The sequence below is a fragment of the Shewanella sp. MF05913 genome, from assembly GCF_059758095.1.
In genome coordinates this window covers 173,014-403,699 of the sequence record NZ_JCAYNT010000001.1, presented here as the reverse complement: position 1 = coordinate 403,699, position 230,686 = coordinate 173,014, and the positions used below count along the sequence as shown (strand labels likewise).

The following is a 230,686-nucleotide window of genomic DNA, read 5'->3' as shown; positions in this document are numbered from 1 at the left end:
AAATATGACGGCTCTCCCGCCCTAGTTACATGCTAAACTGTTACCTCTTTGCACACTGTTCGTATTTTTCGTTTTTTGCTTTCGAGGTTTTTGTGGTATCGCCAATAAAATCAACGTCATCCTCCATCACCAAAGGCATTCCGAATCTGGCTATGCTGATCCCTATGTTGGCTGCTATTGTGGCGATAACCCCTTTAGCCATCGACATGTATTTACCGGCAATGTCGGTATTGGCACTGGGCTTTGACACCAGTATTACCACGGTGCAACAGTCTTTAAGTATTTATTTAGCAGGTTATGCCTTAGGCATGCTCACTTTTGGCCCATTAGCCGATAAAATTGGCCGCCGACCATTAGTGATTTTTGGTTTATCCGGATTTACGGTTATTAGTTTACTCATTGCCTTAAGTACCAGTATTGAACAATTTTTAATTCTACGATTTGCCCAGGCATTTATTGGTGCAGCAGCCACGGTCGTGGTGCCAGGCTATATAAAAGAAGTGTACGGCGACAATACGGCTAAAGGCATGTCTTATGTCAGTTTAATTATGATGTTGGCCCCTTTGCTTGCTCCAACGCTAGGCAGTCTCATTATGGAGCTAGGCGACTGGCATTTAATCTTTTTAAGTCAAAGTTGTTATGCCATCACCTTGCTAGCACTGGTGCTGTTTAAATTAAAAATGCCCAGTGATAAAGATGCTGATAGCCGCAGTCAAAAATCTTTTCTTCGGGCCTATTACACCGTATTTGCAAGGGATGGCGTCAAGCTCAATATTACCAGTGGCGTATTAACGTCATTTGCCTTTTTTTGCTATCTAACCGCGTCCCCGTTTATCTATATGGAAGTGTTCAATTTAGATAAATCACTGTTTGCGATCCTATTCAGCACTAACGTTGGCGCTCTGATGCTGGCAAACATTGTTAACTCAAGAATTGTCAGTCGCTATGGCTCAAAACGCATGCTGCACGTCTCGACATTTTTTGGCGTGATTGCCGCTTTCGGTTTATTGATGGTTAATCTGCTGGATTTAAGCTACCACTTTACTGTGTTGATGCTCATCCCCTTAATGGGTTCACTTGGGGTGATGTCGGTGAATGCTGATGCCATTGTATTATTAAAATTCAAACAAGAAACCGGTACAGCGACCGCAGTTATTGGTACTCTTCGTTTTGGATTTGGTGCAACCGCAGGGCCTTTACTGGCTTATTTTTACGATGGCAGTGCCGTGCCCTTCTCTGCACTCATGCTTTGTGCCATTTTGCTTGTGGGTGTATGCCAATTTTTACAATCTCGGTTACCTAAAAGCCGTATACAAACCTCTGTCTAATATTCGGCTTTCATAGAGGCTTTTATATAAAGTCGCTTAGACTGATCCTCACATTTTGGCCATCACATCGATGGCCATCATTGTTTCTGTAAGGTGGTAATATCAACGCACCAAAAGAAAATAAGAAAATAAGCCCACAAAACCAACCATCAAAACCGCCAGTAAAAAATCATAAACATGAAATGATTTCAACCTTGAAAAATATTTAACTAAAGAGCTTGCAGTAAAATTTAATTTACATAAGATGGATGTCAGTGACTCATCTGGGTTGCTGAATGAACAAGTCATTGAGTTTAGCTACTGTTAAATTCAATCGTCGAGTTTGAATTACCATTCAAACTTATTTTTTAAAGCGATTACCGTCGTTGTATAACAAGATACTGTTTACCATACGGTAACTTAAAAAGGACTCATTTCATGGAAAAGCTTTCTGGCGCGAGTATGATCGTGCGCTCTTTGATCGATGAAGGCGTAAGCCACATCTTCGGTTATCCCGGTGGTTCAGTTTTAGACATCTATGATTCTCTTCATAAAATTCCCGGCATGGAGCACATTCTTGTGCGCCACGAGCAAGCTGCTGTGCACATGGCTGACGGTTACGCTCGTGCTACAGGTAAAGTCGGGGTCGTACTAGTCACCTCTGGCCCAGGCGCAACTAACGCCATTACCGGCATTGCTACCGCTTACATGGACTCTATTCCACTGGTTGTGTTATCAGGTCAGGTACCGAGTAACCTTATTGGTAATGATGCATTCCAAGAATGCGACATGATTGGTATTTCACGCCCTGTTGTTAAACACAGTTTTTTAGTCAAAGATGCCAAAGATATTCCTGAAATAGTCAAAAAAGCTTTTTTCATTGCATCGACAGGCCGCCCAGGCCCGGTTGTTATCGATATCCCTAAAGACTGTTTAAGCCCAGATATACTTCACGATTACATTTATCCAGACAGCGTTAAAATGCGCTCTTATAACCCGACAACCACAGGTCATAAAGGCCAAATCCGCCGAGGATTACAAGCCTTATTAGCCGCTAAAAAACCTGTGTTATATGTGGGCGGCGGCGCGGTGATATCGGGTTGTGACGCACAAATTCTTAAACTAGCAGAACGCTTAAACATTCCTGTCATCAGTACCTTAATGGGCTTAGGCGCGTTCCCTGGTACTCATAAGCAAAGTTTAGGCATGCTTGGTATGCACGGTCTTTATGAGGCCAACATGGCCATGCATAACACTGATTTAATTTTTGGTATCGGTGTTCGTTTTGACGACAGAACCACCAACAATGTTGATAAATACTGTCCAAACGCCACCATTTTACACATCGATATAGATCCCTCTTCAATCTCTAAAACGGTACGCGTTGATATTCCGATTGTCGGTTCAGCTGATAATATCCTAGACAGTATGCTAGAGCTGTTAGATGAATCGAGCGAAACCAACGATACTGATGCACTTGCCATATGGTGGCGCGAAATTGATATTTGGCGCTCACGTAAAAGCTTAGAATTTGACCGCACAAGTAATCGCATTAAACCGCAACAAGTGATTGAAACACTGTATAAATTAACCAATGGTGATGCCTATGTTGCATCCGATGTCGGTCAACACCAAATGTTTGCCGCCTTATATTACCCATTTGATAAGCCACGTCGTTGGATTAACTCAGGCGGTTTAGGCACCATGGGCTTTGGTTTACCTGCGGCTATGGGCGTTAAGATGGCATTTCCTGATGAAACCGTAGTGTGCGTCACCGGTGACGGTTCGATCCAGATGAACATTCAAGAGCTATCAACTGCATTGCAATATGATACTCCAGTTAAAATCATTAACTTAAACAACCGTTTCCTAGGCATGGTTAAGCAATGGCAAGACATGATTTACTCAGGTCGTCATTCACAATCCTATATGGACTCTGTGCCTAACTTTGCCAAAATTGCTGAAGCGTATGGCCATGTCGGCATGAACATCAATCACCCTGATGAGCTTGAATCAAAACTAGCTGAAGCCTTAGCAATGAAAGACAAGTTAGTGTTTGTCGATATTAGCGTAGACGAAACTGAACACGTTTACCCTATGCTCATCCGCGGCGGCGCGATGAACGAAATGTGGTTAAGCAAAACGGAGAAAAGCTAATGCGTCGTATTATTTCTGTATTACTTGAAAACCAACCAGGCGCATTGTCTCGCGTTGTAGGGCTTTTTTCTCAGCGCGGGTACAACATCGAAAGCTTAACCGTAGCGCCAACGGAAGACACCACGCTATCACGCCTCAACATTACCGTGATTGCCGATGAAACCGTGTTAGAACAAATTGAAAAACAACTGCATAAGCTTATCGATATCTTAAAAGTCGCTAACATCACCGAAGCGGCACACATTGAGCGTGAAATCGCATTAGTCAAAGTGAAAGCACAGGGTGAGCAACGCGAAGAAGTAAAACGTACTGCGGATATTTTCCGGGGTCAAATTGTCGATGTCACGCCCAACTTGTACACCATACAAATGGTGGGAACTAGCGACAAAATCGATGCGTTTATACACGCTTTAGGTGACACCACAAAAGTGATTGAAATATCGCGCTCTGGTGTTGTCGGCTTAGCTCGCGGCGAAAAGTGCATGCGGGCTTAATTAAATCATTGCCATTAAGGCAATAAAAAAGCCTCTAAAAGGTAATGCCGTTCACTTAATGTGAGCGGCATTTTTTCTGGTCTGTGTGACAACACTTCTAACGCCATAATCAATCTCTTATGGTAGTCAATGTCAAGGTTGAATCATATCGAGTTCGGGTACCTAAGAAAGGCATGAGAATTCGGTTAGGCGGTTAATTGAAGTGTGAGTACACGATTCTTAACGTTCCATAAAAAAATCCGATAACAAAAATTATCGGATTTTGGCAAACTGAAAAGATCGGTTAATAGAGCGGTATATTTTTGTAACTCAATTCTTAACTGATCGGCATTACCCTAAAAGGTTTTTTTGTATTCAGGCACTAAGAAAACATTTATTAGCGCCTAAATAATAGGGTTAAAAACGTTGTTTAAACGATGCATATAAGTAACGACCAGGAATACGGTACGAAGGATCGTAACTGTTAGCAAACGCTGAGTAAGCAACTGGAGGCTCTTTATCAAACAAGTTACGTATACCTACTGATACAGTGCTGTCCCATGACGTATTCCAACCCGCTTGCGCATCGAAATACATTGTTGGAGACAATTTATTTTCAGGTGCAGAGACTTCAGTTGCAACGACATCTGTTGTGCCTGGTGTAAAGGCGTAACTCATTGCCATATTGTCTGGGTCGCTACATAAATCACGTAGTTCAGGTTGGCCAACACCCGCTGCAACGGTAATCACGTTTGAGCAACTTTCAATTTGTTTAGATAAGAACTGAGCTGTGACAGATGCGAAGAAATCATCATTACTCCAACCCACAGTTAAGTTTGATTTCAATCTAAACTCACTGCCACCGCCAGATGCACCAGGGCTAAGTTTTCCGACACTGTTACCGCCAGAAATATTGCCGTCAACGTTTACATCTCCACGATCAGGCTGACCAATGTCGCCTGCGTAATCAACATAAGTTGAGTCCCAGTTAATCTGCCAATCGCCCACAGATGTAGTGAAATTATACGTCACATTGAAGTCATACCCTTCGGTTTCATAACCACCAACAAAGTTTTGAGACAATGCCAGTAAGTTAGAAATCTCACCAGGGTTACTGTTTAGTGCGCCCGTGGTATCACGAGTGATCAAATTACAGTATTGAGAGATCCCTTGAATATAACAACGATTAGCAATCGTTTGTGCGGTGTTAGTACCAATCAAGTTTTCAATTTGTACGTTAAACCAGTCTAGTGTTAAGCCAAGCCCTTCGATTTGACTTGGGTTGTACACAACACCAACAATTTTTGATGTAGATGTTTCTGGTTGTAAATCTGGATTACCCCCAATTTTTGAACGGAACTGTGGATCTTTTTGTTCAAACGATGTGCTCACACCCGCAGCTAAACAGTTAGCACGCGTTTGCGCTGAACTGGTATAAGCAACTGATTTAATATCACATGGGTCAGTCGCCGCAGGACGAGAGTCATTTTGACCACTGTATAATTCGGTTAACGATGGCGCACGGAAACCGTCACTGATACTGGCGCGGAACATCACGTCATCAACAGGTGCATAAGTCAGCTTAAAGCTTGGGTTAGTAGTATTACCAAAGTTTGAGTAGTCAGACACACGCACAGCAGCATTTAACTCAACTTTTTTAACATATGGTAAATCAGCGAGTAATGGGATTACCGTTTCAGCAAATGCTTCAGATACCGAGAAACCACCTTCGGTTGGTTGTGATGCGTTATCACCTAACACTTGGTTAGCAACGGTTAAAGGATCGGGCGAGTCGTAACCAGCATGGCGTTGGTATTCAACACCGGCGACAAAAGCTAACATACCGGCAGGTAACTCAACCACATCACCGCCAATACTGCCGCCATAATTGTGCAATGTTTGTGATGCTAAATTACGTGGCGATACTGAAATATAATCTAACATTTCTTGTGTTACCCCATCTGGGCCACCAAAAATGTTTAATGGTACACAAGCTGCGTTGCCGTCACAGGTTGCCACGCCATTGGTAATGCTAGACGCACCTAGGGCTGCTTTTACCTTGTTAGTATCAAAGAAACCATTTTTTAAGAAAACCGAATTCGTTTCAGAGAATGCTGCAAATGCATCCCAATAGAATGAGCGATCGGCTAATTCAAAATCACCTTCTAGACTACCACTGACACGCCATGTATCAACATCAGCTGCAAATGAACGCGGTGCCACGATTGGACGGAATGAACCGCCTTTAATATCTTGGTTAAATGGGTTATAAACAGAATCTTTAGAGATTGCTAATCCCCCCATTGGCTGAGCTGCAAGTTGTGCTTCAGAGGTTCTTTGCGAATACATGACGTCAGATTTAGCCGTAATCGAATCATTGAGTTGATGCGCGGCTTGCAAATATAAACTCGTTGTTTCAGAAGGCTGTTGAATGTAGTTTACCGGAGCAAAGTTATATCCGTCAGTTAAGCGGTCATATAACTTAAAGTCGCCTACGCTAGTACAGTCTTGATTAGCAACACAACCCGTTTTAGATTGATCTAATGTGTATGAACCTTCAACACCGTCCACTGTTGCGGTGTATTGACCGTATGGCGTAGTAGGACTAGCACGGCCACCAGAACCTGAAATATTCGCTGGTAGATTGTAAATAGGTACCGATGAAATATCACGATCACCCCCTAAAATTGATTCTTGCTTGGTATAAGCAACGTTCATCAATATTGAGGTTTTCTCTCCCGCACCGCCAAAAGTAATCGACGCAGTTTCTTGCTCGCCATCACCTTGTTCGTATCCACCCATTGAGCCTGAAAACTCTGCGCCTTCAAAGTCATTACGGGTGATCACGTTTACAACACCACAAATGGCATCGGTACCATAAATGGTTGATGCACCATCTTTTAATACTTCAATGCGTTCAACTGCGGCTAAAGGAATCGTTGAAACGTCAACGTTACCACCAAGTTGTGGGATCCAACGGCGACCATTGATTAACACTAATGTTCTGGCTGAGCCACAGTTACGTAGGCTAACAGTAGCAGCACCACCGGTATTACCATTGTTAGTTTGTAAGCCAAGAGAAGCACCGTTAGTGGCGATTTCTTTTAATAAGTTAGATAAACTGCTTAAACCTGAACGGTCAATATCATCACGGCTAATATTCAATAGTGGTTGCGCCGTTTCTAGGTCGGTACGTTTAATACGAGAACCCGTTACCGCAATACGTTCAACTTTATTGGCGCCTTCTTCTGTTTCTGCAGCATAAACTATGCCTGACGACGCAACAGTTACACCCAGTAATGCCATATTAATCGCTAGCACCATTTGTGTTTTTTTCATCTAATCACTGCTCCCTAAAAGCCATTTCTATTCTAATTGTTTTGTTCCAATCGGTAATGATTGGTTAATGCAGAGCATCTGTTAATGACATGTAACAAACAACAATCGAGAAGTGATTTGTTGGTGATTTGTTAGTGATTATGATGTGATATTAGGTGACTTTTGTTATTAATTTAGTATTATCGCGCCAACTAATATTGCTAAATACTACGAATAAAAAAAAGCGAGCACGAGGCTCGCTTAAAAAATCCAGGTACAACAATAAAGATGGAACAGTTCGATTATTTTGTTTATCCATTGTTGATATATCAAGATTAACAAACTTCTCGAGTGATGAAATGAGCACAAAGTGATTTATTGCTGATATTGTGCCATTTCTCAACGGACTGATACTATAAAAAATAGCAGCGGATTGGATATGCTACTCACACATAAAAACTATAAAATAAGTGCATTAACATTAGATTTTGCAACACAGACCTTAGTATTAAACACTGAACAAATTGTTCAACTAAAGCCTCAATCATTCCAACTGCTGTACTATTTTTGTACAAACAACCATAAAATTGTTAATAGAGAAGAGCTAATTACGCACGTTTGGCAAAATAGAATTGTTAGTGATAATGCAATTAACCGCGCAGTATCTCAACTACGCGCCGTAATTGCACAATTAGATCCAGCCCAAGAATATATCCAAACCTTACCTCGAGCAGGGTATCGTTTATGCGTTGCAGTGACAGCTTTAGATACGATAAATACCTTACCAACATCACACAACCTTGACACAACCAGCGCAGAGTTACCGCTTAATCAAACCAGTACTCCATCGCATATAAAAGTTAAACAAGCCGACAATGACGAGGCCAGTCAACCGGCTAACTTAACGACATACCATCACGCTATAGGCGCAACTCACAAGACGGTGTTACAACAAAAAACTCGACCTAAAGTATGGAGGCTAGCTGTAATGCTGTGCTTTGTCACACTTGTTGTATTGTTACTGTTTAAATCTTCGCCGCTATTATCGAAGGCTGAACCGCGATTAAAAGTCGTCGAAAGTGAAACGGTCACGTATGCACCAGGCGCTGAGTTTGACACAAGCTCGACGCGAGATTGGTTGGTGTACATCAATAAAAATGATGCGGTATTCAATGTTATTGCACGCCACCTAGACAGTGATAAGCAGCATAATATTTATCGTAGTGCCGATACAATAAGACAACCAAAACTATCACCTAACGTTGATTTAATGAGCGTTTTTTTACGTGAAAATGAGGCTTTAGGGCTGCGTAATTGTCAATTAAACATCTATCGATTTCACACCTCAGAGCAACTCAAACAATACTCTTGTGGTATCGCAAATGTAGTCAGCCAACGCTGGAAAACAAATGCTAAAATACAGGTAGTGACAGCAACAGAAGGCCAAGGGATAACTCGCTTCGAAATCGATTTGAACCAACAACATCCCTTACCGGCATTGAGTGTCGCATTTGCTGATGAACGATTACGTTTTATCAGCGTCCAGTTTTCGCCAAATGGACAACAGATTGCTTTATTGAGCCGTAATGCGCTTAACAACCAAACTCACTTACATTTATTTGATGTACCAACCTTAACGATACAAAGGACAGTAATCATGCCTGGTATCAATATTTCTGCAGTGCAATACCTCGATAACGGTGATTTAATGTGGTTATCGGCAGGTAAATTATTTATTACCGACAATGAAGGTAATAAACATACCGAACTCATGTCTGATTTAAATAATATTACCCAACTAAGCAGTATTAATGGTGGGAATGTATTTGTTAGCCATGGATTAACTCGAGCAAATTTAGTTAATGTCGATACTCATGGTAAAGAGACACCCATCGCTTTGTCATCTAAAGATGAATACATGCCCACTTATGCCCATCATTCCGAACAATTTGTGTTTTTCAGTAATCGTACTGGTCGTGACGAAATATGGCTTAGCCAAGCTGACGGTGAGGTTAAAAAACTGCCATTACCTCGACAAGACCTTCAAATTAAACCGTTACAATGGTCGCCAGATGACGCAAAAATAGTCATCTCTACCGTGAATGCGATTTGGGTTTACTCTTTTGCAAATGATAATGTGCAAACGATTGATATTAATCATGCTCATCAAGTACGTTGGTTGAATAATCATCAGCTAGTCATATTAAGTAATACCAACAATCAACAACTGCTTGTTATTGACTTGATTAGCGGTGTTCAAAGCAAAATAAGCCTACCATCAACCATCACTAATTTTGATGTTGTAGATGACGTTATCTATTTTACGCAAAGTAACAGTCAAGACTTCGCTCGCTATAATTTAACGACCCAGCAGCTGGACTTTTTAGGCGTAGAAGCCAATACCAACGTTGGAATGTGGCAAGTAAAACAAAGTGAACTGTATTACGTACCGGTCAGCCAAGAGAAACTGCATATCGAAAAAATGAACCTCAGCACAGGTGACTCGCAACCTATTTATTATTTTAAAATGGCAGACACCCCAGTATTTAGCGTTTCATCAACGGCACACATATTACTGCAACGCCAGGTTCATGATGAAACCGACATTAGTAAAATAAATATTCATTAGCTTGATTAAAAAGCCCAAATCAATCTGATTTGGGCTTTTTTTAGCCTTTACACCAATGGCGTCGCCTCAACGATATAGCGATATTCAGCATTGCCCGCTAACTGATCAAATGGATAACAGGTAATTAAGGTTAGCTTGCTGCTTTCTGTTTGCTCCAGTACTTCCGTTGCGGTTTCGTGTACCACTTGCGTGGCGGTAATTTGGTACACCTGTAACTTTCCCGTTGCGCTGTAAAGTTCAATCATGTCGCCAACATTAACATATTGTAAGCGCATAAAATGGCTGTCGCGGTGTCCGGCAATAATCATATTGCCCTGCTCGCCAACACCTGCCCCAGCTAACATCAAGCTTGGCCCGAAGGCGAGATTTCTGCCTGAAGCCCCAGCAAGCACATATAAATCCTGGCCAAGTGGTTGCACCCCTTGTGCATTGTGTTGCAATAAGCGCATTTTGGCGACCGGGTGCGTGTCGGCCCATGACCAGGGCTTATGGGGCTGATTATCCACCAGCGTTTGTTCAAATGCGCGCTCAATTAAAAACTGGGCAAAATGGGCTTTAGCTTGCATATATCCTCCTTGAAGAATGAGCCCAAGGCCCACCAGTATTATCAGCGCCATAACCCAAAAATGTGTTTTGGCGTGTAGAGATGACTTCATTCTTTACCTCCTTAAACATTGGCTTCTATTACCAATACCTGGCCAGGTAAGCGCTGTCTAAGCCACAAAAAGTGCAAGATACCTAAGCCCAATAAGCTAAATCCAATCAATAACCATAAGCGGCTCGATGTCGAGGTTTGCGGTAAAATTTGTGCCTGATTACCCACTTGTAACCCGTGAGGCAAATGTGATTGCACATTGGCATCAATAGTCGTGTCACTCATTGGGTTTACGGGGGTCACATCGACCGCCACTAAGCTGGTTTGGCTGGTCACTAAATGGTATTGCATGCCTAAGGCTTCGACTTGCTTATTCACTCGTGGGCCGCTGGCGGCATTTTTATGTAACTCCAATGCGGTAATTTGTGCATTCGCCCATAAAAGATCTATACCTCTTGCTGGTTGATTATCAGTAAAATCAAGTTGTTGCTGCCAGTATTGACCATTAATATTGCCCGATACAATAATCGGCTGTATTAACTGGCTTGGTGATTTAATACTGACCCACAACGGCTCGTTTTGATATAAGTCGCTAATGGTCGATGGCCAGTAATCCGGTACACTACCGTCGAGGTAATACAGACCAATATTGGTTAAAACCGGTTGTTCGATTTTAGTCAGTAGTTGCTCAATTTTTTGTTGCACTTCGGTTTCTTTACCAATGTAGGTAAAGGTGCCTCGGCCCATGCTGGCTGCTCGGCGCATAAAGTCTGAATTGGGCGCCGAACCGATACCAACGGTAAAAAAGCGACTGTCACCCAGTTGATCGCTAATTAATTGATACAACTGCTGCTCATTACTGACCGCACCGTCGGTCATAAATATCACCTGGCGTAATAAAGATTCGCCGCGCGCATTAACCGATTCACTTTGCAAAGTGTCGACTAATGCAGCTTGGATAGCTGGCGCCATTTCTGTGCCACCATCGGCCTCGAGCGTCGAGATAAAACGATTTGCTAAGCCCAAATTATGGCTATTGGCCGTTAATGGCACAGGGGACAATAAACTGATGTCTTGATTAAACTCGATAATATTAAAGGTATCGATATCGCGCAGCCCAGCAATCGCAAATTGCAACGCTTGTTTGGCTTGAACAATGGATTGGCCAGACATAGACCCCGATGTATCAATCACTAAAATCAATTCGCGGCCGATTAAATGCTGCTCGCTCACTTCAACACTTGGCGGCATTAACATCACTAATGAATACACGCTTTGATCACCCGCGGTGGTGGTTATATTGTCGTCTGGATTAATCGCTGCGTTATGGGTTTTACCGGTTTGATAAAAGGTTGCCGCTTGCGGCAATGCGCCAACATCAGCTTGCCACTGCAATACAAAATCACGTTCGGCTATTTGCTTACCTTCAAAACTCACCGTATAACGTTGGCCATTTACGCTTTGCTTAATAGGGTGATACAGACTGTTAATGGTATTTAACGTAAAGCCTGCATCAATGGTAATTTGCATATTGACATTAATGCCTTGATTTTTGCTGGTTTCAGCGACCCTATTTGGCAATACGGTTGGGTCAATATAGGCTATCGCTAATGCCTGTTTGTCTTTGTTGCTGGTATTGTCTGGGTGATAACGTGGCGTAATGGCCATTGGAAAGCGCAAACTAAACAGGCCGTCGTTAAAGTCCAATGTTTGTTGGTAACTGAGCTCCACCACTAATTGATCGTGCGGACCTAAGTTGGCCACTTCTGAGGTGAAAATATTTCGGCGCTGTTGTTGCAATAAACTCGCTTGTTTGCCTTGTTTTTTGGCCGTTTCAAAGGTTTTTATCGCTTGTTTTTTGGGTTGAACTTGCCCCGCTATGATTTTATCGCCAATACGCAGTTGCATGCTATCTACGGCAGCATTTTCAGGTAATGGGAACACATATCGGCCATTAAGCCATTGGTCTGAATCGTTAATAAAGACTTGCTTAACCGTTACGCGATTCAGTAAACCAGACACATCCATACTCACTTGCGTGTCCATCGCCAAAGCTTGTATCACTTTATCTTTAGTAAAATAAACCAAGGTACCTTGAGTAATATCCTCATCGGTTGCTCCTGACGGTGAGGCTTGCACTGTGGCAGTAAAAATAACCAACAACACACTAATAAACCACTTTTGATAACCCAATGGGTTCAATAAACACGACATACGAGATAACCAGCACATAGCAGCTCCTTGCTCTATCACGCATGCTCTCTAGGCATTGGCGTAACAGAGTCGGTATTAAAATAAAATGAATAACAATCGATTAGTTTGCGGCTAGCTCGGCACCTGGAGACATTAACGTCAGGGTGACTCTGCGATCGAAAAAGTCATTTTCGTGGTTTTGCTCAGTATGTAATGGTGACGTTGCACCATAAGCTCTGCCTTGTAAGCGTTGACTGTCGATACCCTGCACGACTAAGTATTGAGTCACTTCAGCTAAACGTTGCTCAGACAGCGCCTGGTTATATTGGTCTGCGCCTCGGCGGTCAGCATAGCCGGTTAAATCAATGGTCAGCTCAGGTGATAAGGTCATCATATAAGCCACATTATCTAACTGCTGTTTAAACAAAGGCTCTATTTGACTCGAACCCGTTTTAAATTGCACATTCATGCCGATGGTCAGCTCATGAAGCGTTTGTTGTTGATTGGCATTGAGCTCTGCGAGGTTCGTTTGTAACTGATAGTATTTTTCAGACACCTGCACTAACTCTTGCTGCTGCAAATCCATTGCAATAAGTTGCTGCTGCGTTTCAACCAATTCATGTTCTTGTTTTACGAGTTGTTGGTTTTTATCGGCAATCTCTGCTTCATCACCCACCGTTTTACCAATCATGGTGCCAGTGAACGCCCCAATAATGGCGCCAACAGGGCCGGCGATAACTGCACCTAATAATATGCCTGAGCTTAACCCGACTAATTCTTCTGTGTGCTCGCGCTCTTCTTGAGGCTCAGCCACAACGGCCCATGAGGTGTGAGGTAATAAAATTGCGCTGATAATAGTGGCGGCGATAAGTTGCTTTTTCATAATGAGTCCCTTTTAGCAATGATGTGTAAAGTGAAAGTCATTGAGTTAACGTGCAACCTCATAACTTTATGCCGTTATTAAACAATATATAAATGGCTTTATTGGGGAGCAAAAGTGGCAATGTGGCGATCAAATGTGGCAACAATATGGCAATTGGCATTAGCGGCTTTTTTGGTTAATAAAATCCTGTATAGTCAGCACTATATCTATTTATGTCCCTATTGATTGAAGTCACGCCATGAAACGAATTGCCATTGTTGAAGATGAAGCGGCTATCCGCGAAAATTACAAAGATGTGCTGCAACAACAAGGTTACAGCGTCCAAGCTTATGCCAATCGTCCATCTGCGATGCTGGCGTTTAATGCGCGCCTGCCCGATTTAGCCATTATTGATATTGGTCTTGAACATGAAATAGATGGTGGCTTTACTCTGTGCCAAGCACTGCGAGCCATGTCGAGCAGTTTGCCGATTATTTTTTTAACCGCGCGCGACAGTGATTTTGACACCGTTTGCGGCTTGCGTTTAGGCGCCGATGATTACTTAACTAAAGATGTGAGTTTTCCACATTTACTCGCTCGAATAGCCGCGCTGTTTCGCCGTTCTGAGCTGATTGGCTCAAGCCCAATAGAAGACAACTTACTCGAGCGAGGCCATTTAACCATTGATGGCAACCGCATTCAGGTGTACTGGAAAACCCAACCCATTGAACTTACCGTTACCGAGTTTTGGATGGTACATGCTATGGCCAAACACCCGGGGCATGTGCGTAGTCGCCAAGACTTAATGCAAGAAGCCAAGATTTATGTCGACGACAGTACAATTACCTCACACGTAAAACGTATCCGTAAAAAGTTTATCGCTATCGACACTGAATTTGATTGTATCGACACGGTTTACGGCATGGGTTATCGCTGGGACAATATTTAATTGATGTACTTACCTTTAGGGCTACGAGCCAAAGTCGTTATCTTGTCACTCTTTTTACTCTGCCTCCCCTGGCTTGGGTACGAGTACGTATGGGAGATGGAAAAATACCTACGTCATGGTCAGGAAAAAACCCTTGAAGGCACAACACAAGCACTCGCAACCGCATTACACGAGCGCCCAAAACTGTTTGACAACCAGGCCAGTTTTTTAAATCAGGTTGAAAAAGGTCGCGACTTATATGCTTATCCCATTGCCGGCCCCATTCAGCTAGATGGGAAATTAAGCGACTGGGACTTATACCAACATCGCACATTAAATTACGCCGATAACCACCTGATTTATCAACGTAATGAAGCCGAACCTATCAATATCAGCTTTACCCACATGGTGGGGAAATACGGCGGTTATTTGTATGGCTTTTTCCAGGTTAGAGACCCAGAAGTGGTGTTTCGTAGCCGTAAAAGTTTACGGGTCGACAGAAACGATCATTTAGTGATGGCCACGCAATCACCAGACGGCCAATTTAGACGCTACATTATTGCTAATACCAAAAGCGGTTGGCTCAGTGCATTTGAACTGCCAGCCGATCCGACGCAATCAACCCCGGTAGAGCCAGAGTCGCGGATTCAAGGGCAATGGTTGCAAACAGACCAGGGGTATAATATCGAATTCAGATTACCCCTCACCATGGTGGGCAGCAAACTCGGCTTTGCTATTCATAATGTGAACGATGCCAATACTCGTCAGTTAGTCAATGTTATTGGTACTTCTGCCACCGATTCCGTTGCCAGTTTAGGCACGGTACTCGTGCCCTCGCCTGAAATAGAAAGCATCATTAAAGGCATGAGCCACAACAGCTCGCGTATTTGGGTGGTCGATAATCATGGCCGCGTATTAGCAAAATCGGGCGACATTCGCACCTCCTCTAACACCTGGGCAGACGATTTAGACGTGAGCCAGTCCAGCTCATTTTGGCAAGGTATTAAGCAAAACTATATATTGCCCTTGTACTACAAAATACTCACCCGACCACCACAAGATTTTATCGACTCACTGCAAGACTCAACCGAGCTTACGGGCAGCCACATTGAAAAAGCCTTAAGCGGTAAACAAGGTTCAACCTGGCGCTTAACCCCCGACAATAAAGCGGTAGTGTTAGCCGCAGCCAGCCCGATTTGGATTGACGATAAAGTGATGGGTGTAGTGATAGCCGAAGAAACCACTCATGGCATTCGCAGCTTGCGTAACCGCGCACTTGAAAAACTCTTCAACGTTATTTTAACCATTATGAGCATGGGCACGCTGGCCTTGTTTATCTTTGCCTCGAGTATTTCGAGCCGTATACGCAGTTTGCGCGACCAAGCCGAACTGGCTATCGACAGTCAGGGCCGTGTACGCCAGCAAATTGAAGCCTCTAAAAACCGTGATGAAATTGGCGATTTATCACGCAGCTTTTCGAGTATTGTCAGTCGTTTAGGTCAATATACCCATTACCTTGAAAACATGTCATCACGCTTGTCGCACGAGTTACGTACGCCAGTCGCTGTGGTGCGCAGCTCGCTTGAGCATTTAGGTTTACAACAACTTGACGATCAATCGCAAAAGTACGTTAATCGCGCCCAGGAAGGGGTCAATCGCCTGCACTTAATCTTAAATAATTTAAGTGAAGCCACCCGATTAGAAGCCAGTTTAACTCAAGCAGAAAGCTGCCGATTCTCGCTTAAAAAAGTCATTAGTGGCTGCATGCAAGGTTATCAACTCACTTATCCTGAGCAATTGTTTACCGTCCACATAGAAGACAAAACCATGCAATGCCAGGGCGTACCTGAATACATTGCCCAATTAATGGATAAGCTGATTAATAATGCGATTGAGTTCAGTGACACAGGCACCGCCATCACGGTTAGCCTGACGCAATACCATAAGCAAGCCATCTTAAAAGTCACTAATATCGGACCCTTGTTACCCAAAGACATGAACAGCCAAATTTTTGAATCCATGGTGTCTATTCGGCCGCAAGGCGTGAATGGCAAGCCCCATTTGGGCCTGGGTTTGTACATTGCGAGGTTAGTGAGCGATTTTCATCATGGCACGATTAAAGCCACTAATATTAGCGAAAATGACCTTAATGGCGTTGAAATTTGTTTAACCTTACCGTTAAGTGATGAAAAATAGTCAAGCTTGCTCATTTGGCAGTTTTATTTAAATGACTTGGTGCTAGGATGGTACAAAGATGACATCACTTATTGCAGCGCATTTCGTCATATTGTTAGTAAGCAATTAATATTGCACAGATTAACTTTATGAACACTGCCCCAACTGGAAAAATTAACATGAGCAAAGATGATAAATTAGCCACACAAATCGTCAGTGTCGGTCGCGAGAAAAAATTCACCAAAGGCATTATTAACCCGCCAGTATTTAGAGCCTCAACCGTGGTCTTTGACACTATGGATGAAATGCGTTTTGCGATAAAAAATAAAACCAATGGTGAAATGTTTTATGGTCGCCGTGGCACGCCAACCCATTTCTCATTTCAACAAGCCATTAGCGAACTTGAAGGTGGCGTAGGCACTGCATTATACCCATCTGGGGCTGGCGCAATCAGTAGCGCATTATTGTCATTCTTAAAAAGTGGCGACCATTTGCTCATGGTCGACACCGCCTATGAACCTACACGCGATTTATGCAATAAAATGCTCGCTGGATTTGGTATCGAAACCACTTATTATGACCCAATGATCGGTGAAGGCATTCGAGAACTTATTCGCCCTAATACCAAGGTGCTGTTTTTAGAATCACCAGGTTCCATCACCATGGAAGTGCAAGATGTGCCAACATTAAGCCGCATCGCTCACGAACACGACATGATTGTCATGCTCGACAACACCTGGGCATCACCGATAAACTCGCGCCCATTTGATATGGGGGTTGATGTGTCGATTCAAGCTGCCACCAAGTATATTGTCGGCCATTCTGATGTGATGATGGGCACCGCGACCGCTAATGAAAAATGCTGGGATCAACTGCGCGAAAACAGTTATTTAATGGGACAAACCACCTCACCAGACGACGTGTATTTAGCTGCCCGCGGCTTGCGCACCTTAGGTGTACGTATGGCGCAGCACAATAAAAATGCCCTCAAAGTGGCTAACTGGTTAGCCAGTCGACCAGAAGTCGACCATGTGCGTCACCCAGCCTTTAAAACCTGCCCAGGCCATGAGTTCTTTAAACGCGACTTTAGCAGTGGCAACGGGTTGTTTTCATTTGTATTAAAGCAAGGTGATTTAGCCTCTGTTACCGCATTTGTTGAAAACATGGCCCACTTTAAAATGGGTTTCTCATGGGGCGGTTTTGAAAGCTTGATTTTAGGCGTATTTGGCATTAACAATATCCGCACGGCCACCCAATGGGATAGCAGTAAACCGCTGATTAGATTGCACATCGGCTTAGAAGATACCGATGACTTAATTGCCGATCTTGACGCGGCTTTTGAACGCTACAATGCCGTGTTAAACAAGTAAGCTTTTCATTTAAAAGGACACAAATGAACTTCATCAGATTAGTGATACTCAGTTTATGCGTAGGCATAGCTTATTTCGCGTTAAGTATCACAGCGATAGGACAATCCGCTGCGGGTAATGTTTTTTGGTGGTTTAACGTAAGCGGCTACCCCACCATTACTCATTTAGCTCAAAACTTTGTCGGGATCGGTTTGGTGGCGTTTGTCCCAGCCTTCATAATTAAAAGCTATGAGCCAGGTAGACAATGGTTAGCGGTGACACTTGTTGTATTAGCGACCATATTATTACACGGTAATCTGCATTATATGCCGTGGGACCCTATGGGCGTTGTCAGGTTTATTTTTAGCACTTTATTGTCCGGCGATATCGGCGCTACAGCAATGTTTTTCTATATCACCCTATTACCCGCATTGTGGCTATGGATATTAAAACGGGCGGCACGGGTATAACACCTAGCTCATCATTAAAAAAGGCAATCTATTTAACCTGAGCTCGGGATAATAAACGCCTTTCAAACAGTCCTTTGCCCTGCTAACTGCGTTGAATCGACTTGCAATAGGCTAGCTATTGACGCGTCAATTCGCCTTGTTAGCAGAACAAATGACAAGCTTGAAAGTGACAAGGGGTAACATGTTGATTTTAAATGGCATAAGTTCATCCCTTATCCCGAGCTCAGGTTATTTGCCTTTTTTATTATGCGTTTACTTTTTTATTATGCGTTTACTGTGTGGTTAATGGCTTTTGCCAGGCTGCAGTGCCGTATAGCGGCACGGTAGACAACGCATGTTTATGACTGCCGTTGGTTTCTTTGGTTGAGTACGACAAATACAGTAACGTTTGATTTTCAGCATCAAAAATTCGGCGTACTTTTAAGCTTTTAAAGAGGATACTTAAGGACTCTTTAAACACCACCTCGCCATTTTTCGACTTATCAATATCGGCTAATTCAGCATGACTTATCGGACCGGTTTGACGGCAACTGATGCTCATATCAGACGGGTCAGCTAAATCTAAATTGGCCTCAATACGACTAATATGACAAGTCACCCCTGGAATTTTAGGATCGTGTTTAGCATCAATAATCACATCTTTGGTGGTAAATAAACCTAAGCTCACTTTACCCACATCATCGCCGCAGCCGCTAAGCAATACACTGCCCACCAATGTCGCTAATAACAGTGATGCCGTTTTAGGCGCATCCTTTGCAAACGTAAACCTTAATTGACTCAGCATAGTATTGACTCTATTTAGTTAAATGCATATTGGGCACAACGGGTTAACCCTGCCGTTACCGAACCAAAGTGATCACCAACCACCACTTTTGCAGACGGATAAACACTGGCAATTTTTTGGTAAATCGCTGGGCTACGCGCTGTACCACCCGTAACATAAACAATATCAGGACTGCTTGGCAAAGCGCAATCTTGTTGTTGAGCTTGAGCAATAGCCGTTTGCATAGCTTGCTTCATTAAGGCTTCCACTTTAGCAAGTGGATCGCTAATCGCTTGTTCAAACTGAGTGGCGCTTAAGCTCACAAACAGGTCTTTTTCAATAAAATCTAATGTGCACAGGGTTGTGTCACTGTCAGATAAACTGATTTTTGCCGCTTCAGCCTGGCGTACAACCTGATAGCTCATTTGATTTTTTTGAATCGTTTGTAAGCGTTTGAGTAGCTGTGGTTGTTCAGCCTCTTTGATCATTGACTCAACCAATTTACGCGATGCTAAACTGACAAACTCGCGCTGAGCACTAATGTCGTTCACCGACACCGCATTCCAAAATGGCGCTCTTGGCATAGGTTTGCCATTGGTCATCACGGTATCAGCACCAAAACTCGGCATTAAGCCTGTCATGGCCAGCGCGATATCTAAATCATTACCGCCAATTCGTTGGCCAGAATGACCTAAACAATCTTGAGTACGATCGGTATTGTTACTGTGCGAAGGCCCCATCGTCACCACTGAGCAATCCGTTGTACCACCGCCCACATCGACAACCAATACGGTGTTATCGCTGTCTAAAGTTGACTCAAAATCCATCCCTGCGGCTAACGGCTCAAACAAGAATGTGACTTCAGTAAACCCTGCACGAGATGCCGCAAGGCGTAAAATGGTTTCGGCTTGTTGGTTACTGTCTTCACCGCCTATGCCTTGAAAGTTCACCGGCCGGCCAATAACCGCGTGCGTTGCCACTGACAATGATTTTTGTTGTAGGGCTTTATCCGCTAGCGTTTTCACGTGTTGCATCATTAAAGTGACAATGTCTTCAAACAAGCCTATCTGATCTGGACGCAGGCCGTTAGCGCCTAAAAATGATTTTGGCGAACGGACATAAAATCCTTCTTCGGGCATTTCAAGGTATGCATCAATGGCGGCTTGACCGACAAATACGGCTTGCTCATTGGGCATTAAATCCAATTCATGGCGCATTTGCTTGGCACGCATTAATTGCGAGCTGCGAAGGTGAGAATATTCAGCTTTTAAGCTTTCTGGTAATCCTTGGTATACCGCTTCTGCAATCAACTCACGGTCCATGGCATATAAGGTTGAAGGCATAAAATCCGAGTGTGTTGATAAAGGCAGTAAGGTTACCGCATCATCTATCATTACCCCTATTGCACAGTTGGCACTGCCATAATCAAATCCAACAAACATTGGCTTACCTTCAGTCGTCTAATCGAAAAAAGCGCTCAAAATAGCACACTTATGGCGCTTGCTAAACCATTTATACGGGTTAAATGTCTGCTTTGCTCAATTATGCTAAATATGAAGCACTTACTCTACAGCGTTACATTCGCTATCTCTGGAAGTTAGCATTCTATGAGCACACGATAACAACAAAAAAGCCCAATCGTTACCAATTGGGCTTTTTTAAAATAAGGCCTAATTGGCGTTATTTTTTATTCACTTTCTCTTGCGCTTTACGCTGCGCTTCTTTTTGTTGACGACGAGCTTCAATCACTTGATTAACATCGCTACCAATGTGCGCTTCACCACGTTGCAACGCCAATTGCACCTGGCGTTCACGCTCAATAAAACGTTGACGCTGCTCAGCTGGAATTTTGTCAATACAATGCGGGCAACTCACACCTTGTACATAAGCTTCAGACAGTTTTTCTTCTTCGGTGATTGGCATACGACAAGCATTACATTGGTCATATTGGCCTTTCTCTAGGCTGTGATTAACCGCCACGCGATTATCAAACACAAAACACTCGCCTTCCCACATGCTTTGCTCTTGTTCAACTTCTTCAAGATATTTTAAAATGCCGCCTTCAAGGTGATACACCTCATCAAAGCCCTTCTCTTTTAAGTATGCGGTTGATTTTTCACAGCGAATACCACCAGTACAGAACATCGCCACTTTTTTGTGTTTCGCAGGATCTAAATTCTGTTTTACGTACTCAGGAAACTCACGAAAGGTTTCTGTTACTGGGTTAACGGCATTTTTAAAGGTACCAATTTTCACTTCGTAATCGTTACGCGTATCGACCAAAATGACATCTGGATCAGAAATCAGTGCATTCCAATCCTTAGGTTTAACATAAGTACCCACCACTTTACGCGGATCAATACCTTCAACACCCATGGTGACGATTTCTTTTTTAAGCTTCACTTTGGTGCGATAAAAAGGCATCTCAGTGTCAAACGACACTTTGGTCACGATATGATCTAACCCAGGTTGCGTATCTAACCAACCCAGTAAGTTATTGATACCTTGTTGTGTACTCGCCACAGTGCCGTTAATACCTTCCTGAGCCAATAACAAAGTCCCTTTCACTTCGTTTTGCTCCATTACTGACAATAATGGCTGACGGATCGACTCAAAATGAGGCAAAGCGACAAACTTATAAAGAGCACACACAACGACTTGAGTGGGCGATGTTTGGGCTAAATGAGTGTCTTGCATACAATAATAACTCCGCTGGCTGGAACTTAACTTCCAGTGCATATAATGCTAACGCACCGTGCGCTAACTCAAAAAAACGGCGGAAAGTATACCCAAATCACCATTAAAACACACTCAAAAATTCGATCTGCAAGTAAATTAGCCTTAAACTGTCGACCTCAGCGGGTGTCTTGGTTGTTTGGCACAAATGTTTTCTCATTTTTTAAAAGTGACTTTATGAATTCAGCTATATTGTACACGTTTCGTCGATGCCCCTATGCCATGCGTGCCCGAATAGGTTTACATTTAAGCACGTTAAACCCCATCGTGCGTGAAATCGAACTCAAAAATAAACCGCAAGAGATGCTCGCGGTATCGGCAAAAGGCACAGTGCCAATATTAATCACCACAAAGGAACAGGTCATCGCTGAAAGCATTGAGATTATGCAGTATGCACTGACACATCATCCAGACCCACACTCACCCTGGTTAACGCTCGAGGCTTATCAAACATTACTTGATGAGTTACCAAAGCCACAAACACATGCGTTAATTAAAGCAAACGATCATGATTTTAAGCCCTGGTTAGATAAGTATAAATATGCAGACAGGTTCCCTGAACACAGCCAAACCTGGTATCGCCAACAGGCAGAAATATTTTTGCAGTTATTAGAAGATAAATTAACCCAACAAGCGTACTTATTTGCAGATAGCCCAACCATGGCTGATTTTGCTATTTTTCCATTTATTCGCCAGTTTGCGAATGTCGAACCAGGTTGGTTTAAGGCTTTACCCTACCCCAATGTTTACCAATGGTTACAGAGTTTAGTGAACAGTTCACTCTTTTTGGCCGTAATGCATAAGTACGCATTGTGGTTACCTGAAAGAAGTATGATGCAGTTCAAACAAACACAACATCAACAAGTAAAAATCATACCTTTGTGTAAAAATGAAAAAATTATGAATATTTAATGGTTTACTGACTATTATTCTGTTTAATTTTGCAGTAAATTAGCAATGTAAGAATGAATTGCAGAGTTGAAAGCGGATTTTCGAATTTTTTACTGCAGAATTTTAATTTAAGCTTACACTTAATTAACGTCATTGCTGCAATGCAAAGGAACATGACATGAATAATATGGATATTACATTAGTCTTTATGCTTATCGCTTTAATGATATTGCACATTCACTTTTGCTATCGAGCCTTTACCTCGAAAGCACATATCAAAAATGCCCAACGTTTGTTGTGGTCCATGCTAAGCCTATTGATGGGCCCGCTAGGTTACTACGTTTATCAAAATATCTTACCACTCGAATTTTACGATTAGATTTGTTTTAGGGTATTGCTTTGGCGTTTAGCATTTAGCGAATAAACGTCTAATTGATTCTCTATACCAATCCGCATTAATACATTATTGAACAAAGCTTGTTACCCACCTTCCTTGTCGTACCGGCAGTGCTTTTTAGCCGGGATCCAGGTGTTGTACTTTTGTACTTTTGTACTTTTGTACTTTTGTACTTTTGTACATATGGCATGCTACCATCAAAGTCGTGGCGCTTCGCCCACACCAGACCAAGAGGAAACCAACGGCTATTCCCTCTTGGATCACCCAGCCGCCACATCAAAATTATCTGAAAAGCGATAATTTCGCGACGTGGATCAATCCAGCTTTTTGACCGCATTTGAAGCCTGCTTCGGCCTTATTCGAAAATGCTAACGCTTCAGATGGGGCGTCCCTTCCCCTCTAAAGCTAGCCCGCCATCCATGGCTAGCTCACGTCATTTTCTTCAACGGCCTCAAGTTCAGAGTTGAATTTGGGAATTTGAAAGCTAAGATCAACTCGTTTTTGGACATTTCCGAGTTAAAGCTTTGGCCCTAAAGCGTCTATTTCGGATAAGTATTTCTATTGGTTAACGTCTCAATAATTTGCGCAGGTTTGCAGCGTCCGGCGCTTGAAAAGCGCGTAGTTAAATTATTTGCTAAGTGTTCGCAACATCTGGATTAGGGATAGCTTTTTCTAAAAAGAATGAAGTATAGTTTGCAGCATTCAGACCACCATCATGTACTGTGCCTAAATCCTCTGGTGTTACATCCATTGTTGGCCAAATTTTATTGTGGCCAACAAATCGATCTAAATTAAGCTTGTTAAGCTCTAAAAATAAGTAATCCTCGGCCTCGCCGCGACTAACTCCTGCGGCCCAGTATGAAAATGAGCTGGCGATGATGTCAGCCACCTGAATTTGTGAATAATCTTTGGAGCTAGCAAACTTTAAAGACTTTCCTTTAAGAGGGAGGTTATATTTCCTTCGATCGTAACCAATCTCTACCTCGTCCTGAGTCCAATCCATAAATTGTGCAAACAAGAGTCTTTGCTTTTCGATGCTATGAGAATCATCATGAATGATGTGGAAACCTCCCGGATATGCGTCTCCCCATTGAGCACAGTGACTAAACAATGCTGGTATTGATGGATCTAAGGAAAATTTGTCAATACCAATAAGAGCATCATGGATACAATTTTTAGTAGCAATAATAAAGTCAATGTCTTTTTTAAAATCCTCGCTAGACGAAGACTCTTTTACTTTTTCAAGACTGTTGTAAAAGTTATCAATATCGCCCTGTTTTTGGTCCCGAATCATTACCACAAAGGATTTGTACATAGATTGAACTAAATCCTTGTCGCAAAATGATGGCAAACAGTAATAAAGCATGTTTGAGAGAGCGATATTCATTCCGTTTACATAAAGGTCTTCGCCCAACTCGTGTAACATGTGCTCGACAAGAAGATCGACGATCTTGGTTGTCACCATGAACTCCTTGAAAAATATGTATATTTTCACATTTTTTGTGTTAAGTAACTGGCTACTCATTAGCCTAATGATGCCATCTTGACCAGATTTTCTCCGTTTCAGATTTTTAAAATGTGCTTCATGTGGAGAATTGGAATCTACAAGACCTAGTAGCTTCTCAGATTCTTTTTCAGAAAATATACAGCTAGATAGAGAGAAAACAGGCTGGTCTGGATCAAGTAAATTCGAGCCTGTATTTCCTGATTCATCAAGAAAGATCGTTGGGATTTTTTGCTTTGCGCGCATTACTAAATCTTGCTTTTTGTTATGCTGATGCGTTTTCGCCTTTTTTTTGGCATCTCTCTTAGATTTACTATTCTTACTCATACGCTCCCTGACTCTTCACGCCCAACTCTGAGGGTAATAAAAGTGCATTGTAAATTGCACCGCTGCAATTATTTGTTAGAAGATTCAAACGCAGATGATATTTCGCATGACTGCACCGTACCGAGCCTTCAACTTCCCTGCGTTAACTTTGATGCCAGCTTCCTTAGCCAGTGTTTTAGTTAGATTCCATAGCTTGTTTGGATCATCTGGATGACCCAACGAATATTCAGACAAACTTGCTTTACTCACTAGTCACCCACAACTTGCACAAATAACATATCTCATTTTCATTGCTTTGGCGATAATTCTGCTAGATGTACTCAACTCACCAACGTTAATCAACATGGTTAAAAATTAGCGTTAAATGAATAGTTTACCTATCATATAAAAAATTCGGCACAGCAGGAAAACTTGATATCAATCAAGTAAAAGAATTGTAATTTGATCGGGGATTATGACTTAAGTGCACAGCCAGCGCAGACAATTTTCAGCGCCTTGTCGTCGTTTTCGGTCTAAATGCTCGCAATATTCGGTTATGGCAGGTAATGCTCCTACAATGCCTTTAAATAATGAACCGAACTCTGTTGTGATTTTAAGCCAATTATCTTCGGGGATGTTGAATCTATTCAGTATGTCCTGGCTGCTTGAACTAATGGCGCCACACAGATATCAATGGCAAAGATCGTCGCTAACTCAAGAATGCCCGCATCGAACCACTCACGCCGATGCTCAAAGTTTTCACCCGAGGAAAAGAAGCCACCCATAATTTGTACAAATAACATAACTCGTTTTCATGGTTTTGGCGAGGGTTACGAACTATGTGATCAACTCATAAAATTTTTCGATATGATTAAAATACTATCGTTAAATGAGTGATTTATGGTCATCTAAGACATTCAGCACAGCAGAATATCTTGATATCTATCAAGTATAAGGAAGATGGTGGTTTTTCAAGAATTAATGCTTAAGCGCACAGCCAGCGCTGACAATTTGCCGCGCCTTGTCGTCGTTTTCGTTCCAGGTGCTCACAATATTCGGTTAAGGCAGGTAAGGCACCGACAGCACCTTTAAATAATGCGCCAAATTCTGTTGTGATTTTAAGCCAATTCTCTGCGGGGATATTTAGCCTATTCAGTATGTCCTGGCTGCTTGAGCTAATGGGAGAGGAAAAGAAGCCACCCATAATTTGTACAAATAACATAACTCGTTTTCATGGTTTTGGCGAGGGTTACGAACTATGTGATCAACTCATAAAATTTTTCGATATGATTAAAATACTATCGTTAAATGAGTGATTTATGGTCATCTAAGACATTCAGCACAGCAGAATATCTTGATATCTATCAAGTATAAGGAAGATGGTGGTTTTTCAAGAATTAATGCTTAAGCGCACAGCCAGCGCTGACAATTTGCCGCGCCTTGTCGTCGTTTTCGTTCCAGGTGCTCACAATATTCGGTTAAGGCAGGTAAGGCACCGACAGCACCTTTAAATAATGCGCCAAATTCTGTGGTGATTTTCAACCAGTTTTCGGCAGGAATATTGAGCCGATTGAGTATGTCCTGGCTGCTTGAACTAATGGCGCCACGCTTATCTTCTCGAATAATCCGACCGGTATCTTCAACCAGTACAATGTAGTCTTTCACGCTGAACATTAACCCGTTAGGCATATTTAAACGCTCATTACCCACAAACGGTAATAGTTCTGTTGGTTGCTCGCCTTTCATCGCTGAATTTATTCGACGTTGAATACTGGTGTAATCTGAGGTTTCTGGAGTTGTGGCCATATTGGCTCTGACCGGGTTTAAATCAACATAGGCCATACAGGCTAATACTGCGGCTTCATCAAGCAGTGCTTGAGACTTAAAACGTCCTTCCCAGAATCTTCCGGTACATTTATCTTCTTTGTTGGCCATTCTGGCGATGGGCTCACTGAGTGAGCGCATAAACCAACTGATATCAATTAAGCGCTTACGGTATTCGGTAATGCATTCATTAACCGTTTGAAGTTCAAACTGGTTAAGGTCTTCTTTAAGGTATTTGTGCGTGAGCAACGTACCTTTAAAGCCCTTGTGCCATTGAATGAGCACTTCTTTATCTGACCACTTTTTTGCTTTGTCAGCATCGACTTTTATAACCACATGTAAGTGATTACTCATCACGGCATAAGCACAGATATCAATAGCAAAGATGGTCGCTAACTCTAGAATGCGGGAATCGACCCACTCGCGCCGATGCTCAAAGTTATCACCAGTAGATTTATCAATTCCACATAGAAATGCCTTACGTACCACACGAGAGCAGCAGTGATAGTAAGGCGTATCTTCTAAACTAACGATAGTTTGTCTTGGTCTAGCCATCTTAGATTACCTGCCTGAGTTAAAGGTAACTAAGCCTAGTAGGTTGTTTGATTTTTATCCATTTAGGGTGGGTGGCCATGTTTTATGTTTACGTTAGTGGCCGCAGGCCATGCATCAACATGAAGATGGCCACTGGTCATAACCCCGAAACGTTATGACCTTACGTTGCTTACAAATAACGCGCAAATTGCTGGCCACTTTTAAGCGGTTTAGTGGGTGCGACGACTGCTGGGGTGCCGACATATAAAAAGCCCACAATTTGATCGTCTGCGGCTAATCCTAATGCGGCATTCACATCAGCATTAAAAGCAAAATCACCACTGCGCCATACTGCGCCAATACCTAAAGCGAATGCAGCTTGTTGCATGGCCATGGTGGCGCAGCCTGCTGCGATATGTTGCTCTAAAACTGGCACTTTGTCATGCTGTTGCGTTTTGGCAACAACGGTTATCACCATAGGTGCACGATATGGCATATTGCCGGCCTTAGTTATCATGGCGTCGTCGGCACCTTGTGCTTTGGCTGCGGCAACAAAAACATCAGCCAATTTTGCTAAACCATCGTCAACGGCAATAATGAATTCCCAAGGTGTTAGTGCGCCGTGATCGGGTACTCTAGCTGCGGCGTCGAGTAAAAAAGTCAGTTGTTCTGCCGTTGGTGCTGGGGCGACTAGACGAGGTGTTGACTGGCGAGTCAATAACAGTTGTGTTGCGTCCAAGGTTCAATCCTTTCAAGTAAAATTATGCGAATGATATTAACAAAAATCCCACCAATTTGGTGGGATTAATTAAACGGGTTTCATCGACTGAGTGAACAACACTACTTTAATAAGCGACGGCTAATAAAATAGTCGACACTGGTGTAACGTCCACCGCCAATAACCAATAACGCTAACAACATGAATAAGTAAGTAATGGCGAATTCGATACCATTATTTAAAATCACAAAATTGCCAGAGCTGGTCAGCCATTCGTAATTACCATGTTGTTGTAAAATAGATTTAGCCGCGGCCAGTTTTTCTGCTGATGCCATCACGTTTTCATTGGCAAGCCATGAACTGGCATCGGCAATAGCTAACCATCCATTAGGTAAATGCACTGCAAATGCTGCCACTAGCATGGTGATCATCATAGGCAGTGCGACTAATCGAGTGGCTAATCCCACCAACAATAATGCCCCGCCAATTAGCTCGGTACCTGCCGCTAATGCTGTCATCTGCTCTGGCATAGGTAAGCCTAAACCCCAATCAGGGTTTCCAAACCAGGCTGCGGTGTCGTCAAAATGAGACAGTTTATTATAGCCTGCTTGCATTAATACGGGCGCAAGATAAAGCCTTAAGGCCAAAGCGGCTAAGCCTTCTGAATGCTTAACCACGTGTAGAAATTGTTGATATAACCCGATTAACGCCTGCATAAATAATTCGTCCTAAATGTGTAGTGAATGAAAAGACCTGCTTTAGCGGCAAAATCTTTCAATTTACGCTGAGGTATCTCAGTGAGGTTCAGTTATTTATCTAAGTGCAATTCGGTTAAATCGTCAACTAACTCGGTTAATTTACCATTAAAGTGTTTGCGCTGTTTGTCGCTAAAGCTTTGGTTTAAAGCAATTATCATCACCCCAAACTTATGTGTATTCTCAGTGACATTATTTTGATAAACAGATGACTTTAGCTCATCAGGTGCGGTGAGTAAGCGTGTCATTTGTGCGGTAAAATAGTCAGCCTCATTACGGCGCAATAAAGCTTGCTCAAATTGTCGTAGCCATTCGTGACGGTATTCTAACCACATATCTAAGGTGGCTAAACGCTCTGTATTGGCTTGATGAATAATCTGCTGTTGCGCCTCACTGACACTACCTGTCCATTCTTTTAACTGTTTTTCGATACGTTTGTCTGAGTCTGTTATCAGTTCACTTTGCTCTTTACCGGCGTATTCTTCAATTAACTCTTTTTGCTCTTTTTTAAGCTGAGTTAATACCTGTTGAACTTGTTTGTCATCAAAGCTTGCTACTATGGGGAGTAAGTCTGGCATGACCACATTAAAAATTCGATACCAGTGCGCTTTAGCCATAGTGACTTGTTGCTGCCATAACTCTGGTGTTAATGAATATTCATTGGCTTGAGTTGATAATAAGGTTAGCTGATCGCGGTATCGAGGTAATTCATCTTGTCGATGCCATACTAAAAACTTTTCAACAAGTTGATCAAATTTATCTTGCTGATCACGATTTAAATCAACATATTCTTCAACTTCCCACTCGATGGCCCAATCGAGAAAGAAATAGCTCACCTTGGTTGAACAGCCTACAAATAAAACCGTACAGCACAATAATAACAACAGTTTTTTGGTCACAATTGGTCCCTCAAAATTAGGTGAATCTATACTATACCCAAACAACCTGAAGATACGTTGATTAATGGATCAGGGCTAAGTATTGATTGTAAAACTTAATGTATTTAGCCATCGCTAATGTATCTTGTTGAGATTCATTAGCCGCCATAAGCAGTGACCACATTGCCGAGAATAACCAAAAACAGTTTATCGCAGCAGGCATTGCCGCTTTAGCGGCGGCTACATCGGTCAAACTCGACATTTGGCAATATTGCACAATAACCTTGTGAGTTAATTGCGCCACTTGGTCTTCTGTTAAGTTATGGGTAGCTACAGTGCTGGCTAAATCAAACAATGGATGGCTGGTAATAGCATACTCATAATCAATACAAAATAGTTTACTTTGCGGCAATGCGCTATTAACAGGTGCGGGACTTAACAGTAAATTGTGTGGGGTTAAGTCGCGATGACAAAAAATAGGCAATAAAACACAAGATTCAAGCTGTGATAACCAATGCCTTATACGCATGTTCATACCCTGCAATGTTTGCCATGCGTGATGCCACTGGGCGTCAGTTTGTTGCTGACTCATCGCATCTAATTGCAAAGCATATTGCTGCCATTGTGCACTCACACTCATGCTTTTAGACGGTACGGGTAATTGGCTCAGCGAAGCAAACAATTGCGCCAACAAAGCAACCACATCCACATTCGGATGAGTCATAGCTGTCAATGGACGAGTAGATGAATGGCCAAACATGGATGAGAACTGGCTCCAATCGCCTTGCGGTTGAGCGACAAAATCACTTAAATAAAATTGCTTGTCGTTACTTACCCACTCGAGTTTCGGCGCAATATTTGCCGCGATAGCAGATTGCCAACATTCAACCTCAAGCGCCCTATTACACCAATGACTGTGGCGTTGATTGACGCGCAACACCTTGTCACCCAAGGGGCAAGACAACAAATAATTTTGGTTACTTAAGCCAGTATTTAATAAGGTAACGGCAGTGCATTGCGTTAATAATGAGTGATATGTTGCAGCGGGTATTGCCTGCTGCAACATATTAATGAACTCACTGGGTAACGTGAGTAAAGGTGATGACATAAATTTTACCGCAATAACAATCTGATAATGCTGTGATTATACACTAATTGCCTGTTGAGAAAGCTTATCTTGTTTAACAATGGAATGTTGATATTTTTTACGCCACATCATGTAACCGCCAACGGCCATTGCAACATATAGAATAAACAAACCTGAGGTCAACATCAGTCCTTTTTGGAAGTAGAGGTAGATAGAAACCAAATCTATCACCACCCAGTACAGCCAGTTCTCGAGCACTTTTTTAGCCACTAAGTACGTGGTAACAACCGCAAAACAGGTGGTGGCTGCATCGATATAGGGAAATGCTGCACTGGTGTAATTCGCCATACCGTATCCCACCACTATCGATACCAAAGCAGTAACGGCGATAACAATACTGTGAGTCGTCAACGACCAACTGCTAATGCTCAGTTGTGTATTCACTTCATGGTGTTGAGATTCCTGCACAGGCGGCACATGCAACCACAGCCAATAACCATAAACGGCCATGCCCATGTAATAAATATTGAGCACCGACTCCATTAATAGCGACACATTCCAAAACAATACCGTGTAAATGGCGGTGCTCAGAAACGCGGCCGACCAACACCAAATGTTAGTCCGCATTGCCAGAATAAGGTAAGCCAGCGCAAACATGACGGCAATGGCTTCCCAAAATGTCATGACCGACGCTTCGCTAAAAGCTTGTTGAATGGCTAACATCACGTCATTCATGGCTGTTATTCGCTATGACTTAGGTTAAGTTCGCCACCAATAAACTTGCACACAAATACGGCTTTGCCCCACTTCTCGTGAGCAGCTTGCATTTCAATGGCCAGCATTGACATAACATCTGCGTACTCACCGCACACTTGTGTTGCCATGGCATTGGTGACACGTTCAATATTGTTGTAGCTATCAACACGGCCAATAAACCACTTGATTGGATCAAGGTAGTTTTCGTTGAATGGATACATACTAATTTCTGCGGTTAATTTCATTGTTCATTTCCTAAACGGTATGCGGCACCGGGTGATGCCGCAGTTGAACTTACATAAATTTATAGTCGAACGTCACACCCACTTGGCGAGGGTCGCCATAACGAATGTATTGTTTGTCGGCCCAATCTAAGTCGGGTTCGTTACCAAAATAGAAGCCGCGCACACCGTACTCTTTATCAAATAAATTACGGCCCCATAAGTAAGCCGACCATGTTGCTGTTTCGTAACCTAGGCGGGCATTATAAATGGTGTATGCATCTGATGTTGACTCGTTGCTGTCTGAGTAATAAAAATCACTTTTGCCACTGGCATTGATATTAGCAAACCAGCCCGAATCGGCGACATACGTCATACCGGCACTGTAGGTAAAATTAGGAGAATGGGCGAGCTCACGACCCGACAAATCAATAATCGAACCGTATTTGTCACTGTATTCATACTGGCCGTATTCTGTTTCTAACCAACCAATGCTGCCGTAAAACTCAATATTTTCAGTGATGTACCATTTAGCATCGACTTCAGCGCCGTAGTTTTGTGAGCTACCGGCATTTTCAGTAAATAATACAAATCGTTGTGGATTATCTGGGTCTTGTAAAGAGGCTGACACTTGTTGATCTTCACGATCCATGAAGAATATTGCCAATGTCGAGTCAACCTTGCCGTCTAACCAAGTCGATTTCATGCCGATTTCGTAGTTATATAAAATCTCGGTATCAAACTCTTTTTTGTTGGCTAATTCTGTTGGCAACGTCATATTAAAGCCACCCGCTTTATAGCCTCGCGCAATGCGTGCATAAGCATTATGATTGCTATTAATGGCTTTTGATAAGGCGATATGACCGCCCCACATGTTTTCTGACGGATCAAAATTATCATTATTACTGTCGCGGTATTCACTGTCTCTTTGCTCAAAACGCAAACCGGTAGACAACAAATAATCATTGCCTAAATGACTGTCTAATTGAGCAAACACAGCATAATTTGTGGCTTCGTAGCTCGACTGTAACACTTCATCTGGCCAGGTGTTGTATTCTGAATATAAGTCATTATCTTCATTGAGGTTCATGGCATATACACCCACTAACCAATCAGTGCTACCTGCAAAAATTCGCCCGGCATCTTTTGATGATAAACGAAACTCCTGGGTAAGCGTTTGGCGGTCGCCTTCTTTATCCCAGGTATAATCGTACTCACATGGCTCGCTGCCTGTGACGTTGTAGTCATCATCGTACAAGGTACATTGCTTGCTGGCCCAGTAATCTGGGTTTGCCCAGTCACCGTCATATGCGTGGTGGTGGTCAGTTTGCGCAATGGAGGTGAGCGAGGTGAAGTCAAATGCTGTGGCACCGGTATAAATAAACTTAAGCCCAGCACCTGTTGTTTCTTGCGCATCAATACCTGGTTGGTCTGTTAAGGTATTAGTGGTGTTGTTGTCTAGTGTCCAGGCATCATAACCGTTATCGAAATTGGCATGTAATAAGGTCAAATCAATTTGTAAATCGTCTGTGGCATACCAGCGTAATTTAGCGCGGGCACTGAGCTCGTCACGTTGATTGCTGTCGTCACTATTTAGGTACAGATTATCTCGGTAACCATTTTGAGTATGTTGTTCAACCGATACCCGATACAGCAATTTGCCTGAGTCATTTAATGGCCCAGAACTAAAGCCAGAAAAAGTGCGTAAATCATCATCGCCAACGCTAACTTTTGCGCCATGCTCAAATGAATCGGTAGGGTCATTACTTTTTAGATAAATTAATCCCGCTAAGGCATTGGCACCATATTGAGTCCCTTGCGGTCCGCGCAGCACTTCAACCTGTTGCATGTCATACATGCTCGACACCATGCCAAGCCCTGATAAATCAATATCATCGACTACAAAGCCAACCGATGAGTTTGGCGCGCCCTGGTATTGCTCTTGCTCACCGACACCGCGGATTTGGAAGTATTTAGGACGAGAGCTACCACCAGACCAGTTAAAGTTAGCAATGGAATTCAGCACATCTTCAAAATGCTGCGCACCTTCGTCTTCAAGTTGCTGAGCATCAATAACGGTCACGCTCGATGGCATTTTATCAAGGCTGATATTACTAAAATCAGCATTAACAACAATGACTTCCATTTTTTCATATTCGGGAGTTACGCGCTCAACATCAGCCGTTTTGGCTAAAACAATCGGCGAGCTTAGTGCTGCGATAACCGCTAAGGCAATTGGGGTGTGGGTTAACCCGGTAGATTTTTTCGTGAACATAGGACCTCAAATAGTTATTTTGAGATCCGGCAAGAGTAGCGAATAAGAGGTGCACTTAAAGATAGTGTGGCCCATTCCTACGCCGGTATAAGCCGGATCAGGTTCTAAGGGTTCGTCTTAACGACATCTCAGTTCAGTATTGCTGAACACCCCTTGGCGGCCACGAGTATAAACTATCTAAAATCTGATTACACGATCCGTCATACAATTTGATAACACAAAAAGCACTTTGCCAATGTCGACATTATGCTAGTGCCTTTGTCGTATCAAACAAGCAATAAACAGCGTGTACAAAATACGAATTTAAAGCGTTAATCAGAGTAGGTTTCGCGCACGTATACCTCAAAATGACTGACTTGAGTATTAGGTGCTACTGCACTGACTTGCAATTGTTGCATGCCATGTAATTTGACCGACTTCCAACTTGTTGCCTCATTTTCAATGGTATAACCGTTGGCATCAAACCAGGTAAATTTGTATTGCACGCGTAAGTCTGTGCTCGATTTACTCTGAATTAACGCCGAGGCTTTAACTAAGTCGCCCACCATAATTGACGCAATATCAGTGACATTGACATCACTGGCAAAAGAGCTGCTATCAACGCGAACTTGCCCATTAGAGTCAAGGGCAATACCCGCGGTGTTGTGAGCACAAGCGCCAAGTAACAACGTTGATGTGAGTACGATAATCGATGCGAGTTTCATAATCTTTTCCTTAAATGTTACTGGCGGTTTGGGTTATTAATCTAATAAAAAATGCGCTCTGGCTGTGGCAATCAATTGCTTACGATTGGTTTGCCAACAATTGATACTCACATTGGCCACGCGGCGCCCTTGACGGGTAATTTTACATTCTGCAAAGGTGTCTTGATGTAAACCTGCGCGTAAATAGTCAATTGAAAAGTCGACAATTTTAGGCACCTTTTTGGCCTGCATAAACACCATTAATTGCACAATGGCCGACATTTCCATAAAGCCTGCAATCACGCCACCGTGAATAGCCGGTAGAATGGGATTGCCGATATTGTCATCTTTTGCGGGTAATCTAAATACCATTTCGTCGCCAAAACGGGCTACAGACATACCAATAAATTGTGAGTACGGCACTTTTTCAAGCAAATAACTGTAGTCATTTAACTCAATGGCACGCTTTACCACATCTTGAACATCCAACTCACTTGATGCCACCTGGGTTGTTTGCTCAGTCATGCTGACTCTCCGGCAAGTTTCCCATTAACGCCTGACGAAACTCTTCGCCAACCATTTCAGGGCTAATACGCATAAATGAACCTACCGCATGGGCAATCGGTTCATCAATACTTTCTTGATAGGCAATCGCGCGGGTAAAGGCCACACTAGACGATAAACGGTAACACTCTGCAAAGGCATAAACCGGTTTATGTGGCTCAGCAGGCTTCATGTAATCGACCCGTAAATCTAATGTTGGTGACAACTCAAGCGATTGATATTTTTTTAAAATGGCGCACACCACTGCGGTGCCGCAAGCGGTGTCGATGAGGGTGGTAATCACCCCACCATGGATCACACCCGTATCAGGGTAACCAATAATATCCTGGCTGTATGGCAACTCAATTAATACGTGATGCTCACTGGCTTCTTTAACACTTAACCCTAAGCGACGACACTGAGCCAGTTGGTTAACAAAACGAGTGGCCACTTCAGTTAATGGGAAAAAATCACTGTTAATTTTCATTAGTCGCGGCTCAGCATTGGACCTAATGGCTTACCGCCTAAAAGATGCATATGAATATGGTATACCTCTTGGCCACCATGTTTATTACAATTCATAATCAAACGATAGCCATCTTCTGCAATGCCTGCTTCATCGGCTAATTTAGCCGCTACGGTCATCATTCGGCCTAAGGCTTTTTCATCTGATGCTTTGACATCATTTGCCGTGGCGATTAAATGGTTAGGAATAATAAGTATGTGCGTGGGCGCTTGCGGAGCGATATCACGAAATGCAGTGACGAGTTCATCTTGATATAAAATATCGGCTGGAATTTCACGACGAATAATTTTACTGAATATGGTTTCTTCGGCCATTTTAGGATCCTTAATGAATGACAGCATTTTGCTAATGATGATAGTAACAAGTCTTTGATCTCTGACTCCAGAAAAAACTCAATAAATCAGTTATCTTTTACAGAAAATGGGATTCGTTTGCTTAACCGAGTCATTTTTGGCAGCATTGTCGATTATAGCTCAATCCTTTTGATTGCAACGCTTCTACTATTTGGAATTCTTTATGCATTATCATATCCATGCGATCGATCCTAAAGCGCACTTATTTGAAGTCACTCTCACCGTCACCCAAGCCTCACCGTCACAAGTTTTTTACCTACCGGCCTGGTTACCTGGCAGTTACATGATCCGTGATTTTGCTAAAAACATTATCGAAATTGACGCCACAGAAAATCAACAAGCATTAACCGTCACCCAGTTAGATAAGCAAACCTGGCAGGTAAATAACCAGGGTAGCGACATCATATTATGCTATCAAATTTACGCCTGGGATTTATCGGTACGTACCGCCCACCTTGATACAAACCACGGTTTCTTTAATGGCAGTAGCGTATTTTTAGCCGCCAAAGGGCTTGAATTACACCCGCACCAGGTCACCATAGCTAAACCCGCATTAGCCGAATTAAGCCACTGGACTTTGGCCACCAGCATGAACAGAACCGCTGGCGAACAATTTGGTTTTGGTGATTTTAGCGCACCAAACTACGATGACTTAATCGATCATCCCGTTGAAATGGGCGAGCTGAGCATCGAAACCTTTTATGCTGCTGGAGTGCCCCACGATATCGTATTAAGTGGTAAACATCGCGCCAATATGACTCGCCTGGCTAAGGATTTAACCGCCATTTGCGAGTATCAAATTAACTTATTTGGCACGCCTGCACCGTTTGAACGTTATGTGTTTATGACCACGGTATTAGATAACGGCTTTGGCGGACTCGAACATAAAGCCTCAACCGCTTTAATGTGCTCGCGCAATGACCTACCTTTGTCACTCGATGCTCCGGTTGATAAAGGCTATCGGACCTATTTGTCACTTTGCAGCCACGAATACTTCCATTCATGGAACGTAAAACGCATTAAACCTGCCGAATTTACCCCATTTGATTTATCGCAAGAGTCGTACACAGAGCAATTATGGGCATACGAAGGGATTACGTCATATTACGATGATTTAATTACTTTTAAGTCTAAGTGCATTAATGAAAAAGGTTATTTAACTCTGCTGAGCCAAATTATGACGCGAGTGTATCGCGGCGAAGGACGCTTTAAGCAAACCCTTAAGCAATCGAGCTTCAACGCATGGACCAAGTTTTACAAGCAAGATGAAAATGCGGCTAACGCCATTGTGAGTTATTACACCAAAGGCGCACTATTTGCGTTGTATTTAGACCTAACCATCCGCATAGAAACCCAGGGCAAGCACAGCCTTGATGATGTAATGCGCACGTTATGGCAACAATATGGATTGCCGCAAATCGGCACCAATAACATGAGCCATCAACAGATTGTTGAAAAACTGCTTAACCGCTCGTGTGATGATATTTTTGCTTATTTAGACAACACCCAAGACATACCGCTAAGCAACTTGCTTGAACAGGTCGGCGTTAGCATGACAGTGCGTGCAAGTGAGGGTGTCACCGATCTCGGTGGCGGGGATGCCAAAGGTTATAAAATCGCATTTGGTGCCAAAACAAAGCCTGAAGCACTTGGCCTAAAAGTGTTAGCGGTTAGCCAAAATAGCCCTGCACATCAAGCGGGACTCAGCGCCGGAGATTTACTGATCGCCGCTGACAATTTACAAGTTAACGCCCAATTTGAGCAGCAACTGCAAAGCTATAGCGTAGGACAACAACTCAATTTACATTGGTTTAGACGCGATGAATTAATGCAAGGCCAACTGCCAGTGCGAGAAGCAATTGCCGACACGATTTCTTTAACCATTAGCGATGCCAGTAAAACCGCACTTTGGTTTAACTAGCAGTGGATTAACTGACAATGGTTTAAGTGATAGAGGTTAAACCCTCCACAAAAAGCAGACACAAAAATGGGTATCAACTGATACCCATTTCTATTTACAAAAGCTGTTGAGCTAAGGATTATACCCTCACCTCATGCATGTGAGTTTGCGCCCAGGCAATGGCTTGGCCTCTGCAGGAAACACCTATCTTTCTAAATGCACGATATAAGTGAGTTTTAATCGTTGATTCACTAACAAATAATTGATTCGCAATATCTAAATTGGTACTACCTGACAATAAGGCGTGCAGCACTTCACGTTCGCGGATAGTCAACTGATCGCCTTCCACTTCGTTATCATCATTCATCATCGAATGTAATAACTCCTGCGGCATGACACTTCGCCCTTTCATTATGTCGTTCAATCCCAAACTGATTTCCGTTAAGCTGGTGTCAGCGTAAAAAACCCCTAGAGTCGTCGAAGGGTGAATAAGAAAACGCGTATCAAGTTGTTTGGGGAAGTTAATAAACACAGTATGGATAGAGCTATATTCTCGCTCAATAAGACGTTGTAATTGATAAGCTTGTTGGATATCGATGGTTGCTAAGTCAAAATAGACCACTGAAATAACTTCTTCAACCAATTTATTTGCCATATTACCGGGCTGGGCGGGAGTTAATTTAACTAAAAATTCTTGCGGCCAACGGCAATCAAGTAAGTCAATGAGCAACTGAGATCGTGACACTAACATCCAATTTACGACTTTAAACATCTCAAACACTCCATGTGAACTGACTAAACGACTTCATTGCCAAGTAATATTCCAACATGTGAATATTACCAATCATCCTCATTGTTGAAAATAAGCCAAAAGAGCCATCACCATAAAAAAATAACACTTTAGTATTAATGCTAACTAATTATCTATACGTAAGGTTATTTTAGTGAATTGATTTCATTAATGCCCGATTTTTATACTCAGAAACCATATTAGGCCTAAACCAATAAGCTGGTGATAAAAGCCAGAAAAAGTACGATGGAGGTGGCTTGCCAAAATCTGACTGGATTACGATTGATAAGTGGCACAAAATGCTTTGGGCGTTGACGAGCACTGGCGGTGGTTAATTGGTGAATAAGCTCGCAAGTGTCGGCCTGGCGCAAATTAGGCTCAATGCTTAAGGCTTTTTTTAGGGCTTGGTCTATCCAGATGGGCACCATGGGATTGAGTTGGTGCACATTGACGTATTCTAATCGCGAGAAAGCTTGCCTGGTATTGCATTTGCTGAGCTTGCCTTTAAAGGGGTGTTCACCTGCCAACATTTCATAAGCAATCACAGCAAGGGAAAACAAATCAGCTCGTCCATCAGCCTGATAACCCAATATCACCTCTGGAGCGGTATAATCTGCAGTCCCCAAAATATGATCGCGTGTCAGTGGAGTGCTAATTTCAGCAACGCCTTTGATATAACAAGAGCCAAAATCGATAATTTTCACCACGCCATCACGGGTAATAAAAATATTATCCGGCTTTAAATCTTGATGTAGCGTTTCTCGGCGATGAAATGCTCTAACGCCTAATTCGATTTGCTTTAGCAGCGCTAGCACATCTTCTACTGGGGCTTTTTTATGTTGAACGAGCCATTGCGCTAAGCTCACTCCTGGGAGAAATTCGGTTAAGTAATACAATGCCGATTTAGGTTGATGTTGCTCTACCACCTTCACGACATGAGTACTGTTTATACGCTGACCAATCCAGCTTTCTAACATAAAACGCTCAATATAAGCCGCATCATCAATGTAATTAACTGAAGGCGTTTTCATGCAAAAAGCGTGTTGCTGCTGATTCTCAACCCGATACACCTGGCTCCGTTGAGATTGATGAATAATGTGAGTGACTCGATAACCATCAAGCTTCATCCCGACACTCAGCGGAGGCGGAAATGGACGCTGCGATAAATGATGGTAAACATCATCAATGGCTTGTTTCGGCAATTGCTGAACACACAATAATTGCGCACTCAAATTATCTTTACTGCCAAGTTCAAATGCTTTTGTTATCAATTTACGGCAAAAATGCTCACATAAATCATCGCTTAATTGCGGATGTAATTGATAAAAACTGCTTATCCTTTGCAGTAATTCAAACTCTGTAAATTGGTCGTGTATGCCATCGGTAGTCAGCAAGTAAAGATCGTCTTGCTCAACCGTTAATGCTTTATAATCAACATCTAATTTGACATCCATGCCTAATGCGCGGGTTAAATATTGATGCGATGCGTTTATTTTTGTGCTGTGATCATGGCTTAATTGGCTTAACTCGCCACGGCGAAAACGATAAATGCGTGAATCACCCACATGTAGCATGTGCACAGTGCACGACTTAAACACCAATGCGCTGAAAGTACATACAAATCCACGCCGTGCATCGCGATAATCTTGCCCTAACCCATACAGCCAACGGTTTAATGCGGTTAAGACTTTGGCGCTTGAGGTTTGCACGCTCCAGCTATCTGGTGTGGAGTAATAATCGGCTAAAAAATTACTCACGCTAATCGCTGATGCTTGTGCGCCTCCCTCTGCGGTACTGACACCATCACTTATCACGCTGACGATACCTTTAGTCATAAGAGATACACCACTCGGGATGCGTATGCCTATCGCATCTTCGTTTTGCGATTTATGACCTTTTTCAGAGGCTTGCCCCACTACCAATTGCAAACTGGTTGCAAAAGGCAGCGTGTCATCTATCACAGGGCTGGCATGTGTATCTAACTTAGGAGACATAGGTTTCCTGCTGTAATAACGATCCCACTCATAGGTTCATCTAACTGACGCTGATCAAGGTCACTTCGCCGTCTTCATTCACCTCGGCAATATGACCTTTCGGCTCATTCATAAAGAATAAGGTAATAAAACCAAATACGGCACTCACAGCAATGACATAGAAGAACGTTTGTGTCGACACCATTGAATATACCGTTAAGAAAAACACTGCGCCAACATTTCCATAAGCTCCTGTCATACCGGCAATTTGACCGGTTAAACGACGTTTAATGAGTGGTACTGCAGCAAAAACTGCGCCCTCACCGCCTTGAACAAAGAAAGAACACGCCATCACCACAACCACCGCAAGAGGTAATGACCAACTTGAGTCTATTTGTGCTACCGATAAATACCCTATCGCTAAACCAGCAGTTAAAATCAATAGTGTGGTTTTACGGCCAAACTTATCACTTAACCAGCCACCGCCTGGGCGAGACATCAGGTTCATAAAGGCATAACTGGATGCCACCATACCTGCTTGCGCCATACCTAATGCAAAGGTTTCGGCAAAAAATAATGGCAACATTGACACCACCGCCAACTCAGAACCAAATGTGGTGAAATACAATACATTGAGTACCGCAACTTGCTTAAACTCGTAACGTTCAAACTCTGGCACTTCAACAGAAAAGAGATGCTTGTTGACCTGATAGGTTTGATAAAAATCAATTAAAAATACAAAGGCTAAACCGGCGTAAATCAAATTTGTCGTATCTTGAGTAAACATGCTGACACCCGCTGGCGACAACTTCCATCCCAATAACGCTAAGGTGGCATACATCGGCACTTTCATGACAATGAGTAACACTAAATCATTTTTGCTGGTTACCTCTAACCCGCCGCCTTTTTTGGGCTTAAAGTATGTTGAGCCTTTTGGTGTGTCGGTGACATTAAAGTAGTAAACAAACGAAAACAATAAGCTCATTAAACCAGTAATACCAATGGCATAGCGCCAACCGTCTGGGCCACCAAATGCAAGAGCAACCGCGGGTAAAGTAAAGGCTGCAGCAGCTGAACCAAAGTTACCCCAACCGCCGTAAATGCCCTCTGCGGTGCCCAACTCTTTAGCCGGAAACCATTCACTGACCATACGAATACCAATCACGAAACCGGCACCAATAAAGCCAATTAAAAAACGGGCTAATGCGAGCTGTTCAAATGAATCGGCAACGGCAAACATAAAGCACGGAATAGAACAAATGGCGAGTAACGCCGAATAGGTTATCCGCGGTCCGTATTTATCGGTCACCATCCCGATAATAATCCGCGCAGGAATGGTTAAAGCAACGTTGAGGATCAGTAAGGTTTTAATTTGTGCGGTCGTCAGCCCCAAGCTGTCGGCTATCACACTCACCAGCGGTGCGGCGTTAAACCACACCACGAAGGTGATAAAAAAAGCCATCCAGCTTAAATGCATAATCTTCATTTTGCCGTTAAAAGAAAATAACTTAAATTTTTCAGCACTCATCGTAATACTCCTTATGCTTTGGCTAATACAAGGACATGTCCCTGCTCAGTTTTAATATCAAACGGACTGGCAATTAATGACGTATCTTCAATACACACGCCTGTGGTTAATCGATAATGTTGTTTGTATAACGGCGATGCCACGCACAGTTCACCGTCCATTTCACAAATTAATCCGCGAGCTAATAAGCCCACGCCTGAGGCGGGGTCGACATTATCGATGGCATACAAACCATCTTTGCCTAAGTTAAAAATAGCCACTGCCTTTCCAGCAACCCAGGCAGCAACACCTGTGCCTATGGGTAAGCTTGTTTCTTCACACACATTAATCCAACTCATGCTAATACCTCATCTACTTTTGCTTGTTGCTCAGTGGTTTGCTGCTCGGTAATTTTTTGCTCAGTAATCTGTTTAATCGCAATGTTGCCTGCACCGGTATCTTTACCATTAGGGAAGCGCTGATCGCGCACACGCTGGTATGCATTAGCATCTGCAACAGGTGCCTCACTTGGGTTAACAAACTCATTAAAGCGCGCTAAGAAAGCCGGTTGTTCAAGACTGGTTTTCCATTCACATTGATACGTTGCTGCAATCAACTCTATCTGTTGTTCTAAGGTTGAGTTGATCCCCAGCGCGTCATCAATGACCACTGATTTTAAATATGCTAAGCCGCCTTCTAATGAATCCATCCAGGTAGAGGTGCGCTGCAGTTTGTCGGCGGTTTTAACGTAAAACATCAAAATACGGTCGATGTATTGATAAAGCGTTTCGGTCGATAAATCGGTAGCAAACAAATCACCGTGACGTGGACGCATACCGCCATTGCCTGCCACATAGAGGTTCCAACCTTTGTCGGTTGCGATAATGCCGATATCTTTACTTTGTGCTTCGGCGCATTCGCGAGTACATCCCGATACGGCAAACTTCAATTTATGCGGGCTGCGTAGGCCCTTGTAACGATTTTCTAAATCGATGGCAAAACCCACCGCATCTTGCACGCCATAACGGCACCAGGTACTGCCGACACAAGACTTAACCGTTCTTAAAGACTTGCCGTAGGCATGTCCCGTTTCAAACCCTGCATCAATGAGTTTTTGCCAAATTTCAGGTAATTGTGACAAGGTTGCACCAAACATATCGATACGCTGCCCACCTGTGATTTTGGTATATAAGTCATACTCTTGGGCAATCTGCCCCATTGAAATCAACTTGGCAGGGGTAATTTCGCCACCGGCAACCCGTGGCACAATAGAATAAGTGCCGTCTTTTTGGATATTGCCTAAATACGCATCATTGGTGTCTTGCAGCTGAACATGGCCGCTGTCTTGGTTTAATACATATTGGTTTTGTAAACTGGCAAAAATCGAGGCGGCTGCAGGTTTACAAATATCGCAACCATACGTGTGACCGCTTGCTGAAGGTTTGCCGTGTTGACGCATTAATGAATCAAAGTCATTAATGCCTTCCACTTGGCATAGGTGATACAAAGCTTGTCTGTCGTGATCAAAATGCGCACAAATACCGGCATTAAAATCAAGCCCAGCAGCTTGCAAGGTTTGATCAATAATTTTTTGCACTAATGGCGCACAACCGCCGCAACCCGACGCTGCGCGGGTACACGATTTAATTTCAGCCATCTTATGATTGCCAGCTGAAACCGCTTCAACAATGTCGCCTTTCGTCACTTGATGACAAGAGCATACGATAGACGTGTCTTTTAAGTCGGCTTCATCTTCAGCACCCGCAAGTAATAACTCAACTGCAGAGCCTGCAATTTCATCCTGAGATAAATACAAATCCAGTAAGCGGCTGTAATCGCTATTGTCGCCAATGAGTACCGCGCCTTTTAAATACTTACCACTGTCATCAAGCCAGAGTTTTTTATAAATACCCGTTTGATTATCAGACAACTCAACAAATTGAGCATCCTCAAAACCACGGCTTGCGCCAATAGCGGCCACATCGACGCCTAAGAGTTTAAGCTTGGTACTCATGTCGGCGCCGGTAAACGATTGGCTTGGGGTGTCAGATGATAATGAGGCAATATGCGAGGCCACTACACGTGCCATTTGATAACCGGGTGCCACTAAACCAAATATTTTTTGTTGCCATAATGCACATTCGCCGATGGCATACACATCGGGAGCTGACGTTAGGCAGTGATCGTCAATTTCAATACCGCCACGCTCACCAATACTAATATTTGACACGCGGGCTAAAGCATCCTGTGGGCGAATTCCGGCTGAAAAGACAATCATGTCGGTTTCAAGAAAAGATTCATCATTAAATGTCATGCGGTGCAGTGCAGTTTCACCATCAATAATGGCGGTCGTTGCTTTTGAGGTATGCACACTCACCCCGAGCTGCTCGATTTTACTGCACAGCAATTCACCGGCTTTATCATTAAGCTGAACGGGCATCAATTGTGGCGCAAACTCGACAACATGGGTTTTCACCCCAAGTTGCATCATGGCATTCGCAGCTTCTAAGCCCAGTAGTCCGCCGCCGACAACCACCCCGACCTGACTATTTTTCGCCGCTGATTGAATAGCCTCAAGATCTTCAATGGTGCGATAGACTAAACATTGAGCGCGATCGTTGCCTTGTATTGGCGGCACAAATGGAAACGAACCAGTCGCCAAAATTAATCGGGTATACGAGTAACATTCACCTTGGGCACTTGTGACGGTTTTCGCTGCGATATCAATCGCCGTGATGGGAGTATTTAAATGCAGATTAATGCCCCAATCTTGATAATCCTGCGCACTGGTTAGCATTAACGGATCGGCACTGCCTGTCTCAAAATATTTAGATAACTGCACTCGGTCATAGGCTGGACGAGGCTCTTCGCCAAACACATGTACTTCAAAGGTTTTATTCAGCCCTAGACTGCATAATTGCTCAATAAAGTGATGACCCACCATGCCATTGCCAACGACCACTAATTTGGGTTTTGAGACTGTCATTTCCTGCTCCTTCATGCCTTGGATGGTAAAAAACAAAATGGCGCCAACTCCTGTTAAAGAGTTGGCGCCATTGCCAGTTACAATCCCGATTTTTTTAAATTTTACTGTTCGTGCTTTTATGGGTTATGTCCCATTAATGCGTTGCAGTATCATACTGTGATGTTGCAGACTCTATGCCAACAAATAAAACTATGTAATAAATTGATTTATAAAGACTTTAAATATTCAACGTTAACTTTGTAGTGATAACACGTCCTTTTTAGGCTCAACCGCACCAACATTGGGCGCACCATCACTGTTCAATGTTATTTACTCCGCCAAACGAGCACGGTCAGATTGGCTAACCAGCGCAATAATTTGTGCGGACATTTGCGCCATCGACATGCCTTTTAACATCGCTTGCTGCTGTATAATCTGGTGTGCTTTAGTTTCATCAAACCCTTGTTGCATCACAATCAATTTAGCCCTACTCAGCAATTTAATGCTGCGGATCTCTTCGTCTAATTTTTTAAATTCTGCGAGCGTTTTACTGGCGGCATTAAAGCGAATTTGTGCCAAACTAATCACGCTGGTTAACCGATTCACCGTTAACATGTCGGGAATAAAAGTGATTCGTCCGCAATCAAGTAATTGTGACAGTACATCTTGTTGCCATGACTTGGCATTAACAATAATCACCATAGGTTTAATGGCCAAAGTGCGTTGTATTAACCCCTGAATTTGACTATGCAATTGGTCAGTTAGAATGAGTAAAGTATCAACATGTTGTTGATGTAAACGTTGCTCAATTTGGCTAATTGACGTCAACACACTGACATGCCCAAATGCCGCCAAACAAGCTTGGTATTGCACCACATCACAATCAACGACCGGCACCAGTGAAAAGCCTGCATCACAAAAAATTAAACTGCGCATGGTCGCTCCTTTTTGTGCCATTGAGCCAATAGGTTATTCGCATCACTCAAACGATTTGCCCAACACTGCTGACTTAAACTAATGGCCTGCTCTACCGTCAATGATTGTTGCGAACCGCCTGCCATATGGGATTGCTGATTAAGTAACAGTATTACGGCAGTTAATGTCGCGCTAATACTACTCAATGCTTGCTCAATCATGGTGCGCGACATAACACCACTAAGCTCAGTTGCCAGCGATGACTGATTTTCGCGCCATAACAGCGCAAGGATGTCGCTAGACAGGTCAGCCTGACCCACTTTTGCACCACAAAAGCCTGCTAATAATGTCGGGATAGTCGAGGTAGACACGGTTACATTGGCCGCTTTTTTACTGACGACTTTCATTAACGTAGCCACTCTGGGGTTAAATTCTGTTTCGCCTTGCAAGCCTTTAAAAATCGCAACATGACCGGCTGGATATTCATTATTAGCAAATAATGCTTCGCTGACCTGTTGATGCAAATCATCTAAGCCTGGGTGAAAATAACTGCGCAAACTGATTGGAGCGTTACTTGGATTAATACAGCGTGCAGCGGTTTGAATGACGCTGCGTAATCCCAATTCTTGATGTAATTGACGACAATCATCTAACACTGGGGCTAAGTCACCAGCGCGCACATAGACAATACCGTCAGACGCTAATGCTAACGCTGCACTTTGAGGGGTGGTGCAACACCGAATACTTAATGCATCTAAACATGACTCAACATGACGGCGATGCGGTAACGCTTGGCTATCGCCATGCAGCATCACACGGACACCTTGCTTAGCCAGCAATGTTGCCACCAGCAATAACCAAGGTAATTGTTCACGTTTACCTGCATAAACAGGCCAATCAATATCGACTGATAAAGACTGCCAATCACTATGTAACGTATGACGTAATCCCGCGACTATTCCGGCAACTTCATCCACGGTTTCGCCGCGAACTCGCATAAGCATCATTGCGCTCGCCATTTGTACTCGCGTGGCATGCCCTAACGCAAACCCTTCGAGTAACAGACTTGCTTCTGCAAACGTTAACGAACGAGATCCCTTTTCGCCTTTACCCAACGCTTTTATCAATAACCGAAAATCAAATGTTTCGGCAGATGTCAGGGTTAATTCACCTATTTTAGGCATACAGCGCCTCATATTGTGTATTGTCCAGTGAAGATGACAAGTCGATATCATCAAGTAAACAGGCAAGTTGCTGGCCGACACTGACCACCTCGCCAATAATGATTAACGTGGGTCCTGAGTCTTTAATGGTTAACGCTGCATCAGCCATTGAAGTCACTGTCGCAAACGTTACAATTTGATTAGGCCGACCTCCATTAGTGATAAATGCGACAGGTAAACTGGCGGTGCATTGTGCTGTAAGTAAGCCTGTTGCAATACGCGACGCTTGCTCTTTTCCCATATAGAAAACCAAGGTCGACTGCGCAGCTAATAATGCTTGCCACTGGCTAGGCGCAACAGCGTTATCAACATCGGTCATTTTTGTGCCAGTGATCAGCGTGACACTGCGAGCCATGCCGCGAAATGTAAGTGGGATCCCTGTGCTTGATGCACAACCTAAAGCAGCTGTGACGCCGGCAATAAATTGTGAACGAATACCCTGCTTGGCGAGATAAAGCGCTTCTTCAGATCCACGGCCAAAAATATGTGGGTCGCCACCTTTTAAGCGCACCACTTTCAAACCTTGTAGCGCAAGCTTTAGCAATAGCGCATTGATGTCATCTTGTTTAATACTTGGTTGGCCGCAACGCTTACCGACAAAGTGACGCTGACAATGTGTATCAACTAAAGTCAAAATATCGCTACTCACTAGGCTGTCGTAAACTAATGCATCTGCTTGGGCGACAATGCGCGCAGCTTTTATGGTCATTAAATCGAGTTGACCACACCCAGCGCCAACAATGGCAACCTCACCCGCTTGCAGCACATCTGCACAAGCGACGCCAACAGAGTTAACACCTTTGATTAATCCATCTACCGTATTCATTAGGCGACATCCTCTTCTGTTGCAGTAGCGTATTCAAGTTCGATGTACGATAAAGCCTGTTGCCAATGGTTTTGAGCACATTGCTTCACTTCACTATTACAGCTGCCACATTGTCGACCACACCCTAAGCTTGATTGCGTAACATCTAATGCCTTATTAAATTGCAGATGTTGCTTACCATCATGAAATATTTGTTGGTCAAACTGCGCATTTATCTCATCGGCAATTTGTGCATCAGTCACCCCGGTACAGGCACAAATTAACGGACTATTACCGGCATTAATTTGTTGATGTAACTGCTTTATAAACGTGTTGTCGACGGGCTTTCCAATAAAGGCATTCAGCGGCTCAACGGCTAGGTTAACCCGAGTGTGAGACAGCACTTTAATCGCGCTAACAATGCCCTTTTCCATATTGCATTGCACATGCAGACGCTGGCCATGAACATTAGCTGACCAGGCAAGTGAGTGGGCAGTAGCTTGATAAGCAAACCCCTCCTCTGCATCAGTAAATCCGACGTGATGACATATTCCGGTGGTTAATGTTTGAGCGACTTGCCAGCATAAACCTTGCGCTTCAGGATCGTGCAAACCAAACACCACACCTTGCAATGCCAGTTCGACAGGCTTCAGTACCACATCTTGACACTTATATCCGGGTTGCTGTGATACTGGGTCGACTCGGCTATCGAGGTATTGATTAATCCCTTTGCCTAATGAGAATTGCTTAGACCAATGCATGGACATCATTGCCATCTCAAGCGGTATATTTTGATCAACCACCACCCTGGCCAGAGCAAATGAAGTAGATTCTTTGTCTGCGGCGGAGCCGATAGTCACAAGGTCGCCATCTGCAATAGAAAAGCTCGCGAGGTTATCAGGATGAAGTTGTATTACAGGCTCTGGAATACTTGCTCGTAGACTCGCAATATGACCTGTGCGAGTCATAGTGTGCCATTGATCGCGACTGCGGCCACTGTTAAGTAATACGCTAGCCTGTTTAGCGACATTCGCAGCCACTTGCGTTACCGTCTTAGCGGGGAAAATGAATTGTGCTTTTCCTGTCGGCGTAGCAAATACCCCATCACTAAATACTCGCAGCCCTTGCTGACCAATGTGTTCAGCTGATGCTATTGGCCACTGAGTCGGTCTTAAATCGTCATATTCTTGTTGGCTTAAATCGGTTAACCCGCTTATATCAAATATCTTATTGGGAAATGCCTGCTTAACGTTTGCCGACAACGCGGCAAACTCACGAAACACGCTAGCGCTGTTGTCAAACTCAAATCCTTGAAAACCCATTTTTTGCGCCACTTGGCTTATGGCCCACCAATCCGCTTTGCTTTGTCCTTTGGGGGTAATAAAGCCCCGCTGACGGCTTATTGTGCGTTCACTATTGGTCACTGTTCCGCATTTTTCAGACCAACCTTGAGCGGGTAATAATACGTCTGCAAATTTAGCTGTATCAGAATCAGGGCTTATTTCAGACACCACCACAAAAGGACAATCGGCCAAGGCTTTAGCAATTTTATTACTGTTAGGCAATGACACCACAGGATTGGTGCCCATAATCCAAATGGCTTTTATTTTACCGTCTGCTAAGGCATCAAACATGTCGACAGCGGCTAAGCCTTTTTTGTCAGCAACGGTATCGACCTGCCAAAAATCGGCGAGTAGTTCACGTTCCGATTGAGAAAATCCCATATGACAAGCCAGTTGAGTGGCTAATCCCCCTACTTCGCGACCGCCCATCGCATTAGGTTGACCCGTTAATGAGAAAAAACCACATCCTGCTTGGCCAATATGCCCTAAGGCTAAATGACAATTAATAATCGCATTGGTGGTATCGGTGCCAATAACAGACTGGTTAACGCCTTGGCATGATGCTGTCAGTATGGCTTTATGTTGAATAAACAATTGATAAAATTGTTTCAATGTTGACTCGGTTAACCCCACTTGCTTTGCAAGGCCAAGTAGATCTGTACTCAATTGTTTGGCGTGACTTACCACAACATCAAAACCGTCGGTATGCGCATTAATGTATTCATGATTAACACGTTCATTATCCGCCAAGTAGCCTAACAAACCGTGGAACAAGGCTAAATCGGCACCTGGCGTAATCGCTAAATGTAGGTCAGCTTGTTTTGCTGTCGCGGTTGTAACTGGATCAATAACCACTAACGTTGTGTTATTGGTTTTTTTTGCTGCCAATATCCGTTGAAATAACACTGGATGAGTCCAAGCGGTATTCGCACCAATTAATACAATGACTTCTGCATGTTCAATATCGTCATAACAACCTGGAACCACATCTTCACCAAATGCCCGCTGCATAGCACTCACTGCAGATGACATGCATAAACGTGAATTAGTATCGACATTTGCCGTTTTTAAATAACCTTTGGCAAATTTGTTTGCCACATAATAATCTTCGGTGAGTAACTGGCCTGAAAGATAAAGTGCAACAGAATTGGCTCCGTACTGGGCGATAGTTTGCGCAAATTTATCAGCAATTAACGAACTGGCCTGATCCCACGGAATGGGTTTACCTGAGCGTAAAACAGGATAACGCAGCACATTGGGTTGCGCTAAACTGTCAAGCAGTCGCTCACCTTTTGCACACAAGTGACCATAATTTGCAGGGTGATGTTTATCACCGATCAAGGTTAAAGAAGACACATCAACGTCAACCCAATCGGCTTGAGTCGAGGACACGCTAACGCCGCACCCGACACCACAATAAGCACAACTTGATTGGATTATTGACATACATTGACCCTTTCACATTAACCATTTCATGATGGTATTACTGCGAAAGCTGTGCCAAAAAATTAACTTACTGATTTAACTTAGAAATAGAAAAAACAGACTGGTATTCAACGCTACATTTGCGCAACATAAGTGCAAACGCATGCACTTAAAGCGCGCATCTATTTGAAAACAAAAGAAATTAAATACCTATAAAGAGGTAGGAATACCCATCCGCATTATTAAGTGACCACTCAGAATGCGCCCAGCGGTTTTTGATTAAGGCGTCGCTATCTCTATTGTGTCTTGATGGTTGCTCTCCTTCAAATAGCGAGAAAGCAGAGCAAAAGCGGCTGGAGTATTTCTTTCTGGCGAGTCATCACTTATTAGCACGCAATGGTATTAGATTTATACTTCTCGGTTTTGAAAGAGGCCAGAAACAAAAATACCGACATTAATGTCGGTATTTTTAATCAGCGGGACAACTTATTTAGCAGTACGGCCATCATCATGACATGTGTCACACGTTGGTTTTTCGCCAACTTTAATTTCATGCGGAGCATGACAATCTGCACACATTAACGCACCATCATGCGCTTTATGGGTATCATCCATCTCTGCAAGTGAACCATGGCAACTTTGACATTGTTCAAATTCATATGCACCATCAGCTGATGGCTCTTCATTAGCATGGCAGTTTTCACAGCCACCCATTTCAACGTGAAACTCTGCGAGGGTTTCATCAGCAGCAAATGATGCAGAAGACATCATCATTACCGCGAAACCTGCCGCAAACAATGCGCTGAGTAGTTTGTTGCTCATTATTCATTCCTCCAATTTAGTGTATGCCCGCATTCTTATTATCTGACGCGGGTCTTACACTGAAGCACGACACTTTACTTAAGAATTAACTCACCCCTTTATATCGACCGAAATCAAAATTGAGCGACAATATAAAAGTAGTAAATTAATTCACTTTAAGCAAAATTAATTTAGATTAAGCAATAATAACAGTCTTACTTGTTTGAATATGTGCGCTACATCATGTAACTCGATGGTTTTTAGTGATTAAATTAACTTTCACGCCAGAAAAGCCTAATGTAGCAACACCTTATGTATTGGTTTTTATAAGCCAAAAAAAGCCCCAATCAATGTTGAGGCTAACAATAGTAAACTGAATATATTGTCTAAGTTAACTTCTAGATTTTTCTAACCTAGCCAGTAAACTCGAGGTATCCCAACGGTTACCTTTCATCGCTTGCACTTCTGAATAAAACTGATCGACCAATGCGGTAACCGGTAAATGACTACCATTTCGGCGAGCTTCATCTAATGCAATGCCTAAATCTTTACGCATCCAATCAATCGCAAAACCAAAATCATATTGACCTTGCCACATGGTTTGATAACGATTCTCCATTTGCCAGCTTTGCGCAGCACCTTTACTGATCACTTCAATCACTTTAAGGCCATCTAAACCGGCACTCTTAGCAAAGTGAAGCCCTTCAGCCAATCCTTGAACCACACCGGCGATACAAATTTGATTGACCATTTTAGTCAATTGCCCTGATCCCACAGGCCCTAACAGTTCAGCACAGCGACTGTAAGCAGTAAGAACAGATTTAACAGCATCAAAATGGACTTGCTCACCGCCCATCATTACCGTTAATAGGCCTTTTTCAGCGCCAGCCTGGCCGCCAGATACTGGCGCATCTAAAAAGCCAATATTGAGTGGTTGAATATGCTCTGCAATCTCACGGGCAACATCAGCTGAAGCCGTGGTATGGTCAACCAAAATCGTACCTGCGTGCATACCCTGTACGACGCCGTGCTCACCTAATACCACTTGACGCAAGTCATCATCATTACCGACACAGGTAAACACGATATCTTGGCCTTTCGCTGCTTCTTTAGGTGTAGCGGCAGATTGACCACCAAATTGTTCAACCCACTGAGCAGCTTTTGAGCTTGTACGGTTATATACAGTGACCTCATGGCCATTTTTAACTAAATGCCCCGCCATCGGGTATCCCATTACGCCTAAACCAATAAATGCGACCTTGGCCATGATTTTTCCTTATTTATTCAACTGAAGGTTTAACGTGTGCTTCCATTTCAGCACCGATACGCTTACGCATATCCATTAAACGTAAAGCACTATCACGTAAACGAATATCATCTGCTGTTGCCGGGATCCACTCAGGAACCGATGTTGGATGACCTTCATCATCTACTGCAACCATGATAACAATACAATGAGTGGTTAAATGACGTTCTGATTCTTTGGGATCGCCCGCTTTTACATCTATCGCAATATGCATTGATGTTGTACCGGTGTAAATCACTTTACCCGTTACCTCAACAATATTGCCTACATGGATAGGTTTAACAAAACGGATCCCGCCAGCATAAACCGTAATGCAATATTTACCGCTCCAACCCGCAGCAGTTGCATATGCGGCTAAATCGATCCATTTCATTACAGCACCACCGTGCACTTTACCGCCAAAGTTCACATCTGCAGGTTCGGCCAAAAAACGTAATGTAAGCTTTCTATCTTTACCGGCCATAAAGCCTCCCAGTCATTCGATGGTGTATCAACGATACACTTTGTACCGATACAAAAAAAGCGCACTAGGCGCTTTTTATCTTGAACAATATTAATCTATTTTTTTGAATAGTAGCGAACCATTCGTTCCACCAAAACCAAATGAATTACATAACGCGTAATCAAATTGATGGCGGCGTGAAGTATGCGCAACAAAGTCTAAATCGCATCCTTCATCTGGGTTATCTAGGTTAATCGTTGGCGGTACGTGTTGATCTCGAAGCGCAAGCAAAGTAATGATGGCTTCAATCGCACCTGCTGCGCCAAGTAAATGCCCTGTCATTGACTTAGTTGAACTCACCAACAAATCATAAGCATGTGGGCCAAATACCGCTTTAACCGCGGCAGCTTCAGCTTTATCGCCGGCATGAGTTGAAGTGCCATGGGCATTGATGTAACCCACTTGTTCTTTTTGGATCTGTGCATCGTTAATAGCATTAACCATTGCAGCTGCTGCACCTGCGCCATCACTTGGCGGCGAGGTCATGTGAAATGCATCGCCGCTCATACCAAAACCCACTAATTCGCCGTAAATTTTAGCACCGCGCGCTTTAGCACGTTCATATTCTTCCATGACAATAACGCCGGCACCATCGCCAATCACAAAACCATCACGGTCTTTGTCCCATGGGCGGCTAGCTGCGGTTGGATCGTCATTACGGGTTGATAATGCTTTAGCTGCGCTAAAACCGGCTACGCCCAATGGACTGGTGACATCTTCTGCACCGCCAGCAACCATTACATCGGCATCGCCATAAGCAATAGTACGGGCGGCAAAACCGATATTATGAACGCCTGTAGTACAAGCGGTCGTCACTGCAAAGTTAGGACCTGTCATGCCATACATAATCGATAAATGGCCTGCGATCATGTTAATAATGGTGCTCGGCACAAAGAATGGCGACACTTTACGTGGTCCACCATTTAATAATGCCGAATGGCCTTGTTCAATTAACCACATCCCCCCCATACCAGCACCGATTGCAGTGCCCACACGAGCTGGATTTTCTTGGCTCATGTCTAAGCCTGAATCGGTAACGGCTTGAATGCCTGCGGCCATGCCGTATTGGATAAACAAATCCATTTTACGTGCATCTTTTTTTGTTAAGTATTTTTCGACATCAAAATCTTTAACCGAACCACTAAAACGCGTGCCAAATTCGCTGGCATCAAATTTAGTGATTGGCGCGATACCACTTTGGCCTGCCAATAAGGCATTCCAAGAAGACTCGACATCATTACCTACTGGAGTCACAAGTCCAAGACCTGTGATGACGACACGACGTTTAGACATGATATTCACCTTTAAATAAAAATCTGCCACGATGCCATTATTGCGATAACGCTAAAGGAGTATAAGAAGGGATATGTTAGTGCAATTAAATGGAACGAGCGTTTACAAATGCTTTAAACAAAAACAGGCGGCATAAATGCCGCCTGTCAATGTGAATTCTTGATTACTGATTCTTAGAAACGTAATCGATCGCTGCTTGAACAGTAGTGATCTTTTCAGCTTCTTCGTCAGGGATCTCGGTATCAAACTCTTCTTCTAGAGCCATAACCAATTCAACCGTGTCTAGAGAATCAGCGCCTAAATCGTCTACAAAAGAAGCAGCTGATTTAACGTCTTCTTCTTTAACGCCAAGTTGTTCGATGATGATTTTCTTTACACGTTCTTCGATGTTGCTCATTAGTTTTCTTTCCTATTCAAATTACGCACTTGCGTAAGATTGCGAGTAGTTTATTCGAATTAGATAACAATGCAAGCTTAGATTTTGTGGTCTAACCACAAAAATTAACATTGAATTGTCACTAACACTGACTCAAATGAAGGTAGTTTCCTACCTATCGCCCTTAAACCATGTACATACCGCCATTCACATGCAATGTTTCGCCTGTGATGTAAGCGGCTGAATCCGAGGCCAAAAACAATACTGCATTGGCAATTTCTTGTGCTTGCCCTAAACGTTCCATCGGAACTTGCGACATAATAGCTTGTTGCTGCTCAGGTGTCAGCTCATCTGTCATATCTGTCTGAATAAATCCAGGTGCAATAGCATTCACTGTTATTTGACGAGATGCAACCTCTCTTGCAAGAGATTTTGTAAACCCTATCAAACCCGCTTTTGCCGCCGAGTAATTTACTTGACCAGCATTACCCATTGTACCTACTACTGAACCGATACTGATAATACGTCCGAAACGTTTTTTCATCATAGATCGCATTACAGGTTTAGACAATTTAAATAATGACGTCAAATTGGTGTCAATAATGTCTTGCCATTCATCATCTTTCATCCGCATCAATAAATTGTCGCGAGTGATACCAGCGTTGTTAATAAGAATATCAACATCACCCGTTTTTTCTTTGATCTGGCTATACAAATCGGCAACCGATTGAGTATCAGTGACATTTAACACCATCCCAAAGCCTTTGTCACCTAGGTATTGCTGAATTGCTGCCGCGCCTTTTTCACTGGTCGCGGTACCAATAACGACTGCACCTGCTTGTTGTAGCGATTCAGCAATTGCACGGCCAATGCCACGACTCGCGCCGGTAACTAACGCTACCTTGCCGTCTAGACTGATGTTAAAGCTCATAAAAACTCCTTTATTCGGTTAATGCCGCAAATGAAGCAACATCATTTACCGCTTGAGCGGATATGGATTTATTAATTCTTTTTGTTAACCCGGTTAATACTTTACCAGGCCCACACTCAACTAAATTTGTAACACCTTGTGTCGCCATAAACTCAACCGTCTCGCTCCAGCGAACTGGGCAATATAATTGACGCACTAAAGCCTCTTTTATTAAATCAGCGTCAGTTGGCATAGCAACATCGACGTTATTAATCACATTAATGCTTGGGGCAGAGAACGTCACATTAACTAACGCTTTAGCTAATTCATCAGCAGCAGGCTTCATAAGCGCACAGTGAGATGGCACACTTACAGGCAAAGCTACGGCCATTTTCGCACCAGCGGCTTTACACGCAGCGGCTGCGCGTTCAACTGCGGCTTTTTCACCGGCAATCACGACTTGACCTGGGCTGTTATAGTTAACTGGACTGACAACATCACCTTGGGCAGATTCAGCACACGCCGCGGCAATGGCCTCATCATCGAGCCCAATAATGGCAAACATCGCACCAGAACCTGCTGGCACAGCTTGTTGCATTAATTTACCACGCAGCTCAACTAATTTAACGGCATCGGTAAATTCAATCACCCCAGCACACACTAAAGCAGAATACTCACCTAAGCTGTGACCCGCTAACAAACTTGGCATTGGCTTGTTAGATGCTTGATATGCACGCCAAATCGCCACACTTGCTGTCAGTAATGCTGGCTGAGTTTTATCTGTCTCGTTTAACGTTTCAACTGGGCCATTGGCCACTAAATCCCATAAATCATAACCTAACGCGTGACTCGCTTCGGCAAAAGTTTGCCCAATAATGTCGTTAGACTGTGCCAAGTCTGCTAACATTCCAACAGCCTGAGAACCTTGACCAGGGAATACAAAAGCAACATTTTCCATAAACACTTACCTGTATAAGAATTGATTTAAGTAACTGCACATTTAAATAAAAGCATATTTAAATAAGAGTAAATTTAAACATTAATAACGAATGAGGGCACTGCCCCATGCAAAACCGCCACCAAAGGCTTCGAGCAATAATAATTGACCACGTTGAATACGACCATCACGCACGGCTTCATCAAGCGCAATAGGCACTGAGGCTGCGGACGTATTACCGTGTCTGGCTAACGTCAATACCACTTTATCTAAACTCATATTGAGTTTTTTGGCAGTGGCATTAATAATGCGGAAATTGGCTTGATGCGGCACTAACCAGTCAATTTCAGACTTATCGACGTTATTTAAACGCAAAGTTTCAGTGACCACATTCGATAACTGAGTGACGGCAACTTTAAATACGTCATTGCCTTTCATTGTCATAAAACTAACGGCTTCTGAACCTTCACCAGAGCGAGGAGGAAAAGCGCACTTTAATAAGTCGCCTTGACTACCATCAGCATAAATATGGGTCGCAATAATACCTGGTGTATCACTTGCGCCAATAACAGCAGCACCTGCACCATCACCAAATAGAATCACAGTTGTTCGATCGGCAGGGTCGCACATGCGCGACAATACATCAGAGCCAATGACTAATACTTTTTTAGCGGCACCTGTTTTGACGAATTGGTCGGCGACAGACAACGCATACACAAACCCTGAACATGCGGCGGCAATATCAAAGGCTGGAATATTTTTAACGCCGAGTAAGGCTTGAATTTCGCAGGCTGCTGCAGGGAATGCATTGGTTGCACTTGTGGTGCCACAGACAATCATGTCTAACTCGCTGGCATCAATGCCGGCCATTTCAAGCGCTTTTAATGCCGCTTGATGGCCCATGGTTGCCACCGACTCGTCTACAGCAGCGATGCGCCGCTCAGAGATACCGGTTCGGTCAACAATCCATTGGTCATTGGTTTCAACCATTTTTTCGAGATCTTGATTGCTACGTACTTGCACAGGCAGATAACTGCCTGTTCCGAGAATTTTTGTGTGCATATATGAGATCAGCTATTGATGTCTAAAAGAATCGACTCCAAACGATCTTTAATCATTTCAGGAAGACGACGTTTTGCTTCTGTTGCTGCTAAATTTAATGCTTGTAAAAATGCAGCTTCATCCGCGTTACCATGACTCTTTACTACTATTCCGCGCAATCCTATCAGACTTGCACCATTATAGTGGTCGGGGTTCATCTTACTGAGTACAGCTTGTATGTGTGGAGCGATGAGTTTGGAGAGTAAACGTACAAAAAAGCCGTCTTTTAAACCGCGCTTTAATTGATGCACTAATAACTTGGCAATGCCTTCGGAAGTTTTAAGGGTAATGTTACCAACAAAACCATCACAAACAATGACATCGACATTACCAGTATAAATTTCGTCACCTTCAACAAAGCCAATGTAATTGACTTGATCGGTGTGTTGTAACAACTGTGCAGCTTGTTGAACTTGATCGTTGCCTTTTACTTCTTCGATGCCCACATTCAATAATGCCACTTTCGGGCGCGCTTTTTTATGGACGGCTTCACATAAAACCGAACCCATAATGGCGAATTGAAATAATGCTTCAGAGTCACAAGAGACGTTTGCACCTAAATCGAGCAAATAAACCGGCTTGCCAGTAACCGCAGGTAAACAAGACACTAATGCAGGCCTATCAATACCCGGTAAGGTTTTTAGCAATACTTTTGCCATTGCCATTAATGCACCCGTGTTACCTGCGCTGACGCAAGCGGCCGCTTTTCCGTCTCGTACTAATTCCAGAGCAATTCTCATTGAACTGTTTTTACGTGAACGCAAAGCATGAACGGGCCTATCACACATGGTGACAACTTCGGTGGTATGGATTATTTCAATACGGTCTAAATCAGTAGAAGGTGTTTGAGGTAAATATTTTTGAATTTCGGTTTGATTACCAACCAAAATAATTTTGAGGGTGTTATGAAATTTCAGTGCCTGCATTGCTGCAGGCACTGTCACGTGGGGACCGTGATCGCCCCCCATCGCATCTAACGCAAGCGTCAGATTTGTCATCAGATAATCAACAAATTACTTGTTGATTACCTTTTTACCGCGGTAAAAACCATCAGCAGTCACGTTGTGACGTAGATGTAATTCACCGCTAGTAGCGTCTACTGATAATTGAGCAGTGCTCAATGAATCATGTGAACGACGCATGCCGCGCTTTGAACGTGATTTTTTATTCTGTTGTACAGCCATTTGACCTGTCTCCTAGATTACTTGCTCTTCAGTTTTTCTAACACTGCAAACGGATTTGGACGCTCCTCATGAGCGGGTTCGATCTCGCCTACAACTATATCTTTCGACCCTAATTTGCAATCAGTATCTTCATGCATAGGGATGATCGGCATAGCGACTATCAATTCATCTTCAATCAATTGATGCAGACGTACTTCGCCAATCTCATTACACTCAATTGGGTCATACGCATCCGGGAGCTCATCGATTTCTGCCTCAGTCTTACAAGGACTAAAACAAAAGTCGACCGTAACCTCCGTAGTATATTGTGTCATGCAACGTTGACATAGCAGAGTGAGCTCCGTCACAGCCTTCCCGCGAAGGTAGACTATCCCCTGTAAGTCGACGCCACATTCCAACGACACAACTACGTTGGAACAGTCGCCGGCACATAACTCGCTTAATCGCTTAAGTTGCTCACCTGGCACGAAACCTTCATAACGAAGGCCGCTTGAGGCAGCGCGTATAGGATCAATTGAAACCGGTATCTTTACTGTTTGCATAAGGCGCGCATATTATAGTTTGAAAACGCTGGAGTCAAAGAAAATTTCCGTAAAAATACGGTCATCTCACCTAACACTGACTATTTAGGTATTCTTTAATCCGGCATTGAATTTGAAAGTTGGCAAATTTTACCGAACCAAACCCCATCACACAAGCATTACTCGGTGAAAAATACTCCATTTGACCTAATGAATGCAGTAAACTGCACGATAATTGATTATTGATAAATAAATAGTGAAATAAACCCGATGAATTTCAATCTTATACTCGCATCAACGTCCCCTTTTCGGCAGCAACTATTGCAAAAATTAATGCAACCATTTGACTGTGTTAATCCCGATATAGACGAAACACCACAGCAAAATGAAACAGCAACGGCATTAGTGCAACGTTTAGCTGAGCAAAAAGCGCTCGCGGGTGCCAAATTAGCGATTAAAACAGATTCAACACAATTAATTATTGGTTCAGATCAAGTCGCAGTGATAAACGGGCAGATTATCGGTAAACCCCATACTGTCGACAATGCGATTGCCCAACTAAGTGCCGCATCTGGCCAGGCCATAACCTTTTATACTGGGCTTGCCGTATATAACCAAGTCACACAGCAGATGTTATCGTGCATCGAACCTTTTACAGTACATTTTAAAAGCTTAACGCAAGCACAGATCCGCTATTATGTCGAAACAGAGCAACCTTTATATTGTGCGGGAAGTTTTAAAAGTGAAGGCCTAGGGATTGCGCTGTTTAGCCGTTTAGAAGGTGATGACCCCAATACCTTGATTGGCCTGCCATTAATTAAACTAATTGAGTTGCTACAACAACAAGGTATGGATGTGTTAAGTAAGTCATCCGTGATGAGAAGTTAGTCGTAAATAATAAGTAGGCGGGAATAAGCAGACTTTACGAAAAAGCTGTGTGTAAATGAGGGCTTTCAATCAATATCGTGAAGCCCAACATCATATTACAAGTAATCGCGAATTGCAGAAGCTTGACTCACAATAGCCAAAGGCTGAAGCACTTGTAACCGCGCTTCATCATGGGCACCATAACTCACACCAATACTGGCCATGTTAGCGTTATTGGCCATGGTTAAGTCATGAATTGAATCACCAATCATAATCGCTTTGTCAGCGCTGATCTCAAAATGACTTAACAAACTTTGAAGCATTTCTGGGTGCGGTTTACTTTGAGAATCACTAGCACAACGTGATGCATGAAAATACTGATCAAGCCCAGTCAACTCAAGTACCCTATCTAACCCCTCGCGTGCTTTGCCCGTCGCAATTGCTAATAAATACCCAGCGTCATGTAGCTGCTTAATCAATAATTCCACACCGTCGAATAACGGTGTTGGATAATCGCTGGCTAAATGATGGCGACGGTAACAATCAATAATTTGTTGATGATCTTGATGCCCGGCAAACAAAATCGGCATAATCGTAGGCAAAGACAATCCAATCACATCTCTTACTTGTTGCTCAGTCGGCACCGTTAATGCTAACTCATGCGCCACACCTTGCATGCAGGACACAATTTTACCCACGGTGTCCATTAACGTGCCATCCCAGTCAAAGATGACTAAATCAAATGCTTTGTCTTTACGCTTCACGTTATGCCTTACTTTTTTGATTCAACACATTGCACATACTGTGGTTTAAGTTCGTTTGAGCTTGTCCAAAGTATTCAGTAATATTTCATCTAATGGTGCTTTGACTTGCATGACTTCATTATTTTCAGGATGAGTAAACTTGAGCTCAGCCGCATGCAAAAACAGGCGGTCTAATCCTAACGCTCTCATGCTGTCATCAAATTGTTGCTCACTGTATTTGTCATCACAGGCAATTGCATGGCCCGCATATTGGCAATGCACACGAATTTGATGTGTACGACCTGTCACAGGGCTGGCTTTAACCAAAGTACACCCTTGATAGCGTTGCATGATTTTGTAGCGAGTCTCAGACTCTTTACCTTCTTTATTGACGCGAACAATTCGTTCACCCGATTTTAAGGTAATTTTCAATAAAGGCGCTTTGACCACTTTATCGCTTGCTTGCCAATCGCCACGCACTAAGGCTAAATAATCCTTTTGCATGGTTTTACTGCGCAGTTGCTCATGTAAATGCTTTAATGCACTGCGTTTTTTAGCCACAAGCAGCACACCTGAGGTGTCTTTATCTAAACGGTGTACTAGCTCTAAAAATTTCTGTTGTGGCCGCAGTGAACGTAACCCTTCAATCACACCATAATCAACACCACTGCCACCATGTACAGCAATACCAGCAGGTTTGTTTAACACAATAAGATGATTATCTTCGTGGATAATCCGTTCTTCAAGCTGCGACACTCGAGATAAATTAGGCGATGGCGCTTTGCGATTATCTTTCTCAGCCATTCTCACCGGCGGAACACGCACGATGTCACCGATTTGCAATTTGTATTCTGGCTTTATGCGCTTTTTATTTACGCGCACTTCTCCTTTACGCACAATCCGATAGATCATGCTCTTAGGAACACCTTTTAATTTGGTGAGTAAAAAATTATCGATGCGTTGTTCAAAATGATCTTCGTCGATAGTCACGTATTCAACTTGGGGGGTAGTTTCAGTATTCATGATGCGCCATATAGTAGTAACCGCAATAGTGTACCTTATCTTGCAAATGATTGGCTATTACCATGGCGGACTTGAAATAAATACATGAAAGAATATGGGCTTTTGATTGATGACAATAGCGTTTGTTGCTATATTTGCGCTCAGGTTGAGAGTAAACAGTGGATAAAGTGTTCACAACTTTCACCAAATGCGAAAGAACTGCAATTAAGAAAATGAGCTTTATCGGTAGCAAGTCATTGATTTGCAAATTGTATCTAAATAAAAAACGACAAGAAACGTTTCGACAATTAAACCGTAAGTCTTCAATAAAGATTTCAATTTAACTGCAGTAAATCGCCCCAAATTCGAACAATATTTTAGCTTGTTATCAAACAAACCGATTCGACTTGGGCATTAACGGATTAAATTACCATAATTTATGGGGTTGGTTGTAAGTCAACGAATTCCTTGTTTTTGTAAATATTAGAAAATAAGCCATAAATAGGATGCGACACGCAGCGACTGCGTTTTACAGTGATGAGCACCTAATTGCCTGAAGCTAACCGTGAGGTTACACCGATTAATTCAGGCCCGTAATGCAGAGAGATCGTGTTGTTTGATGACCTCATTTAGAAGAATCACGTCATCATGAAACGTATGTTAATTAATGCAACTCAATCAGAAGAGTTGCGTGTTGCCCTTGTAGACGGGCAACAACTGTATGATCTAGATATCGAAAGTCCTGGTCACGAACAGAAAAAATCAAATATCTATAAAGGTAAAATCACTCGCGTAGAGCCCTCACTTGAAGCTGCTTTTGTTGATTATGGCGCTGATCGTCATGGTTTCTTACCGCTTAAAGAAATTGCCCGCGAATACTTCCCTAAAGGTTACTCATTCCAAGGTCGTCCTAACATCAAAGAAGTGGTGCAGGAAGGTCAAGAAGTCATCGTCCAGATTGATAAAGAAGAACGCGGTAATAAAGGCGCGGCTCTAACAACCTTTATCAGCCTTGCGGGCTCATACTTGGTACTTATGCCAAACAATCCTCGTGCTGGCGGTATTTCACGTCGTATCGAAGGTGATGAACGTACCGAGCTTAAAGAAGCTATCTCTGAACTTGAAGTACCAAATGGCATGGGCTTAATCGTTCGTACCGCTGGTGTTGGTAAAGAGTCAACTGAACTTAAGTGGGACTTAAAAGTACTTCAACACCACTGGGATGCCATTCAAGAAGCGGCACAAACTAAACCGGCACCATTCTTAATTCATCAAGAAAGCAACGTGATTGTACGTGCTATTCGTGATTATTTACGTCGTGATGTCGGTGAAATCCTCATCGATCACCCGCGCATTTTTGAAGAAGCTAAACTGCATATAGGTTTAGTTCGCCCAGATTTCGTTGAACGTGTTAAGCAATATGATTCAGAAGTGCCGTTATTTACTCACTTCCAAATTGAGTCGCAAATTGAGTCAGCATTCCAGCGTGAAGTGCGTTTACCGTCTGGTGGTTCAATCGTAATCGACCCAACAGAAGCATTAACGTCTATCGATATTAACTCTGCTCGCGCCACTAAAGGCGGCGATATTGAAGAGACTGCACTAAACACCAACCTTGAAGCTGCTGATGAAATTGCGCGTCAATTACGTTTGCGTGACTTAGGTGGTTTAGTGGTTATCGACTTTATCGATATGACGCCTGTTCGTCATCAACGTGAAGTTGAAAACCGTATGCGTGATGCCGTGCATCATGACCGTGCTCGCGTGCAATTAGGTCGTATCTCTCGTTTCGGTTTAATGGAAATGTCACGTCAGCGCCTGCGCCCTTCCCTTGAAGAGTCAGCAGCACATTTATGCCCACGTTGTCATGGCCAAGGTACTATTCGTAGTACTGAATCTTTAGCGTTATCCATTTTACGTTTAATGGAAGAAGAAGCCATTAAAGAAAATACCACTCAAATCGAAGCTATCGTTCCGGTTGATGTGGCGGCATTCTTGTTAAACGAAAAACGCAAAGCGATTCGTATTACTGAAGAGCGTCATGAAGTTGAAGTGTACATCATTCCAGATGCCCACATGCAAACGCCAGAGTATCGTGTTGTTCGTCGTAAAAGCGATGATGAAGTTAGCGAATCTAGCTACAAGCGCGTTGAAAAACCGTCATCAAAGTTATATGAACCACGTAAACTTGAGCGTGCAGCGTCACCAGAACCTGCTTTAAAAGGTTTTGCTGCACCACAAAAAACAGCAATAGATGAAGCGGCTCCAACGCCTGCTCCAGTGGCTAAAGCCCCTGTTGCTGCAGCGCCATCTCAACCAGGATTCTTTGCGCGTATCGTTTCAGCAATCAGTGCACTGTTTGCCACCAGCGATAGCGAAACCAAAGACACTAAACCGGCTGCGCCAGCAAAAGATGCGTCTCAGGCTAACAATCGTCGCCCACGTCGTAATGACAGCCGTAACGATAGTGCGAATCGCAACACCAGCCGTAACGACAGCCGTAACGACAGCCGTCGCCAACGTACTGACAGCGATAAGCCAAAAGACGGTACAGAGCCACGTACTCGTAACAAACGTAATGATCGTAATAGCAAAAATAATGCTCAGGACGATAGCGTTAAAAGCAAACCGCGTAATGAGAAAGTAGACACGCCATTAGCAGAAACTAATGAGCCGAAAGCTGCCGATATCAATACTGAAAAATCACCTAAGCAAGAAGCGGCTCGTGAACGTCGTCAACGTCGCAACATGCGTCGTAAAGTACGAATCGAAAGCGAACAAACTGATGATACAGTTGCAAAAACAACGGATGCGAACGATAAAGCAGAAGAAGTTAACACAGCAGAAATCAAAGCGGTAGAGCCTAAAGTAACTGAAGAAAAGTCAGAAACTAGAGCGCCTCGCAGCCGTCGCCAGCCACGTAAAGAAAGAAGCGAACAATCGAATGAAGCGCAAGCTAAAAACAATACAGAAACATCAGACAATACTGATAAAACAGTAGCGTCAGCGCCACAAGCAACGACAGATGTTGTTAAAGCAGATGCTACTGAAGTTCAAGTTGAAGCGAATGCGGTTAAAGCAGAGCAAACAACTGCGACAAGTGAAGTGGTTAACGAAACCAGCAATACTGAAGCAACTGTTGCCGTTGAAAACACCGTAAATGGTGATGCTGCTGATGACAACGATGCAGATGCAGATGCATCTGAAGACGCGAAAGCAGATGGCCGTGAAGGTCAACGTCGCAGCCGTCGTAGTCCTCGCCATCTTAGAGCTGCGGGTCAACGTCGTCGTCGTGATGATAGCGACACAACTCAACAAGCAGTATTTACCTCTGTTGATGAGTTAGAGAAGCAGTTAGATGCTGAGCAATCTCAAGACAAGGCACCAGTAAAGCAAGCAAACGTTGAAGCCACTGTTAAACCGGTAACTGACACTCAAGTTGAAGTAACAGCGGTTGCGACTCACTCTGAAGCTGCAACACCTGTTGATGCGCCAAAGGCAGAAGCTGTAGTTGAAACCAAAGCAGCACCTGTTGTTGAACCTGTTGCAGAGAAAGCGGTTGAAGCACCTAAAGCTGTAGAGCCTAAAGCAGAACCGATAGCGGCAGCAGCTCCTGAAGTTGTTAAAGCTGAAGTTACTCCTGAAGTGAAAGCTGAAGTAGTGAAGGCTGAACGAGTAACGGAAACAGTTAAATCTGAGCCAGAAGTCAATGTCGCTCACGAAAAATCAGTAGCTTCAAATGCTTCTGCGCCAATGGCCAAACCTGCTGCTATGGTACGCAAAGTTCAAACTGAGACTGTAACTGATGTTAAATCAGAGGTTACCGCACCGGTTGAAGCTGCGCCCAAAGCCCCCGCTAAAGCCAGTCGTTTTGGTTCAATGGTGTCTTCAGATATGACTAAGCCGACTGTTGATGTACGCGAACAACAAGCAGTACCGCAAGGTCGAGCTTATGAAGCGCAAGCTGAAACCAATGCACCTAAAGTCGCAATGGGTAACAGTGCATCATCTGATATGGCTCGCCCAGGCAAGTAATATCATAAGGAGTAATAATACTTCTTAACCATAAAGCCATGCTTAGCATGGCTTTTTTATTGGGTTATTTTTAGTTCTGCGGCGCGATTTCGAGGTGTAAAATTGACTGACAAGTTATATCTGTCCTGTAGTTGTTGATAGAAATGCTGTGCTGACGGCCTGATGATTTACATCGGATAGGATATGTGATTAAAGCCAATATGATTGAAGCGGATGAAATGCAATTAAGTACGTATATTCACAGGTTTCAGGCTCAACGTATAAACGCCATCAAAGTCTTTTGAAAAGCGGCAACATAAAGATAAAAAAGGGAGCGATTGATGATTCAACCTCCCCCTTTTTATTTAACTGACGCACTACTGTTAACCAATACTTTTGACTAGTGCATTAATTTTAACTAATGCATTAATTTTAACTAGTGAACTATTTTTTGCGTTTATCAGCGAATTTTCGCATCACTTTATCAAACTTTGGTTTCACCACTAACTGGCAATACGGTTGTTCGCCATGTTTAGCAAAGTAATCGTCATGATAATTTTCTGCCGGGTAAAATGTATCAAAAGCACTAATTTGAGTCACGATAGGGTTAGGCCAGATTTGTTGTGCATTCAAGCGGTTGATAAACGCATTGGCTAAGTCAACTTGTTCACTGTTATGCGCAAAAATAGCCGAACGATATTGTGGCCCTTTATCGTTGCCTTGTTGATTTAATGTCGTTGGATCGTGACTTTCGAATAACACGGTTAAGAGTGTTTCATAGCTAATCAGAGCCGGGTCAAACTCAATGTGCACAACTTCAGCGTGCCCAGTACGCCCCGAACATACCGCATCATAGTTTGCCTCTTGTGCATCGCCACCGCAGTAACCAGACTTAACACTGATCACCCCCTCAAGTTGAGCGAAAATCGCTTCAACGCACCAAAAGCAGCCCGCACCAAAAGTGGCTTTTTGATTACGACTAACAGCCATATTTGATGCGTTTAATTCATCGATTGATTTGAACACCATCGACACTGAATTAACGCAATGACGTACATTTTTATCCGTCAGAAATTCACCTTCAAATACATGGCCTAAATGTCCACCACACTGACCGCAGGTAATTTCAACACGACGCCCGTCGGCATCAGGGGTTCGCTTAACGGCACCCGTAATCTCATCGTCAAATGCGGGCCAGCCACAATGAGCGTTAAACTTATGTTCGCTCTTGTATAAAGGTGCCAAACATTTTTTACAGCAATACACGCCTTGAGCATCATGGTCCACATACTCGCCACTAAAAGGGCGCTCTGTGCCTTTTTGTTCAATCACGTATTTTTCAAAGTCGGTTAAATTATTCATTGCTTGTTCTCACTGATTTTTTGCGGCATCGATAAACAATACGCGAGATCAATAGCATCAGTTCAACCAATACTCTTTGAATACGCGCAAATAATTGCGACAAAGTGTGACTAAGGTTACCATTGACGTGGGTCAACACACTAATAAGAAATATATAATGAAACTTAATACAATTGATTATTTAGCACCAGATAGTGCTGAGCGCTTTGTCGAGTCACTTCGTGAAACGGGTTTTGGGGTATTAACAAACCACCCTATTCAAAAGCAACTTGTCGAAGACATATACCAAGAATGGTATGCATTTTTTCAGTCTGAAGAAAAAAATGAGTTTTTATTTAATAAAGAAACTCATGATGGATTTTTCCCTGCATCAGTGTCAGAAACCGCCAAAGGCAACACAGTAAAAGATATCAAAGAATATTATCATGTGTATCCATGGGGTCGTATTCCTGATTCACTTCGAGCAAATATTCTTGCTTACTACGAGCATGCCAATACCTTAGCCTCTGAATTACTTGGCTGGATTGAACAATATACCCCTGCAGACGTAGCGGTTAACTATTCTATTCCACTACCAGACATGATCGCGCAAAGCGAAAAAACCTTATTGCGTATTTTACATTACCCACCGATGAAGGGTAATGAAGAAATGGGCGCTATCCGCGCTGCTGCACATGAAGACATCAATTTAATCACCTTATTGCCTGCGGCAAACGAGCCTGGTTTACAAGTTAAAACCAAAACAGGTGAATGGATAGATGTGCCAAGTGATTTTGGTAGCATCATTATTAATATCGGTGACATGCTTCAAGAAGCCTCTGGCGGTTACTTCCCGTCTACATCACACCGCGTGATTAACCCTGAAGGTACCGACAAAACTAAGTCGCGTATTTCACTGCCATTATTTTTACACCCTAATCCAGATGTTGTACTGTCTGAGCGTTATACCGCTGACAGTTACTTAATGGAAAGATTACGTGAGTTAGGTGTTATTTAACCTTAACGTGATTAAATAGCACTAAGACTAAGCGCCGTTAGGCGCTTTTTTTATGCTTTTACTAAGTTAACAAGGTACAATACGGCTTTTATATTCTTTGATTAAATATTCCGTTATTTACTCGAATATTTACTCGAACAGGCATTCGGTTATAAGGCAACATCATGGCAATTCAGTGGTATCCAGGACACATGCACAAAGCACGTAAAGAGATTGAAGAGGCGATGCCTCAGGTCGATCTTGTTATTGAAGTGCTCGATGCGCGCATTCCCTACAGCAGTGAAAACCCAATGGTGTCACAACTTCGTGGCGATAAACCGTGTATTAAATTGCTCAATAAATCAGATTTAGCCGATCCCGCGGTCACAGAACGTTGGATTGAATACCTCGAGCGTGAACAAGGCGTAAAAGCTTCAGCGATTACCACCTTACAACCCGGCATGGTGAGAAATATTCCAGATATTTGCCGTAAATTAGTGCCTCATCGTGATGTGATGGAAAAAGACATCCGCACTATGATTATGGGTATCCCAAACGTGGGTAAATCGACCATCATCAACACCCTCGCTGGCCGAACTATCGCCAAAACGGGTAATGAACCAGCGGTGACCAAAACCCAACAACGCATTAATCTACGAAACGGTATTGTGCTTTCTGACACGCCTGGGATTTTATGGCCAAAAGTTGACAACGAAGCCAGTAGTTATCGTCTTGCGGTAACCGGCGCCATTAAAGACACAGCAATGGAATATGAAGACGTGGCAATGTTTGCCGCAGACTACTTCTTAAAAGCTTACCCTGAAGCGATTTGCGAGCGTTATAAGCTCAGCTCTTTACCCGATACAGACATAGGCTTACTTGAAGCCATTGCTGGCTCTCGTGGTGCGTTGCGTCCGGGTGGACGTATTGATTATCACAAAGTCTCGGAGTTGTTATTACACGATTACCGATCAGGACGGATTGGTTTATTAAGCTTGGAAACACCTGAGATGGCAGAAATGGAACAAATCGAAGTTGCCCGAGTATTAGCAGAAAAAGAAGCAATAAAGCAGCAAAAAATTGAACAAGAAAAACTAAAGCGCTCAGGTAAACGTCACAACGACTAGTTTTTACCTTTATCGCTAACACCAAGGAAATTGTTCAAACCAAGAATATTGCTCAAACTAATAATATCGCTAAAACGAAGAGTATCACTCATCACGATTAACGGGGTAATTGCTTACCCCGTTTTCGCTAATACCAATTGCTTCGCTAACTCAGCAAGGCTAGTTTCGAGTAAATCTATCACCAATTCAAATCCCCTGTCACCACCATAATATGGGTCTGGCACTTCCTTTATTCCTTCGCCTACAAAAGACAAAATCAAGCGGATTTTATATTGTAAGTGCGCAGGACAACGTGAGTACAAATCGATTAAATTGGCCTCATCTGCCGCTAAAATCAAATCAAATGTGTCGAAGTCACTGTCAATAACTTGCCTGGCTTTCATACCTGAAAAATCTAAACCACGCTTGCGTCCCGCTATCATACTGCGAGGATCAGGAGCGTTACCTTGATGAAACGCAATTGTGCCTGCAGAGTCTATCTTAAGCGATAATCCGTGTAATTTAGCTTGCTGTTTAAATACGGCCTCGGCAGTCGGTGAACGACAAATATTGCCCATGCACACAAATAACACTGACGAGACGTTGGTTAAATTTGTATTATCGTTCATGTCTCTTACCTGTTGGTTTATTTTTGAGATGACTATATTGCTCAGGTGGTGACTTATCGATTCACGTTTAAACATGATGTATTTTACAGTTAATTCGATGGCCTATCTTCAATGATACGCAGTCAATGAACTACCATCAATAAAGCCGACACTATTGAGCGGGTCGCTCGCGTAAAAACGTGGCAAAACGCGGAGTCCCTTTTTGGGTAAACCCTAAATATTGATAAGTAATAATCGTACCTATAGCGGGCGGATATTGTCTTTGTATGTCACTGAGCCCACTGCCAATATTAAACACTTTTCCTTGGGGCGTTTTAACCGTTAATGCACCGAGTTGTCCTGTGTATTTGCCTTTACCTGCAGTGTGAGCAATCACCACAGCTTCTGCATCATATTTCGGTTTTAATTTTACAATATATGGACTGCGTCCAACGGTATAAAAAGCATGGCGATAGTGCAGCATTAACCCTTCTCCGCCAGTATCGACCACGCTATCAAGCTCAGAAAAGAGCGTGTGATTATCTGCAAACGTTAATTGTGAAATAACCTGTAAGTGAGCAGAATTAACCTTTTGAGCGAGTTGTTGCATCGCCATATACCGTTGTTCAAAGGTGCCACTATGTTGCGGTAAATCAAATATCATAAACGTGACAGACTGCCACTCTTGAATTTGTGTATGCTGGCGACGAACCAGGGCAGAGATTTGCTCAAACTGCTCCCGACCTAGCCATAACTCACCATCAATAGGGTATTCAGGAAAGCCTTGCGTAAAAGTTTCAGGAAGGTTAACCGTGCGCCCACTTCTCGTTAACATCTGTTTTCCCGTCCAGTATCCTCGCACCCCATCTAACTTTTCGCTTACAAGGTAATCGGTTACATCTAAATCGGCAGCATAGTGACTCGCAAGTTGAATTTCAGGCTTGGGAAGCGCTTCACTTTGGCACACCATACAGATCATCAAGAATACAACGGAAAATAGAAAAGTGTGAACACGTAACATAAGCAATCCTTGCATAATAGCTTGAGCCTCATGGCAAGCTAAAGCCTAGTACAAGTCGAATAAATGTGCACATATAGCCAAAAACACTGGTAGCTGTGGTCGTGAATGTTACAATCAGCACAATGTGAACAAAAAGAAATAAAAATAATGAAACCAGCAAATAATCATGGTCTTAAACGCGTATTTAGAGCAACGGGATTCTCAATAAAAGGCCTAAAAGCCGCATGGCAAAATGAAGCTGCATTTAGACAAGAAGCCGTTTTAGCTATACTAATGTTACCTATAGCTTTACTTGTTAATGTCAGCGCACCTGAACGAATATTATTGATAATGACACTGATGATTGTGTTGATTGTTGAATTACTCAATTCAGCCATTGAAGCCGTAGTGGATCGTGTCGGTGATGAGGTCCATCCATTAAGTGGTCAAGCCAAAGACATTGCATCTGCAGCAGTGTTTATCAGTTTAGTTATGTGCGCAATCACTTGGGCGATGATTCTTTTGCCATTAATTTAATCCTATCTAGCAACAGGTCTTACCCCAGATGGCTTAGTAGACAATCACTGTTAGCTAAGCCTTACATAGACCGTTATTGATCGATACACGGCGCCATATCAGTGGTTAATCTATTGGACAATATCTCTATGGCTTGTTCAATATAAGCCAACCTTTCATTTTCAGCCCAGTACGCCGCATACACATTGCGGGTAATGCTGTTTGCCCCTTCAACAATAAATAAGGTTTTGTTGGTTAAATAAGGTTTAACGAGCACTTCAGGTAAAAAGGCACAACCGCCGTTATTCAATATAAAATCCAATGCCATTCTGGCTGAGCTGGTATGCAATACCGGCAGTGGCAGCATAGTGTATTCTTGCGCATGGGTGATATTAAATGCAGTGCCCCAATCAACTTTAATATAAGGAATGGTTGAGGTTTGCGACAAGCTAAGGTTCGGCTGTTTAGCCACTAAGACTAATTTTATCTGTGCTAGCTTAATCAACTCAAGCTCATCCAGTTTTGGCGGATCGAAACTAATGGCAATGTCCAAACTGCGCTCAATGAGTTGGCGCGTCATGACCGAGCCAGACAATACATCAGTGCGTAATGCCACACCGTCTAACCCGAGATGAAGTGGTTGTAAAAAGGGTTGTAGATACGCATCCCAAATATTGTGTCCTGCAGACACCGTTAATTGAGTGCTGTGTTGTTGGTTTAAAATAATATCTTGTTTGGCCCTTTCCCACGCATTCAACACGGCTTCGGCGTGTCCGAGCATTCGCTCACCGGCGGGTGTGGGTTGAATATTATTACGTAAACGTTCAAAAAGCTCGACGCCTAGAATGCCTTCTAATTGTTTTATCCTAAAACTCACCGCACTGCGCGTTAAGTAAAGATTTTCAGCCGCCTTACCAAAGTGGCGTGTACGGGAGACTTCTAAGAACGTTTTTAATAAATCTGTATCCATAAAAATTCTTTACCATGAAGGACAAAATATTTTGATTTAAAAAATGATAATACTAGCCAATACTCCAGTTGAAAATCTTTATATCTCATAATCTAGAAGGTATTAGCCATGTCTCAGCAATCATTTGTCAATGCGAAACAAGGTATTGAAGCTCACACCAATGGGTCAAGTGACAGTTTCCGCTCTACTAAACGCTTCTATGATGACGCTAACTTTCCTAAAGGCTTTAAACGCTGCGGTGATTTTACCAGCAAGGAAGCTGACTTGCTTGAACAACATGGTCAAGCAATGAAAAGTTTAGCCGAAGGTACCCAGCTGCCCTGTAATGTCGATGAAGACCAATTTGTCAATGTTGCCAAAGGCCATTTACCCGCATCTACCGCTATGGAATTACTGTGGGCTAAATATTGTCGTTTGGCAAAAGGTAAACCTTTTTATGCCGTCGTCGGTACGATTCATGCTCCTGCGGGTGCAAAAGTGGAAATCGAATTCGATGATGTTGAAGATGATAGCACTGACACCGATGAGTCTGAATAACGGGTATTCGGGCAACAAAACAACAACCTACCAATTTTAACATCTTGTTAACCACCTCAGTTAAAGTAGAGCATTTTTAATGCTCTACTTTTTGTATTTAACACAAAAAAGACACCTCACACACTCATCGCCAATGCTCTGACACCTCTGAATCACCAGCTTTTGCAACAAAAAAGGTGATTTTTAAGCCTTTAAGTTCAAACTACCAACGAAAACTTGATTTAGCGCAATTTTTACATACAAATACTTCACATTTAGTTACAAGCTGCTAATATGTTTGCTGAACAGTTTGTCCTATTTTTTTGTTTGAACTTTATGACGACACATTTTGATAACCCTACATTGGTTATTGTCGAAGGAAAATAAACTCAGCCTCAAATACGGCAACAGCATCATATGAAGACGCATATCTTGTAACACTAGAATAAATAATAAATGCGGAGTTTCAATGATTAGGCCCCTTTTTTATATTGTCGTGATGCTATTAAGCACTCAAACTGCCTACGCAGCGAGTAGCAATAATAGTAATACATCGTCAGTAATGGATAAATTTGCCCTCGATATTGGGGTGTTTTATGCTAACTCCGATTCCAACATGGCGGTTACCAATCCTAAAACCGGCGGATCGTTTCCGATCGATTTTGAAGATGAATTTTTACTCGCAGAAGAACAATATCTTCCCTATTTCGAACTCACCTACTCTTTCAATCAACGCCACAACCTTTTTATCGATTGGAAATCTCTCGACCGAAAAGCCGATAATAATGCCGTAAGCCAAGATTTCATCCTTGAAGATATTGATGGTAAAGATTACCTAATCGAAGTGGGTGCTAAATTAAACACTGAATTAAATATTGATATTTTACGTATCGGTTACGGATACGATATCTGGCAAGGTACAGATTATGCTGTTGGTGTTTCGATTGGGTTACACACCATGTTTGTCGAAGCCGTATTCAAAGGCACGATAGGTACATGCATACCAGACTCATCCCTCACGAGCTTATGTAATAATGTCGTCGCAACGCCTGAGGTAGTTGATGATACGCTTACTGCGCCACTGCCTAATGTCGGTATTTATGGGGCTTATGAGTTTTATCATGGTTGGAATTTTTCAGCGCATGCGCAATATTTCTCAATCAGTTATGATGATGTCGATGGATCACTCATTGATGTCCGCTTAGGTGTAGAAACTAAGTTCTGCGACAACTGGTCGTTAAAGCTCGCTTATAATTATTATGACGTAGACATCACGATAGAAAAGCAACGTAAGATGAACAACAATGAAATGAGAACCTTCGACCATAAAATCAGCTACAGCTTCACAGGTCCTATGTTTGCCGTTTCATATGCCTTCTAACCCGCACACATTATTGTCATAAAAGCATCTTAGGATGCTTTTTTTGTGATCAGTAAAATGATAATGTCCTACTATTCATTCTATTATAACTAATCTCCTTAATGTCTTTTTACCGCCCTATTCATGAGGCACTTAATGTCTAACACGTTATTGCAAACTGCTGCCGCCAACTTGAAAAAAGCGGTGCCGTTAATGCTTAAATACAGGATCCCTACCACGCCAACCAACTATGCGCTTTGGTACGCTTATGTTGGTGAGCAAAATCCATTGTTAAATCAAGAACTCGACACGGCAATCAAACAGAATCAAACATGCTCCCCAGTTACCAGCGAGTTGTTATATCGAAAGCATGTGGCCGATCCTGTCGAGCTTGATGTACGCGACATGCGTAAAAACTTAGATGCGATGGTATGTGAATTGTCACAATCTCTTAGAGATACCAATTTAGACACTGAGACATTTCAGACTCAAATGGATAAAGACTTTAAGAAATTAAGTGATTTGGAAACCAAAGGCTTTTCGCTTGAACAAGTCATTGGTGTTGTAAGAAGTATTGTAAAAGAATCGTCCAGCATTCGCTCAAGTACGGTTAGCTTTACTGAGCAATTGCAAAAAGCCCAATCCGAAATTGATACCCTCAAAACACGTCTTGCTGCATCAGAAAAAGACATGTTATTTGATGCCCTAACCAATATTTTAAACAGACGCGCATTTGACCACGATATTGAAGCACAAATTGATTTATCACCAACCGGTACATGCTTGATTTTAATAGATATCGATCACTTTAAAAACTTTAATGATACCTTCGGCCATCAATTGGGCGATTTAGTCTTAAAAACCGTTGCTAAACGTATTCAAGAAGCGTGTCGAGATGGCATTAAACTGTATCGATATGGTGGAGAAGAATTTGCCATTCTCGTGCCTAGTAGCCAATTGAGAGTCGCAAGACAGCTAGCCGAAGGGATCCGTAGAGCACTGGAAAAACTCAGTGTAAAAGACCGTCGTAGCGACAAAGTGATTGATTCGATTACGGCTTCATTTGGTGTGGCAGAGTGGAAACCCAAACAAAATGTGGGTCAATTAATTGAAACGACTGACAAGTTATTGTATGAAGCAAAACGTCTTGGCCGTAACCGAGTGATGCCTATCTCCAGTTAAACGATAAAAGTCTTATTGAACGCTAAAAAGCTCAGCGTTGTTATCAATCATTATGATGAAAGCACCGCTGAGCTTTTTATTAATTTAATCATTATTGAGGTAATTGTAGATATCCTGATGCATTTTCGGCGCTAGGATTGGCAAGGTGTGGCACATAACCTAAAAATGGCGCTTGCATCATCTGTTGCAAACTTTGCAAGTTGTCGTCAATAAACGCCATGTCGGCATCAACCTGATTTGCTACCCAACCTGCAATACTCAAACCATCGGCTAGCAGTGCTTCTTGAGTTAACAACGCATGATTTAAGCAGCCGAGTTTCATCCCCACTACCAGAATGACTTCAAGTGTAGTGTTTTTCGTTACAGCATGAGTTAACTGAACACTATTGCCATAAGTGGATGTCTCTTGTTGAAGCGTAGTCTGCAATAATTTAACCGTATCAGATAGGTACTCGCCATTACCTAACGGTAAACGCCAGCCACCAGCCCCTTCAATCAAAGCAAAGTCGGCATTAACCATTACCGGATGGAACATCGCATCAAGCACGCCTTGTGCACTCAACGCGGTATTGACCTTCGATGCAGCAATATGAGGTGCAATTGCGGGCTCAAAACTGATTGGGTTAATCTCTTGATAAGCGAGCCCCATATTAGATTGCGCCATTAACATTAACGCATCACTATTGCGTAAACCATTTTCAGTTATAGCACAACCTGAAGCAATGGGTTTAAATCCGCATTTATGCCCTTGTGCTTTAGCTAACAAAGCGGCGGAGATTAAGGTTTTACCACTGTCAGTATCAGTACCCGTCACGAAATACAACATAAGATTAGCCTCGTTTAGCGCGGATAAACGCTATTTGATAAGTTAAAGGAATGCCTTTATCGGTACGCAGAGTTTCAGCTAACCCAAGCCGGTGTCGCCATTGCTGCTTGGTTAACTGTGGCCGTTTTTTACCATTTCCTTGCTGATCAAACGAAGCCCCTACGCCTTTAATGGAATACAATAAACTGCGTAAGTCATCAAAATACACTTGAATGCTTTCAAGCTGAACATCAACATATTGCCAATCATCCATTGCCATTTTTGAGGATAAAAAAGTGGCTTTTAAACTCTCAACAGAATGAAATTGGTTTACATGAAAACCGAGAGTGTCTAATTCTGCTAGGCTGCCATCGGCAACGATACTCAAAAAGCATTCACCGCCAGGGCGTAAAACACGATGAAACTCCATAAAAGCGTTTGGTAATTGCTGACACCACTGTAATGCTAAATTTGAATATAGCGTATCTACAGAACCGCTTTGCAACCCTAAAGCTTGCGCATCACTACACAAGGGCAAATAATTTGTAAATTGTTGAGCTAACTCAGCTAACATGCCATGGGCAATATCGACCGCAATAACCTGACTAACGTGAGAGAATGCACCAAAATCAGTACCAGGTCCTGCGCCGACATCCAGTAACGTGCCGTATAGATCCGCTTTTTGGAACAACTTTTGCGCGCTTAAACGCTGCAATACATCATGTTGTTTGTATTGGCTTGCTGCGCTTGAAAACTTATTGGCCAGTGGATTATCTAACGTCATGAGGTTGCTCATTGATCCAAATTGATGTCGTTACAATGTCTGTAAAGGTGCTGATGTGTTTGTGTCTGCATCATTGTGATTCATCAGCGATGCGAGTGCAGCAACCAAGGCGCGAATATCGTCAGCCTGATGCTGAGCATTGAGGGTTATCCTTAATCGCGCTTGCCCCTTAGGCACAGTAGGCGAACGTATTGCCCCCACCAAAAAACCTTGTTGAGTTAACTGCTTTGCAATAGCAATCACACGTTGATTATCACCAACCATAATCGGTTGGATAGCCGTTAACGACTCAGTTAACGGTAATTGATTTTGTGAAGCGACCTGTCTAAACAGCGCGATATTGGCCAACAGTTGGGTTAACAATTGCGGATGAGAGTATTGCCAATTAATCGCCGCTAACGCCAAATGAGCATTCGCAGGAGACAAGGCTGTTGAGTAGATATATTCCCGCGTTGTCGCCACCAAATAATCAATGACATCTTGAGAGGCTAAAATCGCTGCCCCCTGGCAACCTAGGGCCTTACCAAAAGTGACCACTTGAATATCAACATTGTCTGCATTAACCAAGTCATTCGGTAACACACCAAAGCCATGGGCATCATCAACGATCAACCAACACTCATTTTGGCGGCATAGGCTTGCCAGTTCAGTGATGGGGGCGATATCGCCGTCCATACTAAATACACTTTCAGTCACCACAGCGCAGCCATGGTTGCGTTCAATAATGCGCGCAGCGCTGCTAAGATCATTATGTAAAAAACGGCTAATTTTACATTGGCTGTCTTTTAAACCATCAATCACCGATGCATGCACTAATTTGTCTGCAATCACGGTGTCATCTGCATTAAATAGTGTTTTCATCAATGCGCTATTGGCGCTAAAACCTGAGCTAAACAGCATGCACGCCTGGTGTCCCGTTAGCTCACATAAGCGTAGTTCAAGCTGTTGATGGGCAACACTGTAGCCACTGACTAATGGTGATGCCCTACTGCCGACACCGTATTGTTGCGCCCCTTGATAAAGAGCTTGAGCTAACGCGGGTTCTTGAGATAAGCCAAGGTAATCATTATGGCTAAAATCAATAATCTTGGTTTGCGAAACAAGCCCGTTAACTCGCCTTTGACGTAAAAGACCCGTCGTGTGTAATTGCGCAAGCGTATTATTGATCCGCAGAGCAAGTGGATGGTTATCCTTTACTGACAGGTCTGATTTTGCCATGGCTAATTACAGTGCTGCGGCATCATAAAATTGTTTGGTAGACTTATCTTGCTTAGCACTGGCTTTAGCAAGTAATGCGCTGTCTGATTCAATATTAGTTTGTGGTCCCTGCTCCGGGTGTAAACCCAAACGACGGAAAAGACTCATGTCATCGTTTTCTTCTGGGTTTGGCGTAGTCAGTAACTTACAGCCGTAGAAAATCGAATTAGCACCAGCAAAGAAACACATCGATTGCAGTTCATCGCTCATGTTTTCACGCCCTGCAGATAAACGCACCCGCGACTTGGGCATTAAAATACGCGCAACGGCAATGGTACGCACAAATTCAAGCGGATCAAGATCATCTAATTTTTCAAACGGTGTGCCCGCAACTTTCACTAACATATTGATGGGCACTGAATCTGGGTGTTGTTCTAAATTTGCCAATTGTTGCAGTAAACCTGCACGATCAGTGGCTTTTTCGCCCATACCAACAATCCCGCCCGAACAGACTTTCATGCCAGATGCACGTACGTTTGTTAGCGTGTCTAAACGGCTTTGATAAGTTCGCGTGGTAATCACATCACCGTAATATTCAGGCGACGTGTCAAGGTTGTGGTTGTAGTAATCTAAACCCGCATCGGCCAATTTTTCGGCCTGTTCAGGCGACAACATGCCTAAGGTCATGCAGGTTTCCATGCCTAATGCACGCACATCTTTTACCATTTGGGTTAGATATGGCATGTCTTTGTCACGTGGGTTACGCCAAGCGGCACCCATGCAAAAACGTGATGCGCCAGCTGCTTTAGCACTTTTAGCTTCAGTGAGTACTTTTTCAATTTCAAGTAAGCGTTCTTTCTCAAGACCTGTGTCGTAACGCGCACTTTGCGGACAGTATTTACAATCCTCAGGGCATGCACCAGTCTTAATCGATAATAGACGACTGATCTGCACTTCGTTAGGGTCAAACGTTTCACGATGAATACTGTGCGCTCTAAACAATAAATCATTCATAGGCAATGCAAACAATGCTTCAATTTCAGCTTTTTGCCAATCGTGACGAACTTCAGCTAACGACATGGATCAATCCTTTATTTTGATTTTATGTTGGCTAGGATACCCTGAGCCCGTAAACTGTCAACGCAGCGACTACTTCGCACTTTACAAGCGGTTAAAAAAAGAGCACTTATAATTATGGCACTTTCCAACACAAATACCACTATCGATTATACTTTTGATCAACAACATATTTGGCATCCCTATACCTCTATGACCCAGTCTCTGCCTGTGTATGGTGTGGTTTCTGCTCAAGGTTGCGAGTTGACGTTAGACAGTGGCAAAGTGTTAATTGATGGTACCAGTTCATGGTGGTCATGTGTGCATGGTTATAGTCATCCGACCATCTTAGCAGCCATGCAGCAACAGCTTTTAAGTCTCAGTCATGTCATGTTTGGTGGCATTACCCACCAGCCAGCTATTGAGGTTTCAAAACGCCTAGTACACATGACCAGTGCCAATTTAACCAAAGTGTTTTTGGCCGACTCAGGCTCTATTGCCGTTGAAGTTGCCCTAAAAATGGCGCTGCAATATTGGCAAGGGCGCGATAAGCCGCAAAAACAACGCATTATGACGGTTAAAAGTGGTTATCACGGCGACACTTTTGCCGCGATGAGCGTGTGCGACCCAGATGGCGGCATGCACACCATGTTTGGCAATAATGTCACTAAACAGGTATTTATCCCCGCGCCAACATCGAAATTTAATGAACCGCTAAATCAAACCGATATCGATGCTTTAGAGAATGCATTTAGCCATTACCATCAAGATATTGCTGCAGTGATCATAGAGCCGATCATGCAAGGCGCAGGCGCAATGCGTTTTTACTCGCCGGCTTATTTAAGCAAACTTCGCCAACTGTGCGACCATTATCATGTACTGCTGATTTTAGATGAAATAGCAACAGGGTTTGGCCGTACAGGTAAATGTTTTGCTTATGAACATGCCAACATTGAAGCGGATATTTTATGTGTGGGTAAAGCACTTACCGGTGGTTATATCAGTTTAGCGGCAACGCTTTGCAGTGACGAAGTCGCCAGCGGCATTAGTGACTCGCCAGCAGGCGTGTTTATGCACGGCCCAACATTTATGGGCAATCCATTAGCCTGCGCCGCAGCTACTGCCAGTTTAGATTTATTACTTCTAGGTGACTGGCAACAACAAGTCAGCGCCATTGAAGCCCAACTTAAACAAGAGCTCGCCAGTGCCATTGATTTAGTCCAAGTACAAGATGTACGCGTGTTGGGCGCCGTTGGGGTGATAGAAATGAAAAGCAGTGTCAATACCGCGCAATTACAACAAGCGTTTGTTGACCTTGGGGTATGGGTAAGGCCGTTTAATAAATACATTTATATTATGCCGCCTTACACGATTAGTGCTGCGCAACTAACGCAACTCACCTCAGCAATGGTAAGCGTTGCAGCCAGTATTGAAGATAGTGGTAGTAAGCAGAAATTTATTAGTCATGGTTAATTAAACTCAACCCATATTTTCAGGGTAAGTACCACAATGATGTCAGAGACTGCTTTATATACTCCCTTGAGTAAAATCCAATGCTGTGAATAAATCGTCTCTTCAATAACACTATCCTGTTGAATCGGCAATAATTTCGCCTGACTAGCTCATTGTTAACTTGTAACTGCGGCGCTAAAACTATGCCATGCCATGTTTAGATCGATTGATGAAGGTTTAGATAAATTCACTGTGATATTTCTATTGAACCTTTCCATCTCAGTGCAGATAGTAATCACATCCCAACTCGCTCTGACACCATCTCTCCTGAAAAATCTTCGTCATCTAACCATTTTAATTTGGCTAAAGGATAACCTAAAAACCATTTAGCCCGCTCGAGTACTATCCGAGTATTGATGCGTTTTATTTTTAAATCAGGTTGATCACTTAAATCTGCACATATCTCATTTAACGCTTTAAGGTTAGGAAAACAACTTAACGAAATATAATCAACATCGCCACTTAACTGCATACAATCCATTATTTCAGGGATGTCATTAATCCTGCTCACAAATCGCCGCCGAGAAGGTGCGCTGTTATCCTCTAATGTGAACTCAATATAAGCCAGTATGTGTTCGCAAAGCTGATCTAAATTAATATCGGCATGCAAATTACGAAAGTAACCCGCTTCTTTTAAGGCTTTAACTCGTTGAAAGCAGGCGCTGGGTGATAAGTTTACTTTTTCAGCTAATTCTATATTGGTTATCGCGCCCTCTAGGTGCAAGGTGGATAATATTTTTTTGTTGTAACTGTCAATCTTCAATTTCTTCTTCATTGCCCCTACCCACCGTGCTTATGCAGCCTTCTATACTGAATCATCGTCAATTAATTTGCAAAAACAACACAATTTGCTGCAAAACCACTACAAATTTTTCGAATTTAGCCCTAATTACAAAATATTATTTTGCAGGCAAAGTCGCAAAATGACTACAAGCGATTTATTTAACAAATTGATTACGATTACATACTACTAATATAACTTCGAGAGGGAACGCCATGACCCCATATACCCAGACTCTATTTACAAAAAAATCTTTTGTTGCTGCAGCGATTTCAATGGCGATAAGTTCCCCATTATTAGCAGAGGAAAACCAAAGCCAAGCAGAAGCAATTGATACTAGTGGCGTAGAAAGGATCTCTATTACCGCCCGTGGTCGTGTCGAAACCTTACAAAACGTGCCCGATTCTGTCACCGCTTTTAGTGCAGACATGATTGAAACCCAGCGCATAACAAACTTTCGTGATGTGGCTGATATGACACCTAACCTAAGTCAATTAGATAATTTTCGACCAGGACTTGCTCGCATTACCATCCGCGGATTAATTACCCCTCAAGTGGGTGATGCCCCGCTCGCCTTTGTCGTCGATGGCGTTACGGCTCCAGATTTAGAGTTTATCAATCAAGACTTGGTCGATATTGAGCGTATTGAAGTCATGCGGGGAGCTCAAGGAGCGCTATATGGTAAAGGCGCTATTGGTGGTGCCGTCATTGTCACCACCAAAAAACCAACCGAAGATATCGAAGGCTCTATCAAAGGCTCTTATGGCAATGGCAACACCTATAATCTCAGTGGTGTGGTATCGGGCTCGTTAAATGAACAAGATAGCGCTTTTTTCCGTGTTGGCGGTTATACCAAAAATAGCGATGGATTAATTGATAACGTCTTTTTAGATGATGAAGCTGACTATATGTCAGAAGACTCAGCATTTGCACAACTTCAATTTGATTTATTTGAAGAGACAAGCTTGAACCTAAAAGGACGCTATACCACATCCGATGCGGGATTTGCCTATTATCAGAACGTGTCAGAAGACAGCAAAGAAGACTATGACTTACCTACGTCACAAAACATATATAACAATGACCAACGTGATGTATATGAATTAAGTGCCAAATTAACCCAAGAGTATGACCTAGGCACATTTGACTTTATCACGGCGTACAGTGAATCAGAAAACGAACATTTTTATGATGGTGATTACTCGGCAGATGCCACATTCATTGACGAAGACGGCTTTTTTAGAGCGCCGTTTGGCACTGAAGGGCTCTATGACATTGAATCATTCACTGTTGAATCACGCTTTACCTCTCGAGGCGATGAAGCACTGAGATGGGCCGTTTCTGCTTTTTATCAAGACAAGCAGCGCGACAACACCATTAACTTCTTTGATGACGTTGCCGGTGATACACCACAATCTCGGTCAGACTTTAATGACGACAGCTTGTTTTTTACCATTGCGGATAAAAATAGCAGTAAAGCGTGGGCACTGTCTGGACAAACTAACTACGATATTACTGACAAACTCGAATTAACCACCGCATTACGCTACGACGAAGACAAGCGTGAATCCTATGATCCCGGTGCTCGTGAAGATACCTTTGCCGAAAATACATTTAGCCAATGGCAGCCTAAAGCGACGCTCGCCTATCAAGCAACCGAAGACTTATTGTTGTATGCAGGTTATTCAAAAGGATTTAGAAGCGGCGGTTTTAATGAACCCGCTGAAGGTATTAGCCGTTCATTCGACAAAGAAGTGTCAGACAGTTATGAAACTGGTTTTAAATCAACTTTATTTGATAACCGCTTAACCCTAAATGGCGCACTGTTTTGGATAGATCAATCAAATGCACAAATCACTCAATTTAATGTTGACACCTTTACCCTAGAAAACCTGTCTATCGACAAAGTTGAAACAAAAGGGATTGAACTTGAAGCAGCGCTTGCAGTAACCGATGACTTAGATCTGCGCTTCAGCGCCGGTATTGTCGACTCTGAAATCAAAGAGTTTGACCGCCAGCCAGAACTGGTCGGCTACACACAATTTTATGTCGCCGATTACAACTATGCACTGTCGATGAATCACCACTATCAACTCAATGGCGAGTGGGCGTTATTGTCTCGCGCTGATGTGCAAGTTGTTGGGCCGCAATCATTCTCAATTGACATCGCCGACATTCGCTCATCATCTTCAACCACATTAAATATCGGTATTGGGGTTAAATCTGAGCAATGGACAATTCAGGCTTATGTTGACAACCTAACTGATGAGCGAAGCATAGAAGATTTGTTTATGGTAGCTGACGGTGTGACCGATCTTGCGCGTCAACCCAATAAACCTCGTAGCTTTGGTGTAGAAGCAATTTACAACTTCTAAGCAATCTAACTTGGTGTTTGGTGGCGCCGTTTTAGCGCCATTAAACACCAACAACGGCGCCTTTACTAGGAATAAACATGGCTGAAACCCACACAATCGATGACTTGCTAGAAGACTATGCAACCACGCCGGTACCTCAAGATAAAACCCATAACGGTTGGCGTATCGGCATGGTCAATGGCGGCCTAGCCTTTGCAGTACCGGGACTCATTACTGGCCTAGAAATCGGCTCAGCATTAGGGTTAGAGCAAAGCATATATGCATTTTTAATCGGCGGTTTTATTTTGTCGGTGTTAGGCACTATTACTGGGTTTGTTGGCATGAAAAATCGCCTAAGCTCGTGTATGACGATGAAATTTGTCTTTGGCTTGCAAGGCGCCAACATTGTCAGTTTTGCGTTTGTCTTATCATTACTCGGTTGGTACGGCGTTAACATTAATTTGTTTAGCGAGGTTGCTGCTCAGTTTTCAATGCAATTATTTGATTATGCTCCGCCTATTTGGACATTCGATATTGCAGCAAGCATAGTGATCACCCTAACCACCTTGTGGGGTTTTAGGCTTATTGAGCGAGTATCAAGTCTATTTGTGCCCATTTTGTTTTTACTCGTAGCCTACATGCTTTATCAAAGCTTGGGCTACGTCGTTAACGACACGCCGTCTACCAGTAGTTTAAGCGGGATTGATTTTACCTTTGGTGAAGCGGTATCAGCCGTTGTCGGCAGTTTTATTGTGAGTGTGGTATTAATGCCAGACTTCAGCCGCTTTGCAGCCAAGCCAAAAGACACGGTCATCGCCTCTTTTTTACCTTTTATGTTTATCAGCAATTTTGTCTATATCGCAGCTGCAATCGCCGGCTTAGCGGTGCTTAATTCTGACATCCTTGTGGTGATGTTAACCCTTGGTTTAGGGATATTTGCTTTTGTACTATTAATTGCATCAAGTGCCGTAACTAATGTAGTCAACCTTTACAGCGCCGCATTGGGGTTTAATGCCATTAAACCTACCTGGTCTGAATGGAAAATCATCATTGCTGGCGGAGTGTTAGGTGCTGTTGTGGCATCACTCAATTTACTCGATAACTTTACTGGGTTCATTTTTAGTTTATCGATTCTTTTTAGCCCAGTAGCCTCAATATACATCGTCGATTTTTTCTTTATTCAACAGCAAAAAATTTACAAAATTGAGCATTTAAATCAAATAACTGCATTTAATTTTCAAGCATTAGTCGCTTGGGTTGGTGGGATTGGTTTTGCCATGATGTCGAATAAGGGGTGGTTAACACTCACGGGTATTGAGGTATGTGACGCCATGCTCTTCACTGCCCCACTTTATTTTGTCATCAAAAAATTCATGGCAAACAATAAATCACAAAATCAAACACAAAATTTATAAACCCAACATTAATAAACAACAAGTTAAATCTATGATTTAACAATACATACCAGAGAGTCATATGAAGTCATTAACGCGTTTAGAACTAACAGACATTTTACACGGATGTGTTATTTTGGGCACCGGTGGCGGTGGTGAGATGGATGACGGTATTGCTTATATCGATGCTGCACTGGCAGCAGGTAAAACCTTTACCCTCGTAGATGTAGACGAAGTTCCTGCGGGAAAAAAAATCTGCACACCTTATATGCTTGGCGCATTATCGCCGTTATCTGAAACCGAAGAAGCGGTTTACGCAAGATTGCCAAAAAGTGAGCAGTCATCCATGATGACCGCATTTAAACGCCTTGAGCAATACACTGGAGAGAAGTTTTACGGCACCATTTGTTGTGAATTAGGCGGCTCAAATACGGCGGTTTCTTTTTATGTTGCTGCGATGGCTGACGGTTATATTATCGATGCCGACGTTGCAGGCCGTGCAGTGCCTGAAATCACCCATTCAACCTATTACTTTAATGATATCCCAGCGGCACCGATTGTTGCGGCAAATGAATTTGGTGAATGTTTTATTTGTGAAAATATTATTGATGATTTACGCGCCGAAACGGTTGTGCGTGCTTTATCTGTGATCAGTCGTAATGATATTGCCGCTATCGATCACGCGATGCCAATTGAACAAGTAAAAGATGCGGTCATTAAAGGCACTATCTCTAAATCACTGGCGATTGGTAAAGCTTACCGCCTGGCAAAAGAACAAGGCGAAGACATTGCTGAGGCCATTGCAAGCCACGGCGAGGGTTATGTTGCATTTAGAGGTCAGGTTTCACAATCACAATTTAGCACTGAAAAAGGCTTTACCATTGGCACGGTAACCATTAATGGAAGCGGTGAGTACCAGCAAGAGCAATATCAATTGGAAATCAAAAATGAGCATCTATTAGCACGCCGAAATGGCGAGGTAGATGTCACAATCCCAGACTTGATTTGCTGTATTGATATGGACAACCAAATGGCAATTACAACCCCAAACCATCATGTGGGGTTGAATGTCGCTATTGTTATTTTACCGGCGCCAAAAGAGTTTGTTACCGAACGTGGCTTACAAGCATTTGGCCCAGCTTATGTTGGCTTATCAACGCCGTACGAGCCTGCTGTAGCAAAACATTTTGCCAAACTTGGTAAACAAAACGCCTAAACAACACTGTTTAAGCTTTAAGCCTGCATTACAACAAAACCTGGTATTTGTGTAATGCGGGTTAACCAGCCTCTGATGTGCGGATATTCCACTAAATCAAAACCACCTTGATGTGCCACATGGGTATAAGCATAAAGTGCAATATCCGCTAAGGTAAATTGCTCACCGCATAAGAATGGCTGCTGTAAAAGTGTAGACTCCATGACATTGAGCGCTTTATAACCTTTGGCATGTAAAGAGTGATACTCGGCTAAACGGTCATCTGGTAAGCCTAAATACAGTTGAATATAACGGGCAACGGCAATATAGGGCTCATGACTGTATTGCTCAAAGAACATCCATTGATACATTTGGGCTTTGCTAAATTCATCAGTTGGTATAAGTGGTGAGCCCGCCGCCAAATAGCCTATAATCGCGTTTGATTCAGACAATACTCGTCCATCGTTAAGTTCAATTAGCGGTATTTTACCTGCTGGGTTTTTAGCTAAATAAACGTTGGTTTGTGTATCACCATTAGCAATACTCATCTCTTGCCATTCATGCTCAATATTGAGCATCTGTAACACCAGTTGCACTTTGTAGCAGTTGCCAGAGACGCTATCGCCGTATGCTGTGATCATGTACACCTCTGATTATTTTTTAACTAAGCTCGAAATTAAGGCGCGTAACGCCGCTGGTTTAACCATTTTTGCCATGTAGTGATAACCGCGTCGTTCAATGTCATCCACTAAATCTTTATTAGTATTGGCGGTAATTAAAATTCCGGGGACATGATCACCATAACGGGAACGAATGTCATCCATGGCATCCACGCCATTTTTATCATCATCTAAATGATAATCAGCCAAAATAATATCGGGAGCAACGCCTTTGAGCCCTAGCTTAATTCTCGCATCAGCTAAGTCTGTGGCGCAAATAACCTCGCATTGCCAACGGCTTAATAATGAGTCTAGCCCAGCTAAAATAGTATCTTCATTATCAATACATAATACTTTAATACCTGCGAGTGGCTGCATTAATGACGGCATAGGTTTTGTTACCACCTGACTGATTGTTTGCCCTAACGGAACAATAATGGAAAACATTGACCCGACACCCAACGCTGAGCGCACTTGGATTGGATGGTCGAGCACTTTGCTGATCCTGTCTGCAATCGCTAAGCCTAACCCTAACCCACTCACGTTACGACTACTTGGATGGTTTAAGCGTTTAAACTCTTTAAAAATTTCTTGAGTATCGTATTCATCAATACCACACCCAGTATCCAGCACTTGAATTTCAACGTATTCACCTCGATGACGGCAACCTAATAACACTCTGCCGCCTCGGGCGTAACGGTAAGCATTGGTTAAGAAATTTTGCAAAATACGCCGTAATAATGATGGGTCTGAATTAACCGTAGCCGAGCAAGGCACCATCGAAAATGAAATTTGGTTATCGCCTGCCATCGCATCAAATTCGACCGATAAACCGTTAATGATTTCGGACACGGCAAAATCACGGCGATTAACATCAACCATGCCAGAATCAAGCTTAGAAATATCGAGTAAGTCCGTAAGCAATTCGCCAGCGGTTTTTAACGAGCTGTTGACATGGGTTAAGGTCGTGCGAGCCTCAAGGTCTAAATTAGGGTATTGCGATAATGACGCAGTAAACAACCTAGCGGCATTGAGCGGCTGCATTAAATCGTGGCCTACCGCAGCTAAGAACCTTGTTTTAGACGCATTCGCGAGCTCTTCTTGCGCCTTAGCCTCTAGTAACTCACTGTTGAGCATCGCCAGCTCATAAGTACGCTCTTTGACTCGACTCTCCAGAGTTTCATTCGCTTCAAGCAGTGCTTTTTCTTGTAAGCGATATTGGGTAATGTCGGTAAAGGTCATCACAAAGCCACCATCGGGCATTGGGTTACCTTGAATTTTAATGACTTTACCGTCTTTACGCTCACGCTCAGAGGTATGCGGCGTACCATTACGCATATGCTGTACTCTTACCGCAACTTGGGTTTCCATATCTCCTTTACCACAAAAACCACGCGATGCATTAAAACGTACTACATCGGCAATCGGCATACCTTGCTGTAAAAAACCTTCAGGATATTGATATAAATCGGCATAACGATAATTCCATGCCATCAGATTAAGGTCTTTATCAACAACGCTCATCCCTTCGTATGCGTGTTCAATTGCCCCGCGGAGCATGTCCTGACTTAAAATGATTTTAGATGACGCTTCATCGACCAAACTAAACACTTCATCGAGGGCTAAATCGCGACCTTGTAATACAGAATCCATCACTAATGACGCACTAGAGGCGCCGAGCACCCCCGATAACATATGTTCGGTGTGAGCAATTAATTCTTCTGGGGCCGCTTTATACCAACTGTCACTTTTAACCGCGTCGGGTGAAAAGCGACTAAAGCTTTCATAGGCACGGGTTGGGCTCACAAAGCGGCTGGCTAAAATCAATAAATCTTGTTGCGATATAGGACCCTGGCGCTTATTCGCATCTTTTTTCAACGCCCAGGGCTTAACAAAATTACTCGCTTGAATGCGCTCGGCAACCCCCGCCCTAAACCAAATAGACCCTAATACGTAGCACGCCACGTTAGCCAGTAGCGCAATCAATGTATCGCTAACATTAGGGGTAATAGCATTGAGTAAATCAAACTCTCCGCCAATTAATCGCGCTTGACCCGCACCTTGCAACAAAATGAAACACCACAAACTAAAACCAACCGCGAGGCCTAAATACACCCCGGTACGATTACCATGTTTCCAGTAAAGCCCACCCACCAGCGCCGGTGCTAATTGCGAAAATGCGCCAAATGACAACATGCCTAAATGTGATAACGAATCACTGTCTGCCAAGGTTAAATAACTTAAATAACCAAAGCCTAAAATCACTACAATTGCTAAACGTCGAACGTTTAATAGCAATTGCGAAAACTGGCTAAAGTTTTTCTCTCTGATCTGCCCTGTGCGCAACAAAAACGGCACGAGCCATTCGTTACTCACCATCACACTGATGGTGACCACCGCAACAATCACCATACCCGTCGCTGCGGATAAGGTGCCAAGTAATGCAATAACGGCTAAAAAGGGTTGGTCTAGTGCCAATGGTAGGTTGATTACATAGGTATCAGCCGCGACAGAATCGCCTAATAACACTTTGCCAGCCAACGCTAAAGGCGCAACAAACATACCAAACAAAGCTAAATATATGGGGAATATCCAACGTGATTTTTTTAAAATATGTTCGCCGCCGCACTCAACGACCATCACGTGAAACTGTCTTGGCATACATAAAAATGCCGCCATACCGACAAATAGTTCAGGTAAAAATGACTCAAGCCGCAAATGGCTATTTTCTATTAATCCTTTCTCAGAGGCTTGTTGCCAAATATCGCCAAAACCATCAAAAAAACCAAAACTGATCACGGCGCCAACAATGATAAAAGCGGCTAATTTGACTAACGACTCAAACGCAATGGCCACCATCATCCCAGGATTATGTTCTGTCGCATCTAATTTTCGAGTGCCAAATAAAATAGCAAACACGGCAAGGATCATGGTGATTAACAGCGGCACTGCAACGGGACTTAATGGGTTGTCGTCGGGCTGGAATAAATTAAGGCTAAAGACCATCGCTTTAAGCTGCAACGCGATATACGGCATGATGCCAAAGAGTGCAATAAGGGTCACAATCGCGGCTAACAACTGTGACTTACCATAACGGGCGGCAATAAAATCGGCCACCGAGGTGATATTTTGTGCTTTAGACACCACCACCATTTTGCGCAACATACCAAAGCCAAGCGTAAACACTAAAATGGGACCCACAAAAATGGGTAAAAAAGACCATAAATCAGTAGCTGATTGCCCTACCGTGCCTAAAAAACTCCATGATGAGCAATACACAGCAAGACTAAGACCATAAATCCACACTTGAATTTTTTGACTTATTTTACTAAACCAGCGCTCTGCACCCCATGCCAAAATAAACAGCAATGACACATAACACACCGCGATGACGGCTACTATAAGAGTTAAATTCATCAGACATCCGCTATCATTTTATTTTTATATAATCTCATCTCAGGTGTAGAGACAAGCTGACTTAGTGCTTTTTATCGCTTACAGAATCGCACGCATTGAACACAAAACAACCTAGACAACATAAATTGTGCTCATCTGCTCACAATTTACCGTCACACTTACTCACTTTAACACGTGCAACAGACTAAATATTAAGGATATTTTAAAACTAGACCAAGGTCTAATAGTGTTAGGCGTCGGTTAAAGATGATACTTTAGCCACGCCATTTTTAGAAAGGGAAGCCCCTATGAGCTCGCAGTCTCTTTACAAAGTTCCTAGTGACATTGCAGACAACGCACTGGTTAATAACGATCAATATAAGAAAATGTACCAGGAGTCCATTGTTAATCCAGAAGGTTTTTGGAGAGAACACGGCAAACGTATCGATTGGATTAAACCTTACACCAAAATTAAAAAAACCTCATTTGATGATCACAATTTATCAATCAACTGGTTTTATGACGGTACGCTCAACGCATCAGCTAATTGTTTAGACCGTCATTTAGAGCAGCACGGCGATAAACTGGCGATTATTTGGGAAGGTGATGACGCCAATGAACAGCGTAAAATTACCTATGCAGAATTACATGCTGACGTCTGTAAGTTTGCCAATGCATTACGCAGCCAAGGTGTGAGTAAAGGCGATATTGTCACAATATATATGCCTATGGTGCCAGAAGCCGCGGTAGCAATGCTCGCGTGCGCCCGAATTGGTGCAGTCCACTCTGTAGTGTTTGGTGGATTCTCACCAGATTCAATTGCAGCAAGAGTCATTGACGGTAAATCTAAAGTACTCATTACCTCAGATGAAGGTGTTCGTGGTGGCCGTAAAATTCCGTTAAAACGCAGTGTTGATGAAGCGATTGCCAACCCAGATGTCACTTCTGTTGAGAAAGTGATTGTACTCAAACGCACCGGTGGTGATATTGATTGGGTTGAAGGTCGTGATGTATGGTGGCACTCATTAATGGAAGTGGCCTCAGAGCATTGCCAACCCGTTGAAATGAACGCTGAAGACCCACTATTTTTACTTTATACCTCAGGCTCAACCGGTAACCCTAAAGGTGTGTTACATACCACTGGCGGATACATGGTTTATGCTTCGATGACACATGAATATGTGTTTGATTACAAAGCCGATGAAGTTTACTGGTGTACTGCCGATGTCGGTTGGATTACCGGCCACTCCTATATGGTGTACGGACCTTTTGCTAACGCCGCGACAGTCTTAATCCATGAAGGTGTGCCAAATCATCCAACGCCTGCACGTCTTGGTGAAATGATTGACCGCCACAATGTGAATATTCTGTACACAGCGCCAACATTAATCCGTGCACTTATGGCTGAAGGCAAAGAGCAATTTAGCAGCTACAAAGGTGACTCATTACGTATTATGGGCTCAGTGGGCGAACCGATTAACCCAGAAGCGTGGCGCTGGTACCATGAGGTGATCGGTCATGAAAATTGCCCGATTGTCGATACTTGGTGGCAAACCGAAACCGGCGGCATTTTAATTAGCCCGCTACCTGGCGCAACAGATACTAAGCCAGGCTCAGCCACTCGACCATTTTTTGGCGTACAACCTGCATTAGTCGACAACATGGGCAATATCGTTGAAGGCGCTACAGAAGGTAACCTGGTGATTCTTGACTCATGGCCGGGTCAAATGCGTACCGTATACGGTGATCATGATAGATTTGCCCTAACGTATTTTAAAACATTCCGCGGTATGTATTTTACCGGTGATGGCGCGCGTCGCGACGAAGATGGTTACTACTGGATAACTGGCCGTGTCGATGACGTAATTAACGTTTCTGGCCACCGCCTAGGTACTGCTGAAGTTGAAAGCGCACTTGTGTCGCATGAGCTCGTTGCAGAAGCTGCCGTTGTGGGTTATCCACATGACATTAAAGGCCAAGGTATTTATGCCTACGTCACCTTAACACGCGACGTAGAACCAACTGAAGAGTTACGCCAAGAATTACGCCAATGGGTGCGAAAAGAAATTGGTGCCCTAGCGACCCCAGATCTTATTCAATGGGCGAGCGGATTACCTAAAACACGCTCAGGTAAAATCATGCGTCGTTTTTTACGTAAAATTGCGGCAAACGAAGTGACTAACTTAGGGGACTCTTCAACACTGGCAGATCCAGCGGTAATTGATACCTTAATTGAAAGCCGTTTAAACAAAACAGAATAATGTCACACTATCAATCTATCCACCCATGAGAAATCCTGACCAATTTCTCTTTTTGGCCCCTCCCAGAGGGGCCTTTTTTTGTTCTTTATATTTCGGCATTCACACACAGCATTGCAATAGATTGAATTAAATTAGCAATATTGAGTCATCACAATGCCATATACCTCATACAACGCTTGATACAACACCAAATATAAGATCGGTGTAAAGTGATATCGATTAAACAATTAATGCGATAAACCACAATGGCCTTTATCCACTATATGAATATGCTACTCTGTTGCAAAATATGATGATGTATAGATAAATATTACCACCTACGACCTCAAATATGATGATTAACCTTCGCGATTACCAACAACAAGCTGTAGATGCCGCTGTGGCGCATTTTAAACAAAGCCCACTATCTGCGGTATTAGTTTTACCTACAGGAGCAGGTAAGAGCATTGTGATTGCTGAATTGGCAAGGATCGCTAATGGTAATGTATTAGTGCTCACCCATGTGAAAGAGTTAGTGGCTCAAAATGCAGAAAAAGTAGGGTTACTGACTCAAGAAGCCAATATTTATTCTGCGGGGCTCAAACAAAAAAAAGCCAATGGCAAAACAGTTGTGGCCAGTGTTCAATCAGCTTCACGCGCGCTCAATAAATTTGATCAGGCATTTTCATTGATCATTATCGATGAATGTCATCGCGTGAGTACAGAGTCGACGAGCCAATATCAACAGTTGTTAACTCATTTACGCACTAAGAACCCACAAATAAAACTATTAGGACTGACCGCTACGCCTTATCGGCTTGGATTGGGCTGGATATATCGACACCATTATCACGGAAAAGTCGGTAACACTGATAAACCAGTATTCGAGAAGTGCATTTTTGAGCTGCCTATGCGGCCATTAATAAAAAAAGGTTATTTAACTCAACCCACGATTTTTGATGGACTCAGTGCACAATACGACTTCAGTAATTTAGCACCGGTTGAAACCAATGAATATTCGGCGACAGAAGTTGATAACCTACTGCACCATCAAGGCCGTGCGACGACAGCCATTATTAAGCAAGTTAAACAATTAGCACAACATCGCCAAGGCGTACTTATTTTTGCTGCCACAGTGCGCCATGCTGATGAGATAATGGCGTTAATGGATGATGATGCGGCATTGATCACGGCAAAAACGCCACACTCTGATCGTGATGACATCATAGAACGCTTCAAAGCCAAAAAGCTCAAATTCATCGTTAATGTTGCCGTGTTAACCACAGGGTTTGACGCGCCGCATGTCGATTTAATTGCCATATTACGTCCAACGGCGTCTGTGAGTTTGTTTCAACAAATGATTGGCCGTGGGCTCAGGCTTGCAGATAATAAAGCCGACTGCTTAGTGATTGATTACGCGGCAAACGGCTATGATTTATTTTATCCAGAAGTAGGTCAAGCTAAACCAAACAGCAAGTCAGTCCCTGTACAAGTCCACTGCCCTATTTGCCAATTTGCCAATACATTTTGGGGGTTAGTTGACGCTGATGGCGATATCATTGAACACTTTGGCCGACGCTGCCAAGGATTGATCGATGACACCAAACAGTGCGATTTTCGTTTCCGCTCAAAATCGTGCCCTGACTGCGGCGCTGAAAATGACATTGCTGCGCGTATTTGCCAAACTTGTCAATCGACCTTAATTGACCCAGATAAACGCCTTAAACAAGTACTTAATGCCCAGCATCATCACTTATTTAAATGCCAAGAGATGTTATTACTTTGCCAGGACGAAAAGCTCATCATTCAATACATCGACATTGAAGGTAACGATTTCAAACAGACATTCCAATTTTCTACCCCCGCTCAACGTCGAGCATTTTATGCCGTGTTTGTATTGAGCCACACTCGCACACCCGGTTTACTTCATCCTAAATATCACCAAGCTAAAGATGTGTTGGCCGATAAAGAGCGGTTTAGAAAACCCGATTTATTACTATTAAAGAAAAATAAATATCGCTGGGATTTAGTTGATTCATTTTTTGATTATCAAGGCAAATATAAAATCGATATGAGTTAAAACAAAATTAATCGCGTTGAATTATGAAAAAAAAAGCTCATATGGTATAAATTGTCCATATCATTAAACAGGAGTCACCATGTTTGTAGTTATTTTTGGCCGTCCAGGTTGCCCATATTGTGTTCGTGCTGTTGAACTGTCTGAAAAATTAGCAGCTCAAAGTGAAGATTTTAAATTTAAGTATGTTGATATTCATGCTGAAGGGATCACAAAGGCAGACCTTTCTAAAAGTGTCGGTAAGACAGTAGAAACTGTGCCACAAATCTTTATTGATGAGTTGCCAATTGGTGGTTGTACAGAATTTGAAGCCTATGTTCGTCAAAACAATTTATTAAAGTAAATTGCTCAATTTGATGCTCATAAAAAAGGCAACCTGATGGTTGCCTTTTGTTTTATTACCGCCTCTACAATACGTATTTAGCGGAAAAAATCACACGATTTAAGTCACCTTCAAACCCATTTTCAAGCTCGTTCAGTGCATGCATAAATTCCACACCAAAAGTTAATGGTTTTGATGGAGAGTACAATAAATTGACGTAAGCTGAATAGGCAGATTTATTCACCGCCTCTCCAGTCAGCGCGACATCATTATCGGCCGTAAAACCAGAGAAGGTCACACTAGAACGCCATTGCTCAGTCCACCAGTGGCGGTACGATACAAAACCACCAAACGACTTAATTGCTTGAATATCTCCATCGGCATCAATTACGCCTGCGTTGGCATAGTTCAAAGCCATATAACGCCCAAGCCCTTCACCATATGTCGCGGTAAATCTAAAATCATCTTTACCTACCAGGATCACACCCGCAAAACTCGCTCCATAGCCTAGTTCAGAGGTGTCATAAGTTGTGCCGCCAATCACTTGCTCTACATTGAGTTGTCGCACGATGGCTGATGCAGAAAATGATGACCCATTAGCCGTGCTAAAATTATAACGGCCTATAAAGTCAGGCACTACACCACTACCACTGGTAATACGAGCTCCACCACCAAAAGGCGTTACAGTGGTTTCAGGGTTTTCTATTGCAAATTGCCAATTACCGCTGCTATAACGAATTAGCGACTGTCTCACAAAAGGTGTGCCCTCCGGTGCTCCCACAAAATCTAAATTCTCAGGCAATGCCCCCGGATTTTGAAACGTCGTCCACGTCTGGCCTATAGTCCATTCATCATAGCTAACAAACGCATGGCGGATACGAGGTGAATAACTATTAGACACACGCTCATTACCATCGGCATGAGTCATAAAATCCAGCTCAATAAATCCGGTTAATTTATGACCGTCTACATCGGTTACTGTTTTAAAATTAAAACGAGATTCTCGCGCCTGAAAGTCAACGACCTCCTTCCCATTGCCTTCTGTACCGTATATCGTCCCTGGCACATAAAACTGACGAGAAAGTGCGCCAGAATCTGGTGCGCCATTGCCATAATCACTAAACATAACATCGGCTTTAATATATCCCCCAAATGTCATATCCGTTGCAGCTTGAGCTCCCCCACTCATCGCTAATATCGCGCCTGCAATACATAAACTTAATGTTGCTTGTTTCATTATTGTCTCCCTTTTAGTTTTATTCTAATCCTATGCAATATCGGTCAATTAACATTCAAGTAACATTAGCAATAAGTCTATGAGACAAAAGTAGACAAGCGAAAGCTAATGCTTGGTTTGTACATTGCATTTGAACATTGCAGGTAAGCAGTAATGGACAAACTGAGGTAAATAATGAGGAATAAATCAAAAAATGGTGGGTCGTGAAAGATTCGAAATTTCGACCAATGGATTAAAAGCCAACTGCCGTCGTTGATTTAAACCAAAGTGACTGAGCTAACGACCCATCTTGGTTTCATAAGCTTCATTACCTACAGGAGCAAAAGCAAACTGCCTATATTTCAAGACCGACTGAGCTATCAACTCATCTTGGTTTTGCAGTCATCAATGCAAAGTTGAATCATATACCTGATAAAAATCTAATAGAAGATGAGTAAACTGAATATAGAATTAATTAGTTTGGAACTATCAAGTAGATATTGAAGAGGAGAAATCAAGAAGTGGTGGGTCGTGAAGGATTCGAACCTTCGACCAATGGGTTAAAAGCCAACTGCAGTCGTTGATTTAAACCAAAGTGACTGAGCTAACGATCCATCTTGGTTTTGCAGTCATCAATGCAAAGTTGGATCATATACCTGACAAAAATCTAATAGGATATGAGCAAACTGAATCTAGAATTAATTACTTTTGAAGTACCAAGTAGATATTGAAGAGGAGAAATCAAGAAGTGGTGGGCCGTAAAGGATTATAAACTTCGACCAATGGGTTAAAAGCCAACTGCAGTCGTTGATTTAAACCAAAGTGACTGAGCTAACGACCCATCTGGTAAATCTTATATACGCTTAAATTCTTTAGCCACGATTTAGAAAGTGGTGGGTCGTGAAGGATTCGAACCTTCGACCAATTGGTTAAAAGCCAACTGCTCTACCGACTGAGCTAACGACCCATCTTGGTTTTATAAGCTTTATCGCTTATTGGAGCAAAAGCCAATTGTCTATGTTTCAAGACCCACTGAGCTAACGACCCATCTTAATTTTATAAGCTTCATCACTTATTGGAACAAAAGCCAACTGTCTATGTTTCAAGACCGACTGAGCTAACGACCCATCTGGTATAACGCTTAAATTCTTTAACCACGATTTAGAAAGTGGTGGGTCGTGAAGGATTCGAACCTTCGACCAATTGGTTAAAAGCCAACTGCTCTACCGACTGAGCTAACGACCCATCTTGGTTTTATAAGCTTTATCGCTTACTGGAGCAAAAGCCAACTGTCTATGTTTCAAGACCCACTGAGCTAACGACCCATCTGATACAACATTTAAATTCTTTAACCACGATTTAAAAAAGTGGTGGGTCGTGAAGGATTCGAACCTTCGACCAATTGGTTAAAAGCCAACTGCTCTACCGACTGAGCTAACGACCCATCTTGGTTTTATAAGCTTTATCGCCTACTGGAACAAAAGCCAACTGTCTATGTTTCAAGACCCGCTGAGCTAACGACCCATCTGATAAATCATTTATTGCCTCTAAATTCTTTAACCACGATTTAGAAAGTGGTGGGTCGTGAAGGATTCGAACCTTCGACCAATTGGTTAAAAGCCAACTGCTCTACCGACTGAGCTAACGACCCATCTTGGTTTTATAAGCTTTATCGCTTACTGGAACAAAAGCCAACTGTCTATGTTTCAAGACCGACTGAGCTAACGACCCATCTGGTAAATCTGATATAACATCTAAATTCTTTAGCCACGATTTAGAAAGTGGTGGGTCGTGAAGGATTCGAACCTTCGACCAATTGGTTAAAAGCCAACTGCTCTACCGACTGAGCTAACGACCCATCTGGTAAATCTGATACAACATTTAAATTCTTTAACCACGATTTAAAAAAGTGGTGGGTCGTGAAGGATTCGAACCTTCGACCAATTGGTTAAAAGCCAACTGCTCTACCGACTGAGCTAACGACCCATCTTGGTTTTATAAGCTTTATCGCTTACTGGAACAAAAGCCAACTGTCTATGTTTCAAGACCGACTGAACTAACGACCCATCTTAGTTTATAAACCTTAATCACTTTATTATGCAGTAACTACATAGGAAGATTAATGCTTTTAAACCCCTCAGAAGGCTATGCCGTTCTGAGGGCGCCTATAATACCTTTTTCAATTTCTCATGCAAGCGCAAATTTATAATTTGTTGTTGTTTGCATGAAAAACAGACTAAGAGGCTGTTTTTTGTCTTAATTAGCCTTTCAATGCTGATAATTGCTGTTGAGCAAGGCGTGCAGATGCACTGTCGGCATATTCTTTAAGGACTTTATTATAAAGCGCACGAGCACCCGCTGAGTCATTCTCTTTTTCAGCAATCATGCCTAGTTTGACTAAACTGTCACCACGCTTATTAGAATCAGAGAATTTACTGACAACTGTACTGAATGCTTGCTTAGCCGCGGTGTAGTCACTTTTATTGTATAACAATTGACCTAACCAATAGTTTGCGTTTGCGGCATAACTCGAGTCGGGATATTGTTTAATAAAATCACGAAACGCAGGAATAGCATCATCATATTTACGATCTTTCAAAACGAGGTTCACAGCAGCTTCATAGCTCGCTGTTTCACCTAGTGTAGAACTGGCTGCTGCAACCGTTGTTGGGTCTGCTTGAGCTTCAGCAGGCGCCGCTGGGGTTGATGACTTAGCAGTAAGATTAGCAATTTCTTCATACAGCTGACGTTGACGCTGTAGCATTTGATTCATTTGATAATTTTGTTGCTCAGTAATGCCTCGTAAATCCAACACTTCATTTTGTAATGCATCCATACGGCGTTGCATTTCAAACTCGCCCTGTTGCTTGGCTTTCATAATACGTTCTAATTTTGCGATTCGATCATCACTTGAACCGCTAGAAGCATCTGAAACAGGTGCAGGGGCAGCAAATGCAGTCGCAGTCGTGAAGAACATTGCCGCAACTAATATGGCTAGTTTCATTTTTTTCACTCCTAAAAAAGGCCAACCGATACCGGTTGGCCTTACATTTTTAACGCTTAGTAAACTAACACACCACGACGGTTTTTACCAAAACCTGTGTCTGTGCGAGTATAATCTAATGGCTTCTCTTCGCCGTAACTTACAATACTCATTTGGTTAGGTTGTACACCCATACCTTGTAAGTATTTGGCAATCGCTTTAGCACGACGTTCGCCTAGTGCGATGTTGTACTCAGGCGTACCACGTTCATCGGCATGACCTTCGATCAATACACGTACACTTGGGTTTTCTACTAAATAGTTACCGTGTGCTTGAAGGATATCAGCGTTTTCGCTTTGAACTTCACTGCGGTCAAAATCAAAGTAAATGATGTTTTGACGACGTAGCTCTTGTTCTTTTAAACGTTGCTGTTCAGCTGGGCTTAATACAGCTCCAGCACCACCAGTTTCAATACCACCAGCACCATATTCACTACCAGTACCACTCATAGAACCGTTAGCGTCAGTTTCAGAGTCTGAAGTTGAGCTACAGGCACCCAGTGCCATAAGCGGAACTGCAACCAACATAGCTTTAAACAACTTATTCAGATCCATTTTAAATCCTTATCAATATCTATTTAGAGAAACGGAGACCATGCTGGTGACTTCACCTCGCCCTGGCCGACAGGCAATCTTGCTTTAAATCTGCCGTCTACAGAGACAGCAGCTAATACTTGTTTACCTTCATGGGTTGTACCATAGATAACCATAGTGCCATTTGGAGCAACACTTGGTGATTCATCAAGTTGAGTTGACGAAAGCACCTGCATAAAGCGTGTTGCTAAATCCATTCTAGCAATGTGGAATTTACCATTAGTACGGTTTACAAAAATCATACTACGACCGTCTGGAGTAATTGAACCACCAAGGTTCCATTCGCCTTCAAATGTCATACGAGAGACTTTATTTGTATCTAAACTTACGCGATATAACTGTGGTCTACCGCCACGCTCAGAGGTAAATAACAATGATTTACCATCTGGGAACCAAGAAGGCTCAGTATCGATCGCATAATGGTCGGTAATGCGCTGTGTAGCTTTAGTCGCAATATCGACAACATAAATTTCCGGTTGACCATCTTTTGATAATGTAATGGCTAACTTTTTACCGTCTGGTGAAAATGACGGAGCGCCATTAATACCATTAAAACTACTCACCATAGTACGCGTTTGGCTGTAGATGTCTTGTACAAAAATTTCTGCTTTTCTGTTTTCAAAACTGACATACGCTAAACGACGACCGTCTGGTGACCACGTTGGTGACATTAATGGTTCTGGCGAACGTAACAACATTTGTTCGTTATAACCATCATAGTCAGCAATCATCAAGTGATATGGTGCTTTTTGACCTTGTTTAACAACAACATATGCTATGCGAGTTAAAAACGCACCGCGAATACCAGTCAGTTTTTCATAGACGATGTCACTAATACGGTGACCATATTGTCTAAACTGGCTAGCACTGATCACTGTCTCACGGCTTTCAAGTAATAACTCACTGTTATTAACAGGGCCTTTACTGATTAAATTTTGTGCTTTAACTAAGTCAATTAGTTCAAAACTCACAAGGTATTGATCTGCACCATAAGGCTTTACACTACCAACAACAACAGCTTCAGCGTCAACGTTGGTCCAGCTTTGCGCTGCAAACCCGCTAACAGATGACAATGTTGATTGTGGCAATGCACGCACATCTAATGATTTAAAAGCACCACTTCGAGCTAAGTCAGATGTTACTACGTCTGATATTGACGCAGGTGCAGGACCTTGCCCTTGCCAAACAAAAGGCACAACCGCAATCGGTCTTGCCGCATCGACGCCTTCTGTAATTACAATATCTAACGCTGCGCGAGCAGGTGTCGTTAACACAACAAGTGCCAGTGTTAACCATTTAGCCAAATTCTTCATGCGACTCCTTTAATTCAATTCCATCTTAAATACGTTTGATATTAATTAAATTCCGGTGAAACGGTTAAATTAATTTCTTTTAACTGTTGATAAACAGCAGGCTCAGGCGATACAGGTAAACGCCCCGCTTTGTTTATCGAAACTTTTGCTGCGCGGCAAACCACTTGATCGCCTTCAAGCGTTTGTGCTGTTGTCACAAACCCATCAGCGGCTAAGCGAATAAAGACTCGGCAACTTTTACCACGCATTGATTCATCAACCACTAAGTTACGTTGAATGGTGGCAATGATCATCGCTTTGTATTTATCAACTTCTGACAACACTTGCTTATTGCGTGTTTTCGACAACGAGTCTTGTTCAGCAGCCATTGCTTCAGCCATTTCACGCTCTTGACGTGCTTTAGCGTCGGCATCAGCTTTACGCTTACGTTCAGCATCTTCACGTTGTTTACGTTCGGCTTCTTCTTTGCGCTTACGTTCATCTTCTGCACGTTGGCGCTCTTCTTGCGCTTTCTTGGCAGTCGCTTCTTCTTGCTTACGCTTTTCAGCAGCTTGCTTAGCGGCTTCTTCAGATACCTTTTGTTCTTTTTCTTTCTGCTTTCTGATCTCTTCCGCTTTTAAGGCGCGCTCTTTCTCTTGTTGCTGCTTAACCTGAGCGGCTTTAGCGGCATCATTTGCTTTTTGCGTTTCAGCCTCTTTCAACTTACGTTGGATCTCTAACGTTTTAATCTTTTCTTGTTCGCTTTCACGCTCACGCCTTGCTTCCTGCGCTTTACGTTCTAACTCTGCTTGACGCGCTTTCTCTTGCTGCAACGCATCTTGCTTTTGTTTCTTTAATTGCTCAACTCTGTCAGTGACTTTTTGCTGATCAATCACAACAGCTTGAACAGCAGGTGCACTGGCTGCTGTTTGCATCGGCTTAGGTTTGTCATCAAAACTAATGCCTAACGCAAGAATGACAATCGCACCAATATGGATACCAGCCGAAATAGAAACGGGTACGGTTAAATCTGAGTTTCCAGCCACCTATTTCTCCTTCGGCGAATCGGTCATAAGTCCTACAGCAGGCACTCCCGCACCTTGAAGACTTATCATGAGTTGGATAACGCTTTCATACGGAATTGAGCGGTCAGCTTTTACAACCACGGGTCTTAATGGCTCAAGTTGAATTAATGCCCCAACTTCAGTAGACACCTGCTCTAAATCCATAGCCACAGAATTTGAACTACTGCCCACATTTAAAAAGTATTCACCTGCAGCATCAATTGACGCCACTATCGGTGGTTTACTGTCTGGTGGCAGAGATTCTGCATTGCCTTGCGGCAATTCAACTTTAACACCTTGCGATACAATTGGCGCTGTCACCATAAAAATGATTAACAACACCAACATAACGTCGATATAAGGCACCACGTTGATTTCTGCAACCGGACGACGACGCTTACGCTGATACATTAAACAGCTTCCTTCTCGCTATATGCTTGACGTTGCAATATGTTTGAGAATTCTTCCATAAAGTTAGCATACGAGCTTTCAAGCTTTTCTACTTGAGTTGAAAATCTGTTGTAGCCAATGACCGCAGGAATAGCTGCAAAAAGACCCATTGCCGTTGCAATCAATGCCTCAGCAATACCTGGTGCTACCATTGCTAACGTTGCGTTTTCAACCGCGCCGAGTGCGATAAATGAGTTCATGATCCCCCATACAGTACCAAACAGACCAATATATGGACTCGTTGAACCAATGGTGGCTAATAAAGGTAAGTGATTTTCAAGTTTTTCCATTTCACGCGACAAGCTAACACGCATCGCACGAGACGTTCCGTCCATCACCGCTTCTGGAGATTTACTGTTCACTTTGCTTAGACGAGTATATTCTTTAAAACCGGCTACAAACATCGATTCTAAACCAGAAATCGCACTTCCACGTGCAATAAGCTCTTTGTAAAGACGGTTTAAATCAACACCCGACCAAAACGTGTCTTCAAAGCGTAGCGCTTTTACTCTTGCTGAGCTTAATAATTTGTTGCGTTGAATGATCACGGCCCAAGAGGCAATCGATAATGCCAACAAGGTCAACATGACCAATTTTACCAACACACTGGCTTCTAAAAACAAGCCAATAAATGAAATTTCAGCGTGCACTGTCGAACTCCTGAACAATATTTAGGGGAATAGCGCGGGGACGCATTCGTGATAAAGATATACACGCGACAACCACTGTCGCTTCACAATAGCAATCACCTTGATGATCTACTAAGCGCTGGTGAAACACCAATGACGCTTTCTTTAATTCTTCGACCTTGGACTCAACCAATAAGTCTTGCTCAAATTTTGCAGCTTTACGAAAATCTATTTCTGCATGTTTTACGACAAAAGCGATATCTTCCGCCAGCAATTCAGCTTGGCGAACACCCATCGATTTTAACCATTGTGTTCGTGCCCGCTCAAAAAAATTCAAATAGTTTGAATGATACACAACACCACCGGCATCAGTATCTTCATAGTAAATTGATATGGGCCAAACAAACATAATCAGAGCATCAATTCTTAGGAGGCAAAAGTTGGCCTACTATACCGAGTAGCAACACGCTTGTGAATAATGTCTGAGGCTAAAAACAGACTTTATTTTGCTCAAAATGCGCTAAAACACCCGAATTACCTCAGGAACTGTAATAGATGAAGCTTTATTAATGTTTTTACCCAAAACATTAACAATTTTTCAAACAAAAAAGCATAATTAAACCGCGAGTTATACGACACTAAATTAGTCGTGATTTGAGAGTAAATTGGCGGTAAAAGGATAATCAATAACACACATTAATTATCCGTTCGCTATTCGGTTTACCTTAAGCAACACAAGAGACTTATCGGCCAAGACGCATTAATAACGCAAAGTCCGAATGCTAAAGTTAAATGCTAAACATAATGCAATTATATTAGACTGCAAAACAAAGCTTACAAAGACTTAATTTAACCTTAAAATTACAGACTAATAACCTTGCACGAATTCATTAAATGCGTTGTGCAAGTCATGAGAACACAGCAAACATGATCAAGACTGTGTTAAGTGGTATCAACGCTGATACTACACCCCTTTATCACTAAAACATGTCGCAAAAAAATCATCACTGTCTTCATTTGTTAAATATTATCGTTTAGCTTAATTTGCTAATCCGACTAGTTATGCAGCTAAAATGGATAATAACTTAATAAACCGCTATTACTGGATATAAAGCCTACTTTCACTACCAACAACTTCATCAAACCATTAGTTTTAATAATGCGAAATCGTAATTTTTCTTGTTTGTCGAATTAGAATATTCATTCTATTATAGCTTTGTTTTCAGGACACATCCGATTCAGATGCTGAAAACCAAGAACTCCAAACTGGTGTAACCCAATACCTCAGTTTACCCTAGTTCTTATGCTTGACTTCCTTCCTTAAATTTGTTGATTGCAAATTATTTAGCCCACTTGGATTAAGTGGGTTTTTTTTGCCTTTTTTTCAACAAAACCTACAAACAATGAATATTGATTAAGATTAGGGCATCTTATTAATGCGAATTGGTATTACAGCCTTTATTAAAAACATCCCGCAAAGCAAGGTTATCGGCATAATGTCCATAAATGACGCACAAAATTAAGCCCAAGCAGTTATCCACCTGGGCTGACATATATTTATAAACGACATGCTATATAGAAATTTAAATCTCTTTGGTGATTTTAATCACCACGCGACGGTTGATTTGGCGTTCTTGTGCAAGATCGTTAGCCGCAACATGACGCTTTTCTCCATGCCCTTGGGTATGAATGCGGTCTTGTGGGATACCACTGGCAACCAAAATATCTTTAACTGAGTCAGCTCGTTTATCGGACACTTTTTGATTTATTGAGCGACCACCATAGCTGTCTGTGTAAGCATCAATAAGCACAAGTTCTACTTCAGGGTCAAAAGACAAATAGCGTTGTACTTTTTGTAACTGCATTTTCGAAAAGCGCGTTAACTCCACCCCCCCTCTTGATAATTTAATACTGTAAAAGCAATATCATCAAAACTGTAAGGCAGTAAATTGGCTAAACAAGAGCGAAACTCACGGTATTTACCACCAAAGTTAGCAGACGATAGTCCTACCGCTATTTTGGAACTTTGGTTGTACCAATCGGCATAATAGAACGTCGGTTCCATACCCTGGCTTAATTCTGTCAACATCGACCATGCGGCTTTTTTAGGGACCTCGCCATTAAACTGTTTTTGATAAGATAATTGGGTAATTTCTTTAGAGTTATGTCCAGGGCGCCAACTCGGTGCACGGCTAATTAACGTGGCATTGGTTACAGAATCAGGCTTTAACCACATGTCTAATGTGAAGTGTAGATTTAACTCTTTGCCGGCATGGCTAGTAAAAATGGCCCGACCATAATCTGGAATGTCGTGTTCGAGTCGACATTCAATTGGATTATTTTCACCCACTCGCCATGCTGAGTTTTCTAAAGACGCAACATAATGTCTCAAATCGGCATGAGCCGTTGAGCAAAGACACAAACTTGTGAGAACCATCAGTTTTCGCCACATAAAAAACACCCTTTAAATCGGTTACATTTTAGTTATCGGCCTTATATAGGGTTTCTTTAGCAAACAATCATGTTTAATCGCTGATAAAAACCACAATCAAACATGACACTGCGCGTGAGTTTGCGCATAATACTCGGCTTATGTCATTTGCTCTGAAAATGATATCAATTGAGGATGAAGACTGTAATGACTGATATTTGCGACGCTAACAAGTTTAAACACCGCTTCCGTGGTTATTTTCCTGTGGTGATTGACGTTGAAACGGCAGGCTTTAATGCCAAAACAGATGCGTTGCTTGAGATTGCTGTCAGCATGTTAAAAATGAACAGTGATGGTGTCATTGAACTCGATAAAACCTTACATTTTCATATTGAGCCATTTGAAGGTGCCAATTTAGAACCCGAAGCATTAGCATTTAACGGCATCGATCCCACTAATCCGCTTCGTGGTGCTGTAGATGAAAAAGTCGCATTTTTAGAAATTTTTAAAGAAGTTAAAAAAGCCCAAAAAGCGGCTGACTGTCATCGCTGCATTATTGTCGCCCACAATGCTGCATTTGATTTAGGCTTTGTTAATCAGGCAATCGAACGCAATAGTTTAAAACGTTCACCGTTTCATCCGTTTGCAAGCTTTGATACTGCTACACTCGCAGGCTTAGCCATTGGTCATACCGTACTCGCTAAAGCGTGTAAGATGGCTGGGATTGATTTTGACAACAAAGAGGCACATTCAGCGCTTTACGACACAGAACGTACAGCGGAATTGTTTTGCCATATCGTTAATCGTTGGAAAGCACTCGGTGGCTGGCCACTTGTCAGTGCTGACGCAGATGATACTGAAGCAGAACAAATAACCTGAGAAAATAAGTAACATCAACCTACGCTTTCACCTCGGCCGGTATGATATTAGCCGATATGAGAATGGATTGAGTGTCACTCTAGATAATTTATTGCAACAAAAAAGCTGCCGAAGCAGCTTTTTTTATTGGCTCAAACTCGCAGCATTACAGCTTTGAAGAGTTATCTTTTAAGTATGCAGCTACACCTTCAGTGCTAGCAGTCATACCTTTTTCGCCTTTTGACCAACCTGCTGGACAAACTTCACCGTGCTCTTCATGGAACTGAAGTGCGTCGATCATACGGATCATTTCATCAACGTTACGGCCTAATGGTAAATCGTTAACCACTTGGTGACGTACTTGGCCTTCTTTATCGACTAAGAAAGAACCACGGAAAGCAACACCCGCTTCTGGATGCTCAACATCGTATGCTTTACAGATTTCGTGCTTAACGTCAGCAACTAGAGTGTATTTAACTTGGCCAATACCCCCCTTATCTACTGGAGTGTTACGCCATGCGTTATGAGTAAACTGTGAATCAATAGAAACACCAATCACTTCAACGCCACGCTTAGTGAACTCTTCCATGCGGTGATCAAAAGCAATAAGCTCTGATGGGCATACAAAAGTAAAATCAAGTGGGTAGAAGAAAATAACCGCTGGCTTACCTTTAATCGCGGTAGCGAGGTTAAATGTGTCAACAATTTCACCAGAACCAAGAACGGCTGCGGCTGTAAAATCTGGGGCTGGACGGCCTACTAATACGCTCATTATCTATCTCCATTTAATGGCTTTTTACATGCTACAAGGGCACAAATATTCTTTCGCGGTTATCCACTACTTAAACATTGTTACCATTGCGACTTATTCAGTCATATACCATACAGTTAATTTAGCCGACTTATAAGTTATTTCAGTTGAAAAAAGTTTACCTGCTGAAAAATAAAACATGCAGACTCACTAATGTAATACTGCCGTGTGACAAAAATACGACAAAGCCTAATAACCTCACTTCTTTCATCCGTAAACTCAGCCATACTAACCGTTATATATGGCACCATTTTGTAATAGAGAACAATTAATACACAGGTTGATTTGTATTAAATCTGCCCAATCATTGATGTAAACCTTGCATCATCACCTAAAATTTTCATCTACGCTGGACAAACACTACTGCGCAGTCAAAAATAGCCGTCTCACTTACTTTAAAGAATTACGATTATGAATGCGGTTGTTATCGCTGTCTGTTTAATGCTGTTTTTAAGCTTTATTCGAATTAACGTTGTGGTTGCATTAACCATTAGTGCTGTTGTTGCGGGTTTAGTCGGTGGATTAGATATCCATCAAACCATAGCTGCCTTTAATGATGGTTTAGGGGGCGGAGCCCAAATAGCCTTGAGTTACGCATTACTGGGTGCATTTGCTGCAGCGTTGTCTCACTCAGGCTTAACGACATTAATTTCTCATGCCATTATTAACAAATTAGGCAAAGAACCGAATAGCAGTAACACTCAACTGGTACGTTGGTTATTGTTAGTCACCATTCTTGCTATGGCGGTTTCGTCGCAGAACATTTTACCGATCCATATCGCCTTTATCCCCATTCTTATTCCGCCGCTATTGCACGTTATTTCTAAGCTCAATATCGACCGTCGCCTTATTGCGTGTATTTTAACGTTTGGTTTAGTCACCACTTATATGATTTTACCGATCGGTTTTGGTGGGATTTTCTTAAACGATATCTTATTGGCTAATTTAAACACCAATGGCTTAAATGCCGTCACAGCCCAAATACCACAAGCAATGTTACTACCCGCCTTGGGCATGGTGTGTGGTTTACTCACCGCAGTATTCATTAGTTACCGCAAACCAAGACAATATATGATTGAGCAACCCGTTATTAGCGACACAATAACGCCGGTTATTAGCCGTAAAAGCATTATTATTTCGCTATCGGCCATTGTCGTTACACTCATTGTTCAACTGCAAACTGACTCGATGATTTTTGGCGCGTTAAGTGGTTTTATCATTTTTCGTTTTTCAGGGATCATTAAACAAGACATCAGCAAAGACTTGTTTAATCAAGGCGTGCATATGATGGCTAACATCGGCTTTATTATGATTGCAGCCGCAGGTTTTGCTGCTGTCGTAAAATCAACCGGTGAAGTCGGCACGTTGGTAACATCACTTGGTGATATTATTGGCGACAATAAAGCGCTCGCGGCACTATTAATGTTGATTGTGGGTTTGCTTATTACCATGGGCATTGGGTCATCGTTTTCGACCATTCCCATTATAGCCACTATTTATGTACCATTAGCGCTCAGTTTTGGTTTTTCTGTTGCGGCAACGATTGCGTTGGTCGGTACTGCTGCGGCACTAGGCGATGCAGGTTCACCAGCATCAGACTCGACCTTAGGCCCTACAGCGGGGCTTAATGCCGACGGCCAACACGATCATATCCGTGACAGTGTGATCCCAACATTTGTCCATTACAACATTCCATTGTTAGTCTTTGGCTGGATAGCAGCCATGGTGTTGTAGAACACCATAGTCTTGTCAATTAACGTAAAATACACATAAAAAATGGGAGCCTATTTGGCTCCCATTTTATTAACGATATTTTTTAACGGCTTAATAATCGGTTATTTAGTCCCGAAAATCTTATCACCCGCATCACCTAAACCAGGTAAAATATACCCTTGCTCGTTTAAGCAGTCATCAATGGCGGCTGTGTATAGTTCAATATCTGGATGCGCTTGCTCTAACGCTTTGATGCCTTCTGGCGCGGCAACAAGCACTAATGCTTTAATCGAGGTACAACCGCGTTTTTTCAACAAATCGATAGTTGCAATCATTGATCCACCGGTCGCAAGCATTGGGTCGACCACTAACGCGATACGCTCTTCAACATTGCTGACGATTTTTTCAAAGTAAGGGACAGGCTGTAGCGTTTCTTCGTCACGGTAAATACCCACAACAGAGATACGTGCACTTGGAAGATGCTCAAGCACGCCGTCCATCATACCTAAACCCGCACGTAAAATAGGCACTACCGTGACTTTTTTACCTTTAAGTTGCTCAATACTGACAGGACCATTCCAACCATCAATGGTGACGGTTTCAGTTTCAAAATCAGCTGTTGCTTCATAGGTTAATAAACTGCCAACTTCAGTGGCCAGTTCACGAAATCGTTTGGTGCTGATATCCGCTTCACGCATCAAACCGACTTTATGACGAACCAGTGGATGCTTAACTTCAACGACTTTCATTTCTTTCTCCTAGATTTTTCGACTTTCAGGCAAATTTGACAAATGTTAGTCCATTTATCCCTTCTATAAAACATAAAGTTTCAAAAATGCAGTAAATCGTGAGCTAAACCAATAAAAAATAGGCAATTCATCGTTTTCTTTTCAGGATAAAGTAAAAACATGGCTTTCGACTAATGAGACAAACTGGTAGAATACTGCCGCATAAAATTCCATAAAACGATGTACCCTAGAGGATCCTCCGTGAGCACTCCTACCCCCCTAAGTTACAAAGACGCCGGCGTTGATATCGATGCAGGTAATGCGTTAGTTAGCAACATTAAATCAGCGGTAAAACGCACTCGCCGTCCAGAAGTTATGGGCAATTTAGGCGGTTTTGGCGCGCTATGCGAATTACCGACTAAATACAAACACCCTGTACTGGTTTCGGGCACTGATGGTGTTGGTACCAAATTACGCTTAGCCATTGATTACAAAAAGCACGACACTGTTGGTGTTGATTTAGTTGCGATGTGTGTTAATGACTTAATTGTATCTGGTGCTGAGCCACTTTTTTTCCTCGACTATTACGCCACCGGTAAATTGGACGTTGAAACGGCGACCTCTGTAGTGAATGGTATTGCAGAAGGCTGTTTCCAGTCTGGTTGCGCTTTAATTGGTGGTGAAACCGCTGAAATGCCAGGCATGTACGAAGGCGAAGATTACGATCTAGCTGGCTTCTGTGTTGGCGTCGTTGAAAAAGCTGACATCATTGATGGCACGAAAGTCAAAGCTGGCGATGCGCTGATTGCTTTAGGGTCTAGTGGTCCTCACTCGAACGGTTACTCGTTAATTCGTAAAGTATTAGAAGTTAGCCAGGCCGATACCCAGCAAGATCTTGCTGGCAAGCCGCTAATAGAACACTTACTTGAGCCGACTAGAATTTATGTTAAGCCACTATTGAAACTGATTGAACAATCAGACATTCATGCAATGGCGCACATCACTGGCGGCGGATTCTGGGAAAACATCCCACGAGTCCTTCCTGAAGATTGCAAAGCCGTTGTAAAAGGTGATTCTTGGCAGTGGCCAGTGGTATTTGACTGGTTAATGCAAAACGGTAATATCGCTCAACATGAAATGTACCTCACATTTAACTGTGGTGTAGGCATGATTATCGCCCTACCAGCAGACAAAGTAGACGCAGCATTAACACTGCTTAAAGCTGAAGGTGAAAACGCTTGGTTAATTGGTGAAATTGCCACTCGTCAAGGTGACGAAGAGCAAGTGGAGATCATCTAATGAGCCAAAGCTGTCGTGTTGTGGTGCTGATCTCTGGCAGTGGTAGTAATCTTCAAGCCATTATTGATGGTTGTGACGATAACTTAAATGCAAATGTGGTGGGAGTCATTAGCAACAAACCGGATGCTTATGGATTAATCCGCGCTCACCATAGCGAAATTGATACCAGTTGCGTGATTGCTTATAAAAATGAAACGCGTAGCGAATACGATGCGCGTTTGTTAGCAGCCGTTGAAAAATATCAGCCTGATTTAATTGTACTGGCTGGTTTTATGCGCATTTTAACTGATGACTTTGTTAGCCGTTTCCTAGGGAAAATGATCAATATTCATCCGTCATTATTACCTAAGTACACAGGTTTACATACTCATCAACGTGCCATTGAAGCCGGTGATGACGAACATGGTGCTAGCGTACATTTCGTTATTCCAGAACTAGACTCTGGCCCAGTAATATTACAAGCTAAAGTGCCTGTATATACCGGCGAAGATGCCACTGTATTAGCAGAGCGAGTACACGAGCAAGAGCATGCTATATACCCATTAGTGGTAAAATGGTTCAGCTTAGGCCGATTAACAATGACAGACGGTAAAGCGTATTTAGATGGCGAATTAATTGGTCCATCGGGCTACGCGCCAGACTAATTAGCTTAGCTTACAGATCAGTGCTAACCACTGATCTGTACAGACAAAAAACCTCGCTTGTTAGCGAGGTTTTTTATTGTTTGTTTGACACTCTTTGCCCTACTTAACTGGCAGTGAAATATCGGCAAACATTTCATCAATCAATTGTTGATCACGTAAAGCAACCGCTTTTTCAACCACATCGCGGGTTAAATGCGGTGCAAAATGGCGCATAAAATCATACATGTAACTGCGTAAAAAGCTTCCACGCCTAAAGCCTATTTTAGTTGTGCTATGGGCAAATAAATGACTCGCATCAATCGCGACTAAATCGTTATCGACGGCTGGATCGATTGCCATAGAAGCAATCACCCCCACACCTAACCCCAAACGTACATAGGTTTTTAATACGTCGGCACTGGTTGCGCTGAACACCACCCGAGGATCTAAATCTGCACGTTTAAATGATTTCTCAATTTCAGAGGCTTTATCGAAACCAAATACATAAGTCACTAATGGGTGCTGGGCTAAATCTTCGATACTGATCTTGCCCGATTGAGTCGCCAAAGGATGATCGCGGGTCACCACAATAGAGCGATTCCAGTGATAACAAGGCAACATAATCAAATCGGTATATAAATGCATGGCTTCTGTGGCGATAGCAAAGTCGGCATCGCCTCTTGCTGCTTGCTCGCTGATTTGCGAAGGCGTGCCTTGATGCATATGCAAGTTAACTTTTGGATAACGCTTAATAAACTCACGAATAATTTGTGGCAGCGCATAACGTGCTTGAGTATCCGTAGTGGCAATATTTAACTCACCTTGGTTAGGTTTGGTGTACTCTTCAGATACTTTTTTAATGCTGTCGACTTTGCTTAATATATCATTAGCAATATCAATAACTTGCTGACCTGCTGGCGTAACATGAGTTAAATGCTTACCACTGCGACCAAATATTTGAATCCCCAGCTCATCTTCAAGCATGCGCACCTGCTTACTGATACCAGGCTGTGAGGTATAGAGGTTTTCTGCTGTCGATGACACATTAAGATTGTGTTTAACGACTTCTGCAATGTATCTGAGTTGCTGCAGTTTCATGGTGTGATCCTTGATTTAACCGTCACCTATCCACACATGACGCGAATAAGAATAAAGTCTATTTTGTTTTTTGCATAATTAGAACCATCGTTCAACTATGACAAAACGTTATACTAAATGTGAAATGTAATATATATAGTAATAACGAGCAAGAAAAAAAACCGATAATGCGCTCTTATGTACAATCTGTTAATGATTTGTTTGTTTAGTTTATTAATTTCTCCACAAAACGACTTATTATTCAACGACAGCCGTAATGACATACGCTAAGATATAAGCTACTTTTGATGAAATTTTTTGATTAATTTATCTGTTCGTCAAAATCACTTTTTAGCCATTATTATTGGCTTTGTCACCATGTGATATGAAAGATAAAATGGAACCTTTATGTCCTTAATTTTGGTATTAATTCTTATCGGCGCACTGCTATTACTGATTATCGGTTTTAGTATCGTCCAACAACAAAAAGAGCGCGCAGAAGCTGAACGCCGTATTGAAGTATCGCGTCAACGCGCCATTATTGACGAAACCGATGCGGTATTATCTAACACGGGTATGGCTCCTTGCTCTAGCCACATCATGCTCGTGTTATACCGCCGTATTCAAGATGCATTAGAGCAATCAGTACCCCATTCTTCTGGTCAATTAAAATCGGACTATGAACGTCGCCTTGGCGATATTAAAGCGCAAATAACCACAGTATCAAACTCTCCTAGCCAAGTGCCAGCTATTGAAAACTTTCGCTTACCAGACAATGACAGACAGGTCTTAGAGTTGGTTAAAACCCTTAAAAAACTCAAAGCCATTTTGCGAGCTGAGCACAACAAAGGCAAAGTTGACCCCACTGTATTTGCTGAAGAAGAGATGCGTATTGATAATTTACAGCTACGCATCAATGTTGAATCAATGATTAGCCGTGCCCGTGCGGCCTGCTTTATGAAACAATATGGTTCAAGCAAACAAATGGTGACAAAAGCATTAAATACGTTGCACACGATTAAAGCCCAAACGCCAAATGATCCATTTATTGCGCGCAAGGTCGATGAAGCCAAACTATTGCTCGATGAAATCATGGGGGCACAACGCAGCAGCGAACCGAGTACACCTAAGCCTAAAAAAGAAGGTGATGATATCGATATGCTGTTTCAACCTAAAAAGAAATGGTAGTACTGCTCATTTCCATCTGTTGATCATCTCATTAGCCTCGTAAAGAGGCTTTTTTGTATCCCATCTTTAACGCTCATTAGCCAACTCAAGCATCGCGCGCCGCAATCTTTCATAATGAATATTTGATCATTTCTGTTTCGCTGCTATTATACTGTTTATTTATACAGTGTTATTGAGGTTGACTTGGTACTGATATGAAAGTGATCCCAATCTACATAGCTGGCGGCATTAGCGGCTTTGAGTCGCCTGCTGCGGAATACAAACAGCGGCCATTAAGCTTAGATGAACTGCTCATTACTCATCCAAGTGCCACGTTTATCGGTAAAGTTCAGGGAGACTCAATGACAGGTATTGGTATTTTTGATGGTGACTTAGTGATTGTCGATCGCAGTTGTACGGTCAAGAATGGCCAAGTGATTGTCGCTAACTTTAATGGTGAGTTCGTGTGCAAAATGATCGACCTCAAACGAAGATTACTACTGTCTTCCAACGATGCTTATGCCGATGTAGTGATTAATCAATATGATGACTTTAGCATTGAAGGTACGGTGATCTATTCAATACGGTGCCATGATGAGGCAATCAATTTATGTTCGCGTTAGTTGATGCCACTTCATATTACTGCAGCGCAGAACAAGTCTTTAGACCTGAATGGCGTCATCGTCCAGTGATTGTATTATCCAATAATGATGGTTGTGTGGTGGCAGCAAATCGCCTCGCAATTGAGTTAGGTATTCCCAAGTTTCAGCCTTATTTTAAAATCGCCAATCTTTGCCGCCAACATCAAGTGGTGGTGCTATCCAGCAACTATGAATTATACGCAGACTTGTCGGCAAAAATGATGCAAGTGATTGGCCGATTCGCCCCTGAGCAGCATATTTACTCGATTGATGAATCCTTTCTTTCTTTTAAACATTGCCAACAAGCCATTCCGTGCTTAGCCACTCACGCAAGACGAATTCGACAAACGGTTTGGCAATATACGCGGTTACCTGTTTGTGTGGGTATCGGCTCAACACTGACACTTGCAAAAGTCGCCAATAAAGCCGCTAAATTAACGTCTGCATCTAAAGGGGTGTGCGTGATAGATAACGAGGCAATTCGCCAAGCAACATTGGCCTCATTGTCAGTTAGCGATGTGTGGGGGATTGGCCGTAAAACTGCAGCCAAGTTAACGGTAATGAATATTCATACTGCCTGGGAACTGGCTAACACGTCGCCCACTATGATGCGCAAGCAATTTAGCATTGAAATAGAGCGCACCATTCGTGAACTCAATGGTGTTGCGTGTAAGCAATGGGATGAAGCAAGGGCCGATAAACAACAAATATTCTCAACCCGCAGCGTCGGCGAACGGATTACCGATATTGACAGCTTGCACCAGGCGTTATGCATGCATATCGCTATTGCGGCCGCTAAAGCCAGAAAGCAGCAATCATTGTGTAAGGTGATGATGCTGTTTGCCCATAACTCACCTCACGATAGTTACCCGCAAAGCTTTAAAGTCAATGTTAACTTTACCTGTGCTACTCATTGCAGCGCCGAAATGACTCATGCCGCATCCTCGGTAATACATCGGCTTTACCGCCCTGGTGTGCATTATTATAAAGTCGGTGTAGGACTACTCGACTTGGTGAATAGTCAACACCAGCAACTCGACCTATTTAATGCCAGCAAAGCCAAACCACAATTGATGCAGGTAATGGATAATATTAATCACCGCTATGGAGGCAACACTCTATTTTTAGGTGCACAAGGAGCACAACAGAAATGGGCGATGCACAGAGAATTTTTAACACCGCAGTACACAACAGATTGGCGCCACATTCCAATTATTCATTGTTAATTATGCTCATTGTTATCGAAGCGACCTCTATTTAGACGCTCTAACTTAGACGCTCTAACGATGCCAAATACCATTCCAATAAATAATAACGGTAACCGTTGTCATGGTAATACATTAAATAACGCCCATAAAAAAGCGCTACCCGAGGGTAACGCTTTTATCGTTGAAGTACAGATTACTTCTTAGCTTTTTTCTTCGCCGATTCGCTAACCCACTTACCGTTAACAAATTTCGCAGACCAACCTGTCGCTTTACCGTCTACTTCCGTGGCAACGTATTGCTCTTTGGTTTTGCGGCTAAATTTAACAGCGGCTTTGTTGCCGTCGTCATCTTCAACAGGTGCATCGGCAAGGTAGGCGTACTTAGGCCATAATAACTCACGATAAGTAACCAGTTCTTCCACTAAAGGCGCTCGAGTTTCGCGAGATTTAGGGAAAGTACTCGCCGCTAAAAATATACCTGCTGCACCATCTCGTAATACAAAATGGGCATCTGACTTAGTACATTTTAATTCTGGTAAGAAAATAGGATCTTCTTTTGGTGGCGCAGCTTCACCGCTACGTAACAACTTACGCGTGTTTTTACACTCACTGTTGGTACAACCAAAATACTTACCAAAACGGCCGTTTTTAAGTTCCATGTCATTGCCGCAACGATCGCATTCAATCAATGGGCCTTCATAGCCTTTAATTTTAAACTGGCCCGCTTCAACTTCGTAACCGTCACATGATGGATTATTACCACAGACATGTAACTTACGAGATTCATCAATGAGGTAACTGTCCATTGCTGTGCCACACTTGCCACAACGATGCTTAGCGCGTAATGCTTCTGTTTCACCATCTTCATTATCGCTAACAGCTTCTTCACCAGGAGTTAAGTTAAGCGTAGTTTTACAACGCTCTTTTGGTGGTAGCGCATAACCTGAACAGCCTAAGAATACCCCAGTTGAACCGGTACGGATCCCCATTGGGCGGCCACAGGTAGGACATTTAATGTCTTCTGTTAGTACCATCTCATTTGGCCGCATACCGCCTTCATCAGGATCTAACTCGGCCAACAATAACTGCTTGGTAAAGTCGCCATAAAAACCGTCTAATACTTTTTTCCAATCCAGCTTGCCTTGAGCGACATCATCTAATGTTTGCTCCATGCTGGCTGTAAAATCGTAACTCATTAAATCTTTAAAGCTATCAACCAAACGTTCGCTGACAATCTCACCCATTTTTTCAGCAAAGAAACGACGGTTATCCACTCTCACATAACCACGATCCTGAATGGTTGAAATAATCGTCGCATACGTTGAAGGACGACCAATACCACGTTTCTCAAGCTCTTTAACCAAAGACGCTTCGCTGTAACGCGGTGCAGGCTTGGTAAAGTGTTGTTTTGGCAACAACGTTTCAAGAGTTAATTTGTCACCTTTTGCAACGACTGGTAGAGTCTTATCTTCTTCGTTTTTCTTACTCACTTGTGGCTGAACACGAGTCCAACCATCAAAACGTAAGGTACGGCCACTGGCTTTTAATTCGTAATCGCCCGCGGTAACCGTTAACCGTGTTGCATCATATTGAGCCGGTGTCATTTGGCAAGATACAAATTGACGCCAAATGAGCTCATACAAGCGCTGAGCATCACGTTCCATATCGGTTAACGAAGCTGACTGTACCGTCACGTTTGACGGTCTAATCGCTTCGTGAGCCTCTTGTGCACCCTCTTTGCTGCCATAACGAATAGGATCGGCAGGCAAATACTTAGCGCCAAACTCAGAACCAATCATTTCACGGACATTTTCAACGGCTTCTTGGCTTAAATTTGTTGAGTCGGTACGCATATAAGTAATATGACCGGCCTCATACAAACGTTGCGCCATCATCATGGTTTTCTTAACACCAAAACTCAGGCGAGTACTTGCCGCTTGTTGCAGTGTAGAGGTAATAAATGGTGCAGAAGGTTTGCTTGACGTTGCTTTGTCTTCACGAGCTGAAACAACAAACGTTTCATTACGTAATGCATCGACTGCAACTTGAACTTGTGCTTCATTAATCGGTTCAAATGCTGCAGATTGATATTTCATCACCTGCATTTTTAAACTTTGCGCTTTAGTGGTGTTTAAATCGGCATGAATATCCCAAAATTCTTCAGGAACAAACGCCTTAATTTCACTTTCACGCTCAACCACTAAACGCACCGCTACCGACTGAACACGGCCAGCAGATAATCCACGGGCAACCTTTTTCCATAATAAAGGTGACACCATAAAACCAACAACGCGATCTAAAAAGCGGCGCGCTTGTTGAGCGTTAACCATATTGGTATCAAGTACCGATGGTTTACTAAAAGCATCTTGAATAGCGGTTTTGGTAATTTCGTTAAATACCACTCGTTGATACCGCGAAGCGTCGCCACCAATAATTTCCTGCAAATGCCAGGCAATGGCTTCCCCTTCACGGTCCAAATCCGTTGCGAGATAGATGTGGTCAGCATTTTCAGCTAACGCTTTCAATTCTTTAACGACTTTTTCTTTGCCAGGTAAAATTTGATACTTGGCTGCCCAGTCTTTATCTGGATTGACGCCCATACGCGCCACAAGTGCTTGTTTATCCCTGATTAGCTTGTATTTAGCTTTTTCATCAGGCAACATTTTTCTGACTTCAGCTGCGGTTTTAGTTGCAGTTGTACCGTCAGAAGTAGACGAAGTCGGTAAGTCACGGATATGACCCACACTCGACTTCACGATGAAATCTTTACCAAGATATTTATTAATTGTCTTGGCTTTGGCCGGCGATTCGACAATAACTAGCGATTTACCCATAGTTTTATTTGCGCCAAAAAGTCTCAAAATATAGAAAATTGATTCCATATATAGAGGGTTGAGACAATAGTTTCAAGTTAATCCCTCTTTTATATAGGTTATTAAGTCATTTTTTAAACAATAATAAAAAATAGAAAAAATAATATGCGTTTTTTAAACGTAATTGTTCACTTAATGATACTTGCGAGCATCTTCAGTGCATTTTTAGTCATTTATGCGTGTTTGTGCAAAATTAACACGCCTTGTTAAGCCTTATAGCTTCAGTATACTGACGTTAATTTAGCGTTAACTGACATGAGCAATCACGTTTCCTTTTTTATAAGTAACACAAAAAAGTGTAACTACAATAATAATTATTCACAAAAATTTTCAAGGATCACGAATGAAGCATTTTGAAGCAAACTTTGATGGCTTGGTTGGACCAACCCATAACTATGCTGGATTATCGTTTGGTAATGTCGCCTCATTAAGTAATGCGGCCCTCACTTCAAACCCAAAGGCAGCAGCCAAACAAGGTTTGCAAAAAGCCAAAGCATTAGCCGATTTAGGTATGGTACAAGGCGTATTAGCCCCGCAGGAGCGCCCAGATCTATACACACTACGTCGAATTGGTTTTTCTGGGTCAGATGCTGAAGTTTTACAAAAAGCCGCTCAACAGGCTCCTGCATTGCTTAATGCTTGTTGCAGTGCGTCGAGTATGTGGACAGCTAACGCCGCAACGGTTTCACCCAGTGCCGACACCCGTGACGGAAAAGTGCATTTCACTCCGGCCAATTTAGTCGATAAATTACACCGCAGTATCGAGCCCATTACCACAGGCAAGATTTTGCAAGCCACCTTTAATAACGATCGCCACTTTAAACATCATCAACATCTCCCAGAGCACACAAGCTTTGGTGACGAAGGCGCAGCAAATCATACGCGTTTATGTAGCGAATATGGACACGCTGGGGTTGAATTATTTGTTTATGGTCAAGAGGCCACTAATCCAAGTGCTGTAAAACCGACAAAATACCCCGCGCGCCAAACATTAGAAGCATCACAAGCGGTTGCACGTTTGCATCAGCTTGAAGATGAAAGTTGTGTATTTATGCAGCAAAACCCTGATGTTATCGACCAAGGTGTATTCCACAATGACGTGATTTCTGTCGGTAACCAAAACGTGTTGTTTTATCATGAGCAAGCGTTTTTAAATACCGACGCAAAATTTGATGAAATTCGTCGTAAAATGAACGCTGACATGCATTTTGTTAAAGTGGCAACCAGTCAGGTATCAATCGATGATGCGGTTCGTAGCTATTTGTTTAATACACAAATTATTACTTTACCCTCTGGCGAAATGGCGATTATTGCACCCACGAATTGTCAAGAAAACCCTGCAGTATTTGCTTACTTAAATGAACTTGTCACACTAGGCACGCCCATTAAACAAGTGCGCTATTACGATGTAAAACAAAGTATGCAAAACGGTGGTGGCCCAGCTTGTTTACGTTTACGCGTGGCAATGAACGAGCAAGAAGTTGCCGCGGTAAACCAAAACACCATAATGAATGACACCTTGTTTACTCGCTTAAATACCTGGGTAGATAAACACTACCGCGACCAGCTTACCGTAAGCGATCTAGCCGATCCGCAATTGATTATTGAGTCACGCACCGCATTAGATGAGTTAACCCAAATCTTAAAGCTGGGCAGCGTATATCAGTTCCAACGATAACGTTTTCTGCAAAACGACATTATCAAAACATTAAAAAGCCAGTCACTTTAGTCACTGGCTTTTTTTATTGCCCAACGGTTTAATACCAATTCTATTAATTATGTGACCAATCAGAGCCACTCAGATTGTTCAGTTTGAGGCGCATTGTTGAAATAATGGTTATTCCCTTTTAAGGCAATGCAACAAAGAAATGAACGGTCTGAGTGTCTCCTGTAAGGCGGGTTTCTGTGCCTTCCATGCTGCTTAATAGCATTTTGACGTAGAACAACTATGCCTACAATTCTATTACTTGCCTAGAAGACACAGAACTCCCGCTGAATGACCAGATAATTAATGGAATTGGTATAAGAAAGAGATCGTCTAAGCCAGGACATCTTTATACTGATTGGTAATCAACAAAAAGGGCGCTCAATGCGCCCTTCTAAAAAACAACAAACATTGGTTAACAATTAAAGAATCGTAACCCCAATCGATACTACCGGTGTGACTAAGCCATTAGGTGATTCTACTTCCACAAGGAATACCCCCGAGTTAGGTTCATCTTCACCTTTAATAGTGGCCGTAAATTGACGGCCACCATTGTAATTCGAGCTCGGCCATGTGTATTCACTTGAACTCACGACAGAACCTGCAGATGTTGTAAATCGTACAATAGAACCTGCTGGCATTTGCTGATTATGTAAATCAGAAATAGTGAACGTTGCCGTTGCAGAGCCTTTGCCCACAATCGTCATGCTGCTTTCACCAGAGTGAGTACCCGTGCTGTCGACAACAACGATACTGCTCGGCGCTGTTGCAAATGCAGTACTGCCTGACATCACTAAGGTTATGCTACGACGGACAAACAACGACTTAGAATCAGTTACGCCATCAGCACAAGCACTGTGCACAGGATCTGAACAAAGCACCCCATTGTACTTACTGTCTTTAGCATCAAAGACACCGTTAGCATTAAAATCAATTAACTCTTCTAAAGTGCCACCAGCTTGACCACCTGCTTGCTGTGGATTAAAAAAGCCATCTTCGTTGTAGTCATTATATGCATCATTTAAATCAAATGACTGCCCCGTTACATCTTTACCAGTAAGAAACTCTGATGCTTCTGATGCATCAAATCGGCCATTACCATTAAGATCTGGGAAAGATTCTTCACCAATGGCCGTCGCGGTAATCGTTGCTCGGCCGCCATACTTTTGACCATAAATATTGCCATAAAGATCTAATGTGGCGTCATACGCTAGAGTTGCATTAGGGTTACGAACCATTTGACCAGCACCATTGAGAAGCGTTTCACCTTCAGGTCTTGGCAGTTGGCTAGTCCACAACACAGAACAAGCACCATCTAGGGTTTGACAAGCATCTTGAATAGAACCACCTTCAGTGGTAAATGAGACTGTCGTTCCGTCTGGTACTGGGTTATTAAAGGCATCAGCCATACGCGCAGTAATCGTCACGGTAGTGCCATCAACATCCCAACCTTCAGCGTTTAATAATGTCGCTGCAACAGAGAAACTGTCTTGATCAGGAATACCTGTCGATACGATTAATTGGCTTGATTGACTTGAAATAGCAGGTACAGCGCTATTATCAACCGTTGCCGTCACGCGTAAAGACGTGGCGACAGTACCCGTGGTAACCACTGTTTGCACAATACCATCATTGTCAGTCGTTGCTTGTAATGGGTCAATTTTCACACCACCAGCACTGGTGTTGAGTGAAAATTTCACATTTTGATTAGCCACTACATTACTGTTTTTGTCTAATACTTTGAACTTAACGATTGAAGACTCTGTACCGCCAGTGCCTAAAATACTAATATTTTCAGGGACGGCAGAAACGAACACGATACTACCAACATCAGCCTGAAGCACATTAATAGTACCAACAGCAGATAAGCTTATTCCACCAGCGTTAGCCGTTACGTTAATTTGGTCTTCACCAACACAACCTTCAGCACGATAAGTTGACGTTGCAACACCGTTACTTGAAGACACCGGCGAACTGATCACAGCTTGAGCTGGGCTTTTAGTTGCACAAGTAGATGAAAAATTAACATCAACAGGTTGAGTAAAAGGATTGCCTAAATCATCTTGAATAGACACGCTAACAGTTGCCGTGCCACCCGCGGATAAATCAGTGGTACTAATAGAAGCCACACCTTCAACGAATGGAGTGCCACTGCCCATCACTACGTTTGTTGCACCAACAACCACAATGGTAGAACCGCTTTCGTTAGTCGACAATGTTGCGGTCGCTTCACCAGCACCTAAAGAGCTACCAGCATAAATATCTACCGTAGCTTTACCTTGGGCATTTGTTACCGCGGTCTTAACCGGTAAATCACCAATTGGGCTATCAAAAGTCACAATAGAAGATTTAGTAATACCGGTAACGGTTGCGGTTAATTTGCCTGGCGATAATGTACTAATAGACTGAATAGTATTACCCGCAGCATCAGTTAACACCAAAGAGACTTGTGCTCCACCACCGGCGGCACCACCATCGCCTGTCATAGTGACAAACAATGAAGCACTCTCACCAGATGTGGTCGTTGCGGTAACCGTTGCACCTGTATTGATTTCTGCTGTATTTAGCTGAATTGTCGCCACACCACTGGAGTTAGTCACTACTTCACCAGTACTTGGCGCAAAAGAGCCATAAGTCTCGTTATTAAGCGTAAAAGTAACCAGAGTGCTTACCGCTTTACCCGCTGAGTCTTTTACCGTTGCGGTAATGGTTGCGGGCTCTGCAACTGAAATTTGAGAATTATCGATAGTTAAGGTTATTGTTGTTGTATCTGTACTATCTCCTGTCCCATCATCTGTAATACTTCCTCCACCGCCACAAGCGAAGAGAAAAAATGAACATAAAAGTGCAAAACCTACTTTATATGCTGACCTCATTGTCAGGCTCCCTGTTACATTAAGATTAAACTAAATAATTATTATAGTTACTTATAGATTAACAATACGCAAATATATTGTAACTTTACCATAACTCTATTGTTTTCTGTGTCATTTATCCGTTAAAACTTTCACTTTTTGGCCATTTCCTAAAAGGGCGATTCCTGCTAATCTTTAGCCCATACAATACAGATCTAAAAATATTATAATGAAAAGGAATACTCTGTGAGTAAACAACGCAAGCTCGGACTCACGAGCAAAATTTTAATCGGCATGGGAATGGGCATTTTATTTGGCCTCGCATTAAGAAACTTCTTCCCTGGTAGTGCGTTTATTCAAGAATACATCACCGATGGATTCTTACATGTTATTGGCACTATCTTTATTTCCAGCTTAAAAATGCTCGTCGTACCGCTAGTATTTATTTCACTTGTTTGTGGTACTTGTTCCCTAAGCGACCCATCTAAACTGGGGCGTCTAGGTGGTAAAACCATTTCATTCTATTTATTCACGACTGCTATTGCGCTCACCATTGCCATTTTAGCCGCGGTGATTATCCATCCAGGTAATGCCAGTCTTGCAGGTAACGCATTAGAATACACAGCAAAAGATGCACCGAGTCTGTCTGAAGTCCTTATTAATATCGTACCCACCAACCCTATGCAAGCCATGAGTGAAGGCAATATGCTGCAGATCATTCTATTTGCAGTTATTTTTGGTTTTGCTATCTCACACATAGGTGAACGTGGGGCTCGTGTCGCGTCATTCTTCAATGACCTTAATGAAGTCATCATGCGTGTAGTCACGCTGATTATGCAGTTAGCGCCTTATGGTGTATTTGCCTTAATGGCAACACTGAGCTTAACGCTAGGCCTAGAGACCTTTGGCAGTGTGGTTAAATACTTCTTCTTAGTCGTCGCGGTATTATTTATCCAAGGCTTAGTGGTTTACCCTACATTATTAAAGCTGTTTTCAGGCTTAAGCCCACTGATGTTTTTACGTAAAATCCGTGACGTACAATTATTTGCATTTAGTACGGCCAGCTCAAACGCGACATTGCCTGTCACGATTGAAACCGCTGAACACAGAATGGGTGTAGACAATAAAATCGCCTCATTTACCCTACCATTAGGTGCCACACTTAATATGGATGGCACGGCCATTATGCAGGGTGTTGCGACGGTATTCATTGCGCAAGTATTTGGCATTGAATTAAGCATTATGGATTATGCAACGGTTGTTGTTACCGCAACGTTGGCATCTATCGGTACAGCGGGTGTGCCTGGCGTGGGCTTAATTATGCTTGCCATGGTGCTTAACCAAGTCGGTTTACCGGTTGAAGGTATTGCATTGATTATTGGTGTCGACAGAATGCTAGACATGATCCGCACAGCGGTTAACGTAACCGGTGATGCTGTCGCAACAGTGATTATTGCTAAATCTGAAGGTGAGTTTAACGAAGAAATTTTTAATAACTCACAAGCGGGTAAAGCAGCAAAAAGCTTTGAAGAGCAAGTGCTAAACAGTAAATAACTGGCTTAGTCAGCTCGAATATAAAAAAGCGCTAATATAGCGCTTTTTTTGTATAACTAAGGCATTATCATTGGCTTACCCCATAAAATATAATCAATATCAGAGCACAATGAATATGGACATCACTTTATTAGCCAGTTTAGCGGTTATTCATTTAGTCGCATTAATGAGTCCAGGGCCAGACTTTGCCATCGTCGTTAAAATGGCCACGCAACAAACACGCTTAACTGCCGTTTATTGCGCCTTAGGGATCGCCGCCGCTATTTTGGTTCACACGTTATTGTCACTCTTGGGGATCAGCGTGATGATCCAACAATCACCTGTGGCTTATATTGTGGTTCAACTTATTGGGAGTGGTTATTTGGCTTGGATGGGATTTGGCGCGCTAACATCAGCTTTAAAAGCACTTAAATTAAAACGTCAACCCGCTACTGTAGTGACTTCACCTATCGACAATGTGGCACAAATGTCATCATTTAAGGGGTTTAAAATTGGCTTGTATACCAACCTGCTCAATCCCAAAGCATTAATCTTTTTTATTACGCTGTTTACGGTACTCATAACCCCGCAAGTGAGTTTTGCCACTAAAACCGCCGCGGCAATATTATTATTTAGCCTGTCTTTTATTTGGTTTGGCTTATTAGCATTAGTGTTATCTAAACCGCGAATTCAACAAAAACTACTCGCGGCCAATACCATTATTGATTTATTAGTGGGGATCATTTTTATTGCTGTCGCCGTCACTATAGCCAGTAATATTGCCAGCAATATAATGAGTCAGTGGCTAGCTTGATAATCGCCATGGATTAACACGCTTGTAATTTGTCCCGCGGCGTTTGAAGTAGCCTGCGGGCAATGTAATCAACCAACACATTTAAACCTGCTGTGAACATCAATAACAATAACGCACCACTAAAACGAATTTCAGCAAAGTTACTGTCCACATAAAACCCTAATGTCATTACGCCTAACATACCTAAAATGGCAGTTTCGCGAATAATAACCTCAAAGCGATAAAACAATAACCCCATAAAGTGTGGATAAATTGCAGGTAACACCACATAGCTATAGTGATCTAATCGTGGGCGATAAGTTAACGGCACAATAATATCATCCGACTGCCTAGCCATTAAAAAGACCATTAAGCCGCTATTGTGCAATGCTAGCGCAATGATTGCCGGTAGCATAGATGGGCCAAGTAACAACATAAACACAAACGCTAATAAATATTCGGGCAATGAACGCAATATTAAATTCACCCCGCGCATTAGCATGATGACCCATGTTGGCATCATCAATGTCGTATTAAGCGGTAACATTATTAAGGTTAATACATGGGTTAAGCCCAACGCGCAGCAAGCTAAAACTAACGTAGCGATAATTCCCGGCCACACTTGGTCGCGCGCTAACTCATAAGCCCATTCACAGACAGCAACAAGCGTGTCTGCAGCAAACCAGGTAGTGAGCGTTTGCCCTTGGAGCATCGGCGGTAAAATATCTATCGAGATAAAGCGCCAAATCAATTGCGGTTGAAGCTCGGGTAATTCAGGTAAAAAATACACTGCTAAAGGTAAGTAAACCCATAACATCGCAGGCTTCGCCCAAAAACGAATAGTCCCTATCAAGGCGATAAACAAGATTAACAGCGCCCCGCCCTGCTGGTAATGGCCTTGACGAAACGCAGACTCTAAATAAAACCCTAGCGTCGGCATACCAATAAACCCTAATACTGCACTGCTTCGAAGCGCACATTCAAAGCGATAACGAATATATGCCACAATTTGCGGATACATATGCATCCAGCGGCCATAAATCAGTGTAGACAACCTGTCCGTACCTTTAGGCAGAGCAAACACGGTTTGCGGGGGAGCTTGTTGTAAAATATCGGCAAATACGCGAGCAAATGTGGCGGCATATGGCAGGCCAATAGCTAAAATACCGGTAAGCGGTGATAACCCAAACACTTGTAAAAAAATCAGCGCCCAAAAAATTTCATGAATAGCCCGAATAAAGGCGCACATGGCTGCTATCAAAGGGTGTTGATAAGCGAGTGCTAATGGAAATCCAAGCAATAGCCCCAGGCAAATTCCTAATAACGCAAAGCTGATGGTTTGCCACACGGCCTCTAATAAATATTCGGTTGCGCCAAAATCAGGTGTGATAAACCCCGTAAACATCCGCCCAAGTTCAGCCCAAGGCTCTAATGCAATCACTTCTGTGTCGGCAAAAAACCAACACACAAGCACCAGTAAAAATAACCCTAAGGTGATTTTTTGCCAGTGGCCAATAAAAGGAAAAAAACGTGTCGAAGCAGTATTTACCATCTTGTTAGGGTTAATCTGCACGATGAGGCGATTCATCGGCCACAACATAATGCTGAGACAAATGGGCCAGAGTGAGTTGCTTAGCGTTAGCATCTAGCACCACTTTGCCTGCACTAATCACAATAATGCGATCAAAATGTGCCAACGCCAGCTCAGCATCGTGCAAAACACAAATAACACTTTGATGTGATTGTTTCACTAAATTGAGCAACCTAACACCCATAAGCGGATCTAACGCCGAAAAAGGCTCGTCACCCATAAATACTGGTTGTTGTTGAAACAACGCACGAGCAAGCGCGACACGTTGGCGTTGACCGCCAGAGAGCTCGCTGACTTTTTTTTGCAGTGGCATATTCAATTCAAGCTGTTGGCAAATAACGCTAATGTGTTGCTGTGGTTGTGTAAACGGTAGCAACAAATTAACCATATTATACCAACGAGAATGACGTGCTAATCCGCCGATAAACACATTATGAAAAATAGACAGATTGTCGACTAAACCTTGTGCCTGTGAACACAAACACGTTTGCTCAGCCAGTTGTTGATACAGATGATGTAACAAGGTCGTTTTACCGACACCCGACGGCCCCAAAATCGCAACATGCTCATTGGCATTGAGTGCCAAGCTGATGTTGGGCAAAATAATTTTTTGCCCATAGCCTAAATCAGTATCAACAACGGTCAGCATTAATCTAACATTCCAATCGCTTTCGCCACACGTTCAATAGGCTCGTAATCACTGTTACTCGCTGGTACAAATGATTCGCGTGGAAAGCTGTCTAATAAATCTTTATCTTTCATGCCGATTAAGGTTTTGGTTAGCTTGTCTTTAAAGCCTGCACCATAAACAGTGTCTACACCAGAATGCACTGTCCATTGGTAATCTGGATAAGACGGACTTTGCCAAATCACGCTGACTTTTGACGTGTCAACTTCGCCTTTTTCAACAGCGGTGTCCCATACTTTATAATTTACCGCACCCACTTGATATACACCGGCTTCAACCTGGCTAATAGTACGGCTATGGTCGCCCGAAAAACCAATGCGCTTAAAGATTTTATCGACAGATTGACCCACATTACTTTCAATAAAATACTGCGGCATTAAACGCCCAGATGTTGAGTCTTTTGAACCGAACGTAAAGGTATAATCATTTAATACCGGAAAACTATCGGTTGCAGCTAACTTCGTAGAATGATGCGCAATAATATAGCTTTTGAAAAATTGGTCTTCAAAACCTTGGGCAATGGCCTCTGAACCCGGCACTAAACGGCGGGCTTGTACACCAGATAAGCCACCAAACCAGGCTAACTGAACTTGATTATTACGAAAGGCGGTGACTGCGGCAGAGTACGACTTTACTGGCACATATTTTACTTCAACGCCTAATTGCTCAGACAAATACACAGCGACTTTATCAAAGCGAGTGCGTAACTGGCTTTCATCTTCATCTGGAATAGCAGTAAACGTAAATGTTTCACTAACCGCAACGGTTGAAAACAAGCTTAAAACGCCTGCCAATATCATTCCTGTAAATTTCATCTTAATCCTTTGATTATCCATTAATGGCATCATTCTAACGTCCTACGACAACTTAACCTAGGGCCGCAAGCATAATAGTGCAGGATATTTATTACGGTTAATATTCAACCAAACAAATAGATAAGGTACTATCGATGAAATATAATTCTTTTCATATCACCCTCGTTAAGGATAAAAATGCGTATATTGGTCATAGAAGACGATCCGATTTTATCGCATCACTTAACGGTGCAACTGAGCGATGCGGGCAATCAGGTACAAGTGGCCTTAACCGCCAAAGAAGGCTTTTATCAAGCAGCGAATTACCCTATTGATGTGGCCATTATTGACCTAGGCCTGCCAGACCAAGACGGTATCAGCCTCATAAAATCACTGCGCTCGGCCGACGTGAAAGCACCCATCATCATTTTAACTGCACGCTTAACCTGGCAAGATAAAGTTGAAGGACTCAACGCAGGCGCCGACGACTACCTAGTCAAACCTTTCCAAAAAGAAGAGCTTATCGCCAGGCTAGATGCCATCGTGCGTCGAAGTGGAGGTTTTGTTCGCTCCGTCATTACCAGTGGTCCATTACAATTAGATTTAGCCGCCAAACAAGTCAGCCTGCAACAAACACCACTAGACATCACCGCATTTGAATACCAACTACTGGAATATTTAATGCGCCATTGCCATGAGGTAGTGGCCAAACAACGTTTACTTGATGTGATTTATGCCGATAAAGAAGGCGATCCAAATACTATCGAAGTGATGATAAGCCGATTGCGGAAAAAGCTCAGTCAAGGCGGGATAATCGACCCCATTATGACCATTCGCGGCCAAGGATATAAATTTAACCACCCATGCGACTAACTCTGCAACCCAAAAAGCGTTTACTCACAAGGATGTTTGTCACCTCCTTGTGCATCATTGCCCTCGTCGGATTTGGCTTAGCCTGGTTAATTAATTTACTCCACGCTCAAAATCGATATAACCAAACCACCAGCAATCTTATTGCTAAATTGCCCATTATTGCCGCTGAATTTCGCGAAAACAATTTAGTGCCGATAACCCAGGCACGTGAAGGTGATGACATTGATATTCAATACATTATGGCAACCTGTAATGCGCGCTATGACACGTTATGGCGTTCAGAATACGCCACTGACTTACACCTAAGCCAAATATGTGAACAATACCTCACAATTAAAGACGACTTGCCACCGTTTTATCTTAACTTTAACCAAAATCAAAGCTACTTTGCTTACCTGATGAGTATTGATGTTGACGCGCAAATGTACCATTTATTGATATTACAAGATGCCAGTGAGCTTAAAGCCGAACTGAGCCAGTTTAATCGACTCACCTATTTTAGGCTCGCGATAGTGTTACTTGTTGCGTTGTTATTACTGATCAGCGCAGCCTATTGGAGCATGCGCCCCTTAGCGCAATTAAAACTCGAGTTGCTCCAGCTTCAACGTGGGCGCAAGCAGCAGTTATCTCACGATTATCCAGAGGAGTTGCAAGGGATCACTACCGCGCTCAATCAATTAATCACGCAAGCAGATGATCGCCAAGCGCGTTATCAAAATGCGATGAATGACCTTGCTCACAGCCTTAAAACGCGTTTAGCCGCAAGCATCGCTATTATTGACGACCGCAGCTTAGAGAGACAGCAACAAAACCAACACATTCTTGAACAAATTAATGACATGGACCACCTTGTTCAATACCAGCTCAAGCGCGCCATGCTGGGCCAACAAGGGCTGCACTCTCAACACACCGAGCTGCTGCCCATTGTTGAATCGCTCGCACAAATGCTCGCTAAACTGTACCAACAAAAACACATTTCATTGAGCCACAATATCAGTGACCATCTTGCGCTGCCGTTAAGCAAAGGCGATGTGATGGAGCTACTAGGTAATTTAATGGAAAACGCGTGTAGACTGTGCATCAGCCAAGTCAGCGTGAATGCTCACATAAAAGATAGCAACACAGTATGCCTAAGCGTAGAAGATGACGGTCCCGGAGTGGATGACGCTATAAAACAAAAAATTATACAACGAGGTATACGCGCCGACACGCAATCACCCGGCCAGGGCATTGGGCTAGCCGTTTGCCATGAGTTGGTCAATAGCTATGACGGCACGCTCACCATTAACACCAGTTCGTTGGGCGGCGCGGCATTTATTATTGAGCTTCCGATCTAGTTGACACGATCTAGACAACACGCCGGAAGCGCTAGCACTGTTGAGTAAAAACGTTAGCTCAGTGGTGCGTATAATTGCTCTGCACGATTAAACATGGCCCAAGACGTTGCAATATATTTATCGTTGCTAATGGGCACATTACCACGATGGCTGTGAGTAAAACCGGCAGGCGCTATCACCATGGTGCCTTTTTTAGGGCTGATTTTACGCTGCTGGTAATAAAATTCTGTCTCTCCGCCCTCTTCAACATCGTTTAAATAAAACATGTATAACACCACACGGTGCAAGGCTTCATTATGGCCATTTTGCGGAAACTGCTCCGAATGCCAATGCGGATAACCCCCAACGCCTTTTTGATAATGTTGAATATTGATAGTTCCACTGCGATACAAATACTTTGTTAAGGTGCTGGCTCTAGGCTTACCTAACGCATCAAAATTGTTAGGCGTTAATGTCTGAGCTTGACCTTGCTCGTCGGTCACTTGCACCGATACCGCGCCCATCAATGCTAATGAATATTGGGTAAAATAATCCGTCATCTGCGTAAACGTCGCAGCCAACAGCTCATTTTTTAAGTCAGCTAAATCGGTAAACGCATCTAACATTAAATCACGGCTACGTTTTTTTTCGTTATCCACACCAAAGCCAGTTTGACCAGGGCCAACATTGGGGTGCGCATTAAAAGCAGCAACTAGGCGGTCACACAAATCATCGCTAATAGAATTGGGATATACTTCAATAAAATCCATAGAGGGTAACTATTATTTGTCCATTTATAGTATTATGCTGCCACGCCAACAAAGGCCCTGTAAAGCATAAAGGCAAACATAGCGTGTTGTTCTATCACGTCACCATGACTACATTATGAAAAAAAACCAAAAAGTCGCTGTAGAACAACTTGAAGTGGGCACGTTTATCCGTCTGCCTATTTCGTGGAAAGATCACCCATTCTTGTTTAGCAGTTTCAAAATAAAAAATAGTGCCCAAATTGAGCTAATCAAAGGATTAGGACTTAAGGATGTATTTTTTGACCCTGAAAAAAGTGACATTGAACCGGTAACCTCCACTGACGCTCTACAACAGCCGACAGAAGAAGAACTTGCTACGCTAAAAGAGCAAATGCTTAGCGACAAAACGGCCAAAATAGATGAACAGAAAAAACTCAAACGTGATTTGAAGAAAACCGAACAACAGTTTGAACGATCCGTCGCCATGATGCGCTCGATGGTGTCAAAAGTGAGCAGCCGCCCACTCAATGCCGTTGGCGAAGCCAAAGATTTAATTAGTAACATGACCAATATGTTGCTCAACTCAGACAATCTTGCGTTGCATTTAATGGGCGACGCTAAAAACGAAGAGCATATTTACCACCACTCACTCAACGTTGCCATGCTATGCATGTTAATGGCTAAAGAACTTGGCTGGAGCCGCGAAGAAGTTGAAACTATTGGCCTTGGTGCGTTATTTCACGACATTGGAAAACTCAAAGTACCCAGTACGATTCTCAATAAACGCGTCCCGCTGTCTGCGCCAGAAGAAAACTTTATCAAACAACACCCGTTAATGAGTATTAACTTTTTAAAGTTAGCCGACAGCTTCCCAGAAGAAGCAAAACCGTTAATCGCAAATCATCACGAATTTTTAGACGGTAGCGGTTTTCCACAAGGACTTAAAGCAGATAAGCTTGATAAGCTGTCGCAGCTGATCGCAGTGGTAAATGAGTACGACAACTTGTGTAATGGCACTAGTCAGGTTAAGGGTAAACCGCCCAGTGTGGCACTGGGAATGTTGTACAAAAATTATAAGGAAAAGCTCAACACTGAATACGTGAGTAAACTCATTAAAATGTTGGGTATTTATCCACCAGGCAGCATTGTTGAGTTATCGAGTGGCCAATTTGCCATGGTGATGTCGGTTAACTTACAACAGTTATTATTTCCCAACATCGTGGTGTATGACCAACTGGTGCCCAAAGACCAGGCGCCAATCATTAGTTTACAAAATCACAATATCACTATAGTGCGCAGCTTACCGGCAGCGGGACTGCCTAAAATAATTCACGATTATCTTAACCCAAGAGATAAAATCAGCTTTGGTATTGGCACAAATTAAACGTGCCTCAATAAGTAGTATTAATCAAAAAGCCACTTGTTTTAGCAAGTGGCTTTTTGTTACACGCGATTTACGGATATAAAATGTGAAGGTTAAGTCTGTAATGACTCTCTATCGCGATAAAAAATAAATCTCTCACAAGGTTAATACCATTCCGCATTAATAAGTGACCACTCAGAATGCGTCCAGCGGTTTTTGATTAAGGCGTCGCTATGTAGTAATGGTTGTTCCCTTTCAAATAGCGAGAACGCAGAGCAAAAGCGGCTGGGGCATTCCTTTCAGGCGAGTTTTAAAAGGGCTTACACTGCGTTGCATGACTTCGAAAGAGAATAACTATTCATTCAGTCATTCGCCTTGTTTAAGCCCTTTTAAATTCTCGCTGAGAGATCACTTACTAACGCGGAATGGTATAAATTACAACCAGCCTTTGCGTTTAAAGAAAAAGTAAGTTCCAGCAGCACTGGCTAGCATTAATGCGACTGCCATTGGGTAACCAAAGCGCCAATCAAGTTCTGGCATAATATGAAAGTTCATTCCATAGCTGCTCGCAATCAAGGTTGGCGGTAAAAATACCACTGCCGATACCGAAAATATCTTAATAATCTTGTTTTGTTGTAAACCACTAAAGCCCATTGCCGCGTCGAGTAAAAACTGTAACTTATCGAAAATAAACTGACTGTGAGGCATTAATGATTCAATGTCAGACAACATTTCACGAATAGACTTTAGGTTCTCATCAGACAAACTGTCACGATAATAACGTTGCATATACCGTAATGAGCGCTGGGTATCGAGCAAACTTAAGCGGATTTTACCGTTAGAGTCTTCTTGTAAGGTAATGAGTTTAAATACATCATCAAGCTCGTCGTCGTTAAACACTTGTTCGCCGACATTTTCTAATACGCTATATACGTCTTCGATTAAGTCAGATAAGTAATCCACTTTTAAATTAAATAACTCTAATAACAAGCCTTGTGGAGTAGTGATGTCTAAACGACCTAAACGCAAATAGTTACGCAATAAACGGATTAAACCAACATCTTCTTCACGAATGGTCAGAAGAAAATCTTTACGTAAATTAAACGATACGTTTACTGCTCGTACATCTGAACTCACGCGTTGTGGAAATAACGAGTTAATGTGTAGGCCGTCTTGGTTTTGGTAAAACCGTGCCGAGGCCTCAATTTCTTTAATATCTTCTTCGTCGGGCACTTCTTCAGCAGAAAACAACCTCAACCATTGACGTTCGGCATCATCGGGCTTTAATAAATCTAACCACAATGTCGACTCAGGTACCTTGTCACCCACGTTTAATTCTGTGGTAACCAGTTGTCTATTTTGATAGGCGTATGCAGTGATCATCGCTCCCCCAAAGTTGGTTAAACCATTAAAGGTATAACAAACAAAAATGCTCAAAAATTGGCGCTAGTTTACTCAACTAAAGCGTAATGAAAAGCAAAAAACTGATCCGCGATAAATAATCGTACCAGTTGATACTAAAAAATGATGATTCAATATAAAAAAGCGCCCTTATTGGACGCTAACATGGCGAGATAAATAACCCTAATTGATGCTTATTCGCCTTTTAAACGTCGGTCTAACTGATCTTTTAAGTTAGCGGGTACACCTTTAATTAAAATGGTGTCAGACACTGGGTCGTAAATCACACGCTCACCTAAATGTCCGCCGTCAAAACTTAACGTTACGCCGCCGCCAGTGCCCGAAAACTTTTTCAAGCTGCGTAAACTGGCTTTATCAGCTGGAAACTCTTCATCGAGTTCATAACTGCCGCCACAAGCAAAATCATAAAATGAATCCATACCAGAGTCAGCTAATTCATCGGCCAAGTCTTTTACTTCAATCACTTCACCCGCATCTGCTCGCTCTGAGCAATACTCAAACACTTTATTACGACATTGCTGGCGTTCATCTTTAGTTAGCTCACTGCCCGCCACAAAATCTTCAACCGCATGAATTAACGTTTTGTTTTGCGCTTTAGTGTTTACCCCTTCAACGCAGCCCATAAAGTCTAAAAAGAAATCGGCTACTTTACGACCGGCTCGGCCACGAATAAACGAAATATATTTACGTGAACTTTTATCTGCTTGCCACTCGGTTAAATCGATGCGCGCCGCTAACTGAATATTGCTTAAATCTAAATGATTGTTTTGCGACAACTCCATGTCATCTAATACTGTCATCGACGATTTCGCACTCAATAACGCCACAAACAAATAGTCGCTCGTCATACTGGTGTAGCAAGACATCAACAAAAAACCGCCCTGGCTAAAATCGTACTTAGCTAACTCTTGTTGCAATAACTGGCTTGCTTGACCACTAAACTCAACAAAGCCTAAATCGCCGTTGCGGTAACCGGTTAACGCATTCGCAAATTCATCGTTGGCTTCGCCATCATCACCGTGAGTGCCAAAAAAACCAAAGCCCTTACCCGCTTTACCTGAGTAAGTCTGGTGTAATTCTTCTAACATGGTTTCAACAGCGTTGGTATTCAACAACGGTTGCGGACGTAAACGACAGCGCATTTGTCCCTGACCGTCTTGAGAAATTTCGTGAATAATTGCTTGCTCAATACTAATAGCCATAAGCCTTGTTAACCCTAGTCTGTCGCAGATGATAATATAAAAAAGAATGATATCAGACCCACCGTATAAATCGAACAAGGGTTTGCGATATTCCTTAACCAGGTCGAATAAAACTTGAGGCGATTAACGACTAAATCCGTTATTATATGCAGCTAATTCATTCTTTATCGAAGTTTTCTGACTATGGCAATTCAATCTAAATACACCAACACTCAAGTTGAAGCACTTATCAGCGAGCTGCTTGCTACCCTGGCTAAGCACCAAGCACCTACCGATTTAAGCCTAATGGTATTAGGTAACTGTGTAACCCATTTACTTGACAAAAAAGTGCCCAATGAGTCACGTCAAAAAGTGGCAGAGCAATTTGCAAAAGCGTTAACACAGTCGGTTAAGTAATCGACAAAATAAAATTTATCACTAAGGCTAACAATCAGTTACACTGAATTAGTCTGTGATGATAACGTAGGAATACGAGTTAAGATGATCGAGCGCAAAAAGCAGCAAATGACGCGTGACAAAGTATCGCGTTTAGTTAATTGGGGTCACTGGTTTGCCTTCTTTAATGGCATATTGGCGATGTTAATTGGCGCTCGATATATTGGCAGCGTGGGCTACCCAGAAACCTTTATCGGTTGGGCCTATTTGACCATCAGCACCATTGGCCATTTTACCTTTTTAGCCTTCATCGGCTACCTATTATTTATTTTCCCAATTACCTTACTGCTACCTTATTCTAAAATCTTACGTGGTTTTGCCGCGTTTATTGCGTCACTCGGGCTCTACGCCTTACTGTATGACACCGTCATTTATGATGACTACGGTATTCATTTAAGTCCATTTGCATTCGACTTAGCCTGGCAAGACCTCAATGCATTACTCCACAGTACCTCTTACATTATTACGCCCATCGTCATTGTGTTAATTGAGTTAACAGCAGCAAATTTTTTGTGGAAGCGCATCGATAAAATACAGAAAAAACAGTGGGGCAACCGCGTTGTGCTGTTTGTCGGTGCGTGTTTTGTCAGCAGCCACTTGTTCCACATATGGGCTGATGCCACCAGCATGACAGAAGTGACCCGCTTCGACGACGCCTATCCTGTTTCATACCCAGCGACTGCACGCTCGTTTATGGAAAGCCACGGTATTGACAGCAGCATGCAAACACCCCAATCACGCAGTGAAAAATCGCGTAAACTCAGCTACCCAATAAACCCAATGCAGTGCAATGCCGACACTCAACAAAACGTGTTATTGATTAGTATCGACAGTCTGCGTGCTGATATGGTCGATAACGACACCATGCCATTTTTAAGCCAGTACCGTAATAAAAATCAACGATTTACAAAGCATTTCAGTGGTGGAACAGATTTCGACACCAGCATGTTTACGTTAATGTACGGCTTACAGGGTAATTACAGCGATCGCAAAGAGTTTGCCGTGACTAGCCCAATACTGACCAATATCTTAACTGAACAAGGCTATCAGCAAGCGTTTTTTGCGCCAACGGTGAGTAATGACATCACCAACAGCGCCATGTTTAAAGGCATGCAAATACATACCAGCGAAGGCGCTAACGGCAGTGCTGATGCAGACATTAATACCATCAATGCTGTCAACGCGTGGCAAGCAAGCCAAAAGCAACCCTGGTTTGCCTTAGTTAACCTCACAGCGCCAAAAGACTACGACACGCCTATCGGTTTTTTAGGGGTACAAACCATTAAACCGAAAATGGAGTTAAAACCCGCGCAAAAGGTATTATTTAATCAATACCGCCAATCGCTTAACTTTATAGACCAGCAACTGTCTAACTTACTGAATAATGTTAGCGACGACACTGTTGTGATCATTACTGGTACTTATGGCCAAGTGTTTACCAGTAACAGCAGCGACGCCCGCAACGACTTATCGCCTGGGAATGTGAATGTGCCACTCATTATTCATTGGCCAGACACCTATGGCAATAAAGTGAATTACCGCACCAGCCACTACGGTATTGCTCCAACCATACTCAGCCATGTTTTAGGTTGTACCAACCCTAGCACCGACTTTAGTGCGGGTCGCAGCCTATTAGAGCCCAACAGCGAGACCTGGGTGTACATCGGCGACAGCCGCCGCTTTGCGATTTATCAAAAATCTGAAATCACTGTCCTTGATCGCTTCGGTAAATACCGTATTTATGATGTTAACTACGATAAGCGCCTAGATAAAAAAATGAGTGCACCGGAGTTAATTCAAGTCATGCGAGAAGGCCGTAGACTCTATAATCAATAATACTATTGCGGCTAATTGTGTTTGATTAGCCGCACTGTTACCTGTTGATTCATTGAGCAGCCAACTTACGATAAAACCATTTTTCAAACATAGTTACGACCCATTCCCCGCACGACATCACTTTTGTAACAGCTCTCTCGTCATATACTGCCGCAGCAGCCGAATCGTTTGCAATGAATCAATAGTTTGACCGTTGGTAGTTGAGTGAGAAGTTCAATAGCCAGATAGTTGAAAGTTCAATAGCCGGATAGTTGGAAGTTGAATAAGCGGATAGTTGGATAGTTGGATAGTTGGATAGTTGGATAGTTGGATAGTTGGATAGTTTATAGCCAATCGGCAATTAGCATATAACTAACTGCTTGCGCTCATTAATTACTGTTGATAAAGTGCATAACCACTTAGTTACCCCAGTTGTTAACACTCACTAAGTGCTGATGTATACATCAAACAAATTCGGTATGTAGCGCAGCCCGGTAGCGCACTGTCATGGGGTGTCAGGGGTCGGAGGTTCGAATCCTCTCATACCGACCAAATTAAATCTAATAATGATATATTATCTCTATTAGATAAAACAAAACCCCATTTTAACATTGCTAAAATGGGGTTTTGTTTTTACGTTTAACGAGTAAGTCTATGTGTTCCTCTTCACGCCTGACGGGTTCGAATTCCTATCACATCAGCTATTTATGATTCAATGATCAATTAATTGCTTCGTGTAACTCTTGGTACATCAACTCGCGCATTTTAAACTTTTGGATTTTCCCCGTTACTGTCATTGGGTATTGATCGACGAATTTGATGTAGCGCGGCACTTTAAAATAAGCGAATTTTTCGGTTAAAAAGTGGCGAATATCGTCTTCGGTAATCGCAGCATTGGCGCGAACTTTAATCCAGGCACAGACTTCCTCACCATATTTGTCACTTTGCACGCCAAATACTGCGGCATCTTGTACATCTTTGTGAGTGTAAAGTTTTTCTTCAATCTCCCTTGGGTAAATATTCTCACCGCCGCGAATGATCATGTCTTTAATACGACCCACAATTTGCACATAACCCAGCTCATCCATTTGGCCAATATCACCAGAATGTAACCAACCGGCACTGTCAATGGTGGCCGCAGTTTTCACCGGGTCATTCCAATATCCTTGCATAACACAGTAACCGCGACTGCAAACCTCGCCGGGTTGGCCAATCGGCAATACCTCACCAAACTCATTAATAATTTTAACCTCGGTGTGCGGCAATGCACGGCCAACGGTAAGCACCTGTTTTTCTATGGGTGAGTCAATTTCGGTAATGTGATTCAGTGGGCTGCATTCAGTTTGCCCATAACCAATTAACACTTCCTTCATGTACATCAAATCTTGTACACGGCGCATCACTTCTTCAGGACACGTTGCCCCTGCCATAATGCCAGTACGCAATGAACTGAGATCAAATGAACTAAATTGCGGATGCTCTAACAAGGCAATAAACATGGTTGGTACGCCATGTAATGCGGTGCAGCGCTCTTTGGCAACCACTTGCAACGTTGTTATTGGGTCAAATGATTCACCGGGATATATCGCAGCAGAGGCATGAATCACACTCGCTAAACTACCTAGCACCATGCCAAAGCAATGATACAAAGGCACTGGAATGCATAATTTATCTGTTTGGCTCAACCCCATCGCATCAGCCACTAAATAAGCATTATTTAGGATATTATGATGCGATAGCGTCGCACCTTTAAGGCTGCCCGTGGTACCCGAAGTAAATTGAATATTAATTGCGTCACAGGGTGTTAACGACTCTGCGATGCATGCCAATGTGTGTTTATCTTCTGCGCTAACACTTTGCAATAAATCATTAAAATTAAGCATGCCCGGCGACGTTTCGCTGCCCATTCGAATAACATAATCGAGTTCAGGTAACGCTGTAGAGTGGAGTTCACCTATCTTGCTACAGGCGAGTTCAGGTAGGAGTTCATTTAACATCTGCAGGTAATCACTAGACTTAAACTTGTCGGCACAGATCACCGCACGACAACCTACATTACCTAATGCATATGCTAACTCTTCGGGTCGATAAGCAGGGTTAATACACACCATAATCGCACCAATTTTTGCGGTGGCAAACTGCGTTAAACACCACTCAATATTATTAGGTGACCATATCCCAACTCTATCTCCGGGTTGAATGCCCAACTTAATCAATCCGGTCGCTAACGCATCAATTTGTTCACAATATTGGCGATAGGTCCAACGGATGTTTTGATGGTGCACTACTACCGCTAAATTTTCAGGATACTCGCTCGCAATATCAGTTAAATACTGCCCAATGGTTTTAGAGATAAGCGGCGTGAAATGATTACCATGATATTCACTTGAATTGAGCGGGAATTGTGTTTGATGATGTTTGATGGTCATTTAAGCCTCCTTGCGTGCCATTGTTTAGGACAAACTACCTAAAGAACGACATCAGTCACAAGCAAAATAACCCTTCATTAGACTAAAGATGCATGGGGAATAATCTTTACAGACACGTTAACAATGTCAATACAAACGCAGCAAGGCTGCCACAACGTAAAGAGAAATAAGGCATAACCGGTAAGTATAATACCTATGATTCACATAAACATTGATTTGACGCATATTTTAATTAAAAATCGACCAAATGACTGGTGTTTTTACTTTTGGCGCCGATACACACTTTATCAATCACTTTAATAGCGGCTCTCATCAACAACATTATGCCTGACACTTTATCGACATTATTTTCTGTTACTGATGAAAGCCTACTCATTATTGGTAATTTTCAACCTCTTGTTGTATTCATCTCAATAGCTATTGCGGTTTTTGCCTCTTACATGGCTATGCAAGTAGCATCGCAAGCGACCGTCACGCTTAACGTATTCAAACGGCACTTACTGATCTCGTGCGGTAGTATCGCCTTAGGAGGCGGAGTGTGGTCGATGCACTTTATCGGTATGTTGGCATTTAGCTTGTGTACGCCAGTGAGTTACAACGTCGGGATAACCGCTTTCTCATTTTTGCCGAGCATTGCTGCATCGTGGGTGGCGCTCAATGTAATTTCTATTGAAAAACCCCAATTAAGCCATTTTGTGGTGGGCGGTATATTAGTCGGCGCAGGCATTGGCACCATGCATTATGTTGGCATGGCAGCCATGGAAATGGCGCCACTATTGCGTTATGACATGTTTTATTTTGGCTTATCCATTGTGGTTGCTGTGGCATTAGCCATTTTGTCTTTGTGGATCCGCTTTAGCTTAAATCACTTAGGCCGCTTCACACTCACTGACTTACATAAGAATATGATTGCAGCGGTCGTGATGGGCTTTGCGATTTCAGCGATGCATTATACCGGCATGGCAGCGGCACGTTTTGTTAGGCCTGCTGGATTTGAGTTTTCAGATCAAACCAAAATGGTATCGCTTTACCTAGGCATTGCGGTTGCCACAATGACCGTAGTGATTATTCTTTTTGTATTAACCGTCAACATGCTGATCAAATATCAAGCATCATTACACCAAACTAAACTCAGTGAAGCACGATATCGCGCCACCATATCAACTGCGATTGACGGTATCATTACCTTTAACGATAAAGGCATGATTGAAAGCGGCAATAAGTCGGTTGAAACCTTACTCGGCTGGCGACTAGAAGATGTTTGTCATCAAAATATCCGCAGCTTTATTCCAGCCACTTTTATCGATGACTTTGATACCTACCTGCGCAGTTATTCCGATGACACATTAAATAATCAAATAAGTGATGGCCGCGATGTTGAAGCCATACATGTTAACGGGCATACCATTCCTGTTAGAGTGTCTATTGGCCATGCCTGCATTGAAGGCAAAAGTCTGTTTGTGATGTACATCAGCGACTTGCGTCATCGTATTGAAATGCAGCGCGCCTTGATAAAAAGCGAAGCACAATTTCGTTCACTCATCACCAATATCCCCGGCATTGCCTACCGCTGCTTAAATGTTCAAGACTGGCCAATGGTGTTTATCAGTGATGCGGTCGAAAGCATTACCGGCTACCCCGCAAGCGACTATCTCGGCGCTCAGCCCAAACGTCATTTTTATGAGCATGTGCATCCCGATGATCTTGATTTAATAGCGAGCCAAGTGACTACAGACAAGGTATTCACACTCGAGTATCGCATTATCAATGCCGATGGCGATACCCGCTGGCTGCTAGGTTACGGCACTCATGTTGATGGCTTAGACATTAATGATAAGTGGCTCGACGGTTTTATTATGGATATTACTGAGCGCAAAGCAATGGAGCAATCGTTGATGATTGCCAAAGATAAGGCAGAACAAGCCGCATCTGCACGCGCCGCTTTTTTAGCCAACATGAGCCATGAGATCCGCACGCCAATGAACGCCATTATTGGCTTTAGTGACATTTTACTCGACGATAAACTCCCAACAGAACAACATAAACACCTAAAAACCATTAACCAGTCGGCCAAGTCATTACTGCACCTGCTTAATGATGTACTCGACAGCGCCAAACTCGACAAAGGCAAGTTTGAGTTAGAAATGCGAGATTTCTCGGTTATTGAAGAAGTCGATTCAGTCGTGTCTACTTTATGGTTGCAAGCCAATGCTAAAGGGTTGCATTTAAATGTTAACGTGGCCTCAGAAGTTGCACAGTCTTATCATGGGGCGCCAGATAGGATCCGCCAGGTACTCACCAACTTAATGGGTAATGCAATCAAATTTACCGCTGAAGGTGGCGTAAATATCGATGTCAGAGTTAAGCCCAGTGGTTGTATTGAATTTGCCATTGAAGACACCGGCATCGGCATGACACAAGCCCAACTCGCGTTGGTATTTGATGCATTTGCCCAGGCCGATGCCAGCATGAATCGCCGCTTTGGTGGCACAGGGTTAGGCACGACCATCAGTAAACAATTGGTCGAATTAATGGGCGGTAAAATTACCGCAAAAAGCACCTATGGCAAAGGCAGCTGTTTTACCTTTTCACTGCCGTTAACCGCGCCAAAGCAAAGCCTGCGCGAAGCTGCCCCATTATTCACCCGCAGCCTTAAACCATTAGCGATATTAGTTGTTGATGATATTCAGCAAAATATTGATTTATTGACCATAGTCATGAAACGCCAAGGCCATACCGTGATTACTGCACGCGATGGCAAGCAAGCCTTACTGCGGATGCAAAGTGATAATATTGATATCGTATTGATGGACGTGCAAATGCCCATCATGGATGGATTAACCGCATCACGACAGCGCCGTGAGCAAGAACGTGATCAGCAATTGCCACATATGCCCATTATTGCGTTAACAGCCAGCGTGCTGCCAGAAGATAAGCTTGCAGCACTTGAGGCAGGCATGGACGGATTTGCCAATAAACCCATTGATATTGCACTGCTAAATCATGAGATTGCCCAAGTCTTGAATCTTGAAAGTCATCATAAAACCCCAGACATGCAACACACTATCATCGATAGTAAACACGCAGTAAACGACAAAAAAGGCATTGCATTGTGGGGTGATAAAGCCACTCTGATAAAAGAAATCAATGGCTTTATGTTTAAACAACAAGATTGTATTAGTCAGTTACAGAACTTAATTAGCGCAGATGACTGGCCAGCTGTGCATGCTCAATTACATGGTTTAAAAGGCTTAGCGGGTAATTTGTCATTGACGCAATTAACCCGATTACTCATCGATGCTGAGCGACTGGCACTCATATCGTCTGCAACGGAGTTAGTTGCGTTGTTGCCATCACTTGAGCAAGCATTTGCCCAGATAACACAATACCTTGAAGCACAACAAGCCAATGAACGGGCTGAACCTGAAGCCGCAGTGACAACGACTCAAACAATGGATGCAGCGCAACTTAAACAGCTTATTAATCGTATTCGCCTTGCAGCTAAAGAAAACGAGTACAATGATGTTGATGTTGACCTATTGATTGCTTCAACACCTAAATTGTATCGACCGCATTGTACTTCAATACAGCATGCATTAGACGACTTTGAATTTGAACAAGCATTAACAGAACTCGACAGCCTTGAGTCACTGATTAATGCATAGGTAACAGAACCCATCAGATGATATTTAACCGACAAGACAGTAAACAAACCATCCTGATTGTGGATGATGAACCAGCAAACCTTAGAGTATTGAAAAAAATACTTGAGGACCAATATCGGCTGATTTTTGCCAAAAGTGGTGAAGAAGCCCTGCGATTAGTGCAACGAGAGCTGCCAAACTTGATTTTGCTCGATGTCATGATGCCTGGGATGACCGGATTTGAAGTGTGTGAGCAGCTTAAAGCTGACCCACTGAGCAAAGCCGTGCCGGTTATATTTGTCACCGCATTGAACGATGAAGTTGATGAAGCCAAAGGATTTGACGTAGGTGCGGTTGATTACATTACTAAGCCTATCTCCACGGCCGTCGTTAAAGCTCGCGTTAAAACCCATTTATCATTAGTGCAAGCGGATGATTTACGCCGTACCCGTTTACAAGTGATTCAACGTCTAGGCCGCGCATCAGAATACAAAGACAATGAAACCGGCATGCACATTATGCGCATGAGCCATTTCTCTAAAATCATTGCCTTAGCCTACGGTTTTTCAGAGTTTGCTGCAGACAATTTACTCCACGCTGCGCCTATGCATGACATTGGTAAAATCGGTATTCCCGACAGCATTATGCTCAAGCCCGGAAAACTCACGGACGAAGAATTTACCATCATGAAAACCCACCCAGAAATAGGTGCTGAAATTCTCGGTGATTCCGATTCAGACTTAATCGCACTGGCTAAAGTGGTATCACTGACCCATCACGAAAAGTTTGACGGCAGCGGTTACCCAAATGGCTTAAAAGGCGATGAAATTCCGATTGAAGGACGCATTGTTGCTATTGCAGACGTATTTGATGCACTTACCAGCAAGCGTCCTTACAAAGAAGCCTGGACAGTAGAACAAGCGATGGATTTTATTGAAAGCCAAAGCGGACTTCATTTCGACCCAGATTTAGTGGTGTTATTTCAACAATGTTTACCCAGTATTTTGTACATTAAACAGCGCTGGCAAGATTAATCTTCAGCATGTAAGTGGGTTTACATCACCTGTAATTATACTCTTTTAATATCATCGCTAAATCGATAACTGAGCCAGCTCTGCTGGCCTTTTTGTTTTTCATTTATAGGATTTTTATGACATCGGCAAACAACACCGCATTGGAACTCAATCGTAGCGGAATATTAATCGTACTAGCTCTGGGAACCTTTATTTTAGGGTTATCTGAGTTCTCAATGATGCCCATGCTGCCGCTCATTAGCGAAACCTTTGCCTCTTCGCCATCACAAAGTGGCTATGCGATTAGTGCTTATGCCATCGGTGTGGTGGTTGGTGCGCCCATTTTAATGCTGACCACCGCCAATATGAAAAAACGCCACGCATTAATGATTTTTTTAAGCTTAATGTTTGTTGCCAATGGCTTAAGTGCTATGGCAACGTCACTTGAACAACTCATCACATTTCGATTTTTAAGCGGCCTGCCCCACGGCGCTTATTTTGGTGCTGCTATTTTATTGGCCGCAGATATCGCGCCCCAAAATAAACGTGCCAGCTATACCCAATCGACCTGAAGATACGTGTTTCAGAGCTTCACCGTGTTTTCAATACTAGGCGCGTTAATGCGGTAATGTCAGTACCTTATAAATTAGCGCAACAACGTAGTGGGAACACGGTGAAACTCCCAAAGGGCAAGTTTTACACGCGTCTATGCTGCGTTATTGATTTTGGAAAGGGAATAACCATTACCCGCAATCAATGCCTTGCCTAAAAGCGTGTAAACTCTTGCTGAAATCGAGCATCTTCAGGTTGATTGGGTATATTTGTCAAAGTGTTTATGGGCTTAACGATTGCCACTATTGTTGGTGTGCCGATTGTGACATTAGTGGGCCAAAACCTCAGCTGGCGCTATTGTCTTGCGGGTGCTTCTGCACTGGCATTGGTTGCTTTTATTTGTGTGTATGTTGTGGTGCCTAACATTGCTAATAACCAACCCTCAAACTTACTCAATGAATTTAGCGTATTAAAAAATAAGTTAGTGTGGTCAATTCTCGGTATCGTGATCATTGGCTTTGGCGGAGTATTTTGTTTATACACGTATATTGCAGACACTATTTTAGTGGTCACTAAAACCCCTGCTTACACCATTTCAATCGCCATGGTGATGTTTGGTATTGGCTGTACTTTAGGCAATTATGTGCTGGGTAAAGCGGCTGATCGTTCGACATTAAAAACCACCGGACTCGCGTTAATATGCAGCATCGTATTTGCCTTTGCTTATGTGAATGCCAGCTACAATATTAACCTATTGTATGTGGTGATATTCTTTATCGGTTGTAGTGTAGGGTTAGCCACGCTCATTCAAAGTTTATTAATGGATGTGTCACCTAATGGCCACGCTATGATTGGTGCGTTAGTGCAATGCGCATTCAATACCGCCAATGCTATCGGCCCTTGGCTTGGGGGCATCGCCATTGCCAATGGCGCAATGCCAAACGAAACGGGCTATGTCGCTGCGGCACTGTTTATGGGTGGATTTATGATGTGGGTGGTTAGTTATCTGCAAATGAACAACAAACAGACTCCGCTCGAGCCCTGCAATGCCTAAACATTAACGACCAATCATGCCATCTTATTGATGGTGTGATTGGCTATACTGCCAACAAAACACCACTCATTGGGTTATCGGCATATACTCTGGGTTTTCACCATTAGGTTTAATCGGTTACGTCAAATGTGGAGATATTATTCATCCACACTAGACCAAATCCTAGCTTGACTCGTATTGAACGTTATCAGCCACATAACTAGATTGAGCCAGACGATGTTTTCATTTTTAAAATCAGATCCAACTAAAAAACTGCGTAAAACCTACGACCAAAAACTCGAGCAAGCCATGCAAGCACAGCGTAAAGGCGACATTAAAACTTACTCGTTATTAACCGCTGAGTCGGAAAGTATTTGGCAAGAGATTGAAGCATTAGAAAAATCGAAAAAATAACTTAACGATTGAGTGGATAACTGACAATATTTTGAAATACCACGGTCTCACTCAAGGCATGATATCCGTGAGGCTGGTCTGCAAAAAAACGGCTACTTTGGCCAACAGTCAAGGTTTGCCACTCGCCACCACTCAATAGAGATAGCTCCCCTGTTAGCACAATCACATGCTCAATCACCCCGACACTGTGGGGTGCTGACATTTGCTGGTGATATCCGTTTAGGGTGATTTCAAACATCTCAAAATGCGTATCAGGATTAAACGTAAATACGCTTTTAATGAGCATGTTAGGATCTTCTGGGAAGGTTTGCTCTTTGGTTATCTCACCATGCGGAGATGTCATAAAGGCAGAAAAAGACGTATTTAAGCCGCTAGCTATTTTCCATAATGTTGCAATGGTTGGGCTCGATTCTTGACGCTCAATTTGGCCTAACATTGCCTTCGATACACCCGTTAATTTTGCAGTTGCATCTAAACTTAACGCCCTCGCTTTACGCAATGCTTTTAAATGTTCTGCCATGTGGGTTTTTATATTCATAATGTGCTAACGCTATTTGAATCAGATTAACGATAATTATACGTCATTTTGATGCCTACCCTAACATCTTGTGCGTTATAGCATCCGATGTTATATTCCATCTTCATTAACGTGCGCTTTAACGCACAAAAAGACAGACATCCTTCTTTTAGACTCGTGCAATGCAACAAAATGGACTTTATTATGAGTAAACAAGGCATTGCAACAAGCCATATCTCAGCTGGATTTACGGCGGTACTGGTCGGTTATACCAGCTCAGTCATGATTGTTATTCAAGCGGCGACACAGGCTGGCGCTAATGCTGCACAAGTCAGTAGCAGTTTATTGGCGTTGGGATTAGCTATGGGAGTCACATCCATTGGTTTTTCCTGGTATTACAAAACACCAATCCTGACTGCATGGTCGACGCCCGGAGCAGCAATGTTAATTGGCGTAGTCGGTGAGTTCAGTTTAAACCAGGTTATTGGAGCGTATATTATTTCAGCGGGGTTAATCACCTTAAGCGGGTTCATTAAACCGTTAACGCGTTTGTTATCTTCTATTCCACCTGCACTGGCTGCTGCCATGTTAGCGGCAATTGTACTGCCCTTTTGTGTTAAAGCCTTTATACCATTATCCGATGAGCCCATGTTGTTTTGCTTGTTGTTCATCAGCTTTATGCTGGCCAAACAATGGTTGCCCCGATACGCCATGGCCATCTTATTAATCGTTGCTATAGGGTATGCTATTCAGGCGGATGTATTTAACAGCGCCATACGCCAGCAATTCAACTTATCCATCGCATCTCCCATATGGATAACACCCGAATTCACCCTATTGCCAATCCTCAACATCAGTATTCCGCTATACATTATTACCATGTTGTCGCAAAACTTACCGGGACTCGCCATGCTAAAAAGCTATGGTTATTTAAATCAAGATGATACTGAGAAATACAATCACCCTCATGGCTCACCGTTACTGATTGGCAGCGGATTATCAACTATGTTATTGGCACCGTTTGGTGTGTTTAGTATAAATTTGGCGGCAATATCGGCAGCCATTTGTATGGACAGCAGTGTTGATGACGATCCCCAGCAGCGATATCGAGCCACATTATGGGCCGGTAGCTTTTATATTATTGCGGGATTGTGGGCCAGCGCGGTTGTGGCATTATTTATGGCACTACCGACAAACATTGGCGATATGCTTGCAGGGCTAGCGCTAATGGGAACCTTATTGATGTGCCTGCATAGTGCTTTTGATGCGGTTAAATACCGAGAATCGGCATTATTAACCTTTGTTTGCACCTTGTCAGGGATCACTTTTTTAGGCATTGGAGCGGCGGTTTGGGGTTTATTACTGGGATTAGCTCACCTTGTCGTCAGCCAAAGACAAAAGTGAAAAGCAGAGATAACGTGCCTTAGCAGCAATTAAACATGACTAATATGTGAGCAAACATCAGGAATGTATTTGCAATACCGCCTAAGCTAGTGACTCAAATTTATTGTGAATTTGACGTATCATTGGAGGCAACATTATGTGGTGGAGAGTAATCATCATTACGTTAGCTTTTCTATTGTTAGGCGCACACTTTCTACGTTTTAGCCAAACCGAATGGGCTATCATCGCTGCTATCATGCCGTTGTTAATGTTTATTCGCCACAATGTCATTAGCCAACTACTTAAGTTCGCCTTAGTGCTGAGCGTGATTTTTGTTTGGGCTGTGACCACATTTAACTTTATTGATATGCGCATTACCTTGTCAGAACCCTGGCTCAGACTGGCAATAATCATGGCTGGCGTGATGTTATTTACCTTATTTGCCGCTTTTTGCACTAACGGCCTAAACCATAGATTACGTCACTAATCCAATAAGTTAACTAGTCCGAGACACTCACTAATCCAAAGCATTAAAAACAAGTTCATTAACGCTTTGGCATAAGCCATTTTTTAATACTGGCTCTGCGGTAAAACAATAACGCGGCGAATACTGCAATATAAATACTCGGCTCAATAATCTCCGACTTTACCGACCAGTAAAAATGGATCGGCGCCAACAGCGCAACCACATAAATCCAATTGTGTAATGACTGCCATTGCTTGCCCATTTTGCGTTTGATTTTAAGTGGTGATGTTAACGTCAATAAAGTCACAATAATCAACGCCGCAGCGCCCACTAAAATGTACGGCCGTTTAATCACTTCCTCAAATAATAATCCCCAAGCAAACAGTAAGTCTAAACTGACAAAAGCACTAATATGCAACAGTGCATAAGCAAATACATACAAGCCGACTAAACGGCGAGTTTGCATTAATGCAGCCATTTTAAACCGTTTGGCAATAGGTGAAATCAATAGCGTTGCGAGTAAGCTATTTATCGCCCCCATGCCGGTGTAATGGATAATATATTGCACCGGATCACCACCGGCATTATCTGTTAGCACTAACGCTACAAGATACAATGCAGGCAATAAAAATACGATGTGCAACATCACCTTAAGCCAAAACACACCACGGGGGCTTAAACGCATTAGTAAAACTTCCTTAAATCCATGTTTTTATATAAGTCGGCAACAAAATCACCATAGCCATTGAACATTTGTGTAGGAATGCGTTTAGCGGAAAAGAGTCCGCCCTCACCAATGCTTCGCTCACTTGCTTGCGACCAGCGCGGATGATCCACTTCAGGGTTTACGTTGGCATAAAAGCCATATTCGTTTGACGCCAGTTGATTCCAACTGGTGGGCGGTTGCTTATCCATGACTCGAATACGCACAACTGATTTAATGCTCTTAAAACCATATTTCCACGGCACGACTAAGCGAATGGGTGCGCCATTTTGTGGCGGTAAGGTTTTACCGTAAAGGCCAACCGCTAAAAACGGCAGTTCGTTCATAGCCTCAGCAATGGTTAAGCCCTCAACATAAGGGTAATGAATACCGCCGCCCATTAGACGACTTTTTTGCCCTGGCATTTGCTCTGGATCAAATAAGGTTTCAAACGCCACATGAGTAGCATTGGATTTAACCCCTGCTTCTTTCAATAGTGTTGCCAGTGAAAATCCAACCCACGGAACCACCATCGACCAGGCTTCAACACAACGTAAACGGTAAGTTCGCTCTTCAAGGGCGAAACGCTTGGTTAACGCTTGTAAATCTAACGTAATCGGCTTATCGACAAGACCATCAATCACCAATGTCCATGGGTCGACGTTAAAACCTTGTGCATTATCATATGGGTCAGACTTACCGGTACCAAATTCATAAAAATTATTATGACGAGTAACTTTATCTTCTGGCGTTTTCACATCTGGCAGAACAAATTGACGCGGCGTTGAATAATTTAAGCTTTGAGTGGTAAAAGGGTTCTTCGCTTTTTGCTCGCCAAACAAATCAAATATGCCCGCTTGCACCTGCCCAGGTAAACTGGCGCCTAATGCCCCTAAACCTAATGCTTTTATAATATTGCGGCGGTCATTAAACACCGACTCTGGCGTCACTTGATTGTCTGCGACATGCCATGGAGCTCGTTGTAATATGCCTGGAGTAAATCGGTTTTTACGCGCCATGGATCACCTCTTAAAATGCCGTCATTGGATTAATATTATAAATTTTTGCCTTATGTCACTATTAGACAGGTAAGCTTAAGTATTTATTTCAATTTAACTCAAAATAACCTTAATTCGTATTTATAAACAACTTGGTATCAACGACTATACGGCTTGAGCGTTGGATTAGATTTAAATTTAATCATTAACAATAAAAAATCATCAAATCCTGATTTTGCCTCTTGCAGGCAGTTATTAGCCGTGCGACCCTTAGCCATTATTTTCTATCGGTTTTTGTTATGCCTTTTGCTGTGTCGTTAACTCCTCCTCAAATTGCAGCGCTGATTGCGGTCGCGTTTCTTGCCTTTTTAATTGGTGCACTCATCAACCAACGGTTAACTCGTCAGCGTTGGGAGCAATTAAAGCTTCAACACGAACAAGAAAATCTCACGGCAGTGAACGAAGCCCACGCTGAATTGGCCAGATTACAAGATACGCTCGATGACAAAATCGATCACAGTAATCACCTGCAAACTAAAATTGAGAGTTTGATTTCGCAACTATCAACCGCCGAAGCCAAAGCGGATCGCGTCTACACCGTAGAACAGCAATTAACAGACACTCAGCATCGCCTGATGGAATCTCAACTTAACCTTGCTAAGTCAAATGCTGTCCAGCAAACCATATTGGTTAAAGCTGAAGCCGAGCAAAAATCATTAGAAGACAAAATCGCCTTACTTGAGTCAGCCGAAGAGCGCCTTAAACTGCAATTTGAAAACTTGGCTAACCGCATTTTTGATGAGCGAAGCGAAAACTTTAAACAACAAAATGTCTCGCAAATGGACGGCGTGCTTGGGCCGTTAAAGCAACAGCTTGAAGGCTTTAGGCAACAAATCCAAGAGTCTTACACTCATGAGCAATCTGAACGCAGTGCGTTAAAACACCAGTTAGACCACCTGCGCGAGCTCAATATGAAAATGAGCCAGGATGCCATTAATCTCACAAAAGCTTTAAAGGGTGATAATAAGCAGCAAGGCAATTGGGGCGAAGTCATTTTAGAGCGTGTACTACAAGAAAGCGGCCTGCGTGAAAGTCACGAATACCATATTCAACAAGATTTAAAAGACGATAACGGCAAACGATTTAAACCCGATGTTATCGTCCACCTGCCAGAACAAAAAGATGTGGTGATTGATGCAAAAATGTCACTCGTGAGTTACGAGCGCTACTTTAATAGTGAAGACAAAGATATTCGTGAACAGGCCATCAAAGAACATGCTCTGTCGATTAGGCAGCACATTAAAGGGCTGAGCCAAAAGGATTATCACAAACTGCATGGGCTTAAGAGCCTTGATTATGTGTTGATGTTTATTCCTATTGAGCCCGCCTTCTTGTTAGCCATTGAATACGACCCTAGCCTGGTTAACTTTGCTCTCGAGCATAATATTATGCTGGTTAGCCCGACTAACTTATTGGTAGCACTACGCACCATTAACAATATTTGGCGCTACGAATATCAAAACCAAAATGCCCAAAATATTGCCAAGCAAGCCAGTCGAATTTACGACAAGCTCTGTGGCTATTTAGAAGACATGGAAAAACTCGGCCGCGCATTAGAAGGCGCCGACAAAAGCTACCAAAGTGCGATGGCGAAATTGTCATCCGGCAAAGGTAACTTAATCCGACAAGCGCATTTTATGCAGCAACTTGGCGTTGATACCAGCAAGCAAATTGACCGACAACTGCTTAATAAAGCATTGGACGAGTCGGTAGAAACCGCGGCTGAGCAATCAATGTAATAAACAAGACCAGTGCAATAAAAAAACCAAGATAATAAACACAATCGGTAGCATAAATATTGCGATTAACGAGTAGATTAATCTTTATTTAATCAATGCACGCAATAGTTAAGCTCTCACGTAAGTAAACCATATATATTATTATCGCAAACGATGTATTGAGGCGGAGATTCTCATTTAAATGCGTAACACTTTGGCTAACACTTTATTCACCGGCTTGTTGATCCTGGCCTCGCCTTTGGCTTTTATCAGCCAGGCCAGCGCGCTTACGCAGCAGCAACAAACCTATCTTGATGCGCGTAAAGCGCTGGATAAAAAACAGCTAGGGCAATATGAAACCTTACGCAAGCAATTAGCCGATTATCCGCTAACCGTTTACCTTGATTACCACGCCACTATTGACCAAATTGTTCAATCGCCAGGCAATACTGCGCTTAATGCGATTAATCAATTTGATACCACGCCGTTGTATAACAATGCCCGTTATCGTTACTTGCTCAATGCCGGTAAAAAGCAGCGCTGGCAAGATTTTTTAGTAATTTCACCAAACACTCCAAACGATATCCGTCTGCAATGTTATTACTACCAGGCACAGCTTGATGCGGGTAATAAAGACATGGCATACCAAGGCATTGAACGCTTATGGGTTTATGGTTATTCACGCCCAAATGAATGTGACCCAGTATTTGATAAGTGGACCAAAGCGGGTTATCGCACTCAAGAAGTTATTTGGCAACGCTTGCTACTGAGTTTTCATTCAGGGCAAAGCAGTTTATTAAGTTATTTATCACAAAAAGTAACCACCCACAGTCGCGAAGCTAAATTGCTTATGTCGGTGTATCGTGACCCTAATACTTTGCGTCATATGAATAAGTTTACCAGTTCAAAACCGATTGTCGGCGATATTGTAGATGCGGGTTTACGCAAGCTTGCTCAGCGAGATTTACATCAAGCCATTAAACTCTATGTTAAATACCAAAAAGCCAATCGTTTTAGCGATACTGAAAGTAGCGAATTAAACCGTTATTTAGTGCGCAGAGCCTTAATCAAACAAGACGAGAAATTGGTTAATCATATCGACAATATGCTGCCGCTGTTAGATTCAGACGACTTATATGAAATGCGTATGCGCTGGGCCCTGCGTGAACTTGATTACACCACACTCAATAAATATTTAGCCTTGTTAAGCGACCAGGGCAAAGCCAATCCGCGTTGGATGTACTGGCAAGCCAAAATGACCGCACGCAAAGATAAAACCAAAGCCACAGAATTACAGTCGGTGCTCAGCAGCCAGCGTAACTTTTATGGTTTTAGTGCCGCTGAAGCGTTAGGTAATCCGCTGTCGATGAACAACGATAACTTAGCCCCAAATTCAGAGCTGCAAAAACAGCTCGATCAAGATAAAGGCTTAGCTCGTGTTATTGAGTTAATGGCGCTAGACAAACGCATTGATGCTCGTAATGAGTGGGTTTATTTAATGCGCCGTCACAATAGCGAGCTCACGGCACAATATGGATTATTTGCACTGCAACAAGGCTGGCATGGCTTTAGTGTAGAGTCGAGTATTCAAGGTAAGCTGTGGGACTCTTTAGCCCTGCGTTTTCCGCTGGCAGCCAATGATGAATTTATCAAAGCCAGTAAAAAATATAACCTCAATATCGATGAGATCAGAGCGATATCGCGCCGCGAAAGTGCGTTTTACCCTTATGCGACATCGGGCGTAGGTGCACGGGGTTTAATGCAATTAATGCCTGCAACAGCAAAAGAAACTGCGCGAAAGAACAAAATTGCTTATAACGACGTAAAAGACTTATACGACCCTAACGTTAACATTATGCTCGGCAGTGCCTATTACAGTGAACTGCTAAAGCAATTTAACAACAACCGAGTACTGGCCACCGCTGCGTATAATGCAGGTCCTGGTAGTGTTCGCCGTTGGTTACGAGCATCAAACGGTACGTTAGATGCCATGACATTTATTGAAACGATTCCATACACCGAAACCCGAGAGTATGTACAAGCAGTATTGAGCTATCGCATGATTTTCCAACAAAATGGTCAATCAAACGACAGCATGTTTAGCAGTAAAGAGCTAAGCGACAAATACTAGATTTACACCCGCTCTCAGGGTAACGTTACAGATTGATGTGCTTTTTCACCATCAATCTGTAACCCACCATTTAGCTACAACCTCAATCCATTGAGGTTAATACACTGGGAGCGTTCGTGTCGCAATCAACTATCGAAACCTTAATCTCACAGCTTGGTAAAGTATTATTAGGTAAACCTGAACAAATTAAGCTCGCGGTTGCCTGTATCCTTGCCAAAGGTCACTTACTGATTGAAGACTTGCCTGGCATGGGGAAAACTAGCTTATCTCAAGGCATTGCCAGCAGTTTAGGCATGAGTTATCAGCGTATCCAGTTTACCAGCGACATGCTGCCTGCTGACATTCTTGGCGTGTCAATTTACAGTAAAGAGCAGCAACAGTTTGTGTTTCATAAAGGGCCGGTATTTAACCAAATGCTACTTGCCGATGAAATCAACCGTGCCAGCCCAAAAACCCAAAGCGCCCTGCTTGAAGCTATGGCTGAGCAACAAATCACTATCGATGGTATTACTCATCACTTAAGTTCACCGTTTTTTGTCATCGCCACCCAAAACCCGTTAGATCAAGCCGGTACTTTTCCGCTACCAGAATCACAGCTTGATCGTTTTATGATGCGGATTTCGATTGGTTACCCAAGTCATGACGCCGAATTGGCCATGCTAAAAACCCACACTCAAGCCACTAAACAAGCAGCGTTGGCTCAATGTATCACGCCACAAGAGTTGTTATTACTTCAACAACAAGTGGCACAAGTGTCGGCGTCGGATGCGGTACTTAATTACCTTATCGCCTTAGTCGATTTTTCACGCCAGCACGATGTTGCCAGCGGTTTATCGCCAAGGGCCAGTATTGCACTGTTGCAAGCCGCAAAAGCATGGGCGTTTATTAATCAACGTCAATATGTGGTACCAGAAGACATTCAAGCGGTATTTGCTTCGGTTGCAGAACATCGTATTCGCAGCAGCAGTCAGTTTCAGGGTCAAGCATTGTCTGACACTATCCTTGCTAGCGTTAACCCTATTCGCTAACGCCAAGGGGCAACCGTTAACATGAGCAAACATAACGCCAACAAAGCTCAGTCAGGTTATAGCAAACCGTCGTGGCTGCAACGCCTTATTCCAGCGTCAATGACTAAACGTTGGGATCGTTGGCTAACCAGGCGTTTACCGCCGCAAAAACACATCACCTTAAGCCATCGCAGTATTTTTATTTTACCCAGCGGCTTTGGTGTGTTTTGGATGGGGCTAATTGTGCTGCTGTACTTGTTTGGCACAAACTATCAAAACAACTTGGTGATTGGCTTAAGTTTACTGCTAGCCAGTGTGTTTCACACCTGCATTATTTACAGCTACAAAAACCTTGCAGGCCTCAGCTTTAATGCCGTCAATCCGCCCATAGCCTATGCAGGCGATAGCACACCTTTTCCTATCATGTTAACCGGCAACACACGCAACAAACATAAAGACACCACTCATCAACAAATCTGTTTGCAGTTTAGCCACCAGCGCCATGTGCGCTTAAAACACATGGAGCAGCAATCGATAGCGACCGTACCGTTTGAGCATCCCAAACGTGGGCACTTAAATCCCGGTCGCATTAAAGTGTCATCCAATTTTCCCCTAGGGTTATGCCGCGCCTGGTCGTACATAGACCTTGATATTCATCATGTGATTTTTGCCAAACCCGAAGCCAGTGACATTGTGCTCTCTAGCCAAGTGAGTGACAGCGACAGCCAATATGAACATGGCAAATTACGACCTGGGGTGGATGATTACAAAGGCCTACGCGCTTATGTTCCGGGAGAATCCCTTAAACAAGTCGCGTGGAAACAATGGGCCCAAGATAAAGGCATGCTTTCAAAAGAGTTTGCCGAGCCAGAAGGCCTACCCGTGTGGTTAACCTTGGCCAATACCAATGGCAAAGATATAGAGCAGCAACTTAGTCGTTTAGCCTGGCAAGTCGATAAACTCAGTCAAACACAGCAAATTTTTGGCCTCGTACTTGGGCAAACTGTGATAAACCAACACACAGGTGAAGCTCACCGTATAGCCTGCCAAACGGCTATTGCCACCTATCAAGGTTATGCCAGCATCAATCCTGACTTTACCTCAGGCTCAGCTAACATCGATGCAGAGGCGACATAATGAAAGATAACTTTGACGCCATCATCAGCCGTAATACCTTGTTTTGGTTATTAGTAACGAATGTTGCCGTATTAAGCCCGCTGTATGAACAAGCCACGCTGTGGAGCATCGGCATTTGTGCTATTTGTTTTGTTTGGCGAGTCGGTATTTACCTGGGTAAAGTGGCGGCTCCGCCCAAGTTATTAGTGACATCACTAGCCATCGGCGCGGCAACGACCCTCGCCTTAGTCTCATCTGAAATTGGTTTATTGAACGCATTAGTGAACTTATTGATTTTAGGTTATGCCCTTAAATACATCGAAATGCGTGAACAGCGAGATGTAAAAGCCATTGTGCTAGTGGGGTATTTCTTAATTGCTCTTACCTTACTCGACCAACAAGGCATGCTTAATACCTTGCACTTGTTAGCCGTGGTCGTGATTAACACCAGCATTTTAATCAGCGTATACCAAGACAAATCCAACAAAATAGCCAACCTTGGTTTTAGCGTTAAGTTGGTGCTTCACAGCTTACCGTTAGCCATATTATTGTTTATCGTATTTCCACGCTTGGGCCCATTGTGGATGGTGCCCAACATGAAATCGGCCACCACAGGCTTGTCTGATGAAATGTCTTTTGGCGATATTAATAAACTCACCCGCTCAGCAGAGTTGGCTTTTCGCGTCGGTTTTGACAACCCAGACGGCACAACCCTAGGCCCTGCCAATCAAGATTTGTACTGGCGTACCTTAGTGATGGAAAACTATGACGGTAAAACATGGCGCCAGGACCCGAGCATTAAAAACATACAGCGCCAAGCTTATTTTCAAAAACCACAACGTGATAAAGCCGTAATAACGGGACAAAACCGTAAAATTGAATACGTGGTGATTAGCGAGCCAAGCCATCAAAAATGGTTATATGGTCTCGACGAAGCCTTTAGCGACAACAGCCAAATAGTTGAACTCCCAGACTACCGCTTATATTCTCTCAGGCCGGTTGATCAGCGTATGAGTTATCGCGTGACTTCTTATCCAGACAATGTCATGGAGCTAACGTTAAAAGACAATACCAAAAAATTAAATTTGGCATTGCCACCCAACAGTAATCTTAAAACCCAAGCCTTGGCACACAAATTTGCGCAAGATTATCCCGAGCCACAAGCGCGGATGAACGCCATGATGAATTACTTTGCCGAGCAAGCTTATTACTACACGTTAAGCCCACCGACTGTGGGCGAGCAGCAAATTGATGACTTTTTATTTGAAAACCGCGCCGGATTTTGTGCACATTACGCCTCGGCATTAGTGTTTATGGCCCGCGCAAGCGGCTTGCCTGCCCGTATGGTGACCGGTTATCAAGGCGGCGAATACAATCCTCAAGCAGGCTATTACAGCATTTATCAATACATGGCCCATGCATGGACAGAAGTGTGGTTAGAAGGCCAAGGCTGGCAGCGTTTTGACCCAACCGCCATGATTGCACCACAACGCATTTTAGATGGTTTTGATGCCACATTCGACAGCCAAAGTAGCTACCTTCAAGACAGCCCTTTTAGCGCCTTAAAAATGAAGCAATACCCCTGGCTTAACGATTTACACCAGCAACTCTCGAGCCTCGATTACTATTGGAGTGTATGGGTACTGGGCTTTGATGAAGACCGAAAACAGCAGGTGTTATCAAAACTATTAGGGGAAGTCACCAGCAGTAAAATTGCCTTAATGATGATTTTTAGCTTTATCATCATTGCCTTAGTAATTGGTTACTATGCTGGATTATTTACTCAAAATACCTTGCAAGATCCGCTGAACAAACGCTATCAGTTGGTGTGTCAGCGTTTAGCTAAACGAGGTATACCTCGCCCACAAGGCCAGGCACCACAAGATTACGCTAACGATGTAGTGGCACGTCTCAGTGACAAGCATCCACGTTTAGCGGCCGACTTTAACGCATTAAGCCGGGCCTTTATGGCACTCAAATATCAACCGCTGACACCAGAGCAAAGCCAGCAACAACAACAGCAATTTATGCGCTTATACCGTAAATTACGCCTACGTTTATTGCGCAGTTGATCCACTGCATAAGTTGAGTAAAACTATGCACATTTGTTCAGCAAACAGCAGGCTATATTATCAATAAGCATAGTTTTGATTGATGAAGTTCTCTAGAGTCCATAGAATGAATTAATGTCGAATCAGCGAGTGGCTCATGCTTACCTTAATTCAATCAAATCAAATGGAAGTGTTATCGCAACAACTAGCAAAACTGCTGGCGATTAGCTCCGATAGCCTGAGTGTATTGAGCGGTGAACATATTCTGGTGCAAAGTCCCGGAATGTCGACCTGGTTACGATTAGAAGTGGCCAGGCACAATGGCATTGCGGCGGCGCTGACCTTTCCGCTGCCATCGAGTTTTACCTGGCAGCTATGCCATGACTTGCTGCCTAACGTGCCAAAAGATAACGCGTTTACTAAAGCGGCAATGACCTGGAAATTAATGGATTTATTGCCAAGTTTGCTAGACAACAGCGACTTTAGCCCATTAAAGCAATATTTAAGCCCGCAGATCAGCCCAGACAACAATCTGAACGACGCGTTAGTCATCGATCTCGAAGCGACAAGTAGTGCCAAAGGTGCCAGTAAAACCAGCCACACACTGCAAACTAACGACACAGCTCATGAGGCGATTAAGTTATTTCAATTATGTGGCCGTATTGCCGATATTTTTGACCAATATTTGGTGTATCGCCCTGAGTGGATTTTAGCCTGGGAGCAAAACCTGCCTCTGAGCCAAATCAATAGCCAACTAGAACTCGATGACAATCAACGCTGGCAACCTATATTGTGGCGCGCGCTGGTCGATTATAATCGCCACCAACTACAAGCCAGCCATTATCATCGCGCTAATTTACACGCCGATTTACTAGCCGCGTTGATAAACCCCGCCACCGATTTATCCATGTTACCTGAACGCTTATATGTGTTTGGTATTTCATCCATGCCGCCACAAACCCTTGAGGTGCTTTACCATTTAGCCTCAAGAATTGACGTGATTATGTTGTCGCTAAGCCCGTGTCAGCATTATTGGGGCGACATCATCGAGCCCAAAGCCAGAGCGCGCATGGCACTGCAATATGCTAACAAAAAACAACTCGATCAGGACTGGGAAGACAAGCTTGAAGTGGGTAACCCTTTACTGGCCAACAATGGTCAAATGGGTCGCGAATTACTCGATTTAATGCTCAGTTTGCCGCCCGAGCACACCGACTTTGGCTACGACTGTTATGTTGAACCCACACCAGACAACTTACTGCATGGTGTGCAGTACGACATTTTACAAATGGAAACCCTAGGGCAACCATTAGGGCCAGATGCTGATATTTACTTAGACTTGGGCGCCAGAAGAGAACTCCACACTAACGACAATTCAATTACCCTTCGCAGTTGTCACAGTGCCTTAAGAGAAGTTGAAACCCTGCACGATCATTTGCTTGAGTTGTTGTCTAGTGACAGTAATTTACGCCCTAAAGATATTGTGGTGATGATGCCAGATGTCGCAGCATATGCGCCGTTTATCGACGCCGTATTTGGCACAGCAAACAGCCAATACTTTGCCGACACCAATCCACAAAAAGGCGACTACTACCTGCCCTACGCCATTGCCGATCGCGGCGCAGCGCAAGAGTCACCGCTTATTAATAGCTTTTTAACGTTACTTAATATCAATCAGAGCCGCTTTGGCTTAACTGAGATTGTCAGTATTTTAGAGGTGCCGGCTATTTTACGCCGTTTCGATCTCGATGATGACGAACTCTCGCTTATCCGTCGTTGGTTAGATCAGGCCAATGTTCGCTGGGGCCGCGATCAAGATACCCGCAGCCAATTAGGCGTGGCGTCCTTTGCGCAAAACTCATGGGCATTTGGCATTAAACGCTTAATCTTAGGTTATGCGTTTAACGACCAGGCGGAGATATATCGAGACACCTTAACTGTACAAGGTATTGAGGGGCAGTCTTCACAAGCGCTAGGTAAATTACTCAACTTTTTAGAAACCATCGACACCTACTACAGCTTATTCGCCGGCGACTTTAGCACTCAGCAACGCTTGGCCCAATTACAGCAATTATTGGCAGACTGTTACGACACCAATGATGACGAACGCGAGCAAATACAAGCAATACGTGACGCCTTGGTCGTATTAGAAACCGAGCTTGAAAGCGCCGGACATCAAGGTCAGGTCAATATTGAAGTATTAAAGCAATGGTTTAACCAACGCCTTACCGAGTCTCGTGTTGGCCAACGCTACCTTGCCGGCAGCATTAACTTTTGTACCTTAATGCCAATGCGCTCAATTCCATTTAACGTCGTGTGCTTATTAGGCATGAACGATGGCGTATACCCTCGAGTGCAACATCCTGTTGGTTTTGATTTAATGGCTCACTTTGGCCCTAAAAAAGGCGACCGTTCACGCCGTTTAGACGACAGATACTTATTTTTAGAAGCACTCTTATCAGCCAGACAACAACTGTATATAAGTTATATTGGCCACAGCGAACGTGACAATGCCGAGCGTATAGCCTCGATGTTGGTCTCTGAATTAATTGAATATTGCCAATTAAGCTATTTACCCTCTACTCTTAAGCATCAGCTTGAACAAGGTCATGATGTCAGTAATGATGACGCCGACAATCACGTGTTACAGCAGCTGATCCAAGCACAGCCATTACAACCGTTTGATGCTAAATTATTTCGCATAAACCGCAGCAACAACCCACTACAGCAAAGCTATAATTCACAGTGGTGTCCACCCGCTAAACAAGGAACGATTAGTATGCCATTTTTCGATCAACCATTGCCATTATCAGCCGAGCAAGCCGACGAAGTGTTTGCCCATACTCATATTGATAACCAAGGCATTAAAGTGGTCGAATTAGAGCTGTCATCGCTAATCCGCTTTTACCGAAATCCAGCCCAGTTCTTTTTTAATCGCAGTTTGAAGGTGGATTTATCATTAGATATTCAAGCAGACGATAACGATGAACCATTCAGTCTCAATGCATTAGAGCGCTTTATATTGCAATTATCGATGATAGATAATGCCATCGATAATAAACTGAGTGTGCCTAACGACGCGCTGATTAACCGCCTTAAAGCCAGTGGTGAGCTACCGATGGCACCGTTTGATAATATCTTGTTAGCGCAATATCAGCGCGACATTGTGCCATTGATTAACCGAGTGCAGTTTTTGCAAGACGAGCAACCGATGCATACGGTGAATGTCGACCTTAATTTCGACTTAAATCTCGAGTCAGCCACTGAAGATAACGCCTCAAAAATTCGGGTTAATTTGGTTGGCCGCATAGACGATATCTTGCCAAAAGGTTTAGTTAATTATCGCCCGGGCACCGCTCATGGCCGCGACTTCATTAGAGTATATTTGCGTCACTTATGCCTTAATGCCATGGCAGATCAAGTAGTGCCAACTGCGCAACATAAAGCCAAACAAGGCTACAGTTACTTACTCGACATTGGCCACTTTCACGCTTTTGCGCCAATAACCGCCGAACAAGCCCGCGAACAACTGATGCGCTTTATTGTGTGCTTTATTCAAGGCCAGCGCCAACCACTGTGCTTTATGCCTAAAACCGCCTTTGCTTACGCAGAAGCTGAAGGTGAGCACGAAGATAAACTGCTTAAAGCCGAAGCGAAATGGGACGATGGCCAAACCCAATTTGGCGAAGCCTTTGACCCGCATAATCAGCGTTTATTTAACTTCCCCGATGATTTTAGCCAGGAAGGTTTTGGCCAACTGGTCGAACATTTATTACAGCCCATGATAAGCCTGTATCACAAAGATAAATTGGCAGAACTTGAAAGCTTTGTCTCTGAAAGCACCTCGAAAAATGTTGTAAAATCGATTGCCCCGAAGGCTTCTGGAACTCAAGAATGACGTTAGCCACCCGCGATAATAAAGTCAGTGCGTTAAATGCTCTAACTCTGCCTTTTGCAGGTTCAAGCTTAATTGAGGCCAGCGCAGGTACGGGCAAAACCTACACGATATCGGGTTTGTACTTACGTTTATTACTCGGTCATGGCGGCAATTCACCACTGAGTTGTGAGCAAATTTTGGTAGTAACCTTTACCAATGCCGCAACCGAAGAACTGCGCGACAGGATCCGCAAACGTATCAACTTAGCGTTTAAGCGTTTTTTAGGTTTAGCGATTGACGATCCGTTTATTGAACAGCTATATCAAGACATTAGCGAAGATGAGCGCCCTATCGCGCTTCGCCGCCTAGATTTAGCGTTAAAATCGTTAGACGAAGCCGCCATTTTTACTATTCATGGTTTTTGTCAGCGTATTTTATCCGACATGGCTTTTGAATCCTCACTCTTGTTTGAGTCAGAGTTTACCCTTGATGACAGCGAATTTTTACATCACGCCGTGCGCGATTTTTGGCGTGAAGTCTGTTATCCGCTGCCGCCTTTTTTAGCAGAAGCCATTAGCGATAAATTTGCCGAGCCCGATGCCCTGGCACAAAATTTACGGCCATTACTTGGCGCCAGCCAGGCTCAATTATCAAACCAACCAATGGCCTTTGATAAACTCAGTTCAGAGTTGAGCGTAAGCCTAAATCGCTTTAGCTTACTGTGGAAATCTCAGCACGAGCAAACCTTAACATTACTGCATAAACTGCCACTCAACGGCCAACGTTTTGGTAAAGCAAGTGATGGTTACCCCAAGCTTGCCAAGGTGTTTGACGACATAAGCAACTGGGCAACATTCGGCCAGGGATTGCCGCCGATTAAAGCCTTAGAACAAATTGCATTATCTGACCTTAAGCTCAACAAAGGCGGTGTAGTACCCAGCGCAGCTGAAGCGCCCTTACTTGAACATATCGACAAGTTACTTGAGCTCATTAATCAATTAATTCCGTCATTTTTAGTGCGCGCTCGTGAAGGGATCCGCCAGCGTTTTGCCGGGCAAAAGCAGCAACGCAACTTAATGACGCCCGATGATTTGCTACTCAGTTTAGCCATGGCGTTAAGCCAAAATCCGCACACCTTGGGCCAGGCAATAGCCAAGCGATTTCCGGTGGCATTAATTGATGAGTTCCAAGATACCGATCCGCTGCAATTTACTATTTTTAACCAGGTCTACCAGCAACCACTGGCCTCCCAACTTGAACTTGTGGCAGAGAACAGCCCTGAGCAAGTTGATGCAAACAGCCCTGAACAAGCTTTGGATAACCAAGCAAACAGCCAGCAAACAGGCAAGCTCAGTTTGTTAATGATTGGCGACCCTAAGCAAGCCATTTATGCCTTTCGCGGTGCCGATATTTACACCTATATTGCCGCTAGACAACAAACACAAGCGCACTATAATTTAGAGACAAACTATCGCTCATCGACCAAGTTAGTTAACGGCGTCAATCAATTATTTAGTCAGCACAGCAATCCGTTTATTAGTGATGAAATCCCTTACGACCAAGTCAATACGCCACCAGCATCCGCTCATAAAGTGTTAACTGAAGCGACAACAGACCCTAGCGCGTTACGGATTAAATTACTCGCCGAAGACAGTGAGCTTGGCTTAAATAAAACCACAGCCAGACAAATACTTGCCGCCGATGCCGCCAGTGAAATAAAACGCTTATTAACCGAAGCGCAGCAAGGGTTGTGCACCATTAACAACAAAGCGCAATCTCAACCACTCATAGCAAAACACATTGCCGTGTTAGTGCGCGACCGTAACGAAGCCGCGGTGATGAAAGCTGAGCTATCAGCACGAAAAATTGGCGCAGTATTTTTAAGTCGCGACAGTGTGTTTAATACCCTAGAAGCGCGCGAAATGGCGCTGTTGTTGTACGCCCTCGCCACCCCAAAAGATGAGCGAGCCATCCGTGCCGCCCTCGCTACTGAGTTAGTGGGTTACAGCGCGCTGCAAATTCATCAATTTAACCAGGATGAAGAACAGCGCCAGCAAGTGCTCAATCAATTTATTCACTGGCACGAGTTATGGCTTAAACGCGGCGTGATGCCAGCGCTGCTTAACTTTGCTAGCGAAACCCAATTAATCCACCGTTATCTGTCGCAAGCAGAACAGCTTAAAAGCGAACACATTAACGATACTGACGACACTGACACGGCAGCAAACAGTAAAGGTTCGGGCGAGCGCCGCCTTACCGACTTTAGGCATTTAGCCGAGTTACTCCAGCAAAAAGCCACTGAGCTTGATGGCAGTAGCGCTTTAATCAATTGGTATGAGCAACAACTCATCGACACTCAAGGTGGCGATGAGCAACAGTTGCGCCTAGAGAGTGAGCAAAACCTGGTACAAATTGTGACGATCCACAAAAGTAAGGGGCTTGAATACCCGGTGTGTTTTGTGCCGTTTATTAGCCTCGCCAGAAACAACAGCCGACGACCATCACCGATGTTGTATCACCAAAATGAGCAACTAGTGTGGGACATAGACGCTACCGATGAAGGTTGGGAACAGCTTAAACAAGAAACCCTCGCCGAAGATTTGCGCTTATTGTACGTGGCCTTAACCCGACCGATTTATGTGTGTTATTTATACATTGCCAATCAAAGTCGCCAGCTCAAAGCGGGCATCAGCAGCCAACTGCACGAAACCGGAATTGGCTATTTACTGGGGATTATCGACAAGCATACTGAGTTTAGTTTAATCAAAGCGCAGGTCGACAAAATCGCCACAATTGATGCCATCAGCGTAAGCCAAATAAGCGACAACATTGATACCTCGGCATTGGCCAGCATAGATGACAGCGATATGCACTTAAGCGCTAAAGAGGTCACGCGTAAGCCAAGTTTAGCCTGGCGAGTCGGCAGTTACTCAGGCCTCGTGAAACACTTGCCCCATGAGCGCGTCGCTCCGGGTGCTGATGATGAAGACTTTAGCGATGAGCTACTGCAATTGCAGTTACAAGATGACGAACTCATTGAACCACAACTCGACCGCTTTAGCTTTGAGCGAGGCGCTAACGCCGGTAGCTTTATGCATTTGGTATTAGAGTTGTTTGATTTTACCCAAGCAGACACCGAACTTGCCGGCGCACTGCAAAAAGCCATGAAACAATATGGTTTTGATGAAACATTATGGTTTGAACCGTTAAGCCTGTGGTATCAGCATATTTTAGCCACACCGTTAGCCAAGCATCAATCAGTTCACAATGACTCAGATGCCATTAGTCTAATGCAATTGCCGCCAAAACAAACCAGTGTCGAAATGGAGTTTTATCTGCCTATTTCCACCTTACAAGCGCAGCAGTTAAACCATATTTTACAGCAACACGGCTATGTCGCCGGGCTCGACTTTGACACCTTGCAAGGCATGTTAAAAGGCTTTATCGATTTAACCTTTGAGCACAAGGGCCGCTATTATATTGCCGATTATAAGTCTAACCACCTTGGCGACAAGTTTAGCGACTATAGCGAAAGCGCCATGGCACAAGCCATTAATAGCCACCGCTATAACTTGCAGTACATCTTGTATACCCTGGCATTGCATCGTTATTTACGCTTACGCCTACCCGGCTATAATTACCAGCAACATCTAGGCGGCTGCTATTACTTATTTTTACGCGGCATGAGCCCAGAACACCCTGGCAGCGGCGTGTTTTTTGACAAACCACCACAAGCGTTAATTGAGCAACTCGACAGCCTATTTAATGGCGATGCGACTCACGCTGTTTTGGAGACGCCAACATGCTAATGCTCAGTCAACCTATCGACTTATTGCTTAAACAATGGCAACAACAGCGCTTATTAACCCCACTTGACCGCCATTTTGCTCTTGAGCTGGCCAGTATTGAATCTATGCCAGCTCAAGTATCGGCTGACGCTTCTGTACAGAACACAGCTGCTAATACTGAAAACGTGCAACAGCCATTACAGCCAGATAACAGTTCAACATCGCTGTTTTTGTTAGTGTGTGCGTTATTGAGTCAGCAGCTGTCTAATCAGCACAGCTGTTTGGTTATAGATCAAATTAATTTAACCAACCCAATGGCAGAAGACAGCCACAAATATGCACAAATTAACTGCCAAATCAGCCTAAACCACAGTCAACTGATTGAGCAAATCAGTCAGTTTGATGCCGTCGGTTTACCCGGTGACAATAAACCATTAATTTTAGAGTATGGCCGTTTATACCTTAATAAATACCACTTTTTTGAAACCCAAGTCGCCAATAAGCTGACCCAGCTTGCCAGCCAGAAAATCAGTATTGATTTAAGCCAAAGCCAATTGCCACAGCTTATTGACAGCTTATTTCCCAATGGACAGACGGATAATTCTGCTATTATCGATTGGCAAAAAATCGCCACGGCAACCGCGCTCATCAACGCATTAGCGGTAATCACTGGCGGCCCGGGTACAGGTAAAACCACCACGGTCACCAAGTTATTATTGTTGCTGCTTACCCAATCGAGTTTAACCATTCGCCTAGTGGCGCCAACCGGTAAAGCTGCGGCACGCCTAAGTGAATCGATTAAAGCCTCAAAACAGCGTTTGCATAAAGAGTTGACCCAATTAGCCAACCAAAGCATTGCAACAGTGCTAATTGAAGCGCTCAACAACATTCCAGAAGAAGCCTCAACACTGCACCGGCTATTAGGCGTTATTCCTAACTCGCATCAATTTAGGCATCATCAAGACAATCCATTACGGCTCGACTTATTAGTAGTCGACGAAGCCTCTATGGTCGATTTACCTATGATGCACAAGCTACTCAGCGCCTTGCCCGCCCATGGCCGCTTGATTTTACTGGGCGATCAAGACCAGCTTGCCTCCGTTGAAGCTGGCGCTGTATTAGCCGACATTTGTATTGGTTTAAAGCATGGGCAAGACAATATGCCCTCACCCGCGTCTTCGCCGTGGTCAATGCGTTACAGCCAGGCCCAGGCGCAACAAATTGGCCAATTGACAGGCCAGGATGTGAGTCAATTTATTCACCCACAACCTAAAATCGGCGACAGTTTATGCATGTTAATGCACAGTCATCGTTTTAAAGGTGATGCCGGAATTGGCTTACTCGCAAATGCCGTCAACCAGGCCAACGTAGCAGCTATCCGTCAGGTGTGGCGCCAGCAACACGCCGAGCTGAATTGGTATGAACACCAACAAAATGCCCAAGGTGAAAATGCGGGTAAACAGCAATTACTGGCGCTGTCGGTACAGGCTTATGGTGAATATTTACAGCAAGTTAACGCCAATCAACAGGCAATTTTGGCATACTCTCAGCGACAAACTGACCGCGAGCAACACACAGATCCAGAGCAAAATGCACCAATTGTGTTACCACACAGCGAACAAGCCATTATCGACAGTTTTAACCAATACCGTATTCTATGCGCCATGCGCGCCGGTGAATTTGGCGTTGAGGGCATCAACATTGCGGTGACTGAAAGCTTAAAACAAGCCCGATTAATCCATGTTCAAGGTGAGTTTTACCTCGGCAGACCAATCATTATTCAAAGTAACGATTACAACCTAGGCTTATTCAATGGTGACATTGGCTTAATTTTACAAGACAGTAATAAACCAGAGCGCTTAATGGCCCATTTTGTCATGGCAGATGGCAGCTTATTAAAAGTGTTGCCCGCCAGATTGCCAAGCCACGACACTTGCTACGCCATGACAGTACACAAAAGCCAGGGCAGCGAATTTGATAAAGTCAGCTTTGTGCTGCCCATACGCCCTAGCATCGCCCAATGGCAGTTACTCACTAAAGAGCTGGTATACACCGCCATCACCCGCGCCAAAAACCATTTTTATTGCCTAGGTAGCGCAAACATATTTGAAAAAGCCAGCCAACAAGCCACCTCACGCGCATCAGGTTTAGCCTGGCGATTGTGGGGAGACGTTGATTAAAATGATGATGCGTTAATGTTTAAATAATCCTTTTTGATAAGTGTAATTCAACGTCTTTAATGTTACTTTTTTGGCGTAAGAGCAAGAAAGTAATTTAACAGTTTTAACTAAAAGGACTTTACTACACATGAAGAACACCTTAGCCGCCATGACGTTGGCACTATGCTTATTGCCTGCAACGTCTTTTGCTCGCGATGATATTGGCAGCTACTCTATAGCTGATGCCATGAGCTCTGAGCACGCTAAAAATAAGCTTGGCAACAATATTAATTTTTATTTTGGTGATCAAGCTTTTAGTGAACCCTTGCAGAAAATGGGTGAGTTTAGCACCAGTAAAAAAACCAATGCCTTTAATAAAACCGATTTAGAGGCCTGCCACTGGGTGTTTCTATCGGCAATGATAGCCTTAAAAGATCGTGCAATAAAAGAAGGCGGTAATGCGGTGGTAGAGATTAAATCAAACTATAAACATAACCTTACAAACAGTAATGACACTTTTCAATGTGGAGCTGGCGCATTAATGGCTGGTGTCGCATTAACCGGTAAAGTCGTAAAACTTTAATTTTTATCGTTAGCGCTTTTTAATTTTACACAGTAAAAATAACCATCAAACCATCAAACCATCAATCATCGTTTGATTGGTTATTTTCTTGTGAGCGATTAGGATAACCAATCTAATTTACGGTATCCTTAGTGTAAATAGTTAACCGCAGCCTTTAATGCCTTCAAATCTTATTGCCAAGTTTACCGATATTGCCCCTAGTACGTCGTCTCAATCTGACAACGCTAGCCATTCATCGGTACAAACCAACAATCCAATAACTTGTTCAAACTGCCAAGCGTGTTGCTGCCGTTTAGAAGTGATGTTAATTACCGAAACCGGTGTGCCTAAAGTCTATATAGCCAAAGATAATTGGGGCGGAGAAGTCATGCGCCGGCTTGATGACGGTTGGTGCGCAGCACTAGATCGAGACACCATGATGTGTTCGATTTACGAAGTTCGACCGCTGATTTGCCGTGAATTTGAAATGGCCGAATACGAATGTGAATCTGAGCGCAAGGCGTTTGGGATTTAAGCCTTTTTATTGTGCACTGATGGTGTTAATCACCATTGAATCTAATTTAAAAAAACGAGATAAAAAGTAATAAACTTGCTGAAATATTATTAACGGTGGCTTGCGCTTAAGGGGCTTCGGTCTTTATCATAAGCACTACTTTTTTAGGGTTAACAGAATCAGGTGTTAACCCAATTCTTTTTGGTTTTCAGGAGTAAGCATGCCAAAGATTAATCTGCTGTTATTGTGCGGCGGTGGCGGTGCAGAACACGATATTTCGTTAATGTCTGCACGTTTTTTTGAGTCATCACTGGCAACGTCAGATAAATTTTCGGTACTTAAATTAGTACTCGACGAACACGGACATTACCACACTGAAGACGGTAAATTATGCGATTTAACCAATCGTCGTGAAATCCGTTTTGAAGACAACAACACTCCGGCATGGTCTGTTGATTATGTTATTCCTTGTATTCATGGGTTCCCAGGTGAAACCGGCGATATTCAGTCGTACTTTAACTTAATCCAACTTCCCTACTTTGGCTGTGAGTCTGAAGCCTCAAGTAACTGCTTTAACAAAATTACCGCTAAAATGTGGTTTTCTGCCCTAGGCGTACCTAATACGCCGTACATCTTTTTACATCAACTTGACGATGATGCCATTAAGCAAACTGAAACGGCGTTTGATACTTGGGGCTCAGTGTTTGTTAAAGCCGCCTCTCAAGGCTCGTCTGTAGGCTGTTATAAAGTCGATGTGAAGGCCAATATTGCCAAGGTGCTTAAAGATGCCTTTAGCTACGCACCTTACGTGGTAGTTGAGCAAACCATTCATGCTCGCGAGTTAGAAGTGGCAGTATACGAATATCAAGGTGAAGTGGTCGCAACCTTACCGGGTGAGATTATTTGCGACAGCAATACCTTTTACTCATTTGAAGAAAAATACGCTAAAAACAGTAAAGCGCGCACCGATGTGGTTGCAGATAATTTAACAGCAGAGCTAAGCCAACAAATTAGAGACTATGCCATTAAAGCTTTTAAAGGCATGAAACTGCGTCATTTATCGCGTATTGATTTCTTTTTAACTCAAGATAATCAAATTCTATTAAATGAAATCAATACCTTCCCGGGACTGACGCCGATTTCGATGTTCCCGAAGATGTTACAAAATCACGGTCATGATTTCACTGAGTATTTAATTGATGTGATTGGCAGGCAAGTCGATTTGTCGTAACAGCTTTTGTCATCAACAAAAGCGCGATAAACACGTTTATTTATGTGTAAACGAGACAAAAAAATAAGGCCAGCAAATTGCTGGCCTTATTCATTTTATGACAATACTGAGCTTTAGAACCCTTCTACACCCGCCATGTCAGGTAATTGATGTGCAATCCCCTTATGACAATCGATACAGGTTTTTTCGCCGCTAGCCAGTGACGTTGAATGCATTTGCGATGCACGCTTAGACTGACGGGTAAAATCCATATAATCAAAGTTATGACAGTTACGACACTCTAAAGAGTCATTGGCTTTAAGGCGGTTCCATTCATTTTCGGCTAAATGGCGACGCTTTGCCTCAAACTTTTCACGGGTGTTAATGGTACCAAACACCTTACCCCACACTTCTTTAGACGCTTGCATTTTACGGGCAATTTTATCTGTCCAGTTGTGCGGTACGTGACAGTCAGGACACGTTGCACGCACACCACTGCGGTTAGTAAAGTGGATTGTTGTTTGTAACTCTTGGTAAACGTTGTTTTCCATTTCGTGACAACCGATACAAAACTCTTCGCGGTTAGTTAATTCTAAAGCCGTGTTAAAACCACCCCAGAAAATAACCCCCGCAATAAAGCCACCGATGGTCAAAAAGCCAAGACTGTAATGGACACTCGGACGAAGCAGAATTTTCCATACCAGTTTTAGTTGTTCAAGCAGTTTTGCTATCATATTGACTCCTAGTGCTTAACCGCAGCTTTAGCTTTAATTAAGTGATCAATGTCAACGAAGTCATTTTCAACTAACAATTTCGCATCCAATTGCGGTGCATGGCACTGAGTACAGAAATAACGACGTGGTGATAAATCAGCCAAAAAGTTATTGTCACGATCCATATAGTGAGTCACGCTCACCATCGGTGCCTGTGAATGGCCAGTACTAGTACGTGCATGACACTGAATACATTTATTCACTTTAAGATCAATCTGATAACCATCAATCTTATGTGGAATTACCGGTGGCTGCATAGGATAGTTACGCACTTGCTTAACGTCAGTGTTAATCACCGCTTGCATGGCTGGCGGAGTCGGTTCAACGTTAATCGGTGCTAAACGCAATGTGTCGATTTTATCTTCAGGTACGCTGGTCGCCATTACGCTGACAGAGAACCCTAATAACGCGATAATCGATAATAATTTACCTGTTTTCATGGTCTGTCTCCTTAAGCCTTTACAATCTTAATGGCACATTTCTTATAGTCAGTTTGCTTTGACAAAGGATCTGTCGCATCTAACGTGACTTTATTAATGAGCTGACTGGCATCAAACCAAGGTACAAACACTAAGCCGACTGGCGGTTTGTTGCGACCACGCGTTTCAACACGAGTTTTAATCTCACCACGACGAGAAATTACACGAATCTCATCACCGCGACGCAAACCACGCTTTTTAGCATCTTCTGGATGCATAAAACACACGGCATCAGGGAAAGCTTTATACAGTTCAGGTACACGTTGAGTCATTGAACCAGAATGCCAATGCTCGAGTACACGACCAGTTGATAACCAGATATCGTATTCTTCATCTGGCTCTTCGGCTGCTGGCTCGTAAGGCAATGCAAAAATAACCGCACGACCATCTGGCTTGCCATAGAATTCAAAGTCTTTACCGGCTTTAACGTATGGATCAGACCCTTCACGGAAACGCCATTTAGTTTCTTTGCCGTTAACCACAGGCCAACGTAAACCATGCTCTTTATGGTAAACATCAAAGTCTGCTAAGTCGTGACCATGGCCGCGACCAAAGGTAGCGTATTCTTCAAACAAGCCTTTTTGCACATAAAAACCAAAGTGCTTCGCTTCATCATTTAAATATTTAGGATCAGCATCGCTTAATGGGAATTTATCAACATTGCCATTTTGGTAAAGCACCTCAAATAAGGTTTTGCCTTTAAATTGTGGATTAGCCGCTAATACATCCGCTGGCCACACTTCATCAGTGGTGAAACGTTTAGAGAACTCCATTAACTGCCACAAATCTGACTGTGACTCACCAGGAGCTTTAACCATCTGATGCCAAAATTGAGTACGACGTTCGGCGTTACCGTAAGCACCTTCTTTTTCTACCCACATGGCTGTTGGTAAAATTAAGTCAGCCGCTTGAGTTGTCACGGTTGGGTATGCATCTGACACCACGATGAAGTTTTCTGGGTTACGGTAACCAGGTAATCCTTCTTCGTTAATGTTGGCGCCGGCCTGGATATTATTATTGACCTGAACCCAGTAGCAATTTAGATCGCCATCTTTTAAGCGACGGTTTTGCTCAACAGCGTGGTAACCAGGTTTAGGTGGAATAATGCCACTTGGGATCTTCCAAATATCTTCTGCGTGTTTTCTGTGTTCAGGGTTAGTCACTACCATGTCTGCAGGTAAACGATGTGAGAATGTCCCCACTTCGCGTGCGGTACCACAAGCAGATGGCTGGCCAGTTAACGAGAATGGGCTGTTACCTGGCGTAGAAATTTTACCCACTAATAAGTGAATATTGTAAATCAAGTTGTTACACCACACACCGCGGGTATGTTGGTTAAAGCCCATGGTCCAGAATGACGTGACTTTACGATCTGGATCAGCATAAAGCTCTGCCAATTCGATAAGCTTGTGTTCTGGCACGCCAGATAACTTACTCACAGACTCAACATCATAATCAGCAACAAATTTAGCAAACTCGTCGAAATCCATCGGTGTAGAGTCGCCAGCGGTCGCGACGTTTTTGGCTTTCATTTCTAATGGATGCGTTGGACGTAAACCATAACCAATGTCGGTTGTACCCTTACGGAAGTTAACGTGCTTGTTGATGAAGTCTTTATTCACTTTGTCATTTTGGATAATGTAGTTGGCAATAAAGTTAAGCATTGCTAAATCGGTTTGTGGCGTAAATACAATCGGTAAATCAGCCAAGTCAAATGAGCGATGCTCAAAGGTAGACAGTACCGCAACTTTAACGTGCGGTGCACTTAAACGACGGTCAGTAATACGAGTCCATAAAATGGGGTGCATCTCGGCCATGTTTGAACCCCAAAGCACAAACGCATCGGCCGCTTCCATATCGTCATAGCAGCCCATTGGCTCATCAATACCAAAGGTTCGCATAAAGCCGCCCACGGCAGAGGCCATACAGTGACGTGCGTTAGGGTCGATGTTGTTTGAACCAAAGCCCGCTTTCATTAACTTAACCGCAGCGTAGCCTTCCCATACTGTCCATTGACCAGAACCAAACATACCAACAGCAGTAGGTCCTTTTGCTTTAATGGTAGCTTTCCAGCGCTCAGCCATAGTGTCGAAGGCTTTTTCCCAGCTTATTGGGGTAAATTCGCCATGTTTGTCGTATTTACCATCGGTCATACGCAACATAGGGGTTTGCAGACGATCGCGACCGTACATAATTTTAGATAAGAAGTAACCCTTAATGCAGTTTAAACCACGGTTCACTTCACTTTTCGCATCACCATGGGTAGCAACCACTTTGCCGTCACGGGTGGCAACCATAACCGAACAACCTGTGCCGCAAAAACGACAAGGTGCTTTGTTCCATTCGAGTTTAGTTTGTTCAGAGCTAGTGATCAGGTTACTTGCCGAAGTCGGTAAAGCTAAACCTGCAACACTTGCCGCGGCGATAGCGGCATTGGCTTTCATAAAATCGCGTCTATTCATTTTCATATTTCACCTTCTTCTAGCACTTCACTTTGGTGATACACCATGGTGGCCGACAACACACCAGGAATGGCATTAATTGTTGATATATCATCCATCAACGATCGTTGGCTCGGACCTTCAACGACAACCACTAACTTAACGTCATTATTAGCTGACAACTCAGCATTTTCGATGGCCATTATTTTCTGTCTGACTTCAGCCATTTTCTCAGGTTTTACTTGGACAATTAGGCTGGTTACGTGCAGTTCATTGCTCATTACATCACTCTCATTTAATGATTTTAATTATTGGATTGATGGATTAACCAGCGCCTGGAGGCCCTGTCAGTATTTGGCTAAACCAAATACTGAAACCCAGTGCACTGACCAGTAACACAGATAAAATTGGCGCTAAAAACACGGTTAAGAAGATGAATATCTTCAGCTCTAGGCCTTTCAAATTGGTAGTATCTTTACTCATAGACCCTCCAGTAGTGGGGGATAAAACAACACATAAGCTTATATTTGTTGTTTCTTAATTAGGACTCGGGAGAATTTTACCGTTTATCAATTAACAAACTATATACTCACAAATTGGTAAACTAAGGGTTATATGATCTAGATCATCAAATTAGATAAATCATTATTTAGATCGAAGTTCTTAAGCATAAATATCGATTAAATAAAGACTTATTTACCGGTTATTTGATGAATATCAACTTTTGCTAACATAATTAAATTCTGCTTTCGCAGTTAAGATGTTAATGAACTGTAGTAGACAAACGCCCATAAAAAAACCGACACCTTAACGCTGTCGGTTTTGTAAAATAAATGGTTTTACTGTTAGCTCAAACGATAACGCAATACTTTGAGTGATTTTTGCTCATCGATGTCAGCAAATACTCTTGGATTGTCAATGCGCTCAACATAGATCAATTGCGGTGCAGTATTAGCCACTTGTTGCATTAAAAAATCACAACCAAGCTCAGGCGCATTGAGGCACAATAACACTTCCCCTTGCGGCGCTAACAAATCTGGTAAACGTTTTAACAGACGCTCATAATCTTTAGTGGCCACAAAACTACCACGTTGGTTGCTTGGCGGATCTGCCACAATTAAATCATAAGGTCCTAACTTTGTTAGCTTGCCCCAGGACTTAAAAATATCATGGCCTAAATAACGGGCTCCAACAGGTAAATCGTTGAGCAAATGGTTTTGCTTACCAATACTTAACGCCCCTTTGCTCATGTCCATATTAACCACTTCATCAGCCCCACCTTGCAAGGCAGCCACCGAAAAACCACACGTGTAAGCAAACAAATTAAGCACTTTTTTATGCTTAGTATGTTGTTTAACCCATGCACGGCCATTGGCCATGTCTAAAAAGAGGCCATGGTTTTGGCCACGCAGTAAATGCACCAAAAAGCGGGCGCCGTTTTCAGTCACCACGTGTTGCTCAGGCACCTCACCGTACAATAAGTCGCTAAAGGTTTGGCCACCATGGCGATATTGATAGACTAAATTAAGCGGCTGATTTGGGTATGTTGATTGCCAAAACGCCACAATGGCACTCACCAATTCATCACGCTGCTCATCGTCTAACATTTTAAAGCTCGTGAGCAGTAATACCGGTTTATACCAATCTAAACAAAGATGCTCATCGCCAGCAAATAGACCACCACGACCATGAAATAAACGGCAAACATCTTCGCCAACAGTCAAACTGGGTAACACTTGTAAAAAACGCTTCATACTCTCTCTTACTTACTCTATTGACTCATCAATTTATGATGGTTTGGATTGTTCATCATCAGTATTAACCGGGCTTTTATCCGTTTGTTGTGCAGTGTCATCGGCTGAGGTGGCAGCAACTTGCTCGACATTTTCAGGTTGATTAACGATGTCTTCGACATCATCTGAAAGCAATATCGCTAACCATCCGCCCGACTGACTAGACTCAAGGCCAATTTTTACAATCATTGTTAATGGTACCGACAACAGCATACCGACCGATCCCAGTAGCCACCCCCAAAAAATCAATGATAAAAATACCACTAGTGTAGATAAGCCTAAGCCGCGGCCCATAAAACGAGGTTCAATTACATTGCCCATCACCATATTGGTGCCTACATATAACAGCCCAGTAATGCCCGCTGCGCCAGGTCCCATTTGGATAAACGCCAATAACACCGCGGGTATAGCAGCAATAATCGACCCAATATTAGGAATATAATTAAACAAGAATGCAATCACAGCCCACAATAGCGCATAGTCAACGCCAATGATGCTCAGACCTATTCCAATCACCCCTGCGGTGGCCAGGCTCACTAAGGTTTTAATCACCATGTATTGATTAACAGAGTGTAAAAACTTGTCGATTTGCTTTAAACGCATGTCAGGATCGTCTAACGCTAAATGGAATTTTTTAGGCAGTGATTGTGCTTCAAATAACATAAACACAATGGTCAAAATAATCAGGAACAAATTGGCCATCACATTACCCACACCAGATAGCATATTGGTGGTCATGGATAGCGCCATACCGGGATCAAAATAATCGAGCACCTTTTGCTTAGATATTTGAATATTAAAGCTTTGTAGCTTTTCAATAATCCAAGCAAACTGTTCAATTAATTGCTGGCGATATACCGGCATCTGTTTTGAAAATTCATTAATTGAACTGCCCACCAAACTGGCTAGCCATAGCCCCATCAGCACGATAAACGCCATCAACAAAATAATCGATAACCATTTAGGTATCCGATATTTAGACAACAACACAATGGCTGGGTTACAAATTACCGCCAAAAATGCTGACAGCACAAAAGGCACCACGATTGGACTGGCGGTTTTAATCCCCGCTAAAATAATCACCACACACGCCATAACCACAAAGCTGCGCACGGCCATTGACGACTGCTGTATTCCTTTCATAGGGTAAAAAATCCTTATTGCTACTTATTAAAATAATTGATTATGCTAAGCTAAACCCAGTAACGTGTTGCTAATTAAGTTAAATTTTATTGTTTTGCATCTTAACGTTGGCCATATTAGCAGCTAATCACATTTAAGGAATAACACACACAATATGAAACCAGAAACCGCTATTATACGCATTAAAAACCTACGTTTACGTACTTATATCGGCATTAAAGAAGACGAAATCAATAATCAACAAGATGTTATCGTTAATGTGGTTATTCATTATTGTGCCGACAAAGCTCGCAATAGCAACAATGTTGCTGATGCGTTGAATTATCGCACCATTACTAAAAAAATCATTGCCTTGATTGAAAATAATCGTTTTTCGTTACTGGAAAATCTTACCAACCAAACATTGGCTATTGCCAGCGAACATGATTGGGTTGAGTTTGCCAGTGTCGAAATAGACAAACCGCACGCACTGCGCTTTGCTGACTCTGTATCGATGGAGTTGTGTTACCAAAAACCGCAATAAGCCAACGGTTTTAGCGGATGATCATTTTGAGGTTGACGGCCGTATAATTGAGTTCTTTCGGCATACTATATTGAGGGTGATATGAAAATTTTAATCACTGGCGCCACAGGCTTTGTTGGCCAGCAATTGGTTGATTCGCTAACACAACATCAACTAATTATTTTGAGCCGTAACATCAGCGCCGCTAAAGCTAAGCTTGGCGAACAACATCAATACTGGTCAAGCCTGGCAGACAAAACCGACCTCAACGACATTGATGCAGTGATCAATTTAGCTGGCGAACCCATAGTCGCAAAACGTTGGTCAGCTAAACAAAAGCAGCTTATTTGCAATAGCCGCTGGGATATTACCGCCGCTCTTAGCCAGCTTATCCGCAACAGCAGCAACCCGCCTCACACCTTTATTAGCGGCTCAGCAATAGGCTATTACGGTGCTCAAAGTTCAACGCCTGTTGATGAAAAAAGCGGGTTTCACGCCGAATTTGGCCACGACATTTGCCAAAAATGGGAAGACCTCGCCCTGCAAGCACAATCGCAACAAACCCGTGTGTGCATTACTCGCATTGGCATTGTATTAGGTAAAAATGGCGGCGCGTTAGCCAAAATGTTACCTCCGTTTAAGCTAGGACTTGGCGGGCCAATTGGCAAAGGCGATCAAGGCATGAGCTGGATCCACATCAGCGACTTAATTGGGTTAATTAACTATTTACTCGAGCACCCGCCTTTGCAAGGCGTGTTCAATGCCACTGCGCCAAATCCGGTGAGTAACAAAGTCTTCTCACTAACTTTAGGTAAAGTGCTTAATCGACCAGCTATTATCACCACGCCACCGTTAGCACTTAGACTGGCTATGGGTGAAATGTCACAGTTACTTATCGAAGGCCAATTTGTACTGCCCACCAATGCGCTCAAAGCCGGTTATGAGTTTAACTATACCGATATTGAAGCTGCACTAACTGATGTGGTGAGTTAAAAGCGTGGTGAGTTGAATGGGTTTGGGATTGAGTTTTGGATAGAGAGTGCAGTGAGTAAATAAATGCTGGACGCTAGTATAGCGGTAATTTGAGTTGTCACTTTAAGCTTTGTCGTTATGGCTTGCGGCCACCAATGTTGTGGTGCTTTGCTCACACTAGGTAAAGAGGAGGCTAGACACCTCCGATTGCCCGATTAAGTTAACAAATTAGCTTCTCTATTGAGAGCCTCTGCCGCCCACTGATTTATACTCTGACCACTCAGCTCTGCTGCGGTTGCAACAGCTGCGTGAATTTCGGGACGAATGCGTAGCATTAATTTTCCTGAATAAGGTTTTTGAGGTGTTTTACCAATCTTTTTACACGCTTCTAAATAGTCATTAACGGCTTCTTCAAATGCAGTTTTTAGTTCAGAAACAGTTTCACCATGAAACCCAACAACGTCTTTTATACCTGCTATATGTCCAATAAAACACTCATCTTCTGAACTAAACTCTATACGAGCAGCATAACCTTGATACACCATTGAATTACTCATGGTTCCACTCCTAGTTGTTTTAGAAAGGATCGCGCATCTTTGACTTGATATGGTTTTGCTTCTTTCTTTGGGTGCGGTCGATGGAAAGAAGCAATGACGCCGTTTTTATGGAACCGAACACGCGAGCCATTTCCTTCAATCACCTCAGCACCTATACATACAAACAGAGACTCAATATCCTTCCATACTAAAGAAGCAGACACTGGATCTGTATATATCGCTATCAAAGTGCGTTTTTGCTTTGAATTCATAAATAGGATGATATCATAAATTGATATCAAAACAAGTTTCAGGTTATACCAAGACTATCGTGGGTGGGTATGTAAATTCTCAGGTGTTCGGGCTATTCACCTAACAAAAGTACACTTGTGATAAGGACGCGGCTTCGCGCGGCCTATCTTTAGTTAGGCATTCACCCACTTTTTTAATCTGCCCTTTCCCACTAAATTGCATAATTCACGATATAGATTTTTCTCAAACGGTTTTTTAGCAGTATGAAGTTTATATAACGATTCAGCAATTGTTGGTAAGGCTACTGTTGAGTTTATGTGTTTTAAATACTTTAACGAAAATGCATGCGCGTAAGCTTCAGCTTTAACTAAATCTACTGTTGGATTAGCTCCGAACACAAAATTACTATTTTCAGTTTTTTGCATATCTTCAACATGCCCTAATTCATGAGCTAAAGCAGCTAATTGCATTAGGCAATCCCATACTTTTTGATGCTCTAAAGTTAATTCAGGTTTTCGTTTCACATCTTTTTGTATTAATACAACTTGGTTAACTTTATCGGAAATAACTACATTTATTACACAGCCTCTAACATCTCCACCATTTCTATTTAAAACCCCATTTTCACAGTATGCCTCACCATCGACAGAGAACGTTATGTGTTCAAAGTCATTTAAACTTATAGCTTCAAGTTGATCTTTGACGCTTTTATCTAAAACAGAACCATTCACAAAATGTATTGAATGAACTTCAATTCCAGCCCTGTTTTCTAAAAGACTATTTAACTCTTCTTCGTAATTTAACATGTATGCCTAACGCCTTATTATATTGTATTATTTACCCAACTTTTTATAGATGGCTTCAAAGTGTTTATTTGCCTCATTAGCATTTAATATTAGCCGCTCTTCTGTTTGTTGAGTGTTGTACTCTAATAGTTTTTGAATAAACACATCGAAGAAACCTAGCGGTAACACGAGAGACACAATAACAGAAACTACAATGACCTCTTGCAACCAGTCGGGATATATAAAATAAGAAAGCACAATTAACACCGCAAGAAAAAATTTAAACATTTTGACCCAACGGCATAAACTAACTGCTGATTGAATATCGCTTTCGAGTTGCGCATACTTAAATTTAACCACCTAACCTCCTTTGCAATAACGCTTAAAGCACGGGCGCGGATTTTTCGCGTCCCGTGCTTTTATTTGTTAGCATTTTGGCCATGCGTTCTAGATCACTAGCAACATCATTAAAGCCAAAATAATTTGTTGGGTGTTCATATGCTGAATCACGATGCCTATCTTGGGGATCATAATCTGGTAGCCGTGAGCGAAGCTCGTCTCTTAACATCATAGTGTCGACCCTAAAGCGTCGATCATACTCGGCATTCATCTCACTACTGAGCCGCATCATATTATTTGTTTGCCTATTCCATTCAATATTTCTATGCTCTTCAGACTGGGTTGCTGAAAAGTTATGACGTTCCATCATGTTAGTTTGATCTTCTCGCTTATAGCGTTCGATAAATTCACGAAGGTTTTTCACGACTTCGAGCGTTTTTTCCTTTAATGCGACCTCATCGGAGTCGACAACCGAATGAACTTTTTCATCATATTTTAATGCACGATCTTTATATGATTCAGCTTGTTCAGTTTTTAGATGAAGGCGCTCCTTCAATGTTTCATTAGCAGACTTAGTTTGCTCAACAACGGCTGTGTATCGCCATTTAGCTGCGAGATATGCCAAGCCAAACATGATTGCAGCCAAAATTAGAAAGGCAAATGGGGCTAGAGAAACTACACTCCATTCCTTAGCTACATATTCGAATAATTTTTCCACTCAACTTCCTTGTGATGCATAACGAGACTGTAGAATAACTCTAACAGCCAGATTCAATTAGAAAACGAGCTCCTGAAATCAATCCTAAGCGCTTTTAAGACACTTGCTAATGCATTTGGAACTCATAAAATAGTCTGTATTTTCTTAACAAAGAGTAATTCTACAGCCTCAACGCCGTCATAACCGGCAGCCGTGCACGAAGCGCGCTTTAGGCTGTCCAGCCACGAAGTGGCGATGGTTGATGGCTTTGTTAGGCTACCCTCTAGCATTCCGGCCAGGCTCATCTTCTGAAACACGAAATCGCCAGTATTTATCAGGCTTAACCCATACAACATCATCCTGAGTTAACTTTCTAAACTCAATTAAAAGTTTGCGCTCAAGAACCAAGTTTCCATCACTATTTTCTCTCAGAAGCGAGCCTTCACTAGCTTTAACTAGATAATCGACGACATCATCTTGATATAGGCAACCATCGTTATCTAATTGAGACCTCATCCATATAGATACTTCTGCTGCATTCATGATTAACTCTCTGCAACAACGGCCAAAAGTGATTCCTGTGGAAATACACCCGTATCAAGCTTCTTGCCAGCAAACCACTGACAACGATAACTGCCAGTAAACTCCTCTGTTCTTGAACCAGTTATAACCTCTTTAATTGTCATATCTGGGCCGCCAGACTTAAGTTTTACAATGTCACCAAGGTTGTATGTATTTGTGTTGCTCATAAAAATTCCTTCTCATTTTTAATTAAATTTTAGTATTAGATAATCTCAACATTAGGAAAAGCCTAACAGCTTATTCAACGGCAAAATAAATTTAAACCCGGCCATTTAAGTGATTGATTAATATCATCCTACATTTGCTATCTTATTGAAGTAAAGCAATTAATTGTGACTAAAAGACAAAAGCAAACCGTGCTTGCACATAAAGTAAGATACGATGGCACGGTAGCAAAAATTAAAGATAATAATATCAGATGATTACGATTTATGTATTTCTCAACAGTTACAACTAACGCACGATTTTCAATCATTTTTTATCATAAACCGATGACAAGTCGTTATAACTGTACATAAAACCAGCACGCACCCTATAAAAGTACTCACGCTGATTATATGTTTAACACTTTTGATTTTTTCACATGAGCAACAGGTGACTTGGGTACAAATAAAAGCTTGTTGGCAACGTTAAAGTGCGTTGTATTTGTGAGGGGTATTTGGGTAATGCTGCAACAACGGCCAGAGATTATTGCACCACGATGTTAGTGGTCGTAGGCCATACCCAATAAGACAAAAATGAGCCAATAATGACCCCTCCTAACCCAATAGCCCTATAAACACCTAAATAATAAACTGACTCAAACCAAATTATGAATAATATCGATGATGGGTTGGTAACGTTTTGCCAATGGGCGGTGCTTTTTATTGATTAAAAATAATGGCTCACTGACGCCCTGCTTTGGATCATCTATACCATCGAGCTTGGCAATGCATATTTGGGCTTGCTGGGCAAAACTGTCTACGGCAAATTGTGGCAACACAGCAAAGGCTAAACCTTTTGCTACTGGAACGAGTATTTGATTTAGCTGGTTAACGTAACTTCTTATTGGCACCTGCTGTGCCATGGCTTGCTTGTCATTAAAATAATGATTCACAATTTGTTGCCAATAATGCATGCCATCGGGATGCGCTACCATGCCAAGCGCCATTAACTGTTCAAAATTTATAGCGCTATCTTGATACTTTTTCGGCATCACAATACATAAAGCTTGCTGCCCAAGTGGCGTGAGTTCGAGCTCATCCATATGAACCGCTTGGGTGATAATGCCAAGCTCAACCTGGTTGGCTAACACATTGTCAATGATGCGCTTGTTAGGCGCCGCTTCGAGTGAGATTTGTAATTGCTGGTGCGGCTGTTGGTAATCAATTAAATGCGGATAAAGTAATAACGCCAGCGAGCCAGAACATGCCACTCGGCACTCGCCAACATAAATATCATCAACAGCCAGTTGTGATAACAGTTGTTGCTGCTGTTGCTGCCAAAGTAAGGCTTGTTGATGTAGTTGAATGCCTGCTTCGGTGAGTTCAAAGCGTTTTCCAACTCGATATAACAATGCCACACCCACTTGCTGTTCCAACTTTTTAATGTGTTGGCTCACGCCGGGTTGGGTCATAAACAGTTGTTCTGCGGTGTGGGTAAAATGCCCGACTTCAACTAACTTAATAAAGGTGGTTAACCATTGCTGATTTAACATACCAAACTCCAACGCTAAACGATGTCGATAGCATAACAGCTTTGATAATTTGAGATTATCGATAAGTCTATTTTTGATAAGTCTTTTATTGATAATTCTTTTATTGATAAGAATGTTGAAAAACGAGTTTTATGTTGATGTTAGCTAAGAACAGATCCATCTTCGCTATTTGCCGGGTAAAAAGAGCGGATCTCCTCTGCGGTTAAAAAGCGCCACTGACCTTCAGGCACATCGAGTTCTACTGCACCAATTCGTTGCCGATGCAGCGCTACCACTTTATTGCCCACGGCAGCAAACATGCGTTTAACCTGATGAAACTTACCTTCTGTGAGTGTAAGCAACACCTGCTGTGCTGAGATAATCTCTAACTTTGCGGGTAAGGTCAGGCCCTTTTCGCCCTGTAATGCGATCCCATTGGCAAAGCGCTCGGCGACATCCTCTTTTATCGGTTTTGCCAAATTGACTCGATAAGTTTTGTAACACGCGTATTTGGGCGAGGTGATATTAAATGTCCAACGGCCATCGTCGGTTATTAACACCAACCCAGTGGTATCAGCATCTAAGCGCCCAGCAATATGAAGCTCCGACGGCCGCTCAATATCCAGTAACGAGAATACCGACGGAAAAACGCCATCGACGTTTGAGCACAAGGTTTGCTGCGGCTTATTCAATAACAAATAACGAAAAGGACGCGGTACTAAGGTTTGCCCATTAAATTGCACCAGATTCTTTTCGTGCACTTGAGTGGCCTCATAGGTAACGGCTACGCCATTCACCCACACAGTGGCTTGAGCGATATAGTCGCTCACTTGTTGTTGCGTTAATTCGGTACTTTTACTGACAAAACGGTCAAGACGCATGTGATAGTGATACCCAGGATAATAATTTAAACCATCGCTAAACTATTTATAAACACGCTATAAACTAAGTCAGGCTGTTTAACGTATGTATTGGCAAACCCAATAACGACATCATACGCAATGCTTTCAGCGCAAGATACCTCAAGAATTATCGAAATGGCTTGGGAAGACCGTACGCCATTTGAAGCCATTGAACACCTGTATGGCTTAAACGAATCTGCAGTCATCAAATTGATGCGCATTACCATGAAACCAGGTAGCTTTAAATTATGGCGCACGCGAGTTACAGGCCGCAAAACCAAACACCTTAAGCTGCGACCAGAGGGAGTCGATCGTGGTTACTGCCCTACACAATATAAGCCGCGCTCTAAATAGCCTGAGTTCGGGATAAGGGATGAACTTATGCTACTTAAAATCAACATGTTACTCCTTGTCACTTTCAAGCTTGTCATTTGTTCTGCTGACAAGGCGAATTGCCGCGTCAATAGCTAGCCTATTGCAAGTCGATTCAACGCAGTTAGTAGGGTAAAGGACTGTTTGAAAGGCGTTTCTTATCCCGATCTCAGGTTAAATAGCCTGAGCTTGGGATAAAAAATGGCTTAAGCCATCACAAACAAAAAAGGGAGATGCCAATGCATCTCCCACTTTATTCATGTATCGGTCATGACTTCTCGATATGAACTAACCTTCTTTTAGCATGTCACTGCACGACTTGTTTAATAGCTGCCTGCAACGCCACACACCAAGTGTTGAAACAATGGCGGCGCCAGCCACAGGCGCGATACCCCACCATGGCCAATGCATGTACACAACCAACTCGAACACCTGAGTTTTAAGCATATATAAGGCAAACTCAGCCACGATGACCGCTAACAAGCCAGCAATGGCACCCAGTAGGGCAAACTCAAAGCCGGTTGATGCCCGCAATAACCAACCTGATGCACCAAAGGTGCGTAATACCGCTAACTCTCGTTGACGAGTGGCCATACCGGCCTCGGTTTGTGCAATCAGTACTAGTGCACTGGCCAACAACACCAATGCTAATACTAACGATAAAGACAAAGACACTTGTTCAATAATTTGCCTTAGCTGCCCTACCATAGCGCCAACATCAATAATCGACACCGTCGGGAATTGCCTAATTAATTGCAACACCACTTGGTCTGCCGTTAACGTGCTGCCGTCTGCGGCCAATAGTTGATCATTAAGATGAAAACTGGCCATTGAAGTATACGCAAAAGGCTCAAGTGCTTTAGGGGTAAAAATCATGTAAAAGTTTGGCTGCAAAGTTTCCCACTGCACCTGTCTAATACTGGCAACCGTGACTGATAAATCCTGGTTATCGATTCGATAAGTCAGTTTATCACCCAGTTTAAGCTCCAAACGCTCAGCCACACCAGACTCTACAGACACCTCATCGTCGGTTTGATTAAACTGACCCTCAAGCAATTTGTTATTGGGCGGCAAGGTATCGCGATAAGTTAAGTTTAACTCACGAGAGATCCCCACTCGACCTTCAACGCCATCGTCAGCTTGTTTACCCGAGATCAACTCTTCATCATTAATGTGGGTTAAGCGTCCACGCACAACCGGGTAAATATCGGTGGCTTTTATATGATTGAGGGTTAAAAAGTCATCGAGCGGTTTGCTGTCTTCAGGGGCAATGTTCACCAAAAAGTAATTAGGCGCATTTTCTGGTAACTGCTTTTGCCACTCGTTAAGCAAATCTTGCCTTAAGGCCAAAATAGTCAGCAACAACACCAAAGCACTGCTAAAGCCGACCAATTGCACCGCATTTTGACGAGCACGACGACGCAACCCAGCCAAAGCAAGTTGCAATGGATTGGTGGTTTTCATGCCTATGCCGTGGCCGAGGCGGATCATCACAAACCCTAATAGGCTCAGTAACACGCCAAGTAACATGACCGCTAACACGACAGTCATCGTCAGCGCGAGGCTTCTTGAATACAAATACCCTAAAAGCGCCATCGCCGCTAAGCTGAGAAGCAAATGCAACCACATGCCGAGCTGTAAACCCTCAAGTTGACGTTGCAGCACCCGCAGTGGCGGAATCGCCAATAAACGCATTAACGGATAAGCCGAAAACATAAACGCACTGATTAAGCCGGTGCTGACACCGAGTAATACCGGGCGCAAGTAAGGCGGTGAATACGCGGCGATTTCTGGCGGTAAAAACGCCGTGATACCAAGGTCGAGTAACAAGCCACCGATTAAACCAAGCGCAATACCGAGTAATGTCACTAAAGATAAATGTAACCCAAATAACACACGGATTTGTTTACCCGACGCGCCAAAGGTTTTCAGCATCGCGACCACATCATAATGGCGCTGACAATAACGCTGCGCCGCAATACCAATAGCTGCACACGCCAATGCAATACCCAATAAACTGGCTAGCAATAAAAAGCGTTCAGCACGCTGTACCGCTGAGGCAATCGGAGAATCACCGGATTGCACATCAACCCAACGCTGGCTGTTATTGAGTAGAGGTTTAGCTTGTAGTTCAAAATCAACCAATTGTTGCGCATCACCGGTAAACTGGTACAGGTAGGTCACTCGGCTGCCAGGTTGGATAATCCCTGTCGCAGCGACATCATTTAGATGAATAAGCAACACAGGTGATGAAGCAAATGGATTAAAACCGGCATCGGGTAAGCGACTGATTTCTTCGGTTAGTGATAACTCACTGTTACCTAACTCAATGCTTTTAGGGTATCCAAGCAAGCCGCCTAAACGATTTTCATACCATGCCTGGCCAGTTTGCGGTAACGCGCGCGTTATGCCGGTGCTGAGCTCAATGTCGCCTTTTAACGGGTAACCATCGCCCACCGCTTTGACGGTCACTAATTGAAATTTATCACCCGAATAGACCATCGAGTTAAATTGCATATTGGTGACATGGGCAAGGCCAATGTCGTCTGCAATGGTTAACACTTTAGGGTCTAACTCAACGGGTGAATCGATAATGCGATCGGCAGCAATAAAGTTTGCGGCTTCACCATTAATGGCCACTTGTAAACGCTCGCTAACCCGAGCAAGCCCAGTAACCGACAGCACAGCTAAGGTTATGGCCAATACAATCAGCACTAGCTGACCTTGAGCAAGCTCGCGTTTAAATAACCGCCAAGCAATACGCCACTCCATTAGCTTACCTCCTCGGCCTGCTCAACTTCTTCTTTCATTGCATCACGAGTATTTGCTGCAGGTTCAGACAAATGACCATTTTCCATGACAAGCTGTCTTGCACAACGCTGGGCAAGGTGTAAATCATGAGTAACGAGTACCAAGGTGGTGTCACTTTCTTGGTTAAGGGCAAATAACATGTCGGCAATTTTATCGCCGTTGACACTGTCTAAGTTACCGGTTGGCTCATCGGCAAACAGCACTTTAGGTTCACAAATAAATGCTCTGGCAATTGCAACTCGTTGCTGCTCACCGCCAGACAATTGTTTCGGTAAATGATTTAAGCGATGCGACAAGCCAACACGTTCAAGCATCGCCTGGGCTTTTTGCTTGGCATCGGTAACGCCTGCAAGCTCTGCAGGTAACATCACGTTTTCTAACGCGGTTAAGGTGTCGACCAACATAAAGGATTGAAAAATAAAGCTGACTTTTTGCTTACGCAGTGCGGCTTTTTGCTCTTCGTTTAGCCCTGACAATGCGACACCATCAAGCACTATCTCACCTGAGGTTGGTGTGTCTAAAGCGGCTAATAATCCAAGTAAGGTTGATTTACCCGAACCCGATGGTCCAAGAATAGCAATGCTGTCACCTTGCTTGACTTCTATATTAATGCCGTTGAGGATAGTCAACTCTCCCTCTTGGGTCACTACAGTTTTATTAAGGTTAGTTACAGTTATGGCATTGGTATTTCGAACGATATTATTAGACATACAATCCTTCTTCTTTTTGTCGCTTAAACGCATGTTAGCTACTGCATTTACGCTAATGTTAATGTGCGCGCCTACCTATGCTGCCACGGTTTTGATACTAGGTGATAGTTTAAGTGCAGGCTATGGCATGCCAGAAAATCAAGGTTGGGTACAATTACTGCGAAACGAACTGCCTCAACATGAGATTGTTAATGGTTCTGTCAGTGGCGAAACAACTGCAGGAGGCTTACGCAGGCTCCCGAGTTTACTGGACTCTAGCCAACCAGACATTGTTGTTATTGAGCTCGGCGGTAACGATGGTCTGCGTGGATTTCCACCAAATCAGTTGAAATCAAATCTTACAAAAATCATCACGCAATCACAGGAGCACGGCGCCAAAGTGTTGCTGACCGAAATCATGGTGCCACCAAATTACGGACCTCGCTACACAAAAATGTTCACTGATGTGTATCATGAATTGGCAGATGAATACTCGCTCAGCCTAGTGCCGTTTTTTATGCAAGATATCGCGGCAGATAAAAGCTTGATGCAACGTGATGGCATTCACCCAAATGAGTTGGCACAAGATAAAATTACGCAATGGATGCTGCCTTGGATCACAGCAGCAATAGATAAGTAACTATTTAAATTTTATAAGTTTCACAGCAAATGTTAAAATCTTTTGCATAAAGTGAACGAAAGTCATTTTATTTTCAGTATCAATGTTTAGAATGGATGCTCAGCAAGCAATTAAATAACGATAAACTTTAGACAATTAGACAATTTAAGGAAATAACATGTCCGTCAGTCGTCAAAAAAAAGTATATTTACCTAGTGCGACCCGTAAAAACCAGTACATCACTATCGGCTTTCCTTTAACCGATGAATACCTTAATGCCTACAGTAGTTTAGAAACTTGTTACGATGAATTCAGTAAACTAGTATACCAACTCGCTGAAAAACAAGAGCTGTATAATGTGCATGTGGTTACCACAGATAAATTACCTATGGTGCGCTTTCACAGCGAAGCATATTGTTTAAGTTCAAATGAACAACTGCGTTTCTTTTATAATCCTGCGCATCATGAAGCGAATCGCCTTCACAGCACGCCAGGCTTTAGAGCGCGTAAATTACGTATTGTCTTTTTAGCGACGGGTGATGACTTACGCAGCAACGCTGCCAGTTTTCACACTAAAATCCAGCAATTTATTGCCGAACTCAAGCCGCTGTTACCCGTAAAAGATGTACCGATTAAAATTCGCGACCACCAGCATATCTCTTATGACTTTTTTGCTAAAGCAAAGGGCCTAAAAGAAACATATGGCTATAAGTTACGTGCGGTAGACAGTCGTTATCAACGTCGTCACTGTGAGTTACCTGAAAACGTCAGTACATTGAACTACGTCACCATTAACATTCCAGTCGATCGCCGAATCAAAAAGCAATTGTTGGCTAATGACACTGTCGATTTTGGTGCTGTTTATAAAACGGTTTATGACAAATTTATCCAAGCAACCCAAAGTAAGCAGCTAAAACGCGTCGCAATGGTGGCTAATGGCAAGTTGCCGCTAGTGCGTAACAGTAAGTACGAGCAGCTCACCAGTACTGATGAGTTTCAAATGATTGGTTTTGACCCTCACGCCCAATCTCCCGAGCCGATTGGCCACTGGGACAGCAATAAGCTCGTCGATGTTTTCCGCTTTGTGATTGTTGCTGGTAAGAGTGACGAAACCGATGAAGGCTATGGCCGCTTTATGAATCAAGTAGAAGATGCATTACGCATGTTTACTCAAGATTTTGATATTGATAAAGAACATGTCGATGTGATTTTACGCTTCCACCAGCACATCAGTTATAAAGCTCAGTAATGATGTCATATTGATTGTTATGCTTATCTAAAACAAAAACGACAGCCAAGGCTGTCGTTTTTTTTATCATTCTTTACACTTATACTGATTGATTACGTTCAACCAATTTGTTCATCACGGCGTTAACCGACAACGAAGCACCATGGGCAATTTTATCGGCCAGCTTTTTCTTCATCTGATATCGAATTTTAATCACTTGGTGTGTTTTGACTAAGTTTAAAATAACATCATCGCTAGTTGAAATCTCATCAATCAACCCTAAATCAATCGCTTGTTGACCATACCAATGCTCGCCTGTGGCCACCTTAGCAATGTCCATTTCTGGACGGTAGCGGCCAACAAACTCTTTAAATAACACGTGGGTTTCTTCAAGCTCTTGTTGAAACTTGGCGCGGCCTTCATCGGTATTTTCACCAAAGATAGTTAAGGTGCGCTTAAAGTCGCCGGCAGTATGTTGCTCGTAATCAATATCATGCTTTTTAAGCAAACGGTTAAAGTTCGGCACTTGCGCCACAACGCCAATAGAACCGACAATCGCAAAGGGAGCCGCATACACTTTGTTGGCCACACAAGCCATCATATAGCCACCGCTCGCAGCCACTTTATCGATACAAATCGATAATGGGATATTGGCTTGACGTAAACGGTCTAATTGACTTGAAGCAAGGCCATAGCCATGTACCATGCCGCCGCCACTTTCTACATTCACCAGGACTTCATCATCTTTGTCGGCAATGGTTAAAATAGCCGTGACTTCTTCACGCAGTGAGGCAACCTCACCCGCATCGATACTGCCTTTAAAATCGATAACAAATACTTTGCCCTTGGTGACATCTGCTTTATCAGCGGCTTTTTCATCAGCCTTAACCTGTTTTTCATAAGCTTTAAATTGCTTTTTAGACAACAACTCTTCTTTCAACTGATGCTTAAGTTGCAATAGCTCATCTGAAATATCGGTCAGGCGTAATTCACCTTTATCAGCTTTATTTTTCATGCTACTGGCTAACACCAATACCACTACAGCCATTATCGCTATCACAATCGTCACGGCTTTAGCTAAAAATAAGCCGTATTCATATAAAAATTCCAAATTTCACTCCACAAAGGAAAAACAGTCTGCCGACATTTTATCAGTAATTACCGATAAATAGAGAATAAAAAACCCAGCAATTTGCTGGGTTTTAAGTCAAAACGGCGACTAATTAGTAACGATTAGTTACAGCTTTTAATCACATCACTGTTTGATACCACAATAGTGGCTTGTCCAGCGCCTGCACTCTTAGCAAAGCCAGCAACCTGAGCTTGCATTTCAGCCGTTGCCGCAGCAGCCATACCATCGGTAACACCTGGTACTTCACTAGGGCTAACAATTGAACTGTGGTGACCTTTAGAGAAACGCACAGCACCTGAACCTGGCATAGTTGCATCTACGCAATCTAAACCGATAGCGGCAATTAATGGCTCTGTACCTGATAGTGGGAAATTAGCCACACTGTTTGGTAAGGTTTGATCAGGTAAGTTATTAGCATCATCGCCCGCGATTTCAATTAAATGAACCGGGATCTCTGTCGCAGCTAACATACCAGCATGGTTTAATGGATCCGCTGAATCAATGGCAGTTTGTACAGCCAGTGCAAATGATGGAATAAACCCAGCATAAACAGCCTGTACTAATGCTTCGTACTCAGCAGTACCTTCTTCATAACCTGCAGTGTTAGCAGCCGTTAATAGCGCAGCAAACGTGCTAGACGCCGTTACGTTAGCAAACAATTGTGGACCAAATGCAGCAGAGCCAGCAAATGAACCTGCTAAACCACCCGCTGGAGCCACTAGTGACGCTGCATTAATGGCATAAGGGTTACCTAATGACGCATCTGTAGATGGGTCTCTCAAACCAGTACTGGCGTAAGTCGAGAAGGTTGTACCGACAATACCGCCTAAGCTTAAACCTTGAGCACTGATTTTAGAGACATCAAACACTTGTGGTTGGTTAGCAGCCGCTAATTGTCCTGCCATACCCTCTAATAATAAACGCAATGCTAAATGATCTAGCGTTGCCTGGCGGAAGTTATCACGCACAGTTAAGGTACTGGCAATGTTAACAAACACGAGTGGATTACCATTAGTAAATGCATCAGGTTTACCAATTAAGTTACCAAATGCAGGTGCCGTTGCAGATATTTCATAAGCGCCACCATTGCCAATCTCAAATGAGCGCTCACCGTGCAGTGGCATATCGATTGAAATCGTCGCGATACCGGCCGCAGCATAAGTACCTGCATAGGCTAGGTTCATTTCTTTACCGCCACCTAAACCGTGCATGGTAATCGTTGTTGGCCAGCCACTTGTTGGTGGAACAAATGTGCCACCTTGAGCGGTTGTAAATGCTGCAAGTTTGGCTGCATTTGGTAAGGTAATTTGCACCGGAATCGTTTCATACCCTTTAATTGCAGGGATAGGATTAAGACGCGTTAAGTGCTTGGTTTTATCCGCTGCAGTACCGTCATCCAATTTCCACTGTTTACCGGCAAGTAATGCAGGATTAGCTAACGCAGCTTGTGCATCAACACCTTGCTCAGATGCTTGAGTAAAAAAGTTGGTTTGGCTTAACGTGCCAGCTTGTAATGCCAATAACACTGATACAGGGCTGTCACCCTGAGCAAACCAGCGACCATTTGGCGCGGTTGGCGCACCATCGACAACCGGAATCACACAACTAGTAGAAGAACAGTTACCATAAAATGGCACTTTAATTTCAGCTTTATACACATCAGCCATATCAGCTAATACGTATGCAACACCACTGGCTGAAGTTAATCCTAACGCCTGAGCAGCTGTGTAACCCGCTGGCGTTGGCGTTTGAGTAAAAGCAGGTTTATATGGGTCACTAGACGCCATTAACAACTTAGCCGTCTCATAAACATTGGCTATCGACTGCGTAGTGAATAATCCTGAGAAAATAATGTTTTCAGAATCAACGCCGTGCTCAGCAGCAACGCCTTTTTCATAGCTATTCACTAAGCCTTGTAATTGTAATTGAGCAGCTGTTTCTAACGGCTTAGTTTCAATGTCTAACTTAAGTAAGTTGTATGTTGTAGAAGGCGCAATACTGCGACCTAACGAATCCTGAATTAAGTCTGTCGCCACATATAAATAGGATTGAATCGGTTTTAAAGGCTTAAGTGGCACAATCGCCACACTGCTACCTGATGCTTTAGTAACAAAATCAACACCAAAGGTTAATTCTTCACCCACTTTACAAGCTGATACTGATGCTTGTGAAGTACATTCAGGATCGGTAGAAAGCGAACCACCTACAGTGGCTTCAAAAACGCGAACAGCACCTGGCTGAAATACCGATGCAGCATCAATGGTGAGTGCATTACCCTGTAGATCGTTTGCTAGCTCCATAGTTATTGAAATTGGTGAGCTAGTTGACCATCCATCTAATGCACCAAGTGCGATTGAAGGATTGGTGTAATCGACACCGGTTTCACCCGGAATAGACAAGGTACCATCTGTAGTACCACTAAACAGTAAATCGTTAGGTAGCGGCAGTTTGCCATTAGCTGGATCAAACTGAACGTGCGACAAAGGCACTAATGGTTCAGCTTTTTCTTTTGCTTCGTTAAAACTATCACCACCACATGCCGTCAAACCGAGAGCAGATGTTATTGCAACACCCAAAATGAGTCTTTTCATCTTTTTTCCCCAAATCTTGTTTTATTAATTTTGTTTTCCCCAAGAATTGGTCACAATAGTCCAATCATGCGACCAAAAGGACTTATGTTAGTCCTTAACTATTCTCAAGTTAACGCAAAATTATAGAGTTAGCTACAAGTTTGTTACATGCAAATGACCTATTCGCATACAATTATCAATCATTTGTTTCAAACGGTCGTTTATTTTTTATTCGGTTCTAGATTTGACGGGCGATTGCGCTTAGAGGAATTAATTAATCATGTTGGAATATCAAGCTGCAAAAGATTTACTTAATAATAAAACTATCTTGGTTACTGGGGCTGGAGACGGAATTGGCCAGGCAGCCGCGATTGAATTTGCTAAGCACGGCGCGACCGTTATTTTACTGGGTAAAACCGTTAAAAAACTTGAAAAAGTGTACGACGAAATCATTAATGCAGGTTATCCGCCCCCTGCTATTGTGCCACTTGATTTAAAAGGGGCAACAGAGCAGAACTACATCGACATGGCAGAAACCATAGCAGAGCAATTTGGTCACTTAGATGGGTTATTACACAATGCCTCACAACTCGGTGCATTAGGCCCGTTTGAACACATTGATCTTGCTTCGTTAGAGACCATAATGAAAGTCAATGTAACGGCTCAGGCTATTATGACCAAAGCGTTATTACCGATAATGCGTAAAGCACCACATGCATCAATTATCTTTACTTCTAGCAGTGTAGGCCGCAAAGGTCGAGCTTACTGGGGGCCTTATGCTTTCTCTAAATTTGCGACCGAAGGCATGATGCAAGTGTTAGCTGATGAATGTGATGAAACACATGTACGTGTGAATACCATTAACCCAGGTGCGACTCGCACGGAAATGCGCGCTAAAGCATACCCAGCAGAAGATCCACAAACATTAAAAACGGCACTGCAAATTATGCCGACTTACTTATTTTTGATGGGTGATGAATCTATTGGCACTAATGGCCAGGCATTGAACGCGCAATAATGAGTCTGTAGCATTTAATCGACTCAAATGAATGAGCTGTACTCAAATAGTACAGCGACATTTATTGAACAAAAAAACGGAAGCCAAGGCTTCCGTTTTTATTATTAATTTTACTACACCTAAATTGAACTAGTTCAACTAAACTAACTTCAATTGGCTAACTTCAATTTGCTAGCTTAAAAGCTGATTTTCTTCGCATTTTGACCGACTAATTTCTCGCCGACACCTTTTACCATAGTCAATTGCTGTAAATCTTCAAACTTACCATTTTTAGCTCGATAATCGACAATAGCTTGCGCCTTAGCTTGACCTATGCCCTTAAGCGATTGTAGCTCGGTGACACTGGCTTTATTTACATTAACACTGGCTAATTTAGCCGTGTTTTTGTCAACGGTTGTGGTTACTTTTTTGGATGTTTCAGCGGCAACGTTGGTTTTGGCTGAGTCGGCGGCAAAAGATGAGGTGCTGAAAAAACAACATAAGCACATAAATACCGCAGTTAATGTCAATGATGACTTCATTAGAGTCTCCTTGTTTCCTTAAATTGCTGGCATGTTCCCTACTCCATAAGCCAGCGCGAAGATTCAGAACGCTATGCTGTTTCTAAATCGACACTAACTGTAGTCAACAATGATGAGTTGTACATAAAAAACACAATTCGCTATCACTGATTATTAACTTTTTCTGTCGTTTTGGTTTTTGTCTTGGTCATTATCGACGAGGTAAATTGGCTTAATTCACCCAATAAATGCTGGTGAACTTGAGTTAGCTTAGGCTTGTTTTTAGCTTTAAAAGCAATAGGACGACATAAACTCATGGCCTGGTAGCCTAGCCTTGCTGTGAGCAAGCCACCGCCCAGTCCCTGCGCTATCCGAGTGGATAATTTACCGGTCATTTCAACAGATAATAATTGTGTGCCGAGATCGGTAATCACTTCAGTACTGCCCGCGTAAATCACATTGATAATGATGCTACGGATAAGCTTAATCCGACTCCAATAGCCTAATTCAATGCCATAAATAGCAGCCACTTCATTAATCATCTTTTGATTTCGCCACAAAATGATGGCCATATCTAACGCGGCCAACGGACTTGCAGCGAGTAATAATGCCGACTCAGCGGCAAATCGATTGACTCTTTTTTTCGCTAACAAATCGCGTTCACTAAGCACTATTTGATCAAACAGCATGACAATCTCAGCATCATTATGCTCTTTATTACTGGCCTTAATGTAATGCTGCTTTGCCTCAGTATTAGGATATTTTGCTAAAATAGGAGCAATAAATTTATTGGCTTCTCCCATTTGCATACTTTGCGATAATCGCTCTGCAATAGCCTGGTGATCGGCCACTTTTTTAAGGTTAACCAATTTGCGCCATTCTTTAAGCACCCCGACCCCAGCCCATAGACTCACAATGGCCAAGACGGAGGCATAAAAACCAAACAACCAGGGGCTTTGATTGAATGATTCCATTAACCCTAAGGCCGTTTGCACAACGGCTAATAAAGCGACACTGATTAACGATAACACCGCTAACCTAGACCAGCGTTTAGGCTTGCTGGGGGCAATACTGTCAGAGATTGACTCAGGCAGTTCATCTAGAGCTTGTTCGCACACAAAATCAACGTCATTGAATGATTGCGTTGGTTTAATAGGCTCAGCGGTGTTGCTTGCCTCTGCGTCGTTAATAAGTTCAGCGTCAGTAAAGACTTGCGATTTTTTAAGTCCCGAAGCGTTATTTGTCTGATTCATAAAAGATACTCACACTCATGCAACTAGGTTAATTTGTCGCCTAATAGAAACTCTAAAAGATGGTCTAGACGAATATGTTCAAACGTTGGATGAGTTTCATTTAAATGGCTAATATTAGGAGGTAAAAAGGCGTTAAAGTTAAACCCCTGTTGTTGCCAAAATGTGGCATCAGGCAAGGTTATTGGCACATCGCCGGGATAAACCGTTATTTGCTTGCCGTCTAGGCCTGTGCCTTTGACCACTTCTTGCTGGCCGTTACCTGTATTGACCATGCCATGTTGCGTTGCTTTAATCGCACTGATGGCCATGGTCTCAACTTCGCTGCCTTCAAAATTGGCGTAGTGCTGGCTTTGTTGCAGCATGGCGTTGAGTAAACTCAGCACATGACTTTGTTGGTCTCTTGTCACCCGGTCTACCTGGCTTGCAGCAAATAATACTTTATCAATACGGGGTGAAAACAGACGCTTAATTAAGCTTGATTGCCCAAACTGAAAGCTTTCCATAATACTGTTTAACGCTCGGCCCATATCAGTAAACTGTGCTTGCCCCTTGTTTAATGCATTTAAGCAATCCACCAGCACCACTTGGCGGTCAAAACGTGAAAAGTAATCGCGATAAAAAGGCTTAACCACTTGTGAAACATACTGCTCATAACGGCGTTTTAATACATGATAATTTGAGTCATTAGGGCTTGAAGCCAGTTCAGAATGATTCAACGGGCTAAGGCCCAATAAAGGGAAAAAGGCTAATAATGGCGTGTTCTCATATTCGCCGGGTAACAGCATCCGTCCGGGTTGGGCGTGGTAAAAACCTTGTTCACGGACTAAGTCAACGAGCAGGTTTTGGTAAACATCGGCGACATATTTAAGTTGTTGTTCATCAGCGACTTCAGCTAAATCTAACTTGCTCACCGCCTGAGTAAATTCGTCATAGTAAGGAGAGCAACTCAAACTGGTTACATTTTGCTGTTGCGATAAACACCAATGAGTAAAGTCATGTTTGAGCATAGGCAAATCAAGTAACCATTCACCTGGGTAATCGACTATATCGACATATAATGTGGCGCTGTCAGTTAATTTGGCCAATATGCCTTGTTGAGGTTGATACTTTATTGCTAGGCGTAATTCAGTAATGGTTCGCGTTGATGCTGGCCAATGTGGCGGGGATGAGTTTAATGCATTCATTGAACCTTGATAATCAAAGCTGGCGATGTCTAAGTCTGGCTGCATAGCACGCTGTACGCCAATTAAGCGATCTTCTCTGGCAACTTGCCACAAAGGTAATGGGTTATGTTTATTGCCTTTACCGGCATGTAACAGCTGATTGACCAGTCCACTAATAAATGCCGTTTTACCGGCACCAGATAAACCCGTAACAGCAAGCCTAACATGGCGATCTGTACTACGGTTCACAATAGATTGAGCCGCTTGAGTCATTTTAAACAAGGAACGATCTAATAATCTCATAATGGCTAACAGATCCTTACATCACGAGTAATAACAAAACAAGGGCGGTAAACCGCCCATTTAGAGTAATTAAAGACTATTGATTTCCCGCTTTAAGTCAAAGCTATCTGACGTAACGTGTTTCTCTAGTCGCTGCAATCGAGTTTCCAGTCCATTAAACTGACGGCTGACATCAAATAAGGCACGTTTTGCAGGCTCACCGGCTTGCCATACCTTCTTTTTAACTTCAATGTCCTTGTGTTGTTCGTCATATTCTAATGTCTGTGGTTTAACATCTAATATCATCCACAATGCAATATAAATCACAAACACCACACCGGTACCGCCAAGCAGAAATATCGATACTGCTAACACGCGCACTAACCAGGTTTCAAAGTTAAAGTAATCCGCGATGCCTGAACACACTCCCGCTATTTTACCACTTTTAGGATTGCGATATAACGTTCGACTGCTAGATGTGCCCATGTTTCGCCCTCCACTCTGGTGAATCAGTATCTAAAATCGCTTCTAAGGTTTCTATGCGATGGCTCATTTTTTCAGCTTTCGCAATTAAATCATTAAGCTGACCGAATTCTTCCTCTGTGAGTCCTTGGCTCACTTGTCGCTTACTGCGGTAGTGAAGAATCAACCAAATGGGGGCAACAAACATCATAAAGATGATAATTGGTGCTACAAGAAGATCCATATCCATAACTCACCTCTGAAAAATTATTATGCTTTTGATTTAGGTTGTGATTTTGCGTTTACTTTTGCTTTCAGTGCAGCTAACTCATCGTTAACAGCATCTTCAGCTTCTAATGCGGCAAACTCATCGGCAAGTGAATCTTTTTTACCTAAGTCATATGATTCAACTTGAGCTTCGAGGCCTTCTACACGACGCTCGTATTGCTCAAACTTCATCATTGCATCATCAATTTTGCTTGAATCAAGCTGCTTTTTCACTTCTAAGCGTGAAGTGGCAGTTTGCTTACGCATAATGATGGTCTTTTGGCGAGCACGGGCATCATTCAACTTTTCTTGCAGTTGTGCCACTTCGTCTTTTAAACGTGTGATATGTTCTTCAACAACTTGCAACTCCATTTCAAGCGTTTGCAATAAACCCGTGGTTTTTTGCTTTTCAATTAAGGCGGCTTTTGCTAAGTCTTCACGATCTTTAGATAATGCTAACTCAGCTTTGTTCTGCCAATCTTGAACTTGCTCTTGCACACGACTAATGCGACGTAACAGTTCTTTTCTCTCAGCCAATACTTTGGCAGAGGTTGAACGTACTTCTACTAACGTGTCTTCCATTTCTTGAATGATAAGGCGAACCATTTTTTCTGGATCTTCGGCTTTATCTAGTATTGCACTGATATTTGAATTAACGATATCTGCAAAGCGAGAGAAAATTCCCATAATGTATTCCTCAAAAAGTAACGTGGATGTCGCAATAGGTATTACACATTGCGTGCCAACTTTTTCAACTATAACAATATCAGCTAGTTATACAAATATTTAACTTTTACTTTCATTTATTAACTAAGCCATCTATTATGATTTTCACCAATTATTAGTCTAATTCACTAACAATTTTGCGAGTAAGCCAACTGTGAGTAAACAATACCAACAAGATAATCTCATCGGCCAATCTAATGCGTTACTCGAAGTATTAGAACATGTGTCTAAAGTCGCACCGTTATCAAAACCGGTGCTCATTATTGGTGAGCGCGGTACCGGTAAAGAGCTTATTGCAGAGCGTTTGCATTACTTATCTGCCCGATGGGACCAAAGCTTTATAAAACTTAATTGCTCATCATTAAGTGAAAACTTACTCGAAAGTGAACTGTTTGGCCATGAGTCTGGTGCATTTACAGGTGCCAAAGGTAAACACGAAGGCCGCTTTGAGCGCGCCGATGGTGGAACATTGTTTTTAGATGAATTAGCCAATACCTCTGGGCTTATTCAAGAAAAACTTTTGCGAGTCATTGAGTACGGCGAATTTGAACGTGTTGGTGGCAGTAAAACCGTACAGTCGGATGTACGTCTCATCTGTGCTGCGAACGAAGATTTACCAGCACTTGCTGAAACAGGCGAATTTAGAGCCGACTTGTTAGACAGATTAGCCTTTGATGTGATTACCCTACCGCCACTTCGAAGCCGCACCGAAGACATTATGACGCTAGCCGAACATTTTGCGATTAGTATGGCAAGGCAGCTCGGGCTTGAATATTTTGGCGGTTTTGGCGCCATCGCCATTGAGCAACTGATGATGCACGATTGGCCGGGTAATATCCGAGAGCTCAAAAATGTGGTTGAACGCAGCGTGTACCGAGAAGGCTCTGAAGGCCAAGAGATTGACCACATTATTTTAGACCCATTTGCGTCCCCCTATCGCCCATTGAGTCGAGTTAAAACAAGCGAACGTCAAGCAAAACCAATCGAATCCGTAATAGACAAACCGCAAGCGGATGCAGAACAAAGCGAAGTGGCAATAATGCAAAGTAGCATTGAGTTTCCGATAAACTTCAAAGAATACACCGAAAATGCTGAAGTGACTTTATTACAACGCGCACTGGCTGAAGGCCTATATAATCAAAAGAAAACCGCGGATTTACTCGGGTTAAGCTACCACCAGCTAAGGGGTATTCTCAAAAAATACAACTTACTTGATAAGTCGTAAGTGAACTTATGCATCAGCGATTGCTCCACTGACATGAACACTGTTAAAATGTTTACTCAAAGTCGATAAAAAATGATAACACCATGCCTGTTATAGTAAAACGCTGGTATCAGCTGATTTCCTTATGTTTTACCAGTTCGTTACTGGCAGCATGTGGACAAGCACAATTGCCTTCTGGTTTGGTGTATTGCAGCGAAGGTAACCCTGAGAGCTTTAATCCACAATTAGTGACCTCTGGCACCACTATAGATGCCACTTCACACCAAATTTATAGCCGACTGGTGAATTACAGCCAAGCTAAAGCCGATATCATTCCAGGTCTGGCTACTGAGTGGCTTATGTCTGAAGATGGCTTAAGTTACCAGTTTACGTTACGTGAGCATGTGAGCTTTCATAAAACACGCCGTTTTACGCCATCAAGAGACTTTAATGCTGACGATGTACTTTTTTCGTTTAATCGCATTATTGATCCCTTACACCCCTATCACTTAGTCAGTAGAACTGGCTATCCGTTTTTTCAAAGCATTGGATTTGCAGAACTTATTGAGTCCATAGAAAAGGTCAATGACCATCAGGTAATATTTCATTTAACCCGAAAAGATGCCTCGTTTCTCTCTAATTTGGCGACCGATTTTGCAGTCATACTATCAGCCGAATACGGTTATCAATTGTTATCTCAAGGGAAACCAGAGGACATTGATTACTATGCCGTTGGTACCGGCCCTTTTCAGCTCAACCAATATGTTAAAAATGAATACATTCGCTATAAAAAGCATCCCGTTTATTGGGGCCCAACGGTAGAGCTTGATCAGTTAGTGTTTGATATCACCCCAAGAAGCACCGCGCGTATTGCAAAATTGATTACCGGAGACTGCAGCGTTTCAGCATTACCTAAAGCGGGTGAACTCGCCGTGGTCGCGCAGCACCCTGATGTGATTATTGATGCAAAGCCAGGCTTAAACGTTTCTTTTTGGGCGTTTAATACTCAAAAGCCGCCGCTCGATGATGTCCGCGTGAGACGAGCTCTTGCACATGCCATTGATAAGCGTAATATTCTGGATGCGGTGTATAACGATACTGCAGTTGAAGCCACTGGCGTTTTGCCTCCCGCATCGTGGGCTTACTCTCAAAACTTATCACCAAATGAATACAACCCACAAAAAGCCATTGCGTTATTGAGCGAAGCGGGGATTAATAATTTATCAATCAATGTTTGGGCAATGCCCGTTGCACGTATTTATAACCCCAGTGCATTAAAAACCGCCGAACTTATTCAAGCCGATCTCGCCCGGATCGGCGTAAAGCTGAATATCATTAGCTATGATTGGAGTGTGTTTACTCAAAAGCTTTCTGCTTCAAACTACGATTCGGTATTAATAGGATGGAATGCAGATAACAGTGACCCAGATAACTTTTTTACTCCGTTACTCAGTTGTGCGGCATTGGCATCAAACAATAACCGTTCTCGGTGGTGTCAAAAAGACTTTGAACATTTACTCGCTCAAGCACAAAGTGTGACGTCGCAACCAGAACGCAAAGCATTTTATCAATCAGCCGAAGCCATTATTAGTGATCAAGTCCCTATGGTGACGCTGGCTCATGCAAAGAAGGTCGTCCTGAAAAAGAACAATATTACCGCAATGCAAATACGCCCATACGGCGGGATCTCATTTGCTAAAGCGATACAAACATCAGAGGAAGGCGAATAAATGTGGCGTTATCTTTTTAGACGCATCACCCTGTTTGTTGCCACATCGATGTTGATGATAGCAGTGCTGTTTATTGCTACGGGCTTGTTCCCTGCCAGCAAAGCGTATTCGTTGTCAGGGATCCAATATCCCTCTGCAGAGCAACAACGTCAGATAGACATCGATTACCAGTTAAACGATAACGTATTATTGCAATTTACCGCTTATCTTCGGCAACGATTGTCGGGCAATTTAGGTATTTCGAGCAACTCACAACAAACTGTGGCCGGCGAGTTGGCATCGGTGTTACCCGCCTCTTTTGAATTATCATTATTCTCTGGGTTTATTGCAGTATTTTTTGGTGTGCCTATAGGAGTGATAGCCGCTTTAAGTAGAAATAAAGCACTGCAACACAGCATTTTAGCGTTTACATTAACCGGATATTCCATCCCAGTTTTTTGGCTTGGATTAACATTGTCAATGTGGTTTGGGGTTAATCTAGGTTGGCTACCGATTTCAGGGCAAATTAACTTATTATATGAAATCGAACCCGTGACAGGCTTTATGTTACTGGACACATTAATGTCCGAGTCCGCTTATCGTATTCCTGCTTTTCATGACGCTATTCTGCATTTGATATTACCTGCCGTCACCTTAGCGCTGTTGCCATTTACCCTGGTTGTACGCATCACTCGTCAAGCGGTGATTAATGTCATGAATCAAACCTATATTCGCGCGGCTGAAGCTCGGGGATTACATACTTTTAAAATCCTCGTCCGCCATGCTATGCCTAACGCACTGATCCCGGTATTAAAAAGCATTGGCTTAATGCTCGGCTCATTTGCCAGCTACGGTATTGTTGTCGAAGTCATATTTTCATGGCCTGGCGTTGGCAGTTGGTTAGTTTCGGGGATTTATCAACGGGATTATACTGTTATTCAAGCAGGCATTTTGTCTGTGTCGCTGTTAATTATTTTCTTAAGTATTTTGATTGACCTAATGCATACCGCAATCAATCCGATGAGTAGAAAGGAATTATATGCCTCGCATTAAAGTCTATCATGAAGACCATATCGACTCGCCAATGTGGCGGGTTTGGCAAAGCTTTTCATCCAATCCTTTTGCAGTAATCGGTTTGTGGGCGGTAATATTTTTACTGGTGCTAACCATTTTTGCCCCGATTATTGCGCCCTACTCCGCAGAAACTCAAGATCAACTAGTATTGCTCTTGCCACCGTCTTGGGATCCGGCCGGTAAAGTCGAACACTTTTTAGGAACCGATGATTTAGGTCGTGATATTTTCAGCCGCATTTTACATGGCGTGCAACTCACCTTCGGCATGTCGTTATTAATTGTGGCGGTATCATTATTTTTTGGCTTTATTATTGGCTCGTTGTCGGGAATGATGCGCGGTATCAAGTCTAGCGTACTCAGTCACTTACTCGATGCATTGTTGTCTATCCCGTCATTATTAATGGCTATTTTGGTGGTCGCAGTGATGGGGCCTGGGTTGAATAATGTGTTTTGGGGAGTGGTGATTGCCATGATCCCGCAATTTGTGCGTGCCATTCATCTCGCCGTCCATGAAGAACTGCAAAAAGAGTATGTTACCGCTGCAAGGTTAGACGGTGCTAATTCCCTGCAAATCTTTTGGTATGTGATTATGCCTAACGTGTGGGATGTATTGATTATTCAGGTCACGATGGCGATTTCTGCAGCCATATTAGATATTGCCGCACTCGGTTTTTTAAACTTAGGCGCACAAGCGCCGAGTCCTGAATGGGGCGCGATGGTGGCACAGGGATTAGATAACTTATTACTCGCGCCATGGACAGTGACTATTCCCGGTGTTGCCATTTTGTTTACTGTATTATCGGTAAACTTAGTGGGTGACGGTTTACGCTCAGCACTTGCACCAATAAGAAACTAACTTATGCCATTACTCGACGTGCGTAATCTCACCATTGAACTCGATACCGCTCAAGGCCGCGTTAAAGTGCTTGAAAAGGTCAGCCTGACCATCAATCCAGGTGAAATCCATGGTTTAGTGGGTGAATCAGGTTCTGGCCGCAGCTTATTTGCTAAAGCGATTTTAGGTGTACTGGGCCCCAATTGGCACATTATCGCCGACCGTATGATGTGGGACGGTAAAAACCTGCTTGAAATGAGCGCCAAAGAACGTCGTAATTTAATGGGTTGCGACATCGCAATGATTTTCCAAGATCCATCCGGGAGTTTGGATCCAGTTAAAACGATTGGCAGTCAAATTATTGAAGCCATGATACCCAATAAGAATGTGCCTTTTTGGCGTCGTAGCCGCGACACCTATCTAAATGCACAAAAATGGTTACATAAAGTCGGCATCAAAAAACCTAAACAGCTGATGAAATGTTATCCATGGGAGTTATCTGAGGGCGAATGCCAAAAAGTCATGATTGCAATGGCGGTGGCAAATCACCCTAAATTATTGATTGCTGATGAGCCGACCAACTCGATGGAACTCAATACTCAAGCACAAATTTTCAGGTTATTGTCTCAACTTAATCAACTGCAAAATGTCTCCATATTACTGGTGAGCCACGAGCTTGAAATTATGGTGAACTGGTGTGATAACCTGACCATTTTATACAGTGGACAAGTAATGGAATCTGGGCCTGCTGCGGCAATGGCAGAATTGCCCTTTCATCCTTACACTCGAGCACTGTTAAAAAACTTACCTGATCACACTCAAAAAATGCGTCATAAAGCTGACTTACCAACGTTACAAGGTTCGTCACCGTCGATGCAGCACTTGCCTGCAGGATGTCGACTCGGTCCACGCTGCCCTGAAGCTCAGCGTAAATGCGTAAAACAGCCAAACCTTGAGCACATTAAAGGGCGCTATTTTGCCTGCCATTTCCCTTACCAAAGTGAGCAAGAAGATGACGACGCCATTGCTTAAAGTGAACGACTTGTGCAAACAATACGTCACAGGTTATAAACGTTTTAAACCACAATACTATCAAGCTTTGGCGCCTGTATCGTTTGAACTCGAACGCGGTGAAACTATGGCGATTGTGGGTTCTGTTGGTTCAGGAAAGAGTACGTTAGCGCGTATTTTAGTGGGTGCAGAACGACGCAGCGGCGGTGAGATTTTTTTTGAAGGTGAAGCGTTAGAAACACGCAACCAAAAACAACGATGCCGATTAATCAGGATGATTTTTCAAGACCCCACCACATCACTCAATCCACGTTTATCAATAGGTAATTTACTTAAAGAGCCTTTACGTTTTAATACCACGCTGAATTCGAACGAGCGTAAAGCCTTAGTGTTTGAAACCCTGCGTAAAGTAGGATTACTGCCAGAGCATGCCGATTTTTACCCGCATATGATTTCAGAAGGCCAAAAGCAGCGCGTTGCCGTTGCACGGGCATTAATGCTCAACCCGAAAATTATTATTGCCGATGAAGCCTTAACCGCGCTGGATTTATCGGTTCGGTCGCAAATCATTAACCTATTGTTAAAGTTACAAAAAGAGATGGGTTTGTCGTATATTTTCGTGTCGCACAATCTCAATATTGTTCGCCATGTTAGCGACAAAGTCATGGTGTTACAAAATGGCGTTATGGTAGAGAAAACCACCACCGAAGCGTTATTTAACTCACCTCAACATGAATACACCCAACGGCTTATTCAAGAGCAAAGTCAATTTATGCAACGACGCTAAACTGCTCCAACCACTGTACATTTACAGGCTTTTTAGCAAAAATCAGTGCCATTTACGCGTCGAACTATTTATCCTAGAGCCAATGTTAAAGGAAGAAACCTAAATATGATTATTAAACCTAAGATCCGTGGCTTTATTTGTACAACAACTCATCCTGTTGGCTGTGAAGCCAATGTAAAAGAGCAAATTGAACTCACCAAAGCCAAAGGCAAAATTGCTCATGGCCCTAAAAAAGTCCTTGTAGTGGGCTCTTCAAGTGGCTATGGCTTGTCATCTCGTATTGCCTCAGCATTTGGCAGTGATGCAGCAACTATCGGTGTGTTTTTTGAAAAACCAAGCTCAGAAACCAAACCAGGTACTGCTGGGTGGTACAATACCGCGGCATTCGACAAATTTGCAAAAGCGGAAGGCTTATATTCCAAAAGCATCAATTGCGACGCCTTTAGCCATGCAGCCAAACAACAAGTTATTGACCTAATCAAACAAGATTTAGGCCAAATCGACATGGTGGTGTATTCATTAGCATCACCGGTTCGCAAACTGCCAGACACTGGCGAAGTGATCCGCTCATCACTTAAACCTATTGGTCAAACGTATACTGCTACGGCGGTTGATACCAATAAAAATACTATTATCGACACTTCTGTAGAACCCGCAACCGAGCAAGAAATTGCCGACACCATTACCGTAATGGGTGGCCAAGACTGGGAATTATGGATGAGTGCGCTTAGCGATGCTGGCGTATTAGCTGATGGCTGCAAAACCGTGGCTTACAGCTACATCGGTACTGAGCTAACCTGGCCAATCTACTGGCATGGTGCACTTGGGCAAGCCAAGATGGATTTAGACCGCGCAGCACATGCGTTAAATAACCAATTAGCTCCGAAAGGTGGCTCTGCTAACGTCGCGGTGCTAAAAAGCGTCGTCACTCAAGCCAGCTCAGCCATTCCAGTCATGCCACTGTACATTGCCATGGTATTTAAAAAGATGCGTCAAGAAGGCCTACACGAAGGCTGCATGGAGCAAATTTACCGTTTGTTTACCGAACGTTTATACCGTGAAGATGGTCAAGCACCTGTCGTAGACAGCGAAAACCGTTTGCGTTTAGACGATTGGGAATTACGTGAAGATATTCAGCAACACTGCCGCGATTTATGGCCACTAGTGACCACTGAAAACCTCAGCGAGTTAACGGACTACAATGAATACAAAGAAGAGTTTTTAAAACTGTTCGGTTTTGGTATTGATGGTATCGATTACGAAGCTGATGTTGATCCTAGCGTGACATTTGAGGTAATTGAACTGTAACGATCAATTAGCATCTCGTTAGTTCAAACCATTTAACGAAAAGCCGCAATGCACTGCATAGCGGCTTTTTTGTCTTTGAAATAGTGACGAAACTTACTGTCGCTAATCCTTCTTAATATATTTGCTTGCCGTCAAATCATCTAATACCTGTACAGCAAAGGGTTATACCATTTCCATTAATTATGTGACAAATCAGAGTCACTCAGACTGTTCAGTTTGAGGCGCATTGTTGAAATAATGGTTATTCCCTTCTAAGACAATGCAACAAAGAAATGGACGGTCTGAGTGTCTCCTGCAAGGCGGGTTTCTGTGCCTTCTATGCTGCTTAATAGCATTTTTACGTACGACTGCATGGATGCAGGAGGTAGAGCAACGCAGGAGCTGTTGCCGAGAACAACTATGCCTTCAATCCTATTACTTGCCTAGAAGACACAGAACTCCCGCTGAATGACCAGATAATTAGTGGAATTGGTACTAAATTCACGGTCTAGACATTAATTAGGCATAAAAAAGGGTTAAGCCAGATGGCTTAACCCAAAGTAACGCAAGGGATAATAAGATGAAGTGAATCTATTTGTTGTCTAGCGCATATTTAGCCGCATTTTCTCCTGCAATTCGGCCGAAGACCACGGTGTCTGCTATGGCGTTACCACCTAAGCGGTTATAACCGTGTAAACCCCCAGTCACCTCACCAGCAGCAAATAGACCAACAATAGGCTTACTTTGAAGATCAAGAACCGATGCAGTTGTATTGACCGCTACACCACCCATAGTGTGGTGAATACCAGGCGCAACTTTAACGGCATAGTAAGGGCTTTGTGTCATATTAAGCGGCATATCATCACGACCAAACGCAGTATCTTTACCTGTGGCAACATAACCATTGTAGTCACTGACGGTTTTAGCTAAATCGGCCGCTTTCATTCCGGTTTTTTCAGCTAACTTTTCAATGGTATCACCTTTATAAAGCATGTTTAGGTGATCATAACCACGGACCATTTTGGCTTTTGCATATAATTGATTATCAAAAATAAGCCAAGCAAACTGTTCTGGTTGTTTTAAGATGGCATCTGACGCTTTGTCACGCGTGGTTAACTCACTAATAAAGCGATTACCATCTTTGTTCACCATAACAGCACCCACACCACGTACAGTTTCTGAAATCAGAATACGACTGTCTTTACCGACGGTTGGATGCGCTTGAACCCAATCGATATCGGTCATACTGGCACCAATTTCTTTTGCCAGTAACACACCATCGCCTGTTGCGGTAATGTTGTTAGAGCTGGTCATGTCTTTCATTGTTGGACGGTAATAAGCAATCATTTCTTTATTCATGCCATAACCACCAGTGGCTAACACCACTGATTTAGCGCCAATCATGTAATAACCAGTATGCTTACCGTGTACAACAGCACCGACAACACTGTTGTCTTCATTAACCACTAACTTAACAACGCGTGAATTTAAACGAGTATCAATACCTTGAGCTTTGGTTGCTGCACGTAAGGTATCAATAATTTCAGGACCAGAACTTTTACCGCCATGTGGACGGTGAGTACGGTCAACTCGAGCACCACCAGAACGTTTTAGATCGTCTAAGTTAGCACCTAAAGATTCTAACCATTCCACGCCTTCAGCAGATTTTTCGGCAAGAATAGTCACGAGTTTTTTATCATTATGTTGACGACCGCCTTTCATCGCATCTTCGATAAACCATTCAACGCTGTCATCTACACCATGGTCTTTTTGCTGTTTAGTACCAACAGCATTAATACCACCCGCAGAAATCATAGAGTTACCACCACTGAATGGGGCTTTTTCTACCAAAATAACGTCAGCACCCGCTTTTTTAGCCGTAAGTGACGCGTTAAAACCTGCACTACCAGCACCCACGACGAGAACGCCTGTTGATTCACGTGGACCCGCTGCAATGGCTTTTTGAATTTTTTCTTGATCCCAACCAGTATCCCAAGGCTCTTTCTTTTTAGCATCAGAGAAAGGCATGTCTTTATGATCAAATGAGTGACACTCACTGCAGTAAAACTTCGGTTCTTCATGGCCTTTGTGACAACTTGTACAGTTAATGTCGCCTAAATGCGAAGCGTGAGGATCAAATTGTAATTTGTCGTTAGCTAATTCAGCGTAATCGCCATGACATGACTTACACTGAGCATTTTCATGAGTTTCGCTGTCGCTCACTTTAATGGGTTTAGTATGACAAGACTGGCAACTGCCCATATCGGCATGAAATGAGCCCATATCGGGGGTTTTAGCGATTGCAGTACCAGAAGATAGCATCATCACTGCCATCGCTGAGACTAAGTATTTTAGTTTCATTGTTCGTTCCTTTTCTTATGGGTATTAACTTGCTTTGTTGACGACAAGGTTACTCATAAAGAGATACTAAAACTTAGACGTATATCAAATTTGTCTTTTGGTTAAGTTTTTATGAAACCCTGTTCAGACTTTCTTAAAATGCCCATAAATCTAACATGCTGTGACTCACGTTCATGTTCACCCTCACGTTAATCTTTAGCATTAGTCCATGCTTTCAACCCAACCTGAAAGCCAACTCATTCCCAAAAACATTAAATCAATGAGAAGAGATGACTATGAACACAAATAAAAGCTTACTTTCTATAGCGTTACTATCATCGCTATCTGTAATGTCATTAAATGCACTAGCTGATTCGCCTACTGCTTATGGCCGTTTAGATATATCACTCACCAATTCAGACCAGGGGTTCACCACCCAAAATAGAAAAGAAGGCACCGTACTTGAAAACAACTTGAGCCGTGTGGGTGTAAAAGGCAGTGAGAAAATCAATGATGATTTACAGTTGGTTTACCAAATGGAAGTACAGGTAAATAGTGCAACCAATGAGGGTGACGAAGAGGTATTCAGCGCTAGAAGTACCTACTTAGGTGTAATATCAAATGCCGGTACGGTGTTAATTGGTCGTAACGACACTGTGATGAAATCATCTAAAGGTGATGTCGAAGCATTTGATTTAACCAACGCTGCTTATAACCGCATGATTGCTGGTCAAGACAGAAAAGCGGATGGTATTACTTATTACTCTCCGACTATTGCAGGTTTATTTACTGTCAATGGCACCTACCTAATGGATGATAATTTTGAAGGTAGTGACGAAACCCAATATGCGATGAGTGTTGTCGCTGGCGATAAAAAACTTAAGAGCACTATCTATTACGTTGCTGGAGCTTACAACACGATCGGCGGCGTGGATGCGTATCGCGGTGTTGGCCAAGTTAAAATGGGTCAATTTAAAGTCGGTGGCCTATATCAACATACCGAAAGCCAAAGTTACGATCAAAAAGAAGGTGATTCATACTTTTTCACGGTAACTTACGATTTAAACGGGATTGATTTAAAAGTTGAATACGGTCAAGACGAAGCCGGTTTTGGTAAGTTCATCAAATATAACTCAGCAATGGCATCGAGTGCAGATTTCAACCAAGCAACCGATGTTGAAGTGACCTCACTAATATTTGGTGCGAGATATCAATTATCAAAATCGACCATGCTGCAAGCACACTATGCTATGTATGATGGTGAGTATCAAATCGCGAATTCTGGCACCGTAATCGATCTTGTAGACGATAACATTGCAAGTATTGGTGTACGATATAACTTCTAACGCACTCCGATAAAACAAGTATTAAGGCGTTTAACAAGCCAAGTTAACCTACCGTAGCGCTAACTTGGCTTGTTGTTATTGTTGAAAACTTGCACTTGTTAACGTTTTTAACAATTTGATACCCCGTGATATACCTACGGTTAAGCAGGTACGGTATAATTTACAAATTAACCACTATCGATATGCTTATGCGGATCACCTTAAAGCAATTATCTATTTTTAAAGCCATCCATAACTGCGGCCAAATATCCAAAGCGGCTAAAGAGCTGCATATGTCTGTGCCTGCTGTAAGCATGGCCTTGCGCGATTTAGAAGACTCATTAGGCAGCCGTCTATTTGAGCGCAGCAGTACAGGACTCACCATTAATGATAATGGCGCGGTAATACTGCCTTATGCCAATGAAATGCTATCAAAAAGCATGGAATTAGAGCATGTATTTGCGCAAGGTAATAATATTAGAGGCAGTATTAAAGTCGGTTGCAGTAAAACTGCTGGCAATTACGTATTGTCACGAAAAATCCCTTTATTTAAAATGCAGCACCCCTCTGTCGACATAAAATTAGTCATCAATAACAGTCTTTGTATTGAGCAAATGGTGGCTGAAAAAGAATTAGATTTGGGCTTTGTGGACGCAAAACCTGGGCTAAAAAACCTATCTCAAGAACCTTGGCTTAAAGACAGACTTTGCATTGTCACCGGATGTAATAACCCTCTGGTGACAGAAGTCATTACCAGCGAATTATTGTCCCAACAACTCTGGGTGATGGATGAAACTATTTCGGTGTCACGCTTAAGAAATACTCAACTGCTTAAAAGTGCCAACATTACCATTACCCAAGAGTTATCAATGAACACGATGGGGGCAATAAAACGCGCTTTAGGTACTGGTTTTGGAGTCAGTGTACTGCCACTTTTAGCGGTTGAGGAAGAGATTGTTCGTGGTGAGCTAGTCGAACTTGCAATGAACCATTGGGATTACTCGCGTCATTACTGGGCTATTTATCGTAATGATGAACCGCTGACGCGTCTTATACGCGAGTTTTTAGACTTTAGCTTACCCACTTCAGCTCAATGATAAATCAAGATCCTGTCATTCTGGGTTTACTGACTGCCACGCTAGGACTCATTTTTTATACCAGTGAACATCCTCATCGATATTGGCGTAAATTCTATCGGTGGGTGCCGGTGATGGTAGTGTGTTATGTGCTGCCATCATTATTTAACACGTTTGGGCTGGTAGATACCTCAGTAAGCCAACTCGGTAGCATTGCATCGCGTTATATCATGCCAGCTTGTCTCACGTTATTGATCATTAGCGTGGACATTAAGTCTATGCTCATGCTTGGTCCTAAAATAATTGTGCTGTTTTTGGTTGGCAGTGTCGGCATTATTCTAGGCGGCCCTTTATCACTCTATATTTTTTCGCTGTTGTCACCGGACTTAATTAATTGGGAAGGCAGTGTGGCTGCCTGGCGAGGCATGGCGACCCTCGCAGGTAATTGGGTGGGCGGTACGGCAAATCAATTGGCGATGAAAGAGGTTTATGCTGTTGATGACAATATGTTTGCCATCATGATCTCTGTTAACGTGGTATTTTCAGCGATTTGGATGTCATTTTTACTCTTTTGTGCCAATCACGCTAAGGTAATAGATAACACCTTAAACGCCGACCATAATGGTATGAACAAACTGGTTGAAAGCATTAATTTGCGCGACCAATCACAATCTACAATGAAGTTACCAGTACCTACCCTGTCCAGCTATATGGCTATTTTTGCGGTGGCATTTGGGGTCACAGGCTTGGCACATCTGGGAGCCGATCTATTAGTGCCGTTTTTTAGTCAGCACTACCCTCAATCAGAGAAACTCAGCTTCACATCGCACTTCTTTTGGATTGTCATCATTGTCACCAGCATCAGTATTATATTGTCTTACACTAAAGTTCGACAACTAGAACGCCAAGGCGCCTCTAAAATTTCAACTGTGTTACTGTACTTATTAATCGCCACCATGGGATTAAAAATGGACTTAACCATGATCAATGATTTTCCTATTTATTTTGCAATTGGCTTTGTCTGGCTGAGTTTTCATGCATTGCTGATTTTGGTTGCAGGGCTCATCATGAAAGCACCATTAGCGTATATGGCCATTAGCAGCCAATGTTGCATTGGCGGCGCAGCATCATCGCCTATTGTCGCGATGGCATTTAACCGTCATCTAGCCCCTGTTGCAGTGATGTTCTCGGTATTTGGCTATGCCTGGGCCAATTATATGGTGTGGATTTGCGCTGAGTTAATGAAAAACATCCAACCATAAGTTATAGCAATAACCTCATTCCAATGATTTTACTCAACGAACAGCTTTAAAAATCTATTGTATCGGTAGATAAATTTTAACATGTTGCACTTCCCCGTCAGCCGCTACCACATCAAGGCGCTCGAACATCAACGGCGAATCACGTAATTCAACATTATGGGTATTAAGCCATTGGCGATACAAATAACTAACGCCATCATGTAATAACGCGTTGATGTTGTTACCTGTAGTATCGCTACTCACTAACATCATAGCGTAACGACCTGCTGGGATAACTTTAGTCTGCATATCAGGATCTGTTAAGCCGCTTGAGGTTAATCGTACGAAATTGTCGCTGTCGAGAGATACACCAATGCCCATGTGGTAAGGATTGTCCTGTGGATGGCTATAGAGCAAGTTGTACGTATGCCCCACATTAGGGCCTAATGCATTACGTTGACGCCATTGTATAAACCGCTGAACAGTAACGGGGATATCACTAAAATGACCGGTGTGGTTCATGATTGCTAATACTAGCGGATCGAGTGCAATTTCAGTGACTGAGTAATGAAAATCGTTTTCTAAAGGTGCTTGAAATGATTTGAGAGGTTGCTGCTTAGAAAAGAAATTACCCCAATCAGGTGCGTGTTGAAAGGATTGTGGACTTTGACCAATGCTGTCAGTGAAAGATTGGACAAAATGAGTCTCATCAATATAACCCAAACTAGTTGCAATCGTTGCGAGTGATATTTGTTCACCAAAACCTAATTGGTGCGCCGCCTGTAAACTCTTGAGTAAATCAACGTATTGTTCTATCGATAGACGATAAAGCGCATGAAATAAATGTCTAAAATGAGATTCAGCAATGCCGGAAATTTCAGCGAGAACACTGATGTTTACAGGAACATGCATATGCTTATCGACATACGCGAGCGCTTGTTCAAATGCTTTATCAAGTCTATGGCTCACTGCCATCTCCTTAGTCTTTAATTTATACTATTATCGACGATTAACTGGCTAAATGAATGCCCTTCTATTTACATAATCAACTAATCAACTAATCAACATGACTCAATATCGAAACGTTGAAGTTATTTAATTTGATCGAATAATGCTTACCACACTACTTAATTCGCAAATGCGTTAATGCGTTAATGCGTTAATGATCAAATTCAACCAACGCCTCAGCTGAACGACATTGTGTTATCACTTTAAAAACAAAAAGACCTAGGTTTGCAGCCTGGGTCTTTTTTGAAGTATTCATGGCAGCGACTTAATTAATCAGCTACTGGGTACTCAATTTCAGCATCAGCTTTAAGCGTAGCGATGACCGCACGATAATCTGCTTCACTGTATTGTGGCGCTAAACGTTGCTTAAGAGTATTAATTAAGTTGTCATTAATCCCTTCAGCTTCATTCACTTTATCAACCACAATAACCGCATAACCTGTTGCTAACGCAGCAGTATCAATCGTGACACTGTTTGCTGCTGGAGCGGCAATCTTAAAGGCTTTATCGGTAATAGCTTGATCAATATCTTGATTAAAACGACCTAGCTTTGGCAATGCTGTTAATGTTGCACCGCTTAACGTGTCGTTACCTGCTTTTAACTGAGCCATAAATTCGGCCGCTTTTTCACGGGCGGTTTCATTAGCTTTGTCTTGCTTTAAGCGATCGCTAATCCCAGATTTAACATCAGCAAATGGCATAGTACCTGCCATAGTGTGTTGTTTCATACGAATAACAATCACATGATTAGGTGCCAATTCAATGACATCACTGTTCATGCCACTGGCTAACACTTGATCAGAGAATGCAGCTTTAATGAACTCAGGGTTATTAAATTGCGCAGGAACATTGTCACGCGAAAATAATGCGGTAGTTTGCACTTTACCGCCAACAGCTTGCGCAGTTTCGCTTAACGTATCAGGAATTTCATAACTGGTATCAGCAAGTTTACTTTGTAAGCCATAAAACACATCAAGGGCTTTCTTTTCTTGCAACTGAGCAACAATTTTTGCTTTTACATCAACAAATGCAGTTGCTTGGCTTGCTTGTAAATCAAGTAACTTAATGATGTGATAACCAAATTCACTCTTAACAACTGGCGAGACTTGATCTTGTTGTAAGGCAAATAATGCTTCATCGAAAGCAGGATCCATTACGCCTTGTTCAAACCAATCTAATTGACCGCCTTGCTCTGCGCTTAATTTATCGTCTGAATCGGCTTTCGCGACATCAGCAAAATCTTCGCCGTTATTAAGCTTAGCGGCAATCGCGTCTGCTTTGGCTTTATCTGCACTGTCATCGTCAGTAGCAGCAACAAATATATGTGCAGCTAAACGCTTTTCAGCTGTTTGATATTGCGATTGATGCTCGTCGTAATACGCTTTCACTTCTTCGTCTGAAGTTTGGCTGTTTTGAGCCATGTCAGTCGCGTTAAGTTCAACATACTCTAAGCTGACTTGTTCTGGGCTCATAAACTGAATGACGTTAGCATCATAATAGGTTTGAGCTTCTTCGTCAGACACTGAAACAGTTGATAAGTAAGGTGTAGAATCAACCACTAAATAACGAATGTCACGTGTTTGACCCTGAACTTGTGCAAGTTGTTTAGCTTCACCGTCAAGCACAAACTCACTGCCCACTAATGCATTTAATAACTGACGACGAGTCATATCAACACGCATCATGGTTCTAAAACTGGTCGTTTGATAACCTAACTGACGCAGTACCGCAAGGTAACGGTCATTATCAAATTTACCATCAGTTTGAAAAGCAGGCTCTTCAATAATGGCTTTTTTGATTTGCTCATCAGATACACGTAAACCTAATTTATTAGCAGCTTGATCAATTAACTTATCAGCCACTAAACGGTCTAGTACACCTTTCTTGATGCCATTCATGTAATTGTCATCAGCAGCTAGTGCATTAAACATTTCGCCTAACTGTTGCTCAATGCGTGAGCGTTCATTTTGGAATGCATTTTCAAGTTCACTGGCGCTAACTTCTTCACCATTAACGATTGCAGCAGGTACACCTGTGTTAGAGCCTAAATAGCTACTGACACCGGCAAAAGCAAAAGAAAGTATCACAAGCACAAGAATTGTTTTAGCAACAACCCCTTGTGAGCCTTCACGGATTTTTTCTAACATCTGAATTCTCGCTTGTTGCGATTAATAAAATAAAAAGGCGCATCACCTTGTGGATGCGCCTTAATGTAAATTATATGGAGTTATCAGACGCTACCACGGGTATGACCCAATACTCCCAATATTCGTTATGCTATACATAACAATATTGCTTTTCGTAAAAAGCACCGCCTAAGCAGTGCTTGTATTACGAATGCCTTACAAAGGCTACGTTGTTAACGATTTAGTTAACAGCGTCTTTTAACGCTTTGCCAGCTTTGAACGCAGGAATGTTCGCAGCAGCAATTTTAATTTCTTTACCCGTTTGTGGGTTACGGCCAGTACGTTCAGCACGTTGACGTACTTCAAATGTACCAAAACCAACTAGAGAAATCTTATCGCCTTCTTTAAGACCTTCAGTTACCGCAGCGATAAATGAGTCTAGTGCGCGGCCAGCAGCAGCTTTAGAAATATCAGCACCAGATGCGATTTTCTCGATTAGTTCAGATTTGTTCATGTCATCCCCTTGAATGTTATTGTCGCGCCGCAACCAAATCCGTGTTTAGAGCGGTCTGCGGAGGCTTTATTGTAATAAGTTTGATAACACATCAAACCTAGTATGAAAACCAAAAAAATAAAATTGGATACAGCTCAAAGTCAGATGCCCCAAGGGCTTGGTGCGTCTGACTCTCCACAGACCTAGGCTACCACAGGTCAGCGTTTTGTTAAGCCCCTTTTTTCATTTTTTTTATGCTCTACAGCAATTTTTTAACTGATAAGCTATTTTTTAACCACTTCAAAGCCTTCAACTGGTCGCTCAAGCGCCAATTTCAATACTTCGTCAATCCAACGCACTGGATGAATGATTAAATCTGCAATCACATTTGCTGGAATTTCTTCCAGGTCGCGCTCATTTTCTTTAGGAATCAACACGTGTTTGATCCCGCCGCGATGTGCTGCAAGTAACTTTTCTTTCAATCCACCAATCGGTAGCACTTCACCACGCAAGGTTATTTCACCTGTCATAGCAACATCACTGCGCACTGGGTTACCCGTTAAGCTAGACACTAACGCAGTACACATTGCCGCGCCCGCTGAAGGACCGTCTTTTGGTGTAGCACCTTCAGGTACGTGCACATGAATATCACGTTTTTCATAAAAATCGCCGTTAATACCGAGGTTTTCAGCGCGAGCACGAACGACTGTCATCGCCGCTTGAATCGACTCTTTCATGACATCGCCCAGGGAACCGGTATAAGTGAGTTTACCTTTACCGGCAACTGAAGTGGCTTCAATTGTTAATAAGTCACCACCAACCTGTGTCCATGCCAGACCGGTTACTTGACCGATTTGGTTGCTTGATTCAGCTTTACCAAAATCAAAACGTTGTACACCTAGGAATGACTTTAAATTCTCTTGATTAACTTCAACAACTTTGACGGTTTTATCAAGCAAAATGTGCTTAACCACTTTACGACAAATCTTCGATAATTCACGCTCTAATGAACGCACACCCGCTTCACGAGTGTAATAGCGAATAATGCCTAAAATGGCGCTGTCATCGACCTTAATTTCTTTTGCTTTAAGACCGTTACGCTCAATTTGCTTAGTCAATAGATGTTGTTTGGCAATATTAAGCTTTTCATCTTCGGTATAACCCGCTAAACGAATAACTTCCATACGGTCAAGTAAAGGACCTGGAATATCCATTGAGTTTGACGTAGCGACAAACATCACATCAGATAAGTCGTAATCGACTTCGAGGTAATGATCGTTGAACGTTGCATTCTGTTCAGGATCGAGCACTTCTAATAATGCTGACGATGGATCGCCACGCATATCTGAGCTCATCTTATCGATTTCATCGAGTAAGAATAATGGGTTTTTAACACCCACTTTCGCCATTTTCTGAATGACTTTACCTGGCATTGAACCTATGTAAGTACGGCGATGACCACGAATTTCCGCTTCATCACGAACGCCACCTAATGCAACGCGCACGTACTTACGCCCAGTCGCTCTCGCGATAGATTGACCCAGTGACGTTTTACCCACACCTGGAGGTCCGACTAAACACAAGATAGGGCCTTTAAGTTGTTTCACGCGACTTTGCACGGCTAAATATTCAAGAATACGCTCTTTGACTTTTTCAAGTCCGTAATGGTCAGCATCGAGTACTTCTTGGGCCTTGGCTAAATCACGCTTAATTTTAGAGCGTTGTTTCCATGGCACTGATGTCATCCAGTCAACGTAACTGCGCACAACAGTGGCTTCGGCTGACATTGGCGACATCATTTTGAGTTTATTTAACTCGGCAGAGGCTTTCTCTTTGGCGTCACTTGGCATGCCAGCTTCTTCAATCTTGCGCGCCAGCACTTCAAATTCGTCATGGGTTTCGTCTATATCGCCTAATTCTTTTTGGATGGCTTTCATTTGCTCATTCAAATAGTATTCGCGCTGACTTTTTTCCATCTGTTTTTTAACACGAGTACGGATACGTTTTTCAACTTGTAACAAGTCGATTTCCGATTCCATCATCGCCATTAAATATTCAAGACGTTCGCCGACGTTGATCATTTCTAATACCGATTGCTTGTCTTCAAGCTTTAACGGCATGTGCGCCGCCATGGTATCGGCTAAACGCGCGGCTTCATCAATTCCCGACAATGAAGTTAATACTTCAGGAGGGATTTTTTTATTTAACTTGATGTAACCTTCAAATTGACCGATAGCACTGCGAACCAGAACTTCTTCTTCTTTGTCGCTCAACGCTTGAGATTCAAGGTACTCAGCAGTCGCAACAAAGAATTCTTCTTCTTGAGTGTAGCGAGTGATTTTAGCGCGTTGGCCACCTTCAACTAACACCTTTACGGTGCCGTCAGGCAGTTTGAGCAGCTGTAAAATCGAGGCTACAGTACCAATATCAAAAATATCGTCTTTGGTTGGCTCGTCAAGATCAGCATCACGCTGAGCGACCAGTAAAATTTGTTTGTCTTGTTCCATTGCCGATTCTAGGCAACGAATGGATTTTTCCCGTCCTACGAATAGCGGAATTACCATATGCGGGTAAACCACCACATCTCGCAGTGGCAATACGGGGAGTTCGATATGCGCTTCACGCTCTTGGGTCATGGCTCGATTCCGTTTAATGAAATAGACTTAATATTGAGTATATTGGGGTGATGTTGTCAGTTTCAATGGTTAATACGAAAAAAGGAGCCCTATGGACTCCTTATTTTTCAATTTACTGACTATCAGGGTAATTATTGTTCGCCTGAAGCGGCCTGAGTGTCGGTATTTTCGTAAATTAAAATAGGTGCAGACTCGCCTTTAACCACAGACTCATCAATCACTGCTTTAATTACGCCGTCCGTTGATGGAATATCGTACATCGTGTCTAGCAAGATGCCTTCAACAATTGAACGTAATCCACGCGCACCGGTTTTACGAGACATCGCTTTATTGGCAATGGCAAGTAAGGCATCTTCGCGGAATTCAAGTTCCACGTTTTCCATTTCAAATAATGCACCATATTGCTTGGTCAATGCATTTTTAGGCTCAGATAAAATCTGTACTAGTGCTGCTTCATCTAACTCAGTTAGCGTAGCGACAACCGGTAAGCGACCAATAAATTCAGGTATTAAACCAAATTTAATTAAATCGCCTGGTTCAACTTGGCCTAAAATCTGTGAAATAGTCGCTTTGTCAGCTTCGCCTTTCACTTCAGCACCAAAACCAATGCCAGTACCGGTATGTGCGCGTTGCTCGATGACTTTTTCAAGCCCAGCAAATGCACCACCACAAATAAACAGAATCTTTGAGGTATCTACCTGCAAAAACTCTTGTTGTGGATGTTTACGACCGCCTTGTGGCGGAACAGAAGCCACAGTACCTTCAATGAGCTTAAGCAATGCTTGCTGAACACCTTCGCCCGATACGTCACGGGTGATTGAAGGATTGTCAGACTTTCGGCTAATTTTGTCGATTTCATCGATATAAACAATGCCACGCTCAGCTTTTTCAACATCGTAATCGCATTTTTGCAGTAGCTTTTGAATGATGTTTTCAACATCCTCCCCCACATAACCGGCTTCGGTTAGCGTGGTGGCATCAGCCATAGCAAAAGGGACATTGAGTGATCGGGCTAGCGTTTCTGCTAATAAGGTTTTACCACTACCAGTTGGACCAATAAGTAAAATGTTACTTTTACCGAGCTCAACACCGCCTTTAATGGAACCATTACGTAACCGCTTGTAGTGGTTATAAACCGCAACCGCCAACACTTTTTTTGCTTTGTCTTGACCGATGACATAGTCATCAAGATGCTCGCGTAACTCATGTGGTGTCGGTAATTTGTCTTCATCACGCTTTGGAGAAATCTCTTTGATTTCTTCACGGATGATGTCATTGCACAAATCAACACATTCGTCACACACATAAACCGATGGGCCAGCAATTAGCTTTCTGACTTCATGTTGGCTTTTTCCGCAAAAAGAGCAGTACAGCAGTTTGCCACTGTCACCGTTATTTTTGTTATCGCCCATTATTCTACCTCTGCTTGCAGCCTAGACGTTACATCTGAGCTCTGCTTGTCGATATGTTTACCGTCTGCATATCTGGATTATTCGTTATCTAAGATGAAGAATAACCCAGTCGCAGCAAAAAATCAGCCTGTATTAACCGCGAGTGGTTAAAAGCGAATCCACTAAACCGTATTCAACCGCTTGAGTTGCACTCATAAAGTTATCGCGGTCGGTGTCACGCTCTACCACTTCTAGCGGTTGACCTGTGTGATCGGCTAGCATTTGGTTTAATTTATTCTTAATGCCTAGGATTTCCTGAGCGTGGATAGCAATATCTGACGCCTGACCTTGGAAACCGCCTAATGGCTGATGGATCATGACACGTGAGTTAGGTAAACAGTGACGCTTACCTTTGGCTCCGCCGGCAAGTAAAAATGCGCCCATGCTTGCAGCTTGGCCCATACATACTGTACTGACGTTAGGTTTGATAAATTGCATGGTGTCATAAATAGCCATACCCGCAGTGACCGAACCACCTGGAGAGTTAATATATAGGTAGATGTCTTTGTCTGGGCTTTCTGACTCAAGGAATAATAACTGAGCAACAATGAGGTTAGCCATATGTTCTTCAACCTGGCCAACTAAAAAAATAACACGCTCTTTTAATAAACGAGAGTAGATATCGTAAGAACGTTCGCCTTTCGCTGTTTGTTCAACAACCATAGGTACAAGCGCATTGAGTACTGATTCTGGTGCTTTATGCATTATTCATTTCCCTAAAAAATAAAAATGGCCCGCATGAGGAACCTCATACGAGCCATTATAAATGGCGAACGCCTTGTTAAGTCAAGCTTAGCTTACGCTTTGCCTGTAGCCTTGTTCATAAATTCTTCAAAAGCGACGTCTTTAGTCGTCACTTTAGCTGATTTTAGTAGGGCTTCAACAGCTTGTTCTTCAAGCGCTACGTTGCGCATGTTTTGCATGAGTTCTTTGTTTGAGTTGTAGTAAGTGACAACTTCAGATGGATCTTCATACGCAGAAGCCATAGATTCGATCAATGCATTAACGCGATCGTCTTCAGCTTTAAGCTCGTTTGTTTTGATTACTTCGCCTAATAGCAAACCAATCTTCACACGACGCTCAGCTTGCTCAGTGAATAATTCAGCTGGAAGCTCAGGCATATTTTCAGTTTGGCCACCAAAACGTTGCATAGCTTGCTGACGTAATACGTTAACTTCACCATCAACTAATGCTTTAGGGATAACGATGTCGTTAGCCGCTAATAAACCTGTAATAACTTGCTCTTTAACGTTAGCTTTAAGCGCTTGCTCTAGCTCACGAGTCATGTTTTTACGGATTTCAGCTTTAAGTGCTTCTAAACCACCATCTGCAATACCAAATAGTGAAGCAAATTCGTCATTCACTTCTGGCAAGCTTGCGCCTTGAACTTCAGTTAAGGTAATTGCGAACTTAGCCGCTTTACCTTTTAAGTTTTCAGCATGGTAATCTTCAGGGAAAGACACTTCGATTTCGAATTCGTCACCAGCTTTATGGCCAACAACGCCAGTTTCAAAACCAGGGATCATACGGTTTGAACCGATTTGTAGTTCGAAATCGTCAGCTTTTCCGCCTTCAAATTCTTCACCGTCGATAGACCCTACAAAGTTCATTTTCACTTTGTCGCTATCAGCAGCTTCACGCTCAACAGCAGCATAAGTAGCATGTTGCTTACGTAGCGTTTCAATCATGGTGTCAACGTCTGCATCGTTTACTTCAGCTTTAGGCTGTTCAACGGCAATCGTGTCTAAACCGGTTAATGCAACTTCTGGATAGATTTCAAATGTAGCAACAAACTGGAAAGTATCACCGTCAGTAGTACCAGGAGTAAATACTGGTGCGCCTGCTGGGTTTAATTTTTCAGCTACGATTGCTTCTATAAAGTTACGTTGCATCACTTCACCAGTGATGTCTTGGCGAATGGCTTTACCATAACGCTTGTTGATTTCAGTAACCGGTACTTTACCAGGACGGAAACCAGGAAGACGTGCACGCTTTGCTTCGCGAAGTACATTGTCTTTAACCAATTTCTCGATTTGCTCAGCAGGTACAGAAATAGTTAGGCGACGCTCTAGGCCTTGAGTTGTTTCAACAGAAACTTGCATTGTTTTACCTCGAAATATGTCTAACGTTCTTTTTAATAGTCGACAACTCAACTATTCGATATTCGTTTCTTGACCGTGTGTTTAGCTAAAGCCTCCAGCACAGCGATATTATGATGCTGAAGACGCTGTTGGTTCAGGTAGCTTATTTTTGATATTTATCAAGACGCGACATTATAGCCACCGTTTTTAGCATAGTCGAGCCTGAAAAGGTCGATTTACGCGATAAAAGGACTGACTTTTAGTCATTTTTGACGTGTTTGCACGTTTAATGTGCGAATTGATTTTATTGAGTTGCCAAGGAGTGATTTGGCTGAAGACTTTAATTAAGTATCAAAATGCAGGTTACGTATTTTACTACGCTGTCGTTTTGATTAATCAAAGAAAAATGGGGTGACTGATGGGGCTCGAACCCACGACAACCGGAATCACAATCCGGGACTCTACCAACTGAGCTACAATCACCACTGAAATGGTACGCCCGGCAGGGCTCGAACCTGCGACCACCCGCTTAGAAGGCGGGTGCTCTATCCAACTGAGCTACGGGCGCATGGCACAGCAATTTGCTGTATCCTGTCTGGCTAAACAAGCTTAACACTTGTTTTATTATTTGCTTAGTTAACACATAAACAAATAATGAAATTTGGTCGGTGATAGAGGATTCGAACCTCTGACCCTCTCGTCCCAAACGAGATGCGCTACCGGGCTGCGCTAATCACCGAATTTACTGTGTCCTTTAACACATGCAGTGTAACCATGTTGTCTCGAGAACGGAGCGCATCTTAACGAGTCACTTTGTTATCGTCAACGATTTTTTTGAGCTAATTGTCTATATGTTGAATTTAACAGCAAAAAGAGTGATTAGCATCATAGCGCGAATAGTTTATTCACTGTATTTCCCTGTCTTACAAATGACACTCTTTTAATCGCCTGTTAGAATACACCCCGATTTATTCATCAGCCTCAAGCCGCGCCATTCAAAGGAAACTCTACAGCCATGACTGCTCAACTTATTGACGGTAAAGCCATTGCACAATCTATCCGCAATACTCTTAAACAAAAAGTCACCGCACGCAAAGATGCTGGCCAAAGAGTTCCCGGACTGGCTGTTATTTTAGTCGGCAGCGATGCGGCCTCACAAGTTTACGTAGGCAGTAAACGCCGAGCCTGTGAAGAAGTCGGTTTTGAATCGCAATCATTTGACCTTGACACAAGCACATCAGAAGCGGAGTTATTGGCGTTAATTGACCAGTGTAACGATAATCCCCAAATAGACGGCATTTTAGTGCAACTGCCGCTGCCTGAGCATATAGATGACTCTAAAGTGATTGAGCGTATTCGTCCTGATAAAGACGTTGATGGTTTCCACCCTTATAACGTTGGCCGTTTAGCTCAGCGTATTCCCGTGCTGCGCTCGTGCACACCCATGGGCATTATGACGTTAATCAAATCGACAGGGATCGATACTTACGGATTAGATGCTACTGTTGTTGGTGCATCTAACATTGTCGGTCGTCCAATGACATTAGAGCTTTTGTTAGCCGGTTGTACGACGACGACTTGTCACCGTTTTACTAAAAACTTAGAACAAAAAGTTCGTCAGGCGGATTTATTAGTGGTTGCGGTCGGTAAACCCGGGTTTATTCCTGGAGAATGGATTAAGCCTGGTGCCATTGTGATTGATGTTGGCATTAATCGTCTAGAAAATGGCTTATTAGTCGGGGATGTGGAGTTTGATGTTGCAGTTGAAAACGCGGCCTTTATCACCCCGGTACCTGGCGGTGTTGGCCCAATGACCATTGCCAGTCTTTTAGAAAACACGCTTTATGCTTGCGAGCAATATCACAGCTAACTTATCGTGTTAATACACCGACCATGAGTAACGGTGAGACATTAAAAAGCCTGCAATTTGCAGGCTTTTTGCTTAATACAATATCTAACTATTTTTTACGCCATGTTGTGCCACTTGGGCCATCTTCTAACACAACACCAAGCTCGTTTAAACGATCACGTGCTATATCGGCTGCTGGCCAATCTTTTTCTGTTCTAGCGCGGTTACGTTCAACAATTAGGGCTTCTATCTCTGCCACTTCATCATCTGTGCCCTCGCCTTTGAAAAAAGCTTCTGGCGTTTGGCTAATCAACCCTAACACATCGGTTAACTGCTTAAGGCTCACGCCTAGTGCAGAAGCCGCTGCCATGTCTGTTGTTTTGAGACGGTTGATTTCACGCACCATGTCAAACAACACTGAATAGGCTTCTGGGGTATTAAAGTCATCATCCATTGCATGCTTAAATTTAGCGACATATTGCTCAGCATCCGCTGCCGCAACAGTTAAATCTAAATCTTTAAGCGCTGTGTATAAACGCTCTAACGCTGCACGGGCTTGTTTTAAATTATCTTCTGAATAATTTAACTGGCTGCGATAATGGCCAGACAATAAAAAGTAACGCACTGTTTCTGGATCATAATGTTCAAGTACATCGCGAATAGTAAAGAAGTTACCTAACGATTTAGACATTTTCTCGCGATCAACCATCACCATACCAGAATGCATCCAGTAGTTAACATATGGCGTATCATGAGCACAGCAAGACTGAGCGATTTCATTTTCGTGATGAGGGAACTGTAAATCACTGCCTCCACCATGAATATCAAAATGCACACCTAAATGCTTGCTGTTCATGGCAGAACACTCAATATGCCAGCCTGGACGGCCTTCCCCCCATGGCGATGCCCAAGTAGGCTCGCCAGGTTTAGACATTTTCCACAATACAAAATCCATTGGGTTTTGCTTGCTTTGATCGACTTCAACTCGCGCACCGGCTTGTAATTGATCGAGGTTTTGGCCAGATAAGCGGCCATAGTCTTTGTATGACGCCACACTGAACAACACATCACCGTCTGGGGCAACATATGCATGACCACGGTCGAGAAGTAATTGTACCATGTCGATAATTTCAGGCATGTGCAGCGTTGCACGAGGCTCAAAGTCTGGACGTAACATATTTAACGAATCAAAATCACGGTGCATTTCTACCGTTAAACGTTCTGTTAATGCATCGCAAGATTCATTGTTCTCAGCGGCACGTTTAATGATTTTGTCATCAACATCGGTAATATTGCGTTGAAAATTCACCTCATAACCAATGTAACGTAAATAGCGTACGATCATGTCAAATGAAACAAAAGTACGCCCGTGACCAATGTGACACAAATCATAAATTGTCACGCCACAGACGTACATGCCAATTTTGCCAGGGTTTATTGGTTTAAATTCTTGTTTTTCACGACTGATACTATTGTAAATTTTCAACATCAAAAGTTCTCTTTAACACTAAATTATAACGGTAAATGTTGCTAGTGAGTCTATCATGATGTCACTGGTTTTGAACACTGCACTTTATGCTGCAACCAAGATAAGTTAGAATCGCGCAAATTATTTTTTCTAGGTGAATATTAATGGTTACTTTACACACAAATTACGGCGACATTACTCTACAACTTGATGCCGAAAAAGCACCTTTAACAGTAGCTAACTTCATGAAGTATGTCGAAGAAGGCTTTTATGACAACACCATATTCCACCGTGTTATTGATGGTTTTATGATCCAAGGTGGTGGTTTTACCGAAGATATGGGCCAAAAGCGTTGCAATGAAACGGTAAAAAACGAAGCTAGCAATGGTTTATCAAACCGTAAAGGCACTGTCGCAATGGCGCGTACTTCAGATCCGCACTCTGCTACGGCTCAATTTTTCGTTAACATCAATGACAACACCTTCCTGGATTTTAAATCAGAAACCTCTCAAGGTTGGGGCTACTGTGTATTTGGTGAAGTGGTTGAAGGTTTAGATGTTGTTGAAAAAATCAAAGCGGTAGCCACTGGTAACCGTGGTATGCATCAAGATGTGCCTTTAGAAGCCGTTGTGATCAACAACGTCAGCGTAAAAGCGTAATTTTGAAGCGCACTGTCTTTGTGGGCGATTTGCACTTAAGTGCTGATCGCCCCGATATTACTCACGCATTTTTAGACTTTTTAACCCACGGCTTAAAAGACGCCGAGGCGCTATATATCATTGGCGATTTGTTTGAAGTATGGATGGGTGACGATATTGCTGAGCCATTTTCTCAAGATATCGCTCAAGCGATAAAGTCAGTTTCGACCCTAATGCCAGTCTATTTTATTCATGGTAATCGTGACTTTATGGTTGGACGTGCATTTTGCCAACAGGCCGGCATGAAAATTCTGCCTGAAGTGCATTGCATTGACTTGTATGGCACTCGAACGGTTATTCTTCACGGTGACAGTCTTTGTACGCTTGATGAAGCTTATCAACGCTTTAGACGTTTTCGCAGCATTGCGCTCGTTCGGTGGATTTATGCCAATATCTTGCCAAAGCAAACTCGCTTGAATATTGCGGCGAAAATTCGTCAAAAAAGTATTAAAGGTAATCAACAAAAGCATTACGAGATAATGGATGTTGAACCAACAGCTGTCGATGCGCTCTTATCGGCTACTGACTGTCAACGCATGATACACGGTCATACTCACAGACCTGACATTCATCACTTAGCCGATAATAAACAACGTGTAGTTGTTGGCGATTGGTATACGCAAGGCAGTGTGTTATCCGTTAGCTCACAAGGCTGCGAGTTGCAACAAAGGCCCTTCTCAGCCTAGCGCTTTGATCCCCGTTTATAAGATACTGGGATTTAGTGAGATACAGGAACGCCACTGTGAAAGCGAAATTCGCTATCTTCAGATAAAATCAATGCTGCTTCTTGCGCTCTAAAATAGGCAACCCGCTCACTAATATCTTTACCTGCAATGTTTTGCGCCAATACCAAGTAGTCTTGAAAATGTCGTGCTTCTGAGCGTAATAACGACACATAAAACTTAGCCAACTCATCATCCAAATGCGGTGCCAGCTTAGCAAAGCGTTCACAAGATCTAGCCTCAATAAAAGCGCCAACAATTAATTTATCGACAATTTTTAACGGTTCATGAGTACGAACATGACTAATAAGCTGTTTTGCGTATGTGCCTGCACGAATGTTGCTGTAAACAATATTTCTGGCCGTCATAATTTGCAAAACTTGTTCAAAATGATGAAACTCTTCTTTGATTAAACGCACCATTTTCACCATTAAATCAGCACTGTTTTTTATCGCCGTATTAGCCACGAGCTCACTAGTGATGTCGTTCTTTTTAATATCACGACTTAAAAATGCCTCAACATCACGATCTTGACTGTATACAAAGTCTTCATAAGGCTTTGCCCAGGCAACGAGCACTTGCGCACTTTGTTTATCAATAGCGTATTTGCGGATCATCATCATGGCTGTTTGTGCCGCTTTAAGCTCACAGTTGCAATGATCAATCAGTAAAGCCGTTAATTGTTCGGGCTGTTTAGCAAGCTCAATCCAACTGTTTGGGGTTTCACAGCCTAGAAATTGATTAATTGGCGCGAGTAGTTGCTGCATTTGTATATCGATCCGAGTCTAACATTGAGGTTCATTTTACCGTTTTGATGATCTTTTCTGAAGCTGAAATCGTAATACAACTTGACGAAAGTCTATTTATGTTCAATAAATAGACTTAGCATTGGGGATTTAACGAAACATTAACACTTTAATTGATGACTCCGTTAACCAATGTCTTCAATCTCCTTAAAGAGAACCTCTGGTTGGGATGAGGTGATAGCTTAGCAACAGACAGTAAACAGTTTTTATGTTTAGCTTTTATCAGTCTTTTGCAAAGTGTTGTGAGCTGATTAAGGCGATTGATAATGAGCTGTAGTCAGTTCGTCTGTAGTTTGGCGAGCTAGGTCGAAAATGCTAAACAAGG

187 protein-coding genes, 10 tRNA genes, 5 pseudogenes and 1 riboswitch are annotated in these 230,686 nt (G+C 42.8%); of the genes and pseudogenes, 78 read left to right on the top strand and 124 right to left on the bottom strand.

The window, feature by feature from the left end; translation table 11 throughout:
* Positions 1-152 precede the first annotated feature (152 nt).
* The 3 genes from AC19MV_RS01790 (at position 153) to ilvN (ending at position 3,958) form a co-directional block, all read left to right on the top strand.
* Positions 153-1,328: a multidrug effflux MFS transporter gene (locus tag AC19MV_RS01790; RefSeq protein ID WP_498305806.1), complete on the top strand. Its 1,176-nt coding sequence runs from the start codon at positions 153-155 to the stop codon at positions 1,326-1,328.
* 417 nt (positions 1,329-1,745) lie between these two features.
* A complete protein-coding gene (locus tag AC19MV_RS01785) occupies positions 1,746-3,464 on the top strand; it encodes an acetolactate synthase 3 large subunit (RefSeq protein WP_498305446.1) in 1,719 nt (572 codons plus the stop codon).
* Positions 3,464-3,958, top strand: a complete 495-nt coding sequence (gene ilvN, locus AC19MV_RS01780) for an acetolactate synthase small subunit (RefSeq protein WP_432399640.1) — start codon at positions 3,464-3,466, stop codon at positions 3,956-3,958. Before AC19MV_RS01785 ends, ilvN begins: the two co-directional genes overlap by 1 nt.
* A 396-nt stretch (positions 3,959-4,354) precedes the next feature.
* Here the strand turns inward: ilvN and AC19MV_RS01775 are convergent, their stop codons facing one another.
* Positions 4,355-7,276 carry a TonB-dependent receptor domain-containing protein gene (locus AC19MV_RS01775; RefSeq protein ID WP_498305444.1) on the bottom strand — a complete coding sequence of 974 codons (2,922 nt, stop codon included), beginning with the start codon at positions 7,274-7,276 and terminating at the stop codon, positions 4,355-4,357.
* Between the two features lie 418 nt (positions 7,277-7,694).
* Between AC19MV_RS01775 and AC19MV_RS01770 the strand changes: the two genes are divergently transcribed.
* Positions 7,695-9,884 carry a winged helix-turn-helix domain-containing protein gene (locus tag AC19MV_RS01770; protein ID WP_498305442.1) on the top strand — a complete coding sequence of 730 codons (2,190 nt, stop codon included), beginning with the start codon at positions 7,695-7,697 and terminating at the stop codon, positions 9,882-9,884.
* A 47-nt stretch (positions 9,885-9,931) separates the two neighbouring features.
* Here AC19MV_RS01770 and AC19MV_RS01765 read toward each other — a convergent pair whose 3' ends face one another.
* The 3 genes from AC19MV_RS01765 to pdsO all read right to left on the bottom strand — a co-directional run bounded on the left by AC19MV_RS01765 (position 9,932) and on the right by pdsO (position 13,555).
* Entirely contained in the window at positions 9,932-10,540 is a 609-nt protein-coding gene (locus AC19MV_RS01765; protein ID WP_498305441.1) for a class GN sortase, read from the bottom strand.
* An 11-nt stretch (positions 10,541-10,551) separates the two neighbouring features.
* Positions 10,552-12,711, bottom strand: coding sequence for a marine proteobacterial sortase target protein (locus AC19MV_RS01760; RefSeq protein WP_498305439.1), 2,160 nt, complete (start codon positions 12,709-12,711; stop codon positions 10,552-10,554).
* 82 nt (positions 12,712-12,793) lie between these two features.
* On the bottom strand, positions 12,794-13,555 hold the full coding sequence (gene pdsO, locus AC19MV_RS01755) for a sortase-associated OmpA-like protein PdsO (RefSeq protein WP_498305438.1): 762 nt from the start codon (positions 13,553-13,555) through the stop codon (positions 12,794-12,796).
* Between the two features lie 238 nt (positions 13,556-13,793).
* On the opposite strand from pdsO, the gene pdsR reads away from it, so the two are divergent.
* From pdsR to AC19MV_RS01735, 4 genes are all read left to right on the top strand, one after another.
* A complete protein-coding gene (gene pdsR, locus AC19MV_RS01750; protein ID WP_432399648.1) occupies positions 13,794-14,483 on the top strand; it encodes a proteobacterial dedicated sortase system response regulator in 690 nt (229 codons plus the stop codon).
* A gap of 3 nt (positions 14,484-14,486) precedes the next feature.
* A complete protein-coding gene (gene pdsS / locus AC19MV_RS01745) occupies positions 14,487-16,658 on the top strand; it encodes a proteobacterial dedicated sortase system histidine kinase (protein WP_498305805.1) in 2,172 nt (723 codons plus the stop codon).
* 158 nt (positions 16,659-16,816) lie between these two features.
* Positions 16,817-18,007: a cystathionine beta-lyase gene (locus AC19MV_RS01740; protein WP_432399838.1), complete on the top strand. Its 1,191-nt coding sequence runs from the start codon at positions 16,817-16,819 to the stop codon at positions 18,005-18,007.
* A gap of 23 nt (positions 18,008-18,030) precedes the next feature.
* Positions 18,031-18,456 carry a hypothetical protein gene (locus AC19MV_RS01735; protein WP_498305436.1) on the top strand — a complete coding sequence of 142 codons (426 nt, stop codon included), beginning with the start codon at positions 18,031-18,033 and terminating at the stop codon, positions 18,454-18,456.
* Between the two features lie 271 nt (positions 18,457-18,727).
* On the opposite strand, the gene AC19MV_RS01730 is transcribed toward AC19MV_RS01735, so the two are convergent.
* The 3 genes from AC19MV_RS01730 to trhO all read right to left on the bottom strand — a co-directional run bounded on the left by AC19MV_RS01730 (position 18,728) and on the right by trhO (position 21,916).
* Positions 18,728-19,240, bottom strand: coding sequence for a CreA family protein (locus AC19MV_RS01730; protein WP_498305434.1), 513 nt, complete (start codon positions 19,238-19,240; stop codon positions 18,728-18,730).
* Between the two features lie 14 nt (positions 19,241-19,254).
* Positions 19,255-20,661 (bottom strand): molecular chaperone, encoded by a 1,407-nt coding sequence (gene yegD, locus AC19MV_RS01725; protein WP_498305432.1) that lies wholly within the window; start codon positions 20,659-20,661, stop codon positions 19,255-19,257.
* 238 nt (positions 20,662-20,899) lie between these two features.
* A complete protein-coding gene (gene trhO, locus AC19MV_RS01720; protein WP_498305430.1) occupies positions 20,900-21,916 on the bottom strand; it encodes an oxygen-dependent tRNA uridine(34) hydroxylase TrhO in 1,017 nt (338 codons plus the stop codon).
* 216 nt (positions 21,917-22,132) lie between these two features.
* Between trhO and AC19MV_RS01715 the strand changes: the two genes are divergently transcribed.
* Positions 22,133-22,867: a glutathione S-transferase gene (locus AC19MV_RS01715; RefSeq protein ID WP_498305429.1), complete on the top strand. Its 735-nt coding sequence runs from the start codon at positions 22,133-22,135 to the stop codon at positions 22,865-22,867.
* Between the two features lie 1,010 nt (positions 22,868-23,877).
* On the opposite strand, the gene AC19MV_RS01710 is transcribed toward AC19MV_RS01715, so the two are convergent.
* From AC19MV_RS01710 to hinT, 15 genes and pseudogenes are all read right to left on the bottom strand, one after another.
* Positions 23,878-25,074, bottom strand: a complete 1,197-nt coding sequence (locus AC19MV_RS01710; RefSeq protein ID WP_498305427.1) for a DUF3800 domain-containing protein — start codon at positions 25,072-25,074, stop codon at positions 23,878-23,880.
* Between the two features lie 459 nt (positions 25,075-25,533).
* Positions 25,534-25,734, bottom strand: a pseudogene (locus tag AC19MV_RS01705) (transposase); the annotation flags it as partial.
* Between the two features lie 304 nt (positions 25,735-26,038).
* Positions 26,039-26,233 (bottom strand): annotated as a pseudogene (locus tag AC19MV_RS01700) (transposase); the annotation flags it as partial.
* Between the two features lie 224 nt (positions 26,234-26,457).
* Entirely contained in the window at positions 26,458-27,432 is a 975-nt protein-coding gene (locus tag AC19MV_RS01695) for a transposase (protein WP_498305425.1), read from the bottom strand.
* A 169-nt stretch (positions 27,433-27,601) separates the two neighbouring features.
* Positions 27,602-28,150, bottom strand: coding sequence for an NAD(P)H nitroreductase (locus AC19MV_RS01690; protein ID WP_498305423.1), 549 nt, complete (start codon positions 28,148-28,150; stop codon positions 27,602-27,604).
* Between the two features lie 101 nt (positions 28,151-28,251).
* Complete coding sequence (locus AC19MV_RS01685) at positions 28,252-28,845, bottom strand: HvfX family Cu-binding RiPP maturation protein (protein WP_498305422.1); 594 nt, start codon at positions 28,843-28,845, stop codon at positions 28,252-28,254.
* A gap of 92 nt (positions 28,846-28,937) precedes the next feature.
* On the bottom strand, positions 28,938-29,783 hold the full coding sequence (locus AC19MV_RS01680; protein ID WP_432399672.1) for a DUF6279 family lipoprotein: 846 nt from the start codon (positions 29,781-29,783) through the stop codon (positions 28,938-28,940).
* 61 nt (positions 29,784-29,844) lie between these two features.
* Complete coding sequence (locus tag AC19MV_RS01675; protein ID WP_498305421.1) at positions 29,845-30,870, bottom strand: phosphotransferase family protein; 1,026 nt, start codon at positions 30,868-30,870, stop codon at positions 29,845-29,847.
* A gap of 36 nt (positions 30,871-30,906) precedes the next feature.
* Complete coding sequence (gene pnuC / locus AC19MV_RS01670; RefSeq protein WP_498297537.1) at positions 30,907-31,584, bottom strand: nicotinamide riboside transporter PnuC; 678 nt, start codon at positions 31,582-31,584, stop codon at positions 30,907-30,909.
* Between the two features lie 5 nt (positions 31,585-31,589).
* Positions 31,590-31,850 carry a hypothetical protein gene (locus AC19MV_RS01665; protein ID WP_432399678.1) on the bottom strand — a complete coding sequence of 87 codons (261 nt, stop codon included), beginning with the start codon at positions 31,848-31,850 and terminating at the stop codon, positions 31,590-31,592.
* 49 nt (positions 31,851-31,899) lie between these two features.
* Positions 31,900-34,101, bottom strand: coding sequence for a TonB-dependent receptor (locus AC19MV_RS01660; RefSeq protein ID WP_498305419.1), 2,202 nt, complete (start codon positions 34,099-34,101; stop codon positions 31,900-31,902).
* Between the two features lie 57 nt (positions 34,102-34,158).
* A riboswitch (TPP riboswitch) is annotated at positions 34,159-34,265 on the bottom strand.
* Between the two features lie 147 nt (positions 34,266-34,412).
* Positions 34,413-34,805: a YcfL family putative periplasmic lipoprotein gene (locus AC19MV_RS01655; RefSeq protein ID WP_432399680.1), complete on the bottom strand. Its 393-nt coding sequence runs from the start codon at positions 34,803-34,805 to the stop codon at positions 34,413-34,415.
* 36 nt (positions 34,806-34,841) lie between these two features.
* Positions 34,842-35,309, bottom strand: a complete 468-nt coding sequence (locus tag AC19MV_RS01650; protein ID WP_160056244.1) for a PaaI family thioesterase — start codon at positions 35,307-35,309, stop codon at positions 34,842-34,844.
* Positions 35,302-35,814: a PaaI family thioesterase gene (locus AC19MV_RS01645; RefSeq protein ID WP_160056246.1), complete on the bottom strand. Its 513-nt coding sequence runs from the start codon at positions 35,812-35,814 to the stop codon at positions 35,302-35,304. The genes AC19MV_RS01650 and AC19MV_RS01645 overlap by 8 nt, the downstream gene beginning before the upstream one ends.
* On the bottom strand, positions 35,814-36,167 hold the full coding sequence (gene hinT, locus AC19MV_RS01640) for a purine nucleoside phosphoramidase (RefSeq protein ID WP_160056248.1): 354 nt from the start codon (positions 36,165-36,167) through the stop codon (positions 35,814-35,816). Before hinT ends, AC19MV_RS01645 begins: the two co-directional genes overlap by 1 nt.
* Before the next feature lie 202 nt (positions 36,168-36,369).
* Here hinT and AC19MV_RS01635 point away from each other — a divergent pair, with 202 nt between their 5' ends.
* On the top strand, positions 36,370-38,127 hold the full coding sequence (locus AC19MV_RS01635; RefSeq protein ID WP_498305418.1) for a M61 family metallopeptidase: 1,758 nt from the start codon (positions 36,370-36,372) through the stop codon (positions 38,125-38,127).
* A 118-nt stretch (positions 38,128-38,245) separates the two neighbouring features.
* Here AC19MV_RS01635 and AC19MV_RS01630 read toward each other — a convergent pair whose 3' ends face one another.
* The 20 genes from AC19MV_RS01630 to yceD all read right to left on the bottom strand — a co-directional run bounded on the left by AC19MV_RS01630 (position 38,246) and on the right by yceD (position 60,004).
* Complete coding sequence (locus AC19MV_RS01630) at positions 38,246-38,878, bottom strand: LuxR C-terminal-related transcriptional regulator (RefSeq protein ID WP_498305417.1); 633 nt, start codon at positions 38,876-38,878, stop codon at positions 38,246-38,248.
* A 224-nt stretch (positions 38,879-39,102) separates the two neighbouring features.
* A complete protein-coding gene (locus AC19MV_RS01625; protein WP_498305416.1) occupies positions 39,103-40,890 on the bottom strand; it encodes a bifunctional protein-serine/threonine kinase/phosphatase in 1,788 nt (595 codons plus the stop codon).
* A gap of 40 nt (positions 40,891-40,930) precedes the next feature.
* On the bottom strand, positions 40,931-42,397 hold the full coding sequence (locus AC19MV_RS01620; protein WP_498305414.1) for a NarK family nitrate/nitrite MFS transporter: 1,467 nt from the start codon (positions 42,395-42,397) through the stop codon (positions 40,931-40,933).
* A gap of 11 nt (positions 42,398-42,408) precedes the next feature.
* The gene (gene nirD, locus AC19MV_RS01615) at positions 42,409-42,735 is read right to left on the bottom strand and encodes a nitrite reductase small subunit NirD (protein ID WP_498297548.1); all 327 of its coding nucleotides are present in this window, start codon (positions 42,733-42,735) and stop codon (positions 42,409-42,411) included.
* Positions 42,732-45,362: a nitrite reductase large subunit NirB gene (nirB, locus tag AC19MV_RS01610; RefSeq protein ID WP_498305412.1), complete on the bottom strand. Its 2,631-nt coding sequence runs from the start codon at positions 45,360-45,362 to the stop codon at positions 42,732-42,734. The genes nirD and nirB overlap by 4 nt, the downstream gene beginning before the upstream one ends.
* Positions 45,363-45,671: 309 nt before the next feature.
* Positions 45,672-46,277, bottom strand: coding sequence for an ANTAR domain-containing response regulator (locus AC19MV_RS01605; RefSeq protein ID WP_498297552.1), 606 nt, complete (start codon positions 46,275-46,277; stop codon positions 45,672-45,674).
* Entirely contained in the window at positions 46,265-47,440 is a 1,176-nt protein-coding gene (locus AC19MV_RS01600) for a glycosyl transferase (protein ID WP_498305410.1), read from the bottom strand. Before AC19MV_RS01600 ends, AC19MV_RS01605 begins: the two co-directional genes overlap by 13 nt.
* The gene (gene cobA / locus AC19MV_RS01595) at positions 47,433-48,305 is read right to left on the bottom strand and encodes a uroporphyrinogen-III C-methyltransferase (protein ID WP_498305409.1); all 873 of its coding nucleotides are present in this window, start codon (positions 48,303-48,305) and stop codon (positions 47,433-47,435) included. Before cobA ends, AC19MV_RS01600 begins: the two co-directional genes overlap by 8 nt.
* A complete protein-coding gene (locus AC19MV_RS01590) occupies positions 48,305-51,073 on the bottom strand; it encodes a nitrate reductase (protein WP_498305408.1) in 2,769 nt (922 codons plus the stop codon). The genes cobA and AC19MV_RS01590 overlap by 1 nt, the downstream gene beginning before the upstream one ends.
* Positions 51,074-51,538: 465 nt before the next feature.
* A complete protein-coding gene (cctA, locus tag AC19MV_RS01585; protein WP_498297558.1) occupies positions 51,539-51,874 on the bottom strand; it encodes a tetraheme c-type cytochrome CctA in 336 nt (111 codons plus the stop codon).
* Positions 51,875-52,244: 370 nt separating this feature from the next.
* Positions 52,245-53,120: an NAD(P)-dependent oxidoreductase gene (locus tag AC19MV_RS01580; RefSeq protein ID WP_498305406.1), complete on the bottom strand. Its 876-nt coding sequence runs from the start codon at positions 53,118-53,120 to the stop codon at positions 52,245-52,247.
* A gap of 13 nt (positions 53,121-53,133) precedes the next feature.
* Positions 53,134-53,622 (bottom strand): acyl-CoA thioesterase, encoded by a 489-nt coding sequence (locus tag AC19MV_RS01575; RefSeq protein ID WP_432399695.1) that lies wholly within the window; start codon positions 53,620-53,622, stop codon positions 53,134-53,136.
* A gap of 90 nt (positions 53,623-53,712) precedes the next feature.
* Positions 53,713-54,954, bottom strand: a complete 1,242-nt coding sequence (gene fabF / locus AC19MV_RS01570; protein ID WP_432399696.1) for a beta-ketoacyl-ACP synthase II — start codon at positions 54,952-54,954, stop codon at positions 53,713-53,715.
* Positions 54,955-55,117: 163 nt separating this feature from the next.
* Positions 55,118-55,351 (bottom strand): acyl carrier protein, encoded by a 234-nt coding sequence (gene acpP, locus AC19MV_RS01565; protein WP_011496723.1) that lies wholly within the window; start codon positions 55,349-55,351, stop codon positions 55,118-55,120.
* Between the two features lie 163 nt (positions 55,352-55,514).
* Positions 55,515-56,261, bottom strand: coding sequence for a 3-oxoacyl-ACP reductase FabG (fabG, locus tag AC19MV_RS01560; RefSeq protein ID WP_498297561.1), 747 nt, complete (start codon positions 56,259-56,261; stop codon positions 55,515-55,517).
* Between the two features lie 10 nt (positions 56,262-56,271).
* A complete protein-coding gene (fabD, locus tag AC19MV_RS01555; protein WP_432399698.1) occupies positions 56,272-57,198 on the bottom strand; it encodes an ACP S-malonyltransferase in 927 nt (308 codons plus the stop codon).
* 81 nt (positions 57,199-57,279) lie between these two features.
* A complete protein-coding gene (locus AC19MV_RS01550; RefSeq protein ID WP_498305404.1) occupies positions 57,280-58,239 on the bottom strand; it encodes a beta-ketoacyl-ACP synthase III in 960 nt (319 codons plus the stop codon).
* A gap of 8 nt (positions 58,240-58,247) precedes the next feature.
* On the bottom strand, positions 58,248-59,276 hold the full coding sequence (gene plsX / locus AC19MV_RS01545; RefSeq protein WP_432399700.1) for a phosphate acyltransferase PlsX: 1,029 nt from the start codon (positions 59,274-59,276) through the stop codon (positions 58,248-58,250).
* A 15-nt stretch (positions 59,277-59,291) separates the two neighbouring features.
* Positions 59,292-59,462, bottom strand: a complete 171-nt coding sequence (gene rpmF / locus AC19MV_RS01540) for a 50S ribosomal protein L32 (protein ID WP_011636967.1) — start codon at positions 59,460-59,462, stop codon at positions 59,292-59,294.
* A 17-nt stretch (positions 59,463-59,479) separates the two neighbouring features.
* Complete coding sequence (yceD, locus tag AC19MV_RS01535) at positions 59,480-60,004, bottom strand: 23S rRNA accumulation protein YceD (protein ID WP_432399701.1); 525 nt, start codon at positions 60,002-60,004, stop codon at positions 59,480-59,482.
* A gap of 249 nt (positions 60,005-60,253) precedes the next feature.
* Between yceD and AC19MV_RS01530 the strand changes: the two genes are divergently transcribed.
* Entirely contained in the window at positions 60,254-60,871 is a 618-nt protein-coding gene (locus tag AC19MV_RS01530; protein WP_498305402.1) for a Maf family protein, read from the top strand.
* Positions 60,872-60,966: 95 nt separating this feature from the next.
* Here the strand turns inward: AC19MV_RS01530 and AC19MV_RS01525 are convergent, their stop codons facing one another.
* Both AC19MV_RS01525 and rluC read right to left on the bottom strand, forming a co-directional pair.
* Positions 60,967-61,614: an HAD family hydrolase gene (locus AC19MV_RS01525; protein ID WP_498305401.1), complete on the bottom strand. Its 648-nt coding sequence runs from the start codon at positions 61,612-61,614 to the stop codon at positions 60,967-60,969.
* A 45-nt stretch (positions 61,615-61,659) separates the two neighbouring features.
* Positions 61,660-62,616 (bottom strand): 23S rRNA pseudouridine(955/2504/2580) synthase RluC, encoded by a 957-nt coding sequence (rluC, locus tag AC19MV_RS01520; protein WP_498305399.1) that lies wholly within the window; start codon positions 62,614-62,616, stop codon positions 61,660-61,662.
* Positions 62,617-63,243: 627 nt separating this feature from the next.
* On the opposite strand from rluC, the gene rne reads away from it, so the two are divergent.
* Entirely contained in the window at positions 63,244-66,630 is a 3,387-nt protein-coding gene (gene rne, locus AC19MV_RS01515) for a ribonuclease E (protein ID WP_498305398.1), read from the top strand.
* A 423-nt stretch (positions 66,631-67,053) separates the two neighbouring features.
* On the opposite strand, the gene AC19MV_RS01510 is transcribed toward rne, so the two are convergent.
* Positions 67,054-67,971, bottom strand: coding sequence for a bifunctional methionine sulfoxide reductase B/A protein (locus AC19MV_RS01510; protein ID WP_498305396.1), 918 nt, complete (start codon positions 67,969-67,971; stop codon positions 67,054-67,056).
* 157 nt (positions 67,972-68,128) lie between these two features.
* Here AC19MV_RS01510 and AC19MV_RS01505 point away from each other — a divergent pair, with 157 nt between their 5' ends.
* Both AC19MV_RS01505 and ylqF read left to right on the top strand, forming a co-directional pair.
* Complete coding sequence (locus tag AC19MV_RS01505) at positions 68,129-68,968, top strand: isopenicillin N synthase family dioxygenase (RefSeq protein WP_432399709.1); 840 nt, start codon at positions 68,129-68,131, stop codon at positions 68,966-68,968.
* 164 nt (positions 68,969-69,132) lie between these two features.
* On the top strand, positions 69,133-70,074 hold the full coding sequence (ylqF, locus tag AC19MV_RS01500; protein WP_432399711.1) for a ribosome biogenesis GTPase YlqF: 942 nt from the start codon (positions 69,133-69,135) through the stop codon (positions 70,072-70,074).
* Positions 70,075-70,187: 113 nt separating this feature from the next.
* Here the strand turns inward: ylqF and AC19MV_RS01495 are convergent, their stop codons facing one another.
* Positions 70,188-70,682: a low molecular weight protein-tyrosine-phosphatase gene (locus AC19MV_RS01495; RefSeq protein WP_498305395.1), complete on the bottom strand. Its 495-nt coding sequence runs from the start codon at positions 70,680-70,682 to the stop codon at positions 70,188-70,190.
* A gap of 151 nt (positions 70,683-70,833) precedes the next feature.
* The gene (locus AC19MV_RS01490; protein WP_498305394.1) at positions 70,834-71,682 is read right to left on the bottom strand and encodes a DNA ligase; all 849 of its coding nucleotides are present in this window, start codon (positions 71,680-71,682) and stop codon (positions 70,834-70,836) included.
* Between the two features lie 147 nt (positions 71,683-71,829).
* Here AC19MV_RS01490 and AC19MV_RS01485 point away from each other — a divergent pair, with 147 nt between their 5' ends.
* Entirely contained in the window at positions 71,830-72,198 is a 369-nt protein-coding gene (locus AC19MV_RS01485) for a diacylglycerol kinase (protein ID WP_498305392.1), read from the top strand.
* Positions 72,199-72,271: 73 nt separating this feature from the next.
* Here the strand turns inward: AC19MV_RS01485 and hdfR are convergent, their stop codons facing one another.
* On the bottom strand, positions 72,272-73,147 hold the full coding sequence (gene hdfR, locus AC19MV_RS01480) for an HTH-type transcriptional regulator HdfR (RefSeq protein ID WP_498297578.1): 876 nt from the start codon (positions 73,145-73,147) through the stop codon (positions 72,272-72,274).
* 108 nt (positions 73,148-73,255) lie between these two features.
* Between hdfR and AC19MV_RS01475 the strand changes: the two genes are divergently transcribed.
* The 3 genes from AC19MV_RS01475 (at position 73,256) to AC19MV_RS01465 (ending at position 76,205) form a co-directional block, all read left to right on the top strand.
* Complete coding sequence (locus tag AC19MV_RS01475) at positions 73,256-73,684, top strand: MaoP family protein (protein WP_498297580.1); 429 nt, start codon at positions 73,256-73,258, stop codon at positions 73,682-73,684.
* A gap of 448 nt (positions 73,685-74,132) precedes the next feature.
* Complete coding sequence (locus tag AC19MV_RS01470) at positions 74,133-75,044, top strand: DUF481 domain-containing protein (RefSeq protein WP_498305391.1); 912 nt, start codon at positions 74,133-74,135, stop codon at positions 75,042-75,044.
* Between the two features lie 135 nt (positions 75,045-75,179).
* Entirely contained in the window at positions 75,180-76,205 is a 1,026-nt protein-coding gene (locus AC19MV_RS01465) for a GGDEF domain-containing protein (protein WP_498305389.1), read from the top strand.
* A gap of 91 nt (positions 76,206-76,296) precedes the next feature.
* On the opposite strand, the gene bioD is transcribed toward AC19MV_RS01465, so the two are convergent.
* From bioD to bioB, 4 genes are read right to left on the bottom strand one after another with little or no spacing between them, the layout of a single operon-like run.
* The gene (gene bioD / locus AC19MV_RS01460) at positions 76,297-77,028 is read right to left on the bottom strand and encodes a dethiobiotin synthase (protein WP_498305804.1); all 732 of its coding nucleotides are present in this window, start codon (positions 77,026-77,028) and stop codon (positions 76,297-76,299) included.
* 7 nt (positions 77,029-77,035) lie between these two features.
* Positions 77,036-77,794, bottom strand: a complete 759-nt coding sequence (locus AC19MV_RS01455) for a methyltransferase domain-containing protein (RefSeq protein WP_498305387.1) — start codon at positions 77,792-77,794, stop codon at positions 77,036-77,038.
* A gap of 30 nt (positions 77,795-77,824) precedes the next feature.
* Entirely contained in the window at positions 77,825-79,012 is a 1,188-nt protein-coding gene (locus AC19MV_RS01450; RefSeq protein WP_498305385.1) for an aminotransferase class I/II-fold pyridoxal phosphate-dependent enzyme, read from the bottom strand.
* Positions 79,013-79,018: 6 nt separating this feature from the next.
* Positions 79,019-80,071, bottom strand: coding sequence for a biotin synthase BioB (gene bioB / locus AC19MV_RS01445; RefSeq protein ID WP_498305383.1), 1,053 nt, complete (start codon positions 80,069-80,071; stop codon positions 79,019-79,021).
* 114 nt (positions 80,072-80,185) lie between these two features.
* Here bioB and bioA point away from each other — a divergent pair, with 114 nt between their 5' ends.
* Positions 80,186-81,520 carry an adenosylmethionine--8-amino-7-oxononanoate transaminase gene (gene bioA, locus AC19MV_RS01440; protein WP_498305381.1) on the top strand — a complete coding sequence of 445 codons (1,335 nt, stop codon included), beginning with the start codon at positions 80,186-80,188 and terminating at the stop codon, positions 81,518-81,520.
* Between the two features lie 274 nt (positions 81,521-81,794).
* Here the strand turns inward: bioA and AC19MV_RS01435 are convergent, their stop codons facing one another.
* The gene (locus AC19MV_RS01435) at positions 81,795-82,334 is read right to left on the bottom strand and encodes an Lrp/AsnC family transcriptional regulator (RefSeq protein ID WP_498305379.1); all 540 of its coding nucleotides are present in this window, start codon (positions 82,332-82,334) and stop codon (positions 81,795-81,797) included.
* 221 nt (positions 82,335-82,555) lie between these two features.
* Between AC19MV_RS01435 and AC19MV_RS01430 the strand changes: the two genes are divergently transcribed.
* The 3 genes from AC19MV_RS01430 to AC19MV_RS01420 all read left to right on the top strand — a co-directional run bounded on the left by AC19MV_RS01430 (position 82,556) and on the right by AC19MV_RS01420 (position 87,304).
* Positions 82,556-84,715 carry a TonB-dependent receptor gene (locus AC19MV_RS01430; RefSeq protein ID WP_498305377.1) on the top strand — a complete coding sequence of 720 codons (2,160 nt, stop codon included), beginning with the start codon at positions 82,556-82,558 and terminating at the stop codon, positions 84,713-84,715.
* Positions 84,716-84,792: 77 nt separating this feature from the next.
* Positions 84,793-86,109: a cytosine permease gene (locus tag AC19MV_RS01425; RefSeq protein WP_498305375.1), complete on the top strand. Its 1,317-nt coding sequence runs from the start codon at positions 84,793-84,795 to the stop codon at positions 86,107-86,109.
* A 61-nt stretch (positions 86,110-86,170) separates the two neighbouring features.
* Positions 86,171-87,304 carry an S-methyl thiohydantoin desulfurase family protein gene (locus AC19MV_RS01420; RefSeq protein WP_498305374.1) on the top strand — a complete coding sequence of 378 codons (1,134 nt, stop codon included), beginning with the start codon at positions 86,171-86,173 and terminating at the stop codon, positions 87,302-87,304.
* A 17-nt stretch (positions 87,305-87,321) separates the two neighbouring features.
* Here AC19MV_RS01420 and AC19MV_RS01415 read toward each other — a convergent pair whose 3' ends face one another.
* Together AC19MV_RS01415 and AC19MV_RS01410 are read right to left on the bottom strand one after the other, a co-directional pair.
* The gene (locus AC19MV_RS01415) at positions 87,322-87,921 is read right to left on the bottom strand and encodes a glutathione S-transferase family protein (protein ID WP_498305803.1); all 600 of its coding nucleotides are present in this window, start codon (positions 87,919-87,921) and stop codon (positions 87,322-87,324) included.
* A 15-nt stretch (positions 87,922-87,936) separates the two neighbouring features.
* Positions 87,937-91,359 carry a hybrid sensor histidine kinase/response regulator gene (locus tag AC19MV_RS01410; protein WP_432399729.1) on the bottom strand — a complete coding sequence of 1,141 codons (3,423 nt, stop codon included), beginning with the start codon at positions 91,357-91,359 and terminating at the stop codon, positions 87,937-87,939.
* Positions 91,360-91,646: 287 nt separating this feature from the next.
* Here AC19MV_RS01410 and acs point away from each other — a divergent pair, with 287 nt between their 5' ends.
* From acs to AC19MV_RS01395, 3 genes are all read left to right on the top strand, one after another.
* The gene (gene acs, locus AC19MV_RS01405) at positions 91,647-93,599 is read left to right on the top strand and encodes an acetate--CoA ligase (RefSeq protein ID WP_498305372.1); all 1,953 of its coding nucleotides are present in this window, start codon (positions 91,647-91,649) and stop codon (positions 93,597-93,599) included.
* Positions 93,600-93,930: 331 nt separating this feature from the next.
* Entirely contained in the window at positions 93,931-95,658 is a 1,728-nt protein-coding gene (radD, locus tag AC19MV_RS01400; RefSeq protein ID WP_498305371.1) for a DNA repair helicase RadD, read from the top strand.
* Positions 95,659-95,737: 79 nt separating this feature from the next.
* Positions 95,738-95,998 carry a GrxA family glutaredoxin gene (locus tag AC19MV_RS01395; protein ID WP_432399735.1) on the top strand — a complete coding sequence of 87 codons (261 nt, stop codon included), beginning with the start codon at positions 95,738-95,740 and terminating at the stop codon, positions 95,996-95,998.
* A gap of 64 nt (positions 95,999-96,062) precedes the next feature.
* Here AC19MV_RS01395 and AC19MV_RS01390 read toward each other — a convergent pair whose 3' ends face one another.
* The 15 genes and pseudogenes from AC19MV_RS01390 to AC19MV_RS01320 all read right to left on the bottom strand — a co-directional run bounded on the left by AC19MV_RS01390 (position 96,063) and on the right by AC19MV_RS01320 (position 106,716).
* The gene (locus AC19MV_RS01390) at positions 96,063-97,214 is read right to left on the bottom strand and encodes a DcaP family trimeric outer membrane transporter (protein WP_498305369.1); all 1,152 of its coding nucleotides are present in this window, start codon (positions 97,212-97,214) and stop codon (positions 96,063-96,065) included.
* Between the two features lie 870 nt (positions 97,215-98,084).
* A tRNA-Lys gene (locus AC19MV_RS01385) sits at positions 98,085-98,160 on the bottom strand.
* A 202-nt stretch (positions 98,161-98,362) separates the two neighbouring features.
* Positions 98,363-98,438: transfer RNA gene (locus AC19MV_RS01380), tRNA-Lys, on the bottom strand.
* Between the two features lie 123 nt (positions 98,439-98,561).
* Positions 98,562-98,637: transfer RNA gene (locus AC19MV_RS01375), tRNA-Lys, on the bottom strand.
* 131 nt (positions 98,638-98,768) lie between these two features.
* Positions 98,769-98,844, bottom strand: a tRNA-Lys gene (locus AC19MV_RS01370).
* A gap of 131 nt (positions 98,845-98,975) precedes the next feature.
* Positions 98,976-99,051 (bottom strand) — tRNA-Lys (locus AC19MV_RS01365).
* Positions 99,052-99,103: 52 nt separating this feature from the next.
* Positions 99,104-99,179: transfer RNA gene (locus tag AC19MV_RS01360), tRNA-Lys, on the bottom strand.
* 274 nt (positions 99,180-99,453) lie between these two features.
* Entirely contained in the window at positions 99,454-100,197 is a 744-nt protein-coding gene (gene ybgF / locus AC19MV_RS01355) for a tol-pal system protein YbgF (RefSeq protein WP_498305367.1), read from the bottom strand.
* Positions 100,198-100,253: 56 nt separating this feature from the next.
* Positions 100,254-100,790, bottom strand: a complete 537-nt coding sequence (gene pal, locus AC19MV_RS01350; protein ID WP_188954953.1) for a peptidoglycan-associated lipoprotein Pal — start codon at positions 100,788-100,790, stop codon at positions 100,254-100,256.
* Positions 100,791-100,813: 23 nt separating this feature from the next.
* On the bottom strand, positions 100,814-102,142 hold the full coding sequence (gene tolB, locus AC19MV_RS01345) for a Tol-Pal system beta propeller repeat protein TolB (RefSeq protein ID WP_498297600.1): 1,329 nt from the start codon (positions 102,140-102,142) through the stop codon (positions 100,814-100,816).
* A gap of 41 nt (positions 102,143-102,183) precedes the next feature.
* On the bottom strand, positions 102,184-103,167 hold the full coding sequence (gene tolA, locus AC19MV_RS01340) for a cell envelope integrity protein TolA (RefSeq protein ID WP_432399743.1): 984 nt from the start codon (positions 103,165-103,167) through the stop codon (positions 102,184-102,186).
* Complete coding sequence (gene tolR / locus AC19MV_RS01335; RefSeq protein WP_188954947.1) at positions 103,168-103,596, bottom strand: protein TolR; 429 nt, start codon at positions 103,594-103,596, stop codon at positions 103,168-103,170.
* Positions 103,596-104,285: a protein TolQ gene (gene tolQ / locus AC19MV_RS01330; protein ID WP_498297602.1), complete on the bottom strand. Its 690-nt coding sequence runs from the start codon at positions 104,283-104,285 to the stop codon at positions 103,596-103,598. The genes tolR and tolQ overlap by 1 nt, the downstream gene beginning before the upstream one ends.
* Positions 104,275-104,676, bottom strand: coding sequence for a tol-pal system-associated acyl-CoA thioesterase (ybgC, locus tag AC19MV_RS01325; protein WP_498297746.1), 402 nt, complete (start codon positions 104,674-104,676; stop codon positions 104,275-104,277). The genes tolQ and ybgC overlap by 11 nt, the downstream gene beginning before the upstream one ends.
* Before the next feature lie 1,171 nt (positions 104,677-105,847).
* Positions 105,848-106,716: pseudogene (locus AC19MV_RS01320) on the bottom strand (flagellar protein MotY).
* Between the two features lie 186 nt (positions 106,717-106,902).
* Between AC19MV_RS01320 and rnt the strand changes: the two are divergent.
* Complete coding sequence (gene rnt, locus AC19MV_RS01315) at positions 106,903-107,574, top strand: ribonuclease T (protein ID WP_498297606.1); 672 nt, start codon at positions 106,903-106,905, stop codon at positions 107,572-107,574.
* A 145-nt stretch (positions 107,575-107,719) separates the two neighbouring features.
* Here the strand turns inward: rnt and AC19MV_RS01310 are convergent, their stop codons facing one another.
* A complete protein-coding gene (locus AC19MV_RS01310; protein ID WP_160056527.1) occupies positions 107,720-108,325 on the bottom strand; it encodes a peroxiredoxin in 606 nt (201 codons plus the stop codon).
* A gap of 450 nt (positions 108,326-108,775) precedes the next feature.
* Between AC19MV_RS01310 and AC19MV_RS01305 the strand changes: the two genes are divergently transcribed.
* On the top strand, positions 108,776-110,098 hold the full coding sequence (locus AC19MV_RS01305) for a Na+/H+ antiporter family protein (protein ID WP_432399752.1): 1,323 nt from the start codon (positions 108,776-108,778) through the stop codon (positions 110,096-110,098).
* A gap of 101 nt (positions 110,099-110,199) precedes the next feature.
* Here AC19MV_RS01305 and upp read toward each other — a convergent pair whose 3' ends face one another.
* Complete coding sequence (gene upp / locus AC19MV_RS01300) at positions 110,200-110,826, bottom strand: uracil phosphoribosyltransferase (protein ID WP_160056523.1); 627 nt, start codon at positions 110,824-110,826, stop codon at positions 110,200-110,202.
* Between the two features lie 240 nt (positions 110,827-111,066).
* Between upp and purM the strand changes: the two genes are divergently transcribed.
* Positions 111,067-112,104 (top strand): phosphoribosylformylglycinamidine cyclo-ligase, encoded by a 1,038-nt coding sequence (purM, locus tag AC19MV_RS01295; RefSeq protein WP_432399754.1) that lies wholly within the window; start codon positions 111,067-111,069, stop codon positions 112,102-112,104.
* On the top strand, positions 112,104-112,748 hold the full coding sequence (purN, locus tag AC19MV_RS01290) for a phosphoribosylglycinamide formyltransferase (protein ID WP_432399756.1): 645 nt from the start codon (positions 112,104-112,106) through the stop codon (positions 112,746-112,748). The genes purM and purN overlap by 1 nt, the downstream gene beginning before the upstream one ends.
* Positions 112,749-112,847: 99 nt before the next feature.
* Here purN and cysB read toward each other — a convergent pair whose 3' ends face one another.
* Positions 112,848-113,825 (bottom strand): HTH-type transcriptional regulator CysB, encoded by a 978-nt coding sequence (gene cysB / locus AC19MV_RS01285; RefSeq protein ID WP_432399758.1) that lies wholly within the window; start codon positions 113,823-113,825, stop codon positions 112,848-112,850.
* 387 nt (positions 113,826-114,212) lie between these two features.
* Here cysB and AC19MV_RS01280 point away from each other — a divergent pair, with 387 nt between their 5' ends.
* From AC19MV_RS01280 to AC19MV_RS01270, 3 genes are all read left to right on the top strand, one after another.
* Entirely contained in the window at positions 114,213-114,992 is a 780-nt protein-coding gene (locus tag AC19MV_RS01280; RefSeq protein ID WP_432399759.1) for a hypothetical protein, read from the top strand.
* 194 nt (positions 114,993-115,186) lie between these two features.
* Positions 115,187-115,594: a LexA family protein gene (locus AC19MV_RS01275; RefSeq protein WP_432399760.1), complete on the top strand. Its 408-nt coding sequence runs from the start codon at positions 115,187-115,189 to the stop codon at positions 115,592-115,594.
* The gene (locus AC19MV_RS01270) at positions 115,582-116,838 is read left to right on the top strand and encodes a Y-family DNA polymerase (RefSeq protein WP_498305365.1); all 1,257 of its coding nucleotides are present in this window, start codon (positions 115,582-115,584) and stop codon (positions 116,836-116,838) included. Before AC19MV_RS01275 ends, AC19MV_RS01270 begins: the two co-directional genes overlap by 13 nt.
* 175 nt (positions 116,839-117,013) lie before the next feature.
* On the opposite strand, the gene topA is transcribed toward AC19MV_RS01270, so the two are convergent.
* Positions 117,014-119,653 carry a type I DNA topoisomerase gene (gene topA / locus AC19MV_RS01265; RefSeq protein ID WP_498305364.1) on the bottom strand — a complete coding sequence of 880 codons (2,640 nt, stop codon included), beginning with the start codon at positions 119,651-119,653 and terminating at the stop codon, positions 117,014-117,016.
* A gap of 382 nt (positions 119,654-120,035) precedes the next feature.
* On the opposite strand from topA, the gene astB reads away from it, so the two are divergent.
* Positions 120,036-121,370: an N-succinylarginine dihydrolase gene (gene astB, locus AC19MV_RS01260; protein WP_432399766.1), complete on the top strand. Its 1,335-nt coding sequence runs from the start codon at positions 120,036-120,038 to the stop codon at positions 121,368-121,370.
* A 449-nt stretch (positions 121,371-121,819) separates the two neighbouring features.
* On the opposite strand, the gene AC19MV_RS01255 is transcribed toward astB, so the two are convergent.
* The gene (locus AC19MV_RS01255; protein WP_498305362.1) at positions 121,820-124,273 is read right to left on the bottom strand and encodes a hypothetical protein; all 2,454 of its coding nucleotides are present in this window, start codon (positions 124,271-124,273) and stop codon (positions 121,820-121,822) included.
* A 225-nt stretch (positions 124,274-124,498) separates the two neighbouring features.
* Here AC19MV_RS01255 and AC19MV_RS01250 point away from each other — a divergent pair, with 225 nt between their 5' ends.
* Positions 124,499-125,806, top strand: coding sequence for a dicarboxylate/amino acid:cation symporter (locus tag AC19MV_RS01250; protein WP_432399770.1), 1,308 nt, complete (start codon positions 124,499-124,501; stop codon positions 125,804-125,806).
* A gap of 115 nt (positions 125,807-125,921) precedes the next feature.
* A complete protein-coding gene (locus AC19MV_RS01245) occupies positions 125,922-126,599 on the top strand; it encodes a LysE family translocator (protein WP_498305360.1) in 678 nt (225 codons plus the stop codon).
* A gap of 13 nt (positions 126,600-126,612) precedes the next feature.
* Here the strand turns inward: AC19MV_RS01245 and AC19MV_RS01240 are convergent, their stop codons facing one another.
* The 3 genes from AC19MV_RS01240 to AC19MV_RS01230 are packed head-to-tail and all read right to left on the bottom strand — an operon-like array spanning position 126,613 to position 129,657.
* The gene (locus AC19MV_RS01240; RefSeq protein ID WP_498305802.1) at positions 126,613-128,130 is read right to left on the bottom strand and encodes a PhnE/PtxC family ABC transporter permease; all 1,518 of its coding nucleotides are present in this window, start codon (positions 128,128-128,130) and stop codon (positions 126,613-126,615) included.
* A gap of 10 nt (positions 128,131-128,140) precedes the next feature.
* Positions 128,141-128,818 carry an ATP-binding cassette domain-containing protein gene (locus tag AC19MV_RS01235; RefSeq protein WP_498305358.1) on the bottom strand — a complete coding sequence of 226 codons (678 nt, stop codon included), beginning with the start codon at positions 128,816-128,818 and terminating at the stop codon, positions 128,141-128,143.
* Positions 128,818-129,657 carry a putative selenate ABC transporter substrate-binding protein gene (locus tag AC19MV_RS01230; protein ID WP_498305801.1) on the bottom strand — a complete coding sequence of 280 codons (840 nt, stop codon included), beginning with the start codon at positions 129,655-129,657 and terminating at the stop codon, positions 128,818-128,820. The genes AC19MV_RS01235 and AC19MV_RS01230 overlap by 1 nt, the downstream gene beginning before the upstream one ends.
* Before the next feature lie 192 nt (positions 129,658-129,849).
* On the opposite strand from AC19MV_RS01230, the gene AC19MV_RS01225 reads away from it, so the two are divergent.
* Together AC19MV_RS01225 and AC19MV_RS01220 are read left to right on the top strand one after the other, a co-directional pair.
* Positions 129,850-130,524, top strand: coding sequence for a response regulator (locus AC19MV_RS01225; protein ID WP_498305356.1), 675 nt, complete (start codon positions 129,850-129,852; stop codon positions 130,522-130,524).
* Complete coding sequence (locus tag AC19MV_RS01220; RefSeq protein WP_498305354.1) at positions 130,515-131,861, top strand: ATP-binding protein; 1,347 nt, start codon at positions 130,515-130,517, stop codon at positions 131,859-131,861. The genes AC19MV_RS01225 and AC19MV_RS01220 overlap by 10 nt, the downstream gene beginning before the upstream one ends.
* A gap of 53 nt (positions 131,862-131,914) precedes the next feature.
* Here AC19MV_RS01220 and AC19MV_RS01215 read toward each other — a convergent pair whose 3' ends face one another.
* A complete protein-coding gene (locus AC19MV_RS01215; protein WP_498297624.1) occupies positions 131,915-132,610 on the bottom strand; it encodes a 2OG-Fe(II) oxygenase in 696 nt (231 codons plus the stop codon).
* Positions 132,611-132,725: 115 nt separating this feature from the next.
* Between AC19MV_RS01215 and AC19MV_RS01210 the strand changes: the two genes are divergently transcribed.
* On the top strand, positions 132,726-133,973 hold the full coding sequence (locus AC19MV_RS01210) for a cyclic di-GMP phosphodiesterase (RefSeq protein ID WP_498305352.1): 1,248 nt from the start codon (positions 132,726-132,728) through the stop codon (positions 133,971-133,973).
* 414 nt (positions 133,974-134,387) lie between these two features.
* On the opposite strand, the gene corA is transcribed toward AC19MV_RS01210, so the two are convergent.
* On the bottom strand, positions 134,388-135,335 hold the full coding sequence (gene corA / locus AC19MV_RS01205; protein ID WP_432399783.1) for a magnesium/cobalt transporter CorA: 948 nt from the start codon (positions 135,333-135,335) through the stop codon (positions 134,388-134,390).
* A 212-nt stretch (positions 135,336-135,547) separates the two neighbouring features.
* Complete coding sequence (yejK, locus tag AC19MV_RS01200; protein WP_432399784.1) at positions 135,548-136,576, bottom strand: nucleoid-associated protein YejK; 1,029 nt, start codon at positions 136,574-136,576, stop codon at positions 135,548-135,550.
* A gap of 183 nt (positions 136,577-136,759) precedes the next feature.
* On the opposite strand from yejK, the gene AC19MV_RS01195 reads away from it, so the two are divergent.
* From AC19MV_RS01195 to AC19MV_RS01185, 3 genes are all read left to right on the top strand, one after another.
* Positions 136,760-136,972, top strand: a complete 213-nt coding sequence (locus AC19MV_RS01195; protein ID WP_160056483.1) for a YejL family protein — start codon at positions 136,760-136,762, stop codon at positions 136,970-136,972.
* A gap of 84 nt (positions 136,973-137,056) precedes the next feature.
* Positions 137,057-138,847, top strand: a complete 1,791-nt coding sequence (locus AC19MV_RS01190; RefSeq protein WP_432399785.1) for a DUF3413 domain-containing protein — start codon at positions 137,057-137,059, stop codon at positions 138,845-138,847.
* 454 nt (positions 138,848-139,301) lie between these two features.
* Positions 139,302-139,378, top strand: a tRNA-Pro gene (locus AC19MV_RS01185).
* A 167-nt stretch (positions 139,379-139,545) separates the two neighbouring features.
* Here AC19MV_RS01185 and AC19MV_RS01180 read toward each other — a convergent pair.
* The gene (locus AC19MV_RS01180) at positions 139,546-141,255 is read right to left on the bottom strand and encodes an AMP-binding protein (protein WP_498305350.1); all 1,710 of its coding nucleotides are present in this window, start codon (positions 141,253-141,255) and stop codon (positions 139,546-139,548) included.
* A 323-nt stretch (positions 141,256-141,578) separates the two neighbouring features.
* Between AC19MV_RS01180 and AC19MV_RS01175 the strand changes: the two genes are divergently transcribed.
* The 5 genes and pseudogenes from AC19MV_RS01175 (at position 141,579) to AC19MV_RS01155 (ending at position 147,911) form a co-directional block, all read left to right on the top strand.
* Positions 141,579-144,920, top strand: coding sequence for an MHYT domain-containing protein (locus AC19MV_RS01175; protein ID WP_498305348.1), 3,342 nt, complete (start codon positions 141,579-141,581; stop codon positions 144,918-144,920).
* Between the two features lie 17 nt (positions 144,921-144,937).
* A complete protein-coding gene (locus tag AC19MV_RS01170) occupies positions 144,938-145,933 on the top strand; it encodes a response regulator (RefSeq protein ID WP_498305346.1) in 996 nt (331 codons plus the stop codon).
* A gap of 116 nt (positions 145,934-146,049) precedes the next feature.
* Positions 146,050-146,471 (top strand): annotated as a pseudogene (locus tag AC19MV_RS01165) (MFS transporter); the annotation flags it as partial.
* Between the two features lie 263 nt (positions 146,472-146,734).
* Positions 146,735-147,518 (top strand): annotated as a pseudogene (locus AC19MV_RS01160) (MFS transporter); the annotation flags it as partial.
* Between the two features lie 216 nt (positions 147,519-147,734).
* Entirely contained in the window at positions 147,735-147,911 is a 177-nt protein-coding gene (locus tag AC19MV_RS01155) for a DUF6435 family protein (RefSeq protein ID WP_160053294.1), read from the top strand.
* 1 nt (position 147,912) lies between these two features.
* Here the strand turns inward: AC19MV_RS01155 and AC19MV_RS01150 are convergent, their stop codons facing one another.
* Positions 147,913-148,452, bottom strand: coding sequence for a helix-turn-helix domain-containing protein (locus tag AC19MV_RS01150; protein WP_498305800.1), 540 nt, complete (start codon positions 148,450-148,452; stop codon positions 147,913-147,915).
* An 84-nt stretch (positions 148,453-148,536) separates the two neighbouring features.
* Here AC19MV_RS01150 and AC19MV_RS01145 point away from each other — a divergent pair, with 84 nt between their 5' ends.
* Together AC19MV_RS01145 and AC19MV_RS01140 are read left to right on the top strand one after the other, a co-directional pair.
* Positions 148,537-149,832: a benzoate/H(+) symporter BenE family transporter gene (locus AC19MV_RS01145; protein WP_498305345.1), complete on the top strand. Its 1,296-nt coding sequence runs from the start codon at positions 148,537-148,539 to the stop codon at positions 149,830-149,832.
* Positions 149,833-149,968: 136 nt separating this feature from the next.
* On the top strand, positions 149,969-150,298 hold the full coding sequence (locus tag AC19MV_RS01140; protein ID WP_432399800.1) for a hypothetical protein: 330 nt from the start codon (positions 149,969-149,971) through the stop codon (positions 150,296-150,298).
* 58 nt (positions 150,299-150,356) lie between these two features.
* Here the strand turns inward: AC19MV_RS01140 and msrQ are convergent, their stop codons facing one another.
* Both msrQ and msrP read right to left on the bottom strand, forming a co-directional pair.
* Positions 150,357-150,962 carry a protein-methionine-sulfoxide reductase heme-binding subunit MsrQ gene (gene msrQ / locus AC19MV_RS01135; protein WP_498305343.1) on the bottom strand — a complete coding sequence of 202 codons (606 nt, stop codon included), beginning with the start codon at positions 150,960-150,962 and terminating at the stop codon, positions 150,357-150,359.
* Positions 150,962-151,999, bottom strand: coding sequence for a protein-methionine-sulfoxide reductase catalytic subunit MsrP (gene msrP, locus AC19MV_RS01130; RefSeq protein ID WP_432399803.1), 1,038 nt, complete (start codon positions 151,997-151,999; stop codon positions 150,962-150,964). The genes msrQ and msrP overlap by 1 nt, the downstream gene beginning before the upstream one ends.
* Positions 152,000-152,277: 278 nt before the next feature.
* Here msrP and rmuC point away from each other — a divergent pair, with 278 nt between their 5' ends.
* The 11 genes from rmuC (at position 152,278) to AC19MV_RS01075 (ending at position 172,192) form a co-directional block, all read left to right on the top strand.
* Positions 152,278-153,777: a DNA recombination protein RmuC gene (rmuC, locus tag AC19MV_RS01125; protein ID WP_432399804.1), complete on the top strand. Its 1,500-nt coding sequence runs from the start codon at positions 152,278-152,280 to the stop codon at positions 153,775-153,777.
* A 181-nt stretch (positions 153,778-153,958) separates the two neighbouring features.
* The gene (locus AC19MV_RS01120; protein ID WP_498305342.1) at positions 153,959-155,887 is read left to right on the top strand and encodes a transglycosylase SLT domain-containing protein; all 1,929 of its coding nucleotides are present in this window, start codon (positions 153,959-153,961) and stop codon (positions 155,885-155,887) included.
* Between the two features lie 116 nt (positions 155,888-156,003).
* A complete protein-coding gene (locus AC19MV_RS01115) occupies positions 156,004-156,915 on the top strand; it encodes an AAA family ATPase (RefSeq protein WP_432399806.1) in 912 nt (303 codons plus the stop codon).
* A gap of 21 nt (positions 156,916-156,936) precedes the next feature.
* Entirely contained in the window at positions 156,937-158,031 is a 1,095-nt protein-coding gene (locus AC19MV_RS01110) for a DUF58 domain-containing protein (RefSeq protein WP_498305340.1), read from the top strand.
* Entirely contained in the window at positions 158,031-160,082 is a 2,052-nt protein-coding gene (locus AC19MV_RS01105; protein WP_498305339.1) for a transglutaminase TgpA family protein, read from the top strand. The genes AC19MV_RS01110 and AC19MV_RS01105 overlap by 1 nt, the downstream gene beginning before the upstream one ends.
* 136 nt (positions 160,083-160,218) lie before the next feature.
* A complete protein-coding gene (gene recC, locus AC19MV_RS01100; RefSeq protein WP_498305337.1) occupies positions 160,219-163,959 on the top strand; it encodes an exodeoxyribonuclease V subunit gamma in 3,741 nt (1,246 codons plus the stop codon).
* A complete protein-coding gene (gene recB / locus AC19MV_RS01095; protein WP_498305335.1) occupies positions 163,956-167,747 on the top strand; it encodes an exodeoxyribonuclease V subunit beta in 3,792 nt (1,263 codons plus the stop codon). The genes recC and recB overlap by 4 nt, the downstream gene beginning before the upstream one ends.
* Positions 167,741-169,906, top strand: a complete 2,166-nt coding sequence (recD, locus tag AC19MV_RS01090) for an exodeoxyribonuclease V subunit alpha (RefSeq protein ID WP_498305333.1) — start codon at positions 167,741-167,743, stop codon at positions 169,904-169,906. Before recB ends, recD begins: the two co-directional genes overlap by 7 nt.
* A gap of 127 nt (positions 169,907-170,033) precedes the next feature.
* The gene (locus tag AC19MV_RS01085) at positions 170,034-170,468 is read left to right on the top strand and encodes an excinuclease (RefSeq protein ID WP_498305331.1); all 435 of its coding nucleotides are present in this window, start codon (positions 170,034-170,036) and stop codon (positions 170,466-170,468) included.
* 157 nt (positions 170,469-170,625) lie between these two features.
* Entirely contained in the window at positions 170,626-170,982 is a 357-nt protein-coding gene (locus AC19MV_RS01080; RefSeq protein WP_432399815.1) for a YkgJ family cysteine cluster protein, read from the top strand.
* 199 nt (positions 170,983-171,181) lie between these two features.
* The gene (locus AC19MV_RS01075; protein WP_432399816.1) at positions 171,182-172,192 is read left to right on the top strand and encodes a D-alanine--D-alanine ligase; all 1,011 of its coding nucleotides are present in this window, start codon (positions 171,182-171,184) and stop codon (positions 172,190-172,192) included.
* A gap of 113 nt (positions 172,193-172,305) precedes the next feature.
* Here AC19MV_RS01075 and AC19MV_RS01070 read toward each other — a convergent pair whose 3' ends face one another.
* The 7 genes from AC19MV_RS01070 to AC19MV_RS01040 all read right to left on the bottom strand — a co-directional run bounded on the left by AC19MV_RS01070 (position 172,306) and on the right by AC19MV_RS01040 (position 178,800).
* On the bottom strand, positions 172,306-172,893 hold the full coding sequence (locus tag AC19MV_RS01070) for a cytochrome c3 family protein (RefSeq protein WP_432399847.1): 588 nt from the start codon (positions 172,891-172,893) through the stop codon (positions 172,306-172,308).
* A gap of 20 nt (positions 172,894-172,913) precedes the next feature.
* Entirely contained in the window at positions 172,914-173,384 is a 471-nt protein-coding gene (locus tag AC19MV_RS01065; RefSeq protein WP_498297656.1) for a nitrate reductase cytochrome c-type subunit, read from the bottom strand.
* An 11-nt stretch (positions 173,385-173,395) separates the two neighbouring features.
* Positions 173,396-175,885, bottom strand: a complete 2,490-nt coding sequence (gene napA / locus AC19MV_RS01060; protein WP_498305799.1) for a nitrate reductase catalytic subunit NapA — start codon at positions 175,883-175,885, stop codon at positions 173,396-173,398.
* 2 nt (positions 175,886-175,887) lie between these two features.
* Complete coding sequence (locus AC19MV_RS01055) at positions 175,888-176,145, bottom strand: chaperone NapD (RefSeq protein WP_498305329.1); 258 nt, start codon at positions 176,143-176,145, stop codon at positions 175,888-175,890.
* A 43-nt stretch (positions 176,146-176,188) separates the two neighbouring features.
* On the bottom strand, positions 176,189-176,347 hold the full coding sequence (locus tag AC19MV_RS01050; protein ID WP_160053316.1) for a periplasmic nitrate reductase, NapE protein: 159 nt from the start codon (positions 176,345-176,347) through the stop codon (positions 176,189-176,191).
* Between the two features lie 362 nt (positions 176,348-176,709).
* Positions 176,710-177,618, bottom strand: a complete 909-nt coding sequence (locus tag AC19MV_RS01045; protein ID WP_498305327.1) for a class I SAM-dependent methyltransferase — start codon at positions 177,616-177,618, stop codon at positions 176,710-176,712.
* A 33-nt stretch (positions 177,619-177,651) separates the two neighbouring features.
* Complete coding sequence (locus tag AC19MV_RS01040) at positions 177,652-178,800, bottom strand: AI-2E family transporter (RefSeq protein WP_498305325.1); 1,149 nt, start codon at positions 178,798-178,800, stop codon at positions 177,652-177,654.
* Positions 178,801-178,954: 154 nt separating this feature from the next.
* Here AC19MV_RS01040 and folX point away from each other — a divergent pair, with 154 nt between their 5' ends.
* Both folX and AC19MV_RS01030 read left to right on the top strand, forming a co-directional pair.
* A complete protein-coding gene (gene folX / locus AC19MV_RS01035; protein WP_248970602.1) occupies positions 178,955-179,323 on the top strand; it encodes a dihydroneopterin triphosphate 2'-epimerase in 369 nt (122 codons plus the stop codon).
* An 81-nt stretch (positions 179,324-179,404) separates the two neighbouring features.
* A complete protein-coding gene (locus tag AC19MV_RS01030) occupies positions 179,405-180,295 on the top strand; it encodes a TIGR01777 family oxidoreductase (protein ID WP_498305323.1) in 891 nt (296 codons plus the stop codon).
* Between the two features lie 194 nt (positions 180,296-180,489).
* Here AC19MV_RS01030 and AC19MV_RS01025 read toward each other — a convergent pair whose 3' ends face one another.
* The 9 genes from AC19MV_RS01025 to AC19MV_RS00985 all read right to left on the bottom strand — a co-directional run bounded on the left by AC19MV_RS01025 (position 180,490) and on the right by AC19MV_RS00985 (position 186,021).
* Positions 180,490-180,831 (bottom strand): type II toxin-antitoxin system HicB family antitoxin, encoded by a 342-nt coding sequence (locus AC19MV_RS01025; RefSeq protein WP_188925488.1) that lies wholly within the window; start codon positions 180,829-180,831, stop codon positions 180,490-180,492.
* Positions 180,828-181,082 carry a type II toxin-antitoxin system HicA family toxin gene (locus tag AC19MV_RS01020; protein WP_188925489.1) on the bottom strand — a complete coding sequence of 85 codons (255 nt, stop codon included), beginning with the start codon at positions 181,080-181,082 and terminating at the stop codon, positions 180,828-180,830. The genes AC19MV_RS01025 and AC19MV_RS01020 overlap by 4 nt, the downstream gene beginning before the upstream one ends.
* A gap of 153 nt (positions 181,083-181,235) precedes the next feature.
* Positions 181,236-181,868 carry a hypothetical protein gene (locus AC19MV_RS01015; RefSeq protein ID WP_498305321.1) on the bottom strand — a complete coding sequence of 211 codons (633 nt, stop codon included), beginning with the start codon at positions 181,866-181,868 and terminating at the stop codon, positions 181,236-181,238.
* 27 nt (positions 181,869-181,895) lie between these two features.
* The gene (locus AC19MV_RS01010) at positions 181,896-182,207 is read right to left on the bottom strand and encodes a hypothetical protein (RefSeq protein WP_498305319.1); all 312 of its coding nucleotides are present in this window, start codon (positions 182,205-182,207) and stop codon (positions 181,896-181,898) included.
* Between the two features lie 22 nt (positions 182,208-182,229).
* Positions 182,230-182,904: a hypothetical protein gene (locus AC19MV_RS01005; protein ID WP_498305317.1), complete on the bottom strand. Its 675-nt coding sequence runs from the start codon at positions 182,902-182,904 to the stop codon at positions 182,230-182,232.
* A 255-nt stretch (positions 182,905-183,159) separates the two neighbouring features.
* Positions 183,160-183,426 (bottom strand): DUF6953 family protein, encoded by a 267-nt coding sequence (locus AC19MV_RS01000; protein WP_498305315.1) that lies wholly within the window; start codon positions 183,424-183,426, stop codon positions 183,160-183,162.
* Positions 183,427-183,428: 2 nt separating this feature from the next.
* Positions 183,429-183,632: a YodC family protein gene (locus AC19MV_RS00995; RefSeq protein WP_498305313.1), complete on the bottom strand. Its 204-nt coding sequence runs from the start codon at positions 183,630-183,632 to the stop codon at positions 183,429-183,431.
* A gap of 632 nt (positions 183,633-184,264) precedes the next feature.
* Positions 184,265-185,161 carry a LysR family transcriptional regulator gene (locus AC19MV_RS00990; RefSeq protein WP_498305311.1) on the bottom strand — a complete coding sequence of 299 codons (897 nt, stop codon included), beginning with the start codon at positions 185,159-185,161 and terminating at the stop codon, positions 184,265-184,267.
* Positions 185,162-185,301: 140 nt separating this feature from the next.
* Positions 185,302-186,021: a pseudouridine synthase gene (locus tag AC19MV_RS00985; protein WP_498305309.1), complete on the bottom strand. Its 720-nt coding sequence runs from the start codon at positions 186,019-186,021 to the stop codon at positions 185,302-185,304.
* A 120-nt stretch (positions 186,022-186,141) separates the two neighbouring features.
* Between AC19MV_RS00985 and AC19MV_RS00980 the strand changes: the two genes are divergently transcribed.
* Complete coding sequence (locus tag AC19MV_RS00980) at positions 186,142-186,396, top strand: TIGR03643 family protein (protein WP_498305307.1); 255 nt, start codon at positions 186,142-186,144, stop codon at positions 186,394-186,396.
* Positions 186,397-186,702: 306 nt separating this feature from the next.
* Here AC19MV_RS00980 and AC19MV_RS00975 read toward each other — a convergent pair whose 3' ends face one another.
* Both AC19MV_RS00975 and AC19MV_RS00970 read right to left on the bottom strand, forming a co-directional pair.
* Positions 186,703-189,186 (bottom strand): ABC transporter permease, encoded by a 2,484-nt coding sequence (locus AC19MV_RS00975; protein WP_498305305.1) that lies wholly within the window; start codon positions 189,184-189,186, stop codon positions 186,703-186,705.
* Positions 189,186-189,935, bottom strand: coding sequence for an ABC transporter ATP-binding protein (locus AC19MV_RS00970; RefSeq protein ID WP_432405283.1), 750 nt, complete (start codon positions 189,933-189,935; stop codon positions 189,186-189,188). The genes AC19MV_RS00975 and AC19MV_RS00970 overlap by 1 nt, the downstream gene beginning before the upstream one ends.
* Positions 189,936-189,996: 61 nt before the next feature.
* On the opposite strand from AC19MV_RS00970, the gene AC19MV_RS00965 reads away from it, so the two are divergent.
* Both AC19MV_RS00965 and AC19MV_RS00960 read left to right on the top strand, forming a co-directional pair.
* Positions 189,997-190,554 carry an arylesterase gene (locus AC19MV_RS00965; RefSeq protein WP_498305798.1) on the top strand — a complete coding sequence of 186 codons (558 nt, stop codon included), beginning with the start codon at positions 189,997-189,999 and terminating at the stop codon, positions 190,552-190,554.
* A gap of 157 nt (positions 190,555-190,711) precedes the next feature.
* Positions 190,712-191,782, top strand: a complete 1,071-nt coding sequence (locus AC19MV_RS00960) for a DUF3083 family protein (protein ID WP_498305303.1) — start codon at positions 190,712-190,714, stop codon at positions 191,780-191,782.
* Positions 191,783-191,861: 79 nt separating this feature from the next.
* Here AC19MV_RS00960 and sohB read toward each other — a convergent pair whose 3' ends face one another.
* Positions 191,862-192,872, bottom strand: a complete 1,011-nt coding sequence (gene sohB, locus AC19MV_RS00955; protein WP_498305301.1) for a protease SohB — start codon at positions 192,870-192,872, stop codon at positions 191,862-191,864.
* Positions 192,873-192,994: 122 nt separating this feature from the next.
* Positions 192,995-195,484, bottom strand: coding sequence for a VolA/Pla-1 family phospholipase (locus AC19MV_RS00950; protein ID WP_498305299.1), 2,490 nt, complete (start codon positions 195,482-195,484; stop codon positions 192,995-192,997).
* Between the two features lie 259 nt (positions 195,485-195,743).
* Between AC19MV_RS00950 and AC19MV_RS00945 the strand changes: the two genes are divergently transcribed.
* Complete coding sequence (locus AC19MV_RS00945) at positions 195,744-196,481, top strand: YciK family oxidoreductase (protein ID WP_498305297.1); 738 nt, start codon at positions 195,744-195,746, stop codon at positions 196,479-196,481.
* A 176-nt stretch (positions 196,482-196,657) separates the two neighbouring features.
* On the opposite strand, the gene AC19MV_RS00940 is transcribed toward AC19MV_RS00945, so the two are convergent.
* From AC19MV_RS00940 to pspA, 6 genes are all read right to left on the bottom strand, one after another.
* The gene (locus AC19MV_RS00940) at positions 196,658-197,002 is read right to left on the bottom strand and encodes a ComEA family DNA-binding protein (protein ID WP_498305295.1); all 345 of its coding nucleotides are present in this window, start codon (positions 197,000-197,002) and stop codon (positions 196,658-196,660) included.
* 143 nt (positions 197,003-197,145) lie between these two features.
* On the bottom strand, positions 197,146-198,234 hold the full coding sequence (locus AC19MV_RS00935) for a TIGR01620 family protein (RefSeq protein ID WP_498305293.1): 1,089 nt from the start codon (positions 198,232-198,234) through the stop codon (positions 197,146-197,148).
* 23 nt (positions 198,235-198,257) lie between these two features.
* A complete protein-coding gene (locus tag AC19MV_RS00930; RefSeq protein WP_498305291.1) occupies positions 198,258-199,700 on the bottom strand; it encodes a YcjX family GTP-binding protein in 1,443 nt (480 codons plus the stop codon).
* Positions 199,701-199,769: 69 nt separating this feature from the next.
* On the bottom strand, positions 199,770-200,165 hold the full coding sequence (pspC, locus tag AC19MV_RS00925; RefSeq protein ID WP_498305289.1) for an envelope stress response membrane protein PspC: 396 nt from the start codon (positions 200,163-200,165) through the stop codon (positions 199,770-199,772).
* A complete protein-coding gene (gene pspB / locus AC19MV_RS00920) occupies positions 200,152-200,391 on the bottom strand; it encodes an envelope stress response membrane protein PspB (RefSeq protein WP_498305287.1) in 240 nt (79 codons plus the stop codon). Before pspB ends, pspC begins: the two co-directional genes overlap by 14 nt.
* Positions 200,392-200,411: 20 nt before the next feature.
* Positions 200,412-201,095 carry a phage shock protein PspA gene (gene pspA / locus AC19MV_RS00915; protein WP_498297686.1) on the bottom strand — a complete coding sequence of 228 codons (684 nt, stop codon included), beginning with the start codon at positions 201,093-201,095 and terminating at the stop codon, positions 200,412-200,414.
* A gap of 193 nt (positions 201,096-201,288) precedes the next feature.
* On the opposite strand from pspA, the gene pspF reads away from it, so the two are divergent.
* The 7 genes from pspF to fabV all read left to right on the top strand — a co-directional run bounded on the left by pspF (position 201,289) and on the right by fabV (position 209,062).
* Positions 201,289-202,359: a phage shock protein operon transcriptional activator gene (pspF, locus tag AC19MV_RS00910; RefSeq protein WP_498305285.1), complete on the top strand. Its 1,071-nt coding sequence runs from the start codon at positions 201,289-201,291 to the stop codon at positions 202,357-202,359.
* A gap of 83 nt (positions 202,360-202,442) precedes the next feature.
* The gene (locus tag AC19MV_RS00905) at positions 202,443-204,068 is read left to right on the top strand and encodes an ABC transporter substrate-binding protein (protein ID WP_498305283.1); all 1,626 of its coding nucleotides are present in this window, start codon (positions 202,443-202,445) and stop codon (positions 204,066-204,068) included.
* The gene (locus AC19MV_RS00900) at positions 204,069-205,100 is read left to right on the top strand and encodes an ABC transporter permease subunit (protein ID WP_498305281.1); all 1,032 of its coding nucleotides are present in this window, start codon (positions 204,069-204,071) and stop codon (positions 205,098-205,100) included.
* Positions 205,087-205,977, top strand: coding sequence for an ABC transporter permease subunit (locus AC19MV_RS00895; RefSeq protein ID WP_432405238.1), 891 nt, complete (start codon positions 205,087-205,089; stop codon positions 205,975-205,977). Before AC19MV_RS00900 ends, AC19MV_RS00895 begins: the two co-directional genes overlap by 14 nt.
* A 3-nt stretch (positions 205,978-205,980) precedes the next feature.
* Positions 205,981-206,988 carry an oligopeptide/dipeptide ABC transporter ATP-binding protein gene (locus tag AC19MV_RS00890; RefSeq protein WP_432405235.1) on the top strand — a complete coding sequence of 336 codons (1,008 nt, stop codon included), beginning with the start codon at positions 205,981-205,983 and terminating at the stop codon, positions 206,986-206,988.
* Positions 206,969-207,754, top strand: coding sequence for a peptide ABC transporter ATP-binding protein (locus AC19MV_RS00885; RefSeq protein ID WP_432405231.1), 786 nt, complete (start codon positions 206,969-206,971; stop codon positions 207,752-207,754). The genes AC19MV_RS00890 and AC19MV_RS00885 overlap by 20 nt, the downstream gene beginning before the upstream one ends.
* Before the next feature lie 105 nt (positions 207,755-207,859).
* On the top strand, positions 207,860-209,062 hold the full coding sequence (gene fabV, locus AC19MV_RS00880; RefSeq protein WP_498305279.1) for an enoyl-ACP reductase FabV: 1,203 nt from the start codon (positions 207,860-207,862) through the stop codon (positions 209,060-209,062).
* Positions 209,063-209,632: 570 nt separating this feature from the next.
* Here the strand turns inward: fabV and AC19MV_RS00875 are convergent.
* Positions 209,633-211,402, bottom strand: coding sequence for a flavocytochrome c (locus AC19MV_RS00875; RefSeq protein ID WP_498305277.1), 1,770 nt, complete (start codon positions 211,400-211,402; stop codon positions 209,633-209,635).
* 275 nt (positions 211,403-211,677) lie between these two features.
* Here AC19MV_RS00875 and AC19MV_RS00870 point away from each other — a divergent pair, with 275 nt between their 5' ends.
* From AC19MV_RS00870 to AC19MV_RS00860, 3 genes are all read left to right on the top strand, one after another.
* Positions 211,678-212,727: a porin gene (locus AC19MV_RS00870; RefSeq protein WP_498305275.1), complete on the top strand. Its 1,050-nt coding sequence runs from the start codon at positions 211,678-211,680 to the stop codon at positions 212,725-212,727.
* 188 nt (positions 212,728-212,915) lie between these two features.
* Positions 212,916-213,803 carry a LysR family transcriptional regulator gene (locus AC19MV_RS00865; protein ID WP_498305273.1) on the top strand — a complete coding sequence of 296 codons (888 nt, stop codon included), beginning with the start codon at positions 212,916-212,918 and terminating at the stop codon, positions 213,801-213,803.
* The gene (locus AC19MV_RS00860; protein WP_498305271.1) at positions 213,800-215,044 is read left to right on the top strand and encodes a DUF819 family protein; all 1,245 of its coding nucleotides are present in this window, start codon (positions 213,800-213,802) and stop codon (positions 215,042-215,044) included. Before AC19MV_RS00865 ends, AC19MV_RS00860 begins: the two co-directional genes overlap by 4 nt.
* A 54-nt stretch (positions 215,045-215,098) precedes the next feature.
* Here AC19MV_RS00860 and AC19MV_RS00855 read toward each other — a convergent pair whose 3' ends face one another.
* From AC19MV_RS00855 to AC19MV_RS00810, 10 genes are all read right to left on the bottom strand, one after another.
* Positions 215,099-215,992, bottom strand: a complete 894-nt coding sequence (locus AC19MV_RS00855; protein ID WP_498305270.1) for an AraC family transcriptional regulator — start codon at positions 215,990-215,992, stop codon at positions 215,099-215,101.
* A gap of 308 nt (positions 215,993-216,300) precedes the next feature.
* Complete coding sequence (locus AC19MV_RS00850) at positions 216,301-218,178, bottom strand: SurA N-terminal domain-containing protein (protein ID WP_498305268.1); 1,878 nt, start codon at positions 218,176-218,178, stop codon at positions 216,301-216,303.
* Positions 218,179-218,398: 220 nt separating this feature from the next.
* Positions 218,399-218,671: a nucleoid-associated protein HU-beta gene (gene hupB, locus AC19MV_RS00845; protein ID WP_160053351.1), complete on the bottom strand. Its 273-nt coding sequence runs from the start codon at positions 218,669-218,671 to the stop codon at positions 218,399-218,401.
* A 263-nt stretch (positions 218,672-218,934) separates the two neighbouring features.
* Positions 218,935-221,286: an endopeptidase La gene (lon, locus tag AC19MV_RS00840; RefSeq protein WP_498305267.1), complete on the bottom strand. Its 2,352-nt coding sequence runs from the start codon at positions 221,284-221,286 to the stop codon at positions 218,935-218,937.
* 131 nt (positions 221,287-221,417) lie between these two features.
* Complete coding sequence (gene clpX, locus AC19MV_RS00835; protein ID WP_432405211.1) at positions 221,418-222,698, bottom strand: ATP-dependent protease ATP-binding subunit ClpX; 1,281 nt, start codon at positions 222,696-222,698, stop codon at positions 221,418-221,420.
* 132 nt (positions 222,699-222,830) lie between these two features.
* Positions 222,831-223,442 carry an ATP-dependent Clp endopeptidase proteolytic subunit ClpP gene (gene clpP, locus AC19MV_RS00830; protein WP_432405208.1) on the bottom strand — a complete coding sequence of 204 codons (612 nt, stop codon included), beginning with the start codon at positions 223,440-223,442 and terminating at the stop codon, positions 222,831-222,833.
* A gap of 92 nt (positions 223,443-223,534) precedes the next feature.
* Complete coding sequence (gene tig, locus AC19MV_RS00825) at positions 223,535-224,839, bottom strand: trigger factor (RefSeq protein ID WP_432405204.1); 1,305 nt, start codon at positions 224,837-224,839, stop codon at positions 223,535-223,537.
* Between the two features lie 386 nt (positions 224,840-225,225).
* A tRNA-His gene (locus AC19MV_RS00820) sits at positions 225,226-225,301 on the bottom strand.
* A gap of 8 nt (positions 225,302-225,309) precedes the next feature.
* Positions 225,310-225,386: transfer RNA gene (locus tag AC19MV_RS00815), tRNA-Arg, on the bottom strand.
* A 94-nt stretch (positions 225,387-225,480) separates the two neighbouring features.
* A tRNA-Pro gene (locus AC19MV_RS00810) sits at positions 225,481-225,557 on the bottom strand.
* Between the two features lie 276 nt (positions 225,558-225,833).
* Here AC19MV_RS00810 and folD point away from each other — a divergent pair.
* Positions 225,834-226,688 (top strand): bifunctional methylenetetrahydrofolate dehydrogenase/methenyltetrahydrofolate cyclohydrolase FolD, encoded by an 855-nt coding sequence (gene folD / locus AC19MV_RS00805; RefSeq protein ID WP_498305266.1) that lies wholly within the window; start codon positions 225,834-225,836, stop codon positions 226,686-226,688.
* An 88-nt stretch (positions 226,689-226,776) separates the two neighbouring features.
* On the opposite strand, the gene cysS is transcribed toward folD, so the two are convergent.
* A complete protein-coding gene (cysS, locus tag AC19MV_RS00800) occupies positions 226,777-228,156 on the bottom strand; it encodes a cysteine--tRNA ligase (RefSeq protein WP_498305265.1) in 1,380 nt (459 codons plus the stop codon).
* A gap of 143 nt (positions 228,157-228,299) precedes the next feature.
* On the opposite strand from cysS, the gene AC19MV_RS00795 reads away from it, so the two are divergent.
* Together AC19MV_RS00795 and AC19MV_RS00790 are read left to right on the top strand one after the other, a co-directional pair.
* On the top strand, positions 228,300-228,794 hold the full coding sequence (locus AC19MV_RS00795; RefSeq protein ID WP_432405194.1) for a peptidylprolyl isomerase: 495 nt from the start codon (positions 228,300-228,302) through the stop codon (positions 228,792-228,794).
* A gap of 2 nt (positions 228,795-228,796) precedes the next feature.
* Positions 228,797-229,519, top strand: a complete 723-nt coding sequence (locus tag AC19MV_RS00790; protein ID WP_498305263.1) for a UDP-2,3-diacylglucosamine diphosphatase — start codon at positions 228,797-228,799, stop codon at positions 229,517-229,519.
* 32 nt (positions 229,520-229,551) lie between these two features.
* On the opposite strand, the gene miaE is transcribed toward AC19MV_RS00790, so the two are convergent.
* Positions 229,552-230,322, bottom strand: coding sequence for a tRNA isopentenyl-2-thiomethyl-A-37 hydroxylase MiaE (gene miaE, locus AC19MV_RS00785; protein WP_498305261.1), 771 nt, complete (start codon positions 230,320-230,322; stop codon positions 229,552-229,554).
* Positions 230,323-230,686 lie beyond the last annotated feature (364 nt).

What these genes read in the sequence shown, in the direction of transcription:
- tolB (WP_498297600.1), bottom strand. Translation starts at nt 102,142, where the DNA reads ATGAAGAATTTGGCTAAATGGTTAACACTGGCACTTGTTGTGTTAACG.
- AC19MV_RS01550 (WP_498305404.1), bottom strand. Translation starts at nt 58,239, where the DNA reads ATGCACACAAAAATTCTCGGAACAGGCAGTTATCTGCCTGTGCAAGTA.
- pnuC (WP_498297537.1), bottom strand. Translation starts at nt 31,584, where the DNA reads ATGAATGACGTGATGTTAGCCATTCAACAAGCTTTTAGCGAAGCGTCG.
- pdsO (WP_498305438.1), bottom strand. Translation starts at nt 13,555, where the DNA reads ATGAAAAAGCAACTTATCGCCGCCACTATTATCAGCGCAATTTTATTA.
- AC19MV_RS01600 (WP_498305410.1), bottom strand. Translation starts at nt 47,440, where the DNA reads ATGCCTAAAATAGGTGAATTAACCCTGACATCTGCCGAAACATTTGAT.
- pspC (WP_498305289.1), bottom strand. Translation starts at nt 200,165, where the DNA reads ATGGGCACATCTAGCAGTCGAACGTTATATCGCAATCCTAAAAGTGGT.
- AC19MV_RS01065 (WP_498297656.1), bottom strand. Translation starts at nt 173,384, where the DNA reads ATGAAAACAGGTAAATTATTATCGATTATCGCGTTATTAGGGTTCTCT.
- yceD (WP_432399701.1), bottom strand. Translation starts at nt 60,004, where the DNA reads ATGCAAACAGTAAAGATACCGGTTTCAATTGATCCTATACGCGCTGCC.
- AC19MV_RS01255 (WP_498305362.1), bottom strand. Translation starts at nt 124,273, where the DNA reads ATGAGGTCAGCATATAAAGTAGGTTTTGCACTTTTATGTTCATTTTTT.
- pdsR (WP_432399648.1), top strand. Translation starts at nt 13,794, where the DNA reads ATGAAACGAATTGCCATTGTTGAAGATGAAGCGGCTATCCGCGAAAAT.
- ylqF (WP_432399711.1), top strand. Translation starts at nt 69,133, where the DNA reads ATGGCAATTCAGTGGTATCCAGGACACATGCACAAAGCACGTAAAGAG.
- AC19MV_RS01650 (WP_160056244.1), bottom strand. Translation starts at nt 35,309, where the DNA reads ATGACTGAGCAAACAACCCAGGTGGCATCAAGTGAGTTGGATGTTCAA.
- corA (WP_432399783.1), bottom strand. Translation starts at nt 135,335, where the DNA reads ATGATCACTGCATACGCCTATCAAAATAGACAACTGGTTACCACAGAA.
- AC19MV_RS01280 (WP_432399759.1), top strand. Translation starts at nt 114,213, where the DNA reads ATGTCCTTAATTTTGGTATTAATTCTTATCGGCGCACTGCTATTACTG.
- astB (WP_432399766.1), top strand. Translation starts at nt 120,036, where the DNA reads ATGAAGCATTTTGAAGCAAACTTTGATGGCTTGGTTGGACCAACCCAT.
- AC19MV_RS01510 (WP_498305396.1), bottom strand. Translation starts at nt 67,971, where the DNA reads ATGAATAATTTAACCGACTTTGAAAAATACGTGATTGAACAAAAAGGC.
- clpP (WP_432405208.1), bottom strand. Translation starts at nt 223,442, where the DNA reads ATGCATAAAGCACCAGAATCAGTACTCAATGCGCTTGTACCTATGGTT.
- pdsS (WP_498305805.1), top strand. Translation starts at nt 14,487, where the DNA reads ATGTACTTACCTTTAGGGCTACGAGCCAAAGTCGTTATCTTGTCACTC.
- bioA (WP_498305381.1), top strand. Translation starts at nt 80,186, where the DNA reads ATGGCACTTTCCAACACAAATACCACTATCGATTATACTTTTGATCAA.
- AC19MV_RS01420 (WP_498305374.1), top strand. Translation starts at nt 86,171, where the DNA reads ATGAAGTCATTAACGCGTTTAGAACTAACAGACATTTTACACGGATGT.
- AC19MV_RS01140 (WP_432399800.1), top strand. Translation starts at nt 149,969, where the DNA reads ATGTGGTGGAGAGTAATCATCATTACGTTAGCTTTTCTATTGTTAGGC.
- AC19MV_RS00945 (WP_498305297.1), top strand. Translation starts at nt 195,744, where the DNA reads ATGTTGGAATATCAAGCTGCAAAAGATTTACTTAATAATAAAACTATC.
- plsX (WP_432399700.1), bottom strand. Translation starts at nt 59,276, where the DNA reads ATGACAAATCTGACGCTTGCGTTAGATGCGATGGGGGGCGATCACGGT.
- AC19MV_RS00905 (WP_498305283.1), top strand. Translation starts at nt 202,443, where the DNA reads ATGCCTGTTATAGTAAAACGCTGGTATCAGCTGATTTCCTTATGTTTT.
- AC19MV_RS01050 (WP_160053316.1), bottom strand. Translation starts at nt 176,347, where the DNA reads ATGAGTAAAGATACTACCAATTTGAAAGGCCTAGAGCTGAAGATATTC.
- AC19MV_RS01105 (WP_498305339.1), top strand. Translation starts at nt 158,031, where the DNA reads ATGAAAGATAACTTTGACGCCATCATCAGCCGTAATACCTTGTTTTGG.
- AC19MV_RS00870 (WP_498305275.1), top strand. Translation starts at nt 211,678, where the DNA reads ATGAACACAAATAAAAGCTTACTTTCTATAGCGTTACTATCATCGCTA.
- fabD (WP_432399698.1), bottom strand. Translation starts at nt 57,198, where the DNA reads ATGGAAAATGTTGCTTTTGTATTCCCTGGTCAAGGTTCTCAGGCTGTT.
- ybgF (WP_498305367.1), bottom strand. Translation starts at nt 100,197, where the DNA reads ATGAAACTAGCCATATTAGTTGCGGCAATGTTCTTCACGACTGCGACT.
- AC19MV_RS00860 (WP_498305271.1), top strand. Translation starts at nt 213,800, where the DNA reads ATGATAAATCAAGATCCTGTCATTCTGGGTTTACTGACTGCCACGCTA.
- pspB (WP_498305287.1), bottom strand. Translation starts at nt 200,391, where the DNA reads ATGGATATGGATCTTCTTGTAGCACCAATTATCATCTTTATGATGTTT.
- AC19MV_RS01075 (WP_432399816.1), top strand. Translation starts at nt 171,182, where the DNA reads ATGCCAAAGATTAATCTGCTGTTATTGTGCGGCGGTGGCGGTGCAGAA.
- AC19MV_RS01715 (WP_498305429.1), top strand. Translation starts at nt 22,133, where the DNA reads ATGAATTCAGCTATATTGTACACGTTTCGTCGATGCCCCTATGCCATG.
- AC19MV_RS01770 (WP_498305442.1), top strand. Translation starts at nt 7,695, where the DNA reads ATGCTACTCACACATAAAAACTATAAAATAAGTGCATTAACATTAGAT.
- pspA (WP_498297686.1), bottom strand. Translation starts at nt 201,095, where the DNA reads ATGGGAATTTTCTCTCGCTTTGCAGATATCGTTAATTCAAATATCAGT.
- cysS (WP_498305265.1), bottom strand. Translation starts at nt 228,156, where the DNA reads ATGTTGAAAATTTACAATAGTATCAGTCGTGAAAAACAAGAATTTAAA.
- AC19MV_RS01580 (WP_498305406.1), bottom strand. Translation starts at nt 53,120, where the DNA reads ATGGCCAAGGTCGCATTTATTGGTTTAGGCGTAATGGGATACCCGATG.
- AC19MV_RS01270 (WP_498305365.1), top strand. Translation starts at nt 115,582, where the DNA reads ATGTTCGCGTTAGTTGATGCCACTTCATATTACTGCAGCGCAGAACAA.
- nirB (WP_498305412.1), bottom strand. Translation starts at nt 45,362, where the DNA reads ATGACAGTCTCAAAACCCAAATTAGTGGTCGTTGGCAATGGCATGGTG.
- AC19MV_RS01030 (WP_498305323.1), top strand. Translation starts at nt 179,405, where the DNA reads ATGAAAATTTTAATCACTGGCGCCACAGGCTTTGTTGGCCAGCAATTG.
- recC (WP_498305337.1), top strand. Translation starts at nt 160,219, where the DNA reads ATGCTTACCTTAATTCAATCAAATCAAATGGAAGTGTTATCGCAACAA.
- AC19MV_RS00865 (WP_498305273.1), top strand. Translation starts at nt 212,916, where the DNA reads ATGCGGATCACCTTAAAGCAATTATCTATTTTTAAAGCCATCCATAAC.
- AC19MV_RS01230 (WP_498305801.1), bottom strand. Translation starts at nt 129,657, where the DNA reads ATGATATTGGCAGGCGTTTTAAGCTTGTTTTCAACCGTTGCGGTTAGT.
- msrQ (WP_498305343.1), bottom strand. Translation starts at nt 150,962, where the DNA reads ATGCGTTTAAGCCCCCGTGGTGTGTTTTGGCTTAAGGTGATGTTGCAC.
- AC19MV_RS01170 (WP_498305346.1), top strand. Translation starts at nt 144,938, where the DNA reads ATGATATTTAACCGACAAGACAGTAAACAAACCATCCTGATTGTGGAT.
- AC19MV_RS01575 (WP_432399695.1), bottom strand. Translation starts at nt 53,622, where the DNA reads ATGGCCGGTAAAGATAGAAAGCTTACATTACGTTTTTTGGCCGAACCT.
- AC19MV_RS01685 (WP_498305422.1), bottom strand. Translation starts at nt 28,845, where the DNA reads ATGCAGGCGTTAATCGGGTTATATCAACAATTTCTACACGTGGTTAAG.
- AC19MV_RS01305 (WP_432399752.1), top strand. Translation starts at nt 108,776, where the DNA reads ATGAATGCGGTTGTTATCGCTGTCTGTTTAATGCTGTTTTTAAGCTTT.
- AC19MV_RS01740 (WP_432399838.1), top strand. Translation starts at nt 16,817, where the DNA reads ATGAGCAAAGATGATAAATTAGCCACACAAATCGTCAGTGTCGGTCGC.
- AC19MV_RS01245 (WP_498305360.1), top strand. Translation starts at nt 125,922, where the DNA reads ATGGACATCACTTTATTAGCCAGTTTAGCGGTTATTCATTTAGTCGCA.
- upp (WP_160056523.1), bottom strand. Translation starts at nt 110,826, where the DNA reads ATGAAAGTCGTTGAAGTTAAGCATCCACTGGTTCGTCATAAAGTCGGT.
- acs (WP_498305372.1), top strand. Translation starts at nt 91,647, where the DNA reads ATGAGCTCGCAGTCTCTTTACAAAGTTCCTAGTGACATTGCAGACAAC.
- ilvN (WP_432399640.1), top strand. Translation starts at nt 3,464, where the DNA reads ATGCGTCGTATTATTTCTGTATTACTTGAAAACCAACCAGGCGCATTG.
- AC19MV_RS01620 (WP_498305414.1), bottom strand. Translation starts at nt 42,397, where the DNA reads ATGAGTGCTGAAAAATTTAAGTTATTTTCTTTTAACGGCAAAATGAAG.
- bioB (WP_498305383.1), bottom strand. Translation starts at nt 80,071, where the DNA reads ATGTCGTTAGCTGAAGTTCGTCACGATTGGCAAAAAGCTGAAATTGAA.
- radD (WP_498305371.1), top strand. Translation starts at nt 93,931, where the DNA reads ATGATGATTAACCTTCGCGATTACCAACAACAAGCTGTAGATGCCGCT.
- AC19MV_RS00975 (WP_498305305.1), bottom strand. Translation starts at nt 189,186, where the DNA reads ATGGAGTGGCGTATTGCTTGGCGGTTATTTAAACGCGAGCTTGCTCAA.
- AC19MV_RS01085 (WP_498305331.1), top strand. Translation starts at nt 170,034, where the DNA reads ATGAAGAACACCTTAGCCGCCATGACGTTGGCACTATGCTTATTGCCT.
- rnt (WP_498297606.1), top strand. Translation starts at nt 106,903, where the DNA reads ATGACTGATATTTGCGACGCTAACAAGTTTAAACACCGCTTCCGTGGT.
- hinT (WP_160056248.1), bottom strand. Translation starts at nt 36,167, where the DNA reads ATGGCCGAAGAAACCATATTCAGTAAAATTATTCGTCGTGAAATTCCA.
- AC19MV_RS01055 (WP_498305329.1), bottom strand. Translation starts at nt 176,145, where the DNA reads ATGAGCAATGAACTGCACGTAACCAGCCTAATTGTCCAAGTAAAACCT.
- cysB (WP_432399758.1), bottom strand. Translation starts at nt 113,825, where the DNA reads ATGAAACTGCAGCAACTCAGATACATTGCAGAAGTCGTTAAACACAAT.
- tig (WP_432405204.1), bottom strand. Translation starts at nt 224,839, where the DNA reads ATGCAAGTTTCTGTTGAAACAACTCAAGGCCTAGAGCGTCGCCTAACT.
- clpX (WP_432405211.1), bottom strand. Translation starts at nt 222,698, where the DNA reads ATGGGCGATAACAAAAATAACGGTGACAGTGGCAAACTGCTGTACTGC.
- tolR (WP_188954947.1), bottom strand. Translation starts at nt 103,596, where the DNA reads ATGTATCAGCGTAAGCGTCGTCGTCCGGTTGCAGAAATCAACGTGGTG.
- AC19MV_RS01635 (WP_498305418.1), top strand. Translation starts at nt 36,370, where the DNA reads ATGCATTATCATATCCATGCGATCGATCCTAAAGCGCACTTATTTGAA.
- AC19MV_RS00980 (WP_498305307.1), top strand. Translation starts at nt 186,142, where the DNA reads ATGCTTTCAGCGCAAGATACCTCAAGAATTATCGAAATGGCTTGGGAA.
- AC19MV_RS01175 (WP_498305348.1), top strand. Translation starts at nt 141,579, where the DNA reads ATGCCTGACACTTTATCGACATTATTTTCTGTTACTGATGAAAGCCTA.
- AC19MV_RS00850 (WP_498305268.1), bottom strand. Translation starts at nt 218,178, where the DNA reads ATGTTAGAAAAAATCCGTGAAGGCTCACAAGGGGTTGTTGCTAAAACA.
- AC19MV_RS00890 (WP_432405235.1), top strand. Translation starts at nt 205,981, where the DNA reads ATGCCATTACTCGACGTGCGTAATCTCACCATTGAACTCGATACCGCT.
- AC19MV_RS01390 (WP_498305369.1), bottom strand. Translation starts at nt 97,214, where the DNA reads ATGAAACAAGCAACATTAAGTTTATGTATTGCAGGCGCGATATTAGCG.
- AC19MV_RS01450 (WP_498305385.1), bottom strand. Translation starts at nt 79,012, where the DNA reads ATGGCAAAATCAGACCTGTCAGTAAAGGATAACCATCCACTTGCTCTG.
- AC19MV_RS01455 (WP_498305387.1), bottom strand. Translation starts at nt 77,794, where the DNA reads ATGACGTTAGATAATCCACTGGCCAATAAGTTTTCAAGCGCAGCAAGC.
- AC19MV_RS01395 (WP_432399735.1), top strand. Translation starts at nt 95,738, where the DNA reads ATGTTTGTAGTTATTTTTGGCCGTCCAGGTTGCCCATATTGTGTTCGT.
- AC19MV_RS01625 (WP_498305416.1), bottom strand. Translation starts at nt 40,890, where the DNA reads ATGTCTCCTAAGTTAGATACACATGCCAGCCCTGTGATAGATGACACG.
- topA (WP_498305364.1), bottom strand. Translation starts at nt 119,653, where the DNA reads ATGGGTAAATCGCTAGTTATTGTCGAATCGCCGGCCAAAGCCAAGACA.
- AC19MV_RS01665 (WP_432399678.1), bottom strand. Translation starts at nt 31,850, where the DNA reads ATGAAATTAACCGCAGAAATTAGTATGTATCCATTCAACGAAAACTAC.
- AC19MV_RS00930 (WP_498305291.1), bottom strand. Translation starts at nt 199,700, where the DNA reads ATGAGATTATTAGATCGTTCCTTGTTTAAAATGACTCAAGCGGCTCAA.
- AC19MV_RS00985 (WP_498305309.1), bottom strand. Translation starts at nt 186,021, where the DNA reads ATGCGTCTTGACCGTTTTGTCAGTAAAAGTACCGAATTAACGCAACAA.
- hupB (WP_160053351.1), bottom strand. Translation starts at nt 218,671, where the DNA reads ATGAACAAATCTGAACTAATCGAGAAAATCGCATCTGGTGCTGATATT.
- msrP (WP_432399803.1), bottom strand. Translation starts at nt 151,999, where the DNA reads ATGGCGCGTAAAAACCGATTTACTCCAGGCATATTACAACGAGCTCCA.
- AC19MV_RS01430 (WP_498305377.1), top strand. Translation starts at nt 82,556, where the DNA reads ATGACCCCATATACCCAGACTCTATTTACAAAAAAATCTTTTGTTGCT.
- AC19MV_RS01765 (WP_498305441.1), bottom strand. Translation starts at nt 10,540, where the DNA reads ATGAAGTCATCTCTACACGCCAAAACACATTTTTGGGTTATGGCGCTG.
- AC19MV_RS01465 (WP_498305389.1), top strand. Translation starts at nt 75,180, where the DNA reads ATGTCTAACACGTTATTGCAAACTGCTGCCGCCAACTTGAAAAAAGCG.
- AC19MV_RS01190 (WP_432399785.1), top strand. Translation starts at nt 137,057, where the DNA reads ATGATCGAGCGCAAAAAGCAGCAAATGACGCGTGACAAAGTATCGCGT.
- AC19MV_RS01110 (WP_498305340.1), top strand. Translation starts at nt 156,937, where the DNA reads ATGAGCAAACATAACGCCAACAAAGCTCAGTCAGGTTATAGCAAACCG.
- AC19MV_RS01775 (WP_498305444.1), bottom strand. Translation starts at nt 7,276, where the DNA reads ATGAAAAAAACACAAATGGTGCTAGCGATTAATATGGCATTACTGGGT.
- AC19MV_RS00900 (WP_498305281.1), top strand. Translation starts at nt 204,069, where the DNA reads ATGTGGCGTTATCTTTTTAGACGCATCACCCTGTTTGTTGCCACATCG.
- AC19MV_RS01505 (WP_432399709.1), top strand. Translation starts at nt 68,129, where the DNA reads ATGAAACTTAATACAATTGATTATTTAGCACCAGATAGTGCTGAGCGC.
- nirD (WP_498297548.1), bottom strand. Translation starts at nt 42,735, where the DNA reads ATGAGTTGGATTAATGTGTGTGAAGAAACAAGCTTACCCATAGGCACA.
- AC19MV_RS01495 (WP_498305395.1), bottom strand. Translation starts at nt 70,682, where the DNA reads ATGAACGATAATACAAATTTAACCAACGTCTCGTCAGTGTTATTTGTG.
- AC19MV_RS01020 (WP_188925489.1), bottom strand. Translation starts at nt 181,082, where the DNA reads ATGAATTCAAAGCAAAAACGCACTTTGATAGCGATATATACAGATCCA.
- fabV (WP_498305279.1), top strand. Translation starts at nt 207,860, where the DNA reads ATGATTATTAAACCTAAGATCCGTGGCTTTATTTGTACAACAACTCAT.
- pal (WP_188954953.1), bottom strand. Translation starts at nt 100,790, where the DNA reads ATGGATCTGAATAAGTTGTTTAAAGCTATGTTGGTTGCAGTTCCGCTT.
- lon (WP_498305267.1), bottom strand. Translation starts at nt 221,286, where the DNA reads ATGACCCAAGAGCGTGAAGCGCATATCGAACTCCCCGTATTGCCACTG.
- AC19MV_RS00935 (WP_498305293.1), bottom strand. Translation starts at nt 198,234, where the DNA reads ATGAATCAGACAAATAACGCTTCGGGACTTAAAAAATCGCAAGTCTTT.
- AC19MV_RS00970 (WP_432405283.1), bottom strand. Translation starts at nt 189,935, where the DNA reads ATGTCTAATAATATCGTTCGAAATACCAATGCCATAACTGTAACTAAC.
- AC19MV_RS01225 (WP_498305356.1), top strand. Translation starts at nt 129,850, where the DNA reads ATGCGTATATTGGTCATAGAAGACGATCCGATTTTATCGCATCACTTA.
- AC19MV_RS01040 (WP_498305325.1), bottom strand. Translation starts at nt 178,800, where the DNA reads ATGAAAGGAATACAGCAGTCGTCAATGGCCGTGCGCAGCTTTGTGGTT.
- AC19MV_RS01605 (WP_498297552.1), bottom strand. Translation starts at nt 46,277, where the DNA reads ATGCGCAGTTTAATTTTTTGTGATGCAGGCTTTTCACTGGTGCCGGTC.
- AC19MV_RS01710 (WP_498305427.1), bottom strand. Translation starts at nt 25,074, where the DNA reads ATGAGTAAGAATAGTAAATCTAAGAGAGATGCCAAAAAAAAGGCGAAA.
- AC19MV_RS00895 (WP_432405238.1), top strand. Translation starts at nt 205,087, where the DNA reads ATGCCTCGCATTAAAGTCTATCATGAAGACCATATCGACTCGCCAATG.
- AC19MV_RS01730 (WP_498305434.1), bottom strand. Translation starts at nt 19,240, where the DNA reads ATGCTGAGTCAATTAAGGTTTACGTTTGCAAAGGATGCGCCTAAAACG.
- AC19MV_RS00995 (WP_498305313.1), bottom strand. Translation starts at nt 183,632, where the DNA reads ATGAGCAACACAAATACATACAACCTTGGTGACATTGTAAAACTTAAG.
- AC19MV_RS01735 (WP_498305436.1), top strand. Translation starts at nt 18,031, where the DNA reads ATGAACTTCATCAGATTAGTGATACTCAGTTTATGCGTAGGCATAGCT.
- rluC (WP_498305399.1), bottom strand. Translation starts at nt 62,616, where the DNA reads ATGAATACTGAAACTACCCCCCAAGTTGAATACGTGACTATCGACGAA.
- AC19MV_RS01180 (WP_498305350.1), bottom strand. Translation starts at nt 141,255, where the DNA reads ATGACCATCAAACATCATCAAACACAATTCCCGCTCAATTCAAGTGAA.
- folX (WP_248970602.1), top strand. Translation starts at nt 178,955, where the DNA reads ATGAAACCAGAAACCGCTATTATACGCATTAAAAACCTACGTTTACGT.
- AC19MV_RS01645 (WP_160056246.1), bottom strand. Translation starts at nt 35,814, where the DNA reads ATGAAAATTAACAGTGATTTTTTCCCATTAACTGAAGTGGCCACTCGT.
- AC19MV_RS01195 (WP_160056483.1), top strand. Translation starts at nt 136,760, where the DNA reads ATGGCAATTCAATCTAAATACACCAACACTCAAGTTGAAGCACTTATC.
- acpP (WP_011496723.1), bottom strand. Translation starts at nt 55,351, where the DNA reads ATGAGCAACATCGAAGAACGTGTAAAGAAAATCATCATCGAACAACTT.
- AC19MV_RS01790 (WP_498305806.1), top strand. Translation starts at nt 153, where the DNA reads ATGCTGATCCCTATGTTGGCTGCTATTGTGGCGATAACCCCTTTAGCC.
- AC19MV_RS01530 (WP_498305402.1), top strand. Translation starts at nt 60,254, where the DNA reads ATGAATTTCAATCTTATACTCGCATCAACGTCCCCTTTTCGGCAGCAA.
- recD (WP_498305333.1), top strand. Translation starts at nt 167,741, where the DNA reads ATGCTAATGCTCAGTCAACCTATCGACTTATTGCTTAAACAATGGCAA.
- AC19MV_RS00795 (WP_432405194.1), top strand. Translation starts at nt 228,300, where the DNA reads ATGGTTACTTTACACACAAATTACGGCGACATTACTCTACAACTTGAT.
- AC19MV_RS01145 (WP_498305345.1), top strand. Translation starts at nt 148,537, where the DNA reads ATGTTATATTCCATCTTCATTAACGTGCGCTTTAACGCACAAAAAGAC.
- AC19MV_RS00960 (WP_498305303.1), top strand. Translation starts at nt 190,712, where the DNA reads ATGTCCGTCAGTCGTCAAAAAAAAGTATATTTACCTAGTGCGACCCGT.
- AC19MV_RS01410 (WP_432399729.1), bottom strand. Translation starts at nt 91,359, where the DNA reads ATGAATTTAACTCTTATAGTAGCCGTCATCGCGGTGTGTTATGTGTCA.
- AC19MV_RS01630 (WP_498305417.1), bottom strand. Translation starts at nt 38,878, where the DNA reads ATGTTTAAAGTCGTAAATTGGATGTTAGTGTCACGATCTCAGTTGCTC.
- AC19MV_RS01120 (WP_498305342.1), top strand. Translation starts at nt 153,959, where the DNA reads ATGCGTAACACTTTGGCTAACACTTTATTCACCGGCTTGTTGATCCTG.
- fabG (WP_498297561.1), bottom strand. Translation starts at nt 56,261, where the DNA reads ATGAGCTTTAACATCAGTCTAGACGGCAAGGTAGCGTTAGTTACCGGC.
- AC19MV_RS01015 (WP_498305321.1), bottom strand. Translation starts at nt 181,868, where the DNA reads ATGTTAAATTACGAAGAAGAGTTAAATAGTCTTTTAGAAAACAGGGCT.
- napA (WP_498305799.1), bottom strand. Translation starts at nt 175,885, where the DNA reads ATGAATAGACGCGATTTTATGAAAGCCAATGCCGCTATCGCCGCGGCA.
- AC19MV_RS00875 (WP_498305277.1), bottom strand. Translation starts at nt 211,402, where the DNA reads ATGAAACTAAAATACTTAGTCTCAGCGATGGCAGTGATGATGCTATCT.
- AC19MV_RS01490 (WP_498305394.1), bottom strand. Translation starts at nt 71,682, where the DNA reads ATGTTACGTGTTCACACTTTTCTATTTTCCGTTGTATTCTTGATGATC.
- AC19MV_RS01785 (WP_498305446.1), top strand. Translation starts at nt 1,746, where the DNA reads ATGGAAAAGCTTTCTGGCGCGAGTATGATCGTGCGCTCTTTGATCGAT.
- recB (WP_498305335.1), top strand. Translation starts at nt 163,956, where the DNA reads ATGACGTTAGCCACCCGCGATAATAAAGTCAGTGCGTTAAATGCTCTA.
- miaE (WP_498305261.1), bottom strand. Translation starts at nt 230,322, where the DNA reads ATGCAGCAACTACTCGCGCCAATTAATCAATTTCTAGGCTGTGAAACC.
- AC19MV_RS01275 (WP_432399760.1), top strand. Translation starts at nt 115,187, where the DNA reads ATGAAAGTGATCCCAATCTACATAGCTGGCGGCATTAGCGGCTTTGAG.
- purN (WP_432399756.1), top strand. Translation starts at nt 112,104, where the DNA reads ATGAGCCAAAGCTGTCGTGTTGTGGTGCTGATCTCTGGCAGTGGTAGT.
- AC19MV_RS00940 (WP_498305295.1), bottom strand. Translation starts at nt 197,002, where the DNA reads ATGAAGTCATCATTGACATTAACTGCGGTATTTATGTGCTTATGTTGT.
- AC19MV_RS00885 (WP_432405231.1), top strand. Translation starts at nt 206,969, where the DNA reads ATGACGACGCCATTGCTTAAAGTGAACGACTTGTGCAAACAATACGTC.
- cctA (WP_498297558.1), bottom strand. Translation starts at nt 51,874, where the DNA reads ATGAGCAACAAACTACTCAGCGCATTGTTTGCGGCAGGTTTCGCGGTA.
- AC19MV_RS01045 (WP_498305327.1), bottom strand. Translation starts at nt 177,618, where the DNA reads ATGAAGCGTTTTTTACAAGTGTTACCCAGTTTGACTGTTGGCGAAGAT.
- AC19MV_RS01760 (WP_498305439.1), bottom strand. Translation starts at nt 12,711, where the DNA reads ATGTGCTGGTTATCTCGTATGTCGTGTTTATTGAACCCATTGGGTTAT.
- AC19MV_RS00990 (WP_498305311.1), bottom strand. Translation starts at nt 185,161, where the DNA reads ATGTTAAATCAGCAATGGTTAACCACCTTTATTAAGTTAGTTGAAGTC.
- trhO (WP_498305430.1), bottom strand. Translation starts at nt 21,916, where the DNA reads ATGCAAGACACTCATTTAGCCCAAACATCGCCCACTCAAGTCGTTGTG.
- AC19MV_RS01155 (WP_160053294.1), top strand. Translation starts at nt 147,735, where the DNA reads ATGTTTTCATTTTTAAAATCAGATCCAACTAAAAAACTGCGTAAAACC.
- AC19MV_RS01475 (WP_498297580.1), top strand. Translation starts at nt 73,256, where the DNA reads ATGTCTCAGCAATCATTTGTCAATGCGAAACAAGGTATTGAAGCTCAC.
- AC19MV_RS01310 (WP_160056527.1), bottom strand. Translation starts at nt 108,325, where the DNA reads ATGAGCGTATTAGTAGGCCGTCCAGCCCCAGATTTTACAGCCGCAGCC.
- AC19MV_RS01695 (WP_498305425.1), bottom strand. Translation starts at nt 27,432, where the DNA reads ATGGCTAGACCAAGACAAACTATCGTTAGTTTAGAAGATACGCCTTAC.
- AC19MV_RS01655 (WP_432399680.1), bottom strand. Translation starts at nt 34,805, where the DNA reads ATGAAACTCGCATCGATTATCGTACTCACATCAACGTTGTTACTTGGC.
- AC19MV_RS01675 (WP_498305421.1), bottom strand. Translation starts at nt 30,870, where the DNA reads ATGTCATCACCTTTACTCACGTTACCCAGTGAGTTCATTAATATGTTG.
- AC19MV_RS01025 (WP_188925488.1), bottom strand. Translation starts at nt 180,831, where the DNA reads ATGAGTAATTCAATGGTGTATCAAGGTTATGCTGCTCGTATAGAGTTT.
- AC19MV_RS01660 (WP_498305419.1), bottom strand. Translation starts at nt 34,101, where the DNA reads ATGTTCACGAAAAAATCTACCGGGTTAACCCACACCCCAATTGCCTTA.
- AC19MV_RS01235 (WP_498305358.1), bottom strand. Translation starts at nt 128,818, where the DNA reads ATGCTGACCGTTGTTGATACTGATTTAGGCTATGGGCAAAAAATTATT.
- AC19MV_RS01470 (WP_498305391.1), top strand. Translation starts at nt 74,133, where the DNA reads ATGATTAGGCCCCTTTTTTATATTGTCGTGATGCTATTAAGCACTCAA.
- fabF (WP_432399696.1), bottom strand. Translation starts at nt 54,954, where the DNA reads ATGTCTAAACGTCGTGTCGTCATCACAGGTCTTGGACTTGTGACTCCA.
- folD (WP_498305266.1), top strand. Translation starts at nt 225,834, where the DNA reads ATGACTGCTCAACTTATTGACGGTAAAGCCATTGCACAATCTATCCGC.
- rpmF (WP_011636967.1), bottom strand. Translation starts at nt 59,462, where the DNA reads ATGGCTGTACAACAGAATAAAAAATCACGTTCAAAGCGCGGCATGCGT.
- AC19MV_RS01590 (WP_498305408.1), bottom strand. Translation starts at nt 51,073, where the DNA reads ATGTCAATAATCCAATCAAGTTGTGCTTATTGTGGTGTCGGGTGCGGC.
- AC19MV_RS01215 (WP_498297624.1), bottom strand. Translation starts at nt 132,610, where the DNA reads ATGGATTTTATTGAAGTATATCCCAATTCTATTAGCGATGATTTGTGT.
- AC19MV_RS01435 (WP_498305379.1), bottom strand. Translation starts at nt 82,334, where the DNA reads ATGAAGAAGAAATTGAAGATTGACAGTTACAACAAAAAAATATTATCC.
- AC19MV_RS00965 (WP_498305798.1), top strand. Translation starts at nt 189,997, where the DNA reads ATGTGCGCGCCTACCTATGCTGCCACGGTTTTGATACTAGGTGATAGT.
- AC19MV_RS01220 (WP_498305354.1), top strand. Translation starts at nt 130,515, where the DNA reads ATGCGACTAACTCTGCAACCCAAAAAGCGTTTACTCACAAGGATGTTT.
- AC19MV_RS01080 (WP_432399815.1), top strand. Translation starts at nt 170,626, where the DNA reads ATGCCTTCAAATCTTATTGCCAAGTTTACCGATATTGCCCCTAGTACG.
- cobA (WP_498305409.1), bottom strand. Translation starts at nt 48,305, where the DNA reads ATGAATACGGTAGATGGATTAATCAAAGGTGTTAACTCTGTTGGCGTC.
- rmuC (WP_432399804.1), top strand. Translation starts at nt 152,278, where the DNA reads ATGCCTTTTGCTGTGTCGTTAACTCCTCCTCAAATTGCAGCGCTGATT.
- AC19MV_RS01210 (WP_498305352.1), top strand. Translation starts at nt 132,726, where the DNA reads ATGAAAAAAAACCAAAAAGTCGCTGTAGAACAACTTGAAGTGGGCACG.
- AC19MV_RS01240 (WP_498305802.1), bottom strand. Translation starts at nt 128,130, where the DNA reads ATGGTAAATACTGCTTCGACACGTTTTTTTCCTTTTATTGGCCACTGG.
- yegD (WP_498305432.1), bottom strand. Translation starts at nt 20,661, where the DNA reads ATGTTTGTTGGATTTGATTATGGCAGTGCCAACTGTGCAATAGGGGTA.
- AC19MV_RS01425 (WP_498305375.1), top strand. Translation starts at nt 84,793, where the DNA reads ATGGCTGAAACCCACACAATCGATGACTTGCTAGAAGACTATGCAACC.
- rne (WP_498305398.1), top strand. Translation starts at nt 63,244, where the DNA reads ATGAAACGTATGTTAATTAATGCAACTCAATCAGAAGAGTTGCGTGTT.
- AC19MV_RS00950 (WP_498305299.1), bottom strand. Translation starts at nt 195,484, where the DNA reads ATGAAAAGACTCATTTTGGGTGTTGCAATAACATCTGCTCTCGGTTTG.
- AC19MV_RS01485 (WP_498305392.1), top strand. Translation starts at nt 71,830, where the DNA reads ATGAAACCAGCAAATAATCATGGTCTTAAACGCGTATTTAGAGCAACG.
- AC19MV_RS01000 (WP_498305315.1), bottom strand. Translation starts at nt 183,426, where the DNA reads ATGAATGCAGCAGAAGTATCTATATGGATGAGGTCTCAATTAGATAAC.
- hdfR (WP_498297578.1), bottom strand. Translation starts at nt 73,147, where the DNA reads ATGGATACAGATTTATTAAAAACGTTCTTAGAAGTCTCCCGTACACGC.
- yejK (WP_432399784.1), bottom strand. Translation starts at nt 136,576, where the DNA reads ATGGCTATTAGTATTGAGCAAGCAATTATTCACGAAATTTCTCAAGAC.